Source organism: Methanosarcina vacuolata Z-761 (genome assembly GCF_000969905.1).
In the GTDB taxonomy this organism is placed as follows: Archaea; Halobacteriota; Methanosarcinia; order Methanosarcinales; family Methanosarcinaceae; genus Methanosarcina; species Methanosarcina vacuolata.
Window position 1 is genome coordinate 1326442 of record NZ_CP009520.1, and the last position, 230686, is coordinate 1557127.

Here is a 230686-nt window from a genome sequence, read left to right on the forward strand (position 1 = left end):
GAAAAACATTTGAATTTTATGAACTTATCCCCAAACCCTATCGGCGTTATCAACCGGCGCAACGGTTGTGGCACAATCATTTTCAAAAAAGGGTTGATCGAAAACCCCAAGAACCGTTTGAGTTTTATGAATATCCCCAAGCCCTATCGGCGTTATCAACCGGCGCAACGGTTGAGAGCCAAACAAAGGAAGAATGCAGAATGAGAAACTCAACCTACCTGAAAATGGGTCTGAACATGCTTGTGCATAGCAAGCTCCGAAGTTGGTTGACCATTATCGGGATAGTTATAGGAGTCGGATCTGTTGTTGGCATTGTCTCTTTAGGGGACGCCATGCAAGAGCAGGTTCAGAGCAGGCTTGCCGAGATGGATCTGACAAAAATTACAATAAGCCCGGGGTATACCAAGGCATCATCCAATGTAAATGGTGGTCCTCCTGGTATGAGAAGTGTTTCATCGATAGATTCCGAATTGACGGACGATGACATTGATGCACTCCAGGGTCTGGATAGTATACAGTATATATCCGGAGAAATTTCCGGCAGTGAAGAGGTTAAATATGCAGGAGAAACTGCAATCCTCCCGATTAAAGGTGTTGACCCTCAGGTCTGGAAGTATACGACTACTATGAAAACACAATCCGGAAGATTGCTTGAACCGGCTGATAAGTATGTTGCAGTCATAGGAAGCAGTGTTGCCAGTGAAACTTATGACCACGACATTGGAGTCAATCAGGTAATAACAGTGAACAACAAATCCGTTCGAGTTGTCGGAATCCTGGAAGAAGAAGGCATGGGAGATGACTCAAGGATCTACATGCCAATCGATGGAGCAGTAGATCTTATTGAGGATGCCGAAGACGATGTTTATGATAGCATCACGGTAAAAGCCAAGAATGAAGATCTTGTGGACGAACTAACGGATGATATTGAAAAAAAGCTCATGGTCTCAAGGCACATTATCCAGAAAGATGACCAGGACTTTTCCGTGACAGCTTCAAAGTCCATGGCTGAGTCTGTTACCGAAATGATGAGTTCAATGACGCTTTTCCTGGGAGCCATTGCAGCTGTTTCCCTGCTTGTGGGAGCCGTAGGCATTGCCAATACCATGTTTACCTCTGTCCTTGAAAAAACAAAGGAAATAGGGACTATGAAAGCCATTGGGGCAAAAAACCGGGATATCCTTATGATTTTCCTTTTTAATTCCGCAATGGTAGGCCTTGTTGGTGGTATCCTTGGAGTTGTTCTGGGATCCTTTGTTTCATCTGGGCTCCAGATGATGATGGGGGGCGATATGACTGGAGGGGGTAGCGGAGTAAGCTTTTCTTTGATGCTTGAAGGCCTGACTCTTGCAGTTTTGATAGGAGTCATCTCTGGAGTAGTACCAGCGTACAGGGCCTCGAAATTAAAGCCTGTGGATGCATTAAGGTACGAGTAAATGGAAACAGAAGGAATAACAGTAAAGGAAGGACTAAACAGAAAAGGAAGGATTAAACAGAAAAGGAAGGACTAAACAGAAAAGGAAGGACTAAACAGAAAAGGAAGGATTAAACAGAAAAGGAAGGACTAAACAGAAAAGGAAGGGCTGATTCCCTTTCTCATTATTTGCTTTACTGGAATCAGTGGATTTCTGCTAGCAAGGAAAAAAGGTTGTGGTATAGGTTGTTAAAAGTCATAACCTTTGGAAGTTCTTTTATATTTTTTTTAAAAAAACAGGCAAAGGTGCTCGTTTTTCATAATTGATCCGTGACTCATGTATACGACCTCTTTATCCCGCAATTGAGACCTGACGCGACACTGGAATGAGTCCTGAGATTTTAATTTCAGGGACATTTCTCTTTGTTTTTGAGCAGCCATTCGGAATATTTGTCAGGGTCAAAAGAAATGTCTCTTATTTTAGGCCTTAAGCTCCTTTTGAAAAAAAATTTCCCACGAATAATACTTTATTGAGAATTTATTTAACGTTTAACGGAGAATTAAAGATTAAATTAACAAAATACCTCTTAGAAAAGCTTCATTGATAAATTAATTCTCTAGATTTCCCTGTTTTTAGCTAAGTATGCTTATATTATTAAACGCCAATGAGGGGATCGGTTGCCTCCAATCCTGTTGAGCGGCTGGAAAATAAAATGTCCTATATAAGACAGGTGTTTTGCCCATCTCAGACACCTATCTCAGATAGGTTTTCAACCCCATGTAAGAGTTGCTCAATTTAGTTAATTACAGTGGAAAAGTAAAAACTGAAACGGAACACCCAAAAACAGGACCTCGCCACAAGGGACATCAAGTCTATCACTTGAAAACCAGGTGTTCCTCATTGTAATAACGAAAGGAGGCAGCCAGCAAAAAGCCTACACTCCAGAAAATGAGGTACTATTCATTTCGATGGTGCCTCAAAAACGAATCAAGCCACAGGTCTAATTGGATCATATAGGTGATCTGATTAGACCCGATTATACCCACTAGGCAGATAGGCCGTAGCATAACTCATAAAAATAACTCCTAAAATGGACATTTAATATCAACCTGAAAATAGAATTTCAGTCTTTAAAATTTACCAAAAAACTTTTCGACTGCATCATAAAATCAGTCACGGAAACGATGGAAATCATGCATCAGAAAAATAAAAACTCAAGCTACTTTGAAAAGGTCAAGCTCAAATATGACTAACTTTTAGAGGTTTTGTATGACACTCACTGGAATAATAGATTCTCTTAAAACGATATTGAATCCCTCAAAAATTATAAACTCGCTTGAAGAAGCAGCGAGTTTTACTGGTTCATCTGAGAGTGATTCCGAAGAGGATCTAAAAATCAATCCTTACTTTGATTCCGAAAACGGTGCTACTAGCAGTTCCAAAGCGGCAAGGATATCTCAAAACAAAGATGAACCTCTTATCAAACTGACCAATGTCTGGAAAATTTATCAGATGGGGGAAGTTGAATTTGCAGCCCTTAAAGGAATAAATCTTGAAATTTACGAAGGTGAATTTCTGATCATTCTTGGTCCCAGTGGAAGTGGAAAAAGTACGATGATGAATCTGCTGGGCTGCCTGGATATACCATCAAAAGGCACTGTTTGCCTGAATTCTAAAGATATCTCAGAACTTGACGAATCCGAACTCGCCATTATCCGAGGACAGATGATTGGTTTCATATTCCAGAGCTTTAACCTCCTCTCCACACTCAGTACAGAAGAAAACGTGCTCTTACCGATGGAATTTCAGGAAGATGATCGACAAATGGCCCGACAAAAAGCCTCATATCTGCTTGACATTGTCGGACTCTCAAATAAGAAAGGAAACCTCCCTTCCCAGCTTTCAGGCGGACAGAAGCAGAGAGTTGCAATAGCCCGTTCCCTGGCTGTAAACCCGCCTATAATCCTGGCAGATGAGCCTACAGGAAACCTGGACAGTAAGACTGGTGATTATATTCTGGATTTTCTGGATGGGCTTCACCAAAGAGACGGTAAGACGATTATTATTGTTACTCATGACATCGAACTTGTAAGATATGCAACAAGGGTTGTGTACATAAGAGACGGTGAGATTGAAAAAATCGAGACCCGTTCTAAAAACGAACCTGATATGAAAAACGAACCTGATACGAAAAACGAACCTGATACGAAAAACGAACCTGATACGAAAAACGAACCTGATACGAAAAACGAACTTGATACGAAAAATGAACCTAATACGAAAAACGAACTTGATACGAAAAACGAACTAAATACAGAAAATGAACCAAGTATAAAAAAAGAACCAGATCTGGAGTGAGGAATAAAAATGAGAAAATTTTCTTTGCTAACATTTTTACTACTGCTTTCAACGTTCCTATGCCTGGGAGCAGGCACAGCGTTGGGAGCATCAAACGGTAACATAAACTCTGCCGCTGTGCAGGTAAATGTAACTAATCAAAACCCTGATACTGCCAGGCCTGGAGAGCCTGTTGAACTTACTCTCAGCGTGCAGAATATAGGAAACAATAACCTCAAAGACATTAAGGTTACACTCAATCCGGAATATCCTTTCAGTAAACTTTCCGGAGAAGACCTTGAAAAAAGTATCTCTTATCTAAATGCAAGACAGGAAGATGATGATGCTGGAGTTCTTAAATTCAAACTCATGACCGATTCCAACGCATCTGAAGGCACGTATGATCTTGATATAGTCACCACTTATACGAGTGGATCAGGGTCTGATGAAAAGACTTACACTACTACAAAAACAGTTCAGTTAGAAGTTCAGGGTAAAGAATATGCTCAGGTTGTGACCGTAAGTAAGGCTGATATTGATATAGCAAAGGAAGAACCTCTAGAGTTTATTGTTACGAACACAGGGACTTCACCTTTGAAAAACCTGGTTTTCTCCTGGACTGATCCTAAAGGCGTGGTTTTGCCTGTATACTCTGATAACACAAAACACATCAAATATCTGGAAGCAGGTCAATCAGTAACCGTTTCTTACTCGGTAATGGCAGATGTGAATGCTGATCCGGGACTTTATACCTTGAATGTGAATCTTTCGTATGAAGATGCTGACTCTAATTCGAAGAATATTCAGACCACAGCAGGACTTTTTGTAGGAGGAACAACGGATTTCGATGTTTCATTCTCGGAAACTAGTGCGGGAGAGACTTCCTTTTCAGTTGCAAATGTAGGTAATAACATAGCATATGCTGTGAAAGTATCCATTCCAGATCAAGATGGGTACAAAGTTTCAGGAAGTTCGTCAACAATTGTAGGAAATCTGGAGAAAGGAGATTACACAATTGCTTCATTTGATGTTTCGAATTCACAGAGTGGTGCAGGAGGAAATACAACCGAAAATGGCCCAGGAACACCTTCAGATTCTTCACAAGATAGTGCTAACGGTGCAAGCTCAACCTCTATGAGTTCCTCCGATCCACTGAAGGTCCAGATTGAGTATACGGATGCAAAAGGGGAAAGGGAAACTGTTACTAAAGAAGTTAATCTCGAGACTACAACATCAGGAAATATGACTGCAGCAGGAGGCCCGGGAGGCCCAGGTAGTAGCGCTGGAATTAGTTCTTACCTGCCATACATCGGCCTGCTTGTCCTTGCAGGTGGAGTATTCGTTTATCGCAGGAAGATACACGAAAAGATACAGGCAATGAAAGCAAAAAAAGCCGGGTACAAAAAGCCTGAAGACCAGAAGATCTAAAAAACAGTATCACTAGCAAATGGAAGGATGCAAGATGAGACAATCAACCTACCTGAAAATGGGTCTGAACATGCTAGTACACAGTAAGCTCCGAAGTTGGCTGACCATTATCGGGATAGTTATAGGGATCGGATCTGTTGTTGGCATCCTCTCCCTCGGGGACGCTATGCAAGAGCAGGTTCAGAGCAGGCTTTCCGAGATGGATCTGACAAAAATTACAATAAGCCCGGGTTATACCAAAGCATCCTCGAATATGCCTGGGCCCGGAGGAATGGGAGGTACGACAACAGATGTTGAATTAACTGATACGGATATTGCGGCACTTCGAGGGTTGAATAATATATCATATATAGAAGGAGAGATTAGCGGCAGTGTGCCAGTGATATATGCAGCGCAAAATGCAACCCTTTCAATCACAGGTGTAGACCCACAGGTCTGGCAATATATGACCACTTTAACGACACAGTCCGGAAGATTGCTCGAGCCATCTGACAAGTATGTCGCAGTCATCGGAAGTGGCGTTGCAAGTGGAATTTATGATCAGGACATCGGAGTTAACCAGGTAATAACTATAAATGGTAAAGCAGTGCGTGTTGTTGGGATTCTGTCAGAAGAAGGTGAAGGTGACAGAAGTATCTACATGCCTATCGATGGAGCAGTAACCCTGATCGATGATGCAGAAAATGGTGTTTATGATTCCATTTCTATAAAAGCTAAGAGTGAAGATGCAGTAGACAGCCTGACCGAAGATATTGTGGATAAGCTCATGATCTCAAGGCACATTGTCAGTGATGATGATAGAGACTTTTCGGTTTCAGCTTCTAAATCTATGGCAGAGTCTGTCACTGAAATGACGAGTTCAATGACGCTTTTCCTTAGTGCCATTGCAGCTGTGTCCCTGCTTGTGGGAGCTGTCGGGATTGCCAATACCATGTTTACCTCTGTCCTGGAAAAGACAAAGGAAATAGGGACTATGAAAGCCATTGGGGCAAAAAACAGGGATATCCTCATGATTTTCATCTTTAATTCCGCAATGGTGGGTCTTGTTGGCGGTATCCTTGGAGATGTTCTTGGAGCTTGTGTCTCAACTCTCTTCCCTATGCTGGGTTTGCAGATGATGGGAGGAGGAGGGAGTTCAAGCATATACTTTGCTCCTGACCTAATGGCTATGGGGCTTGGCCTGGCAGTTTTAATTGGTGTGATCTCAGGAGTAGTCCCTGCATACAGGGCTTCAAAGTTAAAACCAGTAGATGCACTAAGATATGAATAAACGGAAAAGAAATTAAAATGGAATAGAAAGGAAATGGAATAGAAAGGAAATGGAAAAAAGGGTCAGTTTCCTTTCTTAATTCCCTATTTTTTTGTATCGAGATTTTGTGAAAACTAATTTTATTGCCTTGATCCTATTTGAAAACTGGCTTATTTTAAAGATGGATAACTGGAGAGAAAGCAGTTGAGTAAAAGGACCCAAATTTTGCTGTTATTGGGAGTTATATTAGTGATCATAGGTGCACTCCTGAAAATTGCCATAAATCCGTTTTTTTGGGGTACCTGGGCTGTAACTGCATTATTCGTGATTTTGCTTTTCATAATAGATCCTCTAAATCCAGGAGGTAAAGATTAAATGAAATCTTGAATAACCCTGGACATATAGTTAATTTTTACGGGCAAAGCAGGCTTTGTGTGTTTTTAGTATCGTGTGTTTTTTAGTATCGTGTGTTTTTTACTATAATTTCATCATTTAGTATTTTTACTAATTCCGGAAGATTGCTTTAACCGGTTGATAAATTTGTAAATTGATATCTTTAATTTGGTTTCTTAAGCAACTGATATATGTTTTTGTAATCTATGAAAATTGGATTAATTTCTATATTATGCTATATGCACAAATGTAAAATTTTATTGATTTTATTCATTGTTTTTTTGTGAGGTACTATCACTTAAACCACCATTATCTAAGGCTAAAGATGTTGTTTTTAATGTTCTTTCCCTCTAGTTTACAATTAGTCTCAATTAATGCAAACTCTTCAAAAATACTAACTTTATTGTTTATTCTTGTTTAGATATTTTATCTAAAAAGTAATTATTTATCGTTTTAATTTCGTCTCATACGAAACTATTATATACTCATAAATCTATTAAGCCTCTGATAGTGTCATATGGAACGATTTAACGCATATATATCATATCCGTACAAAATGTCCAGACTCATAAAAAGTGAAGTACGGGCTATACAAGATCAAAAAATAAACTCTTCCAGGCAATAAATCTGTTTTATATGCAACTATCACTTCAATACCTTCAATTTCGACACCAATCACTCAGTTCCTAAAATGTGAAGGATAAATTTATGGAAAATTTTAGAGAAATTAACTTAAAGGAAATAGACCCTAGAGAAATATTAGGTCCAATTGCCCACACCTACCGGAGCAATCTGGCATACATGGCAAAGGAACTCGAAGCTTACAGGGTCGGAAGCGGACAGTTTGAGTTTTTACTGTTTTTGTACCACAAAGATGGAGTATCACAGGAAACCATTGCAAAAACCCTGAAAGTGAGCAAAGCAACAATTGCCAGAGCGATCCATAATCTGGAAAAAGAAGGTTACGTTTACAGAGAAAGGGACGAAAAAGACCTTCGAGCTTACAAGGTTTACCTGACTGATAAAGGCAAGGAAATGAGATCTATAATTTTTAAAAAGCAGGCTTCTTTCATGGATCTTCTCTTTTCGGATTTTACCTTTGAAGAAAAAAAAATTTTCAGGCTACTCATTCATAAAGCTGTGATTAAACTTTTTGAGCCTGGGGTCGAGACTCCATCGGACAGGCCTGATGGCATGAAATAAAAAACGGTAGAGATGAAAAATAAGGATAAAAAACGGTTGAGATGAAAAATAAGGATAAAAAACGGTTGAGATGAAAAATATGGATGAAAAACGGTTGAGATGAAAAACGGTTGAGATGAAAAACGGTTGAGATGAAAAATATGGATGAAAAAAGTGAGTTTCTTGGCAAAGATAACATAAGAAAGCTTCTGTTTAAGCTTTCAATTCCTATTGTCATCGGATTGCTGGTGCAGGCTATCTATAATGTTGTGGACACTTTTTTCGTGGGAATGGCCTATGGAGCAGACAGTGTCCAGGCTATAGGCGGGCTTTCGATAGCTTTTCCAATTCAGATGATAATCATGGCTTTTGGGATTGTGCTCGGGACAGGTGGTTCTTCCATAATCTCGCGTGCCCTTGGAGCCCAGGAAAATGAAAAAGCCGAAAGAGTTCTTGGAAATGTTTTTTCCCTGAGTTTAATATTAAGTGTGCTTATAGCCGTTCCCTGCCTTTATTATCTTGATCCTATTTTGAAGGTTTTTGGAGCAACTCCTGGAGTTCTGCCCTATGCCAGAGAATATCTTAAATATATAATACTGGGAGGAACTGTCTTTGTCTTTGGAGTGGCTACTCAGAATATTGTCCGGTCTGAAGGAAATGCCCGTCTTGCAATGAATGCTATGCTTGTAGGAGGCGGCCTCAATATTTTCCTTGACCCAGTTTTCATGTTTGGTTTCGGGATGGGTGTTGAAGGCGCTGCAATTGCAACCGTAATATCACAGACAATAGCTTCGATCTGGCTCTTGCTATACTATATTAAAGGAAAAGGGGCTGTACGCTTCAAGTCCAAAACCTTGAAACCAGACCTGAAAATCATTAAGGAAATTGGGGCTATTGGTACTGGATCTTTTGTAATGGAATGCTCAAACAGTGTCATGATGATTTTCGTGTATAATGCACTTGCAGTTTACGGAGGAGACGTTGCAATTGCCGTTTTTGGTGTGGTAATGAAGATTAATTCCTTCATTTTCATGACCCTCCTGGGTATGGCCTTTGGCCTGCAACCGGTTGTCGGGTTCAATTACGGAGCAAAAAAATATGAAAGGATAGCCGAAGCTGTAAAATTATCGCTCTCAGCGACAACGACCATTGGGCTCCTTGGATTGATTAGTATTTACTTCTTAAAAGAGCAACTTCTCGGGTTATTCAGTACAGATCCGGAATATCTGGAGCTTGGGAAAAATGCTATAATGATTATGGTGCTCGGAACGCCTTTGATAGGTATGAATGTAATTACTTCAACCCTGTATCAGGCCCTGGGAAAAGCAAAACCCGCTTTCCTTCTTTCCATTAGCCGACAGCTCCTCTTTCTGATCCCTGCTGTTGTTCTCCTTCCCCGTTTATACCAACTGGATGGAGTCTGGGCAGCTTTTCCGGCAGCGGACTTTCTGGCATTTATGCTGTCCGGGTTCCTGCTTCTAAGGATCTATAAAATCTTCAAAGAAAGTAAATATTCTTCAAAAAAAGGTGCGGGGTCAGAAACTGCAGATAAAATGTCACCTATCTGATATTTCATTGCGGAACTAATGTTGGAAATTAAATCGAAAAGAAAGAGTTCTCAACCCTTTCTTAATTAACCTTTTCTTCTTAACCTTTTTCTTAATCTTTTTCTTAATCTTTTCTTCTTAACCTTTTCTTCGTAATTATTTCTTAGTAATCTTGGCTCTTCGTTGTTTTGTGTGGGTATCCGCATAACGTCCTCATAAAAACCAATGCGATCTTGAATTGAAAATCATCTTACCCATAGAGAATAGCGAAGAGCCGTAATCTTTTCTTAACTTCTTGCTTTATTGGAATCTGTAGCTTTCGTGTTTTTCTCTTCTGTAAATTTGATTAGTCTCACAAACTCACTGCTGCCCTCAGAATCCATTTCCATTTCTACAAAATAAATATAATCCGAGATTTCAGATAGCCCTCCTGCTCCGCTGCTGCCTACGATCAGCGAATAGACCTTTGCGTTATACTTCTTTTTTGCTTCTTCCCAGTGGGCCAGGACCAGTTCGTCAGAAACTTCGGACTTGCCATCGGTTATAAAGAGCAGGTCTGCACCCTGAAAATCCTTTTCTTTCAGGGACTTAAGGCCTGAAGCAAGGGCGGTATTGAAGTCAGTTCCTCCGCCGAAGGTATAGAGAAGGAAATTCAGGAACTTTTCGGACATTTTTTTCCTGCTGCTGAGTTCGATTTCCAGGTGCTGGCTTGTCGAGGCAAAAAGGATAACTTTCATGTCCCTCTGCTGAGAAAGCATCCTTTTTGCCATAGCCAGCACAGCAGACTTAGCTAAAGTTTGGGGAGCTCCGTGCATCGACCCGGAGGTATCCACAAGCACGATCATCGGGCCTCTGGGTTTTATACGGGGAGGGCCTGTGTAGTGCTTTCCGAGGAGCTGGTAGCTCAGGAGTTTTCCTTCAAGCATGTCCGCATAGAACTTCTTTTTCAGGGAGGGATTCAGGAGTTTTGCGGCTTCCATGGGCAGCAGGTTATTGATAGAGTCAGAAAAGCGCACGGTCTGAATCCGATTTTTTCCGAAAGGCGAAATGCGTATGCGGTCCGAGGGCGGATCAAATTCCCGCCTGCCTATGAAATCTATGATTTTTTTCAGGTCAGGGCTTTTTTCGAAGAAGGCCGAATAGTTTTTAAGCATTTTAAGCTGCACATAGAATGGCTCTTTTTTAAGCTCTTTTACGGAATAACTCCAGTTACGCTGGGGAAAAAGCAGGGCAAGGGTATCAAATAGCTCCAGGTTTTCTTCCATTTCCGTAACGAATTCGTTCATTCTACGGTATAGCCCTTCCATAACTCTTTCCAGAAACTCCTGGTACCCGCCTTTCTGCATGAATGCTAAAACAGCATCAACAAGGACAAATTCTCCGGAATTTCTAATTGCCCAGTCTTTCCTGCCTGAAAACTCCGTAGATCCCGAATTCCCCCACATGAGGAGGGTTTCTTTAAGGATTTCTTCAAATTGCCTCAGGATCTCAGCCATTCCGGCATCAAGTTCCTTAAGATATCCTGAACCTGAAATGCTGTTTGATTCTGAAACGCGTTCAATGATCTCATAAATCAGAGGCAGGAGGATTTTCAAGCCTGCAATTCCGGCTCCTCTGCTTTTTTTTGCAATTTTTCGGAGTTTAGGCCAGGGTTTTGAGTTTCTCAGAGTAAGAAGGATTGGGTAAAAAGCTCCGAAAGTCTCAATAAACCTTTCAGGGTCCTTAATCTCATAAGGCTGGCCAAAGAGAATCTCAAGGGTTATGATTTCAGCTATTTTTTCTCGCATTGGGCGGGGGATAGTTCGAGGAAAGGCTATTGTGCTCCTGAGATCACGTTCCAGCACGGTCGCAGTATGATTCTGGAGCAGAAGCAAATCCCGCAAGCCTTTGTTTCCTGAGGCTTTATTTTCTGAAAAGGAGTAAGTTTCATATGAGGCTGCACCTGGATTATTTGGGAAATCCTTAGAGCCTTCCATATCAAAACCTCATTTTGATTGTCTGATTTTAGGTTTTCTTGTTTAAAGATGCCTGGTTTAAAGATACCTGGTTTTAAGCTATCTAGTCCGGGTTTTTTATCTGAACTTAAATCGGGAGCCAATTCCTTTCATGAAACTATTGACACCGCTGCCCGAATCGGATACGGAAATTTTTTCCATTTCTCTTTTTCCTGCTTCTTTTGCAGGCTGAAGTTCAGACTGGGGTTCAGGTTGTGCTTGCCTACTATGAATTCCGAGCATTAACCGGCTTTTTGAGATAAGATCATTGAGCTCGGATAGTTCGGTACTTCGGGTATCGTGCAGGAGCAGAGCTTCGTTTCTATCAAGCGTCGAGAGCCATATATTTGCATCCATCAAGTTTTTGAGAAGTTCCCGCTCTGCTTCAAGCCTGTGTTTTATACGTTCCACACGATCGGACAGGGATTTCAATTCAGTTTCAAAAACTTCTTTCTGAGCCTGGGACAGTGTGTTCGTTTTTCCAGCGGCTTCCTGGAGCGAATCAATTTCTTTCACAAGGTTGTCATAGGGATAGATCCTTGAAGGACCTTCCATTTTAAGAGTATAGCTGTGATTCGGGTGGGAAATATGGTGGGTTTCGATTTCCTGCCTCAGCCGGAATTCTTCTCCGCAACTGTCGCAGATGATTTTTACAGGGAGTTCGTTTTTCAGGGCGATGCTGATCGCAGCCTGAAGGTCTTCGGCTTCCTGGCGAAGTTTTTCCGTGCTAATTCCACCTGAAATTGCGAACTCAAAGACGATTTTTCTTATGGTTTCCCGCTCTTCGGGCAAATTCCAGAGCATATGCTGAAGCAGGAGCACCATTGTCCTGTCCACTGTCGGGCATCCGCTGCTGCAGGCTGCAACCTTCAAGACCTGAATAACTTTTTTCCAGCGCCGGTCCGAAATTTCAATTTCCTGGAGCTGAAGGCTCTTTCTAAGTTCAGTTATAATGACCTCAACGTCAGGGTCAACAGGCATATCCTTTGCACGTGCTCGGAGTTCGTATATTGCGGAAACCCTGAGGCTTGCAGCAGGTTCGAATTCGTCAGGGCTCCTGAAAAGGAGGTCCCGGAAATTTTCATCATCCTGAATGTAGGAGAGCCTGTACCTGAATAAAAAGCGGTCATAAAGGGCTTCAAGGCTTTCGTTTTCGTCAGGAAGCTCATTAGATGCCCCGAAAACCGAAAGCAGAGGCACGTCTACAAGTTCTCTGCCGTTATGGTATTTGTGCTCATTGAGGATTGTCAGGAGGCTGTTCAGGATCGCACTGCTTGCTTTGAAAATCTCGTCCAGCAAAGCAATATGCGCAGTTGGGAGACAGCCATCGATTTTCCGGCGGAACTCGTCTTCTTCCAGGGCTTTTAAGGAGAGTGGGCCAAATAGCTCTTCAGGGGTGGAAAAACTCGTCAGGAGATAATTGAAGAAATTTCCGCTTTCGATTGACTGGCAGATATTTTTTGCAAGCTGGGTTTTTGCCGTTCCAGGCGGCCCGAGAAAAAGGAGGTTTTCCCCGGACAGCACAGCAAGAAGAGAGCCATTGATCTCGGTTTCTCGCTCTTTAAAATAGGCCATAAATGCGGATTTGATCTCAAGAAGCTTTTCTTTCAGGGCCAGACCTCCAGTTAAAGGGTGATAGTGGGGCAGATCAGGATAAAATCAATTTGCAGCCAGGTTTTAAGTCTTTAGTCTGATTATATTTTAAACCTTTTAATTGTATTTGGCCTTCTGAAAAATTAGTTTCTAGTGCATCGATTCCAAATTATGTCAGAAACGAATTTTTTGAAAACCACTGAAAGCACGGAAGACACGGAAATCAGTAGTAAAGGCGTGTTTCTTCCGTGCTTTCCGTGTTTTCCATGGTTGTAATATCCAGATCGAATCACTCTGCGACCGGCTGCGTTTTCCGTGTTACAAAATTCCATGTGACTTTAAAATAATATTTGCGTCATAAACTGTATTTATTTTCTTATTGTGTGTATATTTGAGAATCGATATACTAGTGTCGAGTCAATCCTCAAGGATTCAATAATTCCGAATAATTGCAATCGATTTTATACGACATTTTGCGGTTGACCCGACACTAGAAATATAACTTCTTATTTTGTGTTTTAAAAGATTTCTGTAACTTTTTCTTCCAATTGACTCTTTGTTAATGAGTTTTTTGAGTTCAAAGGAACATAAAATTAGATTTTTCACAAAACAAAGAATCAGTTTTGTACCTTATACATTTTTTGTGTGTATGTAAACCGTGAAGCTTAAATATGTTCATGATATTGTTGATTTATCAACTATTGATTTTTCAATTATTTAATTTCGTATAATTGAAAAATCAATATTATTATAATTCATTATATTCGGAAATTACTCCCTGAGAATATGCTTTTGATTGCAAAATCAGGTGTAAAAAGGAACAGTGAATAAAATGGATGAAGCAACCCTGAAGAAAATAATTCTTCTGATGATGGAAAGAGATGCTCTTGACAATTTTATTTTTGAACAAACTTTTCAGAAGAAAATCATTAGCAAATTCAAAAATTTAAGCAAGAATCAGCCCGTGGTAATCAAGATCATAGGTATGGAAGGTGAAATCATGCCCTCAACCATAGGGAGGTATACAGGTATGGATAAAAGCAGCCTCACTCGAATGGTTGATGATCTGGAGAAAAAAGGGTTGGTATTTCGAAAAACTGACCCTGAAGACCGAAGGAAAGTGCTTGTTTCTCTGACTGAAAAGGGATTAGAGTGTTATAATTATTCTAATCAGATCGTCGATGAGCTGCTTAAGCTTGTAGATGAAAAGGATATAGAGGACTATGTTCTGAGTCTCGAGACAATGGTGAGGATTTTAAGAAAGGCGGTTAGTCAACAAATTAAATAAATCTAATTATAAGGTCGATGAAAGGAGGAGGAGGAAGTGACTCGTAAAATTATAGAAAATCTTCAAAAGCTGGGTTTTACCAGAAATGAAGCTAAAATCTACGCAGTACTTGTCTGCCTTAAACAAGCGCGAGCCAGTGAAATTGCAGAAAGTTCCGGAGTCCCCAGATCTAAAGTTTATGGAACGCTCAGAGGAATGGAGAAGAAGGGGTATGTCCGGATAATCGAGGGTGAACCAACACTTTTTTGCTGCGTAGAGCCTGAAGAGCTCATTTTCAGGATAAGGACTGACTTTATGCTTTCTCTAAGCGAGACTGCAAATGAACTTAACGCCTTGAGTCCTGCAACAAATGGATTTTCAGTGGGAAGTTTTCGCAAATTAAAAGTACGGGTCTAAGAAATATAAGCAAGAAAATGTATGAGACTTTAAAAAAGATTTAATGTAACCTGAGGTATTATTTAATTTAACCTGTTTTTAATTATTATAAAATTGACACTATATTCCAGAATTACAGGTACTGGTTTAATTCTAAGTTCTCCAATCTCGTGAACTACCTCTCCCTTAATTCTTCGCCTTTTGGGTCAGTTTTAAGGGAGCAGCTTTCCTGGTTCTCTAATCGCCTTGCAGTGACAGTATAGTATATATAATAGTGGTTGAATGACATGGTGAGATGAGATAACTAAGTTTACAGATAACGAAAATTGGTACAGATAATGCTGAGATAATGCTGTATCCACCATTAAAACATGTGGAATTTTATATTTAACTCTCATAAAATTTGTAATTTTACAGAACTCGGCACATTGCCTGAAAGTTTACTTTAAACATTTGAGAACGGGCAGGTAACCCGAAGCAGTCCTGAATTTTTCTGAATCACTTTGAGGCTTTTGCGAGTTTTCTTTCACATCCTTTTCCTCTAACCTGCACCGCGAAAGAACGATATCAATGCTTTTTTCCAGATCTTTTTCATCAAAAGGTTTCACAATACATCCAGACCCCACATTCCAGATCTGTTCGAGAAGCTGGCGGTCCGAACAGGCAGTAAGGTAAACAACTGGAATACCGAACCTGGTAATTATCTCCTTTGATGCTTCTATGCCATTCAGGTTACCTTTTAACATAATATCCATAAGCACAAGATCAGGTCGGGTGCTTTCAGCTTTGCTAATAGCTTCCTCTCCGGATGAAACTACACCCGTAACAGTATGTCCCAGATTCTTCAGCATTATCCGTATTCCCATTGCAACGATATGATCGTCCTCAACAACCAGAATTCTTCCTTCTACCATATTACTGTTACACCTTTATTCAGCTTCAGAGAACTGGGTTTGAAACAGGTCTCCTAACTATTTAAGGCTTAAATCCTCCAATCTGTCAATGAAATTATAGGCCGGAACAGAAGCATTCGAACACATTCGATTTCTAAGTTATGAAAGCAATTCAAAAATTTCAATAATTACGATTTCAATAATTATTCACAAAGCTGGGAAAGAAGGCAAACTTCTCTATTGCTTCCTGCATTGAATCCTATATAAATTAAGGTATATAACCCACCCCGTATGGTACTTACAAAAGAATAGGAACTTTAAGCTGGCCCTGTCCATGTCGAAGGGGAAGAACTTTGTCCGGGGGCAAGGGATATTTTGATCCTATTAAAAATTTCAATAGTACTGTCTGGTAAAATTCAAAGAGATCTCGGGAAAAAGGTGCCGGAAGAATAGGAGGGCGCCTTTGCTTTTAAAGAAAAAGAAGTAAACTTTGGCGGTCCGGAAGATTTCAGGATTTCTTAAATAACCCGGGAAAACAGTTTTCTGCCAGATACGAGATTTTTCCTGGGCATCTGGCTTTCTTATTTCTTTGCTGTTGGCCATTCAAGCTGTTTTTTCATTCTGTATTTCTCTTTCCCGGAATATCTTTCATTCTGCTCTATCTCGTCCTGAATCATTCTGTTTTTTCTTTTTCCTTCCTGTGCCTGTGCAGGGCTATCTCAATGCTGCTGTGCAGATCTTTCTCATCAAAAGGTTTTACTATATAACCGAAAGGTTCAGTTTTCTTAGCCCTTTCCAGAATCTTATTATCAGAATAAGCAGTCAGGTAAACAACCGGTACATCAAACCTTTCCCTGATTTCACCTGCAGCTTCTACGCCGTCCATATTACCTTTTAACATGATATCCATGAGCACGACATCAGGGAAAGTACTCTCAGCCTTGCTAATGGCATCTTCTCCGGACGAGGCTACACCGGTAACCGTGTATCCCAAACTCTTTACCATTTTTTTTATTCCCATTGCAACGATATGCTCGTCCTCAACGATCAGAATTCTTCCTTCCGCCTTTTTTCTTTCTTCTGCCATTTTTTTTCCTTCCGACAATCACACTATTTAGAATTCATCTCCTTAAAAAAACTAATCTCGAAACCTGTTCCCCTGCTCCGGTCGAGTCTAATATCCCCTTCAATCTGATCTACAAGCGTTGTTACCAGTTGCAGTCCCAGGGAAGTTGTATTCCGGAAGTCCAGTTTCTCAGGGAATCCCCTGCCGTTATCTCTAACTATAAGGGTTAACTTCTCCTCCCTGTCCTCTGTTACGCCGTTAAGGCCAGTCTGTTCATTATTCTGCGGCATGGCTTTTGTGTTTCCGGAGTTATCATAATTCTTTTCCTGCAAGGTAGAGTTTTCTCTATTTCTGTGTAACTCAATATATATCTCTCCTTCTTTCTCTCCGGCAAAAGCATGTTTCAGGGAATTCGAGACCAGCTCATTGACAATTATTCCCAGGGGAACAGCCGTATCCATTCCCAGAAAAACCTTTTCGACATCCAGCTTCAAACTCACTTTCCTGCTGTCCAGGGAGTATGACTGGAACAGGTAATCTACAAGATTCTTAATATAATCCGCAAAGTCCACACTTACCATATCCTCGGACTGGTACAGTTTTTCGTGGACAAGAGCCATTGATTTGACCCTGTTCTGGCTGTCCCTGAAAGCCTCGATCACATCCCTGTCCGTAAAATTTCCGGACTCAAGATATAAAAGCATGGAAATCACCTGCAAATTATTCTTGATGCGGTGATGGATTTCTTTTTTGCGAATTTCCTCCATCTGGAGAAGTGCATCCTCGGCTTTCTTATGCTCGGTTATGTCCAGAATAATGCCCTGAAGATGGACTTCGCCGTCCTTGCTGCGCTGGATAACTGTCCTTTCGTCAACCCAGCGGACCTCCCCGGATTTTGTGAGAATCCGATATTCTGAGGTATAGTCCGTGCAGCCGGCTTCAACGTTCATCTCAAGTTCGACAGCCATCTTTTCCAGGTCTTCGGGATGCACAATATCTCCATAAAGAAGCCTGTTCGAGGTAAAATCCTCCACCTCATAACCCAGCCGAGTAATATTTTCCGAAACAAACTCTGCAGGCCACATGGGTTCATACTTCCATAGAAACACGATTACAGGACTTGTATTAACAACCCTTTCCAGATCCTCTTTAAGCTTGTTGGAACGCTCAAGTTCTTTCGCATAGTCCAGAAGGGCTTTTTCCGCTTCTATGCGTTGGGTTGTAATCATATCAAGAGCCTGGCGGGTTTCTTCGATCCCGTCAGTAAGTAGCTTGAAATCTCCCTTCCCGTGGATACTGATGGGTCGCTTAAAATCATTCTGCTGGAATGCAGTAAGGACTGCATTTGAATCATCGATAATACTGTTCAATGTTTCGGAGAATTTATCAAGTGTATTTCCGAGTTCTCTGAACTCTCCCTGCACATCTAAATTGACCCTTTCTTTTAATTCTCCTTCTGCAAGAGCATTGGTCACTCTTATACTCTCTCTGACTGGAACAATTACAGCTTTAAGAATTTCATTCAGGCCCATAGGGATTTCCCTGATGTCTCTCTCCACATCCGTATCTGCCCTGACATCAAGCTTTCCTTTAACTGCGTCCTGTGCGATACTCTTGAAATCCTGAACAATTTCATCTATCGGCTTTGTGATAGAAAGGGCAATCATATAAGAAAGGGCAGCCATGAAGAGAATTGAAATCGCAGAAATAACCAGAAGCCTGTTCCGAAGATCAACAACACCTGCAAGCATTTCTTCTTTTGGAATTACAAGCACAAAGGCGAGATCACCGGTTCGCACAGGCTCGTAGAACATTACAACAGGTTTGCCTGTAGTAGAGTCCACGGTCTCAATATATCCGCCAGTTCCATTTTTTATGTCATCTGCGGCTCTGGCTATTTCTTTCGAATTAAAATCATAAAGACTCTTTTTCCCGATCCATTCCTTGTGTGTAGGGTAAGAGAGCAGGACACCTGTGTTACTTACCATGAAGGCATATCCCGTATCAAATGCCTTGACCTTACTCACCACCTCGTCCATATATTTCAGAGGGACATCCGCCCCCGCTATCCCCACGAACTTTCCATCCTTGAAAATCGGGGAAACATGGCTGACCATGAATATGCCTTCATAAAAGTACGGTTCTGTAAGGACATCCTCTCCTCTGGCTTTGGGAAGCTGGTAATAATCAGAAGAATCATAATTAACAAGAGGCGCTACCGTAAGATTGCCTTTAATCTTATTACAATAGGGGACAAACCTGCCTGTTGCATCGTGTCCTGGGGCGTTAATATATTCTGCATCTTTGCCATCAAAAGCGTTTGGCTCATATCCCACATAAACCCCAATCAGATTCGGATTTTTTTCAAGGATATTCTTAAGGATGCCAATTACCTCAGTCCTGTTGGAAGCCTTGTAATTTTCCATTGTAAGGGCAACCGTATTTGCAACTGCGCTGTTAGCTTTCATGTCGGCGTCGAACTGGTTTGCATAACTGCTTGCCATTTCGATTGATTTCTGATAAGCCAGCTTTTCTTCCTGGGAAGTGACCGTACTGATGATCACAGCCGTAGAGACTGCAAGAACAAGAAAAACCCCGACAACAATATAGATAACTAGCTTTGATTTCAGGGGGAAATTATTAAATCTCATAGTCAAAACTCCAGCCAGTTATGAAAGAAAGGTGAAAGGCCTGTTTCTGTCTTACCTGTAAAGACCAGGCATGCTTCAGATTTCGATTACTTTTTGAGACAATTCATTATAATGTATGAAAAGCTCCCTTCCCCAGCGAAGAGCGCTTGCATCGAAACTCATCACTTTTCTGTGGTCGTATTTTCCCTGCTTGTCGAAGAGGCAGATATACATGAATTTTTCAGTAACAGCAATTGTCGGAAGCTTCAGGTTTTCCTCGCAGACTTTAACAACCGTATTCTCGGAGTCGAGCAGGGTTTCCAGCTCGTCTCTGCAGTCATTTTTTAGCCTTTCAAGTACGGCTTTTGTAAGCACTATTTCCATTTCAGCTCCGCTTTTTGCAAGCCTGGAATAAAGCGACGAATAAAGAGGATGATAATAAGAAAGCGAACTCATGATGCATCTGGATTTTATAAGATTTTCAGTAAATTCCCTTGGAAGGTCAAAAAGATGGTTAAGATCAGGTTCGATTACCATGCACTCCCCCAGTTCTCCAAGCCGCATAAATTGCTCCTGGGGTATGACACTTGTATCCCGGCTTGTCCAGTATTCCTTGTTTTCCTCGAGGACCTCAAGTGTATTAAGGAGAGGGAGCATGTTTCCTACGACAAGTTTTCCAATCTCCGAGAGCATATAAGTGTTCTCTTTCTGAAGGACCAGGCCCTGTTTTTTAAGGATCTTAATCTGGGGCATCATCGCCTTTGAGGTCACGTTGAGAGAGGTTTTTATTTGCTCAATGTCCCTGGGACCTTCCATAAGCAGTAAAAGGAGATTTTTTCTTTTTTCAGAAAGCCAGATAGTATCACACAAAGATGAGCTCATTGTTAACTCATATTTATAGAAAGTACTTTTATTAAAAGATTATGTTATATCCAATTTATATTTAAAAATTTTTGAGTTTGAACACATTCTGAAATAGATTTTAAAAGAGTTTCTAAAAGGATTCATGAGCCTTGATAAATTCGATTGAAAATTTTAATGCCATTAAAAAATCACTCTACCTTAGGACCTGCATGTAGCTCTTTCTTTTTCCCGAAACTTTTGCAAGAGCAACGCGGATCGGGCTATATATTATTGAAACCATAGATAAGTCACTTGCCAGTTAACAAGAACAAATCCAACAAAAAAGAATTGCCTGAAAGAACAATGAATACTTCCGAAAGGGCAAGTAATAAATTAAAAATGGCGTTAAAAACGGGATAAGTGATCACGTAATAACCAAATATGGCAAGAAAAATCGGATAAAGTGACCACTAAAATAATTAAAAAATTATACGAAAAAACGGGATAAAATTACCACCAATAATAAAAACGGTGAAATAAAAAACGACATAAAAATGAACTAAAAATGGCACATTAAAAACGGATTAAAATACAAACATTAAAAAACGCTAGAAATTGTTTCATCCTTTTGAGATGAAATTACAGAGTACTGCTGGATTCATGCAGAATCTATGTGAATATCTGGCTGAAACTCACGGTACTTCTGGAAAACTAAAAAAGAAAATTTCAGGCTTAACCGAAATATTCTTTACTCCAAACTCCAGCAAATGCATTAAAAATGTACCAGAACTGTGGTATGTGGGAATGCCATAGCTTCTGGGTACCTCCGTATTGAATTTTTTCTCATTGGTCATGGATTAAAGAATTTTCTTGCCCGATAGCTGTCGATTTTGCGCCTGATAACTGTCGATTTTGCATTAGAAGCCGGCCTTAAATTTTTGCCTCTTTACATGAAATCACTATTTTGTTCCAGCTCATAATTTAGTAACATATTTAAAAAATGTTGAGAAAATTGATGCAATTTGTCACGATTCTTCACTTAATTGAAGACGCATGAAGCAAAGTTATAATCTCAGGAAAACTTCCTTTAGCTAAATTATTCACTAATCGCTTCAGTATTTTGAAGGGTATGAGTGCATCTTTTTACGCAACTTCTTATTTTGTTTTATACGATTTTAGTGTCTAATATGTACTCTTTGTTAATTCTAATTTTATTTGAAAAGATCAACTGAGGGCTGTTTCCAATTTATTTCTGGCAATTTCTTTTTTTTTCGAGCCGTAATAGAGAACTTGTCCGTTTAAATCTTTTTTCTTTATAACTTGACATTATATATAGAACTGAAATTGTTATATAGAAAGGAGAACGATAAAGATTTAGAATCTTTGTTACCTACAAAAAGATATGCTTTAATATTTTTAAAGTGTAACTACTTGCAAAGATTATTTATAAACTACCGTGGGGGAGTCAGTATTAAGAGAAGGAGCAGGACTGATATCGCAGTAGATATTTTAAGAGTCGCAATGAACGGGGCCAAGAAAACTCATATTGTATATGAGGTAAATCTGAACTTCAATATCGCCCAGAAATACCTTGAAATGTTAAAAGAAAAAGAGCTTATCAGACATGAAAATGGGCTTTTCATCACTACTGACAAAGGAAAAGTCTTTCAGGAAATGGCTAAGGAACTCAAGCTCTAAAAGATTTTTATCTTTTTACTTTCTATTAAATTTTCCCATCTTTTTTATTTTCAATTTTTCATTTTTACTATCTTAAAATTACACTTGAAATCGACTTTTTCCGTGTCCATCTTTTTTCTTGAGTTACTCTTATGTAACTCAGCCCAAAGATCAGGTGAGGATAAGCGCCTGGTGAGTAATTCGAAATAGCATTTCTAAATTATAATGCGCCCTCATATAAATAAAAGCAGTTTGGAAACATATATACTATGGTGATTAAGGCACTTTTTTTAAACTGCACTCTGAAAAAATCGCCTCGGGTATCAAATACTCGCGCTCTTGTTGACAAGGCAGTAGCTATCTTCGATGAACTTGGTGTTGAAAGTGAAGTGATAAGGGTTGTGGATCATAACGTGGCTTTTGGGATTTCCTCAGATGAAGGAGGAGGCGATGAATGGCCCTTGATCCTTGAGAAGATAAAAGCCTGTAATATTCTTGTTATAGCAACTCCCATCTGGTTTGGAGTTCTCTCATCTGTGGCAAAGATGGTAATTGAGAGGCTGGATGGAACTTATATGGAAGGGGATCCCAAAACCGGTCAGTATCCTCTTTATGGAAAGGCTGCAGGAGTCATAGTTACAGGAAACGAGGATGGGGCACACGATGTCTGTTCAACTATACTCTTTAGCCTTACTCATCTGGGCTGCACTGTCCCTCCAAATGCAGACTGTTATTGGGTTGGTGATGCCGGTCCGGGTCCAAGTTACATAGAAGCTGGAGGAGATAAGCATCTCTATACAAATCGGACAGCCAGATATATGGTACACAATCTGGCATATTTTGCAAAGCTGCTCAAAGAAAACCCTATCCCTACCAATTTAAAGAAACTTGATGAGGAGGCAAAAAAGGTAAGCGACTGATGCTGACCTATCCGAGGGCTGTTGATCTTTTCACAAAGTCCTGACACTTTTACTGCTAGATGGGGGTATTATTTGGTCGATAGCGATAAAAAGACGATAAAATTGAAAGTTGCAGAAGCCGATCAAAGGGATGTTGGAAAAGGCATTAACCGAATAGGCGATAGTTGAGGTCTTTTACACGGGCAAGGCAGGGCGCTCTTTAAATAATTTTTTGGAGGAACTTGACTCACTTGCGCCCACTCGCAGGGTTTCTATAATTGAGCTTCAGGTTACGGCAAGAATCCTTAATCAGCTTCTCTCAGAAATAGATGGGTTTGAAGAACTCAGGGCTGAGTAGTAATTGGTGCAGCCAATCGCCCTGACGTCATTGATCCTGCACTTATCCTGCCAGGACATTTTGATGAACTGATCTTTTTTCCGACCTCTTATGAGGGAGCTTGCAGGGAGATCTTCAAAGTCCATACCGAAAAATGGAGCCTGTAGAGGATATTGATATCGAAAAGCTCGTTTCTATGAACAATCAGTATACAGGTGCAGACATTGCAGCCGTATGTAAAAAGGTGAGAAGGTTTGTTCTGAAGGCTTGTTCTGGTGAGGATCTTCATACAAAAAATGTTAAGCAGAAACACTTCCTTAAAGCAATAAAAGAAACTGGATCTTCAGTCACAACTTATTTAATTTTTTAAATACAGTGTTTGCATTATCTGTTTTTAAACTGAATATTTTTAACTTCCATTTTTACCCAGTTATGTCATAGAGTTTTTTCGAGAAAAATCCTCTTAATTTAATATCACCTGTTATGTTGTGGAGTTTTTCCGAGAATAATTCTCTGAATTTAATATCAACTATTTTTTAACTTCACAAATTATGTTAACCAATGATATTAAATATAATAATTACTATCGGTAATATACATGCAGCTTCCAACACCCGAAGATCTTAAAAAAAGAAGAAATGAACTCGGGCTTACCCAGAGCGATCTGGCTAAAAGGGCAGGAGTAAGTCAGCCCCTTATAGCTCGTATAGAATCGGGAGACGTAGATCCCAGGCTTTCGACTGTCAGGAAAATCCTTGACGCTTTTGAGGAAGTTGAAAAGGAACAGCAGATTATTATAATAGATCTTATGCATTCCCCTGTAATTCATGTTTCTCCAGGCGATTCTGTGGAAGAAGTAGTAAACTTGATGCAGAAGCATGGTTTTTCACAGGTCCCTGTACTTGATGGTGGCATTCCGGTTGGAAGTGTTTCCGAAGACATGATAGTGAAATTGATGGCCGAAAGTAAGAAAAAATCAATTTCCCAGATGAAAGTCTCTGAGATAATGGGAGAGGCCTTCCCAACAGTGTCTCCAGGTATCTCTATCTCAGTCGTGTCGCACATGCTGGAAGGAAATCCTGCCGTACTGGTCGTAGAAAAAGGGGCAGTTATCGGCGTTGTGACAAAACATGATGTAATGACGCTTCTCCAGGGCTGATTGGCAAAATCCGTTCTCCTTATAGAGCGGTATTCGGGATCAGGGTTTGAAAAGCACATAATTATATACTAGAATCCAATTAAACCTGATCTCTAACTCGGAATAATGCTTAACCATGCAAAATAACTTAACTGATATAGTCCTGTGACAAACTACTTGAATAAGATACTGCAGGGCCTTTTAAGTATACCGTATCACAACGATATTACTCTGAATTATTTCAAATTTGCAGTATTTTACTACTGTAAGTGTAATACAAACTCTTTAAACAGATATAAACGGAAATATTAAAACACTTTATAACTACAATCTAATATTATATTAACTCAAAAATAATTTGAATTAGATTTAAGGACAAATATTAAATTCTATTAAAAAATAAACTCGGATTAATTTAATCAAAAAATAAACTTGGATTAAATCAAAAAATAAACTCGGATTAATTAAATCAAATATTAAAATTTAATTATATACTAAATTAAATTTTTAAAAAATGTGGAGCATGATATATGGATCTGGAAGATACCCTTCTCATGATGCCTGGCCCCGTAACTGTTACACCCAGAGTCCTTAGAGCTGTGTCAAAACCGATGAGCAACCATCGAAGTGCGGAGTTTGCCGGAATCTATACAGATTGCGGGGAAATTCTTTCCAGCGTTTTCCAGACAAAGAATGATATTTTCGTGCTAAGCGATTCGGGAACGGCGGGAATGAAAGCTGCTGTAGGTTCTCTGGATGGGAGCGGAGACAAAGTTATTCCCATAGAAAACGGAAAGTTCGGAGAGCGGTTTAAAGATATTGCAGCTATTTATGCGGACGTTGTCCCAGTTGTATTCTATGAAGGCTCCCACAAGTGTTAATGGTGAGGATATAAAGAGGGATATGAAGGCAAGAGGAGTAATTATTGCAGGCGGGAAGGAACGTCTTAAAAACAAGATTTTCAGAATAGGCTGCATGGGTAATGCAACCGGAAGAGATGTGCTTTCGACCACCCCGCAGCTGGAGATCGTGCTGAATAAGCGTGGTTACGTTGATCTCCTGGGAGCAGGTACAGAAGCTGCAACCAGGGTTCTTGACAGAGCCTGAAAAGGATAATTATGGATTTGATACAGGTAGAACAATATCTACCAGCTCTTTTCAGGAAAACCCTTATAAGATTTTAACCGAAATTCCGATCGGATTTACATGCCCACAATAGGAATTGCAGATACCACATTCGCACGCTATAATATGGGGCGTGCGGCAATTGATGAGATACAAAAAAATGTGTCTGTAAAAATCAAAAGAGTTACTGTGCCAGGGATAAAGGACCTTCCGGTCGCAGCCAAAAAACTTATTGAAGAAGAAGGGTGCGATATCGTTATGGCTCTTGGTATGCCTGGAGCTAAGGAACAGGACAAAATCTGTGCTCATGAAGCTTCTCAGGGCATTATTATGGCCCAGCTCATGACCAATACCCATATTATCGAGGTCTTTGTCCATGAAAATGAAGGAAAGGATGAAAAGGAACTTGCTTTCCTTATGGACAGAAGGACCCGAGAGCACGCTTTAAATGTAATCAAACTGCTCTTCAAGCCTGAAAAGCTAATTCGAGAAGCCGGTACCGGCCAAAGGCAAGGCTTTGAGGACGCAGGCCCATTATGAACGTGAATCAATTTATGTAAAAACAAGACTGGAGACCTTATCAGATGACTATCAGCCTAGGATTTGTTGTAGCTGAATTTAACAGGGATCTGACCTATCAGATGGAACTGCTTGGAAGAGAACATGCGGAGTTCCTGGGGGCAACAGTTAAAGAGACTATTCTTGTCCCAGGAGTCTTTGACATGCCCCTTGCGATCAAGAAGCTTTGCCAGAGGGAAGACATCGATGCCGTGGTTACTATAGGATCTGTAATCGAAGGTGATACCGACCATGACCAGGTGGTTATGCAGCACGCTGCAAGGAAGATCATGGATCTTTCTCTTGAGTTCAATAAGCCTGTAACTCTTGGAATTCCTGGCCCAGGTATGACCCGCATGGCGGCTCATGAACGTGTGGACTATGCAAAGAGGGCCGTTGAAGCTGCAGTAAAGCTGGTGCGGCGGCTGTGAATGTTATATTATCTAAATAAACTAGCAAATGTAATAAACCAGGACCATCCCTATGTCATCCGCAAGGCTCAAGCGTGTAGAAGAATCCGCAACGATAAGGATCTCCAATATTGCAACCAGAATGATTAAAGAGGGTACAGACGTAATCAATTTCAGCCTTGGTGAACCTGATTTCAATACCCCTAAGAATATCTGCGATGCTGCGGCAAAGGCTATGTATGAGGGAAAAACCCACTATGCCCCTTCTGGAGGTATTCCTGAATTAAGGGCCGCCATTGCCGAAAAATTGAGAACGGAAAATAACCTCGATGTAACCGAAGCAGGTGTACTTGTCACCCCCGGAGCAAAACAGGGAATTTTTGAGGTAATGATGGGCGTTCTCGATGATGGGGACCAGGCTCTATTGTTTAATCCTTCATGGGTAACTTATGACGCATGCATACGTTTTGCAGGGGCGGAAACAGTCTGGGTTCCGACAGTCCCTGAAAAAGGTTTCATCCCTGACAATTTTGAAGAATACATCACTGATAAAACCAAGCTCATTGTTGTAAATAGTCCGGGAAATCCAACAGGTGGAGTTTTCGGGAAAAAGACTTTGCACTGTATCGCGGATCTTGCAATTGACCATGATCTCATAGTAGTTTCAGATGAGATTTATGAGAAAATTATCTATGACAGGGAGCATATCAGCATTGGTAGCCTTGATGGAATGCAGGAAAGAACTATCACCGTAAATGGTTTTTCCAAGGCATATGCCATGACAGGCTGGAGACTCGGCTATCTGACTGCTCCTCCTGAAATTCTCAAACTTCTACTTAAAATTCAGTCTCATTCGGTAAGTAGTGCGACTACGTTTGTTCAGTACGGTGGACTTGAAGCCCTTCAGGGCCCTCAGGACAGCGTTAAAGCAATGGTTGACCGTTTTAAGGTACGCCGCGATGTCCTTATCGACGGCCTGAATAAGATGGGGTTTGAATGTAAAAAGCCCGATGGAGCTTTCTATGCTTTTGCTAATGTCAGCGAGTATGGAAACGGGACTCAGGTTGCAGAACGTCTCCTGAAAGAAGCTCAGGTGGCAGTTACTCCTGGAATTGCTTTTGGTTCGTCTGGTGAGGATTTCGTCAGGATTTCCTATGCAACATCGATTGACCGAATCAGGGAAGCTCTTGAAAGACTTGAAAAGGTATTTTCCTGAATTAAATCCAGTAAATTATCTTTCTGAAAAAAGGTATGAGTAAAGGATAACAGGTGCAATCAAATCGAGAAACGGTAGGGGGCAAATTTATCCATACCGTTTAAGCACCTCTTTTATGATTGCACCTGTACTGCAAAGTGGGCATTCTTTTGAAAGTGGAATTCTTACCACATTTGCAGGAAGCCCTCTTTTAGCAAGTTCTTTTTCCAGAAGTTCGGCGTCAAAACGCTGGTCGTAACCCAGGGCAATTATATCCGGTCTGATCTGCTTCAGGGGTTCAAACATATCTTTTTCGCTTCCAAGAAGCGCTTTATCTACTATTCCTAATGCACTTACCATCTCCAGCCGCTGCTCCTCGGGCACAATTGGTTTTGGCTTGTGAGTTACATTTGAGTCTCTCGCAACAATAACGAAAAGCTCATCTCCAAGAGCTCGGGCCTGGGTCAGAAAATAAATATGTCCGGGATGGAGAAGGTCAAAAGTCCCGGTAGCAAGTATACGTGTCAACAGATCACCTGGCCTCGGGTATATCCTTTAAGCATAAGAAACTTACTGAAATTAACCTTCATGGAGTATGAGAAGAACTACTGATTGTTCAAACTGTTTGCCACATGAACTGTTATATCATTTATAGTTTGACTTTATAGTAAGAGAATTTCCAAATTATCGCAAGTAATATATATGGCTCATAATTATGAATATTATTTATTGAGCTCAGGATATAAACTTGAAAACCTGATAATAAATCAAATTCAGGCACAGCTTTTTACGTCTTCCGACAGGGCTGTTACCTTTACATTATCACAAGTAATATATAATTATAATAAATATTACAATTCATATAAATCTGCAAAAAGAGGAGACCCCCAATGGTTAAAAAATCGGTTCATGAGATTAATAGAAAAATTGAAGATGGAAGCGTCAATGTAGTGACAGCTGAGGAAATGGTCACAATTGTTGAGGAGCTTGGCGCTGAAGGGGCTGCAAAAGAAGTAGATGTGGTTACTACAGGCACATTCGGAGCTATGTGTTCATCCGGCTTAATGCTTAACCTGGGTCATTCCGAGCCTCCCATAAAAATACAGAAGATCTGGTTCAACAATGTGGAAGCATACAGCGGACTGGCAGCTGTAGACGCTTACCTGGGGGCTGCCCAGATATCAGATACACGAGGAATTCAGTATGGTGGAGCTCATGTTATTGAAGACCTCCTCAGGGGCAAAGAGATAGATGTTCATGCGACTTCATATGGGACGGACTGTTATCCAAGGAAAGTGCTTGATACGATAGTCTCTCTTGAAGACCTTAATGAAGCCATTCTTCTTAACCCCAGGAACGCTTATCAGAAATATGCAGCAGCAACCAACAGTTCCAAAAGGATTCTAAATACTTATATGGGTGAGCTTCTGCCTAATTTTGGAAATGTAACTTATTCGGGGGCAGGCGTACTCTCTCCTCTCTCAAATGACCCGAGCTATGAAACTATAGGCATGGGAACAAGGATTTTCATGGGAGGAGCCCAGGGCTATGTTATAGGGAATGGAACTCAGCATTCTCCTTCTTCAGGTTTTGGAACTCTTATGCTTAAAGGTAACCTGAAAGAGATGAACCCTGACTATTTGAGGGCTGCTTCCTTTACCGGATACGGTGCCACTCTTTACATGGGAATCGGGATTCCCATCCCTATCCTTAACGAAAAAATTGCTGCTGCTACTGCAGTTCGTGATGAAGATATTGTTACCACCATCCAGGACTATGCTGTGGGAAGCCGGGACAAACCGATTGTCAGAGAGGTAAATTATGCTGAGCTCAGGTCAGGCTCGGTGCAGATTGACGGAAAAGACGTGCCCACATCTTCCCTTTCCAGTTTCAAGAATGCGAGAAAGATTGCAAATGAGTTAAAGCAGTGGGTTAAGCACGGGAAATTCTTTGTCAGTATGCCCGTGGAAAGACTATGTGCTGAAGGGTCTGCTAAACCCATGAAAGAAACTCAGGCAGTACCTCTCGTAAAAGATGTAATGTCCAGTTTTTTTGTGACCATCAAAAGAGATCAAACTGTCCAGGACGCTGCAAAGAAAATCTGGGAGAATTCTTTCAATCATCTGACTGTGATTTCAGATGCCGGGGAACTGGTTGGGATCCTGACTGCCTGGGATATCTCAAAAGCCGTTGCAGAGAATTGCTTTGATTCGGTAGAGAGCGTTATGACGAAAAAGGTGCTTACCTGTGCTCCGAACGAGCCTGTAGATCTTGCAGCCAGGCGGCTGGACCGTTACGGGGTATCTGCAATGCCGGTGATCGATGCGCAGAGACGGGTTCTTGGAATAATAACAAGTGACAATATCAGCAAACTTCTTGCCAGGAGGTACTGAACATGAAAATCAAGATCACCATTCCTACCGAAAGAATCCATAACCCCATTATTTCCGAGTCCATAGTCGAAACCGGAATCCTGATTAATATAATGGTTGCAAATATCGACTCAACCTATGGGGAATTGATAGCCGACGTAAACGATCTCAAGTTCGATAGAATCAAAAATGCCCTGGAATCGAGAGGAGCTATCGTTTCCATCCTGGACAGGCCTATTCACAGGGACGAGGAAGAATGTATCGAGTGCGGAGCATGTATTTCGGTCTGCCCTATGAATGTGTATTCTTTTGACAATTCCTGGAGTGTCCTGGTAGATGAAAAGAAATGCATCCAGTGCGGTGTGTGCATCAAGATGTGCCCTCATGGGGCTTTGAAACTGGGAGAATGAAGAAAGGAAAGACCGAATGACTATCCTTTCCTTGGCAATCTGTTTATTTCTCTTTCTTCTTTCCCTTTTCCTTTCCTTTTTTCTTTCCTTTTTTCTTTCCTTTTTTCCCTTTTTCTTTCCTTTTTCTTTCCTTTTTCTCTCTCTTTTTCTTTCCTTTTTTCTTTCCCTTTTTCTTTCCCTTTTTCTTTCCCTGTAACTGTATATCGAGATTTAGATATGGATACTGATTTCTATTTCGAAACTCCTGCTATTTATACATTGAAACAAATAATAATATATCATACAAAAATTACATAGAAAATCGGATAGACATTAAAGGAGAAGGTACCAGAACTGAACATTAACAGCTTCTCAACCAATTTTCCAAAAGTCTATTCGCTGATTTCGTTTCCCTATTATTTCTTTTCCAGGGGGAAAAGTAATTCGGATTTCTATCTACAATGAAATGAAAAGACGCAAACATAATTCTTACAGTCTTTAAAAATAGGGGTAAATTATGAAGATCCTCGTACTATACTCAGGCGAACTTGGTAAAAAAGTTATCCAGAACCTCATCAATCCTGGAAATTTCTGCGTGTCCTGCGGAGAACTCTGCAACCACTGCAGGCAGGCCAGGAAGTCGTATGCTAACCTGATTGTAGGAATTCATGAATTTCCTCAAGACCTGCCCACGTTTATAGAAGATCCCGAGCAGTATATGCCTCAAAAACTTCCGGAATGCGATCTGATACTTGCTATTGGCATCCACCCAGACCTTCTTATAGCCCTTCCTGACGTTGTGAAGAAAACAAAAGCAAAAGCCGTAATCGCGCCTTCCGAAGACTCAAAGAAAACTCCTGCAGGAGTTCTTGAACAGCTTAAAAAAGAGCTTGAAGCTATTGGAGTTGAGTTTGAAGGTCCAAAGCCTTTCTGCGCCCTTGAAAAAACCGGAAAACCTGTAATAGATGCTTTTGTTGACCTTGGTTTCGGGAAGCCTGTGCTCAGAATTGAAATGAGCCCTGATGGGAAGATGTTTATCGGAGCAGGCGTTCTCAGGGATGCCCCCTGCGGTTCCACCTGGTTTGTGGCAAAAAAGCTCGGCTGGACTGATACGGTTGAATATAAGGAAACCATCTCAGGTGCTCATCATTCCTATCCCTGTACCGCCAGCATGGACAAAGATCCTCAGCTTGGGGATACTATCCTTCACAAGGCCGGGTATATCATCAGGGAAGCTGTTGAAGACGCAATGGAATGTGCAAAAAAGGAAAAAGCCCGATTGTCCGCAGTTTGTGGGGATGAAATCTCAAGTTCGAGCTTCTGAAAAGTGCTATCTGAAAAGCTTCCTAAAAATATTCTTATTAAAAACCAAAATCTAAAAAACCAAAATTCATTAATCTGAGCCCAACAAAAAAAAATAAGCATAAACTTCGCGTTTTGGCAAAATTAAGGCCGAAACAGGATACTGACAAGCATTAAGGGATTTGGGGTTAAATCCCTGGAAGTTAAAACTTCCTTATCCCTTTATGCGTTTAGTTCAAATAAATGCACCTACTGGAGCAAGTACCTAATAAGTACTTTAGCAGGTGGGGCATTTGAGTTTCAGGGTAACCTTTGCACAATCGGTTTTTCCATCCTTACCTTTTATCTTGTATGTGAAGGTGTCAGTGCAAGTACAACATTTTTTGGAGCAACATGCTGCTGATGCTTTATAGCAGAATTTACCATCACTATAAACTGTCACTTTTCCGCCCAGTGTGGTCTTGTAAGTTCCGGTAGTCGTAACTTTAAGGTTGCATCCTTTATCATTATTAAGTAAAGTAGTATATTTAAAGCAATAAACAGTATTTGGACATGATTTAAGGCTAATACTATAAGAATCATTTATTGCATCTGTTTTACAATTGTTATTGCATGCTGCTGCTCCTGTCATTGACAGGACAAAAAAGACTAATGTGAAAATACAGATTGTTTTAAGCATAATTTTTCGCATTACTTTTCCTCCGTATTATCCTATTATATTTTATTTTCTCGGAAGCGGTCTCTTTTGATCCGAGAACACCTATTATCGAAACCAACTGGGAAATATTATCATATAAACATACTTATTTTTTTATCTGTGAATAAAAATAGAAAAATGAATTTAAAACTTGATAATACTTTATCTTAAAGATCAGAAGATCATCATACTATTAATGTCTGTAACTGCACTTATTAAAGATTAGAATAAAAATATAAAGCTCTTGATGAGTTTGTGTCATATAATTTCTATTGTTAAGTCTTCATGTGGAAAAATACTAATGAATACAATTTTTTTTCTTTAAAAACAGGATATTGGAGTCTTTTATGCTTCTAAAATAGCGGATTTATTCTATTTATTTAAAATCAGGCCTGTTATTCGTAATTAAGATATGTTATTTGTTCACATTGTCACACTTTTCTATCCGGGGATTTTTTGAATTCCAAAATTCCGCACTTATTCGTCCTTGCAAAATGATGCATATAGGGTTACATTTTTGTTATCTGATAACTCGTCTACCTGCTTACCATTGAACTTAAAAGTTGGCAGGATAATCTTTAACTGCTTATGGCAGATTTTGATCATAGTGCCTAATGTACCTGATTTCATTCTTCAAATATGTAGAGCCCTTCTCAAGTATATTATTTTATCAGATTGCCCTGTAAGAGTCAGAAGTATATGAATGGTTATATTCAGACATGCTTATGGCTTGAAAATTTAATATTCAGGGCATATCTGTTAATTATATGAAGCATGTACAACTATTATAAAATAGAAAATCTTGTTTTCAGTTTCAATTTAAGAGGTGAACCATGAAGCCAAAGATTGATTCCACGAGTTTTGGTTCTATTACTGTAAACGGAGAGACCTTTAAATATGACATACTTATTCGCCTTAATGGACAGGTCGAAAAAAGAGAAAAAGGATTGTCAAAGGAGCTCTACGGGACTTCCCATAAAATCTCGCTTGAGGAAGCAAAGCACATTTATGAGGAAGGGACTGAAAAAATCCTTATCGGAACCGGGCAGACAGGTTTCGTTAAACTTTCTGAGGAAGCTGAAAATTTTTTTGCAGAAAAAAAGTGTGGAGTAGAACTTTTTCCAACACCGTGGGCAATTGAACGCTGGAACGAGCTTGAAGGAAATATCACTGCCATGTTCCATATAACATGTTAAGTCCATAAACTAAGTCCATGTACTATGTTAAGTCCATAAACTAAGTCCATGTACTATGTTAAGTCCATAAACTAAGTCCATGTACTATGTTAAGTCCATAAACTAAGTCCATGTACTATGTTAAGTCCATGTACTATGTTAAGTCCATATAACTTGTCAAGTGTAAAAAACGCGCATGAAATTCTTCTAATTACAGGCACAAAGAAATGAAAGTACTTGAAAGAATTTTCATGCCAAGAGATATGACGGCCAGGGAAGTATAGACCGGTTTTCAAAAGAAAGACTGGTTTTGCTTAATATAGTCCTTCCACGTTGTGTCCCTCTTCAAGTACAATTCTTTCTTCCTGTACCGTTATATTCTGTCCTGTGGTGTGTTTTCCACCTTCTTTTGGTTCCATTTTTTTTATATTTATATCCATCTGGGGGAACGGAATCTCAATTCCTTCTTTCGTATAAGCGTCAAATATTCCTGCAACAAGGTCATTCTTTACGATTCCCATTTCTCCGGTTTTTGCCCAGGCCCGTAGCTGCAAATTTATTGAGGAATTGGCAAGCTCAGTGGTTACTACTGCGGGTTCGGGTTCTTTAAGGACAAGAGGGTGTGTTTTCATTAGATTGAGTGCTATCTCTGTAGCTTTTTCGAGGTTTGAGGAGTAACTTATTCCTACATCAACCGATACTCTTCTTGTAGGCATCCGTGTCATATTAACAATAGAGCTTCCCCAGACAAGCTTATTCGGGATTGTTATGAGCTGGTTGTCAAGAGTCAGGAGTTCGGTTGACATAATACCTACAGATTTCACTTTTCCGGTCTGTCCGTTCACGGTTACAATTTCTCCCGTGTCAATAGGCCTGATTGCGGCAACACATACTCCGGCAGTCAGGTTTGTAAAGGTATCCTGCAGGCCAAGTCCAAGAACAATGCCTATTGCTGCAGAAACTCCTACTATATAACTGTCCACGTCAAAATTGAGACTCTTCAAGAAAATAAGAATAATAATTACATAAAGGAGGATACTTAAAAAACGAGTGAGAAATTGAACGGTAAGGTCCGGAATCTTTGTTTTCTGTATTCCCCTTCTGAAAACACGAATAATATACTTTGATAAAACGAACCCCATAACCAGCACCATTGCTGCAAAAATCAGCCTGGATATCGTGATGTCCGTATATGGAATTACCTGCTTCATTACTGTCTCAAAGCTCATTTTTACCTGCCTTCTTTCTTCTCTTCGTGGAGAAGCAAAAGATTCTCATGTAGCTTATCCGGTATAACTTATTAACAGTACCACTTATTAAAAATATTCGCTATTAAATGTAGAACTTACGAAAAATAGGACTTATGAAAAGTAGAACTTATAAAGAATAGAACTTATGAAGAGTAGGACTTATGAAAAGTAGGACTTATGAAAAGTAGGACTTATGAAAAGTAGGATCTATGAAAAGTAGAACTTATGAAAAGTAATTTATGAAAAGTAGGACTTATAAAGAGTAAACTTCTGAAGTAAAGTGCAGGATTATACTAATCCTCTGGCTATCAGTTTAAAAAGCATTTAATCTCTATATGTCATAGATTCTATCTTTCTTTTATTCTGTCTTTTTAGTCCAAAAACGTCTTTTACAGAATAATTATTTCACATAACAAGTTTCAAAAATATACAGAACTAAAAAAATAAGTTAAATAATTTTATCAAACTCAGGGAATGTCAAGGTTGAAGTGGATTAAAAAGCTCTTTGGAAAAAAAGAAGGTTCCAGTGTGGAGACTGATCTCAAGGAGATTAATTTTGAAGACCTGCCAGCATGGCTGGATACAAGATCTCAAAAAATCTCTTCCAGGGTGGAAAAGGATGTATCCAACCTTTTGAGAGAACTTGAAGCTTCGCTTCTGGCACTCAAGGAAAGTAACTCAATGCTTGCGGAGGCTAAAGTCGAAGGAGACTTTGATATTAGGGCTGTAAAGCGAGCGAAGAGCAACAGAGAAAATGTGACAAAGCAGGTCACAATGTTGATAGATAAAATCAGAGTGAAGGAAAATAAGGATTTCAGGGCTCTTGAAAGGTTTTATGGGGCAGCTACGCAGAGCATCAATACCTGTCTGGAGCATATGAATCAGAGTTTCAGGTATACAAGAGGCGTTTTTCCTGACGAATCTAAAGAAGTTAGTGACAACCTTGCCAGTCTGGGTAAGATTTTTAACGAGCTCGGAGAGGTAATTCAGGTAAATAAGAAGGAAATGGACACTATAGAAGCAGCTCACTCGGACATCAATAAAATACAGGAACTTTTTGCTTCAATATCTGCCGAAGAGCTGGAATTTGAATCCAGAAACCAAAAAATTCAGGCTTTAAAGGCTGAAACTTCCGAAGCCAGCCAGGCTCTCGAAGACTTCAGAAATGGCTCCGTCTGGCAGAGTTTACAGAACCTTCAGGCAGAATCCATTGCCGCCAGGGAAAAACTCAGGAAAGCCGAAACAGGCTTGAGTTCTCTTGTTCTCCCGCTTTCAGGACATTTCTCAAGGATTAAGAAACTTCATGAAAGTGGCAGGTATACCTTAAAGCCAGAAGTAAAGAAACAGCTCGATATTTGCCTTGAAGCTCCTGTACACGTAAATCCTTCTTTTTTCCCGGAACTCCAAAAAATATTCGAGGATAATGCACTGGATATGCAGGCCCAGAAAAAAGAAAAAGCTCTTTTACAGGTCAAAGCTGCAATCTCAAACTTTCCAGAGCGGAAAAAAGAGTATCTTGAAGCCCTGAAAGAGTTTGAGGCAAAGAAAGCTGAACTAGAAAGCTCGGATACCGGAAAGCTGGTTGAACTCGAACATAAGGAAGCTGAACTTCTGAGCAGGACTCGCTCGCTTGAAGAGGACATTGTGGATTCTGAAAAGAAGCTGGCTGCTTTAAAGGAAGAGCTGGAACACCAAAAGAAAAACCTTCTTTCCAGTCTCAGTTTAATCAATAGCGATTTGCATGTGACCTTCCCGAGTCCTATTTCGGGATAACGGCATGAACTCAGTTAAGGCAAGGTTGCAACTCCCGAGTCCCGTCTCGGGAGGACGGTGCCCTTTTCGCTCACTTCGCTCGCTCAAGAGGACTGAATTAGGGGTAGGAAAGGCCATATTTTCAACTCACTCAGGCGGTTGATTTACTTATTTCAGTTTTGGTTCTCAAATGGGATGATCACAACCTTTTTCAAAAAAGGCTTGACCGCAACCCTTTTCAAAAAAGGCTTGACCGAAAACCCAGCAAACGTTTGAATTTGATGAACTTAGCCCCAAACCCTATAGGCGTGATCACAACTCTTTTCAAAAAAGGCTTGACCGAAAACCCGATAAAAGTTTGAGTTTGAGAATCTTATCCCCAAACCCTATCGGCGTGATAAACCGGCGCAACGGTTTGTGATCAGCCGGCGCAACGGTTTCGGGTCAACGGTTGCGCTCAAGAAGGCTGAATTATAATGATAATCGTGAGCGTATAGGAGGAATTAGAGTGAAGTTCATTTGGCATCGGTTAAGGAATTTTCTTGCCTGAAAGCTATCTTTTTCACTAGAAACCGGCCTTAAATTTGGACTATTTATATGAAATCGATGCCTGTTTCCAGCTTTTAATTTATTAAAATATTTGAGGGGGGTTGAGGAAATTAACGCAATTTGTCACGATTTCTCACTTAACCGAAGACGCATGGAGTGAAATTACTGAATCCACCAATCGTCGTTCATCCCGTAGTCACCATCGGGAAATATAACCGACGGCGCATGGGGTGAAGTTACTTAGCCAACAGGGACAATTTTATGAACTACAACTTTCTCATGGCTGTTGTTCTGTCCTGGATTGTCGGATAGTAATTGGGTAAATGCAGACATTTACATCCAAAACGGCATTTTCAGGTCTGCGTCTGGAAATAAACTTCTTCGTAAGGCTGGACCACTACAAATCCCTCTCCTTTGAAAGCCATCTGGAATGACTCCCCACTGCTTCTTCCAACCAGGGTTTTCAGGGAAATGTCAGTTTTTATTTCAGGTTCCAGGTTTCCTGACCAGGCAACTGTAGCATTGGGGTCGGTAAAGACCGGGTGACCTGGGCTTACCTGGAGAGTCAGGGGGTCCTGGTGAGTTGTAATGGCAGCCATACCGGTTCCTTCCAGTTTTATGTTGAAAAGCCCTCCTGCCATCATTCCTGAAACACTTTTCATCATTTTTATGTTCCAGTTTAGCGAGGTCTCAAAGGCAAGTAGATCGTTTCCATTTACAAAAATGGAATCGTTATCAAGTTTCAGGACTGATACCTTTTTTCCTTCATCTGCGAGGTAGAGCTTTCCTTTGCCTTCGGCTTTTGTGAGGCTGACTCCCTCACCTGTAAGCGCCTTCTTCACAAAGGTGCCGATTCCGTGTTCGAAAACTCCTTCCCTCGTAAAAACGATATCTCCTGTGTACGCGACCATTGAACCTCTTTTTGTCCAGACAATTCCTTCAAGGTTAACTTCAAGAAGTCGGTCTCGTTCCAATTCAAAAATTCCCTGATTAAGGTCTTTTTCTTCTGTACTTTGAATGAAATCCTCTATTGAATAGCGTCCCAAACTCTCATCTCTTTTTATGTTCTATTTTCTTAATTGTTTAATAATTCAATTATCTATACAGTTATAAAGTATTTATCTCAAACTGTATTATCACGTTGACAAGCCCGAGTTCCGTATCGGAAGGACGAGTCCGTTTCGCTTGAGTTGAATTTTCAATAATTATAAGTGGTTGAAATAGGTTTTTCCATTGTTACTGACTTATGACTCCTGGAGAATCAGATTGGTAAGGCTGGATTTTTACTCAAAACTGCATAGTTTATGTACTCTGACAGTTTTTATCTCCTTTTATTAAGTTTAAGAAAAGAGGTTTGGCAATGACAGAGGCGCTTTACTTCCTTGATTGTTATCTGAAAGAATTCGAAGCAACTGTCGAAAAAGTTACAGATAATCGATTTGTGGTTCTTGACCGTACTGCCTTTTATCCCGAAAGCGGGGGACAGCCCAGCGATGCCGGAAAGTTGGTTCGTGAATCCGATGGGGCTGAGTTTAATGTCCTTTATGTGGGTAAGTTCAATGGAGATATCAGTCACGAGATAGATGGTGAAAATGTTTCTAACGGATTAAAAGCAGGGGACAAAGTAAAAGGATTCATAGACTGGGATCGACGTTACAGGCATATGCGTATGCATACGGCGACTCACGTAATAGCAAACGTAATTGAAAAGGAGGCAGGGGCTCAGATAACCGGAAACCAGCTTGGTCTTGACCAGAGTAGGGTGGATTTCAGTCTTGAGGTCTTTGACAGGGATAAATTTGCTGAATATGAGAAAATTGCCAATGACATTATATCCCGGAAAAATCCTGTTAATTTCTACCTTGTAAGCCGCAAAGAAGCCGAAGAAAAGCTCTCACGGTTAACCACGCTGGCAAAAGGCTTTTCCGACGAAATAAAAGAAGTGCGCATTGTTGAAATCGAAGGAGTCACGATTGAAGCCTGTGGAGGGACCCATGTTAAAAATACTGACGAAATAAAAGGCATAAAAATCATAAAACTTCAGAATAAAGGGAAGAGCAACAGGAGAATGTATTTTACACTCGTGGATTAATCTCAAGAACAAACCTGAGCTTTTCCTTCATTTTTATTTTCTTTTTATGACCTTAAAAAGTTTGGAATTTTTTGTAAAAAAAGCAGAAATTTAAGCCTGAATCTTTTTTTCGGGAGATTTCAGTTTTCGACTTTTCCTATACTTTTCCTATACTTTTCCTATACTTTTCCTATACTTTTCCTATACTTTTCCTATACTTTTCCATACTTATTTAGCCCATCCTGAGCAGTACTATTAAAAAAGATGCATAAAAGGCTACTAAAGTCATTCCTTCCCACCTTTTTATTTCCCAGTCTGTGCTGATAAACACAAGGAGTATTATACTTATCAAAATCATAGCCGGAGTCGTAAATAATAGACTTATCTGTTCAATGGCTACCGGATAGATCAACCCGGAAAATCCTAATATTAAAAATATGTTTGCGATATTTGAGCCTATAACATTACCAAGGGCTATGTCCCCTAAACCCTGCTTTGCTGCAGATAGTGTCACTACAAGCTCCGGAAGGGATGTGCCAACTGCTACTAGAGTGGTACCTATTATAGTTTCAGGAACTCCAAGGAGTTCTGCAAAGAAGATTGATTTGCCTACAAAGTACTTTGCCCCGATTATAACTGCTCCACAACTTAATACCAGGGTCAGTATATCTTTTGTGAAACCTTCTCTGGACTGGCAGTTTTCGCCGTTAGCGTTTCCATTTTTTATACAATTGATCTTTTCCCTTGCACTGCTTATATACTTACACTTAAAAAAGTATATCAAAAACTCTTTAAAATGCAGTTTCCCTTCGTATTTCTCGGCTTCTTCAAACAGGAAAAACACATACGCGATGAAGACAAGTATGAAAAAGGCTGCCTCCAGTATTGAGAGTTCCCTGTTTAGGATAAAAACAAAGAAGAGCACAGATGCAAAGAGCATGACATAGCCATCTCTCCTGAGCATCTCTATTTCGGTTTTCACTGGAGAGATAACTGCAGCCAGCCCGACAACAAGCCCTATATTTGCGATGTTTGATCCAACGACATTCCCTATTACGATACCGCTTGCATGCTGGAGAGAAGCAGCTATTGATGAAGCAAGTTCAGGGATTGACGTTCCAACTGCAACAAGTGTCAAGCCTATAACAAATTCGGAAACACCGAGTTTCTCTGCAATTGCTGAAGCTGATTTTACAAAGTAATCTGAACCTTTGACCAAAAGAACAAGGCCAAGTAGAAAGATTAAAAGATTTTCTGCGATCATAATTACGTCCGGTCTGTTTGTTCTGGATTTACTGATATTGATCTGGTCTCTTATCTGGAAACTCCTATATTAAAGGTTTTCAATTAGAAGATGAATAAAATCTTGGCTCTTCTTTTTTTGTGGAGACATCCTCATAATGTTCCCATAAAAACCAATGCGGCCTTGAATTGAAAATCCTCTTATCCATAGGGAATGGCGAAGAGCCAGAATCTCTTCCATATTCAGGCAATTGAGTATTTTTCCGTAGCCGGCAAATTATTTATCTGGTGCTTTTATAACTTGCATTTCAACATCTTCCAAAAAATGCAACTTCATTTCATTAGTTTTATATTATAAAATTACTTTTCAAAACTATAAACTGAAATCATATTGATTTCTTTCATATTGATTTATTTTCATATGATCAATCTGAGCTTCGGTAGCTTTCAAGAAAGTTTTTCTATATATGTTGCGAACTTATTTCCTCATGGAGTAGTTTTTCGGTATTGACTTACTCTATTGAAGGGGATCTTTTCTTCAATTCACCTGTTTTAAATCAAGCTATTACGGGGGTCTACTTTTCAAAAGGTGCTAACTAAAAACCCTGGTTTGCAGACACATCCATTCTTCAATTCTAAAATTAATATCTAAGTTGCTAGATCTAAATAGTCATCTTCTATCAAACGTTTGAGTTGAATTCTTTTTTATATTATATTTTACATAATACTCAATGGTGGGTGGGTTACTAATTGGGAAAGGCGATAGCTACCTGAATTCAGGGAAGTGAACTTGTAATAAGTAATCCACGTCAGGCTGAAGAATCTATAACCGGCGGGGAGTAGATTATCCTGCAAGCAGAGACTGCCTTGTAAAGTTTGCCAAGGGTGAACAGGCAAGTAATAATGTTCTGGATCTTCTGAATGGATAATAAAGCATAACAGCTTTGAGTGGTTACCAGATAAATCAAGCGTCTGAAAAGCGAACGCATCAAATCGCCAAACCCAAAAGAGTACTGATTCACTAAATGGGTGTTTTAGAACAGTACCTCTAGTTCCAGATGGTATCGAAATAGTGGCTTACCCTCTGCAAGAGGCAGGTTATTGAACATCATATAGTCAATATAACCGAGAAAACTAGATAAAATCTACAGAAAGTGGAGGGGAATTTATGCAAACCAGTCCAATTGAAGTTCAGAAGGCTTTAAAGGATATAGATTATCCCGTAAATAAGAAGCAGCTTATTGCGCACGCTAAAAAGCACAATGCTAGCGATAAGGTAATTGAGGTTCTAGAAGACCTTCCTGAGAAGAAGTACACAAATGCTGCAGCTGTCAGCAAGGAATTCCAAGGAAAATAAACATAAAGGGGGGAATTTATGCAAACCAGTCCAATTGAAGTTCAGAAGGCTTTAAAGGATATAGATTATCCTGTAAATAAAAAGCAACTTATTGCGCACGCTAAAAAACATGACGCCAGCAATGAAGTAATTGAAGTTCTCGAAGATCTTCCAGACAAGGAGTATACCAATGCTGCAGCTGTCAGCAAGGAATTCCAGGGAAAATAATCTTACTTTAGAGGCACTAAGGCACTAAATGGGGGCGAGTAGAAAAGGCTCTCCCTTTATCCATAAAAAAGGAGGCTAGTAAACCTCCTTTCTTTCTCCGGAATGCAGTATTTGATCAGGATTTATGTGATGATTTCCCCGGAACGCAGTATTTGATCAGGGTTTCTGTGATGATTCCAGTGCTAAAATTTGAAGGATAAAAAGTACTGTTATTTATATTTGGTTCAGATACGATCTATAATAAATGTGTTATTTTTGTTGCCTTTTCTGTATTGAATAAATTACGAAACACTCGGTTAAAAATGAAAAAATTTGTTGAAGCTTAATAAAGTTTAATGCAGTAAGAATAAATATCATTATACTAGATATTAATAATTCAATTAGTTCATCGAGATCCCCAGATAATAACATGTTCATAAATGAGGTTCTTTTTGAATTATTTGATACTTCTCTTTGTGTGAGCTTTAACGAGATATCAAATAGGGGAAATGATAATGGAAAGAAAAAGTTCCCAGAGTAGGGATCGGGGTTCCAGCAGAGAACGCAGCTATGGTAAAGGGCCACAGACGATGTACAAAGCCAAGTGCTCAGATTGTGGCGAAGAAACAGAGGTGCCTTTCAAGCCGGACCCTGATAGGCCGGTCTACTGCAGGGAGTGTTACGCAAAGCGCAAACCAAAAAGGTATTAATTTATTCGCATCAAACCTTATGTTTTCATTTTGATTGATGATCATTAACTTGCTGAGGTTACACTTGCTGAGGTTACGATTCTTACTTCAGTTTTTATCTTTTTACTCTGCTTTATTTTTCTCTTTTCTCCTGTTTTCTTGTTTTCTTTGTTATGTCACTCTGAAAACACTATAAGCTTGTTTATATATTAAAATATAAATAAAATCTAAAAGTGACACAGCCCTATATTCTAAGAGTGTTATTTCAGTTCCTGTGTTTCGAGTTCTCTTTCTAACTGTGTTATATCAAGAGACACCCGAAAGAGAGCATCCCTTCCTACATCCCTTACATCAATTTCTACTGGTTGAGCTAATGTAGCTTTGATGGTTCTCCAATTTTCCCTGAAGACATCAACAATTTCCCATGGGCCGGCAGAACTATCTTTAACCTTATCTCGGGAAAGTTGTAAAAGCAGGTGTTTCTTTTCTGTCGGGGTGAGATTTTCGATTCCTTTTACCTCTAATTCACTTACAACCGCTTCACCCATTTTGGATCGAGCTGTCATTGGTTCTCCAGGCTCATCTTTTATCTCATTTGTTGCTTTTCTTCCCATAATTTGCCCCTTTTTTCCCGTCAATTTGCCCCTTTCTTCCCGTCAATTTACCCTCTTCTCTGTTCCCAACCTGGTTGCCAAATCAATATTCCCAACCTGGTTGCTAATCAATAATTAAAATATAATTAGAGTATAATTAGAGTATAATTAGAGTATAATTAGAGTATAATTAGAGTATAATTAGAGTATAATTAGAGTATAATTAGAGTATAGGTCTGAAAGTTCTGGGGTCCAGGTAAATATTTTTCTGGCAGTAACTGCATCTTGTCTCAAGGTGCGTCCCCGCGAGAAGAGCTTTCTCTACCTCTTCCTGAGGTGAGATGTACTGCGTCATCTCCTCTCCGCAATAGGGGCACTTTATCTTTAGCCAGTCAAGCCTTGTCAGTTCTCTCAGGTTCTGTATTATTTTTCCCAGAGCATCCTCATAAGTTTCAGGAAAAAAGACAATGGGCTGGAGATGGTGTATCAGGATAGGTAATTCGACTCCCGACTCTACCAGTGGAATTATAAGTGGTTCGGCTCCGACTGCAAACCCAATTTCCTGATTTACTTCTGGAGACCCTGCACCTTTCTGTGTGAGAATCGGGATAAAACAATCTGATTGGCGAATACCAAAACGTATCCTTTCACCCCGGGAAAGAATTCTAGCTTTCCTGTACAGGGATGAAAAACTTTCCATCTCCACGGCCCATAAAGCTCTGGCAAGTTCCTGAGCAAGTGGTTCGTCCTGCTCGCAGTGGGCGATATAAATTTTCGAGATCATAGCTGCCGCACTTTACAGGAATTACTCTATTTTCTTTGGTTTCTTATCGTGTTCAATTTCCGGTTCCGGATGAGGTATCGGCTCAGGTGGAGGAACAGGTTCAGGCTCAGGTTCAGGTATCGGTTCAGGCTGGAAAGATGGTTCTTTGTCTTTTTCTGGCAAAATAAATCCCCCTTTATAATAATAATAACTTCTCCTCTATAAGTACTATAACTTTCAAGGAATTTACTTTCTAAATGACTTGTTTAGCATGAAAATGCTGCCATCTGCAAGCACTTTTATTGGTCGTGCATCTTATTCAAAGAATATCATGTTCGTTTTCTTATGATGTTTCTTTGTTATTAATTCGCGCTGCCAACTTTTTAATTTGAAAGGTTTCAAATGCAAACTTAACTGGATTTTCAATAGGATTTTTATGGTAACCCTAACTATCAGATATAATCATTTTTAGCTTGAGTGTGATAATTGATATATTGCTGATGAGAAAAGTAGGAGCCCGATAGTGACAGAAAATAGCATACAACCTGAAAAATTCTCATTATATGTACGCCTGCGGGAGTTAAATACCTCAGACTTTTACGATCTGGTAAGCACCCTGCTGATTAAAAAGCCAGAATTACATCAACTGGTCCTGGAATGGTTCAAAGAAAAACAGGAATCAATGCCGGAAACCATAACAGATGAAGACATAGTCTCCATAAATGATGGGCTATTGTTTGAATACTGGGAAGATGCCAGGAGCATCATCTCAGAATTTAACGAGCTTGGAGGCGGCCCAGAAGATGATGAAGAGGAGGCATTCGGTTATCTGGAGAATATTTCGGAATTGATTAAAGAAGGTGGCCTGTCAACTGCTGCAAAGCTTGAATTTTTAGACGAAGCCTTTGAGGAATACAATCTCAAAAATTCAGGTTTTGAAGATGGCTTGCTGGATATTTTTTTTGAGATCTGCCAGACAAAAGAAGAATGGGAATATCTAGTGAAAAAACTTGATGAACATCCTTCTGACTGGAGAAAAAAACAGATTATGAAAATCCAGAGAGAATACCTTCATGATGACTCAGCTTATCTGCAGGAGCGCATGCAAATCCTAAATTCTGGAATGGATTACTGGGACCTGGTTGAATATTATATAGAAAAAGGGGATCAAGTTAAAGCCCTGGAAACTGCAGAAATGGGTATCCTGAAAGGGGAAGGCTGGGTTACTAAGTTATTTGAATTTCTGTGGGAATATTATTCCAAAAAAGGAGACACAGCTAACCTTGAACGACTTGTGCAGGCAGCATTATCCCGCAATACTGAACAGAAGAACATGCTGGACAGGTTATTTGAATATTACAGGTCAAAAGGAGCCTACGAGCAGGCAAAATCTGCACTGTTAAAGTCTTTTGAGTTTACCAGAAAGAAATACTATGAAGAGTACAAAAAACAGAAAGAATTTCTGAAAGTACCCGATTGGAAATCTATTGAGCCTGGAATATTCAATAGGATCAAAGAAAAAGACTTTCACGATTATTTGCGAATATGTCTGGATAAGGGTATGAAAGAAACAGTTCTTAAATCAATTTTCAATCCTCCTAAAAACAGGTTCGGTTATTCATTTGAAGACAATTTTGATGAGTTTGCAGATAAATTGGCAAATGATTTTCCGGATAAAATCATCGAATATTACTGGCAAAAAGCCTATCAAAACATACCGAACGGGAATAGAAAAACATACAGTGTTGCAGCTAAATATCTTGGAAAGGCCAAAGATATCTATATCAATATCTTAAATAATGAAGCCGGTTGGATAAAACGTTTTTCCGACCTGAAATATGAATTTAAGAAGCGGCCCGCTTTTCTTGAAACAGTGAGCGGGTTATAAACCTTCTTTTTTTATTTCAGTTGAATACCCTGCGAGCTTGCTGCGGGGTTCACCAGCTCAACTCTGTTTTTTTCGGGGAAAGTTCAGTTGCTTAATAACTGTAGTTTTATCTCGACTGGTGTTCTCTCCCTGAAATCTTCGCATAATGGCTCGTTTTGAGGAAACTTTTTTCGAGTACATTCATCATCTATTTTTCCTTTCTACTTTACCGATTCCAACAACTTTAAAAGCAATGCCTATAATCAAAATGTGAATTTTCATGATGACAAATTGGGGTTTACAATTCCCGGTTTGTTCCTTATAAAAAGCCGGGATATTCTTCCGGCTTTTAATTTAGAAGCTTTACGAGAGATTAAAATGGAACTCGACGAAGTCATAATCACACGAGCAATTTTTGATGAGTATTCTAAAACCTTCCTTGACTACACGGAAGTTGATGTGGCACTTATAGGAGGAGGGCCTGCAAATCTGGTGGCTGCAAAGTATCTTGCAGAGGCCGGAGCAAAGGTTGCCATTTACGAACAAAAGTTATCGCTCGGAGGTGGCATGTGGGCTGGAGGCATGATGTTCCCACGTATCGTTTTACAGGAAGAAGCCTGCCGCATCCTTGACGACTTCGGGATCAGGTATAAAGAGTACCAGCCCGGGTACTATGTGGCGAATTCCGTAGAGTCCGTTGGGAAGCTTATTTCAGGGGCAACTTCAGCCGGGGCTGAGGTTTTCAACCTTGTAAGTTTTGAAGATGTCATGATCCGGGAAAACGATAGGGTTACCGGAATCGTCATCAACTGGGGGCCTGTCACGGCACAGCGCCTGCATGTCGATCCTCTCATGATCCGAACAAAACTCGTAATTGACGGTACAGGGCATGAAGCGGTTGTATGTAATACAATTCTCAGGAAAATTCCCAATGCAAAAATCGGAAACCTCGGAAAGCTCGGAGAAAAACCTATGTGGTCAGAGGTTGGCGAGCGCCTGGCTGTTGACGCAACCAAGGAAATTTATCCTGGCCTGATCGTTGCGGGCATGGCTGCAAATGCCGCAACCTGCTCTCCAAGAATGGGCCCAGTTTTCGGAGGCATGCTTCTTTCGGGAGAAAAGGCTGCAAAACTTGCCCTTGAAAAGCTTAAGGAACTCTGATACTAATCCAGAAAGAACTTTTAGCTAAATTTTGTGCGTTTTGAGAGCCGGAAAACAGAAAATGTTCTTTTCCTGAGAAGGATCTCCTGCCTTTTCCGGCAAAAACTTTATATAAAAAAACTCCTTCTATAGCTTGCTTCAATCTGAAGTACCAGACCCCTGTGGCCGGGGTAGGGTAGAGGTCCATCCTGTGGCCCTGTGGAGGCTACGACCCGAGTTCGATTCTCGGTCCCGGCCCTAACTATTTTTTAAATTTTTATTCTCTTATCTTTTAACAGATTATTTTGTTTCTGTGAAAGCGTTTTTTACTTTTTTACTCTCTTTAATATATATCTTTCAACTGTTTTAACATCTGTAATTCACCTGTAACTTATATCTGACTGGACTGTATACTTTCGACTATCAAGCAAATGGAAACAAGAATTTACATGAAAACACTTATTATAGACGGTTATGTGGATGAACCTGCCTGTCTTGGGGTTCCTCCTTACCTTTCTCCTTATCCGCGTTATATAGCAGGCGCTCTCAGAGAACGCGGGATTGCCGAAAAGGACATTCATTACATTACCATTGACACCCTGCGAGAAAACCCACCTGGAGCAGGGGAACTTACAGGGAAAGCAGACCTCGTTATTATTATAGCAGGCACGACGGTGCCAGGCAAATATCTTCGGGCTTCCCCAATTACACTCGGGGAGATCGAGACAATTTTCCGGACAGCGCATGGGGTAAAAGTTATAGGCGGGCCTATCAGGCTCGGCTTCAGCGGCGAAGGCGGGAGGGCCGCAAAAGGTACTGAAAGCAGGATAAACTTTTCAGGTGCAGTGCTTGCCAGAATGGACCTTGAAGCTTTTGTCTATGATCTTTTTAAGGACGGCTTTACCGGAAGTTCTGCTGTGAAGCTCAGAAACCCTGAGGCTGTAGAGCAACGCTTCAGGACAACAGATGAAATCGGACGTTGGGGGCTCAGTGGTGCCTTTTTGATTCAGCAGCACCCTGATTATCCTTACTGCATGTGTGAGCTTGAGACCTACAGAGGTTGTGGCAGGCAAGTTCACTGTTCTTTCTGTACAGAGCCCTTTTATGGGGCTTCCGATTACCGGCCCATAGACGATGTAATTTCCGAAGCATCCGCTCTCTACTCCCACGGAGCCCGCTACTTCAGGATAGGTAGGCAGCCGGATCTTTTTTCCTATCATGGCAAGGACGTTGGGGGGCCTGTTCCAAAGCCTGATCCAGTCGCTATTGAAAGGCTCTATAGAGGAATCCGAAACTCGGCTCCAGAGCTGTCTGTGCTTCATATGGACAATGCAAACCCGATTACGCTTGCAACTTATCCTGAAGAATCTGAACAGATCCTGAAGACGATAATTAAATATCATACAGCAGGGGACGTGGCAGCTTTTGGGATGGAGAGTGCCGACAGGGCAGTAATTGAAGCCAATTCCCTTAAGGCAACCTCTGAAGAGGTCTTTGAGGCGATCAAACTTGTGAACAGGCTTGGGGCCGTTCGAGGAGTTAACGGGCTTCCCGAAATCCTTCCGGGCATCAATTTCGTGCATGGGCTGATGGGCGAGTCCAGGAAAACTTTCCAGCTCAATTACGATTTCCTGAAAGAAGTACTCGACTCGGGCCTGCTTCTGCGCAGGATCAATATCCGCCAGGTTATGGCTTTTCCAGGAACCCCAATGTACGGAAGAGACGAAGCTGCGAGGAAGCACAAGAAGCTCTTTCTGGACTACAAGGAACGGGTAAGGAAGAATATTGACCTCCCAATGTTGCGGCGTGTTGTGCCTGAAGGTACTGTGCTCAGGGATGTAATGTGTGAGGTTCGGGAAAAAGGAATTACTTTTGGGAGGCAGCTTGGCTCATACCCATTGCTGATTGGAATTCCTGCTTCTCTGCCTTTGAGGAAATTTACTGACGTTACGGTCACAGGACATGGAATGCGCTCGATTACTGGCATACCTTATCCTCTGCCTATTAACGCCGCTTCTCCCAATCTTATCCGGGAACTTCCCGGGCTTGGAAAGAAAGCTGCGGATTCAATAATTGCTGGAGTTCCCTATATTGACAGAGACGACTTTCTCAGGCGTGTGAGTGAAGGAGATAAATTGCTCCGGTTTATTGATATTTAATACTCCGTTGGATTCGAGTTATTAAATTTCAATACTTATAGGATCAGCCTACGTTTCTGGAGTTATCATTCATGCTACCTGATATCCATGCTACCTGATGTTGGATATAAAGATTCATTATGCTGGATACTGAAGATTCGCAGCATGTAGCATTATCGGGCTCAGGATTACCGGGATATCAGGTAGCTCTTTAAAGGGAGATGTTTTACATTCCGATTTTTTGAGATGTCTTTTGATCGTTCTTTTTGACAACACTTATTTATCCAATCGGGAATCATTTTTACTTGGGATTTCGAAGGGATTCTTTAAGGGGGATTTTGTTGAGCGAAAGCGCGGAAAATTTATATAGAGTAAAAATTGCTCTTCAGCTCAGTTTCATTGTCTGGGTCATGCTTGTGGTTTTCATATTCTATGCTACGTTTGAGACAACGATCAAAATGTACGGCACTTTTTTGTTGCTGTTTACGGTAGTTATCTTCACTCCTTTTCTGCCGGATGGGACAGGTTATGATGACGGCAAGCCTGAGTAACTTCAAGGTAAACCAGGTTTTCTCCTGTCAGCATAGCTGTCAGTACAGGTAGCTCTTAAAATTTTACTTTTTTATAAAAAATTCTCTTTATCGCCTCAGCCGTAATGATATAAAGTCCTATTATGGCTCCAAGAATTAAAATGACCTGTAAAGGTAGGGGTTTGAACCCAAAGGGGGCTGCAAAAGGCGTGAGTGGAAAGCAAAGAGTAAGGACTACAATGAGAATCGTGGCCACCAGTAGATATTTTCCTGGCCTGCTCTTGAAGAAAGGCTTTCTGCTTCGGATTACCAGCACTATCATTGATGCCGAAACAACGGATTCTATGAACCAGCCTGTTCTGAATTGTTCTATAATACCCGGTAGCAGGAGAAGCAGAGTACCGAAGGTCAGGTAATCGAAGACCGAACTGGTAAAGCCAAATACCATCATAAACCTGCGGATGAAATTTATGTCCCAGCGGTGTGGTTCTTCAATCAGTTCTTTATCAACGGTATCCGTGGCTATAGTCATTTCCGGAAAATCAGTCAATAAATTGGTTAGCAGGATCTGTGTGGGCAGCAAGGGAAGAAAGGGAAGGAAAAGGGATGCTCCTGCCATGCTGAACATATTCCCAAAGTTGGCGCTGGTAGCCATGAAAACATACTTCAGGGTGTTGGCAAAGGTTTTTCTTCCGCCTTTGACGCCTTCTACAAGTGCATCCAGGTTTTTTTCCATCAGCACAATTTGTGCAGCTTCTTTAGCGACATCTGCGGCGCTGTCAACTGAAATTCCTACATCGGCTGCATGAAGAGCAGACGCGTCATTAATACCGTCTCCCAGATATCCGACAACGTTCCCTCTCTTCTTGAGTGCAAGGATAATACGTTCTTTCTGGTTTGGCTCTACTTCAGCAAAGATATCAATGTCATTTACTTTTCCTATAAGGGCCTCGCTTGTCATCTGGTAAATTTCGCTTCCGGTTAGAATTCTTGAGGCTTTAAACCCTACCTCCTTGCCAATACTGGCAGCCACAAGCCTGTTATCCCCGGTAATTATTTTCAGAGAAATTCCAAGTTGCTCCATGTTTTCTATCGTTTTTGCAATGTCTGGTTTCAATGGGTCAAAAAACAAGAGAAATCCGATAAAGGTCATTCCTTTTTCCTGGTCTTTTTCGATTTTAGTCTGCTTGTCCATATCCCTGTATGCAACACCAAGTGTTCGAAACTCTTTTTCGCTGAACTCCTTATATTGTTGCTCTATTTTTTCCTTGACCTCTGATATTTCTACAATTTTTCCAGGCTCTACTTCTGCTAAGGTGCAGATCTCAAGAATATTTGAGAGCGCACCTTTTGTGATCATCAGGCTATTCCCGTTTTTTGAGACAAGGACGCTTAATCGCTTGCGTATGAAATCATAGGGGGCTTCATCCAGACTCTTATATTCTCCCACATCTAGTTTGTTATGTGCCAGGATTGCTCGGTCTATAGGGTTTTTAAAACCTTTCTGGTAATAGGCATTGAGACTGGCGTAAAAAAGGATTTTTTCACTCTGGTCTCCTTTCACATCCCGAATAGAATGAAGCTGAAGTTCTCCTTCGGTCAGAGTTCCGGTTTTGTCGGAACATAGTAGATTCATGCTGCCAAGATTTTCAATAGAGGCTAATCTCTTGACAATTACCTTATTTTCCGCCATCTCTCTTGCGCCGTGAGAAAGGTTAACGCTTATAATTGCAGGTAGAAGTTGAGGTGTAAGCCCGACTGCAAGCGCAAGGGAGAACAGAAAAGAATCCAGAATCGGGCGCTGAAGATAAACATTGATTGCAAAGATTGCAATGACCATCAACATGGTAACCTCCATCAGAAAATGGCCAAACTTTGCAACACCTCTTTCAAATTCCGTTTCAGGAGCACTGGTTCTTAACTCTTCTGATATTTTCCCAAACTCTGTTTTTTTCCCTGTAGCAACTGCCAGTGCTTTCCCACCTCCGCTTTCCACACTGGTTCCCATCCAGAGGGAGTTTTCACGCTTTGCAAGAGGAGTTTCTGCTTTCAGGGTTTTTGTTGATTTTTCCACCGGGTAAGTTTCTCCGGTGAGAGTAGCTTCATTGACAAAAAGCCCCTTTGATTCCAGAATCAGGCAATCTGCAGGAACGATATCGCCTGCACCGAAGATTATTACGTCTCCAGGTACTATTTGTTCGACAGGAATTTCCTTTCCTTCTCCATCTCTTAATACTGTTGACTTCACCTCGACTGAACTGAGCAGTTTTTCAAAGGCATCTGCAGCTCCTTTCTCCTGCCAGAAACCAAGCAAACTGCTGATCAGGATAATGGTTATAATAATTACAGTATCCGTAGCATCTCCAAGAAAGAAAGATAATCCTGCTGCAAAAAGCAAAATAAGAATAATTGGACTCTTAAACTGGGAAAGTAATATTTTAAGGGTATTTGAACTTTTTTTTGGTTTAAGGAGATTGGCACCATATTTTTTAAGGCGTTCACTACTTTCAGAGCTATTCAAGCCTTCGCAGGTTGTTTGGAGCCTCTGGAGCATTTCTGGCACAGGAACGCTCCAGAACTCAACGTTACGGCCTTGCGTCAACAGGATCTCTCCATCTCGCCTGTCTATCTTTTCTTAACCCTCCTTAACCCTCAGGAGTGTAGCCAGATCTTCTCCTTCCCTTCCGATAGTTGACAGGTCTTTCGAAATTTCCGATTTTTCAAGATATTTTTCTGTCCTCGTCCCACCTGGCTCTTCAATTTTGATAGTTATTTCCCCTTCAGTATATCCTTTTTCAAGGCATTCCGTTACCAGTCTTCCGTATATGGAAGCAATCAGTTTCAGACATTCAAAAACTCTGTTTTCTTCCATCACGTTTTTCCCGTCAAATGTGATATTAATGAGCTTCTTCGATCCCACAAATTCGGTGAAGAACCCTTTTAGCTTTGTTATGAACGAATCAACCGATTCCCTGTTTAAGGCGGCAGCCAGTTCCTGGTCCCGTGTTATCTCGTAGTCCCTGTATATAATCAGAAAAGCTTTCTCGTCCGAGGAGATTGTGAACTTATTTTCCGCATCCTTATCTTCAAGTACGGTTTTCAGGTTATTTTTCTCATACTTAATGTTCTTTATATAAAAGTCGGATACATCGATTTTTTTTACTTTTTCCTCTCTGGATAGGATTCCGCCCTTTGACCATATCGGCAAGGTCAGGTTTTGCAGGTCTTTTACCTTCAAGGTGTCCTGTGTAAAAAGAAGTTCAAACTCATACTGCAGGTTGTCAACAAAACCAACTTGCTTTCCATTCAGTGTTTTATCTTCTATGAAGGCATAATATTCATTTTGGGCTCCATATATGCTGTCTTCAAAAAAGGGGCTAAGAGCTGCGAGTATCCTTGTATCAAGCTGCTGTATTTCCATGAGGTCCAGTTTATTCTCGCTGTCAATCTCGGCAAGTTTTTCATTTTTCTTTGCCAGCGCCACGCTTGAGGAAGTCTCAAGAGTTTTCTCTTTTACCTCAAGAATCTCAGGTGAATCTACTCCGGCTGCGAGGGTCTCAATACATTCCCTCATTTCCTTCTCAAACAGATCTATTTCTTGAATCATTTTTTCGAAGACTGCACGCCTTTCTTGGTTTTCATTTTTTATCGTTATAGCTGATTTTTCCAGAGGTATGACTTCCTTTGAAATCGCTATAAAGTCCTGCATATCCTGAACAAAGTCTCTCTGAACTGAAAGTTCGGTAGAATTCTGGAAAGTATATCGAATTTTACAACCCCCGCTTTTTTCGCATAAAAAAATGTTTTTATTTAAATATGCGCTTTCCACATTTTAAGGTTATCAGCTTTGATTTCAATAAAGATAACGTGGTTTCTTTCTCTCAGGAGTTTCTTTGCTTCCCGCCTTGAAAAATCTCTAAAATGTCTTTTAAAACAAAAATTTTTAGTTTCTGAATCTTCTACCCCTTGTATTTTTATATTTTTCATACATTACTTTTTTAAGAACCAATATTTAATAATTTTGGAATGTGCTTCGAAAAATCGCAATCTTTTCACCATACATTCTAAAGAATTTTTATTAATATACATTAAATTCTTTTTTAACACTAATTAAATTTAATTATTCTATTCTGTCAGAAAGATTTATATTAGTTATCGTGTAATCTTAGCTATATTATCATCCTAAGATAATATACAAAGATGTGTGCCATACATTAAGATCAAAATATTGCAGTCGGTGGAAATTTAGCTCACAACAAATTTTCACCTTTCGCTAGCGGGCACATATATGATGTTCAGGGCTGTACAGTCAGCACTGATGCAAAAACAGGATTATCACTTCCCTGAGCAGCAAGAACAGAGAGGCTAATACTTGCCGCATCAGGACCAAATGTTACCCCACTTCTACCAAAAACGATTTCGGAGAAGCGTTGGGTTTCTTGTCAACCGAACAGATAATAATATCAATTTAATTATATAGAGGGGGTTGGGTTGAAAAATAGGGGTAAAATATAATTTATAGTTATCAAACAGTACTAATTTATTGACCTATTGAGCGTTCAACTATCTCAATATTAATATACTGTTTGTCGAGATCATTTAAATAGCTGGGATCTGCTATATCTTTCAACTCAAAAAGATTATTTATAAAGATCTATTCAATGTTTAAACTGGAAGAAAATTGGATATTTGCGGAATCTAGGTGTAAAATATGAAACAAAGATTAATACTATTTAGTGCGATGTTCATTATATTCCTTTTATCAGGAATAGGATGCGCATTTGCAGAACCAATACATTTTGATATAGGAAATGTGAGCGCTAATGTCACCTATAGCAAAACCAATGTTATACCGAGTGACGTTGTAAATATCACGGTCGATTTCAATAAATCCGTTGATCACGCCAATATATCGATCACTAATAATACTGGTTCATTTTTAAAGAATGACGACTCAATGACAAAACTGGGTGAGGAAGGTAAAACCTTCTGGTACAAATATACGATTCCAGCGGATGCGAGTATTATAATAAGTGATCCTTGGGGTGTAAATATATCTGCATATGATGAGGGTGACACGCTGTTGGGTGGTAAACCTTTGTCAGATCCTGATGCATTTGTGTTTGATCCTCAAGGAGATTATTTGAACATCAGTATTGGATATAACAAAACTGGTCCTTTTAGACCCGGAGATGTTGTAAACATCATCGCAAACTTCAGCAAGCCTGTTGATAATGCCACTATATCGATTAGTGACGGTTTATCCGGAGTTAGTAATGTAAACTTAGTAGGCACTGATTTTGTGACTGATGATCCGATGGATCAAATAGATGGTGACACCTTTGATTATGACTATCAGATTCCAGATGATGTAAGCGTTCCTCTGGATATAGACATATCTGCCTTTGACGAGTTAGGTAATCAGTTGGGAGATGAATCTTTTGATGATGGGTTTGACGTTAGTGACCCATACATAACGATAGTTAGCCCTACCTCCGAGTTTGCTGCCAAAAAGTGTGTCGCCTTTAACTTCACTGCATACGATTCATACGGTCAGTCTGGGAGTCAACTTACCTACGCTTTCTCTCTCGACGGCGCCCAAAAGAGTAGTGGGGTTATAACCTCTGGTGCATATAAAAAACTTGAGTTTGAACTCGCTGACGGTTATCACACCTGGGAAATTAGTACCAGAGACAGTTACGGAAACACACACACAACCGGGTCTCGTGCTCTGTATGTGGACACTAAATGTCCCAGTGTGACACTTATTTCTCCTCAGGATTGCTACAAAGAGGTAATAGGTGCTACTAAGTTCAACTTTACCTGTAAGGATGATTTAGCTGCTCAATATAATCTTGATCTGTCATACCAGCTGTATGTAGATGGACAACTTGCTGAGAATTTTTCTGCCTATTCCTGGGATGAATTTTCTGGGACTGCAAAGGCTGGCGAATCCATATCTAAGGAACTTGAACTTCCTGATGGCGTCCACAACTGGTCGGTTTCTGTTGAAGACGGAGCTGGAAACAAAGCTACAAGTGAAGTTCGGGACTTTTATGTGAGCCTTAACGGGCTTAGTGTCTCTCTCGTTTCTCCGGATGGAGGATACGTTTCCTCAAACCCGACATTTACCTTCACTGTTGCAGGACAGAATGGGGAGGGGGCAGGACTGCCTTTCAACTACAAGCTTCTCATTGATGGTAAGGAAGTAGATGCAAGTTGCGACCAGGAAGATGAGGACTTAAAATGCAGCACTGATGAAAATTGCAACTGTGGTGACTTCATTGTCGGTGAAGACAACTATTCAATAACAGCTTCAATAAAAGATGGAGTGAACAAAAACTGGACAGTAGTTATCACCGACTCTACAAGCAGCAGGACTTACCAGCCTGATGTGAAGTCTTTCTCAGTTGACAGTGTTGCTCCGGCTTGTGTTGCAAACCTGAATGTTGTAGATGCACTTGGTTTAACTTACTGGCAGTATGTGAATGATTATCCAGGGCTGATGGTTAGCTGGAATGCAAGCACTGATGCAGATCTTGCCGATATGCCATACGAGGTTTATATCAGCACATCTAAGCCAGGCTGTATTGAGGATATGCAGAAGGTAAACACAACTGGATTAGAAACTCATACAGATGGGTCACAGACTCCAAACCAGAAATTAGAAAACTCAAGTGTTACGGATCTGTGCATTGAAGCAATCGACGGGAAAGACCTTATTTACGGCAAGGACTACTGGGTGGCTGTAATTGCTCGGGACAACGCAAGCAACTACAACTCTAATTTCTCAATGTGTGGGCCTATAAGGACATATGAAGATATGACTATCACGCTTGAGGAAGGCTGGAACCTGAAATCCGTGCCGAAGGCACTTGTTTCTTCGAAAGCCTGTACTGAAGATGTCTTTGGCAATGGCAGCACAGTCCTCTACTGGGACGGTTCATGCTGGCAGTTCCCTGAGACTATTGAGCCGTGCAAGGGTTACTGGGTCTACACTGAAAAGTCTCGCGTGACCAATGTCCAGTTCAAGGGAATGTCATCTAGTACTGACCCTGGTGTGCCTGCTTCTCTTGAGCTCACTCCTGGATGGCACATGATAGGGCATACCTCTTCGTATTATGCACCCTGGTCCACAACTTTGTCTTCGCTCAATGACTTTGAGCTTCTTGGAGACTACAGGTTCTCCAACCTAATGACTTATGGTTCCAGTGAGGGTTGGGGCGGCATAATTCCTAGCATGACAGATAGCCTACTTGGAAATGGATCTACGTCTATTCAATACCTGAGTAGCACTGATCCAAGACCAGTTGGAGCACTTCAAACCGATGGCTGTATGGTACCCGGACAGGGTTACTGGATCTTCATGAAGGATGCAGGTACCTACGCATCCATCGAAAACTCGTACAAACCGGAGATGTCCGACTATTCGAGTATGGAGTAAGTGCAATTACTGAAACAATTGACTGTTCAGCCTATTCAGGCTGAATAGCTCTTTTTCTTTTTGTTGTTCACATATAACTGGAGGTCTACAATGAATAAAAAATTAAAAAATGGACTTTTAGGAACATCCATGCTACTGTTTTTTTTCCTGGCTTTCTCCCAGGGTTGTATGGCAGCTGAGGACGTCCCTCCATCCCCCCCGATACTTCCGATGACAGTAATAGGAGTTGCTCTCATTGACGGTACGCCTGCTCCCGACGGGACTATTGTTGCAGCTTATCTTAATGAAAAGGAGTATCTAGCAGATACTTCCTCCGGAAATTACTCCCTATTTATTCCTGGTACTGCTGAAGATGAAGGAAAAACGATTACTTTTAAGGTGAACGGAAAGGATGCTGCAAGCAGTGTTGCCTGGAAATCTGGAGTTATAGTTACCCTTGAGCTGCCTAATGGTAAGGCAGTATATTCCGAGACTACTACTGTAAGTAACTCAGGTAGTAATTCAGATGGCAATTCAAATAGCAATTCAAATAGCAATTCAAATAGCAATTCAAATAGTAACTCAAATAGCAATTCAAATAGCAATTCAAATTTAAAAACAGATTCAGAACCTTTGACAGATAATGAAGAACAGATAATTTCCACAGAGGATTCCAAAGCTGATGCCGTTGAAAGTTCAGTCCTTGAGCGGGACATGACGGCTTCGGAAGGTTCAAGCGAAAATTCCGAGGCTAAAGAGGCAGCAGGATCTTCCAAAAGTTCTCTTAAATCCGAAAGTGCTCCAGGTTTCTTTATTGTCTATGCGGTTGTAGGCATACTTCTGCTTGTTTTCGGGTCCGATTTCGGGAGGGGATCTAGAAGGAATCGCTGAAGGACTTTTTCAAAAAAAAGTCTACATGATTAACGGTAAAATTTCAAGGTGACATGATGACGATCAAGGACAAACATTTAAGAGTTTTATTATGCCTGGTTATTCTGGTACTGGGCATGTTCCTTGTTCCGGCCGCATCTGCCAATTCTTCTTCTACTATTCCTTCTCTCCCCAACGCGTTTGAAGGAAGTTTGAAAGGAGATGCTGCACAAGCGGGTCCCGGACTCGTAATCTCTGCATATATAGATTCAAAGCTTGTTGGCTCGTACACTCTTACAAAGGTTGGACAGTACAAGGTGTCAGCTAATGGTACCGAGCAAGATAACGGAAAAGCGATAACCTTCAAGCTGGGAGGTATTGCATCCGAGCCTGTTTCCGTAACTTATGAACACGGAGCTAATCCAGTTAAACTTGACCTTACATTTTATGGAGACTTTATACCTCCTGAAATACAGGCTTTATCTGCATCCCCAAAATACATCCTGAATGACGGAGAAGATTTCTCTACTGTCACGGCAAAGGTTGTAGACGACTCTGGAATCAAATCAGTGACGATCGACCTCACCAGTATAGAACAGGGCGTGGTTTCATTAAACTCAGAGGGTGGAGATCAGTATACCTGTAATGTAGTCAGTACTGTACCAGGCGAGTTCAAATTCAAATTCACGGCTTCGAATCCATCAGGAAACAGTGTTGTAGATACAGACAGCATTTCCATAATTGTGCTGAATGAAAGTCAACTCACAACAACGTTTGGAGGTTCTGATGGGGTTTTCTCTCCTGAGGAAATTGAGGCTCTTGTAAACAATAACGACGTATCTAGCGGGATCAAATATGCAGTTCTGGGTGCGTATTTTGCTGATGGGTGGGATCGGATATGAAACGGCCTGAGTTAAAATTTGTTGTTATACTGCTCCTGGCCCTGACTTTGTTTACTGTCCCGGCTTCTGCAGGCAGTGCAGAAAGGACTTTCCCTTCATCGGTTAGTCCCAATCAGGAATTCAAGGTAACAGTCAATGTATCTGACTACGGTGCTGCCGGACAGGTACTTGAAAAGCTTCCTGCTGGTTTCATATTTGTTAGTTCTACCCTGCCGGAAAGAGCTGTAACTAAAAATGGCAGCGAAGTTTCCTTCCTGCTCATGACTGAAAAGAGCTTCAGCTACACTCTGAAAGCTCCAGCAACAACCGGTACGTACAAAATTGTGGGAATTTTAAGAGATATCAACAAAGCTGAGTTTTCTGTCCTTCCTGCCGACTGTTCCATCACTGTCAGTGGTAGCAGCTCAGGTGGCGGTTCAAGTGGCGGTTCAAGTGGCAGCTCAGGTGGCGGAGGCGGTGGAGGCGGTTCTGCTGAGCCTCAGAGTAATGTTGCGGCCAAAGAACTATCTAAAAAATCTGTCAACGCTGGAGAACGTGTTAGGTTCGAGTTCACACAGGGTGTAACCTGTATAAGGTATGTGGAGTTTGATGCCAAAAAGAGTTTGGGAAAAGTAACTACTATCGTCGAAATGCTGAAAGGCCAGTCCAAGTTGGTTTCGGGCCTGCCAGAAGGTACGATCTATAAGAACGTGAACATCTGGGTAGGTTCTGGAGGAATTGCAAACTCCAATAACATTGCAAACGCAGTTGTCGGCTTCAGAGTTGAAAAGTCCTGGCTCGAGAAATGCGGAGCTGACGAAACTTCTGTAGCTCTCTGGAACTACAACAAAGCCTGGAGCAAACTTGAAACTGCAAAAGTTGGTGAAGACAGTACCTGTGTCTTCTTCGAGTCCAAAACTCCGGGTTTCGGACCCTTCACAATTGTAGTACCCGATAAGAGCATAGAATTGGAACCTGATGACCAAGTAAATGCAACCACTCCCACCACAGAAGATGTTGATACGAACCCTGCAGCTAACGAGAAAAAACCTTCCGGCTGGAGATCTATCCCTGGTTTTGAGTCTGCAGTATCTGTGGGAGTCCTTGGTGCTGTGTACTATATCATAAGAAGAAAGTAAAGACAGAATACTGAATCTCAAAATAGATTTCAATTAAGCAGCCTTCAAAGCTGCTTATATTTCTTTTTTAAAACAACCGTTGCGCCGGTTGATCACGCCGATAGGGTTCGGGGATAAGATTCTTCAAATTCAAACGTGAATCGTTTTCAATCAAACTTTTTCTAACAAAGTTTGCAGGCAAGCTTTTTTGGAAGGCTTGTGATCACGCCCGCTGGTAATCCTCTACGAAATTTGGATAAATAGTCCCATGAAGGAGTTAAAAATCAGTTTATCTTTGCCATAATTCAGCCCTCTTGAGCGAACAAAGTGAGCGAAAAGGGCACCGTCCTCCCGAGACGGAACTCGGGTGACGGAACTCGGGTGACGGAACTCGGGTAATGGGACTCGGGCAATACATCAGCCGGGATTCGAACCCGGGTTCGAGCGTTGGCAACGCCCGGTGATGACCGCTACACTACTGATGTTCGAAGTTTACAGGATACTCTGCCGGCTTTATACTATATTTTTTCTAACTAATTAAGTTGACCCCGAGGAGATTTTTTGGGGATGTGTTTTAGATCACCTATATCCGAGAGGCAGAGTATATATTTTCGTTTTTCTCTTTTAAGAGATCTTTTTAGTTTATTTTCTTTTGTAGTGGTCATGAAATGGAACTAATTTAATGGGTTTTCAGATATAACTCTCAATTAACATAGTGGAGTTCCTGAATTAGATTATTCCCGAAAACCAAATCGCAGTTTGTCTCAAAACTCGACTCTTTTCTACAATTGGGTAATTATAATTGTTGACTTTACATTCAGATCGAAAATTATTCTGAATTTCAGGCATGTATTTGCCTTGAAGTATAACACATTATCCTGTTTGTAGAATCAAACGTAGTTTTTAGACAGCTTAATAGAAATATTTTTAAACGTTAACTTTTATTATATTTTTGGTGTTTGGAAGTTGGTTGATCAGGAGAAAATTCACAATAGATGTCTAAGCAATGATCCAGAGGCGCGTATATATGCGTTTGAGGAATTGAAGAATTTCTTTTCTTTCATGCCAGATAAGCAACAGGCATGGAATGATTTACTTAGACTAACGAGCGATAAAAATCATGATGTTAGATCTAGTGCTTTTAGAGCTCTTGATTCTGCATTTTTTGATATACCAGATAAGCAACAGGCATGGAATGATTTACTTAGACTAATCAATGATAAAGATCATGATGTTAGATCTAGTGCTTCCAGAGTTCTTGATTATGTATTTATTCAAGTGCCAGATAAGCAGCAGGCGTGGAATGATTTATTTAGACTAACTAAAGATAAAGACTGGCTAGTGAGGTCTAATGCTGCCGAAGCTCTTGGTTCTGCGTTTTCTCAAGTACCAGATAAACAACAGGCATGGAATGATTTACATAGACTGATCAATGATGAAAACATTTTTGTGAGGATAAGTGCTACCTTAGCTCTTGAATCTGCATTTTCTCAAATGCCAGATAAACAACAGGCTTTGAATAATTTACTTAGACTGATCAATGATAAAGACCATGAAGTTAGGTCTAGTGCTGCCTATGCTCTTGGTTCTGTGTTTTCCCATTTTTCAGATAAGCGACAGGCATGGAATGATTTACTTAAACTGACCAATGATCAAAACATTTATGTGAGATCTTCCTCAAATCATTCTCTTGGAAGAGTTTCAATATTCATGGCTTCTCAGGCAGAAACAGAGGAAAATTACAAAAAAGAATTAGAAGAGGCAATAAAATTTTTCGAAATTGCAACAAAGGAAGTATCTTATAATAACCCTGCTAAATTTTGTCTCCTTTTTTATCGTTCATTCTATACGATAATTTCCAAAAGACAGGAAGCTAAAGAAGAAGTGAACAAATATCTGGAAGAAGCTAAAGCTGCAATTGAAGATTCTGAGGGCAAAAAACAGCTTTTTGAAGCTGTTCAATACCTTGCAGAAGCATTAAAAGAAGTCCAGAATATGGGAGATCTAGACTTGTCTGAAATGAAAGATGAGCTTAGTTTCTACAGCAAATATTGTGATTACGCCGCAGAACTGATGAGTCGCACTGACGAAAAAGCACCGTTTGCGGCAGAAGTTTTGAGAAAGGCTGCTAATTCCAGTACATATATTCTCAAATAAACACATAATAAGAAAATAATTGCAGCTTATGGTGCAAATATTATTTTAAAGTCACATGGAATTCTGTAACACGGAAAACGCAGCCGGTTGCAGAGTGATTTTATCTGGATATTTACAACCACGGAAAACACGGAAAGCACGGAAGAAACACGCCTTTACTACGGATTTCCGTGTCTTCCGTGCTTTCAGTGGTTTTCAAAAAATTCATTTCTGACATACTTTGGAATTATTTCTGACATACTTTGGAATGATACAGTAGTTGGCATTTTTGTTGAAATCTCATTTTGATTACAAACCACGGAGATTGGCACAGATAAATGTAGATGGATTATCTACATGCATATTTTTTTACTGCAGTTTCAGTTGAAATGTAAGTTTTCTACAGAGCCATAATACTATAAGTTTTTATGTCATGAATGCAAGTTTAAATAGTGATATGAAAAACAGCTTCAAACAGAAATCATCGATTCCTAATAAATATTTAATTTTGATTGCAGGCATCGTTTGGATGTTTGCTGGAACAATGGTAATAGAGACTGGATTACCCTATTTTATAAATCAAGGGAGATATATTTTTAGTGTTTTTTTAGCTGCTTCAGTATTTTCAGTATTTTATTTTTTCATTTTCTCTAAATTAGTTGAGAAGCACACGACTCGAATAAGTAAAGATAATAGAAAGAAAATGTTTGTTCTGGAATTTTTTGATAAAAAGTCATACCTGATTATGGTGGTAATGATATTAGGTGGAATTACTATTCGGAAATTTAGTCTTTTGCCAGCTTTTGACATAGGATTCTTTTATGTTGGGATTGGTTTGGCACTGTTCTCATGTGGCATGAAGTTTGTGTATAAATTTACGACTTCGTCTTTTTGATTGAATAACCTGGAAGAACTATCTACACTATCTTCCGACTTTTTAGGCGCATATATGCTTTTCCGTATCTCTGTGAGGTCAGATTATTGCTATTTAGAAAATTTACCTTGCATATGATGTGCTTAAGTCTAAGCACATGTATCGATATCATGCGACATTTATGTGCTTAAAAATGCGCAACTTTGATTTTAACTCCATTATATTTCGCAAAAATTTCATTGGCACTTAATACCATTGATACAATATCCCTGAACTCAGGTTATATAATGAATAAATCGGGCACATGGCAATCCCCATAGCCCTATGAACATCCTGAATATGATATATAAAACTTAAAAAGGTTACAGCGGGAAGAATTAAATTCTGAATTGAAAATTGAATTCTCAATCTGGCTTTAAACTTCCAGCCCTTCTTCTTTAAGGAAATGGTCAATCAGCTTCCTTGCAATGCTTATTTTCCCAGGCAGCCCAGGCAGGTTTTCAACCGAAAACCATCCGGCATCTTCTATCTCAAATCCATCGGGCTGGATATCCCCTGAATCGTACTCCGCAGTAAACCCGATCATAAGAGAATTCGGAAACGGCCAGGCCTGTGTTCCAAAATAATTGATATTTTTGACCTTAATTCCCACTTCTTCCCTTGTTTCCCTGACTACCGCAGCTTCGGCTGATTCTCCTGGTTCAACAAAACCGGCTATCAAACCGTACAGGCCTGGCATAAAATTCGGTGACCTTGCCATTAAAACCTCATGACCTTTTCGGATAAGTACAATAACGGCAGGCGAGATTCTCGGGTAGAAAAGCTCCCCGCAGTCAGGGCATTCCTTTCCTCTTTCGCCGGGTTTTTGCGCGGTCTTTGCCCCGCATCGGCTGCAATACTGATTTGTTCTATCCCACTCCATAATCTGGACGGCTTTATTCACAAGTGCAAAGCACTTTTCACTCATTTCCGTATACGCCTGTCTGAGGTCTGCGAATTTCATTCCCTCAGGTGCCTGTGCATCTTCAGGCAATTCCACGGAATAGCAGTGAGTTCCCTCAAGTGTTCCAAGATACTGTTCCCGGGTTCCTGGAAGCCCGAGCTCTCCAAAGTCCAGCATTTTTGGAATTGCTCCTGGATTTTTATTAAGCTTGAGGAGAACCTCGCGGCCCCGGAAAATAAACCAGAGCGCTTTTTCCGTCCTGTCAACTGGCGGCTCGATGCCTATGATAAATTCCGGGAAGAATTCCGGGCAAATGGGATTTTCCCTGTCTACTGGGGTCATAATGTACATACTTATTGTTTTTGTTCTATATATGGTTACAGGAATATTTTATTTCAGGAGCAATTTGATTTCAGGACATCTAATTTAAAACCACTTATTATTTCCGTTTTTTTCGGCTACAAGTGTTTCGTTTACTCCAGTTTGTAAAAAAGAACCAGAAGAATAAATCCATGCACAAAATCCAGACAAAGCGGTGGATCAAACGAGTGAGCGTTTGTGATCGAGCGAACGAGAGTTTGTGATCAAGCAAACGAGCATCTGTGGTCAAGTGAGTGAGCGTTTGAATATTAAAGTAAGTCAAAAAAGCCTTCAATGTCTGGTAATCTAAAGAAAAAGAAAAAGAAAATGAAAAAGAAAAAGAAAATGAAAATGAAAAAGAAAAAGGATATGCTTGAAAACAAACTCTATTTATTGGTTTTACTGTTTTGTTCTTTTGATTTTACCTGTGAGTTCTCCATTCCAGATACTTCATAAACTCCATGGCTATAAGTGTGGTCGAAGCCAGTGGAATTATCATTGCCCAGTCGGAAAGCGAGAGGGGAACAGTCCTGAAAGCCGTCTGCATAATAGGCACGTAAACCGCTGCAAGCTGCAGGAGTACAGTGCTCAGTACGGCATAGATAAGGGACCTGTTAGTAAAGATTCCCAGAGACAAGACCGAATACCTCTCAGAACGCCAGTTAAAGGCGTTGAACATCAGGGAAATAACCACCAGGGTAAAGATCAGAGTCTGGATTTTTGGGAGGGAAACTCCATTATTGAGAGACTCATAAAGGACCCAGATAGACTGGATTGCAATCAAAGCTCCTAATCCAAGGCTTGCTGTAAGCATTTTCCTGGAAACGAGCCCTTCTTTTGCCTTAGTTGGTTTTTGCTTCATAAGCCCTCTGTCAGGAGCTTCCATGGAAAGCGCCATTGGGGGCAGGCCATCTGTTATAAGGTTGATCCACAGGATCTGGACCGCAATGACAGGCAGAGTATGCCAGGCAAGCACTCCTACAAGGACAATGATAACAAGGCCTATGTGACAGGTAAGACCGTAGGCAATAAAGTTTTTAATGTTTTTCAGGATATTCCGGCCCTCTTCGACTGCTGACACGATAGATGCAAAGTTGTCATCAGTCAGGATCATACTCGAAGCTTCCTTGCTGACGTCCGTGCCTGTAATGCCCATTGCAATGCCCATATCTGCGGCTTTCAGGGCAGGAGCATCATTTACCCCGTCTCCGGTCATTGCAACTATATATCCTTTTTTCTTTAGAGCCTCAACCACTCTCAGCTTATGCTCTGGATAAACCCTTGCATAGACCGAAACTTTCTCCACGATCTCCTCAAATTCCCTATCGCCAAGTGCCTCCAGTTCGGTACCTGTAAGGACAAGGTCTCCTTCCCGGAAAATCCCAAGTTCCCTTGCAATCGCAAAAGCCGTGGTCTTGTGGTCGCCTGTAATCATTATGGTTCGGATTCCTGCACTGGTACAGGTGGCAATTCCAACCTTTACTTCTTCTCTTGGTAGGTCACGCATACCCGTGAGCCCTGAGAAAACCATCTCTTTTTCAGCTTCCTCAGGAAGGATGTCTTCTGGGACCTTGCGGTAGGCAAATCCCATAACCCTGAGAGTCTGATTTGCCAGGTCGTTTACAACATTCAGGATTTCCTGCTTTCTTTCAGGGGTTAGCTCTTCCTCATGTTCTCCAAGGAAAATTTTCGTACAGGAAGCAAGAATGACCTCAGGAGCCCCTTTGGAATATGCATACAGTCCATCTTCGGAACTGTTCAGGGTAGTCATCATCTTCCTCTCGGAAGAAAAAGGAACTTCCCCTTTACGCTCGTGTTTCTCCTCAAGGGCTTTTTTCCAGATGCCTTCTTTAGCTGCTGCGACTACAAGAGCACCTTCGGTAGGGTCACCTGTGATATCCCAGACACCTTCGTTCTCAAACAGTCCTGCATCGTTACAGAGGGTTCCTGTAGCCAGTAGCCTGTGAAGGTGAATATCTTCAGAAACAGGTTTGTCTCCATTGAAAAAATCTCCTGTGGGTTTGTACCCTTCGCCTGTAACTTTTAAGAGGGCTCCGTTTACGTACACCTTTTCAACGGTCATCTTGTTCTGGGTAAGCGTCCCGGTCTTGTCGGTACAGATTATGTTAGTTGAACCAAGTGTTTCTACCGATGGCAGTTTTCTTACAAGGGCATGCCTTTTTACCATTCTTCGGACACCAAGTGCAAGCCCGACTGTCACAACTGCAGGAAGAGCTTCCGGAATTGCCGCAACGGCAAGGGCAACTCCCCAGAGGAACATCTCAAAAGGATCAAAACCCTCTATGATTCCGAGTATAGCCACAAAAGCCACAACTATAAGGGTTGCAATCCCGAGCCAGCGCCCGAACTGGTCAAGTTTTTCCTGAAGGGGAGTTCTTTCCCTTTCAATTTCTTCAAGAAGCCCGGCCAGCTTTCCGAAAGCCGTGCTCATGCCCGTTGCCGTAATAACGGCTTTTCCCCTGCCGTAAGTGACCGAGGTTCCGGTATAAGCTATATTTTTCCTGTCAGGCTGCGGAGTTTCAGGAGGGAAAATCGCGGTGCTTTTTTCTACAGGAACGGATTCTCCGGTAAGGGAGGATTCGTCTATCTGCAAGGAGAGCGCTTCAAGCAATCTCGCATCAGCAGGAATCCTGTCTCCTGCTTGCAAAAGCAAAATATCGCCCGGGACAAGCAGGGAAGAAAGGACTTTTACCTCTTTCCCGTCCCTCAAAATCAGGGCTTCAGGACTGGTCAACGATTTCAAAAGTTTGATTGACTCTTCGGCCCTGTACTCCTGAACAAAACCGAGCACGCCTGCAAGGATTACAGTAAACAGGATAACAAAAGCGTCAACAAACTCCCCTAGAAAAGCGGAAACCAGTGCTGCAGCAATTAAAATAATAATCAGAAAACTCTTGAACTGGGAAAGAAAAAGTTTTACAACTGACGTCTTTTCTTCTTCTTTAAGTTCGTTTTTTCCGTATTTTTCAAGCCGTTTTTCCGCCTCTTCCGAACTCAGCCCTGTTTCTTCGGATGTGTTCAGAGTTTTTAGAACCGCATCTGCGGCTTCATCATAATACATCTAGTCTTTATCTCCAGTCAATCAGACAATCGCTTTAATTTTAAAGCGTCCATAACTTGCCAGTTCTAAATATAATATTCAAGGTAGTAATAATATTAATAGAATATAGAACTTGGGATGTAAAAAATTAATAATGATATTCATTTTCTGAGAACGTCCTTAAAGGTATCCTCTTCAAATTGTATGGGTAAAAGTAAATTTCATTTATTTATTTATTTATTTATTTATTTATTTATTTATTTATTTATCTACTAAAATTTTAAAAATCTGAGTAAGTCCGAATCACAATACCAAACAACGCATTAAACTTCATAACTGTATGATAAAATTGTTGCACATTTTTTTGAGTTGGAAAATTCTCCATTGAATTTGAAGAGGATACATTCTTTCAAAAAACAAACATTGGTTGCAAATATTGCTTTTCCCTCCAGCTACTCCATATAGAAGCACAACAGAATATTACTGAAAAATGACAAGAGAAGACTTAACGTCAATAAAATCATTCAAGAATGGTAAAGTATTGAAGGAAGATAAACCCGCTAGATGGAGACTACATATTTATAAAATAAGTAAAGAAAATCACTTTCCTGAATGTACTACTTCTCAGAATGTTGGAAGATGAGCAAAAAATAAGAAATGGGGCAAGTTTTAATTCATAATAAATTGGCAATTCCAATTAATATCATGATCGTTATTATTAACGCACCCATTATATCCCAGAAGTTTTCCCATAAATTAGTACGTGACATATTTCACCCCCTCAGAGTATAATGCGAAAATAATTAATAAAGTTAGTTGTTCCAGCCTGTTTTTTGAAAAGAGTTTTGAACCTGTATTTCCGCACAAATTAACCGCATTAGAGGAAATCGTTTATCGAGGTCCGTATACATTGTGTCTTCGGTTAAGTGAGGAATCATGACAAATTGCGTCAATTTTCTAAACATTTATTAAATATTGTAATAGATTCCAAAATGGAACATGGGGGATATGGTATCGATTTCATGTAAAAGACAAAAGTTTAAAGACGGCTTCTAATGCAAAATCGATAGCTTTCAGGCAAGAAAAAAACCATGGTTAGGAAAACCTTACTACTCAAGGTATGACGAGATCAATAGTCAAAAAAGGATGGGTGAAAAGTACTTTCATTTCTTTGTGCCTGTTATTAAGAATATCATGTGTGTTTTGGTATTAATAATATTAAGGCATTAACACATTCCCAGAGCCATAAAGAGCTTCTTTAAATCCGCTTTTGACTTATCAACAAAAACCCCTCTCGTTCCCGAGATCATAACGGTCCAGTCTCCGCCGCTGTACATCCAGTTTTGCTGAGGTACCCAGTTCATCTTGTAGAGTTGCGTGTAAGCGCTGGCCAGAGCATCGAACATCAGGTTCACGGCTCCGCAGAATTTTGCAGTCATCTCGGCCATTTCTTTTGGCATTTCATCTCTTGACTTATACTCCACAAGCTTTCCTTCGGGACTGAAAATCCCGGCTGCCATTACCCCGTCAAACTTCAGAAGTTCATCTAACGATAAATTGCATTCCTGTACAATCATATACTAACCCCCAATTAAATTCAGTATATGCCAATCAGCTGTCTATGCCTGTGAACTTATACCGTGAATTGTTTGCTAAATCTCAGGATTTTCCTAAATTCCTGTTTTATCCTTTAAATTGCTTTTATAGATATGCAGGCTTTTCCTCATGCCTCTGTGCATGACTCACTCAGTTTAGTGAATAATGTTCAGTTCAGCAAGATAGTAATTCCTTCAGGCCTGTTTTTTGCGTAAAGGAATAAGAAGGGATTGGCATGATATTATATAAAAATATCAAATTAAAAAAAGAAAATTGAAAATTTAATTTAAACCGACCCCCCTCAGATATCTTCAAAAAATAACATTTTTCTTGTTATAACTTTTGGAGAATAAATAGAAAATCTGCATATATTATCTCAAATTAAGCTTATCTCAAATTAAGCTTATCTCAAATCAAGCTTATCTCAAATTAAGCTTATCTCAAATTAAGCTTCGGGAAGAAAGGTAACGGAAGATTTCAACGGGGGCAAAAGGTCGAAATGCACGTTTGTTATTGTAATGTTATTGTAATTCCAATTAGAATTTGTTCATTTTGTTTTTGAGCTCATCCAAAACCAGATTTTCCCCAGGTTTGAACTCTTTCTGAAATATGGCTGTTAAGAGTGAGAAGCTTATCATTTTTGCATTTTGTTTCATGTAATGTAAAGTTGTCTTCGAGAACCATAGTTTCTCTAATTAGCATATTGGAATATGAAACATTCAACACTTTTTTGTTGATTTTCTTGAGAACTTATCCTCTGCACTCCAAACTAAGAGCGAACAAAACTAAATTTTCCAGTATTCTCTAGCAGGAGGCAACAAGCAAATGCTCATCCAAATATATAACACTAAATATAATTAAATCACTATTTAATGTAAAAACGGAAATAACATAAACATCCCCAGGGAAAATCTGCAGGTTGACGGAGCTTATGATAAAAGCAGGTAGTTCTTTTTTTCACAATGGAAAGCGCTGTACTACTGGTGCGGTTATCTTACTCAAAGGATTACCTTACATGGTTACGGTTTCTCATATATTTCGGGGTGAAGGAGACAATCTGACAGTTGACGGAATGAAACTCGTTGTTACAAGAATTTTAAAAGGCTACGATATAGCCTTGATAAAGCTTCCCTCTGACACTGCGGTTGAGATCACGGAATTTGGCAGTCCGGCCGAGCTGGAGCTAGCTGTTCTTGTTAACGATACTCGCACTATTAATTACTGCAGGGTGGCTAATTCTGGAGCTTCCTTGCTTTTTCTGGGCTTCCAGTGCCATGATATGCCTGATCCTGAGGATAGCGGCACTCCTGTCCTGCAGGGAGAAAAGGTAATAGGAATGATGACCTCAACAACCCTAGATACATGCATGGGAATCGCGGTTTCATCGAAGATTCTACGCAGCCTACAAAAAATAAAAAATTATTACTAGTAACAACTATAAAACTCCTTATTTTTTGATTTAAAGGCTTTAGATACTTTATTTTTCCGTGCTTTCTCTCTGAAACCTTAGTTCCGCATTTTTAAGCACATAAATCTCGCTTGATATCGATACATGTGCTTAAACTTAAGCACATTATATGCAAGGTAAAAATTTCTAAATCGCAATCATATGACCCCGCAGAGATACAGAAAAGCACATATGCGCCTAAAAAAGCGGAAGTTAGGCTGAAACTGAATTGGCGGACAGCATGTTTAGGGTGAGGTGTTCGCCCGCAATTTGATTTTTTACTTTCTCATCAAGTACCCCAGGGCTTTTGAAGCTTCAAAAGTTGCTGCAAAAGTTGCTTTTTATCATATTTTTTAAATATCGACAAATTTGGAAAACTATTTATCAAGTAACTGTATCATAAGTTCAACAAGGAGATTTAGTAACTATGTTTGAGTTAAAAGTTGTTACCCATTTTGCAGCAGCCCATCAGCTTAAAATGGTGGCCAAAAAGTGTGAAAACCTGCACGGACACAACTGGAAGGTCGAAGTTTGTGTGGCTGGCGAAAAACTCAATGAAGCCGGAGTACTTGTGGACTTTGGAGAATTAAAACAGAATGTATCCGAAATCATGACAAGACTGGATCACAACTTTTTAAATGAGCTTGAATACTTTAATGACAGCAATCCACCATCTTCGGAAAACATTGCCCAGTACATAGCAACCTCCCTTCAAACCATGATACAGAATCCAGAAATCAGGGTTACCAGTGTCACAGCATGGGAATCGGAGAATGCCTGTGCAACATATTTAACGTAATTCTTTTAAATGTCAGTCATTCAGTCATTATCTCTTTGGGCAGACGTATATTGAACTCTTAAATGGTTCTGAATCTGCGAACTCATTTCAGGATACAACAATAATATCTGCTATACAATATAACTTTGAATCGGCGCTACTGGTTGTATTCATGTTCTCTGCAGATAAAACGCTATTGGAAACCCTATTATTGTTGGGATCCAAAAAGAAAATACCCTGTAGCTGAGTACAACAACAACTGTAATTGAACCAGGCACTCCCAGGCCTGTATAGAGAGCAGCCATAGAACTCTCCACAACGCCTATTCCTCCTGGCAGGAGAAAAGCTATTTTTCCTAAGAGAATAGGGAGCCCATACCCAACGACCAGGATCTCAAACCCTACAGGAAACCCTGCGGCTATGAAGAAGAAATAAAGGGTCAGCATATCAAAACTCGTAAAAATCACAGCCCCAAGAAGCGGGCGCTCCCAGCCTCCATTGCTTAAAGTTTCAAGGGCTGCAAAAATTCGGCTTACTGAAGCCTGAGTTGGAGCAGGCGTGTAGGATTTATGCAAGAGCCGAGCAAAGTAAGCTGCTATTCTGACAACAATAAGTGTGAAAGCTGTCCTGTTTTTTAATCCCCAGTGTACTGCTGCAAAGCCCAGGCCAAGTAAGGTGAGGATTAGAATAAAGGCAAAAAACTGCACTGAAGAAAGGCTATGGGCTATCAGAAGATGGAGAATTCCAGATATAGCCAGTACTGTCAAGATCGTATTGTTGAAGATAGTGGGCAGGGTGCCAGCAAGCCCAGCTCCTTCGGCACTAATACCATATTTCCGTGCCCATCGATAAGTCGCTGCAGCATTTCCGAAAGGACCCCCTGCCAGCATGCCTATACTTGAAGCTGCAAGCGTTATTATAGATCCTTTTAATATCGGGATTGTCTGTTTTACTCTTGCTACAATGGAATTCATAAGAAAACCCGCTCCCAGGTAACTGACAACCTGGCCAAGGGCAGCCAGTAGCACAGCCCATGGAATCATTGTTTTGATAACATGTGCAGACGCTTCAACCGAAGCAAGCTGCGGAAGAATAAGGTTAACAGCAAGCCCTATAAGGATAAGCGTTGGAAAGTAGCGGCCTACTTTTAAGACCAGGGGTGGGGGAGACAGCAGACTTCTGTGGACATTGTTCTCGCTTTTATTCCCTGATTTACCTTCGATCCAGCCTGTACTCATTTAAAATCCTCAATACTATACGTTCTCATTCGAAAATTTTATCCCACAAACTATCAGATGCATTTTATACGGCTATACATCTGGGCAGCCACTTATTTATAATTTATTTAATACTGTAATTATATTTATCTTTTTCAAATAAGTATAATCGAGTAAAATTTCACAGCCTTTAATTATTATTAGGGAGAATTATTTCCCATGACAGAGACTGTATATCTTCTTTTTCCCATTATTTATGCTCTTATTAATGCAGCTTCGTATGCCCTGTATGGAATTGATAAATTTAAAGCAAGAAGGGATAAATGGAGAATTTCAGAACAGAGCCTGTTGATAGTTTCTTTCTTTGGGCCAATCGGTGCAATCCTTGGAATGCAGCAATTCAGGCACAAAACACAGAAGCCGATTTTCAGATTCCTGGTGCCTGCATTTGCAGGAATTCACATCCTGTTAGTGCTCTGGATCAATCTCTAAAATTGAAGAGATCTCTCTATGTTGTTAGTAACCTCTTTGTCCCCTTGATTAAAGGAAAATAAAGAAAAGTCCGAAAAAGTAAAAAGAAAACTGAAGTAAAAGAAAACTGAAGTAAAAGAAAACTGAAGTAAAAGAAAACTGAAGTAAAAAGAAAACTGAAGTATATGACAGGAAGACTTATGGAACAATCTTTCTGGCTTCGATATAATACCTCTTCTCGTTTTCTTTTCCAAGGGAAAATGATTTTCTTGGAAGAACCCCCTTCTTTCTAATTAGAGAAAAGAAATCGCTCTTTTTTAATGGGGGCAGGAAGAAGCCGATATTGCCCTGTTTTTTTCCAAGTTTTTCCACGACTTCAGGATCATGTTCATATTCGATTGAATAATTATCAATTATCTCGTCAAGGGTTTCGACCTCAAGATCGTAAACGGGATTATCAAAAATCAGCACACCAGACCTATCTTTTGTAATAAACCCTATTGAATGTCCTGCAGACGGGAAATCGGCATTTGAGGGAGAAGTACTGGTTTCCTCGACCCTTGCATTGAATTTTTTGAGCAGTTCTTCAGGCTCAATTCCGCTTACAACCCTGTGAATAGGTTCAAAGGAAAGCCCTGGGTCGTGAACATTTACAAGCTCGACCATTGCATACCTTGCAGGATGATCGGCCGGTGCGCTCCCTTTAATTTGTTCCCAGAAGCTCTTTGCAGCAGCAAGGCTGTGGTTTCCATCACCAACAAGAAGGGTTCCCAGGTTCAGGATTTTCTCCGAAATTTCTTTAATTATATTTTCATTACTGATCCTGTAACCCTTGATGTGGCCGCCGTTTTCCATCAGATCAAAATCATAAACCTTGTTATCTTCACAAACAAAGTCATCAGGGTTTCCGGGGATAACCGAGAAATAAGGATCATCATATAACACTAAGATATGCGATAGTTCCAGTTCTGCGTTTTCCCTTATCCTGACTCTTGCAGGAAGCCTTTCTTTAATAGTGCCTTCCGTTGGTTTGATAAACGAATCGGACCCGTTAAACTGGTATTCTTCCAGGTCTATTGCAGCAACAAGTCCTGTTCTTTCCTTACCTGAGACCAAACGCCTTACGAGAATAAAACAGGGGCCCTGGTCAACGAGAAGTTTTTTGTAGGTACTTATGGTTTTATGGATCTTATTTACTCGATTTTCATCTAGCGGAAGATATATTTCCGGATAAATTAAATTTAAAGTAGAAGGAGTATCTCCAATAAATTCTTCAACTCTTTTCCAGTATTCCGGATCCTGAGTGTGCTGATCACAGGCAATCACTGCCCACTTTTCCCAATTATCTTTAGGAAGAAGAATGCGTGGAACATGTAAAACCATGGTATGTTAAAAAAAGAGAGAGAATATAAAGATTTCTAAATTCCTTTTTTGAGTAGATTTCCAAATTTCCTTTTTGAGTGCACAGCTCTAAGAAAAAATAAGTTTATAAAAGTGAATTCATAAAAGTGAATTCATAAAAGTGAGCTTACAAAAAAGTTTATTTTACTGTGTCGTATCCGGCATTTTTCCATGCAGTCATGCTGCCAAGCACATTATATACATTATTATAACCATGCTTTTTCAAGATCGAAGCTGCTATATTGGAACGCCTGGAACTGTCACAATAAACAATTACCTGAGAGTCCTTTGAGACCTTATCCAGATTTTCTTCAAGCTCTCCAACGTATATATTTTTGGCTCCCTGGATGTGCCCTTCATCCCATTCCTTCTTCTTCCTCACATCCAGTAGTGTCATCTCCTCTTGCTTCTCCAGCTTATTCTTCAGATCGTGGACCGATATAAAACTAAGTCCGTCCGCAGGTAAGGCTTTCATATACCAGGCTGAAATTCCGCCGTTCAAAAAACCCGCTATATTATCATAACCCAGCCGGACCAGATACCTTACAGCGGTTTCAAGCTGCTCTTTTTCCTCCAGCACGAGGATTATGGGTTTGTTATAAGGAAGAAACCAGCCCGCGAATGAAGGTACTCCTCCGAGCCAGATGCTATAGGAGTTTCTTATATGCGCTCCTCCAAAAGAGTGAGGCATACGCGTATCAACGACTACTGCCCCTTTTTCCATTTCCTTCCTGAAATCCGCTGGTGAAAGCGGCTTCGGAACTGGCAGGCCCTGCAGCAGAGGAGGTCCTTGCAGGTTGTACTGCTCCATTTTCTTGAAGTAAGGAGGAAAATCAAGCTGCTCTTCAAGTTTGAACTTAATAAATTCTTCCCTGTTTGTTTTTTGCAGAGCAGGATTCTGTACACGCTCAAGTCCAAGCGTACTGTAGTCACGTTTGGCGATAGCTCCCCCACAAACCGAGCCTGCACCATGCGCAGGACATAGTATTACTCCATCTCCAAGGGGAAGGATTTTGTTAAATATGCTTTCATAGAGGTTTGCTGCCAGCCCTGGAGCTTTCTCTGGGCCATAGAGATCGGTCCTCCCGGTATCGCCTACAAACAGGGCATCTCCTGTAAAAACCATTACTGGCTCTTTTCCTGTATCAAGGTCGGTCAGGACGTAGGACATACTCTCATCGGTATGGCCCGGAGTGTGTAAAGCCGTCAATCTCATTGAGCCGAAATCGACCTTCTGACCTTCATTCACGTAGTTCCCGTATTTGAAATCTACTCCATGACCATGATAAATCTCTGCATTTGTAAGTTTCTTCAGTTCCAGGGAACCAATTACATAGTCTTCATTTCTGTGGGTTTCAAAAATATATTTTATATTCATACCCTCTCTTCTGGCAAGCTCGGCATAGACATGACAGTCTCTTCGAGGGTCGATAACTATGGCTTCATTTTCCGAACCAATGAAATAGGAAAGATGAGCCAGACCTTCAGATTTAATGCGTTCAAATTTCAAGCTAAGCCCCCTCAGCTCTATATTATGTTTTATGAAATAAATTTCTGCCTGTTGCAGATTTCTCTTTATCTAATTATATAACCGTATATTTCTATTTTGGCTCTTCGTTGTTTTGTGTGGATATCCTCATAATATTCTCATAAAAACCAATGCGATCTTAATTGAAAATCATCTTATCCGTAGGAATGACGAAGAGCTCATATTTATGAAAAAAACATACTCATATCTTTATGAAAAATATAACCTTTCATATAGGTATACAGAAAGTAAAATTCCAATGTAATATACAAATATAATGGCAAAAGGAAATCTAAATCTAAATATAAATATAAATATAAATACAAATATAAAAAGTAAGTAAAAATCTATTTGTAAAAATATAAAATGTGAAAAATTAAAGAGCAGCAGCAGAACCTGAAATAACTAAAAACCAGTCCTGTCAGCTTCTCTTAACTTTTTCCATTTCAAACCTCATTTTCTGTTTTTTTGTTTGGGTTTTTACTCTGACTCCCCGACAGTTATTGAATAGTCAAAATTGTTTGTGTTTTTCGGGAGAATTGTAAGTTCCCATGTTCCAATTGCTCCGGCTGCTCTATACGTTTCGGTATATTTCCTGCTGCCACTCTGATAGCTTGAACTAGTTTCCGTTGCCCATATTGGGAAGATGTATCCTTGAGAGTATACGGCACTACTATCAACGGTTTTTACAAGGGATAGATTAACAGGGTTGGAATTGCATGTCAGGTTTATTTCAAAACCTGGTTCCTCCTTTTCAGGGGAGATACGTACAGATGCACCCTGGTCAGAAGTTTCAGCCGAAACTTCAATTGTTATCGGGTCGGCCGTTGTGGTATTAAAGGTTTTTACATAAGGGACTTTAGGCTGTTTATCAACCGTAAAGCTCAGGCTAATTTGTGGGACGGATCCGTCATTCTCTTTCCCATCAGCATTCATTTCGATGTAAGCATCATAACTCCCGCTCGCACTCTCTGGGACTGGTACCCTGATGGTCATATTAGCAATTTCACCGGCTTTTATGGTTGAAGGTGCGGAGATCTCTATTATATCATCACTAAAAGCGGATTCGTCAAATGAATAGTCATATATTTCGTATCTCATTACCTTCGGATCGATAGTAACATCTTTCCCTGCTACATTTTTAATTTTTATGGCGTATATATATTCCTGTCCAGGCTCAACGGTGTCAGAAACATAACTTGTCTGAAGTTCAAGTTTCGGATTGACAGGGACTGAGACCCAAAGGTGCATTGCATTGACATACCTAGGGTATATATATTCTTCATCTGATGTAGAATCACTATATCCTTCAGCAGAGATAGAATCACTATACCCTTCAGTAGAAACAGAATCACTATACCCTTCATCTGATGTAGAATCACTATATCCTTCAGCAGTTTCCTGGATATATACAGGAGCATCGTATTCTTCTGGATAAGTATCATTTGTGAAGGCTATCTGGGCTTCATACTCTCCACCTTCCGCATCCTCGGGAACACTTACATCAATGGTAAAGTTCTGCTCTACGCCAGGGCTTACAGTTACGTTTTCAGGTGAAATCGTAATCCAGCTTTCGTTTACAACATCATAGTAATCGTTAGATGGAGCTACAACTTTCGGGGTTATGTCAAGTGTTTCATTACCTTCGTTCCTGAAGCTGACATTGAAAGTTTCACTTTTTCCCTGCATGAGATATATCGAATAATAGTTTGGTTTTATATCATGTACGGTGTAATTGCCGTAAGCCTCTTCCAGTCCGGGAACTATATTACTTTCGTAAGTTCCGTTCTCGTAGGTAACTGTTCCGTTAAGCTCTTCTGTCTGAGCAAACGCAACTGGTAATAATATCAGGCAAAGCAATAAACTAAAAAACTTGGATGCTGCCTTCAATGCTGTACTTTTACTCATGTTTCTGGCTCCTTTCTTCTGGTGAGGAATTATACATTTCTAATCGATACACTCAGGTTCTCCAATCTCCTGCAAACCAGCAGTATAAGACTCCTGTGCCGTAAATCTATAATTTTTAATTTATCAGAGGGGATGAACATTTTTTATAATGTATATAATTTCATTATATGTCCCCCTATAAAGTACTTATGGAACTTGCAAATATTTATGAAAATTACAATGGAGCTCGCAAATCTGCACTGAGTTTGTTTCTCAAAAACTTTGAATTTTAACTCAGAAGAGACTTTTTATTATTTTCTGGTCTCTTCAGATTTACTTTAAATCGTGCAAAACAATAAAATTTTAATTTTATTAAAATAAATTCTTTTTTATGACAAAAGGAAACAAATCAATCAATAAGTCAATGGTAAAAACGGTATTTGAAGGCAACATAACTTCAATAAACTGTATTTTTGCACTGGAAAATGGGTAGGATTTTCACCATTGATGAGGTGAGATTTCAGTATGGATAAATAAAGTGCGAATAGAAAATTCAATTTAAATTTGAATGAAATTCTATTGTTCGTTTGAAATTGGAGAGGAACCAGAATAAATTAAAAAGACTCTACTCCCGAGACGAAACTCGGGTAATTCAGCCATCTTGAGCAAGAGAAATTAGAAAAAAGGAACCGTACTCTGAGACGGAACTTGGATAATTCAACCATCTTGAGCAAGCGAAATCAGAAAAAAGGGCCCCTCCTCCCGAGACGGGAGGACTAGAGCACCGGGACTTGAATAATGACTTGGCTGGATCAGATTGCTGGTTCGGTATCCAGCTCTTCGGAAGAAGTGGAAAGGCGTTTTTCTTCGATCATTTGCATGAGCCTGTTCATTACGTCTTCAATTCCTTCTCCGGTAACTGTGGAAATATTAAATTCCACTTCATCCAGCTTCTTGAACTCGGACCTGTCAGCCTTGTTTGAGACCACAAGCAGGGGAAGTTTGAAGTTCTCTCGAATTTCTGCAAGCAGGTGTTTCTGAGCTTCGATTTCGTATCCACAGCTTTCACTGGGATCAATCATAAACATCACAACCGCGTCAAGGTAATGAATCGCGGTAATTGCCTGCTTTTCGATATCGTTTCTCTCGGACATCGGGCGGTCAAGAAGTCCTGGAGTATCCATAACCTGATAACGCACACCGTCCTGCATGAAATGCCCGATTGTTACGCCTTTTGTCGTAAATGGATATGGAGCGATTTCAGGGCTTGCACCTGTAATTTTTGAGACGAAACTCGACTTTCCTACATTCGGGTAGCCAGCAATTACAATTGTGGGCTCATCCTGCACATCAGGAAGTTTCCGCAAGATGTTTCGGGCTTCGTTCAGGAAGAGAAGATCCTTGTTAATTGACTTGATAATCGAAGCAAGCCTTCCAAATGCTTCTTTCCGGATAGGCTCCGGGAGATCTGAATTTCTAATTTTTCCAACATAGCTTCTTGAAATCTCATGAATTTTCCTGCTGGCCCAGTCCGCGGATGCAAGGGACATCTTGAGTTTTTCTACGCCTACAAGGATGTCTGTGAGTTCATAATAAAATCTGGGTAATTGTTCGAAACTTGGGAATCGCCTTACTATGTTTGCAAGATTATCCGTCAGAATGTTTGCAGCTGTCAGCAGCATGGATTCATTGGCCCTTAATCGGCTTTCCCTGCTATCTATGGTTTTCCCGGACATAGCTCGCGCTGACCGTTTAAAGGCTTTATTGATTAATTCCTCGGAAGTAGGGACGGTATGAATTTTCTCAAAGATCATTATGTTCTAACCCTCTGGGGACTCTGCTAAGTTATATAAACGTTATTATAGACGAAGTATTTTTAGCAAAATAAATTCGCAAGCGAGAGTCTCACAGAGATTCCTGAAGGCGATTCCCTGAGAGAAAATTTATTGCTCGGCTTTGAATTTATAATCATAAAATCTGGTGATAAACTGATCTAAAATGAAAAACCAGGTAAATATTTAAAGCAGAACCGGACTGTATTTATATTTGTAACATTAATTTGTAATAAGATTTATAATCATTAATTATGGTAAATATATGCGTCAGCTTACATTATCTATTTATCGATTTTGTACATCATTCTTATAAAGGTATATGAAACTAATGGTGGTAATATGGAACTTACTCCGATTCAAAAAGATATTATTATTGCATTAATCAACCTTCAGCGGCAAAAGGACCGGGCAATAAAGGGAGAAGAAATAGCCGAGGTAATCAAGCGTAATCCTGGAACTATCCGCAATCAGATGCAATTGTTAAAGGCCCTTGGTCTTGTAGAGGGAGTACCAGGGCCAAAAGGAGGCTATAAGCCCACAGGGGCAGCATATGACGCATTAAGAATCCAACAACTGAAAAATGAGTCCGTAGTTCCCCTTTACAGGAACAATGCGTTAGTTAGTGGAGCTACAGCTGCCGATATTAGTTTTACTACGGTTAGGAGTCCGGATGCCTGTAGTGGAGTCGTCCGCGTAATTGGAAACACAAAAGATTTCATAATGGACGATAAGCTCCAGGTAGGCCCCACGCCTGTAAACCGTCTGATAATCCGTGGAGAAGTTACAGGAAGAGATGACACTAACAATTCAATTCTGTTCAACATTACGGAAATGATCTCACTTCCTAAAAAACATGTCAAACACTATATGAAGTATCCCCCTTTGCTTGTAAATCTCAATGCAAGTATCCAGGAAGCAACGAGGCTTTTTATCCGGAATAACGTTCATGGAGCTCCTGTAGAAGATAAAGGAAAAATCATAGGAATCGTTACCTACACCGATATTGCCCATGCTATTGCTCAGGGAAAACCCAATGTAAAAGTCAAAGATATCATGACAAAAGAACTTATCACGGTTGATGGTGATATGCAGCTCTACGACGTTGTAAAACTCTTTCATAAGTATAACGTAGGCAGGCTCATCGTAACCATTAATGGAGTGCCCAAAGGCACACTGTCAAAAACCGATGTTTTGAATGAACTGGCAGTATATTGAAAAATTAAGGTTTTTTGTGGCCCTTTAAATGAAAAGAAATGCACATGAAATTCTTATAATCACAGGCACAAAGAAATGAAAGTGCTTGAAAGAACTTTCATGCCAAATAAGTTAGTAAAGGTTATTACAGGTTAGTAAAAGTTCGTAAAAGTTAATGAAATTCATTAGAAGATAGTAGAAGGTAGTAGAATAGTGTAGTAGAAGGTAGTAGAATAGCTGGAAAACTCGATGTATATAAAATATCGAATTATCCGGGTTCTCAAACCAGGAGGTAAAAACCTCCAGGTCTTCAATCCCTTTTCATGCTTTCATGTCGGGCACTGAGCTCGGCTGCGATTTCATCAAGGGTAACATTATTTGCCGCAAGCATTACCAGAAGATGAAAAATAAGGTCTGAACTTTCAGAAACGATCTCTGCATGATTTTCATTCCTGACTGCGAGGATTGTTTCAATTGATTCCTCGCCTACTTTTTCAAGAATCTTGTTCATACCTTTACGATGGTTCAAAAGCTTGCAGACATATGAGCGCTCGTCATAGTTCTGTTTTCGGTCCAGTATGATTTCATATACCCTGTTTAAGATTGATAGGTCAGCATCCGGCATTTTAACACCTTTTTAATTAACACGGACAAACATTTTTAAAAATTCAAACAGAGAAAAAATATCCAAAAAAGTAAATACAGGAAATTTTCAAACTTTCCTTGGATCAGTGATTTCTCCGGTAAGGGCTGATGCTCCTGCAGTCGCAGGGGAAGACAGATATACAAAAGATTCGGGACTTCCTTCTCTGCCCTTAAAGTTACGATTCGAGGTTGCAAGGCCCACTTCTCTTGCGCCAAGCAAGCCGAAAGAGCCACCCATACAGGGTCCGCAGCACGGTGATTCTACGATTGCACCTGCATTCATGAGCTTTTCTATATACCCGGCTTTCAAGAGTTTCAGGTACTCAGTTCTTGAAGCAGGAACTACAAGCAGACGAACACCCCTGGCTACTGGCTCATCGCCCATGATATCAGCCATGATTTTAATGTCTTCGAATCTGCCGTTCGTGCAGGAACCCACAAATATCTGGTCAAGTTTCGTACCCTCTACCTCGGTTACGGGTTTTACATTATCCACATGGTGAGGGCAGGCTACCTGGGGTTCCAGGTCAGATACGTCGTAGTGCTTAACTCCCACATATTTTGCATCTTCATCGGATTTCCAATATGGATCGAACTCATAATACATAATCCGCTCTTTGAGGTAGTTTGCAGTTATTTCATCAGCTTCGATGATTCCTGCCTTCCCACCCATCTCGATTGCCATATTGGACATAGTCATACGTTCGGGAATCGAGAGAGAGTGAATTGTTGAACCTCCAAACTCGGCTGCCATATACCTGGCCCCTTCTACTCCTACGTCGCCTATCAGGTGGAGGATAAGATCTTTGGAGTAAACACGATCTGGCAGGTTGCCTTCCACCTCAAAGCGGAAAGTCTCAGGTACCCTGAACCAGAGTTTGCCAGTAGCAAAAACGGCTGCCATATCCGTAGACCCTATACCTGTAGAAAACGCACCGAGTGCACCATAAGCACATGTATGCGAATCCGAGCCAACGATAAGGTCTCCTGGCAGGACATGCCCTTTCTCGGGAAGAACCTGATGGCAAACTCCTTCGTATACATCATAATTTAAAATGCCCTGTTCTTCAGCAAATTCTCGGAGCATAATATGATTTGCGGTGGCGTTAATGGAGTCCGCAGGAACTTGATGGTCAAATACGATCACTATTTTCTTTGGATCCCATACGTTCTTCTCTTCTTTGCCCTTCATAATCTCATAGAAGCCTTTGACTGCTAGCGGACCTGTAATGTCGTGAGTCATTGCAAGGTCTATATTTGCCAGTACGAAATCCCCGGCTTTTACGGGACTTCCGGAGGCTTTCGAAAAGATCTTTTCCGAAACGGTCATCGGACAACTTTCATTACCAGACATCCCGGTCATGGGGAATAACTGGCTCTTTATAATAAATAAATTTAATTGATGATACAGGGCAACAGAAACTAAAAAATCTTTCAAGCTTATGTAAAAACGGAGTTTTCTACCGTAAGAGCATTTTAACTGGTAAAATTTGAAAGTCTGCCAATTTTTGCTCTTAACCACTAATTTCGGTGCTTCCTTTGCTGTCGTGAACTATAAAGGTAAATGTGCCATTTTCCAGGCTCTTTTTTGCAAGCTTGAGGCCCTGTTCACCTCTTCTGAAATCCACGAAATTCTCATACAGGTCAAGCGTATCCTCAAGTTCCGAAATATATCTGAAGAGAAGATTCTCTGTCATTTTTCGGCTTTCTTCTATAGAGATAGGGGATCCAAGACCTTCACATTCGCAGGTCTGCAATTTCAGCTCTTCGATATAAAAAGGATAAGTGCTGCAGAGCATAGGGCGCACGGGATAGATCCGGCATTTGTACGTGTCTCTTTCAAGAAAGATACAATCTCCGTTCCTCTTCCGCCTGAGAATCCATCCAAAGGCATGTACCTTGCCCTCACAATCGATATAATCTTTAAAAGATTCAAGACGGTCAGGAGAAAAAGACTCTTCGTTTTCCTCCAATGCCCCGAATGAAGTTTCCGGACGTTCTTCTTCAGATTCCTCTTCCCCATCCGGGATAGAGTCCTCAGTCACAAACGGTCCTGCAACTTCCAGTTTTGAGAGGTCGGTATATTCCCGGATTCTTTCAATTTCGGAAGGAATCACCGCTACCCTGTTGTCCCCGAAAGCCCGCCTGCAGCATTTTCCACAATGCTGGCAGGAGAACCCGATTTTCTGGATTTCGGATGCAAGCTTTTCGGAGTCAAGTTTGCGAGCCATTTCTATTTCTTTCTTGAGATCGGCAATAAGAAGTTGCTGATAACTTGTTTTTTCGAACTCCGGCTTATTGTCTGTGCTGGAAGCTTCCATGCAAATACTCGTGCCCTGCTGGTACATCAAATTAACGCAAACTACAATTGACGCCAGGAATATTTGGAAATCTCATCCTGAAGAACCTTTACCTTACTGACAACGGACCATAATAAGAAACTATATATCAGGGAACCCAGTTTAAACTTAAGTTTATATGTGGCAGACATTACTCAAAAAGTTTGAAAAATATCCTGCACAGGCAAAAGTGCTTAAATTGCTCTTTGAACGCGGGTTTCAGGTAAATGAAGAAGGGAAGGTCACCTCCGGGAGTATTGAGATCGCGCATACCCAGCTTGCAAAAGAAGCAGGTGTTGACCGGAGAGTAGTCGACGCAACTACAAAGACCATTATTTCAGACGAGCTTCTGAGCAGAATTTTTAAAAATGTTCATTCCATCCCCTTCCTCAGAGACGTAGCTCCTTCTCTTGGCCTGGGAGTAATCATTATTATCCCGGAAGATGCCGCTGACGTGGGCATCCTTGCGGAGGTTGCAGGCCTGATTTCAGGAAGCAAGGTAAGTATCCGGCAGGCTGTCTCGGATGACCCATATCTAACTGATAACCCAAGACTTACAATCATTACCGACAAGAAAGTTCCTGGAGAACTCGTGGACAAAATCCTGGAACTGCCCTCAGTCAAAGGAGTAAGCATTTACTGAACCTTCTACCAGAAAGTAGGATACCATAACAAAATGGAAGCGAGATTGGAAACTCCACTTAAGAGACTGTTTTTTCAATTGAAATTGAGAAAAGTTCTTTCCTTGAGTTTACTGTGAATATCAATTGTGGATATCGATTGTGAATATCGATTGTGAATATCGATTGTGAATATCAACTGTGAATATCAACTGTGAATATCAACTGTGAATATCAACTGTGAACATTAACTTATTTTTTTCCCCTTCTAAATACGGAAAGTCCCAGAGCTATTCCAAGGAATCCAAAAAACATAGCATGAGTAGAAATATTTCTTACTTTACTTATGGATACTGAGTCTTCTATAAAATTTTTAACAGAATCCGCAAGCCTGAGGATTTTGTACTCTACCGATGGTTCCACATCTGCAAGCGTCCGGGTTCCAGTAAAGTACATAACAAAGTTCTCAACAGGCTCAAGACTTTTCCGGTTCAGAAATTCCTCGGCACTCATACTCTCGTTTCTGCGGCTTGAGCCTGAATCTCCGGTATCTTTCGGATTAACAATGTATGCGGCGTCTTCCGGAATAACAGTATTTTCGGCAGATGATTTGTTTGTCTGGTTCAGTACCTGAATAACAACGCAGGCTGAAGAACTGCCATTATCATTTCTTGCCGTAAGGGAAACGGTGTAATTTCCCGGGCAGCAGAAAGTATGTTTTGGTCCCGGGCAACAAGACTTCTTCCCATCCCCAAAGTTCCAGGAAAGCGAATCAGCATTTCCAGAAAAATCAAAAAACTGGATGGTAAGCGGAACGTACCCGGTTGTCACATTGGCACCGAATTTAGCCTCAGGAAGTATTGGAACTGAGGGGTCAAGAGCTTTTAAAACATTTATGGTCACATTAGTAGAGTCGCTGCCATTCTCGTTCGTGACATTCAGGATAACCTTATTATTACCCTCAGTGACAAAAGTATGTAAAAAATTAGACGAGTTCGAAACCTCCTGGTCTCCAAGTCTCCACAACAGCGAGCTGGCGTTTTCTGAGATATCTGTAAACTCGACCGTAAGAGGCGCGTATCCTACTGTCACGTTGGAAGTAAAAATTGCTTCTGGCATCACGGGAAGTTCAGGAGTGAAATTCATCAACGGCCTGTAGTCCATATTCTTTGTGAGGCGATTTACGGCATATTCAGTATCGCCAATACCGTCTGAGTCCACATCCTGACCTGTATAATCACTCCAGCAGTTGCCCGAGGTCCGGTTCCAGGTATTGAGTTTATCGTCCCTGGCATTATTCGTATTATTAAAGAAATTATTGTATATCGTGTTGCCTGAAGAGGTAAGCAACTTGATGCCACAATCGGCGTTTGAAGTTACTGAGTTATTGCTCAGGGTGTTATTTTCTGACTTAGACAGACAGATCCCGATTTTGTTCTCCGATATAATGTTGTTATTTATGATACAGTTTTGAGCACCATTCAGGTAAATTCCACATTTACTGTTGGTTACTGAGAAACCGCTGATTGTCACATTGCTGGCAACTACTTTGAATACGTCACTCTCTTTATCCATTCCGGTAATAACTGTATTGTAAGGAGTTTTTGAGTCCGAGATTATTGTTAGGTTATCCTGATTGATTTGAACGCTTTCATTATATTCTCCGGGCATCACAAAGATAGTATCGCCTGGCAAGGCATTATCTACTGCTTCCTGAATTGATTCTCTTGGGGAAACATAAATATTTTCTGCTGCGCAGGTTTCTGAAATAGGAATCAAAACCAGAAATATTGTAAATAAGCAGACTCGCCTGAGAGTTCGAATTTTTGTCATATTAACCCACACTTCAATCCAGGAATTTACAGAATTATTTTTTAAAAGGATACATATAAAATTGTTGATTAAAAAAAATATTGAAAAATAGAAATTTTAATTAAAAGCTTTTAAAAAAACTTATTTGGAAAAATGAGGCTTTCCAGATTTTTGTGTTCAAACAACCACGTAACTAAAATTCTAGAGTGAAATGTAAAATTAAAATCTTGTATAAACTTTCTCTAATTTATAAATTTAAATTACAGGGTCAGGTGTGAATTACCCCTCCCTAAACTCTTCGCAAAGCTCAGAGTTTTGAGGAAGGGGTTTCTTGGTTCATTCATGTCAATGGTTTTTGTTCTAACAAATTTGATGAGATTTGTAGAAGGCCAGGGGGAATTTGAGATGAAATGGCTTAAAGATTGGTCATTGGAACGCTTACAACAGTAGATTGCTATTTTACTCGTATATTTTTTACAAGATTCATTCTTTTGCATTCAGTTTGGAATCGATTTTCTTCAGAATACTTATCTCTTTTTTTATGCAGGCTTTATATTCTTTGAGATCCTGTTCGTCGAGGAGATCCGTTGTAGAAGCTTGAGTCTCTTCCACTTTCTTCTTAAGAATTTCATAGTACTCTTCTCCTTTTTCGGTTAAATTTATCATGACTTTTCTTCTGTCTTCAATATCTGTCTTTCTATAGACAATTCCTTTTTTTTCCATGGAATCTATCATTCTTGAAAGGCTACTCCTATCCATATTCATACACAGACCGAGGTATGAAGGAATCATTTCCCCCATCGTGCCAATTATCAAAATAGCATTAAACTGTTGTCTGCCTAGCTTTTCGGGTCTGCTCGATCTCGCTTTGGATATCATTTCTGAGTATTTTCTTTCAACCAATTTGTTAAATAGTACTTCCCTTTCCAGTATCAATAGCCCCATTTCTCTCCTCTCATTAATATCTGACATGCTTCCTCCAGGATGTTAAACGTGTAACTGCGGATACAGACAAAGGATGTCCAGTAAGATCACATCTTCGGTATATAATAAGGGTCCACTCTAGTATATGATGATATACCGATGCAAGACTTTTGGATATTTTATATCTCAGTTTTGGGATATTTTTTCATTTTTATAATTGGCATGAATCCAAATGCCGCCTGTATTATGCAGTGACATAATTCATGATTAGATAATTAAAGGAAGGACTGTAAACCACCTGAAATATATCTAGAAAATAAATAATGCAAAACATTTGTAGATCATTCGCCCAAAAATTTGAATCTTTCGCCCACCGCTTTCTCCCCATTATTTTCCTCTTTTAATAAATCTTTTTTCAAACAGGTTCAATGCACTAATGCATCGATTCTCAAATAAGTACATAATAAGGAAATAATTACGGCTTACGACTCAAATATTATTTTCAAGTCACATGGAATTCTTTAACACGGAAAACACAGCCGGTCGCAGAGTGATTCGATCTGGATATTGCAACCACGGAAAACATGGAAAGCACGGAAGAAACACGCCTTTACTACTGGTTTCCGCGTCTTCCGTGCTTTCAGTGGTTTTCAAAAAATTCATTCCTGATATACTTTGGAATCAATGCACTAGTACTGCGATTCTGAAAGAAGTTTATAAACTTGACTTTTGAATAGATCCAATGATCTCGGATTTTTCCAGGAAGTAAGGAATCGATTTTGAATCTAAGCACTGTTAAGCTGTCTGCTTTAATACCCAACTTGCACCACTGCCTCCAAGTCCTGATTTGTTTCTTTTCCCAAAAGATTTCCTTTGATAGACAGTTTCAGCTCTACTCTTTTCCCCGGACAACCATAACTGGTACCTTTGAACTTCTTACTACCTTCTCTGCAACACTTCCGATTAGGAGTTTATCAAGTCCTGTTTTTCCGAGTGTACCCATCACTATCAGGTCAATATTATTATTCTCGGCGAAATCTGTAATCACACTACTCGGATAACCGTCTAAAACAATTTCTTTTACCTCCACGCCTGAAGCCTCTCCAATCTTCTTAACCTCAGATACTGCTTTCTCCCCTTCACTTCTAATTATTTCATATATGTTTTTTTTACCAATAGTCCAATAATCGGAAATTATGGAAGACGTATTTACAACATAAAGTGCATGGACAGCCGCTTCGCTGAGTTTTGCAATCTCGATTCCGTAAGAAATGGCTTTCTGTGTATTTTTAGATCCATCTGTTGCAATCAATATATTTCGGTAAAAAGCTCTCTCCATATGTTATTCCCCATTTGCTTTATACATAAAATATCAATAGAAAAAATTAATTTCTTTATTCAAGAGCTCGTCCCAAAACCAATATTATTTCCACATCAGTAAGAGTTTCAGGATTCTTTTTCAGAATCATAATCTCTATTGATAATCCAGAATACAATATTCAGAGAAGCAATTTTGAGTTTTGGGATGGGCTCAAAAATAAGTTTGTAGCCTTTTTAGATGGCTACCTGGGTATTATTTATATGCTGATAATTATTTCAATGCTGTTTCTTTCTCCTGAACATTACAAAAAATGCGGCTAGAGCCATTGTAATGCCTGTCACAAGCTCAAATCCGGGGAGAGAGTTTTTTCCCTCCAGAACTTCGGTATTGATCTTGATAGTATCCGAAGTCTGGTCATGCCCGTCAGAGTCTTCATAAAAAATTTCGCTGCTCAGAGAATATGGTTTTGGAGTTGCAGTTTCGTCTACATCCATATCAAAAACAGCAACTTCACTGTCTCCGGATTTCAGAGTTCCAAGGTAAGCCTGGTCATCAGTGGTACTGAAGGGATCAGATGCACTAACTCTAACGGTTGCATCTTTTGCAGTTTCTTCTCCTGTGTTTTTATATGTAACATAAAGCATCCCACCTTCATCAGGGTAAAGGTCACCTGTTACATTTGTAACTTCAAAGTAAGGCTCCTTTTTGACTTCAATGTTTATGGTCTGCGTCTGGGTCTTATTTTCATACCAGATGCCTACTTCCTTATTTGTTACGAGGCCTGTAACACTGTCAAAATCGTCTCCGCCTACCTGGACATTATTCTGGTACTGATAAGAAAGGTCCAGGGTCAGGGGATATATACCTGCAGGAGTGTCTTTATTAATCTCAATTGTAAACTTTGTGGGATTTGAGCTCTCTTTTCCCTGCTTGAGAGTGCCAGCTTCTTGAGGTTCAGATTTAACTTTAATGTCAGGATTATCGGATTTAAGGGTCGCAAGAATGCCTACAGCTGTCGTAGCCTGAGCCTCATACTGCATCTCTGACTGCTGGAGCATCTCATCTGCATAATTTCCAATATCTGCATCCTTTTCAGATTTAAAGCCGGAAATTTCACCTTTGTTCATCATATTTATATTAAGAGTTGCGGTATCTCCTCTTGAGAATTGGTTGTCCCCAACAAGTGTTGCATTAAGGTCAGGCCCTCCGTATACTGAGTAATAGTTTTTACTGATATCAAAATTTTCGGGTAAGGCTGCCTCTGCTGGCAGGACTGCAGAGCAAAGGATCAGAAGGGTTGTAACAGTAATAAATAATCCATTTTTATTATTCATTTTCATCACCTGATACATTCTCATCATTCTGGTTTCTTTTCCGGTGTACACTTATTATCTGGTAAAGGGCGATAACTATAATCAGTAAAATTGCTATTCCTGTGATGCTAAATTTTTTTTCTGCAGCTTCAAGAGGTACGTTCACCTTCATACCTTCTGATAAAGTAGTGTCTCCATCTTTGTCAACGTATTTTATCTCACTATTAATCCCGTATTTTTTTACAATTGCATTCTGATCTGCCGAAATTTCGAAACTGGCAGTCTTTTCTTTGCCGGGGCCTATATCTCCTATCCTTACTATGGATTTCTCTGTGCTCAGAGGGCTCATAACAATAATTCGGGCTAAAACATCTTTTGCTACGGTTTCTCTTGTATTTTTATAAGTGACCTCAATAACTTTAGTTTCACCCTGCACCAGGCTGCCAGAGACATTGGTCACTTCAAATTTAGGTTCACTTTTTATGGAAATTGGTATTTTGAGAGTTTCTGTCTTCGTTTTGTACTCTCTTGCAAACTCTACATCCGTAAGCCCTAGATTTATTGCATCCGCAGTTACAGTTTTGACATTTGCCGGATATTGATAGGTCACTGGCAGGAGAAGTTCATAATTACCGGCTGGTGCATCGCTATCTATTTTGATGATATAGCTAAGGGTTGCTGTATTTCCTGTTTCAAGGTCTTCAATGCTCTGGAGACTGGCTGTAGATTCTACTTCAACGTATTTTGTTCCCGATTGAAGGGTAGCTTCAATATCTTTTGCAGTAGTGGCTCCTTTTTCTTCTTCCAACTCCGCAAGTGCAATTGTTTCCTCAGTAGAGTCGTTTATCCTTTTCTGGTTTGCATTCAGCCTTTGAAAACCGGATATAACTCCAGTATTTGCGATTTTTATCTTCAGATCTGCAGTTTCCCCTCTTTCAAACTCGGGATCTCCTGTAATTGACGCCTGCATTACTGGAGCCCCGTAACTCTTGTAGTAATCTACAGTATACCCATGATCTAGAGCGATGAAATTGGTTTCATCATCCTCTCCCAGGGCTGGAAATGCAGTTAGTGAGAGAACTGAAAGAAGAATTGTAACTACGAAGAATGTGTTAATTATCTTCTGTAACCTGTTTTTTTTGGGTTTCTTCATTGGGTGTCGGCCCCCTTGACATTATTTGCTTTTGCTTGTGGAGCCTGTATTCCTCTCCTTTTTTCCCTCCAGGTATCCATTAATACAATAAAAGGAGGAAATACCATGAAGGTTGCAATAAGGACAAGTACGATATCGATAACTGTCACTGTTCCAAAGTCACCTATTAAAGGAAAAGGCGATATTGTCAGAGCTGCAAATCCACCAATAACCGTCGATCCTGAGGCAAGGAGTGCGGCACCGATACTGTCACTCGTCCTGTATATAGCTTGCAGAGGATCAGCTCCGTGATCCTTTTCTTCAAAATATCTTTCCATCATGAGGACTGAGTATTCACAGCCTATTCCAATGATCAGTGCCCCCATAGTTGCAGTCATAGGAGTGTATAGAATTCCAAGAAACTTCATTACCAGCCCTGACCAGCCAGTTACTATAAACATTGGAATTATGGCAGCGAGAGCTTTTAGCCAGTCTCTGTAAACTATCAGCAGTCCTCCCAGAACAAGGAACAGCCCAAGGTAGGTCATTAGAATTCTTCCGTCTGTAAGCGCACCCAGAACTTCAATGTAAACCACCGGGTTACCTGTGATCGTAACTGTGACGCCTGGAGGAACCTGCATCCACTGAATATCCTTCTCTATTATTCCGGTTAACTCTTCAATCCCTGTAGTCTTTATGTCGGACACGGCATTTCCAATGTTTAAATTTAAGAGAAGCATATTTCTGCCATACACATATCGATCCTTTTGGGATTCCGGAATTTCATTGTATATTGCCTCTATTTCGTCTCGGGTTTCCGGGATTGTACCTCCATTATACTCTTTTATTAGAGGCACGATGCTTGAAGTGCTTTCAATATGCTGCCTTTGAGTTTCATGTTCGCTGAACTTGTCAATCCACTCTAGAACTTCAGGATCAGCAGTATCCTTTACTTTTATTATGAGGTTAAGTGTATCAGTTCCCCCCGTAATATCCTTCATATGGTTCAGGTCCATAAGGGCTGGCAGATCCTGGGGAGCAAAAGATGTTGTATCCGTCTGGGCACCCACCGACTCATCGGCATATATACCTCCTATACAGAGCAGAGTTGCTATCCCGAGTACCAATAAATTATTCTTTATTGAAAAATTATTAACCTTTTCAAGAATGTGTTTTACCAGATTGTTTTTCGACTTGTCGGAAGAAACATGGTCTGCATCTATTTCTGTCGTTTCTGGTTCTTTTTTCCTTTTCTTCGATTGGAAATTGTTTGAGATATCGTCAAAAATATAAACTGTGACTACCCCGACAAACATGGCTGCTAAATAGCACATTAATATGCCGATCGTAAGAAGTTTTCCAAAATCCTTTATCATTGGAACTGTGGATGTAAACAGGGAAAAAAATCCCAGAGCAGTCATGGTAAGCGCTATGAGTACAGCAGGTCCTGTGTGCTTTATTGTTGATATGATGGCCTTTGACTTGTTTCCGTCTTTATTCAGTTCTTCTTCAATTCTGTTATGGAACTGAATAGCATAATCAATACCAAGCCCTATCAGTACTGGGAAAGCTGACATGGAAACCATTGATAATGGAATTCCCAGAAAGCCCATAGCTCCAAAAGTATAAACAATGCCTAGTAGAACCACTGGTAAAGGAAGGAGGCACCAGCGAACATGCCGAAAAACAAGACTTAATACAATTACCATAAAAACGGCAGCAAGTCCCAGCAATGGTCCCATACCGGTGCTCATCGCCTCGCTCATTTCAATCTTATAGGCTGGATCACCTGTTACTATGAGATTATAAGAAGGAGGAAAATCAGAAAATTTGACAGCTTCTTCGGTTTCCGTTATTATTTCTTTTTGCTTATTATCTGTGGTGGACCCGGCCATCGTTACATAGATCAACATATGTGTATGATCAGGAATCAATGTTCCGAATATAGCCGGATTTTCATCAATAATTTCCTTGATTTCTTCATCTGTAGCGGGAACCTGAGACCTTCCTGTATTTTTGTAATTCATTTCCTTTATAATAGAAGTCGGACTTGTGATCCCAACAATGCCTTCTGTTGACTCTAGCTGGTGTTCAAGCCGATCTACTGATTTCATTATGTCAGCAGACTCTACATCGTTCCCCTCTACCATCACTATAATGGAATTGGTTCCAAATATGTTTGAGTAAAGGTGATCATAATCCTGATACAGTTTCGAATCTTTGCTTACAAAGGTTTCCGTTCCTGATTCCATAGTAATTTTCTGTGCACCCTGCATTGATATCAAGATGAGAAGAAAAAAAATCAGAAGTATGGTCATGCGGTTGTTATGGACAAATACTCCAAGTTTTTCAAAAACACTTTTAATAGCATATCCCTCTCACTACTTTTTTGGAGATAGTTGTAAAGTATATATGAGCCTACAAATAGCGATTGATTCCAACGGCTCTGTGCTGATTCAAATCCGTCAATGCATAGTTTTTTTAAAAATCGTCATCGTCTAGAATCTGTGTAAATAATCCTCGGTATCATATTGATCTATTAAACTAAGGGTTTCGTTGAAGACTTCCTCAAAATAATCACAATACTCAAGTCTTTTATCTGTCAGGGAGACAAGCACTTTTCTTCGGTATTCCTGATCATTTTCCGAAAGTGCTCAGTTCCCTGAACTTATTCATAAATTTTTTCTGGAAACTCTGTTCCAAAATTATGTTCTCAAGAACATCCCTTTTCATAAAGAGAAATGTCTTCTTCAGCGTTGTTTCATCTCATATTTTTATACCACTAGTCCTTCTACATCTGGTTTTAGATGGGGAAGGAATTTTTCATATCTGAAATCCACATCAATTTCAGTTCTAAATGGATATTTAGCCTCCAAGGTCTGATATTTGACCTAAACTATGAACAATGTCAATAGTTAAATTCCTAACTATTGATATTATCAACTAATTTATTGTATTTTAATCTTATGTCCAGTACATATGGAAAAATTATATGCAACTTCTTTGAAAAGTTTTAAGTAACACTAATTGCGAAAATTGTTGAGAACAGTGTTGAGAACAGTGTTGAGAAAATTGTTGTATCCTGAAATTATTTCGCAAATTTAAATATATTTTAATGTTTAATATGTGATACATCAGCAAGCAACGCAAGAGATTAAATGTTGAGTAAATTTAAGTTTCATTTTGGTAATATAGAATGATTCTATAAAGAAACAAATTAGAAGTTGAAGCGAAATACTGGGTCACCTGTATACGATGCATAACGGCAGTAAAAAATTAATAAACAGAACGACTTTTGGGATAAAACACTTTATTGGTGACGATTTTAAGTCCTGGGTTCTGTAAAGTCTGCGTAGGAACATAGTTTTTTCAGAGGACCTAAAGTCTATAAGATTATTTATACTCTGCAGACCCTGCAGAATTATTTTCTTTCTATCCCGTGAGGATTCTAATTTTATCATTTCATCACCTGCTGACAGTAGAATATTCGAAGATTAATAAAATGTATAAATTTTTATATTATTAAGTCAGAATAAGGAAATGGGCTTCCGGATATACAAATACCTGATGCCATCTGTGCTTACTGAAAATTTGATTTAGCCTTCAGACTACCAGAACCTACAACTGTCTTTACATAAAATTCAGTGAATGAAATTAACATACTGATAAAATAGGGAGTAAAAAGACATGGTAGCAAAAATTAATCCCGAATCCTGCGCTAGTTGTGGAAGCTGTATAGGCGAATGTCCTGCATGTGCAATTTCCCTCAATGACGATGATGTTTCATTTGTGATTGAAGATAAATGCAATGACTGCGGCGTATGTTTAGATGTATGCGTACATGGGGCAATTACCATCATATAAAACTGTGAAAACTTATATAAATGCGTGGGCTACTCTAGAAACAAGCCAAGATCAAGTTGTCGAAGTTAATATATTAACCAACCTGAATGAGAAAATCCTGAAAATTTTCGAGCTTTTTGCTGTGTTTTCTTCCAGGATCTTTTGCAAGCTCCTCTATGCCGTGAATAACACACTGATGAAGAAACTCAACAAGTTCAGGAATGAACCGATAGTACCAGTTGCTGTCGCTTAGGGTTTTATTTGCTTCTTTTTCATATCTCTTTTCAAACCGGTAAGTGTACGCTGCAAGGTCCAGAGGGTTCATTGCCTGCAACGCTAAAAACAAAAACTATCTTTCGTCGGGAAAGTACCCGGATTTTTGCCCTTTTGAAATGATGAGGTAAATAAATAATCCAAGAGACAAGAAAGTTATTGTGTAATATATTGATTTATCTGTATATTTACTTATAAAGTGCTTTGTGGTCAGTATTATCATGTCATGCCAGAGATATATAGACAGGCTATGCACTCCGATAGGTTGTAACAATCTTATTTTTTTAACTTTTAGTTTAACAACATAATTTAATAAGTATTGGGCTAGCGAGATGTTTAATACGATAAAAGATCCTGCCACAACTATCGCAGGCAGTTTATCAAAAAAATTGAATATGTAAATGCAACCGGTAAAAGCCGCAACGGGTAGTATGTGCATTCCACCGAGTTTATTTTGATATTTATTTCCAATATGGCCCAGATAAAAGAATAGGAAATATGCGTAAGTCCTCATATCTCCCAGGTAGTATAAAGGATTAGGTTGATTAGGGCCGGAAATTGGATATTTCCCCAAAAAGAAAAAATAGAGCCACCATAGGGATATGAGGGAACTACCAAGCAGAATGAACCAGTTGGGGGTATGTAGCTTATATGTTATCCACAATATAATTATCATTATAAATAAGGATAAGACATACCATAAATGGAAATACGGCCGAAAAAAAATGTCAATAAGTGTGTTGAATGAAACTGTTCCTGTAATAACAATGTATGTAATTGAAGCAAATAGCCAAGGAGTGAGCATCCTATACTGATATTTTTTATATAGTTTTTTGATAGATACTTGTTTGATCCATTCTTTACGGATTAGAAACCCTGAGACCGATAAAAATAATGGAATGTGACAACCATAGATTATATACCTTACAATGTTGTTGTTCAGGCTGCCGGTGAGAACATGACCGATAATAACAATAATTACAAGAATTCCTTTGAGGATATCTATCCCAGAATAATGCTCTTTAACTGTTATTGTAGGCTCGGCAACCATTTATATATTATCTCCATGTGATCTTATGTATCCTCTTCAAATTGAGCGGAAAGATAGGCCGCAATTCTACCGGCTTCAAGAACCTTCTTCCTGGTAGTTTTTCTACCATGCAAAAAAATACAATCAAGTTTTTGACGCATTTCCTCGTCACTGAATATTTTGTTTTTAAAGAAGAGAGCTTTTCCAGTCAGCTTTTAGAAACATTAAATGTTTTCATCATATCAAATGCTTTAGCATTAAAGCAGTACGTTTTTTCTTTTCCGCATAAAAGCACATCTAAAATGGTTTTCCGGTCCTTATCTGGAACTGTAAAATAAGCAGTATAATGAGGATTACAAAGAATCTGAGTATAATAATTGATACCATTGACTCTTGCACCTGTATCATCAATCTGCTGATAAGGCGTAGTTTTAAGACCTTCCAGAAAAATCTCGGTTTTCTCCTGATAAAAGAGATCAATATCTTTTGTCAAGATTCGAGAAATAGTGGCTTTAGATATATGAACACCAATATTTTCCAGGAATTCATGTATTTTTGGCTCTGAAACATTAGCAACATGATTAAGAGTTATTATAAGAGACTTGATCCTGGGACCAAATTCACCCTTTATACCTTGTGGTAATTTTCCTGCATATGTTTTGTGCTCAGAAGGAGAATTAAAAATCTCTATCCTGTAGTTGGTGTTTACAGGCTTTATTGATACATCCTGAATTATTACGTCTCTATAACCTTTAAGATACGCATCAGTTGGTAAAATGGATCTATCAACGTTACATGTTTCAGTTTGATGAACCTCTATTTTGTCCAGTTTAGATTTAGACTCTTTATCCTATGTAAGTTTTATATTTTCTCTCTCTTTTTCAGAAGAAATATCTTCATTCTTTTTAGAGCCACGAATCTTAGGTTTGGCTTTTTCACCTTTGAGTAAGTTGATTTCATCTCGAAGCTTCTGGACCTCTGTCTTGAAGAACTCAATTTCTTCATTCTGGGTTTCAATGATAGCAAACAAAATGCGAAAAGCTTTGGCATATCTTTCATCTTTAATTTCATCAAGGTTGATATCCAGTGAAGCAAGCAGTTGTTTTAAAGCTTCGAGTTTCATTTTTGTACTCCATAAGATGATTAGGGAAAATAGAACAACTATTATATTTTTGATGCGGTTGAAAACATGTTATTGCTTTTATCCTTACACGTACAATTTGAAGAGGAGACCAATTTTGCTTATTCCCTCACAAAAAGTTCGACAAATTCGAATTTTGTCACATCAAACAGGCCTTTATCTCCCAATTTAAGTTCAGGAATTACCAGAAGCGACATAAATGAAAGTGTCATAAAAGGTGACAGAAGCGAGGTTCCCAGTTTTCGGGCTTCTTCATTTAACTGCTCGTACCTTGCAGCTACTTCTTTTCCGTCTAGAGTGCTCATGAGGCCTGAAACCTCCAGCGGAAGATCAATAAGATTTTCTTTGGTCCCGACAACGATTCCCCCTTGGTTTTCCACCAGCCTGTTGACAGCTTCAACTATATCTTCGTCCGTTGCTCCGACTACAATTATATTATGACTATCATGGGCAATGCTGCTTGCAATAGCTCCTTTTTTCAGGCCTATATTTTTAATGAAACCAATCTGAACAGGGTCATCAGCATACCTGCTCAGGACAACCATTTTCAAAATATCCCTTGACGGGTCTGAAACTAGATTTCCGTTTTCCAGTTTTGGAATAGCCAGTTCCTGGCCTGTGACCAGTTCTCCATCCTGGGCAACTATTACCCGGATTTTTTTCATTTGTCCGCCGTTATTTTCAGAAGCAGGCAAAGCCAGTTTTACATCATCAATTGAGATTTTGTTTCTGTTGAAAACGTTTTTTGCAGGAGCTTTGTCAACTGAAAAAAGGACCTTTCCATCATCGTAAACGCAATTTCCGTCTATAAAGGTCTTCAGCACATTGAATGATTTGAGGTCATCTACGATAATAAAATCGGCAGGGTCTCCCTCGCGCAGCAGTCCAACATTAAGACCATAGTGTTCCACAGGATTTATCACTGCTGTCTTTATGAGATTATAGATATCAAGCCCTTTTTCTTGCCCGCGCCTTAGAAGCTTATCGATATGCCCTTCATATATCAGAGTATCAGGATGTGAATCATCGGTGCAGAGCATAACCGATTCTGTATATTCGTCTATCAATTTGTACAGAGTCTCGAAATTCCTGGCTGAACTTCCTTCCCGGATCAGTATTTTCATCCCGAGCTTTATTTTCTCAACCGCTTCTTCATAAGCAAAAGATTCGTGGTCTGTGAAAATTCCTGCGCTAATGTATTTCTGGAGATCGGCTCCCCTCAAACCGGGAGCATGCCCATCTATATTTTTGCCGTACTTTTTGGCGGATTCCAGTTTGGCTATTACATCAGGAAATTCCAGAACCACCCCAGGGAAGTTCATCATCTCAGAAAGGTAATGAAGATCGTCCCTTGCCAGCAGTCGGTCAACAGCCTCCGCGTCCAGCACCGCTCCTGCGGATTCAAAAGGCGTAGCCGGCACACACGACGGCACTCCATAAAAGACCTTCAAAGGTACTTTTCTGGCATCCTCAAGCATGTAATCAATGCCTTCTTCTCCCATGACGTTTGCAATCTCATGAGGGTCGCTAACAACTGCAACCGTACCTCTTGCAACCGCCATCCGGGCAAAAACCGAAGGCACGGTCATCGAACTTTCAATATGCACATGGGCATCTACAAGCCCTGGAAGGATATACTGTTCAATATCGTGCTCTTTCTCCTCAATACTGATGATCTTTCCGTTTTCAACGGCAATTTCACCTTTAAACTTCCGCCTGGAAATAGCATCAACAATAATTCCCCGGTACTTTTGCATGGTGATTCATTGCAGCCACAAATTTATAAATTTTTTCAAATAAGCTGATGCTGGACTGTGTTGATATTTTGAACATTCTGAAAGAAGACATATACGGATAAAGCAATGTACCTATTGTAAAAAATAAAGATATGCCTAACATTTTTAATGCTAACATTTTTAATGCTAACAGATTTAATGCTATTTTTCAGTTGAGTACTTAATTGCTTAAAACGAGGTAAACCTCCTTTTCTGTTGAAATTAAAACATAAACTTATTTATTCTTTAAAAACTACGATCAAATATATAAAATAAAGACAGATCAAAAGGAAAAACTTCCGATGACAAAAAAGGAATCTAAAATTGTGGTAGCTGGAGACGTAACTGTTGATTGGTTTATGTATCCTGTCAAAGCCCGTGATAAAGGTGATAACTGGTGTTTACATGACGCATCCCATGCAGATGTACTCCCTGGAGGAGCAGCGTTATTGACCAGTTTTATTAAACAGTCAATTGAAGAAGAGGGAATATTAGCCACCGTGACGGGACCAGAGTTACCAGAAAAAAAGCTACGTAATTTTTCACCGGAAAAAATAATCCATTCAAATGCTATATTGGGTAATTTCAAAACTTCAGGTGATAAAAAGACTGAAGTTTTACGTATAAAAGAGTTATCAGGATATATTGGACCTCAAGAGAACAAACTACCATCGTGGACACCAAGTGTTTCAAATGACGCCAATATAGAGATAGTTATACTTGACGACGCGGGAAATGGATTTCGAGAGATGGAAAAGTTATGGCCTGAAGCCTTAGAGTCTGTCGAGAATCCAATTATTATATATAAAATGAGCCTTCCTCTTCTTAAAGGCAAACTTTGGGAAAAAATATCTGAAAAATATCATGAGAATCTCATTGTAATTATAAATGCGAATGATCTTCGAAAAACGGCTGGAATCCATTTAAGCAAGTCTTTATCATGGGATCGCACTGCTAAAGATTTAGTGTTTGAGCTGCAAAGATCAGATGCACTTAATTCATTGCGTCAATGTCCTTATCTTGTTGTGTCGTTTGGCACTGATGGAGCTATCCTTTATCATAGAAGGAAAAAAGGAGAAGATGAAGCCTTCATTGTATTTGATCCATGCCTCCTTGAGGACTCTTTTGCATCAAATATTGATGGAACCATGATGGGACTCACGTCGATCTTCACTGCAACATTGGCTAAACAACTGATAAAAGAAGGCATCTGTGGGCTCACAGACGGAATCAAGCAGGGACTTGCTAATTCACGCGCACTCCTTGAAATAGGATACAAAATAAATAATAATTCTAGAAAGATTATAATAAATCCCAAAAACTCATCTCCTGTATACAAATTTCTTATAGAAAGCTTCTTAAAATTAGATATTTATGAAAATAATCTTAGATATCCATCGTTAAATGAGATTTTGAAAGAGAGTACAAAACATAATTACGCCAGTAGTTCTATCGAACTGCCTACTGATCTTAAAAATGCAGATCCAAAGTTCTGGCGAATTCTTGATAATGAGACTCTCCATATACGACAGCTTGTAGCTAGGGAAATCGTCCTGAAGGGAAATACTAAAGGATTGGAAAATGTACCTATTTGCAGATTTGGTGAGATTGAAACCATTGACCGCGCCGAAATTGAGAGTTACAGCGCAATTAAGGAACTAATAACTGAATTCCTCTCAAACCCAAACCCCAAAAATCCTCTCTGTTTTGCTGTTTTTGGTCCTCCTGGTTCTGGTAAATCTTTAGGTGTCAAACAAATACTCAAAAGCATTGATCCGAAAGAAGACAGACTCAAAATTATATCATTTAATATCTCCCAATTTGATGATTATCAAGATTTAATCAGTGCATTTCACAAGGTACGAGACATAGCTCTTTCAGACAAGATACCATTTGTGTTTTTCGACGAATTTGATTCTGATAAGGACCGACAATCTCTAGGCTGGCTGAAATACTTTCTGGCTCCTATGCAGGACGGTGAATTCAAAGACGGAGATACAGTACATCCCATTGGAAATGCGATTTTTGTGTTTGCTGGTGGGACGAGATATACTTTTGAGAACTTCGTCCAAAATACTCATGACAACGGCCAGACTACCAATCTTCCACCATCTGATGATGTGAAGGCTGATAAAAACTGTGACCAAAGCGTTGAAAACGAATCTGTGGATAAAGTGTTTAAAGATGCGAAGGGACCCGATTTCGTTAGTAGACTCCGAGGTTTTATAAATGTCATGGGACCTAATCGTCAGCGCACAAAGTATGATGACGATGATACTTTCATTATTCGAAGGGCGAAAGTGTTGAGAGTATTATTGGAGAAAGATCAAACAGCTGCCGGTCTTTTTAACTCAAAAAGGGAAATAAGTATTGATGAAGGCGTCCTGAGAGCAATGCTAAACGTGACTAAGTATAAGCATGGTACTCGTTCCATGACTGCTCTTATTGAAATGAGTCGTCTGGCGGGTAAAAACAGATTCGATCTCTCTGCGCTTCCAGTAAAGAAACAGCTTGACATGCACGTAGACGCTGATGAATTCTTATTTTTGGCGGAAAAAGAACGGTATCAATCTATGCTTATATCTCAGGATCTTCCTAATCCCAAAGAGACTTCCTACCTCAAAAGGGAAAATGAAATTGTCGAATCTGTGGCTTCATCTATGGCAACGTTTATTCACGGGAGTTTTGAAGAACTCAAAACTGCTGCTGAAGACATTCCCAATAAACTTTGGGCCATCAATAACGGTATCCGAAAAGTAAGAGGTACGAGTCTGTCTATACCAGATATAACCGGAGAAGAGATTGAAACATTTGCTCGTCTTGAATATGAGCGGTTACGTCGAATTCGAAGATTTGATGAATTATCAAACGGTAAAGAAAACATGTCTCAGAATAATTCTATTCTGTGGCTGAACGATTTTAATCAACTCAATGAAGATGAAAAAGACAAGTATAGACAGCTAGTCTATAAAATTCCTCCTATACTCAAAAAAGCTGGATATGAGATATATCGTTTGAAAAAGGTTGAAGAAATCACCGATCCTAAAGTTGTCGAGCGTCTTGCTCGATTTCATCATACCAAATATGTTGAATATAGAGAGAGTAAAGGAGAAACTCCTGACACGAATCCGTCACTGGTTGAGTTTGATAAATTACCGCCAGATATCCGAGAAGCAAATTTTGATAATATAAGAAAGATTCCTGAGAAATTGAGCTGGATTGACTATAAAATACGATACTTTGAATTGGCTAATGAACAAAAAGAGATGACTCTGACGCCAGAAGAAATCAAAAAATTGGCGATAAGGGAACACGATCGCTGGGTATGGCAAAAGATCACGCAGGGATGGGTCTATAAAGAAGGCAAAAAGGATTTTGTCAATAAAACCAGCCCATTTATTGTTCCGTGGAACAAGCTTCCACCTGATATTCGAGAAAATGATTTTAATTCTGTTCGCCTTATTCCAGAATTGCTCAAAGAGGCTGGATACGAAGCCTACAAGCCTGATTCCGAGAAAAGCGACTGAAACATGTTTATCTCCCTGGACCTAATATGAGAATTCAAAAGTATAATGAACTATATTTATAATACAAAAATATAATTAACGCTTGATATAATGTAAAAATATAATTATATTTATATACAATGCAAAAATATAATAACTATGAATATGATACGAAAATATAATAAGATTTAAACATAATACAAATATATAATAAAACATATATACAATACAAAAGTACAATGAGATATATATACAATACAAAAGTACAATAATACATGGAAAAAAGTCATATAGAGATAGAAGGGCTAAAAATCCGGAAAATGAGGCGGGATGAAGCCGAATTCGTGATCCAGATGGAAGCCGGCGAAGGGTGGATCCCTGGTATCCATGACGGGGAAATTTTTTATGAAACAGATCCTGATGGTTTTTTTATTGCAGAGGTTGAAGGAGAACCTGTAGGTTGTGTCTCTGCTGTTGCATATGACGATTACTATGGTTTTCTTGGACTTTATGTGGTTAAACCCGAATTCAGGAATAAAGGAGTAGGTGTTAAATTAACTGAAAAATGTCTGGAGCGTATGGGCAACAGAAATATTGGGCTTGATGCGGTAGTGGAAAACGAAAAGAAGTACCAGAATTTTATGAATTTCAAGTCCTTTTATAGCAACCTTCGCTTTGAGGGAAGAGGTGGAGGCGAAGTTCCGGATGGGCTTGTAAACGTCTCAGACGTGCCATTTGAAAGCCTGCTTGAGTACGACAGGGAAATGTTTCCGGCTCCAAGAGCTACTTTTCTGGAAAACTGGATTAAACAACCTGATTCTTATGCCTTTGCAGCCGTTGAAACAGGAAAGCTGAAAGGATACGGCGTTATAAGGAAATGCCAGATCGGATACAAAATAGGCCCTCTTTTTGCCGATGACCCGATAACAGCGGAGAAAATCTTTCTGGCTCTCAAGGCCTCTATTCCATATGAAGCTGTGTATGTTATAGATGTTCCGGAACCAAATAAAAAAGCACTGGAAATTACCAGAAAATACGGAATGAATGTAGTATTCACAACTATCCGGATGTACAGCCAGGGAGAACCTGGTATAAACCTTGAAAAAGTTTACGGGAGCACGACTCTGGAACTAGGGTGAATGTTTCTAATGTCAACCTGTGAAAAAAATCAAAATTATTTTCCAGGAAACGCACATGAAATTCTTCTAATCACAGGCACAAAGAAATGAAAGTACCTGAAAGAACTTTCATGCCAAATATCCTTATACCTGAGGATATTATGAAAAGGAATTAAAGTCCATGAGATTTACAAGTTTCTAAAAAAAAGTACTAAGCATAGCAACTATTTATTGCTATTACCTGGGTAGAAAAAATCAAAACAAAGTCTGATGTATATTCTGTCTGAATATAGAGCGCCTAGTTTTGCCCTACGCATTGAATTCTACGCATCGAATTATTAGATAGGAGGGCTACATTCACAGAAGCCCATTTTTTATCTAATACTTTCCGTTCTACTCGTCAGCCGGGTTAAACCAGCATCCTTACTCGGCTTTAATGCGTTTAATGGTTGTAGGACGCTCTTTTACCAGGATTCTGTGTCCGCAGTACGGACACCTTATACCTGTGTACTCGTAGTCGATTTCCACTTTCTGTTTACATCGAGTGCACTTATAACCCATACAACCACAACCCTAAGATATTACTTTGCCTCAGCAACATTCTTCATCGTCCGCAGCAGAGTCTGGCCAACACTGGTATAGGGAATATAAGTTCCGCCAGCGAAGGTATGTCCGCATTTGCTGCATTTCCAGATGCCGGTCCCAATTCTCTTTACGGTAGGCCTGGCACATTTTGCACATACATGCGGAGCTCGCATGCGTTCTTCCAGGTCTGCAACAAGTTTTCTGTCCTTTCTTCCATATCTGGCACCGAATCTGCCTGCTGACCTGGAAATCCTTCCTTTCTTAGTAAACTTTTTTGCCATCGTTAAAACTCCCTAAAATGAAAACGTTTATAAGTGATTGAATTCAGAACCTGCTGGCCCGCGGGGCAAGTCCCTGAGGCCAGATTGCCAGGTTATATAATCACCTCTTGCACGTATACTTAGACCGTAATACTGCATTTAATATTTATATTTAATTAATCCTTGCCTGGTCATTCCTTCTTTACCAGTTCTTCCAGATAAAGTTCCCTGATTTCGGCTGCCTTTTCGCATGCCATATCTATTGCTTCCAGCACCTCAGCCTCTGTGAACGGAACAGGGCCCATTTTTTGCATGCCTGCGATAGACCCATCCAAACTTGAGACCACCGTTAATTTCGTCTCACAAACAGCTTCCTCATCCAGTGACGGATCCACCATAAGCTTTGAGCCTATCTTGGCAAGAGTCACACCCACAGGCACCTCTTTCATTGCAAGGGGTACATCCGCACCGATTCCCTGCTGCTCGTTAGGGACAATTGTAGTCATAAGGGCTGCAATAGCAGCGAGACAGGCCGCATCAATGACATTTCCGTCATCATTGAGTACATGGACATCTATATAGATGATCCAGACGGATTCTCCAATGCTTATGCAAAGCTTCTTTATATCAATTGCGCCTGATTCCCTGATTCCCCTGTCTACAACCCTTGCCATTTCGATTGCTTCTTCTCTGGGAGGGCCGGGCTCAAACTCTGGGGAAGCAATAGGGTTGAGTTCCAGATTAGTAATAATTACGCCTTCATCGTGAGAGTCCTGAAAAGGAGTTCCTGGCTGAAGCTTAACTCCTACAAGAATCTGGGTATCTCCCAGGGTTACCTTTGCCGAGCCCTCGGCTTTCGAGATAACATTCGTTTCGAGCTTGATATCTCTGAAATCTTTAAATCCGCGCCCATCCTGGCGCTTTCCCTTAATCATAAGGTTGTAAATATAATCCTTCTTAAGTGTAGCAATAATTTCACTCATCGGTTTCACCTCTGCTTCCGGATTCAGATGGGTCTTTTACTACCTTCCAGGGCCCTTTGCATTCTTCTTCAGGCTCTTCTACGGGCTGTTCGACAGGAGCCCCTTTCCTGGACTTAGCTTTGGACTCAATCTCTGGTTCGGATTCAAAAGTTTCTTCTGAAGCAGCTTCTTCAATCCCGGTTTCTTCTTCAAGCTGCACTTCTTCTTCAACCTCTGCCTCCTCTTCAAGCTGAGTTTCGGCTTCCTCTTCAGCAAATTCCTCTATCTCGGGCTCGGCTTCGACTTTTTCTCCGGAAACAGTTTCTTCAAACTCAGCTTCCTCTTCTTCAGCTTCCTCTTCTTCACCTTCTTCTTCTTCAGCTTCCTCTTCTTCACCTTCCTCTTCTTCACCTTCCTCTTCTTCACCTTCCTCTTCTTCAACTTCCTCTTCTTCAGCTTCCTCTTCTTCAACTTCCTCTTCTTCAACTTCCTCTTCTTCAGCTTCCTCTTCAGCTTCTTCTTCAGCTTCCTCTTCAGCTTCTTCTTCAGCTTCAATTACTTCTTCTATAGCTTCTCCTTCTATTACTTCAGCCTCGGCATCTTTAATGATCTCTTCAAGCTTCTCGCACTCGGGAGCTTCTTCATTAACAGCACAGGCTTCAACGGTTTCTTCGGAGAGCCCCTCTTCAGGTTCCTCAGCTTCCTCAACAATCTCTTCTACAAATGCTGCTTCGGAAGCATATTCAAGAGAAGGTTCAGTTTCTACAACTTCGAGCTCAGTCTCTTTAGCCTCTTCAGCGGTTTCGACTTCAGGTTCTTCAACAGGAGTCTCAAACTTTTTCCTCAGCACTGCCTGCTGAATTTCAAGGATTTCTTTGCAGCCTTTCTTCACAAGCTCGAAGCCTTTTCGAATTTCATCAGGAGTTAGATTTCCGTCCATCTGAAGCAGGGTAATTTCTCCATCCTGGGTCATTGCAACAGGAAAATCAGCCTCTCCATAATTGTCCTCTTCTTTATTGAGGTCAAGCACTATCTGCCCGTCAACTTTTCCAAAAGCACAGGAAGTAACCAGGCCTTTCATAGGAATGCCTGCGTCTGCAAGCGCTATGCTTGAGGCATTAATTGCTGCTGTCCTTGTCCCTGCATCAGCCTGAAGTACTTCCACAAAAATATCGATTGCAGTTTTCGGGAAAAGCTCTGCCATAATCACCGGTTCAAAAGCTTCCCTGGAAACTTTTGAAATTTCAATGCTCCGTCTGCTGGGTCCGGGTCTGGCGCGGTCTTCAGTGGAAAAAGAAGCCATATTATATTTATAACGGATAACTGCAGTATCTGCGCGCTGTGAACGACGGGGATGAACTTCTCTTGGGCCAAACACACCTACGAGGACTTTGTTCCTTCCCCATTCAAGATAACATGAACCGTCGGCTCGCGAAAGAACGCCGATCTCAATTTTCATGGGCCTTATCTCATCCGCATGCCTCCCGTCAAGGCGCAGCCCATCGTCATTGATTAATTTTACAGATTTACCACTCATACTTTAATCTCCAAAAAACTCCTAACAACTACTTTACAGAAGCTTCCCTAAAATCTCTCATGCTTATCCAGAACTCAGTTATTTGGATCCAGCAGCACATCGATCTTCCTGTAAATCTCTTCGGAATGATCTTCTTTTGGCAACTTTATCTCTTTCTTAGCGCTTTTAAAAAACTTGGCGGGCTTTGATTCTTTCTGCTTGCTCCGCTCATTTTTCAAAAAGTTATAGATCCTATCCGTCAATCCGGAACGTTGGGCTTCGGCTTCGATCTTCCGGAGAGCCTTACTTAAAAGCTCTACATCGTCATCCTTTCCATCAATCCATATTCTGCCGTTCTGGCCAACGAAAATGCTGCAGTTTGTTTCTTTCTTCAGCATTGAGATCATGGAACCACCGTGCCCTATCACACGTGGGACTTTCACAGGCTCAACTTCGACGATCTGGCCTGATTTTAGTTTATGAAAGCTTGAATCTCTAAGGGCAAGCTCAACTTTCATGGAATTGTCTACATCTTTTACTCTAAGGATTATAGAGTCACCTACATCCAGAACTTCATGCATCTCCCGGGATTCTATTCTTCTGGGATACTCGGACACATGGAACAGACCGTCATAAGGAGAAGCAATGTCCATTATCCAGTTGGATGGCGTAACCACAATAACGATCCCGATCACCACATCATTTGCGGAAGGGATATAAACTCCCGCAAGAGGGATCACTCCAACTTTATCTTCTTTGAGATTTTCAATACCACAAAATAAAGAATAGATTTTGTCGTTCTTGACATAAGTCCCGTATCCGGCTTTTTTCGAATTCTCGGATATCAGGTCACCAGGGATCACTATTTTTTTATCCATCCAACATCCTCTTATAAAAGTTTAGTTTGAGCCTCTCCCTTCGTAAGATGATTTATAAGAGCGTAAAAATCAGTTTGGACTCCTGCCGGAATTCTTACCACTGCAATCCAGGAGCCGTCACGCTGCCATTCTTCTTTCGTAATGTTTCCTATCTTAGAAATATCTCCGTATGCTTTGGGAGCATATTCGGGAGGGATTTTCACAGCAACATTGACCTCTTCAAAGCGTATAGGTATAAGCGGGCGAATGGCTTTCATTGTGATGTTGACCAGCTGATCCACGCTTTTTAAGGGGTCTATATGCACCTTTGCCTCCTCCATCGCTTTTTCGATCCGTGCGGGAGGATGAGGTGCTTTTGTCTGGGGGTTTATTGCATTCCTGGAAATGGTATAAATAACTTTTTTCTTTTTTTCCTCAAGCATGCGTTTTCTCTGTTCAGCAGTGAGCTGAAGCTCCCCGCTTTTCAGGATCACGGCAGCAATCTGGAAGGGATCCGTTGTCTCAAAAGCATTGAGAATATCGGACTCTGCTGCTCGGTCCCCTCGGTTTGCGTCTTCGAAGATAGTTTCAACCGCCAGAATGTCTTCAAGGCTTACGTCTTCTCCTCGCTTATAGGCCAGAGCTCCTTCGGGCTCGACCAGGACTTCGAAGTGTTTGCTGCCTCTTTTAAGCCGCGCAGTCACTGCCTCGTCCAGGGACACCATTTTCAAATACCTTCTCCAAAATATAATTTTGAGAATCCGAAGATTCTCTGAGTACTCAATCTCAACTATATATAGATTTTATTCTTTGTTCTCAGTTTCCTTGTGTTTTGCAAGGATCTGCTGAACATAATTCTCAACTTCTTCAGGAACTAATTTCCTGAATTTCTTGTCCTGAAGCGACACAATACCTACCTCAAGGGTAGATGCATCGAACTTGCCTTCGGCAGCTCTATAGAGTGCATCCATACCTAGAAGGATGGCCGCATCAATATTCATGTCTTGCCTGTACTCTGCTTCAAAGACCTCAACGACTGCATTTCTGCCTGCGCCTATAGCTGTCGCCTTGTATTCCAGAAGAGCACCGCTCGGGTCAGTCTCAAAGAGCCTTGGCAGGTTGTCATCCACACCTGCAATCAGAAGTGCAGTTCCATATGGGCGAACTCCGCCGTATTGGGTGTAGGTTTGCTTGTGGTCGCAGATTTTCTTGGAGATAACCTCCACACCTATGGGTTCATCATAAGAAACCCTATTAACCTGCGCTTCTACACGAGCTCTGTCAACAAGGGAGCGGGCGTCTGCCACAAGCCCTGAGGTCGCAGCTCCTATGTGGTCGTCAATCTGAAAAATCTTTTCGATTGATTCGGCTTCTACAAGCCTGCTGGTTATTCGCTTGTCAACGAGCAGCACTACCCCGTCAGCTGCCTTGATCCCCACGGCTGTTGTTCCCCTCTTGACCGCTTCGCGGGCATATTCTACCTGAAAAAGTCTTCCATCAGGGCTGAAAACCGTAATTGCCCTGTCATAGCCCATCTGTGGTGCCATCTGCATATTCCGTATCTCCCTTAATTTTTATTGTATATTGTTATTATCTTCCCGGCAAGAAACCGGTCTTTTTTCCTTTAAGGATCTCTGTCCGCAGGCTCGTAGCTAAATCACCGCCCTCCCCAAAAAGGCTTTGGTCAGTGATTGTGAACTGCTGCGAGGATATCCGAAAATTCAGGAGCTTTAAGTCCCCGACCCGGCATTCAGGTAAGGAAACCGACTTTTGATTTCCTATAACGTATTTCTTCCTTATTAGAGTTTTTTACCTTTTTTTCGGAACTTCCAATCCTGAAATACTTTTCTCGGACGAAAACTGCGGGAAATACCCCAGTTACAGGGAATTCAAAGGCACTTATACCCTGCAAAACTTCTACCATACAAAGTACGTTTTCCAGAATCTGGGTTCGCGCACTTCAGGAGCCTTTTTAATGGTTTTTAAGGTCCAGTTTCAATGTTAACTAAGTCTGCTAATAAAGTGTATTTACTCAGTTATAATGCTTGTGAGACCCGAAATTTTCTGTTGCTTAGAGTCGTATTTTGAGCCCTCTATAAAAGGGTTGTTGCTTCCACCGCTTCATTCTATACAGGGTTTCAATCTACGTTCCAATCAGACTCGTAATTGTATGAATTTTCTTCGGACCAGTTATTTTTTTGTCATATCAATGAACGTTATATTTGTTACGCTAATATACTCATTAATATACTCATTCATCATAGTATATATCAGACAGCGTCCTGATAGTTTATTATAATAGTTTCCTCAAAGCCGAAGATTTTCAACCCTGGCACAAAGCCATTAATCGGAAAAGCTGCTTGATTTAATTTCCCGAATCCTGAAAATTTGAAGCTCTTAAATCACCGGGCGTTAATATCCTCAAATTCTAAGTTCATTTTTTCTGAGCCCTGCAGTTTAGCTTTGCAGAATCTTGCCCAGGTCATTATTCTTCAGATGTTTTGGATTTTCCTGATTTCTGGCTCAAAGGCCGTATTCTGAAGAAATTTCTCGGTTGCCCTTTTAATCGTGCCTGAAGTTCCGAGTATATGCACAGTTGCCCTTTTTCCATTGACCCGTGTGAGAGTTGCCAGAGACGCTCTCGTTTCTTTTACTTTCGTATGAGAGCACTGGATAATACCTTTAGATTCTTCAAAACCGAGCACTTTGATATCACATTCACTTGCAGTAACGTCTCCAAGCAAGGAAGATGCCGAGGACATGACCTCTTTGACCAGGTCACTTCTGCTGACTGGCACTTCGAAAATCAGCTCAAAGGCCAGATAGCGTTTTTTCGCACGAAGCGAAGGAAGAAGGCGTTTCAACAGTAATCTCCCTCCTCAAGAACCTCAATACCTTCTCTAATATAGCCGGGACCAGGGCGGTTCCTTGAGATTATTCTTTCAGGCACAACAGTGATGGCTTCAAGGGCTTCGTCTTCTTCAAGCCCGCAGACTTCAGCCAGAGCAAGGGTCTCCATGGGAGAGCGAAGGTCAAAACAGGACATAGCACCACTTGAAAGAACAAGGGAAACATCGTACTTTCTGGCAAGGTCAAGGTTTGCTCTTAAATCCGATAACAGACGAACGCGCCTTGGCCCTCTTGAATGAAGGAGGGGCCTTATTGTCAGGCCGATTGCGACATCGTTTTCAGCTGCGGCCTTTGCAAGCACCTGGTTTAACCCACTGCTTTTAGCAAAAGCCGGGTGGTTCAGGATATCTACTCTCGGGTTTTCCAGAGCAGCCCTGTTGACGTTTTCTGAACCTCCGTGCACTATCAGGACATCCACGGACTTCCTGAATTTTCCAATAAGCCCGTGAAGTTTCGAGGGATTTTCCTCCACAAGCTCGATTCCCCTGAAAACCTCAAATCCGTTAGTAAAGGGCAATACAGGTTGTGATTGAGGAAGTTTATCAGAATGGTTTGCAAGCGCAATCCCGCTGTACCCTAAATGCCGGGCAAAAGCAGAAAGTTGCTCAACAGTATTTTCTCCATCAGGCACTGCATGAACGCAAAAGTCATAGAATTTAGGTTTACCCAAACAACTCCTCCACAATAGCTCCGGCTTTTTCCCGGTTTTTCGGATAAGTCTCGATCTTGACTTTTGCAGTGATCGCATCCGAGGAATCAGTCAGCCTCACCTGCTGTAAGTATGCAGCCTGCTTGTCAAAGCGGAGATGGAAGACTTGATCGTCGTCCAGCCTCTCGGGCATTTCTTCCCTCAGCTTTGCTACGTCTTCTTCGGAAAAGTTCTCTCGTACGAAGCGGGCAAAACTAAGACAGTCTGCCTTTCTTTTGAGCTGTACGCTCAGGATAGTAATGGGATTTCCATGATGCCCTTCGGCCTGGAGCTCTTCAATCAGTTTGCTTCCTTCCCGGACGCCGGCACCGGATAAAAAAAAGTCCAGAGCCGCACGGACTCTGGATACGTCTTCGGTTGCGTGGGCGATCACACGCAGTATTATGTGATGAATCACTTGCCTCGACTCTGGTTTGCACGGATACTCGGTCTGGTCTTTTCAGTACCTTTTCCGCGTGTAGACATGCCTCTGCCCTTCCGGCCGGCACTGGTCTTACCCCTTGCGGCCCTGTCTCTGACGGAAGGATCGCATACCCAGTTAAGGCTCTTATCGCTCTTTATTACTGGGTGGAAGGGGTCTACAAGAATAACTTCAAACCACTTGTTCTTTCCGTCCTCCCCTACCCAGTAGGAGTTCAGGACTTCAAGGTTCGGGTATTTGCGGTCTGCACGGGCTTCGGCAATTCTCTGAATGCTCATGCCGCCTGTGATCTTGTTTACTCCCATTCTCTGAGTTCTTCTACCTCGGTTGAACCTAGTTTTACCAAGCCCTCCGCGGCGTACTTTTACTCTAGCGACGACAATGCCTTGCTTGGCTTTGTATCCAAGGGAGCGTGCCCTGTCGATTCGAGTTGGTCTTTCTATTCTGGTCACAGATCCCTGCTTTCTCCATACCTGCATGCGCTCCCAGCGGAGGTCATTCACGTAAGTTTCATCAGGGTTTTTCCATGCATCACGTACATATGTATAAAATGATTTTACCAATTTAAACACCAGGTTTCACTTTTGTTTCACGGTTCAGCCCTGCCTGCAGGACCACATTCCAACGGGACCTAATCCCGAAAATGAAACATGCGATAAACTGAACCATTTGATTTAAAGCTTTGCCCGTACAAAGCTCGATTAAGTGAAAAATCCACAAAAAAGAGAAAAATCCACAAAAAAGAGAAAAATCCACAAAAAAGAGAAAAATCCACAAAAAAGAGAAAAATCCACAAAAAAGAGAAAAATCCACAAAAAAGAACGAAATCCACAAAATAGAGGAAAGAGGGGACATATAGGATCCTCTTCAAATTGTATGGATAAAAGTAAATTTCATGTATTTGCTGGAAATATAGAAATTTAAAAACATAATCAAGTCTGAAAACAACATCAAGCGATGCATCAAACTTTATAACTGTATGATAAAATGGTTATATATTTTTCGGGTTGGAAAATTATCCATTGAATTTGAAGAGGATACAAAAACATAAATTATGGTGAATATAATATAATTACTAAAGTTCCTGGGGAAGTAGGAAAGTAAGAGAATTCGATAAAACTCTCCAATTCATATATTCCTTACAAAATTGGGAGTTAAGGTTGAAAATTCTCTATTGAATTTGAAGAGATACGATTCTTGTAGAAATGAGAGAAATATCGAGACAGGAAATTACCCAATTGTAGAAATAAAAATGGTTTTGATACAATCTGTCATCAAAGTCGAGTTAAATCTATTATATTCAAATAATATTATATATTTATATAGTTGCAGTAGAAACACTTTAACGTTAATGAATCATCGACAGTAGGCATATTGCCTTCCTAGAGAGGAGCCTGAAGGGGCATATGAAACCAAAAACTGAAAAACTTCTAGCAAATAATCCGAATCCTGTGCTTAGTGTCGATAAGGATGGTACTGTTCTTTACTCAAATGAAGCTAGTGAACCCTTATTGCAGGAATGGGGCACGAAAATAGGAGAAAAACTGCCGTCTTCTATCGAAGATTTAGTGCTAAAAACAGTTTTCAGGAATATTCCGGAAACAAAGGAAGTTAGAGTGGGAAAAAGAGTATACCTGATCAATTTTTACCCTTTCCCGGAAGAAGGGTGTGTCAACGTTTATGGATTTGATATAAGTAACCGTGCGGGCCTTGAAGAAAAACTGTGGGAATGTGAGGAAAAGTACCGCAGCATCGTAGAGACAGCAAACGAGGGTGTCTGGATTACCGACACTGAAGCAGTTACTACTTTTGTGAATCAAAAAATGGCAGAAATGATCGGGTACACAACGGAAGAAATGATCGGGAAATCAGCCTTTGACTTTATCTATAAAGATGACATGGAAAATTTGCTTATCAGGATAAAATCCTTACAGACAGGCAGCAAAGAAAAAGGGTACGAAATGAAGTTCTGCCGCAAGGATGGCGGTATTGTCTGGTCGTTTGTGAGCTCTACGCCTCTTCTTGACGCAGAGGGAAAACATATCGGTAATATGAATATGCATTCTGATATTACCCAGCGCAAGAAAGCTGAAGAAGAGCTTAAAAGAACAAATGAGAAACTGGAGAAGTGGAACCAGGAAACAATAAACGAACGCCAACGTCTTTATAACGTGCTGGATACGCTGCCGGCAATGATAATCCTGTTAACGTCTGACTATCATATCGCCTTTGCCAACCGCAGGTTCCGTAAAAGGTTCGGGGACCCAGGTGGCCGGCATTGCTATGAATATTATTTTGGATTCACCCAACCGTGTGAATTCTGCGAATCACATAAAGTACTTGAAACCGGTCAACCTCATCATTGGGAGGTAAGCGGGCCGGATGGAAGCTTTTATGATGCCTATAATTTGCCGTTCACTGACGTTGACGGTTCTCCCATGATCCTTGAGATGGACATTGATGTCACCGAGCAAAAAAAAGCAGAAGAAAGACTTCAAGAAAGTGAGGAGAGATACCGCAACATTGTAGAGACAGCAAACGAAGGCATAAGCATAATTGATGCTGAAGAGAGAATTACTTTCGTCAATAAGCAGATTGAAGATATGTTTGGTTACAGTTCAGAAGAACTCGTTGGCAGGCCTATGTGGAACTTTCTCAGTGATGAAAGTAAGGTTACTATCAAACATACTTTAAAAAAAGGATGGGAAAACGTCAATGAGAGTCTTGAAATTCAATTTATGCGTAAAGATGGCTCAGTTATATGGACTCATACAAATTCCAAATCTATTTTTGATAAAGATGGCAAGTTTTTAGGAACTCTGAACCTTCATACTGACATCACCAAGCGAAAGGAAGTTGAAGAAGCTCTCAAAAACTTTGAGATTGCTCGTAAGAAGGAAATCCATCATAGAATCAAGAATAACCTTCAGGTAATCTCATCATTACTGGACCTTCAAGCTGAAAAGTTCAGAAATCGAAAGAATATCAATGAATCGGAAGTCCTGGAAGCCTTCAGGGAGAGCCAGGACCGAGTGATATCAATGGCCCTTATCCATGAAGAACTGTATAGAGGTGAAGAGCTCGATAAACTTAACTTTTCGCTATACATTAAGGAACTCGCTGACGCTCTTTTCTCGACTTACAGACTTGGTAATTTTGATGTCAGCTTAAGTATGGACCTGGAAGAAAATATATTACTTGACATGGACACAGCAGTTCCGTTAGGAATAATTGTCAATGAGCTTGTTTCCAATTCTCTTAAATACGCATTTCTCAACAGGGACAAAGGAGAAATCCAAATCAAGTTTCATAAAGATAATAACAGAGAAAATAGAAGCAACATAGAAGAAAGCAAAAGCGAAGAATATAAGACTACAAGTTTTATATTAACAATTTCCGATAACGGCGTGGGCATTTCTGAAGACCTTGATATCAAAGAACTTGATAGCCTGGGGCTTCAGCTTGTAATTTTCCTTGTCGACCAGCTAGATGGAAAACTTGAACTGAAAAAAGGAAATGGGACAGAGTTCATTATCAGGTTCACTGTAGTAGAAAAAAATAATCATCAGCATCAGCGCCACACTTAAATGAGTAAAGAGTAATTTATTTTGGCTTGTAGAAAACCTATCTAAACCAGCTTCAAGAGGCTGAAAAGATTTAATTTATATTTGTAATATTCGGATTCTATTCTTAATGTCAGATATTTACAGTTATTTCTTTATAGTGGTTCAGGAATCTGAATTTTTCATACTTCATTATCATTTGATTATCAAAAAGGAGACTTACTTTTGGGAACAATTAGTGAAAAAATTTTTTCCCGGGCAGCGGGAGCAGAGGCAAAAGCAAACGATTTTGTCCTTGCAGATATTGATTACGCAATGGCGCATGACGGCACCTCAGTACTTGCAGTTAATGCTTTTAAAGAAATGGAAATGGGGAAGGTCTGGGACCCCTCAAGGATTGTAATTCCTTTCGACCACATCGCGCCTGCAAATAATGAAACATCAGCTACTTTGCAAAAAGAAATAAGGGAATGGGTAAAGGAGCAGGGGATTCCGAATTTTTATGAGCTTGGAGAAGGAATCTGTCATCAGGTACTCCCCGAAAATGGATTCGCACTGCCTGGAAAACTGGTTGTGGGCGCTGATTCACATTCCTGCACCTATGGGGCTTTCGGGGCTTTTGCTACAGGCGTGGGAGCTACCGATATGGCTGAAATTTTTGCTACAGGTAAGCTCTGGTTTAAGGTGCCTGAGAGTTTCAGGTTCACGGTTGAAGGAAGGCTTGGAAAAGGGGTTTATGCAAAAGACCTGACCCTTTACCTTATAGGGAAGACTGGTATCGATGGTGCCACCTATAAGGCTGTAGAGTTTTACGGACAGGCTATCTCCGAATTATCGGTTTCCGGAAGAATGACCCTCTGCAATATGGCAATCGAAATGGGAGCAAAAACAGGGATTGTTCCACCTGACGAGAAAACCTTCGATTTCCTGAAAAATAGGGCAGTTGCTCCCTATGAGCCGGTTTATGCCGACAAGGACGCGGTCTATGTAAAAGAATCTGTCTTCTCTGCCGAGGATATTGAACCTCAGGTAGCCTGCCCGCATCAGGTTGACAATGTAAAACCTGTAGGAGATGTTGCAGGTACCCACGTAGACCAGGTTTTCATAGGGACGTGCACAAATGGCAGACTTGAAGACCTTGAGGTCGCAGCAGCAATTCTTAAAGGAAAAAAGGTTGCAGTCAGGACTATTGTAATTCCTGCATCTCGCACGACTCTCCTTGCAGCAATTGAGAACGGAACAATGGAAACTCTGCTCAAAGCAGGCATCACGCTTGCAACCCCTGGATGTGGGCCCTGTCTTGGCGCCCACCAGGGAGTGCTCGGAGAAGGAGAAGTCTGCCTTTCAACCGCAAACCGAAACTTTAAGGGCAGGATGGGAAAAGGTGGTTTTATCTACCTTGCATCCCCTGCAACCGCAGCAGCCTCGGCACTGGCAGGAGAAATTACTGATCCAAGGACAGTTTGAATCTGAGTATTGAATGCCAAAGAATTCGATGTGAGCAGCCGGGCAGAATCGTTTGAAACCTGATACATAGTTCTCAGGATTTTAAACTATCCTGCTTATCAGATTATTTTCTACCTATTCCGGATTTTCTATCTATTCCTGATCTTCTACCTATTTCCGGATTTTCTACCTATCCCGGATCTTCTATCTATTATCTCTTTAGATCTATTTTCTGTCTTTCCGAGGTATCTGTACAAAAATTCTAATTATATCCAGCGGGCATTTATACCATGAATCGTATATATTTTGGACAGGAGGGAAAACTATTACTGAAGAACTTAGTCACGATAACCTTTCACATTTGATTGAGCACTGGATCGAGCATAACGAAAGCCACATTGAAAGTTTCAAAGAATGGGCTCAGAGAGCCAAAAAAGATGGTTTTCTTGAAGCTTCCGAGGATATCCTTGAAGCTGCCAGTAAAATGGAGGAAGCAAATAAACATCTTAATAAAGCAAAAGAAGGACTTTTCCATAAGTGAAAAAAGCAAGAGCAAACTCTTAAGAACTTCCTTCTAAAGCTGTATCTTAAGAACTATTTCCTTCTAAAGCTGTATCTTAAGAACTATTTCCTTCTAAAGCTGTATCTTAAGAACTGTTTCCTTCTAAAGCTGTATCTTAAGAACTATTCTTTAAGAGCTCTGTGGCAGGATTTTCGCGTGGCGGGATTTCTGTCACTATTTTTGAGTTTCCTGGCATAAAGGTGCTTTCAGGTGCCTTTATTTGTTTATTCCTTTTATTTGAAGAGTTACATGCTTATTTTTATATTTAATCAAACTTTCAGGGCCCTGCTTCGGTAAGGATGCCTTTTACTTCATTTAAATCTGCAATAAGTTCTGAAACACTTGATTCCCCAATATACTTCATGAAATTTTGCTCTTCCTCAGGGCACAGGTCTTCGCTTTCCAGCAACTCTTGAATCAGGTTATTTCCAAAAATGCCAGGAGCAGGGTTTTCACTTTCAGTTTTTCTCTTTTCAGGAATTTTATATTCTTTATCATTATCTTCTAAAGCAAGTCTTTTATTTTCTCCGTTTTCATAATTTTCTAAATCAGCCTCGACAGTTTCTGGTTTGTCTGTATTTTCCAGAAAAGCAATTTCTTCAGCTTTTTTTCTCATATCATCGAAATCAGCTCTTTCATCGCCTTTCACATCATTTTTTTCGCTGGCAGAATCTGCTTCTTCTTTAACCCCTATCTCTGTTATATTGGCCTCTTCGATTTCAACGGTTTCTTTTGATTCAAGAGATTTATCGGAGCCTTCAACTTTTTTACCTGTTTGGCTATTTATCCTCTCTGAAATTCCGGCATATTCTTTTTGCAAAGAATCAGTTTCAACTTCAAGAGATCTGGATACTTCTTGATGCATATTTCTGCGAAGCGGCGGAAAGATTTCCTCTCTCCAGATAAACTCAGATATTTCTTCTCTTTTTTTGTCTTCGGTTTCTTGACGCTGATCAGTCCGGGACTCAAATTCTTTCTTTTCAATCCGGGATTCAAGTTCTTTCTTTTCAACCCAGGATTCAAGTTCTTTCTTTTCAATCTGGGATTCCAATTCTTTCTTTTCCCTAAACAGTTTCCTGATTTTGATTTCAACCTCCTTTTTACTTTTTATCAAATCCCCAAGTTCCATATCATCTTGGCTCCCAGGCTTAGATATCAAATGCTTCAATTCGTTAACTTTTAGAAATTTGAATCCATTGATTTTTAGATTTTTTAGCCCTTTAATTCTCAAGTTATTTAATGCATCCATTCTGTTACCTCCCACCAACCCTGAATTTTTCTTTTAGCTCTTTTAGTTCAAATTTACATTTAGTTCAAATTTATATTTAGTTCCAATTTATATTTAGTTCAAATTTATATTTAGTTCAAATTTATATTTAGTTCAAATTTATATTTAGTTCAAATTTACATTTAGTTCAAATTTGCATTTAGTTCAAATTTGCGTTTTTCAATTTATCACATCTGAAATGTAAATACCCCTGATACAACCGGCGGGACAATGATTATGCATAGCCCGGAAATTCCTGACATCAAGCCTCCATAGAAAAAGAGCTTACAGTTTCCTCCACCCTCGACAATTTTTACTACAAGAGTATTTGAAATTGTTAAAATAAGCACCACGGAAAGGGTAAATGTATAAAGCAACGGTATGCTTTCAGTAACATTGAACATGCTCATCCCCATTCCGGAAGCGCCTCCCTGAATCGAAGAATAAGACTCATTCATTCCAGAAACGAGCCCGCTAAATTTGGAAATTATCTCGATTATAAAGATTAGAAGCCCGATCATAACAACATGGAGAGTTATGGCAAGGCCGCGAAAACCGGAACTGACCAGCTGTCTTTTCATCCTGAGAAGTACAATAGAAAGACTTGAGGATGAGACTATTTCTCCTATTTCGGCAGGGTCTCCTCCAAGCTCAACTGCGTCCGTGAAGATCCTTGAGCATCGGTTGATCAGTTCGGAACCTGTTTCTCCTATGAATTTATCCCAGCAGAGCTTCGATTTAAGTCCCAGGGAAAGCCCTGCATCTAATTCCTCAACTCCCGGCCTGAGGCCGCCTATAGTTTCTTTATCAAGGTCCTCCATTGCACTTCGAATAGTGATTCCTGTTGTTCCTGCAAGAGTGCCCAGGGTCTTCACAAATGCGGGAAAACTACTATCTCTTTCATTGACATTTCGGTCGTCTATCATCGCAAAGAAGCCTATCGGAAGCGTAAAGAAAGTTATTGCAAGCAAAATATACTGGAGCTCTGTACCGATTAGAATGAGAACAATGACCGAAATTGCTCCCAGCGGAAGCAAAATCCGACTCAAAAACCTGATAATTTCCTGTTCCTTTGACCGCCTGCTCAGGGTATGAAGCTTCTTTTCAGCAGGAGCGGCTTTATATATAATAAAAAGCGCAATCCCACAGATAAAAACAGTTAGTAATACAACAAGAAAAGCAATTGTTCCGATATTTGTTATATTATAGATCATGACTGAAACAAGAATTATAGTAACAACAAGGGTTACGGACACCATCAGGGCAGTATATCCATCGGTCCATTTTTTCAGGGATTCGATACTTCTTTCATATTCATTGGAAAATATTTCTTCCCTTGTTAGTTTTTCTTGCTTCAGAAAGTTTTTTTCCGGTTCTCCAGACGAAAGAATATTTGACATTCGTCCAAAAAGCTTTGAAAGGTACTCGTCCTGCAATCGCTGAGATATATATTTGCAGGCTTTTGCATATGCATAGCCCCATTTTGAGGCAAGGTTATGAATCTGCCTGAAATATTTTGAAGCTTCATACTCTTTCTGAGAGCCTGCATAATCGAAAATCCTATCTCTTTCAATATCAGCCGTTGAAATCGCTGCCATATAAGTAAGAAGGAAGAGCATATCGTCATTTACTCTTTCAACAACCTTTGTGTCCTTCAGTTGCCGTGCAAGATTAAAGTAGCCCTCAAACCCATGCTGGTTAGCTTCTGCTTTCAGGTACGCAAGTTTCTCCTCAGGTCTCATGACATTTCTCATGATATTAAACCAGCCTCCTCAATCTGGATCAAAGTATTGAAGAGATCGTAGAAGTTGGTAATTTTCGCCTGATGGATCTTCTTGAGTATTTTTCCTTTCCTTTCAAGTTCGGAATATATTTTTCGGACCTGGTTTTCCGGAATTCCCATACGCGGAGCAATCTTTTGTTCCAGCAAATATGAATTATTTTTTCCCGTAAATTTGAAAGTATCTGTTGCAGGGTCCCACTTAAATATGTCCATGAAATTGAAAGCCTGATTATAGGAATCATAGCCTACGATTTCGTTTATGCTCAGGACTCTCCTTCCCATCCCTTTTCCAGGGATATTTACCGCGCTCTGGATGATAACCACATTCAGGTTATCTACATAGTTCTTGGGAACATTGATAGGGTCTCCTGTTAGCCTTTGAATGAGTTTTTCGACGGATGCGGCATGGAAAGTAGACATGACAGGGTGCCCTGTTTGCATAGCCTGAAAAGCAATGCTGCCTTCTACTCCACGGATTTCTCCGATTATAATCTCATTTGGGCGCTGGCGAAGGGCAGCTTTTAACAGGTCAAACATCGAGACATCAGACCCGCTATCCTCTCTTGTAGTCCTTGTAACCTCTCTGGTCCAGTTCTTGTGGGGAACCTGCAGTTCCGGCGTGTCTTCAATAGAAACTATTTTTGACTCCGGGGGAAGAAAAGTAGTTATTGCATTCATCATAGTGGTCTTTCCGGAAGCCGTTTCCCCCGAAATAAAGCAGTTCATCCCTGCCCTCAGCATCATCCACATATATGCAGCCATAATGTAGTCAATTGTCCCAAAGTCAATAAGCTCAAGAATAGAAATCGGAGTTCCCATAAATTTCCTTATGGTAAAATTGCTCCCCCTTCTGGATACATCTTCTCCGAACACAATGTTAATCCTTGACCCGTCCGGAAGAGCGGTATCAACTATAGGATCTCGATATGTGATTGGCTTTCCTACCTTCTCGGACATCTGTATTATAAAAGAGTTAAGTTCCTCAGTCTCCTGAAACGTAATTGCTGTTTTAAGGGACGAAAATACCTTATGCTCGACGAAAACCCTCCCAAGCCCACTGCAACTTATATCTTCTATATTTGAGTCCAGCAACAGAGGTTCGAGCATTCCCATTCCGATCTTGTCCCTTATCATAAGATATTTGATAGCTTGAAATTCTTCAGGAGTTACCCGGATGTTTTCCCATTTTTTCATTTTGAAGACTTTACCGGCTTCTTTTAAATTTCCAATCAATCCGAGCCTCAATTTGTCATTTTTCTCTCTCGTGACTGTTTTATTTCCCTCAAGACCTTTACTTTTTTTTTCTGCACTTTCGTTTACGTGTTCTTCTATAATGCAAACCTTTTCAAGGGCCCTTTCCAGAAGTTTTTTCTTTTCTTCCAGGTCCTTAGTATCAACATCCTCATCATGTATAACGTCGATAAGCAGCTTTTCTACAGCCTCAAGTGTGCTGTCCATATCCTGAAAAAGACAGGGTTCTATCGGGATATAGTAATTTCTTATGTCTTCTTTATCAGGATAAATGTGAACGGCAAGTCCTTTTCCAATAGGATAAATTAGGTTTGGGTGTCTGATACCTTTCATAGCTCTTGAGATCTTTAAATGGAACTCCGGGATTTCGACTTGTTCCAGAGGAAGTCGGCATATATAATCAAGAATGTGACTATTTTCTTCCCTGCCCACAAATTCCCGCAATTCTGAAGTAAGTCTCAAACGTACATCCTCTCTGGAGCGCTTTCCATTTACCGGTGCAGGCAACGGGTTGAAAGGTAGAGCGTCCATTTTAAATCCTCATTCGAGCCTTCTTTCTTAAGAGCATTTTTTCCGGATGTTTTTCCTCTTTCAGGCTTTGACTTTCGAAACTGGAATTATTTTAAGTCCACATTCACTGTTCACATCAAAACTTAACATATTTCCAGTAGTTTTTCTGGCACCCCTCAACTTCTGAATTTCCATAGTCTTTATCAGTTTATCTCCGACCTGTTCAATTCTCAGTTCCAGGCATGAATCGCAAACGGATCTTAGCCTGTAAAGCACTTCCTGGGAGAATGCATACCCATGAACACTTATTAAAATAGTCTTTCCTTTATCACAAAGTTTTACACATTCCCTAAAAAAATTCAATAAGGTATTTTCAGAAGTGTTAACCGCTAAAATCGTTAAAGAATCGATCAGGATAAGTTCTTCGTCACAGTCGTTTACGCATTTGAGCATCCTCTCTAGCAGATTATTACTTAGATCGGGATTTTCTTCAACATAGCTTGCATTTATTTCAAAAATCTTTGACCTGCCTATTATGAAATAATCTGATATGTCCTGATTCAGGCTTTCCATATTATTCAACAGGTTTCGGGAGGTTTTTTCTGTCGTCAAAGCTAAAACTTTTTTATCCTGGTTGAGAGCTCCCAACATAATCTGCTGCATGAAAATTGATTTTCCACTACCTTTTGCTCCTTCGAGAAGGCATAAAGAACCTGCGGGTATGCCTCCTTCCAGTTTCTTATCAATTTCCAGATTTCCTGAGGATATGAATTCTAAGGGTTTCTTCTCAGTTTCCGATTTATCTGATACCTCTTCACAAAATGCTTCATTTTCAAGAAATAAAGCCTCTTCCGAACTTACTCCCATACTTTTCCTCTCTCCCTTTTTTCAAAGATCAACTAATTTTTTATCTCCTTAGTTATCTAATTCAACTCATTGACTTAGCCTGAATAATTCTGGCCTATCAAACCAGTTATCTAATTCTGGCATATCAAATTAGTACTCTAAATCTGGCCTATCAAACCAGTACTCTAAATCTGGCCTATCAAATCAGCACTCTAAATCTGGCCTATCAAACCAGTACTCTAATTCATGCGTTAAAATATCCTGAAGCCTTTACTCCATTTGGGGCAGCCACCAGCAGCCAGTTTACACTCTTGTTTTCCAGGGAATCTTCGAGCAAAATCTGCAGTTCCATCTCCTCACCAGGATCAAGAATTCCGGGATTTACCAGATCTGGACTTATATTTCCCACAGTCCATTTGTTTTCTAATGCGTCTGAATCTCCCTGGTAGGGAACCCATATGGTTTTTGCAATGCCGGCTGTGTTGGAGTACTTCACTATCACGTCCATATAATCATAGTCTCCTACCTTTGTGGAGCCCGTATTATTAAGGGACACGAAAATGCCGGCCTCATTTGCAGAGATATTTGTAATTTCGATGTCGGTTTTCATTATCTCATTCTCATTTTCCTGCATTTCCATTACTGAATTTGCAAGAACGTCTGCCATGTAAAACCCCCCGCTTGAGCAGACATAAGATGCCAGGAGGAGAATTGCAACCGAAAGCATTGATGCAATAACCGTTCCGAACCCCATCATGACACCGTAAAATAGGCCTCTTCAGAAACCCCATTGTATGCACTAAATTTAATGAAATACTTCACTCTGCTGACAGGCACATCAACCGGCTTTAATCTGATCTGCAGTGTTTCCCCTTTGTCCCAGTTATCGTCATTGTTTTGCTCTATTGAGTAGTTCCAACAAGGAGCCAGACTTCCATTCTCATCATATGGTATTCTTTCAAATTTCCCGACCTCCCCAAAAAAAAGGTCCGATCTCGGTATCAAACCGGAAGATATCCCCTTAGGTCCCACGTTTTTAACCCATATGTGAATCTCTGAACCTTCATCGGCAGTTGTCTCATGTAATATTTCAAAATCGGTCTGGATCTGGTCTCCCATTGCATTAGTACGGCTGATTATAGGGTCTCCTGCAGAAATTACAGACGGGTATACAACTGAAACAAATGAAAATGCACAGATAATGGATGCTATTGTTAGAATCGCAGAGCTTATCGCTTCCCCACTCATTCTTCGACCCCGTCTTACTTTCTGGTTTCCCTTATCAGTTTGAATAAACTCAGGTAAGTTTGAAAAAACATAAACCAATTTGAATGAGCATATAGCAGTTAGATAATAGTGATATCTCAACCTGTTTATGTCAGAAATATCGATTATGCCAGTATCATTGATTCTGTCTGACAATAACGGTTAAATTATACAGTATTTACCTAAGTTTACTGACACTAATTAAATTATACAGTATTTGCCTTAGTTTACTGACACTAATAATGATTAACTGGTATTAATTTGAACATTTGATCTGCTTTTCAGTCAATTTGATGGTTCGTACATCTAGTCGGTTTCTTAGTTCGTACATTTAATTATAGAAAAATCCTGTCTTCCTTTTTTGTCTTCTCTCCAGCCGGAATCTTCGTAAAGAGGCTTTATTCCATTTTTGAATTCTCTTGGGTCGAGAATTGCACTCAATTGCGAAAGCACTGTAATATTATCTTTCATGCTAACCTTATCTTCACATGCAGGCTCTTCAATGGAAAGGTTTGCAATATTTTTGATAACATATCTGGTCTCTTCAGAAAGCGGTCCTGTAAGTGAATACAGGTCAAGCAGGACTTCCAAATTGCTGTGCCCAACTGTCCGGATGGCATAATCCACCCAGCGCATGAGCTCGACAAGGGTAAACGTATCGATTTTTCGGGATGAAATTTCAGGTTCAATAGCCTGCATTTCCTTTGTAGGAGTTTTCTGTTGTGGAATATTTCCTTCGGGAACTTCATCTGGAGAAAGGGTTCTGACCGGTTCCTGGGCACTTTCCTTATTTTTATCATTTTTTTCTTCATCAGCAGGCGGTTGAGTCTCCATTTCTGCCCCTTTTCCTTTTGTTTCAAGCCTTGGAACTCCATTTTTCTGGCCATTGAAAAAGGGATTTTCATTTCTGTTTACAAGGTCCCTTATATCCACGAGTAATTCCTTTATCTCCCCTTTTACGATTTTAAGTTCAGTTTCCATATCTGTTACTCTTTTCTCCAGTTCCATATTAACCACCTGAACAAAAAATGAAATTTCTTCATTTTCACATAAAAGAAGGGGGAAGTATCCCCTAAAATCCATAGGGATTACTTCAGAACCATAACCGGGTCGATCTGTGCGGGAGTTACTCTTGTTACTGGAACAATTGCACCTACCTTCGGTTTTATTTCAAGTCTGAATTCGACATTTTCCGCTTCACCATCAGTCGCAAGCAATGCGATGTCTGGGGTAGTATTGGGTACAGTGATAGATAATTGCACTTTCTCATGCTGTTCTAGAATCGTATCGCCGTCGTTATCCCCTATAAATAACGAACTCCATGCTACTACTGGGCTGTATATAGAACTGTCAGCATAAGATACCACCAGCATTCCATCGGTACTACTAGTTCCTATGTCCACAGGAGACTGTCCGGCTGTAAGCTGAAGGGTGACAAGTATTGTATCTACTGTATTGGGTGTAGCAGTACTTTCTTTTGCAACCACATCACCTGCAAGTTCAACTGAAGAAGTAGTCTGCTTTACACCTTCGTCGATAGTCTTCTTGGCGGTATCGGAGGTTGTAAACCCAGCCCCAAGAACCACATAAGAAAACACTGCTGCCACAACTACAAAAGCGGTCAGCACAATTGCTGATTCGAGCCCTGTAAAGGCTTTATCATCTTTTCTAAAAATGCTAAAAATTCCTTTCATTCTAGTTCACTCCATATGTTATTTTTGAATGAAAGTATATAGAGAAATTAAAGGGTCATGTTCTCAGCATGTCTATTTCTCAAGTTTAACAGAGTTTTTTGATGGGAAATGAGATATTCAGGAGCTGATCCACATGGTTCCCTATTAATTACCCCCATACACATACCCATAAATTTCCAATAGATACTAACATCTTCTGATTTATTAACTTTTCTTAAAAATTGGAAAAGATGGTAAATGAAGATATATTAATAAAGAATTATAGAAAAGCTGTCTACAAATTTGTGAATTATTCTTAAATTTGAAGCTGCTCCCAAATTTGGAACTGTTCTGAGAAAAATCAAAATCTCCGTAAATCAGTGGAAGTGTACCGAAAACAAGAGAAAAGTTTGAGTTTGAGGATTTTATCCCCAAACCCTATCCTGCGTGATCACAACCCTTTTCAAAAAAGGCTTGACCGAAAACCCTGTCGCCATTTGAGTTTGAGAACCTTATCCCCAAACCCTATCCTGCGTGATCACAACCCTTTTCAAAAAAGGTTTGACCGAAAACCCTGTCGCCATTTGAGTTTGAGAACCTTATCCCCGAACCCTATCCGGCGTGATAAACCGGCGCAACGGTTTGTGATCAACCGGCGCAACGGTTGCGTTAAAACTTTCCACGACCTAGCTGAGCATGGGCACGGGCAAGATGTCCTGCAGCCTGAGCTCCTATAAGGTTAATTTCTCCTGCAAGCACGGCAGAAGCTACGATTTCCGCAAATTTCTTAGAGTTTACTCCGGGAACGTCACCTGCGCCTGCAACGTCAAGAATGTTCAGGCAATCTCTCTGGGTCCCAAGACCAGTGCCTCCGCCAACGGTTCCCACAGGCAGAGCAGGTAGAGTAACAGAGCAGTGAATTTCGTCATATTTCGTAAGCTCCATGCTCGTAATTGCAGTGCTCCCTTCAACAACATGGGCCGCATCCTGTCCGCAGGCCAGATAAATCGCAGCAATAATATTTGCAGCATGGGCATTGAAGCCAAGCGCACCTGCTCTTGCCGAACCAAGCAGGTTTTTGCTGTAGTTTACTTCAAACATGGATTCAGGTGTACATTTCAGGGTCTCCTTGACAATTTCCTTTGGAATCGTAACCTCAGCTACAACGGTTTTTCCTCTTCCGAGAATTGTGCTTATGGAAGCAGGTTTTTTGTCCGTACACATATTTCCTGAAATGGTAATGGAATGTGCACCGAATTCGTCTTCTATAAGGTGCATCACCGCGTCGGTAGCTATAGTCACCATGTTCATGCCCATAGCGTCTTTTGTATCATACGAGAACCTGAGGTGTACATATGTGCCGACTATGAAGGGTTTTACAGAAAGCAATTTTCCAAAACGTGTCGTTTTCTCGGCAGTGGCTTTCATCTTCTCGAAAATCTCAGGACATTTTACCCACTCATAAAATTCTTTAGCTCTGATAACACTCTCAAACTTAAAAACAGGCGCTCTCGTCATTTCGTCTTCGAAGACCCTGACATTGGCTCCTCCTGATTTTGTGATAACCGAACAGCCGCGATTTACGCTGGCAACAAGAGCTCCTTCAGTTGTGGCAAGAGGGATGTAGTACTCGGAATTCGCATATTCGCCATTTACCTTCAAAAGTCCAGCAACTCCGAGAGGAATCTGAACTGCGCCTATCATATTTTCAATATTCTTTTTCGATGCTGCTTCAACATCAATGGAAAAATTCTGGATATGTTCAAACTCAAGTTTTGCAAACTCCTGTATTGCGAGTCGTCTGATTTTTACTGAAGTCACGGGGTCTGCAAACTCCTCAATCTTACGAAGAGCCACATCTCCATCCAGAACCTTTTGTAAAAGAACTTTTTCTTCTTCACTTAATTCATAATCCTGTAAAAACATGAAATCACCTGCTGAAATTTTTTTCTTTTTATTCCTAAAAAATTAATTGACTGAAGGGCTAAAATCTTCAATATTAAATAACCACTTTAAAGTCGTATACTTAGGCTGAAATCTTCAATATAAAATAACCACTTTAAAGTCGTATACTTAGGCTGAAATCTTCAATATTAAATAACCACTTTAAAGTCGTATACTTAGGCTGAAATCTTCAATATTAAATAACCATTTTAAAGTATTATACTTAAGTTGTATACTTTATATTAAAATCCATTTTTACCCTTATTATGTGCACAAACGCTCTCTTGTTTGATTTGCGTTTTTATATTTTTATTCTAATATGTGCATATTGACATATAATTCATTCCTCAATGTGATATTTTCTGTTAGCCCTGAACAGTATAAAAAATAAAGTACATATAAAAAGCTCTATCGGTCTAAACTATATCGAAAAATATCATGGCATTTTAGAAAATTTAAGATTTACATAAAAATTCTCAGACCCGGTTACAGCTCCATTAAACCGGAAAAGACGAAAAATTGCAGATTAGCTCTCTCTCAGGAAATCCCTTGTTTTTCTATACCTCTAAGTGATTTAAGACAGAAAAACTGCAATTTTAAATCCACCCACTTGTGCAAAAATTAACGCTGTTTACCCCTAACTCAGCCCTCTTGAGAGAACGAAGCGAGCGAAAAGGGCACCGTCCTCCTGAGACGGGACTCGGGTGATGGAACTCGGGTGGTGGAACTTGGGTGATGAAACTCGGACAGCGAAAAGAGCACTTTCATCCCGAGATGAAACTGGTGTGGGTAAGTAAAGAGCAAAAGGGATTCTAAAACGGCTAAAATTGAATGAAGTGGAAATTACATATTCTATAAGCTGGTTTCAGGTTTATATTTCGTAGAAGGACAGGTTGGGGGCAGGCTAGAATTATTAGGTTGAAGAAAACCTGACTTAGAAAAAGCTACAATAAAACACATGTAATTGCTTAAAGCTGTTATTGCTTAAACATCTCATTTAATTTTAGAATTTGTAAGGCTCAGAAAGTAATGATTAACTGGTTTTCTTCAGTATATCTCAGAAAGAGTTCCGCTACCTCTTTTGAGCAGATAAAGTCGATTCCAGGGATCAATTCTTCTTTTTTAAGCCCGATCATATCCGAGGCAAGCTGACAGCACCGAAACTGCACTCCCATATCTATACATTCCTGTACAGTGTCATCGTACTTGGGTGATCCTCTTATTTTATCTTTCTTTGCAAGTAGCACCCCCATAGGCCCCCACAGAATAACCAGCACGTCGAGCCCTTTACTCCTGTAGTACTTCGCAAACTTGAGAGTTTCCTTAGGGCTGGTGCTTTCGTACACCATATTTTTTAGCAGCAATAATACTTTTTTGACTTTTGTCATAAAAACTCCAGGTTTGAATAATACATTTCTGAAACAGATTACCTGGATGTATATAAAGTTTCACATTGAAAACTTGCATAAAATAATTCTATTTCTCTTTATAGTAACTGGCAAAATTTAGATACTTATACATGATTAACTAACTCGATTGCAACATAAAATAATATATTCACTTCAACACTTTTAATCTAACCTGAACTTTTGTTGTAACAAAAATTTTTAAAGTTTATGACTAATTCTAAATGCCCATATTTGAGAGTTCGGCTTGATAGAAATCTTCAATTTAAGCTGAACATCTTTGGATTTGTTCGTAATATCGTACACTATGAGTCTATTTTTCATCTTTGAAAATGATATTTTAGTAATAATGAGAAAAAATCTGAGAAAATTAGTTGAACAGTCGGCGTGCAGAATTAAGGCCGAAATTTGAATTAAGTAATTGTCACATAAAGATGAAATTAGTAGGCAGAGTTTTCATAAACTCAATCTTTAATTGGTGACGTTGATCTTAAAAATCAAGGAGCTAAGTCAAAACCTGTGCATAGAAAACCTGTGCAGAGTCTACTCTATGATAACTCATAAAGAAGGAGTTTGAGTTAAGGGAATCAAACCGGAGGATGTCCCGTCTTCAGCTTTTCATACCCCCGGCTTTTCATACCCCAGCTATTAGTAAAAAGCTGGAAATAATAAGCATCGTCCGAATACCGAAGTTTTCATAAAAAGGTAAGCAAAAGCTTACCTTACGATTACAACAACCGCACCTCTGACTTCGATCACATCAACTTCCCTGCCGCCGGAAATCACTTCTTTCTTTATCTCTACGGCTTCGGGCTCGAGCTCGATCGGTTTGTCGTCTACATTAACGGTTATTTTTCCTGAGGCTGCCTGGGATTCAATTTCAGCAGGACTTTCAGCCTTGAGAGCTTTCACGATAGCACCTGCATCTTTTCTGAATCTGGGGCCCAGGATACCCATATTGGGCTTAACTTCTACTGGTACGTATTCAAAGGAAGGAGCCCCTTTCATCAACTCAACTTTCGAGTTTGTGGCGCCTGCGAGATCTCCTGTGTCAATATTTGCATTGTATATCTCAAGCTTTTTCAGGGGAGCGTTAAGTGCCATTCCCAGTTCGGACTTGTATCTGCGGACCTCACCTGTGATCTCTTTAATCAATTCCCCTGCGGCTTCAGCTTCTTCATTTATGAAGCTTTCATCAACTGCTGGCCAGGCCTGTTCATGGACGCTTTCGTCACTAAACCTGGAGTACAGCTCTTCTGCAAAGAAGGGTATAAAAGGCGCAAGCAGAAGCGAGAGAGTTTTTATTGTCCTGTAGAGCACATACTGAGCTGCTCTTCTGCCTTCGGGCTCATCGCCATAAAGCCTGCCTTTTACGAGCTCCAGATAGTTGTCAGCAAGGACTTCCCAGGCAAAACCTCTTATGGCCTTGAAAGTAGAATCAAACTGGTAATCATCAAGCTCCTTTGTTGCGGTATCTACAAGCCTGTTGAGTTTACTCAGCAGCCACCTGTCAATTATAAGGAGGGAATCAGTCGGGAATTTTTCAGCATCATCCTGTCCGAAGTCCTTCAAGTGAGACATTGAGAATCGGTAGATACTCCACAGTTTCTGAAGGAAACGAGAAGCTGAAACCACATCTTTCCAGCGGAACATTACATCCGAACCTGTGGAGCCACCAACTGCGCCCCACTGCCTGAAAGCATCAGCGCTGTACTGTGTGGTTACTTCTTCAGGAGAGATAACGTTTCCAAGGGACTTGCTCATCTTATGTCCGTCAGGCCCGAGCACCATACCATTAATCACTATAGAGTCCCAGGGTCTCTTGCCTTCAAGAGCCAGGCTCCGCAGGATTGTGTAAAAGGCCCAGGTCCTGATGATATCGTGACCCTGTGGACGGATCTGCGCAGGCAGGCGGAGTTCGTGCTCGCTTTCCCAGCCCGTGACGTGTAATGCCGTAATCGAGGAGTCCATCCAGGTGTCGAGGACATCGGTTTCAGGCTCAAACTCGGTTGATCCGCAGGCGCAGGCTTTCTTTGGGACGGCCTCATTCGGGTCAATCGGAAGCCAGCTTTCTTCTGCAACCATTACTTCCCCGCACTTCTTGCAATACCAGATTGGGATTGGGGTTGCAAAGATCCTCTGTCTGGAGATGCACCAGTCCCATTCCATCGTGCCTGTCCAGTTCTGAAGCCTGACTTTCATGTATTCAGGATACCATTTGATCTCATCTGCAGCTTTCAGGATGCCGTCGTTGTCGATCTTTACGAACCACTGGGGCTCAGAGAGGATTTCAATCGGGGTGTCACAACGCCAGCAGAGCCCGACATTCTGCTCAAGAGATTTCTGGTCATAAAGGAAACCTGCAGCCTTCAGGTCTGCAATGACAGCTTCCCTGCACTCGGCAATGCTCAGGCCTTCATACTTGCCTGCCGCTTTTGTCATTTTGCCCTGTTTGTCGATGGCCTTTATGAGGGGAAGTTCGTATTTCACCCACCAGCGTACGTCCTGCTTATCTCCGAAAGTACAGATCATTACGGCGCCTGTACCGAATTCAGGCTCAACATCCTCATCGGCAATCAGAGTCACTTTCTGGCCAAAGAGCGGGACTGTAATTTCCTGACCTACATACTGGCTGTAACGCTTGTCTTCAGGGTTTACTGCAACTGCAACACAGGCTGCCATGAGTTCCGGCCTGGTAGTTGCAATATCTACCTTGTCGAAATGGACGAAATTAAGCTTTGTTTGCCTTGTTTCATACTCGACTTCTGCAAAAGCAATAGCAGTTTCGCAGCGGGGGCACCAGTTGACAGGATGTTCTTCATGATAGATATAATCATGATTATACATCCTGACAAAGGATTTCTGCGTTTTTACGAAGTATGAGGGGTCCATAGTAATAAATTCGTTACTCCAATCTACGGAAAAGCCCAGGCGCAGCATTGTTTTGCGCATCTTATCGATATTTCCTGTAGTCAGTTCCCTGCACATCTTGCGGAACTCGGCCCGTGGAACCTGGTTTTTCGTTATTTTATGAATTTCTTCAACCTTGACTTCGGTTGGCAGGCCGTGACAGTCCCAGCCCTGTGGGAACATTACATTGTACCCGCGCATACGTTTGTATCGGGCAACAAAGTCGATATAGCACCAGTTAAGCGCGTTTCCGATATGGAAATTACCTGTAGGATAAGGAGGTGGGGTGTCGATAATATATTGGGGACGGGGGTCTTCTCCCCAGTTGAAATGGTACATGGAGAGGTCCCACTTCTCCATCCACTTTTCCTCAACCTCACTTGCATTATACTCTTTTGGGATTTCTGATTCTGTCATAAAGACACTCCATGATTGGGAAATAGTGTAAGAATTCTTGGGGTTTAGAGTGCTTGCGATTATTTAAATATATCTGGTTTTGGATAGAGTGGAGATTTCTTACTTTTTAATGCCTATCCAGTATTTTACAGGAATATACTTTTTGATTTTGCTGATTGCATTTTTATCCGAAAAAACAAATTTGTCAGAGTACAATAAGATATCAATGTATAAAGGTGGCTAATTATTCAAAGTGGCTAATTACTCTGAAACTTTTTGCAAGTACTGGATACTGCAAAAGAACCGGATACTGCAAATATTTTTTCCTATTTTGTTTTTATACATTAATTGGAAAAGCCATAAACATCATAATTTTGGGCAAAAAATAATTTTTAGGGGTTGAAATGCCGTCGTTAGGATAAAAACGAATTTTTAGAGGTTGAACTTTTCGTTTTTTACTTCTTTTGCCTGCCAGTTAAAATTCGATCGTATCAGACCGGGGATCTGCAATAGATCTCAGTTCGGAACCGATGAGATTTACCGCAAGAACAAACAGCATGATCATGCCTCCTGAAGATAAAGCCATCATAGGTGCAGTCTGAAGGTATACAAGTCCATCTTTCAGTATTGTTCCCAGTTCCGGGGTAGGAGGCTGAATCCCAAGCCCTAAAAATCCAAGCCCAGAAATTGAAATAATCTTGGACCCCAATCCAAGCGTTGCGATCTCAATAATAGGTCCATAACTGTTGGGAAGAATGTGGCGGAAAAGAATGTATTTATCAGATGCTCCAATTGCCCTGGCTGCCTCAACGAACCCGCTATTTTTCAGCGAAAGAGTGGATCCCCGGATTAATCGTGCATACTTTGCCCATCCAGGAATGGAAAGTGATAGAATAATTCCTGCAGGACTTGGGCCTACAACTCCTACAATCGCAATTGAAAGAACTATACTGGGAAAAGCAAGAAAGATATCTGCCAATCGCATTAAGAAAGCATCGCACCTGCTGAAATAACCTGCATACATTCCTATGATAATTCCTGCAGGCACGATAATTAGAGTTGAAATAACTGCAATGAAGAATGAAGTCTGTGCACCATATAATATACGGCTTAAAATACACCTTCCAAACTGGTCCGTCCCAAGGGGAAAAGATGCTGATGGAGGAGATAACTTTTCTTCAAGATGCATCTCTGCAGGGTCATGCGGAGAAATCACCGGAGCCATTACAGCTATCATGGAGATAAGAATAAACAGCAGGACTCCTATTGTAAGCGTTATATTGCTCCGCAAAACTCCCCATACTCTTTTCATTTCAGAAACTGCCAGTTTTTCATCAAAGTATGAGTGTTCCATATATATTCTCCTCATTATTCTCCCTGAGCCCGGACTGATGGGTCAAGATAAAACTGAACAAGGTCAACAAAGAGATTAATAAGCACTACAATCACCGCGAAGGTGAGCATACATCCCTGCATCACCATGATGTCCATCGAAGAAACAGAGTTAACAAGAAGTCTCCCAAGTCCTGGTAGTGCAAAAATACTTTCAATGGTAACTGCCCCTCCGAAAATCCATCCAAACTGGGTTCCCATATATATAATCACAGGAAGAAGTGCATTCTTTAGAGCATGCCGTTGAATAATTTTTCTGCGGTTGAGCCCTTTTGCACGTGCTGTCCTTATATAATCCTGCTCAAGCGTTTCAATCATGCTTGTCCTCATGATACGCGCTGTAATTGCAATAAGGCCAACCGAAAGGGTGAGGGATGGTAGGATGAAGTATTCTATTCCTCCTGTTCCTGCAACCGGAAAGATGCCTAGATGGATACCTCCGATGAGCATAAAGACTATAGCAATAAAATACTCAGGACTCGAGAGGCAGACTATTGAAGTAAGCCTGCAAAGATGATCTACAGGACCGTTCTGTCTCAGAGCTGCTGCAATTCCAAGCGGGATAGCTATGATAGCCGAGAATAACATTGAGAGAGAGGCTAGATAGAAGGTCGTTGGCAGAGCATATCTGATCTCTTCAAGAGTACTCCTTTTTGTCTGATAGGAATATCCCAGGTCTCCATGCACAACCCTTGAAATCCATTTTAGATAGCTAACATACCAGGGGTCGTCAAGCCCCATCTCTTTATGAAGTATGGCTACTGCCTCTTTAGGTGGACTTTCGGTACCAAGAGTAGCTCTGAGCGTAATTTCAGCTGGGTCCCCTGGTGAAAGAGAAATTACTGTAAAAGTGATGAGAGATATCCCTACCATGACCTGTATCATTTGAAACAGACGGTTCAGTATAATTCTACGTATCATTCTTACTCAAACTCTTTTAAATGAAAAAGTGGTGGGTAGAATACCCACATCAGGAAATTGAAACATTCTGAAGGTCGAAAGAGCACTCTGTAGGATGGAGACGATATCCCTTTATGTTTGAAGTTGTGACGTCGATATTAACGTAGTAGTTAAGATACGCAACCGGCGCTTCTTCGACAACAATTGCCTGAACTTCATCATAGAGTTTTTTTCTGGCAGCTTCATCGGAAGTAGTTCTGGCCTGCTCAATCAACTGATCTACAGTATCGTTATGCCAGCGATATGCTCCCCAACCGTCGATTGATGTGCCACTTGAATGATAGTCCGTCATCATTATCTCATCAGGATCAGGTACGAAAAATAGTCCCCTTCCTACGAGGTAAATATCAAAATCTCCTTTATTCCTCTGGGTATTTGCGGCATCGGTATTGAGGACCTTAAGTTCTGTCTCTATGCCTACTTTCTTAAGCTGCTGCTGGATCACCTCAGCGATCGACGGCAGTTCTGCTCTTTCAGAATAAGTAACTAATGTAATCTTCATAGGCTTGCCGTTTTTATCACGGGTCCCATCACCATCCGAGTCGGTCCATCCTGCTTCATCAAGGAGTGTTTTTGCTTTATCCACGTCGTAAGTATAAGGGGCAATATCCTTGTTTGCCCAGTAAAACTGAGGAGGAAAAAGTCCTGATGCTGTGGTTCCGTATCCGGAAAGGACAGAATTTACTATTGCTTCCCGATCTATAGCGTAATTAACAGCCTGACGTACCTTTTTATCGTTGAAGGGCTCCTTTTCCGTATTGAACGCTATCATCCTTACACGAGCGATCGGCTGCTCAAGGACTGTATAATCAGCTTTTTCGGTATATTTATCAGCAACATCGGGCGAAAGAATCATTGCTATCTGAATATCCTTACTGTCAAGGAGCATCTTTCTTGTAAGTACTTCAGGAATTATCCGGTATACCACCTTATCAACTGAAGCAACATGTCCCCAGTAATTGGGATTCTTAACGATGACAATTTCTTCTTCCGGTTTCCAGGATTCAAAGATGAAAGGCCCTGTGCCTATAGGCTTTGTGACATTTCCGCTTGCATCATAAGATCCGGGGGCAAGAGCAGCACTTTCTCCTTTGGAAAGATAAGCAGGAAGTGCAGGGAAAGTTGAATTAAGGTTGATTACTAATGTAAGGTCATCAGGAACCTCAATTGATGTTACAGGAATTTTTCCGAATGTTGATGCCGACTGGATAAAGGACCTTTCAAGAGATTTTTTCATTATTTCGGCTGTGAAAGGTGTCCCATCATGGAATAGAACGCCCTCTCTCAATTTGAATGTCCATTTTTTTCCATCATTGGAGACTTCCCATGAGTTTGCAAGATTTGGGATAATCTTTCCTTCATAATCAACTCCTACGAGAGTTTCTACGTACCCGAGCCTTTGAGGAACAGTCCCCGATATGTGAGGATCAATAGAGGTGGGACTCCATTGGCCTGAGATGGACAATGTTTGATTATCTCCTTTTTGTTCTTTGTCTGTACAGCCGGCTCCCAGGACAACGAGAACCAGTAAAATAAAGAGAATTCCCTCTTTTCTTTTCATATTTACCAATCACACCTGATACTGTTATGTATCAACATCAAACTCCACAAAAATTTACATATATAGAAAACTCTGGAGTTATCATCTTAATTTTGGGTAACCTGGTGGGACAATCCAGGATGATTTGTTGGACAATCCAGGATGATTTGTTGAACAATCCAGGATAATTTGTTGAACAATCCAGGATGATTTGTTGAACAATCCAGGATGATTTGTTGGACAATCCAGGATAATTTATTGGGGGAAGCACCCTGGAATTGTGGTTGTACCGCTAAAACCTATTAGGGGATATCGAGAGTGTACGATTAATCAAGTAGGCGAAAAATTATGGCAACGCACCCGTCTATCTTCGTATTCCATCATTTCAGGGCTGTGAAGGCATTTTTCTGTCTTTTCCGGGCAGAATTGATAATATAGGCATGAACCTGGAACCTTTGTCCCTTGAGGTTCAGATGGTGGCAAGGAACCGGAATCAGGGATTGATGTGATTCTGCGGGTAAATGGGTGGTATGGCCTGTCCAGAATACCCTTCCCTTCTTCTACTATCTGCCCGGCAAACATTACAGCAGTCCTGTCACCAATAGCGTGTGCAAGCCCCTGGTCGTGAGTAATGAAGAGAAGGGCACATCCGAGATCTTGCTGGAGTGTTTTCAGGAGGTGTATAATAGATGCCTGGGTAGACACGTCGAGCATTGAAGTCGGTTCGTCACACATGAGAAGTGAAGGCTCAAGTGCGATAGCACGAGCAATAACAGCACGTTGCAGTTCTCCACCGCTGAGCTGGTGAGGATATCTAGCTGCCTGCTCAGATTCAAGCCCAACGAGCCCAAGAAGCCTTTTTAGCTCTTCATCCATCTGCCTTCCGTGTAACGAATCAGGATGTATGCGGAAAGGTTCGCAGATTGAGTAAGCTATCGTCCACCTGGGGTCCAGGGAGCTTTCAGGCTGTTGAGGCACAATCTGAATTTTTTTCCGGACAGAGCGGAGCTCTTTCCCTTTCAGTCTTGTAAGAGCCTGACCCTCAAAGAATATCTCTCCCCGTGTTGGAGGAATAAGCAAGAGGAGCAGTCTTGAGAGAGTTGACTTCCCACATCCGCTTTCTCCTACAAGAGTAAGGGTTTCTCCTGCTTCGATCCTGATATTTACATTGTCAACAGCGATGATCCTGTTTTTTCCGGGAGAATTGGGAGCGAATATCTTGGTCAGGCCTCTTCCTTCAATCATGCGACTTTCTCCCTCCAATCATGCGACTTTCTCCCTTCAATCATACAGCCAGCACCTGACAGCCGACCCTTCCAGAAGATGTATTAGAGGAGGTTCGACCCTGCACTTTTCGATTGCAGATGTGCATCTAAACCGGAATTTACAGCCTCCATCGTTTTCTTCAGAATCTCCTGTTCCGGATGGTATAGGGTGAAGACCGTTTTCAGGGAGCGAACGAAGTAACCCTCTGGAATAGGGGTGCAGTGGCCCATCAAAAAATTCCTGCCTCCCTCTTATTTCCACTATCCTCCCGGAATACATAACTGCAATCCTGTCCGCGAGGTTTTTGGCAAAGGGTAGATCATGTGTGATGATAATCAGAGTAATTCCTTCCTCACGTAAAACCCGAAGAAGGTAGGTGATAGCCTGCTTATTCATTATGTCTATACCCTTTGTAGGTTCGTCTGCAATAAGCACTTCCGGATGGCCTGAAATTCCCATAGCTACAAGTGAGCGTTGAAGCATTCCACCACTGAATGAATAAGGATAGGAGTCTATTCTTTCCTCAGGGGGAGTTATTCTGATGAATTTAAGGAGTTCAAGGACCTTCTTTCTAATTTTATTTTTGTCTTTTTCTATATGGAGAGAGATCGGTTCTCCGATCTGGTTTCCCACAGTCATCGAAGGATTCATTGCTCCTGCGGGGTTCTGAGGAACCCATGCAATCTTTCTGCCACGGATCATTTCAAGTTCAGTTTCAGAAAGGGTTAGAAGATCCTCCCCATGATATCGTATAACTCCGTTTACAGTGCAATTTGCAGGCAGCAGCCCTAGTAGCGCCAGACCCAGTACCGATTTTCCGCTACCGCTCTCTCCTATAACTGCAAGTGTCTCGGACTGTTCGATGTTAATGTCAACCCCATCAACTGCCCGGATGACGGTGCTTGAAACGGGAAAATGTACATACAACTGTTGAACATCAAGAATCATGGTCATCTTGCTACATCTGCGTATCTTTTGTTATGAAAATTACAGGGTGTATGTTGTTACTATTTATATTTGTTTTCATATATTTCACCATAATAAAGAAATAAGTTATTATATCTTAATACTAATTTTTAGTTAATTAATAATTTTGAAGGAATAATATGGTTACGCAGATCGATTGGGAGACAGCCTGGGCTGCAGGCATCGGTGAGATGAATAGGCTTTCTACCACAAACTACTGGAATCAAAGGGCAGAGGATTATTCTGATATGGTGCTGGCAAGTGATTGTAATCATGGACGGAATATCCTCAACCTGTTTGAAAAGGAAGGGCTGCTGCAGAAGGATTGGCATATTTTAGATATCGCATCAGGCCCAGGTGCAATAACGATCCCATTTGCAGAGAGGGTAGGCAGGGTGACCGCTGTCGAGCCTGCGGAGAGGATGGCAGCAGCATTGATGTCACATGCGCAGAACAGAGGGCTTTCCAATGTTGAGGTAATCCTTAAGACCTGGCAGGAAGTGGATGAGGCAGTTTATTCGAAAAACTATGATCTGGTTATCTGCTGCCATGCACTCTGGCAATTTTCGGACATTCTTTCGCAAATCCGACGGATGGAGGCAGTATCCAGAGGGTACTGTTGTCTTGCTCATGGGTTCGAGGCTCCTTCAGAGACCCTCAAACTAACGGAAGCTCTCGGGATCAATGAGGATGAATTTGATCAGTTTATCACAGTTTTCAATATTCTCAATGATTCTGGAGTGTACCCGAACGTTGATGTGGTCGATTACACACTTAATCGGTCGGTTACCTCGGCAGTTACTTCGGTTGAGAAACTTGTTGAGAAATATCGACCTCTGGACTCTAGGGACAGAGAGATTATTCAGGAATACGTGCACAATCATGCTAATGAGGGCATGTATCAGGTTAGAGGCAGGATGGGTTTACTATGGTGGAAGGTAGCATGACTTCCGGCTCACTTACAGCTCCTGTAGACTGGGTCAGATGCTGGGAAGACAGTTATGATACCCGGTCTAAAATTATGTTCAGGGACTATGAACTAAATGACTGGAATGAAAGGGCAGAGGATTATTCAGAATCCAGGCGGACAAATAATTACGAGTTCGGAGAGTCAGTATACTCTACACTTGCCCTACATGGAGTTGTTTCTCCTCGTTCAAGGGTCCTTGAAGTTGGTGCAGGTCCGGGAACGTTTGTAATACCCTTTGCAAAGAAAGTTGATCATATAACTGCTATTGAGCCTGCAGAGGGAATGATCCGTATGATCTCTCAAAATGCTGTGGAAGCCGGAGTGGATAACTATGATATTATCCCAAAAATCTGGCAGGATGTGAACATCGAAGATATCAGGGGACGGTATGACCTTACTATCACTTCAACAGTTATATGGATGTTTCGTGACATTATGACCCAGATAAGCCGGATGGAAGAGGTAACACAGGGACATTGCTGTGTGGTTTGTGGGGTAGGTACAGGGCAGACATTTGAAGCCGAACTCTGGAAGAAAATCATGGGTAATACACCTCATCCTCAGTACCCGGAATACCCTTTGATCTATAATCTCCTTTACACGTGTGGAAGAGTCCCTCATGTTAGGTTTATCAATTATACAAGTCTGAGGTCACCTGAGAATATGCTCAAAATGTACAGGGTTTTCTACTCAATCTACACAGAGGTCACACCTGAAGTTGAGGAGATTATTCGAGAAGCATTGTACCGTGACTCCGGAGAAGGTCCATGTGTCAGGAAATACCGCTCCGCTGTGGTCTGGTGGAATCCGGCTGTTCGAAGAAAAGAGTTTACAGGTATTGCCTGAGGATTTCTGGCAGTTTACATAAAAATTGTGAAGGATAAAAATGTGCAGGAAGAAAAATAAGAGAACAGTAAATATGAATGATTGGGAGAATCACTGAGCGAATCTTCTTCCCAATATTACTTTTTTAAAGACCGAATATTTTATGGAGTCAATCTGTCAATCCGAATTGTTCCCAGGCTTCTTTAATATTCATGGTGCGCATTCCCAGTTTTTTTGCAGGCGCTAGCTCGTTTTCGTCAGAGTCTCCTATTGACATGACACATTTGGGTTCGAGTTCAAGGCCCATCCTTTTGAGCGCAGTCATAAAAAGTCTGAGGTCAGGTTTTTTATACCCTACATCCGATGAGAAGATAACAAAGTCAAAATAATCGTGGAGCCCGAGAAACCTGAGTTCCAGTTCAGAAAAAACTCTTTGCCCATTGGAGATTACACATTTGGGAATGTTTATGCAATGTTCAATCAGTTTGATGCTCTGAGGGAAAGCCCGGAGTTTCCTTATAGAAGCTGCCCGAAAGACCCTTGAAGCTTCTACTCCCAGGCTGTTTTCGTCAATATTCCAGACCGAATTTTCCCGGCAGATCTCTGCAAAGATTTCCTCTACCTTGATCTCTGGGTACACTTCCCTGGAAATCTCCATTTTCTGTCTGACCTTAAACATGTACGTATCCCAAAGCTTTTCGGGCTCGATTTTCACTCCCTGATAGGCAAGCCATGCGCTCAGTACTTTATATGTCTCCAGGCTATGCTCGTCAGTATGAATGTCAATGAGGGTCTCATAGCAGTCAAAGATAACCCCTTTTATATGGCAGCTCTCAAATGCCTCCTCTCCCTTTGCAAGAGAATGACTAAGAAATGTAACTTCATCCTTGCTTACCTCAGGTCCGTAATTCTCCGATATGTTCTTTCCTCCCATATCCCTTTTGCTTAAGTTTCTACTTCATGTTTTATCTGTAATTAATTGCCTTTAAACATTCACATGCTTCTCTAATGAGATAATTTCTATAGTCGCTCTGGTGGAGTCTTGCCGAGCGAAGGAGCCCTATACTCATGAAAAAAGGCAAAGTTCTGGTAATATAGTAAAAATCTTTTTCATTGCTGCTGTATTCCCAGAGGAAATTTCCGATATACGGTTCAGCTTTCTCTCCTCCCCCCATATGCAGCTCGAACTCGTTTTTAAGTTCTGCAGCTAGAATTCCGAGATCTCTTACAGGATGTGCCTCAAACCAGGAGCTTTCAAAATCAAGGGCATAAGGTTTGTCTTTGCAGAAAATATAATTGGAAAGGTTGACATCCCTGTGAACCATGCATCCGTATTCCCTGTCTAGCAGGGGGCTATACCACCATTCTCCAAGTAATTTATTGAAAGTTTCTCTAGTGTCATGGTCCAGTTTCAGATGGCCCAGGACATCATGATAATTTCTGAATTCATTTTCCTTATTATAGGAAGATTTTGTGTTATCATGCAGTTGTCGGAGCATATGCGCAACTGCAGCAAGCCTCTCATATCGCTTTTCTTCGTGCCTGATACACCAGCCCAGAGATTTTCCAGGTATATGTTCCGTTACAAGGACGCAATTGAACTTCTTATTGATTGCAAGAGGTCTTGCAACATTTATTACCGACGCAGCCTTTCTAAGGTTCCGGTACTCATTCATCATGCCTTTATATGGATTATAATCTTTCAACTGACCAGTAGGTTCGGCAAAAAACTTTGCCATAACGCTGAAGTGTTCACTCTTGAACTGGTACCTGCAGACCGTATGGGAAGAGTTGTATTTAAAAACATTAACAGAGCAATTTTTATTCCGTAGCCTATCCCCAACAACTTCTTCAACAAGCCAGTCCCTAAAAGGATCACCAGGGTTTAAAGTATTAACATGGCGGGATGCCAATTCAAATTACCCCCACTTATCCATAAATACTTCACAATTGTATCTTTTCTTCGCGATTTGCTCTATCTCCAGGTATATTTTTGTTAGAGAGCAAATGCCAGCTTTATTTTTTGATATTCTGCAATAATGACAATAGTATACTATATTTGGATAAACAATATACTGATATATATTATATTGTTGTTGGTGTTTAAATGTAAGGATCTTATCCGCTCTCAAGTTCGGGCCCGCCTACATCAAACCATTTGTTGTATTCTCTTTCCTCTCAGTAGCTCCTGTAGAGCGAGTCACTCAGGAATAACTCAAAAATGCACATGAAATTCTTCGAATAACGTACACAAAAAATGAAAGAACTTTCTCCCTACCTTTTTTACCCTTCAACTTCGTCATTATCTTGGGCAGGAAGGTTGTACTTATTTCGGTTCTTAAAGCCGTCAAAAAACTAGCCAGTGAATTGCCATCAAAGGCTCAAACGTGACTTTGATCACGGATGCCAAATCGCCTTCGAGACAATCACACTGCCTATACAAAATATGGGGTAATGTAAATTGGTGGGAATAATTAACAAACTTATATTCGGCATGTTGACATTTCATTTTTGATCATTTTTACTAATGGCGATTTTGAAATGATGACCCTTTATTCAGTCGAATAACCCGCTAGCTTGCTGGGGGGCGCACCAGCGCAACTTTGCTTTTGTCATTTATCACTCAATATCATCAAGTTTAGCGTACACTTACATCGTATTTTTATTTTTAATTTGTGTTGAACTAAACCCAGCATATTTATATTACTTTATACATTATTCCCCCTGTTCTGGCAATTTGGATGAAATATTCTATAAAGATAAAGCAAATTGTATGCATAAACGCATGTGGGTTTCTGTATATTTTTTAATAAGGATCGAGTAAAGCAATCTTATGCGCTATTGTAAAAGGACTTACTTTAGATAACAACATAATTCACTTTGATAACAACAGAATTCACTTTAGATAACAACATAACTCACTTTAGATAACAAAAAACTCACTTTATATAAATAAGAGCATTTAAACGGATAATTATCCGTGACTTAGACAGCCACTTAAGCAAATTTGATTAGAAAATTTCATCTTTTTTTGAGTGGATGGAGGGATTAGAATAAGTAAATTAATTACCTTATTGTTAGTTTTTTTTATCCTGATATTAAGCTCTGGTATTGGAACTGCAAATGAAATCTTTGTCAAGTCAGGAGAGTCCATACAGGCTGCTGTAAACAGTGCGGTTTCAGGTGATGTGATAATTGTAAAGCCTGGAACCTATACCGAGAACATAAATGTAACCGTACATAACCTGGTAATAAAATCAGAGTCCGGAAATCCTGTAAATACAATAATAATGGCTAAAAACCCGGCCTTAGATGTGTTCAATGTAGAGTCAGACAAGGTTACGATTAGCGGGTTTAAAATAATGGAAGCACATAAAGACCATGCAGGGGTCTATATGTATAAGTGCAAAAACTGCACCATTGAAAATAGTAGATTGCTGAATAATACTGTTGGAGTGTACCTGGAAAATTCGGATTATAATTTAATTCTTAATAACCTGATTGGAAAAGGAGATAAGGGAGTTGTCGCTCAGCAGTCTAACTATAACACAATCTCCGGAAACCGAGCTTCAAAAAACAGGTACGGATTCTATGTTCCAAATTCTGAGGGGAATGTAATCTCAAATAATACGCTCTCTGAAAACAAAGATTATGGGCTCGTGCTTTCAACTGGAGTAGGCAATACCCTCTCAGAAAATAATGCTTCAGATAACGGTAGAGGCATTTACCTGGGCAATTCGGATAACAATAAGATCTCAGGAAATACTATCACTTCAAATGAGGTTTTTGGGCTTTTTATCTGTCCTAAAAGTGACAAGAATAGTGTTCTTAATAACTACTTCAATAATACTGTCAATGCCGTACCTAATAACGGAACCGACAACATATACTATATAGAAAAAACCCCGGGCACTAACATTGTTGGTGGATCTTATCTTGCAGGAAACTACTGGTCACAACCCAATGGACTGGGCCCCTCGGAAATCACGCCTGATACAGATGGGGACGGCATTGCTGATAAGGTCTACAAGATTGAAAACAGTGATTACGTCGATCGCATGCCTCTTGTAGCCGCTAAAGTAAAGAATCCGATTCTTCCTGTTGCAAATTTCAGTACCAATGTAACTAGTGGTCACCCTCCTCTTTCAGTCCAGTTTACCGATCTTTCGACAAATGAAAGCGAAAGAAAATGGGATTTTGAAAGTGATGAAAATATTGATTCGACGGACGAAAACCCGGTTCATACATTTACAGAGCCTGGGGCCTATACCGTTAATCTTACCGCAAGCAACGAAAACGGAACTGCTTCAAAAAGTTACATAATAGTTGTTCTTGAGGGAAGCGATACTCAAGATACCGGGCTGAATAAAATTACGAGTTTACCTGGTTTTGAATTGATTTATGGAATTTTCGGTTTTCTTGCGGTCTTCCTGTATAGAAAAAGAGGATAAATTCTGAAGATGAAAAAGGCTAAGGAAACTTAAGGAATCAGAAAGAACATGAGCCATTGAAGGGAGTGGGGATTTAATGGGGTTATGGGGATTTAATGGGGTTATGGGGATTTAATGGGGTTATGGGGATTTAATGGGGTTATGGGAGAGCTTTGACAGGTATGCAGAAGAATATGATGTCTGGTATGAGAAATATAAACTTGCATATGAATCCGAACTTCTTGCCCTGAAAACTTTTCTAGCCGAAAATCCCGAGAAATTAAAAGCTCTTGAAATTGGAGCTGGTACAGGTAGGTTCGCTTCGGCTCTTGGGGTTGGACTCGGGCTTGAACCGGCAAGAGCTATGGCAATACTTGCAAAGCAACGCAGGCTGGAAGTCATGCTTGGAGTTTCTGAGTTTCTGCCCTTTAAAAGAGAGAAACTTGATCTTGTTTTAATCGTTACCACACTTGCTTTTTTTAAAAATCCGAACCAGGCACTCAGGGGAGCTCTGAGGGTATTGAAACCAGGCGGGCAAATACTAGCCGGAATCCTTGATAGGGATAGCCCACAGGGCCACTGTCTCGAATCCGGAACTAAAAAAGGCAGGTTTTCTTCGAAAGCGCATTTTTTTTCGACAGCAGAGTTATCGACATACTTGCTGGAAGTCGGTTTTGAAAATCTTGAAGTTTGCCAGACCCTTTTCAGGCAGCCTGAAAAAATTGAAAGTATTGAGTTTCCGGAAGAAGAACATGGGAAGGGAAGATTTGTAGTGCTTTCTGCCAAAAAACCTGTTCAAGTACAGAAAACCTGTTCAAGTACAGAAAACCTGTTCAATAACATGAAAATCAAAAACTAATTCATCAGTCATTCAAAAACTAATTCATTGGTCATCGGTTAATAAATAATTTCGGCTCTTCGTTGTTTTGTGTGCTATCCTCGTAATGTTTTCATAAAAACCAATGTGGTCTCGAATTGAAAATCATCTTATCCACAGGGAATGACGAAGAACCAATAATAGATTGTATTCCTCCATCTGAGCTTAAGAATCGGCTGTACTCCTTCAGTTACAGGTAGCTTTTTTATATTAGGGAAAATTCGAATCAGAAAAAGTATATCTCATTGAAAACAAAAAATGCAAAATACCAGTTTTAGCTCTGGTTCCATGCGTGAAATGTAAAAACAACCAGGTGTGGTAAAAACCCGAAAGGGGTCCGGAATGAGCTTTCACTGGAAAAGCGAGGATTCCTATATGACAGAAGAAAATGTGAGTGAAAAGATGGATAAAGCAAAGCAAAAGGAGTCGCAAGCGGCAGAAAAAACCGAAGAACCAGAGGATCTCAGGCAGCTCCTTGTCAAAGCTGGTGAGATTGGCAGTTACGAAGACAAACTCAGGCTGTACGATAAAGCCTTAACTCTGGACCCTTTGTTTCTCGATGCCTGGATCCAGAAAGGTTTCGCCCTGGACAGGATGGGGAAATCAAAGGAAGCTCTTGACTGCTATGACAGGGCTCTTGAAATCGATCCTGAAAATCTGGGGATCAGGTGCCTCAAGGGTTTTGCCTTTAACAATCTGAACGAATTTGAGAAATCTATTGAATCTTATGATGAGGTTCTGAAAGTAAATCCTGAAGATGTATTTTCTTTATGTCAGAAAGGTTCAGCTCTGGAAAGCCTTGGAAGATATGGGGAAGCTATGAAGTGTTATGACAACGCGCTTGATATCGATCCGACTGATGTTCTTATCAGAGAAAAGAAATTGAGGCTTCTGGAAGTTATTTATAAAAAAGGAACTTTAACTGACTCTCCGGACAGCAGCTTCAATTGAATTAAGAACTTTTGAAATATGAGAAGAAAATGAGGGCCGGCAAGCAGCCTTTACTTTTTGCTCTTGCTAGCTTCCTCTTCTTTCCTGATCTCTTCAACAACTTCCATCAGTTTTTCCTTAATTTTTGCTATAGCGTCAACAGCTTCGCCGCCTACCTCAATAGGAGCCCGTTTCTCCAGGTCGGCCTGCATTAACATGGTGTCAAAGGGAATTTCTCCAAGTACCTGGATGCCCATCTCTTCAAGTTTATCGTTAACTTTTCCCGAGCCTCCTTTATTAATTACGGCAGCAAGGTGTTTTATCCCTATTTCGGAAGACAGCTTTTTTATTCTCTCAGCCGTTTCAAGCGATCTTGCTCCAGGCTCAACTACAACGATCATGAGGTCCATTCCTCTTGTAGTGCCCCTTCCGAGATGTTCAATCCCGGCTTCCATATCAAGGATTACTGCACTCTTTTCCTTGAGCATAAGGTGCCTGAGAAGAGCCCTCAGGAAAGCCGAGGCAGGACACATGCATCCGCTTCCTCCGCGGTCTACGGTTCCCATGACAAGCATTCTAACTCCATCGGGCCCTATAACTCCGTACTTACTCGCAATATCATCGACTTTAGGGTTGTAGATGAAAGCTCCACCTTCGGCGCCTGCCCTTTCCTGAATCAGGTCTTTGAATTCTGTCAGGGGCTTTGGGGGATTTTCGACCCCAAGCGAAGATGCCAGGTTCATATCCGGGTCTGCATCTATTGCCAGTACCTCGTATCCGTCCCTTGCAAGCAGTCTGGCCAGAGTGCCTGAAAGAGTTGTTTTTCCAACGCCGCCTTTTCCGGTAATTGCTATTTTTATGAAGATTCCCCCTGAACATTAATTTAGATTTAAATTTAAATGTTTTAGATTAATTGCTAATTCAGGTTAATTGTTGATTCAGGTTAATTGTTGATTCAGGTTAATTGCTAATTCAGGTTAATTGTTGATTCAGGTTAATTGTTGATTCAGATTAACTATAGTGGTTTTCTAAGCAGGGATATAGTCATCAAGCTGTTTATACTTGTTTATTTATCTCTGGCTTCATCCCGTTATTCCTTAGAGAGTATTATTTAAAGTCTTTTCGTTTTATATGAATCAAAAAGATATTTAAAAATAGTTAAAAGTTATTTTGATAAATTATAAAGACCACATTTATCAGGTAAAAAATTAATTATCCTATTCAGTGGGCCTATTCAGTAGGCCTATTCAGCAGGGAACTCCTTTACCTGAATATGAAATCGAATCCCTCGTCTTCAGCAACCTGTTTCAGGTACTTTTCGATATGGTTTCCTTCCTTTTTTGAAAATCCTGCCTCGCGGGCAAGCCTGTCAAGTATTTTTTGAACTCCTGTCCCATACTGGATTGCTTTCTTTTCTTTCCAGAGAAGTTCCGATGGTAGCAAACTGTCTGCTGCTTTTCTCAGGATATATTTTCTTATATACAGGCTATCTCTTTTAAGGACTTTAAGTTCAGGGCTGATTGCAAGTCCTGTTTTTATTACCTCTTTATCCAGAAAAGGCACCCTGAGCTCCACAGAGTTGGCCATGGTAACTATATCGTCCCTCTCAAGGTTTATAGTTGAAATGTTTTTAAGGTCTGAGTAGATCGCTCTGTCAAGTACCTCGGGACCCTGCTCAAGGAAACCTTCGTGCCTGCTGTAACCTCCAAAAAGTTCGTCTGCGCCCTGACCCGTGAGAAGGACTCGTTTACCATCTTCTTTTGCAGTTTTCGCTACAAAATAGAGTGGAAGCCCGATTGCAATTTTCATAGGGTCAGTCGATTCCGTCGAATAGATCACATCCGGGATTGCAGCTTTTATTTCTTCAGGAGAAAGGAGATGGGTCTTGAGGGAATCACTCATGCCAGCAATTTCAGCCGCAAGCTGAGCCTGGGCAAGGTCATGGGAATTTGGAAGCCCAACGGCATAAAGAGAAATTGAGGGATCAATGTTTTTTGCAAGGGCAGCTAAAAAGGTACTGTCAATACCACCTGAAAACGCAATTCCTGCGGTTTTTGTAAGCCTTATCTCTACAGCTTTTTCAAGGGCCGTCCTCAGGCGGGAAGCAGCTTCGTGCTCTTCTGAGATTCTTTCTTGCGGAGGCTCAATTGTAAGGGATTTTTCTTCAAGCCCCCCATTTCTTATATTGAAAGCCATGACTCTGCCAGGCGGGAAGAGTTTTATCTGGTTTCCCTGGAAAAAAGCTTTTTTTTCGGAAGCAAAAGCAATTTTAGGCTTTTCTGCTCCTTTTTCTAGAGAATAAAAAAGAGGTTTGACTCCTACAGGGTCTCTGGCGAGTACAAGTTCGTTATCCAGGGCATAAGCCAGAGCGTAATCTCCATTTACTCTGGAAAGTACGGAAAAGATCGCATTTGTAGGCGTTTCTCCTTCCTTTATCTTTGTTTCTATGAGGGCAAAAAGTAATTCAGTGTCTGAATCAGTTTTTATGCCCTGTTCAGCTGCAAGTTCCCTGAAATTGAAAATTTCTCCATTGAGTACCAGAGCCCCTTTTCCAACCAGAGGCTGGGGCATGTCGCCTGTTATTTTAAGCAAGGTATTTCCTATACTCAGTCCTTTAGCCTCATAGGTTCCACAAGCATCAGGCCCTCTATGCTCCAGGGCTGCAAGCATTCTTTTTGTTTCTTCATTTGTATCAGGAGTTCCTGCTGCTCCTGCTATTCCGCACATGTTTACTCCTTTTTTCGTTATCTTCGGTGTATACACGCGCTCTATCTCTATTTATCATTTTTCCATATTAAAAAGGACATACTAATCCGAAGCGGTAAAAACTGTGAATTTAGGAATGACAAAAAATTTACAAATTATTTAGCATGAAAATGCTGCTATCTGCAAGCATTTTCATTGGTTGTGCATGTTATTCGAAGAGTATCATGTACGTTTTCTAAAAAAGCTTTTTAGGATACTTCACACAAAAAAACATGCCGTATCATATTTTATATACAAAGATTGTGTCTGAGTTCCATTCACAATATAAATATAGCTAAAATATAAATTGGTTACTTAACAAAGGTTATTGGGAAAGTTTTCCATCCCCGCAGCAAGTTGCAGGATATTTAACTGAAATATAAGTATTGATTCAAAAAGTAAGGAAGAAATAAGATCCCTAACTGATGACCAATGAATTGAAATTCACTTTTTTCAATTCGTCTCTTCAAATTCATAGTCTCTTCAAATTCATAGTCTCTTCAAATTCATAGTCTCTTCAATTCATAGTCTCTTCAAATTCATAGTCTCTTCAAATTCATAGTCTCTTCAAATTCATAGTCTCTTCAAATTCATATTATTTACTTGAAATTTTACTTCAAAGGATTCAAGCCGTTTGCTAACGGTTAGCTGGTGTTTATGACATGAAAGTTGCCTGTATACAGATGGACGTGCTGCAATGCAGAAAACAGGAAAACCTTGAGAAAGCTCTGCATATGGCCCTTAAAGCTGTAAGAAAAGGAGCCGAACTTATTGTTTTACCCGAGGTCTTCTCAACAGGGTTTTGCTACGAGTATCTTGACCATGCAGCAGAGACCTTGCCTTCTCCTCTCCTTGAAAACCTGGCCTGTTTTTCCGAGGCCAATGACTGTATTATCATGGGCTCAGTAATTGAAAAAGTCGCTTCGGAAGAGACTTCTAACAGTGGAACACCTGCGGATTTTGAAAATTCTACTCTTTCGGATTCCAGTAATTCCCCATTTTACTACAATCTCGGCTTTTGCTTTGAGTCAGGAACCCTTGCAGGTAGTTACCGGAAAACTCATCCTTTCAAAAACGAAAACAACTATTTCTCAAAAGGCGACTCTATAGAGCCCATTTCTCTTAAAAAGCAAAACCTGAAAATCGGTTTTGAGATCTGCTATGAACTCCGCTTTCCCGAGGTTGCAAGAAAACTTTCCCTTGCCGGTTCTGACCTGCTTGTGACCACAGCCGCATTCCCCAATCCAAGGTCTGAACACTGGAATATTCTCGCAAAGGCCAGGGCGATTGAAAACCAGATCCCACATATTGCCTGTAACAGGATAGGTTCTGCTCCTGACTGCAGTTATTTCGGCAACTCCATGATAATCGATGCCTGGGGTGAGGTAAAAGCTGATGCCGGCAATAAAGAATGCGTAATAGTGCATGACCTTGACCTGTCCAGGAAGAATGAAGTTCGTAAAATGATTCCCGTTTTTGAGAATCGGAGAATTGAGCTTTATTCTGAAGATCTAAAGATTATTTAATTTTCTTTCGATAATAATTTCTGTAACTGTATTACTTACTCATCTTAACGGAAATTGGTTCATCCTAATTGGTTGAATCTTATTTTTCAATTTTGGTAGAGTCTTAGTTGTTAATTTCTCTTATTGACAGCTAAAGTTTTTAACTTCACTGATCTGTTAATTTTCACTTTCCTTTGTAAACTATCAATCAGATAACATCATGTCCAACCAGGGGTTTCTTTCATTATGTCCAATTCAATGGAAATTTCATCACCATTTTTAAACTCTTCAGAATACTTCTTGTTTAAGAAAACAGGTAGTTCCAAACGTTATTAAGAGTAAGATTTATAGTTATCATTGTTATGCCGTAACATTATTACATAATTACAGAATTATAAATTTATGTAGTGATTGTTACACTTATTATCACTAGATTTTGTAACTGAGTCTTTTTTACAATTAACTAATGGAACACAGGAATAAATTTGATAGTATAAGGGCGGCTGATGCTTAAATATACAATAATTGCAAAATCATAAAATATAAATAAACCCAGTTCCTTTTTAGTTTGAAATCTAACAGTAAGATACCAAATAGTAAGATTAAAAACAGCCATTCGGATGATAGAGATATTAAAATCCAGTCAAACTCAAGAAAATAAGTAAAGACCATTAGAACCAGCAGATTCAACTAAGAAACACCTCGCAAACAAATCTACTGGATAAAAAAATGTCTCGTAAAAGACCTCTAATGGTTACTATCCTGCCTTTATCATCCGAATTATGACTGCAAAATTCCTTACTGTGATAACAATGAAGGAAGAAAAGATAAAAGAAACAGTAAAACTCCAGTTTGAGATAATTAATCTGTTTCAAAAAAATTTTGCTAAAATATTTCACAAAGCAGGGGACATTCCGTATAGCCTCAATAAAAATCAGAATCGAGCAATTATGATTATTGGGTCAACAGACAATATTATGCCTACAACCCTGGGAAAATGCCTTGATCTTCAGAAGGGAAGCTTGACAAGTATGATCGATGCTCTGGAAAGAGAAGGGCTTGTCTACAGGAAAAAAGACCCCCAGGACCGGAGAAAAAACCTTATTTCTCTCACCGAAAAGGGAAATGCTTACAGGGAATGGTTCATAGGAAAACTTGAAGAAAATGTCTCCGATATTCTCAGAAGGCTGGATGAAGAAGACATCCTTGCATATAAGGAGAGCCTGCAAATAATGTTTACAACGCTGAAGAAGCTTGATGATACTGCCTGAACAAAAATACTGCTGAAGGGGGGCAATGGAAATCAAATTCTCAAACTCAAGAAGCTGGGGTTTACAGAAAATACAGCAAAAATTTATGCCGGATTCCTGAGTTTGAATGAAACTACTGCCAAGGAAATCCATGAATTTACCAGTGCCAAGACTAAAAATCTATCCTTAAGGTTTTACAAGACTGTGCTGGGGGCAATAAGGCCGAAAAAATATGTGAAAGTTAAAAAACTCCTGCTTTTTTTTAGAAGCATAGGCCCGAAGCAGTTGGCCGAAAGGCTCAAAGCTGAACTCTTTCTGTCTCTTAACGACTCTTTATGAAAACTTAACGGACCTCAATTCTACAAAGACTCAAAAACTTCCTTATATAGGCCAGGGACCTGTTTTTAAATCTCCAAAGGTGTGGAAGCTTTATAATAAAGAGAAGTGAAACTGTTGGATATATACAGTACGCGCCAGAGGAACTACATTTGTAACTATATTTTAATAAGGTAAAAGTTACTTACACTTTTATTAAGAAAGCCAGTTCTATAAAGGAAAATATAGATATTTGATGAATAGGATACTGGATAAATCCGACTGGATGACTATAAATGCAAAGTCAATATATTTAATTTTATATCTATAACTGGGTACTGGTACTCCGTTTTCATTCAAATTGAGTTATGCCTTTAAAAGTTCAGTTGAGTCGTTGCGTTACTCTAATAATAAAATGCAGATAGTACAACTAAGTTAGTAAAGTACGGGCACTGAGCAAAAATGAAGATAAATAAACATCAATTTATAGCCATACTCCTTGTAGCTATCTTAATAGCATTTATACCCCTTGCATCAGCAGCTCCTGCAGGAACATCTGAGTCCACAGTAGTAGCAGCCGCAAAAAGCTGGATTGGAGTTAAATCCGTACATGGCGGCAACAGCCGATCGGGCATTGATTGTTCTCACTTAGTGTATCAAGTATACAAGCAAGCCGGAGCCAAAGACATTGTATTTCAAACTGTTCCTAATATGAAAAAAAATGCATATTATGTTACTACAGATTCTCCGACGCCTGGTGATGTAATTTTTTGGAAAAAAGACATTACTGAAAACAACAGGAATTACTGGCTTATCAGCCATGTAGGAATATACATAGGGAATGGGCAATTCATCGATACATCTTTTGATACAAAAACCGTTACCACAGAAAGTATTAGTGGCGTGTATCAAGAAGGATTGCCGTACTATGCTAGATGGGACCCCGGTGGAAGCGATGATACAGATAACGATGAAACTCCTGATGATAACGATGTAAATCCGCCGGTTGCTGCATTTTCTATGTCCACTACATCGGGACAAGCTCCATTGAATGTAGTATTTACTGACAAAAGTACAGACGCAACTTCCTGGTCCTGGAGTTTTGGAGACGGAAGTACTTCAGCAGAGAAAAACCCAAATCATACATACTCTGAAGCTGGAGACTATAGTGTTGTCCTGACTGTAAACAATGAAAAGGGCTCAAGTTCAGATACTCAAAAAGTAGTTGTTCAGAGTGAACCAACTCCAGAAATAATTCTTCCTGTAGCGGACTTTGATGCAGATAACACAAGTGGCTCTGCTCCTCTTTCTGTTCAATTTACAGATTTATCGCAAAATGCAAATGGGTGGGACTGGAATTTTGGAGACGGAGATACCTCAACCGAGCAAAATCCAGCTTATACCTATGGTTCAGCCGGAAACTATACTGTTGTCCTGACCGCAAATAATGAAAATGGTTCGAGCTCGAAATCTCTAAATATAACTGTTGAGGAAGAACCGGGTCAAGAAGAAATCCTTCCTGTAGCGGACTTTGATGCAGATACCACGAGCGGCTCTGCACCTCTCTCTGTTCAATTTACAGATCTGTCGCAAAATGCAAACGAATGGTACTGGAACTTTGGAGACGGAACTAATTCAACCGAGCAAAATCCAATGCACACTTATTCCTCTCCCGGAAACTATGATGTCAACCTGACAGTAGTTAATGAAAACAAAACGGCCTCAGAAATCAATACAATAAATGTACTGGAAGAAAGCAATTCCAGCGACAGTAACAGCGATAGTGATAGCAACAGTGAAAGCGATAGTGACAGTGATAGTGACAGTGACAGTAGCAGTGGTAGCAGTAGTGGAGGACACAGCCACAAGAGCGGAAGTAGCAGTGGTGGCGTTGGCGGGTCTCCTGAACCAGCGAAGAACGTCCAGGTAAAAGAGGTTTTACAGACTTTTATTGCCAGTGGAAGGGATGTGGATTTTAATTTTACAAATAATGCAACCTGTGTTGAATCGATAACATTCAGGTCAACAAAAACCGTTGGAAAGACCACGACAATAGTAGAGGAACTGAAAAATAAGTCAAGCCTGGTTTCCGAGCTTCCTGAAGGTATCGTCTACAAGTCATTCAATATATGGGTTGGAAACGGTGGTTATGGCACTTCAAAGAATATTGAGAGTCCATCTGTCAATTTTAAAGTTAATACCTCATGGGTAGACGAGAACAACATAAACAGGTCCTCGATTATACTTGATTGGTACGATGACGAGAAAAAAGAATGGACGGAACTGCCAGTAAGTCTAACAGGTGAAGATGATCAGTTTTTGCATTTCACAGCAAACGTACCTGGCTACTCTTCCTTCGCAATAACAGGCACAAAAAATGAAGGCAACACAATAGCTGCAGAACCTGCTCAAGAAGCCACAAATAATACTGGCAGCAATGCAGGTATTAATGCAATTAGCAGTACAAGCAGTAATGCAAGCAGTAATGTTAGCAGCAATGTAAGCATAAATGCAAGCATCAATGCAATTAGTAGTACAATCAGCAATGCAATTAGTAGTACAATCAGCAATGCAATTAATAGTACAATCAGTAATGCAATTAATAGTACAATCAGTCATGTAATTAGCAGTACAGGCAGCAATGCAAGTACTATTGAAAATAAGGTAGCTGAAGTAAGTAAAAGCATTCCTGGGTTTAGTATGATCAGTGGCATTGTATGTCTATTATGTGTTTTCCTGTATAGAAACAAGGGAAAATAAAGCAGTGTGAACTGTAGTACGGCAAGAGGGTTATTGATCCAACCAGGCAAGTAAGTATATCTGCCTTTTATGGTCAAATTTGAAAAATTACCCTCCTGATTACTTTTTTAGATTACCATATTTTTTGAGTTTTATTTTCCGGAGTACTTATTGAGTATTATTTTTCAGGATACTATTTTTTCCGTATCATGTCCAGCTTTCTGAATATATTGCGTTGAATCAATGCATTTTTTGTAAGAAAAGACTGAAATATAATCTGGAAAGCTTTAGAGGTAAAGACTTTGCAACTCAAAATTGAGACGTCCAAACGTATTGAACTGGTTGATATCACTTCGCAAGTTCAGGAAGAAGTAATGAAATGCGAAATAACTGAAGGCATATGCCTTATCAGTACACGACATACTACCGCAGGCATCATAATAAACGAGAACGAAAGCGGGCTGAAAGAGGATATTCTGGATCTTTTAAATAAGCTTGTTCCTGCCGGCGCAGGTTACAGGCATGACCGTATAGATAACAATGCAGATTCCCATCTCAAAGCAGTACTGCTTGGAGCAAGCGAAGCCCTGCCTGTTTCGGCAGGAAAGCTTGAGCTTGGGACGTGGCAGAGAATCTTTTTTGCCGAAATGGATGGGCCGAGAAGCAGGACAGTTAATGTTACGCTTTTAAAGGCTTAACACAATGACGAATAAACTTAGAATCGGTAAAAAACTGAAAACGGATCAAAAATAAAGTGAGGATTCAAAAATCAAGTAACTTCGTCAACTATTTTTCTTCACCTTTCTACAAGGAAGACCCCGAATCACATGAACTGCAATTAATAACAACGATTTTCCTGCTTTTCGTCTGCTTTATATTTTCTGCTCAGCGTATCGATCTTTAGCCTCCTGAAGTACAGTAATTGCTGTTTCGAGGCTTTTCCAACCTATAACTTTCACTTGTTTTTTATCTAAATTCTTATAAGTTTGGAAAAAGTGAGTGATTTCTTTAAATAAATGAGGCGGAACCTGGTCAACCGACTCAATATAATTCCACATTGGATCATTTTTTGGAACGCATAGGATTTTCTGATCTCTTCCTTTATAATCTTCCATGTCAAATAATGCTACAAGATATACATCGATTACACAGCCCGGAAATGTGGGTTCCCAGGTTAAAACCATAGCATCTAAAGGGTCGCCATCAAGGGACAGAGTATCGGGAAAAAAACCATAATCCGAAGGATATACCATTGAAGAAGAAAGCATTCTGTCGAATTTAATCAGTCTCTTTTCTTTATCATATTCGAATTTGTTCCGGTTCCCTTTTGGAATTTCAACGATTACACTTTCGACCTGTCTTTCAGTCATATCAACACTTCCAACTATTTATTGCTTCCAGATACTCCCCTAAAAAAACTTCCAATTGTGTTTATGAATTAATGTACCTGCTGGAAAATTGACAAAGCTATTTTGAATCCATTCACCTAAAAACATATCTCAAGGTAGCACTTATGAAACCACCTATACCTACCAGAATAGTATACACATTAAAACCTCAATATTTGATGTAGAAGCCATCAACATAAATGGTTTAGACTATAAAGTACAGGCGGATCTCATCACCAATCGGTTACCTCTTTCCTTACATTAAATAAATAGTTTACTCAAGGGCTTCATCTAGCGAAGTATAATTATCATCTTTGATTTCTGTCTGTTTCATCCTTTGATTTCTGTCTGTTTCATCCTTTGCAATCAACCCATAAAATCCGGCATTTTACCGGTAATAGAGAAAGGCGATTGCCGGAATTAGCTTCTGTTCTGAGGGTTTGAATGTGGTTGAGAGTAAGTGTACCCCTTGACATTGTTCTGAAACGCCATGCTTACAGGGTTAATTGCCTTTTTTAGCCGGGGTTCTGCGCCCTTTTGATGTAAATTAAAATAGATATATTATGGAGAATTTCGATAAACCCTTCAAAGAATACCCATGAAGGGTTTATCGAAATTCTCAGAAACCAATTACTTTATAGATTGTAATCAGGCTCAGAGATAGAGATATAATAAAATTAATTGCTCCACTAAATGAAAATTTTCTAAAGCCCGTTCTGATACTCCTGAATAAAATGCCAGCAAACATGACTATAAGAGATATTATCAGTAAGGGTAGGTAGGAAGGTTGTTCGGATGGAGTTATCATTCCTGAGACTATTTTGACATCTGTTTGAAAATCAGCGTTACTTATTTTGATATGATATATTCCTGATGCTTTCGGCATAAATGAAAAGAAATCGATGGTTTGTTGTGTCGTAGCTTCTTTTTGTGTTCCAGTCCCATCAGATGGAGCAGGAGTAAAGCTTTTTTCCCAGAAAAGCTCTTTTTTTTGCGGATCAACTAAAGATATATTCAGCAATTCGGAATTTAAATCCCTTTCTTCTGTTTTGAATACAACAGTTATTTTTTCATTTTCAGTTAATAATATATTGGCTTCAAGGTCTTTTGATGGCCCTATTGACTCGTTTAAAATATTATCGCCCGAGATATATTCTGCCACAAAAGGAAGGGTAATTAACAAAAAAAAATTTATTAAGGCAACTAGCCAAATAATCCTGATAATGTAAGTAAATATGTTATCTGACATTTTACCCGCCTGTTTACCTTTAATAAAGCTTAAAGATTCATACATAAATAATTCATTATGTCTGTTTCAGGTTGATTTTTTTGCAGACAATACAGCCATTACGAAAATCTGTCCACACAATCCTATTACCATAAATAATAGAATAGTATTGGTGGTGATCTGAGTTTCAGCATTAAAATAGTGTAATAGTATAAGATACTTTGTAACATTATAATACGATTTTATAATTATTTTCAAAGGGTATTTTGGAGAGCCACAACTATTAGATCTTTACAGGCTGTCCGACAAAAATGGAATTGATAAACAATATAATTATCAACGGTTACCGGGGAAGTTTCCATCCACGCAGCAAGTTAGCGGGGTATTCGACTTAAATAAAACCTGTAGAAAAAACAAAGAGAATCATGAAACTAAGGTTTCTGGTTACTACCCCAGTCTCATGCGGACAAGACATATTCTCGTCTTAAATCCAGGTTAAAGGCCCGGAATGTACATGTCCATTTTTAATCCGTTTTTAATCTGTTTTTAATCTGTTTTTAATCTGTTTTTAATCTGTTTTTAATCTGTTTTTAATCTGCTTTTAATCTGTTTTTAATCTGCTTTTAATCTGTTTTTAATCCGTTTTTAATTCTTTTTTAATCCATTTTTAATCCGTTTTTACATTTCGAACCTTGTCATAACTCCATGTAGTTCATCAGTAGGGAGCTTGTAAAACTGGACAAATGATGGAGATATCTTTTTAATTATGGAAAAGACTCTCCAAATTATATTATTAGTAAAGATATCTTCTACTCCGTAGAAAATAGTTTTTTCACCAACGCCCTGATCTTTAAGAATCTGTTCAACATCAACAATCTCCATATATCCCGCTCGTATTTCCAAAATTTTTAACCCTTTTGCCGGTTCTTTTGTGAACGAGCTTTCTATTCCGAAAGGACTGTCAGACTTAATAATGGAGATAAAAATGTTATTTTCGTAAATGATGTTGTTTCTAAACATTACATGGGAAATATACTGGGGAATTCTTTCGATGTCGCGTGTAAAGAAAAGGGCAGTACCCATGATTTTGTTTTGAGTAGCATATACCTGATTGTATTTTTCAAGAAAGTCCTTGGACTTCATGAGCTTCATCAACTTATACAGCTTCTTTTGTCCCGACGTATATATAAGTATGAGGGAGAGGATGAACATTGCTATGATGACTGACCAGTAGCCTCCGTGAGGGATTTTATAGCTATTTGAGAGAAGGAACACTATATCAATAAACGTTATAAATAGCGAAAGAAGAGCTTTGGTTCTGTTTTTTCTGTGATAAAATATCGAAGTCATCATTATGCCCGTAATAGACATAGTCCCTGTAACCGCCAGGCCGTATGCAGCTGCAAGTCTGCTCGATTCTCTGAATATAAGCATCATAAATAATACAGAAACGAGGAGTAACCAGTTTACGGTACTTATGTAAATTTGGGACTTCAACAAACCGGAGGTATAATCAATCTTTAACATTGGAATTATCCGGGTTGTTATTCCCTGATATACTATAGAGAACATTCCACTGATCATAGCCTGAGAAGCGATAATTGTAGCTACGACACTGAGGAGAAGGAATGGGATATAAAGTATGTTTGCCTGCTGATTTATCATCTCATACAAAAAATTTGTCGAACCCGGGTTTCGGATAAGAAATGCACCCTGCCCGAGATAATTCAAAACCAGTGCTACAAATACGAATCTCCAGGCTTTTAAGATAGGTTCTCTTCCCAGGTGTCCCATATCGGCATATAATGCTTCACCTCCTGTAGCACACAGGATGACTTCGGATAGTACAAAAAATCCTATAATTCCATTGTCCATAAGGAACCTGATGGCATAATAAGGGTTGATGGCTTTAAGTACTTCCGGGGTGTAAAAAATAGAGGCAATACCTGAGAACCCAATGGCTGCAAACCATAAAATCATTACAGGCCCAAAAACCCATGTAATTTTTTCTATTCCTTTGCTCTGAACTGAAAAAAGTCCTATTGCAATTACAGCAGAAATAAGTATGATAGTGCCCTGACCTATATTTTCAAACTGAGGAATGATTCGCAAGCCTTCGACCGCGCTCAGAATACTTATTGCAGGGGTAATTACTCCATCTCCCATAAGGAAAGACGTTCCTATATAAGCTAACAATGTGACCAGAGCTACATTCCTACTTGACTTGAGCAGAGGGACGAGTATTTCTTTTAAGACTATTGTACCTCCTTCCCCTTTTTTACCCAGACTCATTGCAAGCCAGGCATATTCCATAGTCACAAGTACTATAAGTGTCCAGATAATTAACGACAAAACTCCTATTATGTGAGTGTGCGTAGGTCTTGTTAGAAGGAAAATAACGGTTAAAGTATAAATTGGACTTGTCCCAATATCTCCAAAAACAAGCCCCATAGACTTTACTACTTCTTTGAACTCTGACTTGGAAAACATAATATTCACCTTTTTTGTTCCAGAAATTTGCACAAAGATACAATTTGAAATAAAAGTTCCATGCGTTAAGCCCTAAGACTATTAATCGTGATTTCTTCTATCCTGTAAGAAAAAGGAAACTGATTAATTTTAAAACTTTGACTTCCAAATATTACTGTTTTCATATTGTTTTCATCTCTATATGTAGTCAATAAGCCTAACAGTAAATAGAGGTTCAATAAAAGATGGTTCTGAGTATTACTTTTTTATATATAAAGCTCATGACCCTCTCCATATAAATGAAGATTTCACATCTCAGGCCTTGTTATAACTCAGGGAAGTTCTTCAGTATGGAGTCTATATAACTGAACAAAAGAAAGTGACAGTTTTTTTAATCCATCATGATCTAAGAAAAAATTTGTTCCATTATATCCCACCTGGATAATAAGTAAAAAGGGTCCGGCACGTAAGGAAGCATTAAAGGCAGAAGAGAGCAGAAAAGAACCAGCAAAGTACACTTTATTTTAAAGGCAAGGGGAAAAACGGCGGGAGAGAATGAGCAGTGGATCAGTAATCAGAAGCGAGGATGCCGACGAACAATCATGGGACAGGCGGGGAGAAAAAGAAGGAGTTCTTCAAAAAAGTACAGAAGGAGTGAATATTCTCCTCGGTGACCCCAGAAAAGCCGTTGTCAAGCTCTCAATTCCCATAATAGTTGCCATGTCTGTACAGACCATATACAGCTTTACTGATACCTTCTGGGTTTCCGGGCTTGGAGCTGATGCTCTGGCTGCTGTTGGATTTGCTTTTCCATTTTATGTAATCCAGATGGCGCTTACTGGCGGGTTAGGGGTTGGAGGAGGAGCTGCAATTTCTCGACGCATAGGAGCCAGGGACAAAACAGGCGCAGATAATGTTGCAGTTCATGCTTTCGTGATAATGCTTATTCTCACAGTTGTTCTTACTGTTCTTGGACTTGCGCTTATAAAGGATCTTTTCATGTACAGCGGAGCCGGAAAAACAACCGAGCTCGGAGTTCAGTATGCCAGGGTGATTTTTGCAGGCAGTTTTGTTTTTTTCTTTACAAATATTGCGAATTCTATCCTGAGGAGTGAAGGAGATTCAAAAAGAGCTATGAGATCCATGGTTCTTGGTTCAGTCCTTAATGTAGTGCTTGACCCTATTTTTATATACACTCTGGGTCTTGGGGTTGCAGGGGCAGCCTTAGCTACAGTTATTTCTTTTGCCAGTTCGGGACTGCTGATGCTCTACTGGTTTTTTATTAAAAAAGATACCTATGTTTCTTTCAGATTTCGTTCTTTTAAATTCGACAAATCAATCATCATGGATATTTTCCGAGTAGGAATTCCCTCGTCTATAGAACAGTTTGCTCTGGCACTGACCGCCCTTATAATGAACTTTGTTATAGCAACCGTTGGCAGTACGGATGGAGTGGCAGTTTACTCCACAGCCTGGAGAGTGACAAGTATTGCAGTTGCTCCCCTCATAGGAATTTCAATTGCTTTAGTCTCGATCAGTGGGGCTGCCTTTGGGGAGAAAAACTTTAAAAAAGCACAGAATACCCTTATCTATGCAATTGAAGTTGGTTTTCTCGTAGAAACGATAATTGCCGTTCTAGTATATCTTTTTGCTTCAGATATTACTGCTGTCTTTACACATACCGAAAATGCAGCCCGTATAGCTCCTGAACTGACAAGTCTCCTTAAAATTATGACTTTTTTCTATCCAGTCGTCACCTTTGGAATGCTCTCAGGTTCTCTTTTCCAGGGTGCAGGAAAAGGCACAAGCGCCCTTGCTGCTACCCTTCTGCGGAGCCTTGTTATGACTCTTTTCTTTTCCTTACTTTTTGCTTTCGGATTTGGCTGGGGCCTGCCTGGGGTATGGTGGGGATTGGTTGTGGGTACAGTGATTGGGTCAATGATTGCTTTTGTTTGGGTGTGGATGTATTTGAAATGTATGATTAAAGAGGGGGCAATGGGAGGAAAGTGCTGAATGGAAAATTATCGCATATTCCTGCGTGAAGTTATGCTCGTAAGCAAATATTCCCAAAATGCGACTTTTCTGTGTAAAGTTTCATGATGAAAAATGGAGGAGTAGCTCAATATATCTCTATATGTTGATATATCAACGAGTTTTTCTTTTCCCATGAAAGGTATTTGTGGGGATCGATCTATATAAAGAATTTAACCCGTTTATGGTTCTTATAAATGGTCGTTTATGGGAACCTGCAGGAGATTTAACGCCGTGAAGTTTCTGAGGAAATACACAAATTTTGTTTGATCTTGTGTATTTTCAGGAGTTCTGCCGCAGATATTGTAAAAAACTTGACTAATTATTGAGAAATGAACAGGTTTTAGGCTAAAACTCGTGCATCTTTTGGATCGAAATTTTTTGGAATAAGACAACTTTACAAAATATAACAAATGATTTAAATAAAACCAGTTAATACTTAATTACATATGCCCTCTGTAAATAGTGATCTTTCAAAAAGAATTAATGAAAACGATTTTTTAGATTACAAATTACATGATGAATATGAAAAAAGAATATTCGAATTTGAACTTTTAAACTACAAACTTGACTTATTTCTATATACATTTGTTGTTGCTCTATCCATTGTTTTTGTTTTTTTAAGTATTTTCTCATTTTTTTGGTTAAAAGAGAATTTAATTCCAATAATCGCGACAACCATTATTTTCGGATATATTGCTGTTTATACAACTTTACTAATAAGAAAGAAAAAAAGAAAGTTCAAATTTTTCTTGGTGAAAGAGCAGTAATGGGTATTGCAACAGTTAATTCTTTTTGGCAAATACATAGGTTTTAATGTAAAACCTGTGTATGCAGGAAATTGAATAATAGAGATTTTTAATCTAGATTCCTGCAAAAAAAGGAAAATTTTTAAGCACCAACTTGATTGCAAAAGGTGGCAGTGTCTCAAATTTGCTGTAAATTTGAAGTCAAGTTTTTGCGTACTATGCCGATAATTGATCTGTCAACATAGAATTTTCTACTCAATAACTTCTTAAAATTCATGATTTTACCGAAAAATTGAAACACTGCCTTTTACTTAACGTCTTTTTAAGATAAATGCCACTAATAATGCAAGTACCAGGCTCGTCAGTCTAAATCCAGGTAGAGATTCTTCTTCTATAGGAGACGATTTTTTTTCGACCTTTATAGGTAGATTAAGCGTATAATCTTCGGCGTTTTCAGTATCTTCCCCGAAATAATAAACAACCCTTCCCTCAACATTAAAGTCTCCGGGCTGGTTGGTTTCAATCCTTACTTCAATGTCCCTTCCCTGTCCGGGTTCAAGCTCGTAGGTTGTCGTATACTGTCCTGCGCCAGATTGGACAAACTCCGAGGAAGAAACACTCATTCCTGAGGGTGGAATTATTATGACCTGGACGTGCATAACAGGTTTTGTGATAAGATTAACGGCTGAAAGCTTAAGCAGAATGTCTTCTCCAGAAACAACCCTGGTCTTTTCACCGTGAAGATTGACACTTGCAGAGGGCTGTGCAGCAGATTTTGAATTTTCAGTTGATTCTGAACTTTCCAAAGCCTCTTTTTTTACAGATTCTGATTGTACATATGTGTTATTCTCTATTATAGTGTACTCTGAATGTTCTATATGATACGAATTTCCTGTGCGATGTGAAGAATCGTTCTCTGTATCCTCTGCGACTTCTATCTCTCCTGAAGTTTGGTTTTCCGTACCTTCGGTTCCTACTTCTTCATCACCTGAAGACTGATTTTCCTGGTTCTCGGAAGATATCGTTTCATTATTTTCCGAGGAATTTGTTTTGGTTTCATTATCAGGTTCTATTATTGTATTTTCCGAAAGATTTGTTTCGGTTTCATTATCAGGTTCTATTTTTGTATTTTCCGAGGAATTTGCTTCGGTTTCATTATCAGATTCTATTTTTGTATTTTCCGAGGAATTTGTTTCGGTTTCATTATCAGATTCTATTTTTGTATTTTCCGAGGAATTTGTTTCGGTTTCATTATCAGATTCTATTTTTGTATTTTCAGGGGGCTGAGTTCCTTCACTTTCAGTCTCATCATTTCCTGAACTTTGCATGTCTGCATATTCTGAGGACTGTGACTGCTCTTCGGAGGATTCCAACTGCTCTTCGGAATTTTGTGCCTCCTCTGAAGGCTGTTCTTCTTCAGAAACCTCTATTTTGTTCTCGTAAGAATCTGCCGAAGCCTCAGATGAAGCATATACACACGAAACGCTACTTACCAGGAAACAACCAATTAAAAGATAAACTATTAGAGTTTTTAAAATAGCCCTCTCAGACATTTTACCACCTTTTTTTGGGCTGCCATCTGTAGTAACCATGAGAAGCTTAAGTAAAAAGCTTCTCTTGGTTACGGATGCCTTTCTTAATTATAAAATTTAAAAAAGGAAAAATGCATATATTTTTCCCGCAATTGCATTTAAATGCTTTTTAACCTGATTTACTTCCTCTTAACAGCATAAACCCCTAACAGGCCTATAGCTGCAATTAATATTCCAAATCCTGGGGCGCTAATTGAGCCCTCTCCTTCAGCTTTTACTCCTTCGGTATTTCCAGCTTCGGATCCTTCACTCTCACTGGAGCTGGTAGCCTCTTCGGTATTTTCGGAAGCTTCCTTGACTTCAAAGGGATGGCTGAGCGAAAGCGGGTTGAAATTGTCCTTATTGTCTCCAGGCCAGTAGAGGCCGCTGAAATGTACAGTATAGGTGCCTACTTTGTCTCCCTTGAGATTTATAGAGATTGTCCGGGACTTTCCTGGGGGTACGGAAAATGTTCCATAAGCCGTACCTGCTGCACCACTCTGAGCAAACTCCTGTCCATATACATGGATTCCAGAAGGTACGCTAACCCTTGCATCTACATTAAGAGTTATATCATTGAGAGATGGGTTATCAATATAGAGTTCAACAAGGCCATCTTCGTCTTTGGTTATTACATCATTAACTGGCCTCAGTACAACAGTTGGGCCCACCCTGAACTTCTGTTCTGCCACAGGAGTTTTTGTTACAGGTTCGGTCTGGTTTGTGGACTCATTCTGGTTTGCAGACTCGTTCTGGTTTATGTTACATGTCTTATTCTGTGATGTGGATTGATTAGCAGATTTATTGACGGATTCGTTGGTCTGTATAATCTTTGATGTTGTTTCACTTACTACTGGGTTATCGGCTGCACCAGCAACAGCAATTGATAATACAGCCCCGGAAATAAAGATCAACATCAGTATCATAGGCAAATATTTTTTCAATTTTGATACCTCCTTCCAGAGGGTATTAAATTACCTGTACAATAGCTTTTTGAAATAATTTTTTCTAAAATTCTCAGTATTGATCTTCACAGAGCAAAGTTTACTTCAAATCAATATTTTCCGGCATGTAATGAGCACCTTTGTTTAATTTACTTTCGGCTTTTTTGATAATATCCTGAGTATTCTATTAAACTTTTAAAATAAGTTTAGATTATAAAATATGATTTAATATGGCAATATTACTTTTCATGCCAATTAATGGGGTTATTGGTGTTTATTTATATTTTACTTGGGTATTTTAGTATCTATGTTTTCCGGATATACTTGTACATGTCTCTTTTTCTGCATTATTTGTGCGCCTGTCTCTCCTGTGTTTCTACAAATATTACTTACTTATGCACAAATGTAAACATTCAACTAAAATTTAGCTAAAATCTCAAACCACAAATCTTATCTGTGTAAAATTATATAACTAATTAAGTAATATTTTATAACTGATGTGTGTAATTTGAAAAAAGAATGGCTGTGTTCTGGCTTTATATGCCGTACCTGGCGATAAACGATCCCTACGTTATTGTATCTCCAGGTTTTGGTTTTAGCCTTATGGGCTTTCTTCTTGCTGTTTTACGCTACCGCAATTTGAAGTCAAAAATGAAAATTAGTCCGCTGCGTTTCACAAAAATATGGATTCTCGAGTCTAGAACCTAACTCGAGAGTTTCACAAAGGTGAAAAGATGAAGACCCAAGTAGCATCATTAACTATCAACCCTGAGAATAAAACCGAGACCCTGTTTGCTCAATCTGATAAGCTGGGGATTTTTTTCCATAATCCTGTTTCGTTCCAAGTGCCAGATATGTACTCTCCCCTAGTGAAAAGCAATAGAATTGGCCTTGTCCGCGGTGACGTGGCAGAGTATAAGCTTAAGATAAAGGTCGGATTTGGAAAGTATGATTACATTGTACTCACCAACTATGTAAAAGAAAAGATCGCCTGGAGCACAGTTCAAAATAAAAATTTAATAATTTTTCCAGGGCAGGCTTTGACTGAAAGTTTCTATTCCGATATGGCGATATACTATGCTCAGCAAGGATACAGTACATACATTCTGGATCGAAGAGAGACAAATGTTCCGATAAATGAGACCGATTTCAGTTACATGGAAAACTGGACCATTGACAGTTACTTGAATGATACATACAACGGCATCGCTGTGTCAAGAATTCATACAGCTTTCCTGAGTGATAAAGCAGTAGAGGACATCGAGGTTACGGCAATTGGCCACAGTCATGGGGCTTTGATCCTTACTGCTTACGGTGCTAGCAAATACAATGACCTTGTTTTAGGTTCGGTTAACAGAATGGTGCCTGTTGATATCGTTATTAAGTACGAGCCTAAACATTCTGAGTTAATAAGATCTCAGGTACAGGAATTTGACACAATCTCCAGATGTTTGGAAAAAAGGGCATATAACAGCAACAATATGGCTTTCATGATGCAGATAGCCAATCTGGCTTTAACCGATCCTGACCAAGAATCTGTTTTTCAACCTGACCTTACAAACAGACAATTTTTCCGGCTTATGGCTACCCAGACTCATGCATTCAATGCATATCCCTATACTCCGAATTATCACTACTGGAGCGGAGATCTGGACGGCCTTTATTACGTTGACGAAAACAGGCTACTTAACTTGACCTTAACCGGAGGGGCTGTTCCTTACGCACCTAAGCACCTGGATCTTTACATGGCTGGATTGATGGGGAATGTGGAAGGCTATGAAATTGACTTTTCAAGAATAAGTTTCCCTGTTCTTTATATTGGGCTTGGGGGAGGTTTCAGTGACTATGGTTCCTGGTGGTACAAAAACGAAGTCGGAAAAATTAATGATAAGGTTACTTCCATGGGCTGGAAGAACCAGGGTCACGGTAGCATAGCCCTTGATTACAACTCTCGCGAGTTATGGACACTTATACACGACTGGATAATGAGCAATTAGGTCTGGGAATTAGGGACACAATCTCATAATCCTGGTGCATCGGTTCTCAAATAAGTACGTAATAAGAAAATAATTACGGCTTACGACTTAAATATTATTTTCAAGTTACATGGAATTTTGTAACACGGAAAACACAGCCTGTCGCATAGTGATTCGATCTGGATATTACAACCACGGAAAACACGGAAAGCACGGAAGAAACACGCCTTTACTACGGATTTCCATGTCTTCCGTGCTTTCAGTGGTTTTCTAAAAATTCATTCTGACCTGGAAACTAATGTCCTCAGGCTGTTTTTTAGCATTACAGCAGTTGCAAAAATACCTCCAAATTTGGGAAAAATTCATAGACGTTCTCCCATTCTCCATAGGATTTATTCGATGTTAAGATCATTGAATTCTTTTCATAACGTATTGAAATTAGCTGAAATAAACAGTGAGCTCCTACTTTGTCAAATGGGAGATATTTGAAAAATGTATGCTTTGAAATTAGTGACAGATATGGAACACCTTATAAGAAAACCGTTTGCAGGAAAAACAGAAAAAAATGTGCTGGAAGAAAAACAAGTCACTTTTGACTTAATCATTATTACAAGGTTTGCACCCAGTTCTAAATTAATTAACAATCTGTATCTCAATCTGCCTTTTTTGGTTCGGCTACAAAATCGTACAGGAACGCTGCGACAAGTGCTCCCGCTATGGGACCTATGATATAAATCGGGAACTGAGTCCAGAGGTTAGCTCCACCCAGCAAGGATTCAGCAAGATAAGGGCCGAAGGTGCGGGCAGGGTTCAGAGAAGAACCTGTAATGTTGCCTACAACAATCACATCCGCAGCTACCACAATCCCTATTGCAAGCCCCGCAAATCCAGGGGGAGCCCTTCGGTCCACGGCTGTACCCATAATGGTAAGCATAAGGAAAAAGGTACACACAGCTTCGCAGAAGATTGCCTGCCCATAACCGACCCCGTAGAACATGGACGTGGCTCCCAGACCTGTATCAACAGCCCTCATCCCCAGGATCGCTACAAGAGAAAAGGACGCAAGGCTTGCACCTATAAGCTGGGCGATAATATACGCAGGGAGGTCTTTTGTGGGAAAGCGGCCTGTGGCCCAGAGAGCAAGACTTACCGCAGGGTTGATGTGGGTACCTGAAATGTGGCCGAAAGCATAGATCATGGAGGTGATTGCAATTGCAAAAGACATTCCTATGGCAAACCAGGCCGCAATGTCAATTCCTATGTTAAACTGGTTTCCGGGAAAAGCCTCCCAACCCTCCATAAGAAGCACGGTCGTTACCACCGAACCAGTACCCAGGAACACCAGGACATAAGTCCCTATTAATTCCGCAAGCGCACGTTTCATGAGGTTTGTTACTGCCATATCAAGCTCCTCAATAATAGGTTTGGGACAAAGGGAACTGTAAGGAGGGCTGTACTATATTCATTTACGTAAAAAATTACACTTGAAATTGAGATGAAATTGAGATTACTCATTTCCTGATCCGAAGCATTGTGTTTCCAGTTTTTTATGAGAACCCAGGTGTAAATAGTTGTGTTCAAGACTATAGAAAGGGTCTGCGTGGAAGACTTCTTCTCGGTTACCCTTTACCCCAGCCTTTACTCCACTTCCCTTTACTCCAGCTACCTTTTACTCCAGCTACCTTTTACTCCAGCTACCCTTTACCCCAGCTATCCTTTACATTCTCTTTGCTTTACCCCAGCTACCCTTTACATTCCCTTTGTCGTTATGGTCAAACTCCGTTAAACTGCCTCTGACCAGTTGCAGTAGTTGCACTTGTAGTCAAAATAGTTCGCCGAACAGAACTTGCAGACCCTTGCCGGAGAATGTGCCTTCTGCTTGTGCAGTGCGATGATATTTGTCATAAGCGTTGCAGTCACAGGCTCACTTGTCAGGAGGCAGGGGAAATCAGCCAGGCGCATGAGAGCCGAGAAACGGACAGTGATTGCACAGGCCGGATAGGTGTAACGCTGAGGGTTTTGCAGGACCTCGTTCCTTTCAATGGGGCTCAGGTCGATAGGCACACCCTGTACAATGCACCCGGCACCCCTCGGAATATGGTCAATGATTCGTTCACCCTTTTCAATCATGTCAATGAAATCCACGTTATGCAGCTCAGCTGCCGCCCCACGTCTCGGGTTGGTCAGCACAAGGTTGTGGAAGCGTTTGACCAGCAGGTCAAGCACCATCATGGTGGTAAACCCGTCCATCCAGAGGATTTTAGTGACTGCAGCGGCTGTTGCGTCCGTACCGATGGTCAAGGGTGAGTATTCGTCCCTGAACTTGCCTTTTGCCCTGTTCATGGTACTTTCAAGCACGTCTGTTACAGCATTGATAACTGCCAGCACGACGTCGTCTTTTGTCATATTGTACATAGACTGGGAAATGTGGTGGGCTACGTCACCTACGCCATAAGCAGGTACTGTCACAATATTCCCGTAGAAAACATCGGCATTCATGGCATCCTTTACGGTTTTTCGTATCCTCTGCTTATATGTCTCCATATATTTTCTGGTGTCAAAGGACGTATGCCCTGCTTCTTCCATGAGTTTTACCTGAGCATCCACCGGGGACTCGTAGACCATCTTGAGCATGTCAATTTCTTCTTTTATGGCTTCCGAAGGAGTTTTTCCGTCTTCAACCGCTGTCTGGAACTTCGCCCCAACACCATAGGACGTGTTCATACCCCAGGACTTTGAAGACAGGATCGTCCGCTTGTGCTCCACAGGGATGTCCATTTTCTGGAGGATCCTGTTTACGACATTACTCGTGCTTCCGGGCACAAAGGCAAAGTCTACTACACAGGTCGGACCGTAAAAGCCTCCGTACCGGCGAATTGATTCTTTTCCTATCAGGGCTTCGGATTTTCCTATTTCCTCCACGAATTTCATGACCGATTCATGGAAAGCCGGGTCTTCCTCATAGAGAATTTCGAGGATAGGAGGGGTCTGGTAATGCTCTACAAAAGGATCATCTTCAGGCCTGACCGTGTCCGTAAGGCTCGTAAGAGTTTCATAGTGGGTGTTTACAGAATTGATGTGCAGGTCGAAGACCTCCTTACACTGCTCTCCAACCGGCTTCATTTTGTTTACTGCGTCTACGTAGGGTTTTGCATCTTTTATCTTGAACTCAGTGCCCCGCTTTTTATTAATCACTCCCACTACGGCTTTCTGGGCACTTACAGCCTCGTCTGCCATCTTATTATACATTTCCTGAACGTCAACTCTAACTTCCGTTATCATATTCACTCCCCAAAATCACTTTAAAGCTGCCAGGAAATCCGCGAGGGATTCTTAAAACCCTTAAATCCAGGAATTCAGACCTTAAAAACCTGATAACTTAAATCCAATATCGAGATTCAATAGAAATAAGTCCCCCATAATCGAGATTCAATAGAAATAAGTCCCCCATAATAAAAACCAGAGATACCCAATCCAGATAATTTCTGTTATTAATCTTCTGGATTCTGCAGCTACTTATATATTCTCATTTTTATACTATGATTCTTTTTTATTCTATAAATAGTTTGATTTAAAGAGTAAAGCCTGGTTTAAAGATTCAGAAACTGATTCAAAAGTCTAAATTTGAGAACTATTGTTAAAGGGTTAGAGTTGAAATACTCAGATATTGGCTTTTAATGCTCAGGGATTGGCTTTTAATGCTCAGGGATTGGCTTTTGGAGAAAAAAGAAACAGAAAAACCATCAGGGGAGCAGAGTAGTTTGTTTACTCTTTGCTACCAGGCCGTCAAGGTCAAGCCTCTGTTTTATCAGCCCTGCAAGGACTTCATTAGCAAGCCTGATTACTTCGTCCTTGTTTTCCCGCATTTCGTATGCAGGGTCATCGGAAGGGATCTCAATTTTCGTTATATCGGCTCTGGCTTTTTTCAAATGTGCTTCCTGAGCTTCACAGACTATGCTGGGTTTTTCCAGGTACTGTTCAAGATGTTTTTGAGTAATTCCTATAAGCTTCAATTCCTTGCGGAAACAGGGCCTTTCAAACAGTCTGGAGACCACATATACTCCCACAGGAATTCTGAAATCCAGGTTGATTTTAAGAAGCTGGGACCTGAGAATAGAATAAATTTCTTCCGGATCTGAAAGTTCTGGAGACCTGGGTTCTTTTCTTTTTTCGGATAAAGGCTCTGTGGCTTTTTCAGGCAGGGCATAAATCTTCGAAGGGGGAACTTCAGTTTCTTCCAGAATATCAAGGTCTCTGAGCGCCCTGAGATAGCCTGTAAGGACCAGGCGGTGCTCATCTATACCTATGGTTTTCAGTTCTCTGGAAAGCCCGCTGATTGAGAGCTTCTTGCCTTCAAGTAGTTCCAGGAGTTTGGGGTGAAGTTTTTCATCCATCTGTACCGACATCATGTTTTATTGTTGTTAATTGATTCTTCAGGACTCCAGCCGGAAAAACATTGTTTTTCAGATCCGCCGGGCAAAAGAGCCCGTATTTTCCCGAATATTTGAAAAGACCTGACCTTTTTCTATCTATGAGAGGAGTAAGCAAGAAAATTGCAGGGAGTAATACACGATGTAACTATCCTGCATAATATAAAGCTTATGAGAGAGCCTGTAGGGAAGAAGTATAGAAAATATCGGGAAGAAATTGGTAAATTTATGTAAAAAGATCTGTTAAACTCTCAAACGAATATTTAACAGATGGTAAAAGTATACCACTTTCAGTAGCTGTTGATGGAGCAAATCGCCACGATAAAAAGCTTGTAAAAAGGACATTAAATGCCATTATTTTGAAAGACCTTCTACAGAAGAGGGAATTCAAAATATCTGTATGAATAATTACATGATTTTCCTGATATCAGAGAATTGGTCAAAGAATATGGTTATATTGCCCATATCAAAAGCCGTGGAGAAGAAAACATAAGAATAGAGATACCCTGTTTTAGGACAAGAAGATGGGTTGTAGAAAGGACACATTCCTGGCTAAACAGATTTAGAAGACTGCTTATAAGATGAGATACGAAAATTAAGAATTACTTTTCTATGCTTCATTTCGCATGTGCATGGATAACATTCAGAGCAGCAGGACTTTTCGGATAGGTTCGAAATAGCAATTAAATATATTGATATGTTAAAATGCGCTTGCTGCCGAAGGTAGAAAATAAATAAGAATTGAGCTTTTCCCAGCAGAATTGAAGGGCAACGCTTAAAAATAATAATTGCCATCTGCATTAGGCTTAAATTGATTATTTCACAAGGCTGCAAAGATGATTACGAAATTAATTCCCAAAAAAGTATTTTTTACAAGTGGAGTTGGTACACACCCTGAAAATCTTGAATCATTTGAAGTTGCACTCAGGGATGCAGGTATTGAGAAATTTAATCTCGTAACTGTAAGTTCTATCCTGCCCCCTAACTGTGAGATTGTATCCAGAGAGGAGGGACTCGAAGAGTTAAGTCCCGGAGAGATCGTATTTTGCGTAATGTCCAGGATTTCTTCCAATGAGCCAAGAAGGACACTCAGTACATCGGTTGGTTGTGCACTCCCACAAAACATGAACAAGCACGGTTACATATCAGAATATCACGCCTATGGAGAAACCGCTCAGGACGTTGGGGAACGTTCCGAGAAACTTGCAAGAAGCATGTACAGCACCTGGACAAACGAATATCCTCTCAAAACTCTCAGCTTTCCCAGGTCATCTTCTGTAGATGAACATGGAGACTGGATGACCGTGATATCCGCAGCAGTCTTTACTATCTGAAAAGTTAACAGTATGCCTGTAATAATTTCTTAGATTGTTTACGAACTCCTCTCTGAAAATTAAAATATACTCCCCATTATGTTAATTTCATATTCTTTGATCCTGATTCAAACCCTGCAAATTAGTTTTCCTGAAGAAGATTCATCTCTCATGATATCGTCATGGGAAGAAGCCGCATATATTGATATTTAATAAAATAATATAATTATATAGCGTTATTTGTATATCTTACCGCCTGTCGCCAAATGTCTTCAGGTATAAATGTCTTCAGGTATTATAGTCACGCCTGTAATTGTTGCAACAAAAAACTTCATTGTACCTCATTGGACAGTTGCATTATTCAGGTATGATAAAAATATAACTTCAAATTTGCAGTTCAGAAATTTATCCGTAATTTCAGTATCTCAATAATGATTCTTGGCAACAAATGCCTTGATATTATACTTGAATCATTCCTCAGCTTCGTGACTATAGAAATCACATGCAAAACTATCATTATCTGTTTATTAGGAGAATGGTATGCATCTTAATGTGTTCACAGATAACCCAACCGTTCCGATAGATGTAAAGGACAGGTCTGTAAGCGAATTAATGGAAGGAATGCTTAAGACAGGCTTCCAGGGAAGAAAGCTAGCTGAATCTGTCCAGGCCTGGCATAACATGCTAAAAGAAAAGAATATGACTGTGCTGATGGGACTGTCTGGGGCTATGGTCCCTGCTGGCATGCGTAGGGTTATTTCCTATATGATCCGGGAGAGGATGATAGACTGTCTTGTAAGCACAGGAGCAAACCTTTTCCATGATTCACACGAAGCGCTCGGCAAGAAACATTATGTGGGTTCACATCTGGCTGACGATGAAGACCTCTTTGAGCACGGTGTTGACAGGATCTATGATGTTTTTGCGGTTGAAGAAGAGTTCAGAACCGCAGATAGCCTTATTGCGGATTTTGCAGAAGAAATTGGGGAAATTTCCTGTTCCTCAAGGGAGTTCATGTACCTGCTCGGAAAGGAACTGACAAGGCGCGGAGCGGCCGAGGATTCTATAGTCGTAAGTGCATACAGGCACAATATTCCTATCTTCGTTCCTGCACTTTCGGATAGTTCAATAGGAATCGGGTTAACCATTGCAAGAAGAAGAGGATTGAAACTTGAGATTGACCAGATAAAAGACGTTGATGAGGTCACTCAGATTATAGAAAAATCAGGTAAAACAGGAGTTGTATACGTTGGAGGTGGAGTCCCTAAAAATTTTATCCAGCAAACCGAAGTAATAGCTTCTATTCTTGGAACGCAAGTCGGAGGGCATGATTATGCAATTCAGTACACTACTGATGCTCCTCACTGGGGAGGACTTTCAGGCTGCACTTTCGATGAAGCTGTTTCCTGGGGAAAAATTGCAGTTCAGGCAAAAAAAGTGCAGGTCTTCGTGGATGCTACTATTGCTCTCCCTATTGTAGCCCATGCACTTCATGAAAAATGCCGCGAACTGAAAAGAAATGCCCCGACATTTAACTGGGAAAGGCCTGAAGGGCTTGATATTGATTACAGAGAGTAATCAAATTACGAATCTTTATTATATTTGAAAGCTTATAATGTAAGACGAGAAGGAGAGGAGTAAATGGGTAAAAGAACTCGAATAATTAACGATCCTTCCTATTTAGTACCATTGCTCAGGACTTTTGGGTCAAGAACTCACAAAAAGATATTTGATGCACTTTCAAACAAATGGATGACAAGAGCAGAGATAGATGAATTCATGGGCGCAGACTCATCAAAAAGCCTCCATATCCTGAAAAAAGCCGGGCTACTGGAGAGTCAGTGGAGAGTTCCGGAGGCAGGGCAAAAACCTTCCAAAGAATACCATAGTTCCTATTCCAAGGTTCAGGTTAATTTCCAGTGTTCTTTTGAGGATTTGAGTGATATCATCATGCTGACCTTCAAGCCATACGAGGAGGTCAAAGACGCAATGGAAGAACTGGAAAAGCTGGTAGAAGAAGGAAATACCTCCATGAGCAGCCTCACACGGACGCTTAATAGAAATCCGTTTTATATTTGCGCTGTCGCCCGTAGATCTGAAAGACTTTCTGTGATGGGGCAACGGTTAAAAGTAATTGAAGATGTAGAGGAGAACTACGATTGATGATTAAAATCCTCCAGACTAAAAGCGGAGTAACCAAGTTTCAGGTCCTTATCGAAATTGCAGCCCATCAGCCGAATGTAAGACAAAAAGAAATTGCCGCAAAGATAGGAATAACTCCTCAGGCCGTTTCCGAATATATCAAAGAACTTGTAAATGACGGGCTGATAGTTACTGAGGGCCGGGTTCGCTATAGGATTACAAAAGAAGGTGTAGAATGGGTCCTTGATAATGCCACGGAAATGAAGCAGTACGCCCGCTTTGTCATGGAGGACATAATCAACCATATCTCAACCTGGACAGCGATTGCAAAAGAGGATGTAAAGGAAGACCAGCAGGTATACCTGAAAATGGAAGGTGGACTCCTTTACGTCAGCAGCATGGAAAAAACAGGCGCATCAGGCAATGTAATTTCCGACGCATCTGCCGGGGAAGATGTAGGAGTAACGAGCCTGCGAGGCCTGATCGACCTGGAAAATGCTACAATTACAATCTGCAAGGTCCCGAGGATCGAGCGTGGAGGCTCAAGAAAGGTAGATATTGAACGCCTGAGGGCCCTGACAAGTTCAAAATCCTATATAGCAGCTATAGGCGTGGAAGCACTTATCGCTCTGCGCAAGCTCAACATAGCCCCGAATGTTATGTTCGGAAGTAATGAATCAGTTATTGAGGCTGCATATCACGGCTTATCATCCCTTGTAGTCTCAGTAGATGAGCAGGTTCCTTCCCTTCTTAACAGGCTGGAAACCGAAAATCTTGAGTACGAACTCGTAGACCTGACTCTCGAGTAATTTCTAATTTTTAAGTCAAAATTGCGCTGGCGCACCCCGCTGCAACCTAGCGGGGTATTTGACTGAAATAAATGCACTGCTTTCCTTATTTCTCATTTTTTTTCGTTAACTTATCTAACAGTTCAGAGCCTGGTGCCTCGCCAGTTAAAAGAATAATTGCAATAAGGATAATTGCCATTGTTATAAGAATAGCATATCTAGTTAGGCTCTCTTCAGAATAATACATACCGACAAGCGGAGCAATAATTATAAATCCAATAGTTACCAACCAGCCTTCTAAGCTAGCCGGGCTAACGCCCCAACCAATACGCCTTTTATGAAACCATGCTTTTTTGGTAAGTCTTTTCATGCTTTGCCTCCATTTGTTTTTGTTTCAATCCTTGTTTTCATGTATCTTGCCCGCGAATAACTTTCAATCCTGACTTCCGCTTTTTTAAGCGCATAAATTCAATTTTTCCATAATTTCTTTTTGCTTTCTTGTGAGTTCTGTAACTATTACCTCTCCATTTTGCAGTTCTACTTTTCTGATCTTCTCAAGCTCTAAAAGTAAACTCTCTACTGTATAATCCTCAATAATTTTTGTTTCCTTCATCATACTCAGTAGCTTCATTCTAATAATTAGTCCGATAAAGCAGACAAAAATGAATCCCTTTGTTGTTGAATCTTTGTTTGTGTTTAGTGGAAGCGACTGAATATCATTTTTCATTACTTTGAATCCTTTCTCAACAATATCTCTTTCTCTGTAGTAAGTGAGACATTCTACCCAATCACGTTCTCCATAATAAAAAAGGAAAAACTTCCCCATTCTGTTTATTCTCTGCGATACTGCATTTTTCTTGATATTGATTTTGAAATGGTCATCTATCTTTTTCCACGAATAGAAACTTGCCATTTCCCTTGCTCTCTCTTTGAACACCTCTGCCGCATTTCTCCATCCTGGTATTGCTGTTTCTTCCAGTTTTTCCTTCATATCATAAAGACGGGAGTAAAATGTGCTTTTTTCTTCCATTTCTCTCTTTGGATCATAGAAACAGTATCCATTGATCTTGAATTCCTTTTCCTCAAGAGTCACTGGCTTTACAAATATTGGTTTTTTGTGAAACTTATGAAGATATTCCGGACTTTCGATGTCTTTTTGTACTGAACTCATAAGCTCTTTGACACTTTTAAGTGCCATTGTAGCTGGCATAATAAAAGGAATCTTTTCCCTTACTAATTCCTCAATGTTTCCCTTGCTGAAAAAGCCTCTATCCATTACCAGTGTATAGTTTTCCATTCCATGAGCTTCTATCTTTTTTAGAGTATTTTTAAGAGTTGTAACGTCTACAATACTTCCAGGATAGATGTCATACATCACCGGAATTCCTTTTTCCTTATCCACAATCATGGAGAGATTTATTTGAGGAAGATCGCAATTGTCTCTATTGTATCCGTATTCAAGAAGATTAATTAGTTGTGAGTAGCTCGATAAACTGGTAAGATCGTACATTAATGTGCGTTTTGTCCCAAGATTTCTAAACATTTTACCCATAAACATGGATGGAATGTCGCTATTACCTACTTTTGCAAGTAGATTACTGATGTTTTGACTTTTCAAGGGTAACTCAGGCCACTGGAGAGAAAGAACAGAATTCTCATACCAGGTTTTAAGGTTATACATAGCTGTAGGACGAATTACACGATTAAGTGCCATTGAAAGTATCATGTTCCTGTCTTTTTCATTGAACAGATCACCAAGATACTCTTCAATTTTGAGTTCTTCTACTATTTTCTGTAATGGAAGGAACTCACCATAGTTATAAGCATTTACAGGTTTGCTGGAAACGAAAGAAGTCTCATCTTGCACGATTTCATCGGAAGAGTTTAATGCGTCACGAACTCTAACAGGTTTACCGTTTATGTTTCTGCCAACATATTTGGATTTATGGCGAATTTGTTTCTTTTCCTTATCGTAATAAGGAATATCTTCGTACCAGTACTCAATTCCATTTATTTTCTTGATGCGGAGGATAGACTTCATGCGCTTATATAATAAGCGCATAATAGTATAGATAGTTTTTGAATTGTTGTTTGGAAATGAGTAAGTTAGTATGCATCTGCACACGAATTAAATGAGCAAAATAGGGATACAAAAAGTATGCGCTTAAAATTTGGGAATTAAGGTAGTATGCATCTGCACACGAATTAAATGAGCAAAATAGGGATACAAAAAGTATGCGCTTAAAATTTGGGAATTAAGGTTCAATATATTTAGGAATAATTCAAATATAATATCAAGGGTTTTTGTTGCCAAAGATGATTATTTGGGGAAATAGAATTATAGATTAACTCACAAACTGATAATTTGGAGTTCTATTTTTATATTCCTAAACATGAATGAAATGCCTGAACAGGAAAAAATGATTTTTACCCCTGATCTTTTGTGTCAAAGATATTTTTATGAATTGACTTTATAAGATTTAAAAATATTTAGGTTTACTTGAGTGGAATATGCAAAAGTAAGAAATTAATATATACTGGAAGAATTACCAGAGTAAATGATAAACAGCTTTCAAGTTTTTAAAAATCTGGATGGTCCATATTTATTCAACTATATTTTAAAACACCACTCAAATAAAGAGACCATCAATATTATAAAACTCCTCAAAAATGAGGAACATATATACTCGCTTTATCTTGAAGCATCAGGTTTTGATCAACCTTCATTTGAAAAGGTTTTCGTTGCAACCCTTGACCACGCCGCTGTCAGGGCCTTTTCGGTCAAGCCTTTTTTCAAAAGGGTTGTGCTACAACCGTTGCGCCGGTTGATCACGCCGATAGGGTTTAGGGATCAGGTTATCAGACTCAAACAGTTCTTGGGGTTTTCGGTCAAGCCTTTTTTCAAAAGGGTTGCGGTCAAACCGTTTTTCAAAAGGGTTGCGGTCAAACTGTTTTTCAAAAGGCTTACCATAGATTTATCTCAAAATAATATATTTCATATAATCAGGAGATTTTCCATGAAGCTGATTGTACTTTCCGATACTCATCTGAAAACTGGAGTAATTCCCCAGCAACTTCAAACACTCCTGGACGAATGCGACCTAATAGTCCATGCAGGGGATTTCAGTACTGTAAAAGCCTATAATGCCTTCAACGCCAGCGGCAAATTAAAGGCCGTTTTTGGAAATGATGACACTTCCGAACTCAAAAAGCTCCTTCCAGAAAGGCTGAAATTCGAGGTTGAAGGTGTAAAAATCGGAGTTGTACACGAAGGAGGGCTTTCGGTTAACGATACAACTGCACAGGGTTACCTGGCAAAAGAAATGGATGTAGACATTCTAATTTTCGGTCACCTTCACAGACCTTTGATAGAGAAAAAAGATGTTGTGCTTGTTTGTCCCGGATCTCCTACCAAACCCAGGATGTCAAACCCAAGTGTTGTAGAACTTATAATCGAAAAAGGAAGCATTAATGGCAGGATAATTACTCTTGAAGGAGGTACCTGCGATTACATAAAGTTCCGGGATTCCCTGGAGAAAAGCAAGCAGGAAAAAAACCGAAACAAGAAAAAGGCTTGAACATCTCTGAAACTGGCAGGGATAGAACGAAGGGAATCACAATATGGACTACCCTGTAGGACAACCCTGAGCAGGGGCTTATTTACTGCTTGAAATCAGGCATATGCCCTGCTAACCAGGGTTAGGATATTCAATTTTAGCAAGCGCGGTTTACAGTGTTTCCAGTTTGAACATGGCACCTGTGCCCTGAAGACTCAGATACACCTTGTCCCCAAATTCGAGAATTTTCTCGACACTGACACTGCTATTCCAGTTATATACAAAATCATAGCTGCCCTTCACGGGCTCGAATCCCAGAGACATTAGCCGTTGGTTTACTTCTGACGGACGGGCCCCTTCACTGCTGAACCAGACCAGAAGATAGGTTTTCACAGGATCATCTCACTTATCAGTTTAGTTATTTACTCCTAAGTTTCATTTAAACACAAGTTACTCATTTTATACCATGTCTCGTTTATTTATGTATATTTTGCCTCTTCTGGCTCTGAGACCATTGACAGTATCAATATTTACATAATATAGCATAAGTTAAATTAAATAGAAAAGTTGCAAAATGACTCTTCGCTATTCTATATGGATAAAATGATTTTCGATTCAAGACCGCATTGATTGTTATGAGGAAATTATGAGGATATTCACACAAAAAGTAGAGCTGGACATTTCCACTTTCGATGTATGCAGTTGCTGTAAATATCTTGTCTTCAAGAGTCCCATCCGTTTTCACAATTTATGACTCGATCTCTCTTCCATTTTTACACAGAGAGAACCGGACTTTTTTGCCATCTACATCAACATGATTCACGACTAATGAATAGTTTTAACCCTATCTATGACGGTATCCATGAAGTTCTGTCAAGTCTACGAGGAATGGACAAATTATAAATTTGAGTTATGTTGAAAATGATTCTTATCCCCCGTAGACCTGAGTGCTGCTCTGAAATACGTAAAAAGCCTCAAAACAATTATGTTCAAGCTTGACAGAAACATGCATTTTCTAGAGGAAATGGCGGTTCATTAAGGTCCCCGATCTACTCAGTTTGTTTTTCCCACCACATTTTTACTCTGGTGGACCACCCTCTTTGAATAAGATTTCCATTATCTACCTCAAGAATGTCTTTCAGATAGGACCTGAGAACGGTCTCCTGGGTACTGGAGGTTACATTGTAGTACGACTTGAAATCCTCAACTGCTTCTTCAAAAGTTGCATACCTGTGGACGTGCTCGAAAGGGAAAACTTTAACATTTGGGTAGATTCCCATATTGTAGAGCACGTTGTAGAGAACATCGCACTTCGGGGCCGGCTGATACTCACATCCGTGAAGGAAAGGCCAGAGTCTCCGAGAATGCGCATCCCATGAAGTTTCCCCCGCAAACCAGTACAGATAAACATACCTTGAAGAAGTGTCTATCATCTTTTGAACCGAAGTCCGTATGTCTTTCATGCCCAAGGAATAAGAAGCAAAAACCACATCATAAGGAGCCGAAAGGTCGGATTCGACATCAACGGCTTCCCAATCTTTGTGTACGCAGTCGATGTTCTTGATTTCGTACTCTTTAATGTTTTCCTGCATGATGCTCATCATGCCGTCAGAAGGTTCAACAGCAGTTACATGAGCTACCTGTTGTGCAACCGGAATTGCAAGGGTACCGGGTCCTGACCCTATATCAAGAACTCTGGAGTCAGAAGAGAGTTTCATGCCCTTTATCCTCTTTTCGGTTATTGCCTTTGCGTTATTATCCTGAAACATATTCCAGAAGCGTCTGGCTCTTTCCTTGTTCTGCCATATAGATGAACAATCTACATTTTTGTTCGATTCTAACTCTCTTTCCAACGTCTCTTTCCAGACTTCATTCCAGTCAATGTTACATGGGTCCATATTATCAGCTCAAACTATTTACATATGTAATTTCTTAAAATTATCAAAATATGTTACAAAAACGAATACAAATATGAATATATATACTTTATTAAATGGTAAAACAAATTCATCAGAGCGGAGATCCAACGGAGTTGCATTTATTGAATTCTGATTGGCAGTACAGAAAAATGGAGATTTCTTGAATTGCACTTTAAGTGCAGTAACATACTACCCATTTCGCCAGTTGAGCACGATATTCTACCCCGATTTTTGAGATGATTGAGAATTGTTTATTTTTTCAGGCTTTCAGTTAGGTAACATCTTTGTTAACAATGTTTACATTTAGTTTTATAAGAAAACTCTTTTATCTAACTACGTATTACAATAATTTATTAAACTCACATTTATCATACAAATTTATTCACAATAAAAAGATGTTAGAAATACATCTATCGTTCTAGCCTATACAGTGTTTAAATTGGTTTTTAATTTCGAGATAAATCGTGTTCTTCGATTTCTCCTCGAATGAGCCTTTTAAAAGTCCGTTTAGCTGAATTGAGGATTATTTTATGGATCGAAATTTCAAGCTTATTTTACTAACCTGCATGCTGCTTGCAGTAATTGGTGCAAGTGCCTGCATAGGCGGAGAAAAGGATGAAACTGCCAAAGGAGACAGTTTAGGAGAAAACTCTCAGGATCTTGTTGTGGGCATAAGTTCAGACGTTAACAACTGGTATCTTGACAAGTTTGCGGATGGTGATGCCAGGTTTGTTTGGTCTCAAGTCTATGAAACCCTTGTAAGGCTTGACTCTAACCTGAATATTACTCCAGGACTTGCCGAGTCCTGGGAAACGACTGACAATGGGACGACATGGCTCTTCCACCTACGCAAGAATGTGACCTTCCATGATGGTACACCTTTTAACGCAGACTCGGTTGTGTTTTCCTACTCCAACAAATCCTATGTGAGACAGGCAGTACTGAAACCGATTAAAAGTATAGAGGCTCTTGATAATTATACCGTGAAATTTGTCCTCCAAAAACCCATGCCTCTGCCTTTTTACCTGACTCATGTAGCCTGGCCCATAATGGGACTTGGCTGTCTTGATAAAGCAGGAAATTTCGTCAAACCGGTAGGGACAGGACCTTTTAAATTTGAATCGCAGACAAAAGATCAGGAAATAATGCTTACCAGAAATGACGCTTACTGGGGAAATAAGTCTCTTCTTGATAAGGTTATTTTTAAAGTTATCCCTGATCCTTCTACGCAGGTTATGGCGTTTGAGAACGGGGAACTGGATATGATTATCAAGGTTCCAGAGTATGATGTCAATAGGCTTGAAGCCAAAAAAGGTATCCAGGTTCAAAGGAAGCTAAGTACCTTTACGGATTTCCTGCAATTCAATTGCGATAAAACTCCTTTTAACGACACAAAAGTACGCCAGAGTGTTGCCTATTCAATAGATACCAACGCCCTGGTGAACGATGTTCTTAACGGCGTTGGAAAACCGGCAGAGGGAAGGCCGTATTTCCCCAATATGATGTACTCTGACCCTGACCTGAAAACATATTCTCAAGACCTTGATAAATCAAAGGCTCTACTTAAAGAAGCAGGATGGGAAGATTCCAATGGGGATGGAATTCTAGAAAAAGATGGAAGTCCCTTGAATTGTACCTTGCTTGTGAGTAAGGGTGCATGGGCAGCCAGACATACTCTTATGGCTCAGGTTGTACAGGAAGACCTCAGGAAAATAGGAATGAATGTGGAAATTCAAGTACTTGATGAGGGAGCGATCAGCAAACTAGAAGGTGCGGGAAACTTTGGCATGATACTAAGAACTGGCTATTTTGTCTGGGGCCCCTATCCAAAACACTTCTTTATTCACTATTCTAAAAGTCCTTACTCCCACTACCACAATGAAACCTATGACCAGCTTGTAGATGCAGCAGATTCGACCATAGATTCGCAGAAGCAGAAGGAACTCTATTACGCTCTACAGGCTTTTGTAATAAAAGAAGTCCCTGCTTTCTATCTTGTACATGAAGAAAAGGTAGTAGCAACCGGCCCTTCTGTAAAAGGCTTTGTGATAACAGCAGAAGATCCCTGGCTGGACCTTTCTGGAGTTTATCTTGAAAGAAAGTAAATTCAAACAAGGTTCCGAAAGGATGAAACATTAAAAAACTTCACATACAGGAAGATAAACCTTAAAATAGAAATTCACAGACGGGAAGATAAACCTTAAAATGGAATGTCTGAGAGCATCAGAAGTTAAGAGACCGATATCAGAAAATGACAGAAACGTAAGAAGAATACCTATGTGGAAGTACATTGCAAAGCGCTTGGCCATGGTGTTAGTAGTAATATCAGGGGTTACTCTTGTTTCTTTTTTTGCTATGTACCTTGCGCCAGGAGATCCTGCTGAGCTCATAGCTCTTGAGAGATATGGACAGGATCTCGATGCAAGCCAGATTGAATCCGTCAGGGAAGCAGAAGGACTTGATGCTCCTGTTTATTTCCAGTACTTTATATGGCTGGATCATCTCTTGCATCTTGATCTTGGGAGATCTATTATAACCTCTGATGAGGTCCTTGAAGAAATTCTTTTGAAGTTACCGGCAACTATAGAACTTACAGTTGCAGGCTTATTAATCTCTCTCCTAATCGCCTTACCTATAGGAATTCTGAGCGCTCTCCAGAAAAATACTCTGCTTGATAATTGTTGCGCGTTTTTTTCCCTGATAGGTATTTCCATCCCTAACTTCTGGCTTGGAATTCTTCTGATCTGGCTTTTTTCCCTGACTCTTCATATTTTTCCTAGCTATGGGCATGGAAGCCTGAATCACCTTGCTCTTCCTGCTCTAACCCTTGGAATTTCAATGTCTTCAGTTACGGCCAGACTTACCCGAGCTAGCCTTATGGAGGTGATGGAGAAGGAATATATTTTGGCTGCACGTGCCAGAGGGTTTGATGAGTATACTATCCTTTTACGGCATGCACTGAAAAATGCCTTACTCCCAGTTGTTACATTTGCAGGAATGCAATTGGGTTATCTTCTTGGAGGAGCTGTTATTGTGGAAACAATTTTCTCTTGGCCAGGTATCGGAAAACTTCTTGTTGACTCGATCTTTGCAAGAGACTTCTCTATGGTTCAGGGATGTGTTCTTTTTATCGCAGTGCTCTTTTCTCTTTCCAGCCTTGCAGTAGATATATTGTATGCAGTGCTTGACCCGAGAATCAGGTATGACATGTATGATTGAAAATATAAAAATGGCTGAAAAACTTTCTATGAATAAAAAAAGGCTAAGTCTATGGCTAAGTCTATGGGAGTTTAAAAAAAACAGACTTGCGCTCTTTGGCATTTTGTTTATTGCTATCCTGTGTTTTCTGGCCCTATTTGCTCCCTATATCTCTCCAAATGATCCTTTTGTCCAGAGACTTGATAAACAATTTCTTGGCCCCTGTCGTGAATACCCTTTAGGAACTGATGAATTTGGGCGCTGCATTTTTTCAAGAGTAATTTATGGCACACGTATCTCTCTTGGCATTGGAATTCTCGTTGTTGCAGTTACATCCATTGCAGGTACCTCTCTGGGGTTGCTTTCAGGGTACAAAGGAGGCCTTTTTGATGAAATCCTTATGAGAGGTGTAGACGTGATGCTGGCTTTTCCCAATATCATTCTTGCCCTTATGATAGCAGGACTGCTGGGACCGGGGTTTTTAAGTGTCGTCCTTTCTCTTTCCCTTACTCAATGGCCTGTTTATGCAAGGCTTGTACGTGGACAGGTTCTCTCTTTAAAAAAGAGAGATTTTGTGGAAGCGGCAAGGGCTCTTAGACCCTCAAATTTCTACATCATGCGAAAACATATACTTCCAAACTGCATGGAGCCTGTAATCGTTCTTGGGACTCTTGAGATTGCCCATGTAATAATCTTTGCCTCCGCTCTGAGTTTTCTAGGACTTGGAATCCAGCCTCCGACGCCTGAATGGGGCTCTATGCTCAAATCCGGAATTCCATACCTGCGCATATCTCCTCACCTTTGTTTTATTCCAGGTCTCATGATTATGCTTACAGTTTTTGCTTTCAATTTTGCAGCAGACGGACTAAGGGCCAGCTTGGGACAGGCTGCTAAACAGGAGGTGCTGGATAGATGAGTATTTCTTCCCTCTCTCCTCCACTCCTTTCAGTAGAAAACCTGAACGTCTCTTTCAAAACCTCAAAGGGCCTTGTAAAAGCAAACGAGAACATTTCCTTTGAGATCAAAGAAGGAGAGATTTTTGGGCTTATTGGAGAAACAGGCTGTGGAAAAACTACTCTTGGAAAAGCCCTTTTGAGGCTGCTCTCAAATAATGCAAGGATAGAAGGGAGAATCATTTACAGGGGTAAGAATATTTTAAGTCTTTCTGAAAAAGAAATGAGGAGTCTGAGAGGAAAGGAAATAGGGATCATGCTACAGGACCCTTCAATCTGTTTTAACCCGGTCCTCTCTGTAGAAAGTCAAATTGCTGAAATTTATCGATACCATGAAGGCATGAAAAAAAAAGATGCAGAAAAGAAAGCTTCAGAGATGCTTGAGCTTGTTGGAATAGATTCCTCAAGAAAGTCTGAATACCCTCACCAGTTCAGTGGTGGGATGCTGCAGAGAGTTATGATAGCAGTAGCGCTTGCTCTCAAGCCAAGACTTCTTATTGCAGACGAACCTACAAAGGGGCTTGATCTTGATATAAAATTGCAAATTCTGGAAATAATTGCCAAGCTTGTTCGGAAGGAAAATTCTTCCATGCTCTTAATTACTCATGATCTGGATGTCGCCACTAAACTTACAGATAGGACTGCAGTGATGTATGCTGGAGAAATCGTTGAAATCGGGAAGACAGCAACGGTCATTTCCGATCCAAAACACCCTTATACTTTTGCACTACTGCATTCGCTTCCAGAAAAAGGGCTAATGACTGTTTTAGGTCAGTCTCCAAGTCTGATCTCTCCTCCTTCCGGTTGCAGGTACCATCCCCGATGTAGTAACCAGCTGGTAGACTGCTCAAAAATCCACCCTGAACTATTGGAACATGTAGATGATCATTTTTCCCGCTGCTTATTCTCTGAAAAAAGTAGTAAGAATGTAAAAAGAGAAGCACAATTGATCCCGGATACTCCTTCTCCTGGGTGTGTGGAGGTGGGCATATGGCATTGTTAGAAGTGAAAAATCTGAAAAAGCATTATTATTCCGGGCTTTTCCAGCTTCAGGTTAACAAGGCCGTAGACGGAGTCAGTTTCAGGATAGAAAAAGGGAAAACTCTAGGTCTTGTTGGAAAAAGTGGTTGTGGGAAATCCACACTTGGAAGAACAGTGTTAAGATTGCTTGAACCGACAGAGGGTAGCATTATCTTTGATGGTCAGGACATTTCAAAACTTAAAGGACAATCTTTAAAATACCTAGGAACCAGAATGCAGATTATTTTTCAAAACCCTGAATCATGCTTGAACCCGAAGATGAAAGTTTATGATATAATTGCAGAACCTTTAAGGCTTCACAGGCTTTGCGCTAAAGACAGAGAATTGGAGAGGGTAAAGGAACTTATTGAAATTGTTTACCTTAATGAAGAGCTTCTTTTTCGCTATCCCAAAGAGCTGAGTGGAGGTCAGCTTCAGAGAGTTGCAATTGCAAGAGTTCTTAGCATGAAACCAGAATTAATAGTAGCGGATGAGCCTACTTCGATGCTAGATCCTCTTGTCCAGGCTCAAATTCTTTCGCTTCTAAAGGGACTGCAAACCAAGTTCAAGATAAGTTTTCTGTTTATCTCCCACGATATTAAGGTTGTTGAATGGATGAGTGACGAGATTGCCTTTATGGAAAAAGGAAAAATTGTTAATCTTAAAGTAGTGTCACGTCAATCCTCAAAGATAAAATAATTCTGGCTCTTCGTTGTTTTGTGTGGATATCCTCATAATATTCTCATAAAAACCAATGCGGTCTTGAATTGGAAATTATCTTATCTATAAGGAATGACGAAGAGCCATTTTTTATCGTTCTATAATATTACCATATACATATTGTGTATCCTGTAGCCAAATATTTTCTGCGAACCCCTTTTGAACCCGAAACAGGACTCATTATTCTATGAGCCTATCCCAAAAGCTCATTTACTCTAATTATTGCTGCTACCATTACAACTCCTAAATATGATGTCTCTTTAATTTCATATCTTGGAAATACTTTCTTGCATGACTCTATCCAGCTAAAGAACCTTTCTACTATGCTTTTCTTTTTGTATTCTTCTTGATCTACTTTTATTGGTCTTCCTCTCTTCTTTTTCTTCCTATTTCTTTTATTTACTGGTATATTGGACTTTATTCCTCTTCTTCTGTTATATTTTCTAATTTTAGCTGTATCATACATTGCATCAGCTGTTACTTTGGAAGGCCTGTTAACAGGCCTTCCTACAGGTCTCTTTATATTGAAATTTTTAAGTGTAGGTATATAAAGTGTAGAATCATTCTTATTTGCAGGAACAATAATAATCGAGAGAGGCAGACCTTGCAAATCTACTAAAACGCTTATTTTTATTCCTTTTATTTTTTTGTGGCCATCGTAGCCGATATTCCCCCTTTTTTAGCCGGAACATCCTTTGTATCAGTAAAGCAGTGAGAAAGATCTATTTTATTCAAATCGTAACCTTTGTTTAAAAGTTCATTGAAAATCTTCTGATAGATGCCATGTTCACACAGATATAGATGGAATCTATGTACTGTTGACTTAGATCCATATTTCCTGGGAACGTCTTTCCACGTACAACCTGTCATAACAACATACAAAATACCGTTCATTAACTTCCTCAGATTTGCACGTGGCCTTCCTGTAGGCGGTTTCTGTGGAGGAAGATAAGGTTCCATGGATTCCCATAGAACATCATCGATTTCACGAAATGACATAAAGGTAAATTTATAATTTCAACATAATATTGCTTTTGGGATAGGCTCTATGATATTTATTGACTCACGAACTTAAGCGTTTTCCGGAAAAGGGAAAAGGTGGAAATTTTCGGAATTTATCTTTGTACCTTTATATTATGGATTCGCTTGATAGGGAATTGTCCTTCTCCAAAGTTGTCCTGTTCTGATTCTGAGAATAGTACCAGAGCGGGAGATAAAGAGCAAGCACCACGAAGCCGACTATCGTTGAAGTCCAGCCTAACTCAAGGCTGTTCAGGTATATTATTCCAATTAGACATAGAGGCAGGTTAAAGAGCCCAAAGAAAAAGGCTACGTATTGCCAGTTTCCAGGGGCTTTGAACGGTCTTTCAAGCTTCGAGAACCTCGGGTCAATTTTTGCCTTAACATATGCGAGCAGACTTATCCCATTGGCACAGACATAACCTATTGCCGAGGCTGCAACTATAGCTGCAGGAGTTCCCAGGCAGATGAAACCCATATTCAAGAGGGCAATGACAATCATTGCATTGACTGGAGTTCCATGTGCATTCATTTTTCCAAAGAACCCTGGCAGATTTCCTTCTTCAGCCATGGAATACATAGCCCTCGAAGCTCCGAGGAAGGCAGTCTGGATAATTAGAACCATTGCCGCAATCAACATGAAGATAGTCAGAGACCCGCCTATGGGACCAAGAGTCATCTGGGCTATAGGCAGCATCGGAGAAACCGGTTCGGACAGAATTCCTTCAATTCCCAGAGCTCCTGTACAGGCTGCCTGGACGAGAATGAAGGTCACAAGGCAGATCGCACCGCAGATAAAGAGGGCTTTTGGGACATCCGATTTTGGCTGTTTATATTCGGGCCCGTAGATCGCTGCGGTTTCCCAGGCGCAGGCACTCCACTGGGCCATCGCAAAAAGCCCGAGCAGGATCAGGATATGCTGGATGTCCCAGCTCCAATCTGTGGGAAGCCAGGCACCGGTAATATTACTGAATTCAAAGTGCCCGGTTACGAAAGGTGCAAGGGCAATAATGATAAGTGGGGCAAGCGAAAGCACGGCAAGAATGTACCCGAGCGTTGCTCCGCCGGCAAGCCCACGATAGTTGACCAGGATCAGAAGCACGAATACGACTGCGCCGGATGCAAGGTAAACAACAAGGTCAGGCACGCCTGCAAGTGCAGGGACCAGGCCTTTAAGATAGCTCCCTATCAGGATTGAGTAAATTGCAAGGACCGGATTCCAGGCAAACCAGTAACTCCAGGCACTGAAACCTCCAAGCAGTTTGCTAAGGTCATACCGGTTGTTTGCATTCCCCGTAAAAACACTCTGGGCGTACCCTGGAAGCCCGGATGCTTTTGGGAACATTGTAGCAAGTTCTCCGTAAGCAAAATTTTGCATGAAACCCTGAAAGACAGATAACGCCCAGATAATGATTGCAAAGGCCCAGACATAATTTGCAAAATAGCCTATGGAAGGCAGGATCAGCACAGGAACTCCCAGGGCAATTGCAAGGCCCTGCTTCCAATCAATTGTTCGCTGGAGCCCTTCGTTTTCACTTTTTTCGTCACTCATCTTCAAGCACACTCCTATAATTACTATAGATGGAAATTGACGATTCGCACAGCTCTTGCAGCACAAATCGACTCATAAAAGCCTGCAAATGGAAAAAGTGGAAAATCCGAAAAATTAAGTTTTTCTCAAGATATTTTCAAGAGATATTTTCTCAAGATATTTTCAAGAGATATTTTCAAGAGATATTTTCAAGAGATATTTTCAAGAGATATTTTCAAGAGATGTTTTTCTCAAGATATTTTCAAGAGATATTTTCAAGAGATATCTTCCAGAAATATCGCCAAGAAGCATTATCAGGAAATATCCTGAGAAAGATCTACAGGAGATCTGTATCAGCTTCTTCATATCTTTTTGGTTATTTCGGAGTTTTTCTTTACGCTATCTCTTTACGCTATCTGCTTTCTGAAGAGGTTACAGGAATTAATCTTAATATCGAGCAACTTTTCGATGTTCATTTTTGCAGCAATACCTTTTGCAGCGCCTGGCACTGACGTTATAACTCCAATGTCGAGTTCTTCACGCAGCTCACGCATAACGTGCTCGTCTACAAGATCCATCTTGTCGACCCCGAGTTTCTTTGCAACGTATTCTTTTGCCTCTCCTATGCGCATATTCTTTGAGAACTCCATCCTTGCAACAAGGTCTCCTGAAGCCCTAATTCCAGTCATACCTGAAGCCATTATGTGGGAAATCGGCATACCCATTGGGTCACCGACTCCGATCTATATGCCGTCGACGCCTGCAATTTCGACCATCGCCTTGCTTGCTCTGGTAACTGCATCAATAGGGGGAGTTTCAAGCATAGGAATTCCGCCAACTCCCATACCCATATTTACATGACAGGGAATTGGAGAAGCTCCTACTGCAGCCTTGATGAAAGTAACTGCACGGGCAAGGTTCCAGGCTGAGGTTTTGCTGGTGTTGGTATTTACCACAGGCCCGAAAACGTTTGCTCCAGCTTTTGCAATAAGAGGAGCCTGCTGATGAGGCCAGAGACCTGCAAGGGTAATGCCGTCGTACTGGAGGTTTCCGTGCATACCAAGTACGCATTCTCCTGCCATGCCTGCTTCAATATACATATCAGGGAACTCTTTCCGAAGTGCTTCAATAGCATGGAGTGTACCATACATGTCACCGTCGCCTGCTGCACCGGTTGTGTCGAAGTTGACCCCATCGGCACCGGAGGCAAAGAGTTTCTGCATGACCCAGACCGTGTCTCTTGTCAGGTGTTCGGCAGCATGTTCCATTGATTCCCAGGCTTCCTGGATTTTGAAAGCCTTCATAAGGTCGCCAGGGTTCTCAAAAGGTCCATCAGGTGTGTAATAAAGTCCCATATTGGGCATTGCACCATAAAACAGCGGAATGACCATGTTCTGCTGGCAGACCTCCATTGCCTGGCATTCATTTGCTACGACAGGTTTTACCGGCTTGAAACTGTAATCAATGTGCCCGAGTTCCATTGTGTCAGCAGCAAAAGCACGCTCGTGCATCATGCAGCCTACAAGGCGGCTGGAAGGAATACCGACACCGCTGTTGCCCTGGTCGCCGTCAAGCCTGATAGTGCCGATATCGTGCGTTACTGGGATTTCCATTCCCTGTTCCACACTTACAGCCTTGCCTGGCATTATAAGGATCTCTGCAAGCTTGTCCATTTCATTGGCGCTCAGAGTAGGGATTTCACCAAGATCGGCAGCATTTGCAGTTCCGGCTTCAATCTCTGCAATTATCTTTTCTTTGGTAAGGTAGACACGTTTACCGTCTCCCATACGCAAAGCGTGTTCAATTGCCATTTTTATCCTCCATAAGATCAACTTAATTTAGACCAATGATATTCTTGATAATTGGGGTTCAGAGTATTGGGATTCAGAGTTATAGGGTTCAGAGTATATGGTTCAGAGTAGCATTTCCTTTGCTTTTGCGACAGCTTCGCTTGCGTTTTCAGCATAGCAATCTGCGCCGATTTTGTCAGCCCATGCCTGGGTTGCAGGGGCTCCGCCTACCATAATTTTTACTTTGTCCCTGAGTCCTTCTTCTTTGAGGAGTTCAATTACAGACTTTTGCCCCTGAAGGGTTGTGGTCATAAGGGCGGAAATTCCAATCATATTGGCATTGACTTCCTTTGCTTTTTCGATGAAGTTCCTGACCGGAACATCACGGCCAATGTCGTATACTTCAAAACCAGAAGACTGGAGCATCGTGGACACTATGGACTTTCCGATATCGTGAACGTCGCCTTCGACCGTACCGTTTACGATAACCCCGAGTTTCTTGCTCTCTGTCCCTGCCGGAAGCTCAGCTTCAAGCACTTTTACCCCTGCTGTCATTGCATCAGCAGCTATCATTACATGGGGCAGGAAAAGTTTCCCTCTCTCAAAAAGAATTCCTACCTGGTTCATGCCTGCAGAAAGACCTTTGTCAATGATTTCAGCAGGTTCCATGACCTTTTTTGCTTTCTCGACAGCTGCAAGAACTGCATCTTTTTTACAGGAGATAACTGCATCAGAAAGCTCCTGAATAAGTTCTTCTTTAGTTGCCATTTTTTGTACCTCCGTGACTGCCAGAAATTCCCTTAGTATTTGAAGAAAAAACTGAATCTGGCACTCTAATTGGATATTAATATATAAGTCCTGAATTATTTAGCCCAACCTGTAGAGTTTTTTCAAAAAAGGCGGGAACTTGAGTACTGCATGTGCATTTGAAAAGCCAGTATGCTATGACACCCCCGATGGACATAGCTCAAGTCATGAGATTTTTCAATGGTATTGAAAATTTCAACGGGATTTTGTAGAACTAAATTTCAAGTGCAGTTAATGACTGAAGTAAAAAGACATTTAGAACTTAAAACCTGTAAATTCGATATCTATGTAAAGCCTGGAAAGATAGATCAGTAAAATATGTGTCATTTTTGGTATCATATTTCCGTTGATCTGGAATTCATATGCTACCTTCTCTTCCATTTTTTAAATGTTCTTGGTGCTCTTTAAATGCTCTTGATGCGAGCCGAAAAATTCCAGCAGGCTATTAATGGTTGAAAGACTGGAAGGCCAAATATGGAGGATTCAAATTTACTCCAGAATGTACAGAGTAATTTTTCCCCTAAAAACACTCGATAGACAGTCTCATATCTGCGTTTCTAATATTTTTTGCATTTGATGGGGAAGAGATTGTTAGATAATGTTACTTCAGGTATGACCTTACCGCAATTGAGAATATCTCCTGGGAAGGGGTGTATCCTTTTTCTTTATGTTCAAATTTTTTGTCATATTCTTCTGCATCAGTTTCATTAATTTCCAATACCGGACTGTATTTATACTTCCAGTTATGCCCTTTAACAGATCCTTCTTTTAATTCTAAAGCGAGCATGCCGTAAGGGTATTCGCCATTCAGATCACTAATATTGAAGTCTTTGCTGCTTTTAAAACCGTGCTTGCAATAGTTATGGGGGTCGCCGAATATAACAATTATATTTATTCCATCGTTTTTAGCAATATCAATTGTGTGGTGAATTAATGCACCGCCTACACCTTTCCGCTGATATTTCGGTAATACACTTATGGGGCCAAAACTTGCAATTTCCATCTGAACGCCATCTTCCGAATACAACCAGGCTCTGGTGTACATAATGTTACCAATTATTTCACCATTATATTCTGCAACAAAATCAAGTTTCTTAATAAAATCAGGATGATCTCTCATGATATGTACCAAATAATGTTCATTACAGCCAGGTACATAGAGGTTCCAAAATGCTTCTCTCGTTACGTTTTCGACTTGATTGAAGTCCTCTACTTTTTCATTGCGAATTGTAATATCCATGATAAATTCCTTTCTATTGTTTTATTCGGTATATCTGGTTAGTATTAATTACGGCAATTCAATGATATTAAATATTAGCATATTGGGCTTTATATCGTTTTAAAGCAATGGTTTTTGCCTGAAATTACTGTATTTTTTCCTTTTATCTCAATAAATAGTCCTCAATTACAACTCTATTCAAGCAAAATCATGTGGGTTTACAAAAAACAGCAAATTGAATATGTGACTTTTACTATCTGATATAAAACGTAAAATATATTGAAAGTTTTGGGCTATTAGTAAATAGATATATGAGAGATGTTTTAGATGGAAACCCGATACGTGAGAGAAGTTGATGGGCGATATGAAGCAGATGTTGATATCACAGTGGAAGAATGGAAATCAATGCTTCAAAACCGTGAAATTTTTGGCGAAATATATTTAGATATGATTTTGAAATGGTATAACGAAGTTGGCCATCAAGCAACATCAAAAACAATAATGGAAAAGTATCCTTCTAACTTGATAAAGTCTCCATATAATGGAAATGTTATTGGTTTAACTAATAAAATTCTAAAACATCTAAATCGGTTTGAAGTAATCTATCCTGACGGGAAGGAAGCAAAATTTATCGTGCCATTTGAAGGGTGGTATGAAAACTGCAAAAAAGGAAAAGGTAACCATTTTGTGTGGAAATTAAGAGATGAACTATCCCAAGCATTAGAAGAACTTGGTATGGTAGATGATCAAAAATTTCAATCTGAAAAAGATTTTCTTAAAAAAGAGCAAGAAAATTTTGAGAAAGCATTACAATTGTCTGATGAGGAATTGTTAAAAAAGCTACAAAAATTGAAGCTAGAAAAGAAAATACCTAAACAAGTAACTTCACAAAAATATAATCGGAATAGTTACGTTGCAGCGTATGCGTTAAGAAGAGCAAATGGATTATGCCAATTATGCGGCAATTCAGCTCCTTTTATTAAAAAAGACGGAAGTCCGTTTTTAGAAGTTCATCACGTTCAATGGTTATCAGAGAGGGGGTTGGATGTCCCTGAAAATACTGTCGCTTTATGCCCAAATTGTCATAGGAAGATGCATGTTTTGGATTTGCAAGATGACAGAGATTTTCTCATAAAAACTTTAAAAAATTATTAACTAATTTTTACGTAGATATTCTCTTACTTTTTCTGGCCTGCTTAATCTATGCTTTTGTTAAGTCGTCCATCCCATACACCATATGAATGCATAACATTTGACCGATTACTGGAAGGTTAAATGTCTAAAACATAATAAAATAAACCAAAAGCGAAGCTTTTCTAAACTGGGTAGGAATTATGGAGAAGCTTCTCATAATCAAATACATGAGCCTAGAATAAGCATTCCTTTACTCTTAAGCAGCCAGGATTTACTCCGGATTTTTTGAAATCTTTCCCATTACGTATTTTCCTGTATACGTCAATGCAACTAAGTATATCCCGGATAACCTGTCAGCTTCTGGGAAAAATATATGTGGAATTGATAACATGAAAACAAAGATTCCGAATATAAGCCATTTAACTGAATTCACTATCCCATTTGACGGGTCAGTGGAAGAAGAACGTTTTATTTTATAATATGTCCACACTCCGAGAAGAATAGACACCGTAAAGCAAAGTGCAGCTAAAGACAATATTGCTTTTATTAATGAACCGATATCATATAATGAACCGTCGGCATACTTGTTAAAATTGATTGCTTTGATTGCGTATACTACAAGCCATAGCAATAATGAAGAGAATACGATAATTTGGACTATTGTATTATTTATAAAAAATGAAGCTGGTTCAATTTTTTTATAATTTCTAAGATTTTCAGTAACCAATCAATCACCTATCTCAACACTTAACGATTAATCTTAAACACGTCTTCCTAAATTTATCTTTTGATTTTAACCAATTTTTACTGAAGATTTTCTCAACTCATCATTCCATAGACAATAAGAATATCAGAGTTTTCACCGGTTAATAGATGGTTAAAGATCTAAAACAAGGTCTAAAACAAGATCTAAAACAAGATTTAAAACAAGGTCTAAAACATAGGAAAATAAGCCCAAAAGCGAAGCGTTTTTGAACTGGGTAAGGATTATGGAGAGCTTCTTATAATCAAATACAGGAGCTTAGAATAAGCCGTCCTTTACTCTCAAGTTAAGCCAGGGTTTACTCACGGATACTTTGAAATCTTAGACGGCTTTTTCTCTTTTTACACGCATGTCTTTTCGAGGTCAGCCCCCATTTTTTTTAGCAGAGTGTCTCTTACATATTTTACTGTAAGCAGCAACACAATTAAGGATATTTCAAAGATTGTGTTGGATTCTGGGAAGAATATAAGTGAAATTGACATCATGAGAACAAGTAATCCTAATGTAAACCATTTAACTAATCTAATTGGCCAGTTTGACTGATTATTGGAATCTATATTTTTTGTTTTATTGTGCATCCACATTCCTACAATGATAGACAATGTAAAGGAAATACTGGCTAGAAATAATAGTACTTTTATTAATAAATCTATACCAAGTGATGAACCGTCTGAATATTCGTTAAAATTGATTGTTTTGATTATGTATACTGCAACAAACAGTAGTAATAAAGATAACCAGATAATTTGTATTATAATACCTTTTATAGAGCATGATGATGGTTCAATTTTATTATAATTCTGAAGACTTTCAGTATCCAATTAATCACCTATCTCAAAACTTAACGATTAACCTTAAACATGTCTTCCTAAATTTATCTTTTGATTTTAACCAATTTTTCCTGAAGATTTACTGAACTCGATTATTCCATATACAATAGGAATGTAATCGTTTTCATTGATTGCCATCAGGTTAAATATCTAAAACTTAATAAAATAAGCACAAACGGGAAGCGTTTATGAACTGAAACAGATTGTGTGAAGCTTCTTATAATCAAATACAGAAGCTTAAATAAGCCGTCCTTTACTCTCAAGTTATCTCAAGTTAAACCAGTATTTACTCCAGATTTTTTGAAATCTTTCCTATTAATTGTTTTCCTGCATATGTCAATGCAATTAAGTATACATCAAAGAGGCGGTCAAATTCTGGGAAAAACATACGTGGAATTAATATCATGAGAATAAAAAGTCCGAATATAATCCACTTAACTGTATTCATTATCTCTTTTGAATTATTATAGGAATAACAACTTTTTATTTTATAACACGTCCATATGCCTTGAAGAATTGAAACTATAAAGAAAAATAAAGCTAAAAATAATGCTGCTTTTATTAATGAACCGTCATCATATTCATTAAAGTCGATTATTTCGATCTCAGATACTGCAAACCAGAGTAATAATACAGAGAGCGCGAGAATTTGGATGATTCTATCTTTTATAGAATATGATGACGGTTCAATTTTATTATAAGTCTGAAGACTTTCAGTACTCATTTAATCACCGATCTCAAAACTTTACGATTAACCTTAAACACGTATTCATAAATTTATCTTTTGATTTTAACCAATTTTTATTGAAGATTAACTGAACTCAATCATTGCATATACTATAGGAATTAAGAGTTATCACCGATTAAGAAAATTAGTTAGAGCAAAAAAAGCATAAGGAATGCAGAAGCAAAACTAAAAGCATAAGGAAGACACGATTTTGCCTTAAACAATTTTCAGATCTACTTTGTTTGGTTCTGTGTACAGTACCCGCTAAGATACAATTAGTTTACACAATTTTGATTCCCAGAATCCGCGCAAGTTCTATTGCTTGCTCTGCATTGACTATAGCTCCTCTGAGTTCCTTGCATGTATCGGATACTGCAATCCCGTCGATGATACAATCCGTTAAATCAATGTCTTTGAGTAAGGCTTTAAAGAAATCTGCTCCTGTGAAATTAACCGCTTTCAGCCTGGGCTTCTTTAGCCGAATCTCGGATAAGAAGGCTTCCGTGAAATTGCAGTCACGAATGGTGCAGTTTTCCAGTACAGAACTTGAAAAATCCGCATATCGAAAGGAATCGTCTGTTAAAGAGGTTTCTTTCATGCAGCTCTTGCTGAAGTTACCGCCATCGCCCTTGCACTTTAACATTTTGGAGCCTTTCCAGTAGCTGTCCATAAATCTGCAATTCGCAAAATTGCAGTTATCAAACACCGAATTGTAAAAGAGGGTTTTTGAAAAATCACAATTGTTGAATTGGCATTGTATAAACTGTACCGACTCGAATTCTATCCTTGCGATATCGACGTCCGAAAGCGTCTCGCCTTCAAAGCGTGTGTTTTCTATGTAATTGTCATCGGATTTTGCGGCTATAATTCTGCTTTCCAACATGCTTCCGTCTCCATATATTGATGTTTCCAGATGGTTATACTATAAGAGTTAGGAATAAAAGACTCAGAGTTAGGAATAAAAGACCCTAAATAATATTAACAAATTCAACTGGTAAAATAGTATTTTCTGACATCACATTTATTATTTATATAACACACAGATAAATGGAAATTTTGTGATTTCTTGATCTAAGTTACAATGTCAAAACTCAGTATTTGAAGGATGGAGGAAACTCTCAGATGAGAGAAGAAGAAAAGATATTTTCGGGCAAAATGTTTGATTCGCGCAATAAAGAACTGAGAGACATCAAACATAAGGCGCACACTGCATGTCAAAGATACAATGCAATGGACGAATATGATCCCGACCGTTTGCCAATTATCAAGGAATTTATTGGCGGCATCGGCAAGAAATATTATTTTCAGGGACCTATTCAGTTCAATTACGGCTGTCACACCTTTATTGGAGAAAACTTTGTTGCGAATTTCAATCTTATGGTTATGGATGACGCACGTATTTATATTGGCGACAATGTATGCTTCGGGCCGAATGTTTCGTTAATGGCCACTTCTCATCCCCTGATTGCCCGGGAACGTATAGGAACAGACGAAAACGGGAACACGATAATGGCAGAATACGCCGAAGAAATCCATATCGGCAACAACGTGTGGATCGCATGTAATGTTGTTGTACTGGGCGGCGTACATATAGGTAACAATGTGGTAATCGGTGCCGGCAGCGTCGTAACAAAAGATATTCCGGATAATCATCTTGCTTTTGGCAACCCTTGCCGTCCGGTTCGTCCGATCACCGAAGCTGACAGTAAAAAGCATTTGATTTTGGAAGAAGATCTCAAGCATTTTGGATATAACGTTAAATAATTGAGGTCAAATCAAGGTCAAATTAAGGTCAAACTGTATCTGAATTTCATAAAAGAGAAAACGAAAAGAGCATCGTTAGACATTAAACTAGGCAAGTCAGGTATTAAGAAATATGGTTTGGTTTTTATAAATGCTGCCATTATTATCGAAATACTCAAATATTTAAATTCACATTTTTCTTTATGCTGTTAATAAAAACAAAAATCGGGCCAAGTAAGATAAACGGTATTGGTCTTTTCGCTAATCAATTTATTCCAAAAGGAACTGTAATATGGAAATTTCACTCTGGATATGATATCAAAATTGATAAAAATGAACTTGCTAAACTGTCGGAGATAACGAAAGACTGTTTTTTGAAATACGCATATCTTAATCCGGATACAGATAAATACATTCTATGTCTTGATGATGCTCGTTATTTTAATCACTCCGATGATCCTAATTGCATAGATGAATCTCCCATAGAAGAGAACGAAGGAATAACTTTCGCTGCAAGAGATATACAATCAGGCGAAGAGCTTACTTCTGACTACAGAAAATATGATGCAGATTATGACTACAAAATGAGTATCCCTTGATTTTGAATTTGATGACTAAATAGCGTGCCAATCTTTCAATAAATTCAAAGTCAAATTTTTGAGTACTGTAATATAAAAGAAAAGAGCATCAAAAGAAAGCTCTCTTCTTTCAATATTCTTCAAATACTCTTTCAATATTCTTCAAATACTCTTTCAATATTCTTCAAATACTCTTTCAATATTCTTCAAATACTCTTTCAATATTCTTCCTATATATTTTTACATTTTCTTTTTATAGAACCCGAAATAGATTCCACCAATGGCTGCTACCACGAAGAGCATTCCAAAAATATCAGAACCCGAGAATGAGAAACCATTATCCTCTGGCTCGTCTGCGGAATCTTTCTGCATCTCATAGCCTTCAACATAATCCGGGTCAGCAGTTGATTTCGAGACCTCGGGTGCAGGTTCGGGAGAATCGATTCCATATCCTGCATCGCTCTCTACAACAGTCTGATTGTTGCTCTCCGTACTCCGAATTACAGGCGTTGAACTTCCTTTATTGCCACTACTACTGTGTTTTTCACCATTGCTGCTTTGTTTTTCAGTTTCTTCCTGTTCAAGGGATTCCTGCGTAGCATTTTCTATTGCTTCGCTAAAACCTGGGACCGAGACCATGCCTGATACATAGCTGTTGAGAAGGGGATTTCCGCATGTATGATGGCAGCAGGTAACTCCATCTTCGACTACGGAGTCTTCATATTCCGTAGCAAGGCTTTCGAGTACCTCATCAGAGGCATCCCAGTTGCCTTTGCGGGCGGTCTCCAGCATCCGGGCTGTCATGGACTGGTAAGCATAAGGATTATTCTGCTTAATCCAGTCGCTTAGTTCCTGGTCCGCCACGTATGTCTTATACACCTGGTTCCACATGTCATCACTGATCAAATCCGGGTTCGTAGCTTCCCAGCCCCATAAGTTCTCAACGAAATCCGACATTTCCCTGGCTCCTGCATAACCGCTTCCCTGCATACCTTCAATCCACTTTGAATTGAAATATCTGGAGTAGGTTTCCCTCGTAAGAAACTTTTCCAGGGTTTCGGTTTTCTCGTCCCCGTTTGTCAGCATGTTCGTGATATATGAATCAGGGTACTTTCCTTCCGAAACGGAACTGATCGCAAGATTCAAACCTCCAAGATACTGGAAGAAATCATCATTGTCCAGAGTCCCGTAGAGGTTTGTGCTCCGGCTGTGCACTGTAGCTTCAACCCCTTCAAGGTTCTTTTCGAAAAGCTCCTTCAGGTCTTCCCCCCATACGTCTTCTCCATAGGCGTTGCACATCTTGTTGATGTAAAGCTCTGCAAGCGCGTCGTTGCTTTCCCAGGTATCACTTGAAGAGATCGCATTGGGAAGGCCTGTTCCGTAGGCGCCGTCCGAAGACCCGAAAATCCTGAGCAGGGCAAGGTCCAGAGCCTCACTATCATTAAGAGAACCGTCGCTCGTCAAAGAAGATTTCAGTGCATCAGCATTTTCCCGGACATAATTGGGAGAGTCTTCCTGGGCATAAGCCAGTTTTACGGCCTTGTCCAGCAGGCGGACCTTATCAGGGTACATGTCCCTGTAGAGCCCGGAAATCTGCACTACCACATCAATTCTTGGCCTGCCCAGAGTCTCCATGGGAATAGCCTCCACATCAACTACTCGGCCGCTGTTCCATACAGGCTTGACCCCGAGCAGGTAGAGAATCTCAGATTCCATAACTCCCTCATGCCTTGTGGTTTCTCCTGCCCAGAGGACATACGCTACCTTTTTAGGATAAGTCCCGTGCTCGTCAACATAAGCTTCAAGCATCTGGTCAGCCATCTCCTGCCCTAAAGTCCAGGCAGCTTCGGTCGGCACTATCCGCTGGTCAAAAGCATAGAAGTTTCTTCCAGACGGCAGAGTTTCAGGATTTCGAACAGGGTCGCCTCCGAGGTTTCCGAGGATAAACTTGCCGTCCAGGGCATTGAGCACCTGATCGATTTCCTCTTCCCCGAGAGACAGGTTTGCAGCATAGTCTTCCGCATTTGAAAGGAAGGTACTGACGTTTTCATTGCTTTTCCCGAGCACCTGCTTCTGAGCGGCTGTGGAATTGACTCCCTGGTTGAGGACAAGGTCAAGCAGATAGAGCTGAGCCCCTTCGGTTTTATTGAATTCATTAACCGAATCAGCAAAGTCAGTTCCGAGCATTGAATTTACCATACCTGCAAGCTGCTCTCCTTTCGGGCTTGTACCAAGGACATGCAGCCCGTAAGGCATGGACTGACTCTTATACTCGTCCAGAAGATCTTCAAGCCCCTCCAGGAAAGTTGTATTAAAATAAGTCTCGTTGTTTTCTGCCTCTGTCATGTTGAATTCTTCATCCAGGGAAAGAGACTGAGTCAGGTTTAAAATTTCAGACCTGTGAGCCGCTTTAAGGGATGCGTCTGCCTCGGCCTGTTCATAGTTCTGGATAGCTTCGCTTAGATTTGAATAATTTCCATAGCTTCCTGCTGAAATAATCGGGGGTACAAGATGGTCAACAATGACTGCTCCTCCTCTGCGCTTTGCCTCATTTCCTTCCCCAAGCCCGTCCATGACATAAGGATAAATCACGGGCTTATCACTTATCATCAGGGAAGGCCAGTCATACCGAGAAAGCCCGAACTCTTTTCCAGGTAGCCATTCCTGAGTCCCATGCCTGCCGAAGTGAACAAGGGCATCACTGCTGAACCCTCCTTCCTCCTCGGAATGCTGGAGCCAGAGGTAGAAAGCAATGTACTGGTGGTGAGGAGGTAAATCATTGTCGTGATAGAGAGCCTCGTTATCATCAAGCCAGCCTCTTGAAGGCTGTGGAGCCAGAATCACATTCTTCCCGACCTCGATCCTGGGAATCACAAGGTATTTTCCAGTCTCGTTTTCCCATACCATAATCTTTCCAGGTGCAGGGCCCCACTGGTCAATGACCTCCTGCTGCCTCTCTTCAGGGAGTTCCGAGAACCATTTCTCATAGGTACTTTCTGGGAGGAGAACGACTTTGCCGGTATCAACCATTTTCTGGAGTTCCCCAGGCGCCCAGGTCCCTATGTTTATACCCTGGGTAAGCATCAAATTCAGGAGTTCAGTTTCGTTTAAGGTCTGGTTTTCATTCAGGGCATATCCGTCTTTAGCCATAGCGCCAAGAAGGTTGGATAAACTTGGAATGACATCGAGATAAGAAGCCCCTATGTTATCCTTCCCTCCTCCGTGATTATAATAGATTATAGCAACTTTTTTGTCCGACTCCGGAATTTCACTGAGGTTCACCCAGCTCTCCACACGGTCAACGAGCCAGTCTACCTGGTAATCTATGGAAACCGAAGTTTCAGTCTCGGTTTCGGAATCTACTTCCGTTGCAGCCATTATTACCGGGTCAATAGCTCCCCAGAGTTCCTGCAAATCGAGCTTCATCATCTTATCCGAAGGAAGCGGCCTGCTGCTGGCTTCGTACTCGGTCCTGTTCATGTAATTATCAATAATGCCGTTGATTACAGGCACATCGAGCTCTTCGGCATCAAACTTGTTGCCAAAGTACGTAAATGAAATAATTGCATCCACAAGGACCTCATCCCCCTGCTTGAAAAAGTCGCCGGAGGAAAGGTTATCAGATCCGTATGTAGCAATAACATTGTAGCCTTTTGCTTCCAGTTTTGAGATCAGGGCATCAATTGGCTCAATCTGGAAGGGGAAATAGCTCTGGTACATGGTAATTGCAATTGTAGGCTTTGCAGGGTCGTATACATGCCCTCCGTCGCTTCTGTTTGAATACCAGGCAAGATAGGTATCCAGAGAATCGGTAAAGTAACCTGTCATGTTCGTGTGGTATATCGCCCTTTCTGGAAGCGTATGCGGATCCTCATATATCAGGTCAGACCTGCCACAGCAGTCACTGGCGATGCAGAATATAAGATTTTTCAGGTTGTCCTGGTCGTAAGCCCCATTAAGCCAGTAGTTATTCAGTTTTTCCCTGTAGCTTTCAATCTGGTCTTCAGGAAGAGGGATGCTCTCATTCAGAAGGGTATCGTCATCAATAACCACACACCCGTTGGCAATTGCACTGTCCACAGTCGGTGTGATTTTCTGGGCCGTCGAAGGACTGAGCATGTTGATGTATATTATGTCCATTGTACTCAGGTCAACGTCATTTTCCATCACGTAGTCAGCCATAAAACAGCTAAGAGTAAGGTTCAGGCTGTTGTTACTGTTTATCCCTTCCGCCAGGTTTTTGAGTGGGAGTTCATGGCTCCTGTATCCGGTCACAATGGCAATGTTCAGGTGCTGGCTGCTGCCGGAATTACTTCCAACCTGGCTGGAGTTATCCTGAATCTGGCTGGAATTAATCTGAGTTTCACTGGAATTATCCTGAGTTTCACTGGAATTACTCTGAGTTTCACTGGAATTACTCTGAGTCTCGCTGGAATTATCCTGAGTTTCTGTTCCAGTTTCCTTTAACAAAAGAACGTTTGTGGAACCCAGAGGGATAGGGTCGTCATTCATCTGTTTCTGGCGGGTGAGTCCACTGATTCTGGCACTGCCAGACAGACCAGCCTCACTGACAGGCAGGTCAAGAAGGGCCTGAGACTCATTTTCATCGATATTCCTGCTTGAGGTATCAAGATTCACTATAAGGTCCGTTCCGTTTTGAACCTGAATTTGTTCATCGGCACGGCGCCATTTGTCCTCGTTGTAAAGAGCTACAAGCGTATAGTTTCCGTCGGGAATGTCGGAAAGCAGGTAATTGCCTTCAGCATCGCTGGTTGTGCTGGCAACGAGTTCATACTGAAGATCTCCGCTTCCAGCCGCCGGAGAAATCGAAAACAACGTTAAAAGCATAAAAAATGCCAGTATTGAAACCTTAGTTTTTTTGTTCAAAAGGTTCGTTTCTTTATTCAATTGTTCATTCATAATTCCTGCTCCAGAAATAATCGATTTTTCCTCACTCCAAAAAATAATTGATTTTTCGCGCTGCGAGGATATTATTAAATAATCTTGAGACTGCGCGCTACTTGCAAGAAATCCCTTATTCTTTCACTTTTAAATTCTTCATTAACAGACATGAAAAATCAGATCAATAAGAACGAGAAATCGCATAGTGCACAGATAAATAAAGTAAACTTTACTTATCACTCCAAAGAAAAACATCATCAAATATCCTTAATCAAAAGGTATTTTAAAGAAAAATAATCTCACAAATTTTAAGTTACTCACCTCAGTAACGTAAATTATTACGTAATTTCAGCTCAATTTTAGTTTACTTGTATAAAAGACTAAGATTTTAGGTAATAGTTGTTATCCAGAAAGGTAACTTATAAAGGAAAAGTGCAAATTACGGCATAAAATGCTATTAATTGAACCTGTTCATTGGACCTATTAACCGAAATGTGAATTGACTTGCTAATCAACTTGCTAATTGACTTGCTAGTTGACTTGCTAATCGACTTGCTAATCAACTTGATACTCGACTTGCTACTCTACTTGCGAATCAACTTGCTAGTTGACTTGCTAATCAACTTGATAATCGACTTGCTACTCGACTTAATACTCGACTTGATACTCGACTTGATAACCGAACCTGTTAACAGAACACGAATAAATTTAGTAGATTTACATATTTTCTGAATTCAAACTTTTCTTTTGGAAATTGTGATAAATATTACCACTATGATTTTGCAATAACATGGACACGACTAACAGATCCTGGTTGCATAAATTGAAAAAAGCAAAAATATTTTTTAAGTGTATATGACTATTAATTCAAGTTATCTTGTTTTGCTCTAATTTTCTATCATCTTGAAACCATTCTTACATTTTAATTAATCTTAGGGGCGTTCACGCTCTTGTTTTTCCATTACCGTAACTTATATATATAAAACAACGCAATTTAACTTGTCTTAACTTCAATAATATTTACTTGTGTGACTTTTCATGTTTAAATGACTATTATTATATTTACTGTTTAATGGTGATCCAATGCATATAATGGAAGGATTTTTACCTGCTATTTGGTGTATAGTTTGGTTTGCAATATCAATACCAGTTGTTGCATTAGGTGTTTACAAACTAAATAAGTTAGTGAAAGAAAAACGTGAAATTTTACCTTTGCTTGCCGTCGCAGGTGCATTTGTTTTCGTACTTTCTTCACTGAAAATGCCTTCGGTTACCGGAAGCTGTTCTCACCCTACAGGAACAGGCATAGGTGCGATCATGTTTGGGCCTGCTATTACTGCAGTTCTCTCAACAATTGTGCTTATCTATCAAGCTCTCTTCCTGGCACATGGCGGTCTGACCACCCTTGGAGCCAATGTATTCTCTATGGGCATTGTGGGTCCTGTTGTGGCTTATTGTGTGTATAAAGCAGGCATGAAAGCCAATCTTAATTTATATCTTGTCGTATTTCTCGCTGCAGCCTTTGGGGACTGGGCTACTTATGTAACTACCTCTGTAGAACTTGCCCTGGCTTTTCCGGCAGCTTCCGGCGGATTCCTTGCTTCATTTACTAAGTTTGCGACTATTTTTGCAGTAACTCAGGTGCCCCTTGCAATCATGGAAGGTGCCGTAAGTGCCTTGCTCTTCAAGTATGTTGTTAATGTCAAAAGTGACATCCTTGTGGAAATGAAAATTATTGAAGATAAAGTTGTGAAAAAGTTGAGGGGGACTTCTGCATGAGCAGAAAGCTGGAAATTATAGTACTTGCCATTTTCCTGATCTTTGCGGCGCAGTTCATTTATATGTCTTCAACTACGGATGCTGAGTACGGAGGAGCTGACGGGCAAGCCGAAAACGCAATTAATGATATTACTGGCGGGACCTATAAACCAATTGCAGAACCTATTTGGGAGCCTCCAAGCGGGGAAATCGAAAGCCTCCTTTTCGGTCTTCAAGCAGCCATAGGTGCAGGAATTCTCGGATACTTCTTTGGTTATTACAGGGCTAAGAACAACTATGAAAAAAAAATCGGGTTCAAAACCGGAAGTGAACCTGAAAAGCAATCTCTATAAAAACATCTTCTGTACATTTTAAAAACATCTTCTGTACATTTTTCTTTGCCATATTCTTTTTCCTTCCTTCTAAGAAGGAAAGTTTTTCTCTTCCAGTTTTTAATATTCAGTTAATGGGCTTGAGTTATTGAAAACCGCAAGCAAAAGAAGTTCTATTTTTCTCAAATTAGGGAGATTTACTATTTTTTCGGAATTGATCAATAATTTCCGGACACAAACCAAACATTTTTAATCTATTTTAATTTTTAACGTATTTTGTCAACTTTGGCAAAACCTCGTATGTAATAATTGCCTCAAGCGGATTGTGATTATACGCAACTCCACAGCTCAATAAGTCTTTTGTTTCCAAATAGATACAGCTTCATCCATCTTCAGTTACGTGAAGAATCGTGATAAATTGCGTCCGTTTCACAGCATTTATCTAATGTTTTAACAAATTGTTAGATAGAACAAGGTATCGATTTCATGCAAACAGGCTAAAATTTAAGTCTGACTTCTAATGTAAAGTCGATAGCTTTCAGGCAAGAAAGTTTCTTAACCGATGGTCAATGGATACATCTTTGCCTTTGTAATTTTGAGTTTTCCTGCGGAGTATTTGCATATAGTTTTCCAAACAGATTTCTGAAACTCTTTTTCCCCAGTCCTGATTTCTGCAAAAATTGATTATATATAAAAGTTTTTGTTTAGGGGAGTCGGAATGGAAATTTTATGAAAATTTGGCAGGAAAACACAAATTTAATTGTATTCTCTGTTCTTCCGTTTAGTTATTATTTTGCATGTATATGTTTTTCAGATATCATCATACTACTTAATAATTCATTATTACTTGTTTTCATTAGATAATTAATTGTCTGAATTCCTCATAAATTTGTATTATATTGTGAGAATTTGTAATAATGAGATTTTGATATTTATTGAAAATTCGAATTTTTCGTTGCACTAAAAGATTGAAGCATTATATGAGTTCGTCAGTCCATACGAAAAATCAGTATCAATGACTATTGTCAATACACGGGAATATCCCATCTCTAATTTTCAGTAATAAATATCTAATTTTTTGCTTCTTTCGGGAAGGTTAGCTACAAACTGATCGTGATGGAAAGCTCCTTTATATAACATTTCTCCAAAAAAACGTATGAATCCCAGCATAAAAAAATATTTTCTAAAGATAAATACCTATTTATAAAACGGCCTCCAAGTGTTCTTATTGAGCTCATACCGTTGATCAAAATTTGCTCTTTGAATTTCGTCCTTTCGGTAACCAATTGAGTCTCTTGTCATGAAAGAGCAATTCTGGAAATTTCTGATTATCAGGAATGAAATGGGCTTCAAGATATACTCTATAATAAAAATACTTATGAGGTCAGTTATGTCTGAAAAGCATTCTAATCCTTATCCCAATAGAGAGGAGGACGGTTCCGAACAGTTCCATGAGAATATCCGCAAAAAAGGATTTTTCAATTTTCTCTCCAGTTTTCACGTTAATTCTCATGACCACTCCAGTACTCACGCCCATACGCACTCCCACAAGCACAGCCATACACATGGAACTGTTGACCCTTCCGTAATTGCTACCAGTAAAGGGCTCTGGGTTGTCAAATGGTCATTTATAGGATTGATGATCACAGCTGTCCTGCAGATTATCATCGTTTATATGTCAGGCAGTGTTGCCCTTCTTGCCGACACCATCCATAACTTCGGGGATGCATCGACTGCAATTCCTCTTGCAATAGCTTTTTCCCTGGCTGGAAGAAAACCAAGCAAACGCTTCTCCTACGGGTATGGCAGAGTAGAGGATCTTGCAGGCGTGATCATCGTTTTCCTTATCCTTTTCAGTGCGATTGTAGCAGGATATGAATCTGTAAATCGCTTCTTTAACCCGCAGCCGATAGATCATTTGCAGGCTGTGGTTGCTGCTGGAATTATAGGCTGTATCGGAAACGAGGTTGTGGCCCAGTTCCGGATGAAGATCGGGAAAGAAATAGGTAGTGCAGCTCTTATTGCTGACGGCTACCACGCCAGGGTAGATGGCTTTACCAGCCTTGCAGTCCTTATTGGAGCTGCAGGAGTCTGGCTAGGATACCCGATAATTGATCCTCTTATTGGTATGCTAATCACAGTAACAATCCTGAAAATAGTCCTTGACACAAGCAAACTCGTGTTTACTCGCCTTCTTGACGGTGTTGAACCTGAAATCATCGATAAGGTAAAGAATATTGCTGAGAGTGTTGAAGGCGTTTATGAAGTTACGGACCTTAGAGTCCGCTGGATCGGGCACCAACTCCACGCAGAGATCAATGCTTCGGTTTCCCCATCTCTTTCTATTGAAGAGGGGCATGAAATTGCTAACGCGATAAGAGAAAAGCTTCTGGAGAACTTTTCCTATCTTTCCGGAACAACTATTCATGTAGATCCACTTACAGCCTCAGGGGAAAGCTGTCATTGCGGACATGATAATTCGGAAAAAATACATGGGAAACAAAAGAATATTTTAGTTGCTTATCCCCAATAAGATCCCCTGAGATGCAGGTTTAAATAATCAGGTTTCTTGATCACCATAACCATTATATAATAACCATCATATAGAACAAAACTCAACTCAACTTGATTTAATTTTATTTGAGAGGATCCCCTAATGACCAATATCCTTGACGATTATGCCCTAATGAGCCCCCTCAGGCACCGAAACAACTGGTTAAAATTGGCGATAGTATTATTCGGCCTACTCGCGGGAGTTTCAGCCACGTCCCCAATTCCTCCTGTTTTTATAGCATTGTGTATGAGTTTTGCAACAGTGGCTCTTGGCAAGGCGCCTCTTAAAACTTATTTCAAGCTCTTGCTGGCTCCTCTGGGTTTTGCTATTGCAGGTATTCTTATTATTGTCTTCTTTTCCGGGTCGGGGCCTGAATTGTTGTCATTCAAATTTCTCGGTTATCCTCTCTCTGTAAGAACAGATGGACTTGAGCTTGCCATGCTGGTACTTGCAAGGTCAATAAGTGGGATGTGCTGTCTTTATTTCCTCGCGCTGACAACCCCTATGATCGAACTTTTTGCCGTACTCAAAGCTGCCAGGCTTCCGGAATCTCTTATAGAACTTTCAATGCTTATATACAGGTACATCTTTGTTTTCCTTGACATGGCTCTTTGCATAAGGTATGCTCAGACTGTAAGACTCGGGTACTCAAACTTCAAGCGTTCTATAAATTCTCTTGGAATGCTTGCAAGCACTCTCTTCATCCGTTCCTGGGAACAGGGAGACAAGCTCTTTCTGGCAATGAATTCCAGGTGCTATGACGGAAAAATGACTCTTTTTGAGGTTAAGAGGCCGGTAAAGGCAACAGAATTACTTTTAACCTCTGCTTACTTTATTTCAACTCTTGCACTGTTTTATTTTACAAAAAGCATATCCATTTTTTGAGGTAATAGATCATGATCATTCTTGAGACCAGGGACCTTAAATATACATACCCTGACGGAACTGTAGCTATTCAGGACCTGAACATTGAAATCAAAAAAGGAAAAAAGGTAGCTTTCGTAGGGCAAAATGGTTCCGGAAAGTCCACGCTTTTTCTTTTACTTAACGGGACTTTAAAACCAGCTGAAGGTGATGTCTTTTTTCATGGAGTTCCTTTTAAGTACGATTCAAAATCCCTCAGGGAAATCCGAAAATCCATAGGAATTGTTTTTCAGAATTCCGATGACCAGATCTTTGCCCCTACAGTGTACCAGGATGTAGCTTTCGGGCCGGCAAACCTGGGTTATTCAAAAGAAAGAGTTGATACCTGCGTACAGCAAGCCCTTGAACAGGTGGGGCTCTCCCGTTTAAAAGATAAGCCGCCCCATCACCTCAGTGGAGGACAGAAAAAACGGGTTGCAATTGCCGGGATTATGGCAATGGAACCTGAAGTGATTATCCTTGACGAACCGCTCTCGAATCTTGACCCTGTAGGCGCGGATGAAATCATGGATTTGCTTAACGAATTTAACCAGTTCGGGAGCACCATTATTATCTCTACTCATGATGTGGATTTAGCATACCGCTGGTCTGATTACGTGTTCCTGCTGTCAAACAGCAAAATTATAGGACAGGGCACTCCGGCAGAAGTTTTCAAAGATTTTGACCTCCTCAAAAAAACCGGGCTCAGACAGCCTACTACTCTTGAGATCTATCATGAAATCGAAAGACGAGGGCTTGCATCTGGAGGAAATTCCCCAAAAACCATCCCTGACCTTGTCAATACCCTAAAACCTATTGACCTTATATGGGTTGATGTTCCTCCGGGAATCAAAGAAGGAGATAGCCTGAACTTAGGGATCATGTACGGACAGTATGCGACTCAGTCCCCTTACGAAGCTGTTAACGCTACCGTGCTGCATATCCATCCAGACGGAAGGGCTATTGTTGAGTTAAAGCGTAAAGGGATCAAAGCCGGCGGAGTCCTGATTTATGACACTGATAATTATTCTCTGCCAGAAGTAAAACAAATACTTAAGGAAGGAGAAATTGTCTTTGTCGGAGCAATGGGTAAAAAAAGTAAAATTCTTGCTGAGCATGATGGAATCAGGTTGGATGTTTCCTCAGGCGTTATAGACAAAACTATCCTGACGGCCCTTTGTGGAAAACGTTGCCTTATCCTTACGGCTGGAGGGATGGTTGACCATGCCCTTAAGAGAATAAAGGAGTATGTGGAGACAAGCGGGATAGAGTTTACTGTTGGAGTTGTTAACAGGGAAGAAGATTATCAGTGGATCGGAGAGACTAAGGACAGCCCTGAAACGTTTGAGGTATGATTACAAAATAGAACTTGTAGTTAGAACCCAAATAAAGTAGAATAAACGTTCCTATTAATTTACCGGTAGTTCTCTATTATCTGGTTTATATTATTCCCAGGTTCATAAAGTAGTTTTCAGGACCTTTTTGTCTGAACCTCGGTGCAACTGGAGCTGACTTTCGCTCCTTGCATAAAAACGCAAGTATTTGTTATACTGAATATTTAATCATGGCAATATCAACCATATAAACACTGGATGACCAATAAAAAAGAAGGACAGAAAAATAAAAAGTCTCTAAATTTCTTTATATATTTACTGAGGCCACAGGGCGATTATTTTATCTATAGCTACATGGGTATACTTTCCGTCGTTTTTGAGAGTGAGAACATTATCGGCACAGGCTTCTATGGTTCCCTTGAAAATATCTGGCCCACCGCAGTAAACGTCTACAGCCTTGTTAAGATAATGTTCCACTATAAAGCATTGATACATTTTGTTTCCTCCATTTTCTTATTATTATCTGCTGTAATTTCGACAATACATTGGCTAATCTGCATTGTCTGTTTACTAATTGTGCATCTATGCGTAATAAATGTATTTAAAAATTAAATTTGATTTTTAAAGGTGCAAGTCTGTTGATATTTGAAACAAAGTTAGTTTTTTCGTCCATTGAATATTCATTCTAAGACTCCCGCTTTACCAGGATAATTATATGACATTTTTCATCAAATTTTCTTGTTTTAGAAGAGCGCAAAAGATGGGTTTATCTGGAACGTTATTATCCTCATTGTAGAAAACCAATCTAAAATTATACTTTTCAATTAGCTAGGAACTATTATTGAGATCTCTATATTGCTTTTGTGTCTACTTGCATTGACTGTATCTACTTGCATTGACTGTATCTACTTGCATTGACTGTATCTACTTGCATTGACATATACCGTGTATGATGAGCTCTGGTTTAATGATTTAGTTCTTGTTTAATGATTTAGCTCTTGTTTAATTATTTAGCTCTTGTTTTATGAGTTTGATCAAGTATCTGTTACCTTTAAAGCTCAAACTTGTTATCAGTTTTGTTAAATTTATATAAAGAGACTAAGATAATAAGGGATTGGAAGTAAATGTATTGGCCAGTTTAATTACTTGTGACTACTGAGAAACGAAGGAAACGAAAATTAAGCTTAAACTTCCCGAATACCTCCTGAATAAATATATGTTAATCCCAACTGAAAAAATAGAGTACAACTACCGCTTCAAAAACTTATCTGGAAGGTACTGATAAATCAGCATCAACGGCATAAACCAGAAGTATCACCAGGAGAAAAACGTTCCAGAACTTTTTCTCAAGCATCGAAAAAGCATTGAAACAGAAAGAACCAAAGTTGGAGCCTCTATATGAGGTTCAAAATCTCCTCATATTCTTCCATTTTTTTCCTGAAGATGGTTAGTCGTCGTTTCAAGGACGTTCGGATTTCCTTCCTGAAAACACAGGTTTAATCCAATGATGAAAAAGAAAAATTTTTGTTTTCATTTAATATAACTATCCGGTATCAATTTAGACCTGGAGTTCTATGGCAAAAGTCGAAAAGGTATTATTACTGCTTAAAAATATGGTGTATGAAAGCACCAGCCCGCAGGAAACTCTCAAATTTGCAAAGTATTACCGGAGTAAGGGATTCAAAGTACTGGTGATTCTCTGGGGACCTATGGGAGTGCTGCTTGCAAAAAAAGATAAAAACCGAGGATCACCAAAATATGATTCTACTGTTCAGGAATGCATCGACATGGGAGTAGAGTTTAAATGCTGCCAGCTTGCCTCTGATATGATTGGGCTTAAAAAAGAAGAATTGATCCCTGGAATCAAATTTATCTGTTCAAAAGAAGTGGCTGAACTCTTTTTGAGATACACAGAAGAAAACCAGCTAATTATTACCTTATAAGCCTTAGATTCCCCAAAAAGCTGCGGAATGCCTTAAAGTCGCTTCATGAACCAGACAATAAATTCTTGGCCAGTGGTTTTAATTATAAACGTATTGTCAATTTTTTCTACCTATCTATTTTTTGTCAGTTCGTCAGGATTTCGGGTATGCATTATTACCACTTTGTTGAGGGATATAATAGTGTGCGAGATCTGAGACATATTGCGTTTTTTATAAAAATGAACGACCTGAAAGCAGTTCGCATATTATTAGTTAGTTGATGTTGTTTCCAAAACACTTTTAGTGGTGCATCATGCTTTTTGTGCAATTAAATAAGGTTAATAGCAAGCTTGATGTACAAAACATAAGAAGTTTTTTTCATTGTGTCCAACCAGAGGTTTTTTTCATTATTTTCAACCAGAGATTTTTTTTTCATTATGTTTTACTCAGAAGCTGCTTTTATTACGTCCAATCAGAGCCTGCTTTTTTACATTTCATCCTCACGTTTCAGAATACAATATAATCACCAGATAAAAAAATGTATATATTATGAACAATTCAATAAATTAATGAAATTTACTACATTTTTTGTCGAAGATAACAAAATTAAGAGCAATTTGTTACTTTTGGCGTCAAGACTGCATTGAGTTGAAAAATAGAAACTATGCAGTGAATTTTTAAATTTGGAGGAATATATAAATGGTCTCTGACTACAGATACAAGCCCCAGGTCTATTTTGCTGCGACTTTTATCGTAACTTATGCTTTCTGGTTTGCAGGAGCATATCTAAGTTTTCAGGATGAAAAAAATGGACTTTATATGTTATTTATGCTTATTGGATTGATAGTGCCTTTTATAATCTCGTTTTTTATGATTTTTACGTCAAAAAATTCGGATTTAAAAAAGGATTTTATTAACAGGCTTATCAACCTCAGGCTAATAAGGCCAGGAATGCTTCCACTATTTTTCTTGATAATGCCTCTAGCTGTTCTCGTATCTATCTTCATTTCGCTTTCGTTTGGAGGATCAGTTTCGCAGTTTCAACTTGCTGATGGTTTCTCTTTCTCGACAGGGTCTGTACCTACGTTGGTTTTTCTTATGCTTGCCGCATGTTTTGAAGAGCTCGGATGGAGGGGATATGCATTTGACAGTTTGCAGAGCCGGCACACCTACTTCATGGCATCAATAATTTTCAGTATACTATGGTCTCTCTGGCACTTTCCTCTGATATTTGTCAATAACTTCTATCAGTATGAAATTTATCATGAAAACATATGGTATGCAGTGAACTTTTTTGTCGGCATTATCCCTATGGGAGTATTTGTCAGCTGGATATGCATTAAAAATGGAAAAAGTATTCCTGCAGCAATTCTCTTTCACTTTATCATAAATATCTGCCAGGAAGCACTGAATATGACTCAGACGACCAAGTGCATTGAGACTCTGGTTATTACTGTAATTATTGCTATTATTATTGTATTAGACAAAGAGATGTTTTTTTCAAAAGTAAGCCCTATTCCTGAGACTCAAAATCTCGCTCCTGGAACTCAAAATCCGGTTTCTGAGGCTCACTAAATGACAGACGAATCCGAAAAAATGACGGTTGAACAAAAAAATCTTTATTCCTTATTTTTATTTATCTGGTTTGGACAATTTATCTCAGTAATAGGCACCGGGCTTACCATTTTCTCTTTAGGGGTATACGTATATCAGCAAACAAATACTACTTCCAGCTATGTTTTCATACTAATGTGTGTCTTTTTACCGCCCTTTCTGCTAAAGCCCTATGGGGGTATACTGGCAGACCGTTACGACAGACGTTTAATGATGATTTTAGGAGACTTAGGAGCAACTCTTGGGCTTCTTTTCATATTCTTTATGATGCTAAAAGGAAACATTCAACTCTGGCAAATTTACCTTGGGATTGCAACAAGTTCTGTTTTTTCGGCTTTTCAGGAACCAGCCTATAAAGCTTTAATTACTGACCTCTTACCTGAAGCTCAATATGCCAGAGCAAGTGGGCTGGTGCAGCTAGCAAGTTCTGCTCAATATTTAATTTCTCCTTTTTTAGCCGGAGTTTTGTTAACAATAATTGATATTAAATTTATATTCTTAATCGATACCACCACTCTCTTAATTTCCAGTTCTATTGTCATCTGGATAAGAAATATTTCAGGAAAGGTAAAAATAGACCAGCATAAACAAAACATCATAGCGGACCTTAAAGAGGGAATGAAAGAGTTCTCTAATAATAGAGGCGTAGTTAATCTGGTTATTATTACCATGATCACACTTTTTTTTGTCGGATTGCTTCAGTCTCTTTTTATTCCACTGCTGCTGAGCTTAACAACAGTAAAAACAGTGGGGATCTCTCAATCAATATGTGCTTCAGGCATACTAATCGGAAGCCTGTTTATTGGAGTATTTGGCAGCAAGAACAGGTATGTAAAAACATTATCGATTTCTTTGTTCCTGTCAGGTATATTCTTTGCAAACTTAGGACTTTCAAAGAATATCATATTTGTTACTCTAGCAGGATTCATGTTTTTTGCCACTTTGCCTTTTATTAACACTTCTATTGAGGTCTTAATTAGAAAAAACATTGACAATAGAAAACAAGGGCGCGTATGGTCTCTCATTTCCATGATTACTTATCTTGGTTCCATAATGGCTTTTGCAGTTGCAGGTTTTTTAGCCGATAAAATTTTCAACCCTCTTTTAGAGGTGGATGGTCTACTGGCTGAAACGGCAGGTCTTATTGCTGGAACCGGAGAAAACAGGGGGATTGCCCTTATGTTTATAATCTCCGGATTAATGATATCCATGATTGCTTTATTGATCTGGCAAAACGAAAAAATAAAAAAATTAGAATATATTGAAAGTCAGGATCAAGGCATGAACCTATCCTTTCAGCCAGGCTGATAAATTAATGGGCATTCACACTTGTTTATCATGAAAAATATTCATGAGAAATGCTTCCGGACTCTATGAAAATTTTCCGGCCCATAGGAACCATTTCACTCAAACTTCAATAATGACCTCCTGCCTGTTTATGCTGCGGACTTGCAAGAACGATCCAGTATAGCAGATAATGTTATAATGACCCAAAAAAACCTGTAATTTTCTTCTTTTAGGGGGATCAATGACGGAAATCCTCACAAATGGTAGAAATTTTATTAAAAGTACCCGCATGATTTTTTAATAAATACAAAATCTGTAAATTTTACTGCGGAAAATGCGTTACAAGTCTCAGTTACCAAACTATCAAATTATCTTGTCCAGCATTCCAGTAATAAGCTGTAAGTCAATTCCTGTTCCACTGATTAGTAAGCGTTCTTTTTTATTGCCAAGTAACTTCTGTGTCCAGTCAACGAAGCCACCGTCTACAAGTTCTATACCTTCAACAGTAATCTTGAAATTAATACCTTGATAGTAACTGTTTTCAGTTTCTTCTACATTCATTATAAAATCAGTATATGGATATATCTCGCGAAGATGGCAATGAATTCTATCAATAAATCCAATTTTATCAGTATAGCCATTTCTTACGTTCAGAGTTACTGTGAGTTTATGCCCTAATTTCTCTTCGAAATAGTTTATATAAAACTGCATATGTCTGGCTATTGCATCCTTTTCAAAACCATAAGACCCTCTGTTTTTGCCAGAACTAACAATAGTAAACAAGCTAAAATGAGGAACAAATTCGTCAGTCTTATACATTTGTCCGCGAGTAACTCTGCAGGTTGCGGATAAATGGACAGGACTTTTTGTGTTATCAATGGTTTTATTCTTTATTCCATTTGCAAGGTATATGGCGAGCATATTGGTGCTGTCTGCAATTAGCTCCAATCCTCTTGTTGCGGAGATAACATTGTTTTGATCAACTTTAGCTATAACAGAACAGCTCCCCAAAAGGCTTGCAGGAGAAAGTAAAACTGATATAAACCCTGAGGCTTCTGCCATTTCGAGCATCATAATTTCTACTTTCTTGACTTTAATGGGATTAAGTTCAGAAGGCTTTACAAATCTGTTGGATTCATACTTGCTTAATATATCACTCGGAGTATTTTTATTCGTCATTTCTTTTGAAAGGACAAGCAAAAATGTGGTGATTTCAGACTGTGACAGCCTGGTTGTAAGTTCATTAATTAAGTTTTTGTTGCCTGCTTTTTCAAGTACATTTTCAATTATATTTTGCTGTTTCATTATCACTCCACTCTAATTTCTTTTTTGTTTATTGAGAGGCATTGTCGGGTCAGTTGAAGAACACTTTCGAATATCTGGATTTTATCGACTTTAGGGATCAGTGGAACTGTTTATCCAACCATCCAGCATTTTTTCCATCCACACGTTTCTATCCACTTGTTTCTATCCACTTGTTTCTATCCACTTGTTTTCTATCCACTCGTTTTCCCTATTTTTTACAGGCAGTCTAAACCTAATTACCGCTTACTACCAACAGTAATAGAAATTTTTGTTGACTTATCAGAAGCCCATAACCTATAATTGGAACTGAAAATCCTTATAGAGAATAACCGTCTCTAAGAGAGTGTCTTAAAGTGAATAGTGCCATATGAAACGGCGTTCCATGACCTGGGTAGACGATATTTATCTTCATGCTTTCCATTTTTTAATACTGAGAGCTCATCCCATAACCAATTTTATTTTCACATAAAAAGAGTTTCAGAACCATTTCCATGATCCAAACCTCGATTGTTCATTAAACATTTGAAATTCAGAGAAGCAATTTTAAGTTTTGGGATGAGCTCTGATACTAAAATACGTAGAACACCGATAATGGAGCATCTCTAACTGCCTTTTTTATACTCTTATGGATTTAAGTAAGGTTATCGTAAAACAAAAGTTTTTGTGGTTGCAAAATCGGAGGATGGATAGATGAGTGCTGAGATCTATGAAGTTGTATTAAGTGATTTTGATGAGATTATCGAGCTTCTTAAGCAACTTTGGCCCGACAAAACATTGAACTGCAATGCATTAATGAAAATAATTTCCAATGGCATTGAATCTAAAGATAGTATCTATCTATGTGCTAAAGTTAATGATAAGGTAGTCGGGTTCTGTTCTTTGATAATTAGAGAGAGTCTCTGGCAGGAAGATCTAGTAGGACATATAAATGAATTGATAATCGACAAATCATTTAGACGCATGAATCTTGGCACTGAGTTATTAGACACTGCTATTGCTGCCGCAAAGAAAAAAGGATGCAAACTAATCGAACTCGATTCGGCATTTCACCGTGAAGATGCACATAAATTCTATGAAAATATCGGCTTCACAAAGAGGGCATATCTTTTTTCAAAAGAAATATAACCCAAAGTCTCCTGGTATGACACTAAAGAGCACAAAGATAAACGTGCAAAAACTACTAAAAAAGAGGCTCTTCGTTGTTTTGTGTGGATATCCTCGTAATGTCTTCATAAAAACCAATGCGGTCTCGAATTGAAAATCATCTTATCCACAAGGAATGACGAAGAGCCAAAAAAGAAAAAAGGAAAGTAGATGCGGTGCACATTTTCTCAGTGCTTTTCGCATCTTTTATGGTTGTAAAGGTTTTTTGGTTTTAGATAAAGCAGTTTGATCAAATTCTCCTATTTATCGACTTTTACTCTTTCTTTTTTCCTTCAATGTAAATTGCTGGCCTGAGAGGTTCAGCAAACCTTGACTTCTTTTCAGGGTCAAAGGCAGGAGAATCCGCACTGTGGACTTCAACAGGGCAGCCAATCTCTTTTTCCAGGAAGGAAACCGATTCTTTCAAGAGAGCCTTTTCATCAATATCAGGGCCTGTAAGGATTTCATACCTGTCTGAGCTTCCGCTTTTGAACTCCGGAACGATTTTCTGTACAAACTTCGGGATCTCCTTGCCGAAGCGTTTGAAGTCGGGGTTTGCCATCAGCTTTTTAATAAGGGTGCCTACTTCGAGAGAGCATTCAAGCTGCATCTCGCAGGCGCACCTTATCGCTTCGGCTTTCCAGGCAGGAGCCGTGTAGAGGTGGACCTTCTGCGGGGTCATCTTTGTTACCCTTATAATCTCCTCAATGTCTTCCAGGGTTCCCTTTATCGTTTCTTCGGCAAGCTCCGCGCCGTCATCTATCAGATCTTCATTATATAGCGGGTACTGGGCAAGAGAGACCGGGTCCTTATGCCCCATTGCTTCCCATATTTCCTCACAGAGATGCGGGGTAAAAGGAGACATAAGCCTGACCCAGTTATCCAGCACATAGTAGAGCAGGGTCTCTCCTCCCCTTCTCTGGTACCACTTAATATCGTTTTGCAGCAGGAAGAAAGAGTTCTGGATTGCTTCCCTTGTCTGGATAGAGTAAAGGGCTGCATTTGTATCCCGGATATAGTTCTGTATCCTCGAGAGTATCCAGCGGTCGATCTGCTTTAGCTCGGTGCTCAGATCTGCACGTTTTCCACTTTCTATGACATTCTTTGCAAAAGAATAAAATCTGTCCACCTGCCTTCTGGCAGACTCGATACCTGTTTTCTGCCAGTCTGCATCCTGCGTCTGTTCGGCTGTTGAAAGGATATACATTCTTGTTATGTCCGCTCCGTAAGTGCTGACTGCGCTTTCCATTGTCAGGATCGGGCCTTTGGACTTGCTCATTTTCTGTCCCTCAAGAGAGACAAAGCCGTTTACTGCAAGAGCTTTAGGCCACTTTTCCTCTTCAAAGAGGGCTACATGGTGGAATAGGAAAAAGAGCAGGTGGTTCGGGACAAGGTCTTTGCCTGAAGAACGCAGGTCAACAGGATACCAGTAATTGAAATGCCTGCGGATCTCTTCAAGAAGCTCAGGACTGAGGCCAGTATCCGCACTGGCTGCTGCCAGATCGCCCTTTCCAAGCAGGACGTAGTCGAAGAATGACAGGGTAAGGTTTTCTATCTTCAGTTCTCCACTTTCGATAAACCTGACAATAATATAATAGCTCATGTAAATTGTCGAATCCCCAAGGGATTCAATCAGCCATTCCTTATCAAAGGGAAGGTGAGTTCCAAGGCCTTTTCTGCGGGCGCAGGCTTTATCCTTAAGCCAGTCAATCTTGTTTTCAAACTCGACCCTGTACTCTTCGGGAATAACTCGCATCTGGTCCAGGCAATTATAGACCTTTGCTTTCCATTCGGGGTTTGAATAATTAAGGAACCACTGGCCTTTGACCATGTTTACTACACAGGAAGTGCCGCAGCGGCAGACAACAGGTTCACTGAATTCGTAAAAGATCTCCCCGGCATTTGAGCTGATGAAGTCTTTTGTAAGGATATCCTTGATTTTGGAGACAGCCTGTCCTTCGTATTTTCCTGTAAGCTCTTTAAGTACTCCACCGTGGAACTCCCTTCTGTATACAATCTTTGTAGCTTCCTCGGCTTTCGGGTCTTTCTGGCTTGTAATTCCCATACTTTCAACGATTTCCTTTGCAGGGAATTCTCCGAATTCAGGCACCTTGATAAGGGAAATCAGTTTGATTTTCCTGAGGTCTTCGGTTATCCCGTACTCACTCAGGTCAACATCATAAAGGTCTCGAAGGGCCAGGTAGTCAAAAGGCGCGTGGGCAGGCACGCTCATTACTATTCCACTTCCGTTTTCAGGCCTGACAAAGGATGCAGGAAGGGAAATTACTTCGTCATCTGTAACCGGGTTTGTGAGTTTTATTCCTATTATGGATTTTGCAGGCATGTCTTCAATATACTCGACTGTCCGGTCCGTAAAAGTCAGTTTTCTGAAAGCTTCTTTGCTGACAACCCAGAACTCCTCATTTCCGTCCAGTGTGACCTTTGCTTTTACATAAGTCACATCAGGGTTGACCCACAGGTTAGTTACACCGTACGTTGTTTCCGGCCTGAGAGTTGCACAGGGCAGGACCATGTCTTTATACCGGAACTTGATCAGCGTATATTCTACAATGGTAGCTTCTTCCCCATGCAGAATATCGTGGTCCTCTACAGGGTTATTGTCGTTCGGGCACCATTTTACCGGATGGGAGCCTTTTACGATCAGACCTTTCTCCTCAAGCCGGATATACTGCCATTCTATGAATTTCTTATATGTCGGGTCAGTCGTTGTAAATTTGCGTCTCCAGTCAATGGAGTACCCGATATTACGCATAGCTTTTTCTGATTCGAGCTTGAAATAATCAACAATTTTTTCAGGTGTATCGAGCGTAGGCAGGATGTCTCCGGGAATCCCATGAAGGCGTTCATAAACATCCATGGTCTGAGGGTCCCGATTTGCAATCAGTTCGGCAAGACCCACAATGGGTGTACCTGTCACATGAAAGCCCATAGGGTAAAGCACGTTATACCCGAGCATCCGCTTATGCCTTGCAACAACATCCCCTATGGTAAAAGTCCGGGTATGCCCTGCATGCAGGTTCCCGTTCAGGTAGGGGTAAGGGATGGTTATAAAAAACTTTTCTCGCTTATCGGGCTCGGCCTGGAAAATCTGGCTCTCATTCCACTTTTTTTGCCATTTCTTTTCGATCTCGTGAGGCTTATAATCCTGCTCCATTCATGTTCACGCCCATTGATTATTCTTATATTGAAAAAATTTGATCCGATTAAATTTGATATTACCAAAAGAATTTGATAAACCGTCTGAATTTGATATTACCAAAAGAATTTGATAAACCGTTTGAATCTGAATAATAGTCTGAATCTGAATAATAGTCTGAATCTAAATAACAGTCTGAATCTAAATAACAGTCTGAATCTAAATAACAGTCTGAATCTAAATAACAGTCTGAATCTAAATAACAGTCTGAATCTAAATAATAGTCTGAATCTAAATAACAGTAAGAGGTTTCTGGAAGTTATAACCTCTCCCAGTAAACCATGAGGGATTGAAGGAGCCGGATTTCGGCCAGGTCAATCTTTCTACTATTATCTTCTACGATTATTTATTCCACTATTATTCCTAATGTTAGCGGTTTTCAGATCTTATTCTGCCTTTCCAAAGATAGCTTTCCGGATGGCTTCTATATTTGCATCCACAACAGTAGGCTTTTCGCAGACGTCAATTACAGTCTGCGGGTCTTTAAGCAGGTGTCCTGTAGTAATACAGACAACGGTCTCGTCTTTGCTTATAACACCCATATCAACAAGTTTCTTAAGCCCTGCAACCGAAGCTGCACTTGCAGGTTCGACACCTATTCCTTCAAGTCTTGCAAGGTCTTTCTGGGCTGCAAGGATTTCTTCATCAGTAACGGATTCTGCAGTCCCACTGGATTCCCTGATGGCAGCAAGGGCCTTTTTCGCATTGACAGGGTTTCCTATCCTGATTGCTGTTGCAACGGTTTCGGGGTTTTCCTCTGGAGTTATTTCAGGAGCCCCACTCTTTATGGCATTTACAATCGGGCAGGAGCCTGCGGCCTGAATCCCGGTCATCTTCGGGAGCGAATCCGTTATGCCAAGCTTCTTAAACTCCCTGAAGCCCTTCCAGATAGCTGTAATATTTCCTGCATTTCCTACGGGCAGGACAACTCTGTCAGGTACTTTGAAACCGAGCTGGTCTGCAATCTCAAAACCGATAGTTTTCTGACCTTCCAGCCTGTAGGGGTTGATCGAGTTTAAGAGATAGATTTTTTCCTGGGAACAAAGAGTACGTACAAGGGCAAGCGCATCGTCAAAATTTCCGCGAATGCTGAGGACCTTTGCTCCGTGCATCAGGGCCTGGGCTACTTTTCCAAGAGCGACTTTTCCTGCAGGCAAAAGTACTATTACAGGAATCCCGGCTTTTGCCCCATAGATTGCAAGGGCTGCCGAAGTGTTTCCTGTAGATGCGCAGGCAACGGTATTCATGCCAAGTTCAAGTGCTTTTGTAACTCCTACAGTCATCCCCCTGTCCTTAAAAGAGCCCGTCGGGTTCATACCTTCATGCTTTACGTAAAGCTCTTTAATTCCAATTTTTTCAGCCAGACGGTCGCATTTGTAAAGGGGAGTTCCGCCTTCCCTGATAGTTACAGGCTCTCTTTCAATAGGAAGAAGTTTTGCGTACTTCCAGACCGAAGGGCATTCGGTCTTAAGTTTTTCCATGTCAATTTTTATTGAGGAATAGTCATAAATTACATCAAGCAGCCCACCACATTTGCTGCATGTATAGATTACTTCGTCTTTGGAATACTCTGCACCGCATTCGATACATTTAAGATGATACATTAAATTACTCCTGTTTATGATAATTTTTCCTGTGTATGGTATTTTGAATAATTCGGATGCCTGCTTTATGCTTCGTCCGTTTCAGGTTAGTACAACCTGGAATTTATTTCAGTATAATCTGGATTTCGGATTTGTGTAATATTTGTGTAATATTATAGTTCAATTAGTATAATATTATAGTTTAATAATATTTTGTATCCTTTATACTCTACTTGCTTTTAAATTATACTGTTTTTTGAAATTGTACGGTTTTCAGGCTTTATACTTTATAATAGTTCCGTAACAGCAGCCATATAAAGCATACTCAATCCCACGGGAATTCAGCAACTCTGAAATGTACTTGGGCTTTTTATCTACTTTATATATATTTATATAACTAAACTGGGCCTGAAAGATAAAAAAAGGTATCCTCTTCAAATACAATGGAGTTTTTTCAACTCGAAAAATGTGCAGCAATTTTATCATACAGTTATGAAGTTTAATCCATTGCTTGAAGTCGTTTTTGAAACTTAGATCTATTTTTAAATTTTCAGCAAATACATGAAATTTACTTTTACTCATGAAATTCCGAAAATAATTAAAATCACTTCATTGGTCATCGGTTAAGGAATTTTCTTGCCAAAAAACTATCAAGTTTTCATTAGAAACCGGCTGTAAATTTTCGCTTCTTTGCATAAAATATATAACCTGTTACAGCCCGCTACTATTAAACTATTTAACAAACGTCATGGGAAGGGACGTAGTTTTCACAATCTCTTACTTAACCAAAGACGCATGAAAATCACTTCAATTCCGATCCTTAAAGCCTGAAGATTGCTTCTGATCTTTCCTGATTTCAATCTACAGGTCAGGATCTTTTTACATTTCGGGTTATATCTTCTATAATGCCCTGGAAATGAGTAACTTCTCCTTCCTCATTGCGCTGGATAAAGGTTTTCTCGTCAATCCAGCGGACGTCAGCAGTCTTAGTAAGAATCCGGTACTGGCGGTTGAATTCCTTTCCCCCTTCTTCACAATTTTCCTCAAGTTCAAGTTCCACAAGGAGCAGGTCTTCGGGATGGATTATCTTCCCGTAAAGGATTTTTCCGGAAAGGAAGTCATCTGGAGCGTACCCAAACTGCCTGACATTCTCAGACACATATAACGTAGGCCAGTATTTTTCAGCTTTCCAGAGAAACACTACCATCGGGCTATTGTTAATTACGGTTTCAAGGACCTTTTGCCGCTCAAGGAGAGCTTTTTGTTTTTCCATGAGGGCTTTCTGGCTTTGAAGAGCATCCTTCAGAGCCTTTTCATTTTTAATCTCCTGAGTAACGTCCCTGACTATTCCCTGAAAATTCACTACATTTCCATTTTCATCACGCTGGATAAAGGTCTTTTCTTCTACCCATCGGACTTCCCCCTTTCCGGTAAGAATCCTGTACCGCTGTACAAAGCTTTCATTTCCAGCCTCACAGCATCGGGTAAGTTCCTTTCTAACCTTATCTATATCTTCGGAGTGGACTATGTCTGCATACACCATCCTTCCTGTAAGGAAATCTTCTGCGCTGTATTCAAGCTGGGTTACGTTTTCCGAAACGTACCTGGCAGGCCATTTTTTATCCGGAGCCCAGAGAAAAGCCATAACAGGACTGTTATTAATTACGGTTTCCAGAACTTGCTGTCTTTCCAGTGCTTCACCAAGAATCAGTTCGTCGCTTTCAGCCAGTTGATTGAATCCCATAGCTACTACCTCTCCACCAACCCTTCTGGATACAAAATCTTTTTACCGCCTCAGGTAATATACACTTTTCAAATCCTTAAGCAATATATAATATATTTTGACATCTTATAAATCATGTCTTTCTGCACACAGGAGGAATGTTCTGAGTTCCAGACTCGCAGCAGGAAATAAAGAAGATGCCTGGGAAATGGAAAAATCCGGGGAGAAAACATCTGACATTGTACAGCAGACCAGAGACGAATATGGAAGATACTTCGGGATCTGCGGCTCATACCATAACCTTAAAGCCTGCACCTGCAAAAACTGTCCTTCTTATTCAGGCGGTGCAGGGATGTTTTGCTCCAGGGGCAAACATCTGGAACAGGGAAAAAAACTGGGCTGCCTCTGTGAAACCTGCGAACTTTTCAGGAAATTCCGATTTGAAGGGGAATACTTCTGCCTGAATGCCGAAAAACTTGAACTATCCGAAGAAAAACCTGAATTTCTCCTGAATAACTGCGGAAAATCTCCTGAATCCAGTGGAAAGACCAGGTTCTGTGTACTGGGAGAATTAATAAGTAAATAATGGACTCAAAGTTAAATAACCTCAAAGTTAAACGAATTCAAAGTCACCGAAACCTGGATAACCCTGGTTTTTTCCTGAAATTTAAATTAAAGTCACTGATGCTCTCTTATTATAACGATTACAGATTTAAGATTTTTTATTCACAGGATTTGGGGTTTTTATTCGGAAAATTGTATTCGCTTTCTAACCTGAAACCTATTACAAAGATTTCGATAAACAGACTTTGTATTTTCATGTGGTTTCCAGTTCTATGCAGCTTTCCATTCCCGATTGCAATATCCTTTGGCGGCTTTAATCTGTTCCGGCTTTAATCTGTTCCGGCTTTAATCTGTTCTGGCTTTAATCTGTTCTGGCTTTAATCTGTTCTAGCTTTAATCTGTTCTGGTTTTCTTTGTTTATAGTCAATGTTTTTCTTTCCGGAAATCTCACAGTTCATTAATTCTCTAAAACAGATAGTCGGCATTATTTCTCTAAAACAGATAGTCGGCATTATTTATCTACAACAGATAGTCGGCATTATTTATCTACAACAGATAGTCGGCATTATTTCTCTAAAACAGATAGTCGGCGCGTTCCGATAAAATATGAAAGGATCATTGTTCGCCTGATAAAATGGACTGAAAGCGCGTCCACAAACGATATATCACAGGTTGCTAAATGAGTCCAGCAGAGCTTATATAAATCGAGTAATAATCAAATGGTAAGCAATTGTTTTAATCAACATTCCGAATCTCATAAATTTCAACACGATAGGAGGACGCGCCTTGAAAATAGCAGTTGTGGAAAACGAGAACCAGAAAGCGAGTTCAATATTCGAACCAGGATTCATTGCAATATATGAGGAAGATGGCGGGGAATGGAAAGTTCTGACCCGGTTTGAAAATCAAGTTTGCAACGCGAAAGGCATGGCTGCGGTACGCACGGCTGTAGCGGATACAATAAAACAGCTTGGCGACGTAAAAGCAATTGTTGCAAGTGAAATCCCAGGGATAGCGTCCGGGACTTTTCAAGCAGCGAGATTTGACATATTCATTGTGGAAGGTAATGTGCCGGATCTTCTTGATTCAATCAAAAAAGAAATGCTTGAAACAATTGAAGAACGCCAGAAAGAACCGCCAAAATTTGACATCATGCAATTTCTGGAACCCGGTGTGAATAAAGGTGATTTTTCGATTAATATAGAAGACGTCATGTTTAAAAATCCAGACTTGACTTCAAAGAAAATTCTGATTCCCTATCTGGAAAATGGAGAATTTAACAGACTGGACGTCATTTGTGGTCATATTCCGAAGTGGTTTGTCACAAATTTAGGCGCCATGGGGTTTGAATATGAAATCGTGACCGATTTGCCGAATAGAAAAACTGTTAGAGTAATGCGCATGCAAACTCCATAAAAGACAAGACTGTCTTATAGTGAGTAATAGCGGGAATTGGTTTTCGTCTTTCAAGAACCAAAATCCTAAAACCCTATAATTCCAAGAGATCTAAAAGTAACCAATGAACAGCCTCTAACAACAATAGTCTCTAACAACTAAAGATTAAATGGCTTTAGGATGATCTCATTTAGAAAATAGATTGAAAAAAAAGAAATAAAAAAATGTCTCTTAATTAAAGAATTAATCCCTTTGGAATCATACCCTTTACCATTACCTAATATTCGTAGGACTTACGCAGTTGAACTGAAAAATTAACAGCGTTGAACCGTTAAATGTCTAAAACGTGACTATAATCAACAGTCTTTGCCATAATTGATTTTGTTCCTCAAGTGCGTAAGTCCTAATTCGGAGTATCGTATCCCATTTGATTTCTTATCATAGCATTTTCATGTTTGATTCATTGATCTTTTTTGACTGGTGTCAGTTTTGTCTCCAAAAGTCTCTTCTTCAGCTTCTTCTTTGATTTCTGCTTCTATTATTTTGTCTATAACTTTCCCCTCTTCTACTTCGGTCCCGGCTTCTTTAATTAGATCTTCAAGCTCCTAGCACTCGGGAATTACTTCATTAATAGCACGGGCTTCAGCAGTTTCCTCGGAGACCTTTACTTAAAGCTCCTCAGCTTTCTCAATAATCTCTATTGGAAGGATCTTTATTGGAAGGGTCTTTATTGGAAGGGTCTTTATTGGAAGGGTCTTTATTGGAAGGGATTTAGATCCTCTTTCATCTATTGGGGAGGTAATCTGATCTTTTTTTGAGACGATCTCATTGTCCGTGTCTGATGGTAAGCCTTCAGTTTTATATGTTATATCAAAAAGCAGATTCTGGAAGTCGTCGAACTCTGGGTTTTTAAAAGCAAAGACACCTCCAGCGGGCAGTACAAACCGGTTCCCCAGTGGTGCAAACAAATTTAACAAATCATTGACTTCTTTTTCATATTGAGATTTAATCCAGTTTGCGTTGTTTTCCAGACCTTTAACATTTCTTTCTAACAAAGCCTGGTCAAGATCTCCCCAAAAATTACCATCATGATTGATATCTGTTTCTTTGAAGCTTATGGATGGCTTCAGTTCGACGACACCCTGTGTCCCGCATGTGACGTCGATAGTTCCTTCCCATCCCACTTTGGCGCTCAATGACATTCTTTCATTAGTAAAACCCAGCGGATGGCATAGGAATTCATGATGGATATAAAATTCACCATTGAGTTTGATTGGTAACGTGTTACTACTGGTTGATTCTCCGAGCTCTACGGTAAACCAGAATTTATTAGTAATCCAGTGGTCGACCTCGATTGGGACGTTTTTAAATACCGCCCATACTTCAACATCTTTTGCGTTCCAATTAAAAGTTTTGTCATATGTATATTTCCATCTGGAGCTACCTTTTTCGGGGGACTCGGTCAAAGTCCACTCGAGTCCTGATTTCTTAATCAATATTGAGTCGTCTCCTTTTCGCTCGCCAGTGATATAATGGCCAAGCGCTTCCTGCAATTTAGAAAGGATGAATTCCTCAAAGAAAAGACTCTTCGCAAGGACAAATCTACCGTCGTACTTGTTACTGCTCACCCAATTGTTATTGAAATTAGGCTTTGTAGGATATGGAAGAGGTTTCTTAACAGTATCAGTAGTCAAAAGAAAGTTCAATGTGCTTTGTGACCGTTTAGATTCATCCTCTTCAAAAAATATCCAGTAGGTTCCTCCAGTGGGTGTAAATGTCGGTGGAATAGATGGATCCGAATCAGGTGTTTTCTCTTCAATCGAGTAACCCAATACAAAGGGATTTTCTGTTTCCGCCAGATCCCGGAAGTATTTGGTTAGACCTGTCTGGAATGAAATCAAATCATCTTCTGTAAAATCCTCTGAGAGAGTTATTTTGCTCTCCACTTCATCATAGTTGGCAATGTTTGCGTTCTGAAAGTCCATTAACAGGTGACGGATAGTGAAACATTCATCATTGAAGTTGTGTAACATGTTTTTGACCACATCCGGCACTGCAATACTGTTCTGAATGTGGTCTTGTTCGATCTGGGCAAAGTTGACGTCAACGTCAAATACGTACTTCCAGTCACTGATTGTGACAGAGTCTTTGTCTTCACCTACTCCATAAGTAAGAGTACCCTCTGGAATGTTAAGAGCCAGCTTAACCTGGAAGTTCGGCGCCTTACTGGTTCCCAGGATCACCTCAGGTGCATCCATCTCTCCCTCGAACGAATAGTTAAGTGTAAACCTTCCATGTTTTAATGTGTATTCCCATTTCATTTTTCTACATTCTTCATCTAAAAGGTCCCAGAGCAACAAAAGCTGCAGATTGATAGTATCCTGAGTAATGGCTGCGACCATGTCGTAGCCAGTGATACAGTTTCCAGGACTCTTGCTTGAAGAAACCGCCTGCATCGAATATATTTTATTGTTAGTAATTGATTGTTTACTTATTGTTTTACTGGAAAGGCCAGAAACACCCATTACATCTAATCTTTGTTCACTCATTTCTTTTTACCTCCTTAAATAAATATTTTTCAACAAATTAGCACAAATGTGTCTACAGTTTTAACGTGTTAACTCATTCTGATATGCAAATAGCTACAGTTCTGCCACCGCGTATCGTCGTCGCTAATAAACCTTCTATGATTGAGACAACTGCGAAAATTGCACCAGATTCTTTGTCCGGATCGAGAGTCGCCACTGCATTTAACATGCCACCATGAGAGCGCACAAAAGTTTCAGCAAAAGTTGCTACGTCAAGTAAAATTTCCCCAGCATTTGGACCTTCAGTAACTTGGTCTATCAATTTGTTTATCAATATCATTAATCCCAGAATACCACTGATTGGCAAACAAATAAGATTCCATACCTCAACTCCTTTCTTCACTCCTTCATTATCTCCAGGTGTAGTTACTTTGATGAAACTGCCAAGGAAAATCGCAATAGAAGTACCCCAGCTAAGATTGTAAAGATCGTCTTCCAAACTCCTTTTTAGTTTAAATGGGAAAGTAACAGCTATTTTAACAAGCGAAAGTAAAAAATTAATATATTCCAAAGGTTTGGGGAGTTTCTCCATTGAATATTTGATGGAGCGTAAAAATAAGGCATAGGCATCAGCAAAAAAGTAAGCCGCATAACCTACATATTTGTATATTTTTACTCCCGTTCTATCATTAATCTCAGTTAAAGCAATATCAATCGCCTGCGACTTTCTCTCAACTGGTGATTCTGTCATGTTAATAATTTTTTCCTCATCTAAGGCAATATTAACTGCCTTCAACCTTGTAGAAACTGGTAAGTCTGTAACTTCAGTAACTTCGTCCCCAGATAAAGTAATATCAACTGCCTTCGACCTTGTCGCGATTGTTG

General features: G+C 40.1%; 190 protein-coding genes, 2 tRNA genes and 5 pseudogenes (2 of these 197 running past the window's edge). 93 read left to right on the plus strand and 104 right to left on the minus strand.

Annotated features, from left to right (window positions below; all coding sequences use genetic code 11):
- The 8 genes and pseudogenes from MSVAZ_RS05680 to MSVAZ_RS05710 form a co-directional block, all read left to right on the plus strand.
- Window positions 1-204, plus strand: the 3' portion of a protein-coding gene (locus MSVAZ_RS05680) for a hypothetical protein (RefSeq protein ID WP_048119121.1). 48 nt of this gene lie to the left of the window's left edge; only the last 204 of its 252 coding nucleotides appear in the window; the start codon falls outside the window, past its left edge; it ends in the stop codon at window positions 202-204.
- Window positions 201-1436, plus strand: a complete 1236-nt coding sequence (locus MSVAZ_RS05685; RefSeq protein ID WP_048119123.1) for an ABC transporter permease — start codon at window positions 201-203, stop codon at window positions 1434-1436. Before MSVAZ_RS05680 ends, MSVAZ_RS05685 begins: the two co-directional genes overlap by 4 nt.
- Before the next feature lie 1248 nt (window positions 1437-2684).
- A pseudogene (locus MSVAZ_RS05690) lies at window positions 2685-3596 on the plus strand (ABC transporter ATP-binding protein); the annotation flags it as partial.
- Window positions 3597-3782: 186 nt separating this feature from the next.
- The gene (locus tag MSVAZ_RS05695; RefSeq protein ID WP_048119125.1) at window positions 3783-5180 is read left to right on the plus strand and encodes a COG1361 S-layer family protein; all 1398 of its coding nucleotides are present in this window, start codon (window positions 3783-3785) and stop codon (window positions 5178-5180) included.
- Window positions 5181-5214: 34 nt separating this feature from the next.
- Window positions 5215-6450 carry an ABC transporter permease gene (locus MSVAZ_RS05700; RefSeq protein ID WP_048123736.1) on the plus strand — a complete coding sequence of 412 codons (1236 nt, stop codon included), beginning with the start codon at window positions 5215-5217 and terminating at the stop codon, window positions 6448-6450.
- 228 nt (window positions 6451-6678) lie between these two features.
- A complete protein-coding gene (locus tag MSVAZ_RS21505) occupies window positions 6679-6804 on the plus strand; it encodes a hypothetical protein (RefSeq protein WP_255351968.1) in 126 nt (41 codons plus the stop codon).
- Between the two features lie 726 nt (window positions 6805-7530).
- Window positions 7531-8025, plus strand: coding sequence for a MarR family winged helix-turn-helix transcriptional regulator (locus MSVAZ_RS05705; RefSeq protein WP_048119128.1), 495 nt, complete (start codon window positions 7531-7533; stop codon window positions 8023-8025).
- 140 nt (window positions 8026-8165) lie between these two features.
- The gene (locus MSVAZ_RS05710; RefSeq protein ID WP_048123737.1) at window positions 8166-9572 is read left to right on the plus strand and encodes an MATE family efflux transporter; all 1407 of its coding nucleotides are present in this window, start codon (window positions 8166-8168) and stop codon (window positions 9570-9572) included.
- A 266-nt stretch (window positions 9573-9838) separates the two neighbouring features.
- Here MSVAZ_RS05710 and MSVAZ_RS05715 read toward each other — a convergent pair whose 3' ends face one another.
- Window positions 9839-11527: a vWA domain-containing protein gene (locus tag MSVAZ_RS05715; RefSeq protein ID WP_048119131.1), complete on the minus strand. Its 1689-nt coding sequence runs from the start codon at window positions 11525-11527 to the stop codon at window positions 9839-9841.
- Between the two features lie 96 nt (window positions 11528-11623).
- Complete coding sequence (locus tag MSVAZ_RS05720) at window positions 11624-13120, minus strand: AAA family ATPase (protein ID WP_232316227.1); 1497 nt, start codon at window positions 13118-13120, stop codon at window positions 11624-11626.
- Window positions 13121-13970: 850 nt separating this feature from the next.
- Between MSVAZ_RS05720 and MSVAZ_RS05725 the strand changes: the two genes are divergently transcribed.
- The gene (locus MSVAZ_RS05725) at window positions 13971-14426 is read left to right on the plus strand and encodes a MarR family winged helix-turn-helix transcriptional regulator (RefSeq protein WP_048119137.1); all 456 of its coding nucleotides are present in this window, start codon (window positions 13971-13973) and stop codon (window positions 14424-14426) included.
- 36 nt (window positions 14427-14462) lie between these two features.
- Window positions 14463-14822 (plus strand): TrmB family transcriptional regulator, encoded by a 360-nt coding sequence (locus MSVAZ_RS05730; protein ID WP_048119140.1) that lies wholly within the window; start codon window positions 14463-14465, stop codon window positions 14820-14822.
- Between the two features lie 419 nt (window positions 14823-15241).
- Here MSVAZ_RS05730 and MSVAZ_RS05735 read toward each other — a convergent pair whose 3' ends face one another.
- The 4 genes from MSVAZ_RS05735 to MSVAZ_RS05755 all read right to left on the minus strand — a co-directional run bounded on the left by MSVAZ_RS05735 (window position 15242) and on the right by MSVAZ_RS05755 (window position 20272).
- A complete protein-coding gene (locus MSVAZ_RS05735) occupies window positions 15242-15715 on the minus strand; it encodes a response regulator (RefSeq protein ID WP_048119143.1) in 474 nt (157 codons plus the stop codon).
- A 652-nt stretch (window positions 15716-16367) separates the two neighbouring features.
- The gene (locus tag MSVAZ_RS05745; protein ID WP_048123738.1) at window positions 16368-16781 is read right to left on the minus strand and encodes a response regulator; all 414 of its coding nucleotides are present in this window, start codon (window positions 16779-16781) and stop codon (window positions 16368-16370) included.
- Window positions 16782-16804: 23 nt separating this feature from the next.
- Window positions 16805-19411, minus strand: coding sequence for a histidine kinase dimerization/phosphoacceptor domain -containing protein (locus tag MSVAZ_RS05750; protein WP_048119151.1), 2607 nt, complete (start codon window positions 19409-19411; stop codon window positions 16805-16807).
- A 75-nt stretch (window positions 19412-19486) separates the two neighbouring features.
- Window positions 19487-20272: a helix-turn-helix transcriptional regulator gene (locus MSVAZ_RS05755; RefSeq protein ID WP_048119154.1), complete on the minus strand. Its 786-nt coding sequence runs from the start codon at window positions 20270-20272 to the stop codon at window positions 19487-19489.
- A gap of 1281 nt (window positions 20273-21553) precedes the next feature.
- Here MSVAZ_RS05755 and MSVAZ_RS21090 point away from each other — a divergent pair.
- From MSVAZ_RS21090 to MSVAZ_RS05800, 10 genes are all read left to right on the plus strand, one after another.
- On the plus strand, window positions 21554-21931 hold the full coding sequence (locus MSVAZ_RS21090; protein WP_231592465.1) for a winged helix-turn-helix domain-containing protein: 378 nt from the start codon (window positions 21554-21556) through the stop codon (window positions 21929-21931).
- 248 nt (window positions 21932-22179) lie between these two features.
- Window positions 22180-22830 (plus strand): flavodoxin family protein, encoded by a 651-nt coding sequence (locus MSVAZ_RS05765; protein WP_048119157.1) that lies wholly within the window; start codon window positions 22180-22182, stop codon window positions 22828-22830.
- Between the two features lie 366 nt (window positions 22831-23196).
- Window positions 23197-23313: a hypothetical protein gene (locus MSVAZ_RS21665; RefSeq protein WP_332310044.1), complete on the plus strand. Its 117-nt coding sequence runs from the start codon at window positions 23197-23199 to the stop codon at window positions 23311-23313.
- A complete protein-coding gene (locus MSVAZ_RS20780; RefSeq protein WP_048119160.1) occupies window positions 23301-23516 on the plus strand; it encodes a hypothetical protein in 216 nt (71 codons plus the stop codon). The genes MSVAZ_RS21665 and MSVAZ_RS20780 overlap by 13 nt, the downstream gene beginning before the upstream one ends.
- A 228-nt stretch (window positions 23517-23744) precedes the next feature.
- Window positions 23745-24305, plus strand: coding sequence for a CBS domain-containing protein (locus tag MSVAZ_RS05775; RefSeq protein ID WP_048119163.1), 561 nt, complete (start codon window positions 23745-23747; stop codon window positions 24303-24305).
- Window positions 24306-24814: 509 nt separating this feature from the next.
- Window positions 24815-25165, plus strand: a complete 351-nt coding sequence (locus MSVAZ_RS21670) for an alanine--glyoxylate aminotransferase family protein (protein WP_048119166.1) — start codon at window positions 24815-24817, stop codon at window positions 25163-25165.
- Between the two features lie 22 nt (window positions 25166-25187).
- On the plus strand, window positions 25188-25391 hold the full coding sequence (locus MSVAZ_RS21675) for a hypothetical protein (RefSeq protein WP_332310038.1): 204 nt from the start codon (window positions 25188-25190) through the stop codon (window positions 25389-25391).
- 99 nt (window positions 25392-25490) lie between these two features.
- Window positions 25491-25949, plus strand: a complete 459-nt coding sequence (gene ribC / locus MSVAZ_RS05790; protein WP_048119173.1) for a riboflavin synthase — start codon at window positions 25491-25493, stop codon at window positions 25947-25949.
- Window positions 25950-25993: 44 nt separating this feature from the next.
- On the plus strand, window positions 25994-26398 hold the full coding sequence (ribH, locus tag MSVAZ_RS05795; RefSeq protein ID WP_048119176.1) for a 6,7-dimethyl-8-ribityllumazine synthase: 405 nt from the start codon (window positions 25994-25996) through the stop codon (window positions 26396-26398).
- Between the two features lie 52 nt (window positions 26399-26450).
- A complete protein-coding gene (locus tag MSVAZ_RS05800; RefSeq protein ID WP_048119178.1) occupies window positions 26451-27593 on the plus strand; it encodes a pyridoxal phosphate-dependent aminotransferase in 1143 nt (380 codons plus the stop codon).
- Between the two features lie 87 nt (window positions 27594-27680).
- Here the strand turns inward: MSVAZ_RS05800 and MSVAZ_RS05805 are convergent, their stop codons facing one another.
- Entirely contained in the window at window positions 27681-28124 is a 444-nt protein-coding gene (locus MSVAZ_RS05805; RefSeq protein ID WP_048119181.1) for an adenylyltransferase/cytidyltransferase family protein, read from the minus strand.
- 338 nt (window positions 28125-28462) lie between these two features.
- Between MSVAZ_RS05805 and MSVAZ_RS05810 the strand changes: the two genes are divergently transcribed.
- From MSVAZ_RS05810 to MSVAZ_RS05825, 3 genes are all read left to right on the plus strand, one after another.
- Entirely contained in the window at window positions 28463-29965 is a 1503-nt protein-coding gene (locus MSVAZ_RS05810; protein ID WP_048119184.1) for an L-aspartate semialdehyde sulfurtransferase, read from the plus strand.
- Window positions 29966-29967: 2 nt separating this feature from the next.
- Window positions 29968-30354 carry a 4Fe-4S binding protein gene (locus MSVAZ_RS05815; protein ID WP_048119187.1) on the plus strand — a complete coding sequence of 129 codons (387 nt, stop codon included), beginning with the start codon at window positions 29968-29970 and terminating at the stop codon, window positions 30352-30354.
- A gap of 496 nt (window positions 30355-30850) precedes the next feature.
- Window positions 30851-31657, plus strand: coding sequence for a DUF166 domain-containing protein (locus MSVAZ_RS05825; RefSeq protein ID WP_048119190.1), 807 nt, complete (start codon window positions 30851-30853; stop codon window positions 31655-31657).
- Between the two features lie 255 nt (window positions 31658-31912).
- Here the strand turns inward: MSVAZ_RS05825 and MSVAZ_RS05830 are convergent, their stop codons facing one another.
- Both MSVAZ_RS05830 and MSVAZ_RS21100 read right to left on the minus strand, forming a co-directional pair.
- Window positions 31913-32326 (minus strand): Ig-like domain-containing protein, encoded by a 414-nt coding sequence (locus MSVAZ_RS05830; RefSeq protein WP_048119192.1) that lies wholly within the window; start codon window positions 32324-32326, stop codon window positions 31913-31915.
- A 483-nt stretch (window positions 32327-32809) separates the two neighbouring features.
- Window positions 32810-32962 (minus strand): hypothetical protein, encoded by a 153-nt coding sequence (locus MSVAZ_RS21100; RefSeq protein ID WP_157206027.1) that lies wholly within the window; start codon window positions 32960-32962, stop codon window positions 32810-32812.
- Between the two features lie 203 nt (window positions 32963-33165).
- Between MSVAZ_RS21100 and MSVAZ_RS05835 the strand changes: the two genes are divergently transcribed.
- A complete protein-coding gene (locus MSVAZ_RS05835) occupies window positions 33166-33528 on the plus strand; it encodes an Mth938-like domain-containing protein (protein WP_048119195.1) in 363 nt (120 codons plus the stop codon).
- 293 nt (window positions 33529-33821) lie between these two features.
- Here the strand turns inward: MSVAZ_RS05835 and MSVAZ_RS05840 are convergent, their stop codons facing one another.
- Window positions 33822-34736, minus strand: a complete 915-nt coding sequence (locus tag MSVAZ_RS05840) for a mechanosensitive ion channel family protein (RefSeq protein ID WP_048119198.1) — start codon at window positions 34734-34736, stop codon at window positions 33822-33824.
- 495 nt (window positions 34737-35231) lie between these two features.
- On the opposite strand from MSVAZ_RS05840, the gene MSVAZ_RS05845 reads away from it, so the two are divergent.
- Complete coding sequence (locus MSVAZ_RS05845) at window positions 35232-36530, plus strand: cell surface protein (RefSeq protein WP_232316228.1); 1299 nt, start codon at window positions 35232-35234, stop codon at window positions 36528-36530.
- Between the two features lie 881 nt (window positions 36531-37411).
- Here the strand turns inward: MSVAZ_RS05845 and MSVAZ_RS05855 are convergent.
- Window positions 37412-38104 (minus strand): AIM24 family protein, encoded by a 693-nt coding sequence (locus MSVAZ_RS05855; RefSeq protein ID WP_048119206.1) that lies wholly within the window; start codon window positions 38102-38104, stop codon window positions 37412-37414.
- Window positions 38105-38418: 314 nt separating this feature from the next.
- Here MSVAZ_RS05855 and alaXM point away from each other — a divergent pair, with 314 nt between their 5' ends.
- Window positions 38419-39150: an alanyl-tRNA editing protein AlaXM gene (gene alaXM, locus MSVAZ_RS05860; protein WP_048119209.1), complete on the plus strand. Its 732-nt coding sequence runs from the start codon at window positions 38419-38421 to the stop codon at window positions 39148-39150.
- Window positions 39151-39361: 211 nt separating this feature from the next.
- Here the strand turns inward: alaXM and MSVAZ_RS05865 are convergent, their stop codons facing one another.
- Window positions 39362-40393, minus strand: a complete 1032-nt coding sequence (locus tag MSVAZ_RS05865) for a calcium/sodium antiporter (protein WP_048119211.1) — start codon at window positions 40391-40393, stop codon at window positions 39362-39364.
- A gap of 799 nt (window positions 40394-41192) precedes the next feature.
- Between MSVAZ_RS05865 and MSVAZ_RS21770 the strand changes: the two genes are divergently transcribed.
- The 4 genes from MSVAZ_RS21770 to MSVAZ_RS05880 all read left to right on the plus strand — a co-directional run bounded on the left by MSVAZ_RS21770 (window position 41193) and on the right by MSVAZ_RS05880 (window position 42624).
- Window positions 41193-41300: a DUF2795 domain-containing protein gene (locus MSVAZ_RS21770; RefSeq protein ID WP_082091221.1), complete on the plus strand. Its 108-nt coding sequence runs from the start codon at window positions 41193-41195 to the stop codon at window positions 41298-41300.
- Between the two features lie 239 nt (window positions 41301-41539).
- Window positions 41540-41728, plus strand: coding sequence for a DUF2795 domain-containing protein (locus MSVAZ_RS05870; protein ID WP_048119213.1), 189 nt, complete (start codon window positions 41540-41542; stop codon window positions 41726-41728).
- Window positions 41729-41746: 18 nt separating this feature from the next.
- Window positions 41747-41935: a DUF2795 domain-containing protein gene (locus MSVAZ_RS05875; protein ID WP_048119215.1), complete on the plus strand. Its 189-nt coding sequence runs from the start codon at window positions 41747-41749 to the stop codon at window positions 41933-41935.
- 494 nt (window positions 41936-42429) lie between these two features.
- Window positions 42430-42624, plus strand: a complete 195-nt coding sequence (locus tag MSVAZ_RS05880) for a CxxC-x17-CxxC domain-containing protein (RefSeq protein WP_048119218.1) — start codon at window positions 42430-42432, stop codon at window positions 42622-42624.
- Between the two features lie 239 nt (window positions 42625-42863).
- On the opposite strand, the gene MSVAZ_RS05885 is transcribed toward MSVAZ_RS05880, so the two are convergent.
- The 3 genes from MSVAZ_RS05885 to MSVAZ_RS20070 all read right to left on the minus strand — a co-directional run bounded on the left by MSVAZ_RS05885 (window position 42864) and on the right by MSVAZ_RS20070 (window position 44142).
- Entirely contained in the window at window positions 42864-43217 is a 354-nt protein-coding gene (locus tag MSVAZ_RS05885) for a hypothetical protein (RefSeq protein ID WP_048119221.1), read from the minus strand.
- Between the two features lie 202 nt (window positions 43218-43419).
- Window positions 43420-43980 carry a toll/interleukin-1 receptor domain-containing protein gene (locus MSVAZ_RS05890; RefSeq protein ID WP_048119223.1) on the minus strand — a complete coding sequence of 187 codons (561 nt, stop codon included), beginning with the start codon at window positions 43978-43980 and terminating at the stop codon, window positions 43420-43422.
- Between the two features lie 21 nt (window positions 43981-44001).
- Complete coding sequence (locus MSVAZ_RS20070) at window positions 44002-44142, minus strand: hypothetical protein (protein WP_155400473.1); 141 nt, start codon at window positions 44140-44142, stop codon at window positions 44002-44004.
- A 340-nt stretch (window positions 44143-44482) separates the two neighbouring features.
- Here MSVAZ_RS20070 and MSVAZ_RS05895 point away from each other — a divergent pair, with 340 nt between their 5' ends.
- From MSVAZ_RS05895 to MSVAZ_RS05920, 5 genes are all read left to right on the plus strand, one after another.
- The gene (locus MSVAZ_RS05895; RefSeq protein ID WP_048119226.1) at window positions 44483-45847 is read left to right on the plus strand and encodes a hypothetical protein; all 1365 of its coding nucleotides are present in this window, start codon (window positions 44483-44485) and stop codon (window positions 45845-45847) included.
- 357 nt (window positions 45848-46204) lie between these two features.
- A complete protein-coding gene (locus MSVAZ_RS05900; RefSeq protein ID WP_048123740.1) occupies window positions 46205-46987 on the plus strand; it encodes a sulfide-dependent adenosine diphosphate thiazole synthase in 783 nt (260 codons plus the stop codon).
- Window positions 46988-47151: 164 nt separating this feature from the next.
- Window positions 47152-47224: transfer RNA gene (locus MSVAZ_RS05910), tRNA-His, on the plus strand.
- A 191-nt stretch (window positions 47225-47415) separates the two neighbouring features.
- Window positions 47416-49125, plus strand: coding sequence for a radical SAM protein (locus MSVAZ_RS05915; protein WP_048119232.1), 1710 nt, complete (start codon window positions 47416-47418; stop codon window positions 49123-49125).
- Window positions 49126-49445: 320 nt separating this feature from the next.
- Entirely contained in the window at window positions 49446-49655 is a 210-nt protein-coding gene (locus tag MSVAZ_RS05920) for a hypothetical protein (protein ID WP_231592469.1), read from the plus strand.
- A 55-nt stretch (window positions 49656-49710) separates the two neighbouring features.
- On the opposite strand, the gene mgtA is transcribed toward MSVAZ_RS05920, so the two are convergent.
- Genes mgtA through MSVAZ_RS20075 form a run of 3 tightly spaced genes read right to left on the minus strand, consistent with a single transcriptional unit; the run spans window position 49711 to window position 53621 of the window.
- On the minus strand, window positions 49711-52236 hold the full coding sequence (gene mgtA, locus MSVAZ_RS05925; RefSeq protein ID WP_048119238.1) for a magnesium-translocating P-type ATPase: 2526 nt from the start codon (window positions 52234-52236) through the stop codon (window positions 49711-49713).
- A 33-nt stretch (window positions 52237-52269) separates the two neighbouring features.
- On the minus strand, window positions 52270-53463 hold the full coding sequence (locus MSVAZ_RS05930) for a hypothetical protein (RefSeq protein ID WP_232316229.1): 1194 nt from the start codon (window positions 53461-53463) through the stop codon (window positions 52270-52272).
- Window positions 53445-53621 carry a hypothetical protein gene (locus MSVAZ_RS20075; RefSeq protein WP_156150977.1) on the minus strand — a complete coding sequence of 59 codons (177 nt, stop codon included), beginning with the start codon at window positions 53619-53621 and terminating at the stop codon, window positions 53445-53447. Before MSVAZ_RS20075 ends, MSVAZ_RS05930 begins: the two co-directional genes overlap by 19 nt.
- Before the next feature lie 754 nt (window positions 53622-54375).
- Between MSVAZ_RS20075 and MSVAZ_RS05935 the strand changes: the two genes are divergently transcribed.
- From MSVAZ_RS05935 to MSVAZ_RS05950, 4 genes are all read left to right on the plus strand, one after another.
- Complete coding sequence (locus tag MSVAZ_RS05935; protein ID WP_052725353.1) at window positions 54376-57078, plus strand: hypothetical protein; 2703 nt, start codon at window positions 54376-54378, stop codon at window positions 57076-57078.
- 90 nt (window positions 57079-57168) lie between these two features.
- On the plus strand, window positions 57169-57948 hold the full coding sequence (locus tag MSVAZ_RS20080) for a hypothetical protein (protein ID WP_048119241.1): 780 nt from the start codon (window positions 57169-57171) through the stop codon (window positions 57946-57948).
- Between the two features lie 53 nt (window positions 57949-58001).
- Window positions 58002-58829 carry an Ig-like domain-containing protein gene (locus MSVAZ_RS05945; protein ID WP_232316230.1) on the plus strand — a complete coding sequence of 276 codons (828 nt, stop codon included), beginning with the start codon at window positions 58002-58004 and terminating at the stop codon, window positions 58827-58829.
- A complete protein-coding gene (locus tag MSVAZ_RS05950) occupies window positions 58826-59947 on the plus strand; it encodes a PGF-pre-PGF domain-containing protein (RefSeq protein ID WP_048119245.1) in 1122 nt (373 codons plus the stop codon). The genes MSVAZ_RS05945 and MSVAZ_RS05950 overlap by 4 nt, the downstream gene beginning before the upstream one ends.
- A gap of 392 nt (window positions 59948-60339) precedes the next feature.
- Here MSVAZ_RS05950 and MSVAZ_RS05955 read toward each other — a convergent pair.
- Window positions 60340-60411, minus strand: a tRNA-Gly gene (locus MSVAZ_RS05955).
- A gap of 481 nt (window positions 60412-60892) precedes the next feature.
- Between MSVAZ_RS05955 and MSVAZ_RS05960 the strand changes: the two genes are divergently transcribed.
- Window positions 60893-62083, plus strand: coding sequence for a sister chromatid cohesion protein PDS5 (locus MSVAZ_RS05960; RefSeq protein ID WP_052727897.1), 1191 nt, complete (start codon window positions 60893-60895; stop codon window positions 62081-62083).
- A 412-nt stretch (window positions 62084-62495) separates the two neighbouring features.
- Window positions 62496-62957 carry a hypothetical protein gene (locus tag MSVAZ_RS05970; RefSeq protein ID WP_052727898.1) on the plus strand — a complete coding sequence of 154 codons (462 nt, stop codon included), beginning with the start codon at window positions 62496-62498 and terminating at the stop codon, window positions 62955-62957.
- Between the two features lie 394 nt (window positions 62958-63351).
- On the opposite strand, the gene nudC is transcribed toward MSVAZ_RS05970, so the two are convergent.
- Window positions 63352-64221 carry an NAD(+) diphosphatase gene (nudC, locus tag MSVAZ_RS05975; protein ID WP_048119249.1) on the minus strand — a complete coding sequence of 290 codons (870 nt, stop codon included), beginning with the start codon at window positions 64219-64221 and terminating at the stop codon, window positions 63352-63354.
- Between the two features lie 439 nt (window positions 64222-64660).
- On the minus strand, window positions 64661-67321 hold the full coding sequence (locus MSVAZ_RS05980) for a calcium-transporting P-type ATPase, PMR1-type (RefSeq protein WP_048119251.1): 2661 nt from the start codon (window positions 67319-67321) through the stop codon (window positions 64661-64663).
- Between the two features lie 394 nt (window positions 67322-67715).
- On the opposite strand from MSVAZ_RS05980, the pseudogene MSVAZ_RS21105 reads away from it, so the two are divergent.
- Window positions 67716-67943: pseudogene (locus tag MSVAZ_RS21105) on the plus strand (hypothetical protein); the annotation flags it as partial.
- A 583-nt stretch (window positions 67944-68526) separates the two neighbouring features.
- Here MSVAZ_RS21105 and MSVAZ_RS05985 read toward each other — a convergent pair.
- Complete coding sequence (locus MSVAZ_RS05985; RefSeq protein WP_048119253.1) at window positions 68527-68877, minus strand: DUF2173 family protein; 351 nt, start codon at window positions 68875-68877, stop codon at window positions 68527-68529.
- A gap of 950 nt (window positions 68878-69827) precedes the next feature.
- Between MSVAZ_RS05985 and MSVAZ_RS05990 the strand changes: the two genes are divergently transcribed.
- On the plus strand, window positions 69828-70325 hold the full coding sequence (locus tag MSVAZ_RS05990; RefSeq protein ID WP_048123745.1) for a hypothetical protein: 498 nt from the start codon (window positions 69828-69830) through the stop codon (window positions 70323-70325).
- Window positions 70326-70770: 445 nt separating this feature from the next.
- Window positions 70771-71142, plus strand: coding sequence for a 6-carboxytetrahydropterin synthase QueD (gene queD / locus MSVAZ_RS05995; protein ID WP_048119255.1), 372 nt, complete (start codon window positions 70771-70773; stop codon window positions 71140-71142).
- A gap of 149 nt (window positions 71143-71291) precedes the next feature.
- Here queD and MSVAZ_RS06000 read toward each other — a convergent pair whose 3' ends face one another.
- Entirely contained in the window at window positions 71292-72359 is a 1068-nt protein-coding gene (locus MSVAZ_RS06000) for a lysylphosphatidylglycerol synthase transmembrane domain-containing protein (RefSeq protein WP_048119257.1), read from the minus strand.
- A gap of 198 nt (window positions 72360-72557) precedes the next feature.
- On the opposite strand from MSVAZ_RS06000, the gene MSVAZ_RS06005 reads away from it, so the two are divergent.
- Window positions 72558-72830, plus strand: a complete 273-nt coding sequence (locus tag MSVAZ_RS06005) for a DUF1294 domain-containing protein (RefSeq protein WP_048119259.1) — start codon at window positions 72558-72560, stop codon at window positions 72828-72830.
- A gap of 177 nt (window positions 72831-73007) precedes the next feature.
- On the opposite strand, the gene MSVAZ_RS06010 is transcribed toward MSVAZ_RS06005, so the two are convergent.
- The 4 genes from MSVAZ_RS06010 to MSVAZ_RS06025 all read right to left on the minus strand — a co-directional run bounded on the left by MSVAZ_RS06010 (window position 73008) and on the right by MSVAZ_RS06025 (window position 79439).
- Window positions 73008-74192 (minus strand): DUF1015 domain-containing protein, encoded by a 1185-nt coding sequence (locus MSVAZ_RS06010; protein WP_048119263.1) that lies wholly within the window; start codon window positions 74190-74192, stop codon window positions 73008-73010.
- Window positions 74193-74349: 157 nt separating this feature from the next.
- Window positions 74350-75720: a rhodanese-like domain-containing protein gene (locus MSVAZ_RS06015; protein WP_048119266.1), complete on the minus strand. Its 1371-nt coding sequence runs from the start codon at window positions 75718-75720 to the stop codon at window positions 74350-74352.
- A 498-nt stretch (window positions 75721-76218) separates the two neighbouring features.
- Complete coding sequence (locus tag MSVAZ_RS18740; RefSeq protein ID WP_052727899.1) at window positions 76219-77646, minus strand: COG1470 family protein; 1428 nt, start codon at window positions 77644-77646, stop codon at window positions 76219-76221.
- Between the two features lie 791 nt (window positions 77647-78437).
- The gene (locus tag MSVAZ_RS06025; RefSeq protein ID WP_197078842.1) at window positions 78438-79439 is read right to left on the minus strand and encodes an NOG1 family protein; all 1002 of its coding nucleotides are present in this window, start codon (window positions 79437-79439) and stop codon (window positions 78438-78440) included.
- A gap of 360 nt (window positions 79440-79799) precedes the next feature.
- Between MSVAZ_RS06025 and MSVAZ_RS06030 the strand changes: the two genes are divergently transcribed.
- Entirely contained in the window at window positions 79800-80675 is an 876-nt protein-coding gene (locus MSVAZ_RS06030; RefSeq protein WP_048119272.1) for a CBS domain-containing protein, read from the plus strand.
- Between the two features lie 289 nt (window positions 80676-80964).
- On the opposite strand, the gene hisE is transcribed toward MSVAZ_RS06030, so the two are convergent.
- From hisE to MSVAZ_RS06045, 3 genes are all read right to left on the minus strand, one after another.
- The gene (hisE, locus tag MSVAZ_RS06035; protein WP_048119275.1) at window positions 80965-81279 is read right to left on the minus strand and encodes a phosphoribosyl-ATP diphosphatase; all 315 of its coding nucleotides are present in this window, start codon (window positions 81277-81279) and stop codon (window positions 80965-80967) included.
- A gap of 87 nt (window positions 81280-81366) precedes the next feature.
- Window positions 81367-82653, minus strand: a complete 1287-nt coding sequence (locus MSVAZ_RS06040; protein ID WP_232316289.1) for a 3-isopropylmalate dehydratase large subunit — start codon at window positions 82651-82653, stop codon at window positions 81367-81369.
- Between the two features lie 160 nt (window positions 82654-82813).
- Window positions 82814-83620, minus strand: a complete 807-nt coding sequence (locus MSVAZ_RS06045; RefSeq protein WP_048119283.1) for a YkgJ family cysteine cluster protein — start codon at window positions 83618-83620, stop codon at window positions 82814-82816.
- Window positions 83621-83777: 157 nt separating this feature from the next.
- Here MSVAZ_RS06045 and MSVAZ_RS06050 point away from each other — a divergent pair, with 157 nt between their 5' ends.
- On the plus strand, window positions 83778-84281 hold the full coding sequence (locus MSVAZ_RS06050) for an amino acid-binding protein (protein ID WP_048119286.1): 504 nt from the start codon (window positions 83778-83780) through the stop codon (window positions 84279-84281).
- Window positions 84282-84510: 229 nt separating this feature from the next.
- Here the strand turns inward: MSVAZ_RS06050 and MSVAZ_RS06055 are convergent, their stop codons facing one another.
- The 6 genes from MSVAZ_RS06055 to MSVAZ_RS06080 all read right to left on the minus strand — a co-directional run bounded on the left by MSVAZ_RS06055 (window position 84511) and on the right by MSVAZ_RS06080 (window position 93078).
- Window positions 84511-86091 (minus strand): PKD domain-containing protein, encoded by a 1581-nt coding sequence (locus tag MSVAZ_RS06055; protein WP_052727900.1) that lies wholly within the window; start codon window positions 86089-86091, stop codon window positions 84511-84513.
- Window positions 86092-86553: 462 nt separating this feature from the next.
- Window positions 86554-87042: a MarR family winged helix-turn-helix transcriptional regulator gene (locus MSVAZ_RS06060; RefSeq protein ID WP_048119289.1), complete on the minus strand. Its 489-nt coding sequence runs from the start codon at window positions 87040-87042 to the stop codon at window positions 86554-86556.
- Window positions 87043-87886: 844 nt separating this feature from the next.
- The gene (locus tag MSVAZ_RS06065) at window positions 87887-88333 is read right to left on the minus strand and encodes a universal stress protein (RefSeq protein ID WP_048119292.1); all 447 of its coding nucleotides are present in this window, start codon (window positions 88331-88333) and stop codon (window positions 87887-87889) included.
- Between the two features lie 257 nt (window positions 88334-88590).
- Window positions 88591-89649 carry a COG1361 S-layer family protein gene (locus tag MSVAZ_RS06070; RefSeq protein WP_048119296.1) on the minus strand — a complete coding sequence of 353 codons (1059 nt, stop codon included), beginning with the start codon at window positions 89647-89649 and terminating at the stop codon, window positions 88591-88593.
- Window positions 89642-90781: a COG1361 S-layer family protein gene (locus MSVAZ_RS06075; protein WP_048119299.1), complete on the minus strand. Its 1140-nt coding sequence runs from the start codon at window positions 90779-90781 to the stop codon at window positions 89642-89644. The genes MSVAZ_RS06070 and MSVAZ_RS06075 overlap by 8 nt, the downstream gene beginning before the upstream one ends.
- Window positions 90778-93078: an efflux RND transporter permease subunit gene (locus MSVAZ_RS06080; protein ID WP_084626080.1), complete on the minus strand. Its 2301-nt coding sequence runs from the start codon at window positions 93076-93078 to the stop codon at window positions 90778-90780. The genes MSVAZ_RS06075 and MSVAZ_RS06080 overlap by 4 nt, the downstream gene beginning before the upstream one ends.
- 1369 nt (window positions 93079-94447) lie before the next feature.
- On the opposite strand from MSVAZ_RS06080, the gene MSVAZ_RS19320 reads away from it, so the two are divergent.
- The gene (locus MSVAZ_RS19320) at window positions 94448-94624 is read left to right on the plus strand and encodes a 4Fe-4S binding protein (protein ID WP_082091042.1); all 177 of its coding nucleotides are present in this window, start codon (window positions 94448-94450) and stop codon (window positions 94622-94624) included.
- 82 nt (window positions 94625-94706) lie between these two features.
- Here MSVAZ_RS19320 and MSVAZ_RS06085 read toward each other — a convergent pair.
- From MSVAZ_RS06085 to ade, 5 genes and pseudogenes are all read right to left on the minus strand, one after another.
- A pseudogene (locus MSVAZ_RS06085) lies at window positions 94707-94912 on the minus strand (IS4 family transposase); the annotation flags it as partial.
- 40 nt (window positions 94913-94952) lie between these two features.
- Window positions 94953-95927 (minus strand): acyltransferase family protein, encoded by a 975-nt coding sequence (locus tag MSVAZ_RS06090; protein WP_048119308.1) that lies wholly within the window; start codon window positions 95925-95927, stop codon window positions 94953-94955.
- Window positions 95928-96114: 187 nt separating this feature from the next.
- The gene (locus MSVAZ_RS21110; protein WP_084626081.1) at window positions 96115-96399 is read right to left on the minus strand and encodes a hypothetical protein; all 285 of its coding nucleotides are present in this window, start codon (window positions 96397-96399) and stop codon (window positions 96115-96117) included.
- A 357-nt stretch (window positions 96400-96756) separates the two neighbouring features.
- Window positions 96757-97029, minus strand: coding sequence for a hypothetical protein (locus tag MSVAZ_RS06100; protein ID WP_052727902.1), 273 nt, complete (start codon window positions 97027-97029; stop codon window positions 96757-96759).
- A 119-nt stretch (window positions 97030-97148) separates the two neighbouring features.
- Window positions 97149-98804 carry an adenine deaminase gene (gene ade, locus MSVAZ_RS06105; protein WP_048119314.1) on the minus strand — a complete coding sequence of 552 codons (1656 nt, stop codon included), beginning with the start codon at window positions 98802-98804 and terminating at the stop codon, window positions 97149-97151.
- A gap of 320 nt (window positions 98805-99124) precedes the next feature.
- On the opposite strand from ade, the gene MSVAZ_RS06110 reads away from it, so the two are divergent.
- Both MSVAZ_RS06110 and MSVAZ_RS06115 read left to right on the plus strand, forming a co-directional pair.
- Window positions 99125-102349 carry a RyR domain-containing protein gene (locus MSVAZ_RS06110; RefSeq protein WP_048119316.1) on the plus strand — a complete coding sequence of 1075 codons (3225 nt, stop codon included), beginning with the start codon at window positions 99125-99127 and terminating at the stop codon, window positions 102347-102349.
- A 254-nt stretch (window positions 102350-102603) separates the two neighbouring features.
- Entirely contained in the window at window positions 102604-103467 is an 864-nt protein-coding gene (locus tag MSVAZ_RS06115) for a GNAT family N-acetyltransferase (RefSeq protein WP_048119320.1), read from the plus strand.
- A 402-nt stretch (window positions 103468-103869) separates the two neighbouring features.
- Here the strand turns inward: MSVAZ_RS06115 and MSVAZ_RS19325 are convergent, their stop codons facing one another.
- The 11 genes from MSVAZ_RS19325 to MSVAZ_RS06165 form a co-directional block, all read right to left on the minus strand.
- Window positions 103870-104007: a DNA-directed RNA polymerase subunit P gene (locus MSVAZ_RS19325; RefSeq protein ID WP_011021777.1), complete on the minus strand. Its 138-nt coding sequence runs from the start codon at window positions 104005-104007 to the stop codon at window positions 103870-103872.
- A gap of 20 nt (window positions 104008-104027) precedes the next feature.
- Window positions 104028-104312, minus strand: coding sequence for a 50S ribosomal protein L37ae (locus MSVAZ_RS06120; protein WP_048119323.1), 285 nt, complete (start codon window positions 104310-104312; stop codon window positions 104028-104030).
- A 170-nt stretch (window positions 104313-104482) separates the two neighbouring features.
- Window positions 104483-105283, minus strand: coding sequence for an exosome complex protein Rrp42 (gene rrp42 / locus MSVAZ_RS06125; RefSeq protein WP_048119328.1), 801 nt, complete (start codon window positions 105281-105283; stop codon window positions 104483-104485).
- Entirely contained in the window at window positions 105267-106790 is a 1524-nt protein-coding gene (gene rrp41, locus MSVAZ_RS06130; RefSeq protein ID WP_048119330.1) for an exosome complex exonuclease Rrp41, read from the minus strand. The genes rrp42 and rrp41 overlap by 17 nt, the downstream gene beginning before the upstream one ends.
- A gap of 74 nt (window positions 106791-106864) precedes the next feature.
- Window positions 106865-107647, minus strand: a complete 783-nt coding sequence (gene rrp4 / locus MSVAZ_RS06135) for an exosome complex RNA-binding protein Rrp4 (protein WP_048119333.1) — start codon at window positions 107645-107647, stop codon at window positions 106865-106867.
- A gap of 11 nt (window positions 107648-107658) precedes the next feature.
- On the minus strand, window positions 107659-108351 hold the full coding sequence (locus tag MSVAZ_RS06140) for a ribosome assembly factor SBDS (protein WP_048119336.1): 693 nt from the start codon (window positions 108349-108351) through the stop codon (window positions 107659-107661).
- A 78-nt stretch (window positions 108352-108429) separates the two neighbouring features.
- The gene (gene psmA / locus MSVAZ_RS06145) at window positions 108430-109179 is read right to left on the minus strand and encodes an archaeal proteasome endopeptidase complex subunit alpha (RefSeq protein ID WP_048119339.1); all 750 of its coding nucleotides are present in this window, start codon (window positions 109177-109179) and stop codon (window positions 108430-108432) included.
- Between the two features lie 939 nt (window positions 109180-110118).
- On the minus strand, window positions 110119-110490 hold the full coding sequence (locus MSVAZ_RS06150) for an Rpp14/Pop5 family protein (RefSeq protein WP_048119343.1): 372 nt from the start codon (window positions 110488-110490) through the stop codon (window positions 110119-110121).
- On the minus strand, window positions 110487-111206 hold the full coding sequence (gene rnp3 / locus MSVAZ_RS06155; RefSeq protein ID WP_048119346.1) for a ribonuclease P protein component 3: 720 nt from the start codon (window positions 111204-111206) through the stop codon (window positions 110487-110489). Before rnp3 ends, MSVAZ_RS06150 begins: the two co-directional genes overlap by 4 nt.
- Window positions 111199-111642: an RNA-binding protein gene (locus MSVAZ_RS06160; RefSeq protein WP_048119347.1), complete on the minus strand. Its 444-nt coding sequence runs from the start codon at window positions 111640-111642 to the stop codon at window positions 111199-111201. Before MSVAZ_RS06160 ends, rnp3 begins: the two co-directional genes overlap by 8 nt.
- Window positions 111639-112229, minus strand: coding sequence for a 50S ribosomal protein L15e (locus MSVAZ_RS06165; protein WP_197078844.1), 591 nt, complete (start codon window positions 112227-112229; stop codon window positions 111639-111641). The genes MSVAZ_RS06160 and MSVAZ_RS06165 overlap by 4 nt, the downstream gene beginning before the upstream one ends.
- 142 nt (window positions 112230-112371) lie before the next feature.
- Here MSVAZ_RS06165 and MSVAZ_RS20105 point away from each other — a divergent pair, with 142 nt between their 5' ends.
- From MSVAZ_RS20105 to MSVAZ_RS06185, 4 genes are all read left to right on the plus strand, one after another.
- Window positions 112372-112590, plus strand: a complete 219-nt coding sequence (locus MSVAZ_RS20105; RefSeq protein ID WP_157206031.1) for a hypothetical protein — start codon at window positions 112372-112374, stop codon at window positions 112588-112590.
- Window positions 112591-113072: 482 nt separating this feature from the next.
- A complete protein-coding gene (locus MSVAZ_RS06175) occupies window positions 113073-115253 on the plus strand; it encodes a PAS domain S-box protein (protein WP_048119355.1) in 2181 nt (726 codons plus the stop codon).
- 210 nt (window positions 115254-115463) lie between these two features.
- Window positions 115464-116696 carry a homoaconitase large subunit gene (gene hacA, locus MSVAZ_RS06180; RefSeq protein WP_232316290.1) on the plus strand — a complete coding sequence of 411 codons (1233 nt, stop codon included), beginning with the start codon at window positions 115464-115466 and terminating at the stop codon, window positions 116694-116696.
- Window positions 116697-117036: 340 nt separating this feature from the next.
- Complete coding sequence (locus tag MSVAZ_RS06185; protein ID WP_048119360.1) at window positions 117037-117216, plus strand: hypothetical protein; 180 nt, start codon at window positions 117037-117039, stop codon at window positions 117214-117216.
- Between the two features lie 298 nt (window positions 117217-117514).
- Here the strand turns inward: MSVAZ_RS06185 and MSVAZ_RS06190 are convergent, their stop codons facing one another.
- The 16 genes from MSVAZ_RS06190 to MSVAZ_RS06265 form a co-directional block, all read right to left on the minus strand.
- Entirely contained in the window at window positions 117515-118486 is a 972-nt protein-coding gene (locus tag MSVAZ_RS06190) for a coiled-coil domain-containing protein (protein WP_157206032.1), read from the minus strand.
- A 206-nt stretch (window positions 118487-118692) separates the two neighbouring features.
- Window positions 118693-120258 (minus strand): archaellar assembly protein FlaJ, encoded by a 1566-nt coding sequence (gene flaJ / locus MSVAZ_RS06195; RefSeq protein WP_232316231.1) that lies wholly within the window; start codon window positions 120256-120258, stop codon window positions 118693-118695.
- Window positions 120255-122069: a type II/IV secretion system ATPase subunit gene (locus MSVAZ_RS06200; protein ID WP_052727903.1), complete on the minus strand. Its 1815-nt coding sequence runs from the start codon at window positions 122067-122069 to the stop codon at window positions 120255-120257. The genes flaJ and MSVAZ_RS06200 overlap by 4 nt, the downstream gene beginning before the upstream one ends.
- A 60-nt stretch (window positions 122070-122129) precedes the next feature.
- Window positions 122130-122915 carry an ATPase domain-containing protein gene (locus MSVAZ_RS06205; protein WP_048119366.1) on the minus strand — a complete coding sequence of 262 codons (786 nt, stop codon included), beginning with the start codon at window positions 122913-122915 and terminating at the stop codon, window positions 122130-122132.
- A 223-nt stretch (window positions 122916-123138) separates the two neighbouring features.
- Window positions 123139-123651, minus strand: a complete 513-nt coding sequence (locus tag MSVAZ_RS06210; RefSeq protein WP_232316232.1) for a hypothetical protein — start codon at window positions 123649-123651, stop codon at window positions 123139-123141.
- A complete protein-coding gene (locus MSVAZ_RS06215; protein ID WP_048119373.1) occupies window positions 123648-124142 on the minus strand; it encodes a hypothetical protein in 495 nt (164 codons plus the stop codon). Before MSVAZ_RS06215 ends, MSVAZ_RS06210 begins: the two co-directional genes overlap by 4 nt.
- A gap of 336 nt (window positions 124143-124478) precedes the next feature.
- Entirely contained in the window at window positions 124479-125168 is a 690-nt protein-coding gene (locus tag MSVAZ_RS06220; RefSeq protein ID WP_048123751.1) for a hypothetical protein, read from the minus strand.
- An 80-nt stretch (window positions 125169-125248) separates the two neighbouring features.
- On the minus strand, window positions 125249-125854 hold the full coding sequence (locus tag MSVAZ_RS06225) for an archaellin/type IV pilin N-terminal domain-containing protein (RefSeq protein WP_052727904.1): 606 nt from the start codon (window positions 125852-125854) through the stop codon (window positions 125249-125251).
- A 648-nt stretch (window positions 125855-126502) separates the two neighbouring features.
- On the minus strand, window positions 126503-127759 hold the full coding sequence (hmgA, locus tag MSVAZ_RS06230) for a hydroxymethylglutaryl-CoA reductase (NADPH) (protein ID WP_048119375.1): 1257 nt from the start codon (window positions 127757-127759) through the stop codon (window positions 126503-126505).
- A gap of 1037 nt (window positions 127760-128796) precedes the next feature.
- A complete protein-coding gene (locus tag MSVAZ_RS06235; protein WP_048119379.1) occupies window positions 128797-129165 on the minus strand; it encodes a DsrE family protein in 369 nt (122 codons plus the stop codon).
- Window positions 129166-129900: 735 nt separating this feature from the next.
- Window positions 129901-132510: a valine--tRNA ligase gene (locus tag MSVAZ_RS06240; protein WP_048119382.1), complete on the minus strand. Its 2610-nt coding sequence runs from the start codon at window positions 132508-132510 to the stop codon at window positions 129901-129903.
- A gap of 454 nt (window positions 132511-132964) precedes the next feature.
- Window positions 132965-133843, minus strand: coding sequence for an ABC transporter permease (locus tag MSVAZ_RS06245; RefSeq protein ID WP_048123753.1), 879 nt, complete (start codon window positions 133841-133843; stop codon window positions 132965-132967).
- A gap of 14 nt (window positions 133844-133857) precedes the next feature.
- Window positions 133858-134802: an ABC transporter permease gene (locus tag MSVAZ_RS06250; protein WP_048119385.1), complete on the minus strand. Its 945-nt coding sequence runs from the start codon at window positions 134800-134802 to the stop codon at window positions 133858-133860.
- 49 nt (window positions 134803-134851) lie between these two features.
- Entirely contained in the window at window positions 134852-136402 is a 1551-nt protein-coding gene (locus MSVAZ_RS06255; protein WP_048119388.1) for an ABC transporter substrate-binding protein, read from the minus strand.
- A 309-nt stretch (window positions 136403-136711) separates the two neighbouring features.
- Window positions 136712-137626: an ABC transporter ATP-binding protein gene (locus MSVAZ_RS06260; protein WP_048119391.1), complete on the minus strand. Its 915-nt coding sequence runs from the start codon at window positions 137624-137626 to the stop codon at window positions 136712-136714.
- Window positions 137627-137662: 36 nt separating this feature from the next.
- A complete protein-coding gene (locus MSVAZ_RS06265; RefSeq protein ID WP_084626082.1) occupies window positions 137663-138601 on the minus strand; it encodes an ABC transporter ATP-binding protein in 939 nt (312 codons plus the stop codon).
- Between the two features lie 152 nt (window positions 138602-138753).
- Between MSVAZ_RS06265 and MSVAZ_RS06270 the strand changes: the two genes are divergently transcribed.
- Both MSVAZ_RS06270 and MSVAZ_RS06275 read left to right on the plus strand, forming a co-directional pair.
- Window positions 138754-139560, plus strand: coding sequence for a class I SAM-dependent methyltransferase (locus MSVAZ_RS06270; RefSeq protein WP_048123755.1), 807 nt, complete (start codon window positions 138754-138756; stop codon window positions 139558-139560).
- Window positions 139557-140429 (plus strand): class I SAM-dependent methyltransferase, encoded by an 873-nt coding sequence (locus MSVAZ_RS06275; protein WP_232316234.1) that lies wholly within the window; start codon window positions 139557-139559, stop codon window positions 140427-140429. Before MSVAZ_RS06270 ends, MSVAZ_RS06275 begins: the two co-directional genes overlap by 4 nt.
- Before the next feature lie 148 nt (window positions 140430-140577).
- Here MSVAZ_RS06275 and MSVAZ_RS06280 read toward each other — a convergent pair whose 3' ends face one another.
- Both MSVAZ_RS06280 and MSVAZ_RS06285 read right to left on the minus strand, forming a co-directional pair.
- The gene (locus MSVAZ_RS06280; RefSeq protein WP_048119397.1) at window positions 140578-141342 is read right to left on the minus strand and encodes an HAD family hydrolase; all 765 of its coding nucleotides are present in this window, start codon (window positions 141340-141342) and stop codon (window positions 140578-140580) included.
- A gap of 31 nt (window positions 141343-141373) precedes the next feature.
- Window positions 141374-142321 (minus strand): phosphotransferase, encoded by a 948-nt coding sequence (locus MSVAZ_RS06285; RefSeq protein WP_048119400.1) that lies wholly within the window; start codon window positions 142319-142321, stop codon window positions 141374-141376.
- A gap of 1161 nt (window positions 142322-143482) precedes the next feature.
- Between MSVAZ_RS06285 and MSVAZ_RS06290 the strand changes: the two genes are divergently transcribed.
- The 3 genes from MSVAZ_RS06290 (at window position 143483) to MSVAZ_RS06300 (ending at window position 146666) form a co-directional block, all read left to right on the plus strand.
- Complete coding sequence (locus tag MSVAZ_RS06290) at window positions 143483-144859, plus strand: NosD domain-containing protein (protein ID WP_232316235.1); 1377 nt, start codon at window positions 143483-143485, stop codon at window positions 144857-144859.
- 133 nt (window positions 144860-144992) lie between these two features.
- Window positions 144993-145697: a class I SAM-dependent methyltransferase gene (locus MSVAZ_RS06295; protein ID WP_048119403.1), complete on the plus strand. Its 705-nt coding sequence runs from the start codon at window positions 144993-144995 to the stop codon at window positions 145695-145697.
- Between the two features lie 360 nt (window positions 145698-146057).
- Window positions 146058-146666 (plus strand): tetratricopeptide repeat protein, encoded by a 609-nt coding sequence (locus MSVAZ_RS06300; RefSeq protein ID WP_231592488.1) that lies wholly within the window; start codon window positions 146058-146060, stop codon window positions 146664-146666.
- A 50-nt stretch (window positions 146667-146716) separates the two neighbouring features.
- Here the strand turns inward: MSVAZ_RS06300 and MSVAZ_RS06305 are convergent, their stop codons facing one another.
- Together MSVAZ_RS06305 and MSVAZ_RS06310 are read right to left on the minus strand one after the other, a co-directional pair.
- Window positions 146717-147511, minus strand: a complete 795-nt coding sequence (locus MSVAZ_RS06305) for an ATP-binding protein (RefSeq protein ID WP_082091047.1) — start codon at window positions 147509-147511, stop codon at window positions 146717-146719.
- A gap of 397 nt (window positions 147512-147908) precedes the next feature.
- Entirely contained in the window at window positions 147909-149408 is a 1500-nt protein-coding gene (locus MSVAZ_RS06310; RefSeq protein ID WP_232316236.1) for an asparagine synthetase B family protein, read from the minus strand.
- A gap of 644 nt (window positions 149409-150052) precedes the next feature.
- Between MSVAZ_RS06310 and MSVAZ_RS06315 the strand changes: the two genes are divergently transcribed.
- From MSVAZ_RS06315 to MSVAZ_RS06335, 5 genes are all read left to right on the plus strand, one after another.
- Window positions 150053-150916, plus strand: a complete 864-nt coding sequence (locus MSVAZ_RS06315) for a nitrilase-related carbon-nitrogen hydrolase (RefSeq protein WP_048119412.1) — start codon at window positions 150053-150055, stop codon at window positions 150914-150916.
- A gap of 761 nt (window positions 150917-151677) precedes the next feature.
- Window positions 151678-152166, plus strand: coding sequence for a MarR family winged helix-turn-helix transcriptional regulator (locus MSVAZ_RS06320; protein WP_332310039.1), 489 nt, complete (start codon window positions 151678-151680; stop codon window positions 152164-152166).
- Window positions 152167-152268: 102 nt separating this feature from the next.
- Window positions 152269-152484, plus strand: coding sequence for a hypothetical protein (locus MSVAZ_RS06325; RefSeq protein WP_231592490.1), 216 nt, complete (start codon window positions 152269-152271; stop codon window positions 152482-152484).
- Window positions 152485-152922: 438 nt separating this feature from the next.
- On the plus strand, window positions 152923-155220 hold the full coding sequence (locus MSVAZ_RS18745; protein ID WP_052727905.1) for a PGF-pre-PGF domain-containing protein: 2298 nt from the start codon (window positions 152923-152925) through the stop codon (window positions 155218-155220).
- A 281-nt stretch (window positions 155221-155501) separates the two neighbouring features.
- Window positions 155502-155897 carry a secondary thiamine-phosphate synthase enzyme YjbQ gene (locus MSVAZ_RS06335; protein WP_048119419.1) on the plus strand — a complete coding sequence of 132 codons (396 nt, stop codon included), beginning with the start codon at window positions 155502-155504 and terminating at the stop codon, window positions 155895-155897.
- A gap of 174 nt (window positions 155898-156071) precedes the next feature.
- On the opposite strand, the gene MSVAZ_RS06340 is transcribed toward MSVAZ_RS06335, so the two are convergent.
- The 3 genes from MSVAZ_RS06340 to MSVAZ_RS06350 all read right to left on the minus strand — a co-directional run bounded on the left by MSVAZ_RS06340 (window position 156072) and on the right by MSVAZ_RS06350 (window position 160305).
- A complete protein-coding gene (locus MSVAZ_RS06340) occupies window positions 156072-156569 on the minus strand; it encodes an inorganic diphosphatase (protein WP_048119422.1) in 498 nt (165 codons plus the stop codon).
- A 637-nt stretch (window positions 156570-157206) separates the two neighbouring features.
- Window positions 157207-157836, minus strand: coding sequence for a hypothetical protein (locus MSVAZ_RS06345; protein WP_157206033.1), 630 nt, complete (start codon window positions 157834-157836; stop codon window positions 157207-157209).
- A gap of 657 nt (window positions 157837-158493) precedes the next feature.
- Window positions 158494-160305, minus strand: coding sequence for a KUP/HAK/KT family potassium transporter (locus MSVAZ_RS06350; protein WP_048119428.1), 1812 nt, complete (start codon window positions 160303-160305; stop codon window positions 158494-158496).
- A gap of 534 nt (window positions 160306-160839) precedes the next feature.
- Between MSVAZ_RS06350 and MSVAZ_RS06355 the strand changes: the two genes are divergently transcribed.
- Together MSVAZ_RS06355 and MSVAZ_RS06360 are read left to right on the plus strand one after the other, a co-directional pair.
- Window positions 160840-162297, plus strand: a complete 1458-nt coding sequence (locus MSVAZ_RS06355) for an MATE family efflux transporter (RefSeq protein WP_048119431.1) — start codon at window positions 160840-160842, stop codon at window positions 162295-162297.
- Between the two features lie 467 nt (window positions 162298-162764).
- On the plus strand, window positions 162765-163085 hold the full coding sequence (locus MSVAZ_RS06360) for a hypothetical protein (RefSeq protein ID WP_048119434.1): 321 nt from the start codon (window positions 162765-162767) through the stop codon (window positions 163083-163085).
- Between the two features lie 290 nt (window positions 163086-163375).
- Here MSVAZ_RS06360 and MSVAZ_RS06365 read toward each other — a convergent pair whose 3' ends face one another.
- Window positions 163376-164617 carry a COG1361 family protein gene (locus MSVAZ_RS06365; RefSeq protein WP_198146807.1) on the minus strand — a complete coding sequence of 414 codons (1242 nt, stop codon included), beginning with the start codon at window positions 164615-164617 and terminating at the stop codon, window positions 163376-163378.
- A gap of 158 nt (window positions 164618-164775) precedes the next feature.
- The gene (locus MSVAZ_RS06370) at window positions 164776-165579 is read right to left on the minus strand and encodes a PGF-CTERM sorting domain-containing protein (protein ID WP_048119440.1); all 804 of its coding nucleotides are present in this window, start codon (window positions 165577-165579) and stop codon (window positions 164776-164778) included.
- 734 nt (window positions 165580-166313) lie between these two features.
- Here MSVAZ_RS06370 and MSVAZ_RS06375 point away from each other — a divergent pair.
- Window positions 166314-167576, plus strand: a complete 1263-nt coding sequence (locus tag MSVAZ_RS06375; RefSeq protein ID WP_048119442.1) for a hypothetical protein — start codon at window positions 166314-166316, stop codon at window positions 167574-167576.
- Between the two features lie 301 nt (window positions 167577-167877).
- On the opposite strand, the gene MSVAZ_RS21515 is transcribed toward MSVAZ_RS06375, so the two are convergent.
- Both MSVAZ_RS21515 and MSVAZ_RS06380 read right to left on the minus strand, forming a co-directional pair.
- Window positions 167878-168072, minus strand: coding sequence for an ATP-binding protein (locus tag MSVAZ_RS21515; protein ID WP_332310045.1), 195 nt, complete (start codon window positions 168070-168072; stop codon window positions 167878-167880).
- Window positions 168073-168207: 135 nt separating this feature from the next.
- Window positions 168208-168957 (minus strand): MIP/aquaporin family protein, encoded by a 750-nt coding sequence (locus tag MSVAZ_RS06380; RefSeq protein ID WP_048119446.1) that lies wholly within the window; start codon window positions 168955-168957, stop codon window positions 168208-168210.
- Between the two features lie 171 nt (window positions 168958-169128).
- On the opposite strand from MSVAZ_RS06380, the gene MSVAZ_RS06385 reads away from it, so the two are divergent.
- Window positions 169129-169341 (plus strand): hypothetical protein, encoded by a 213-nt coding sequence (locus MSVAZ_RS06385; protein ID WP_048119448.1) that lies wholly within the window; start codon window positions 169129-169131, stop codon window positions 169339-169341.
- On the opposite strand, the gene MSVAZ_RS06390 is transcribed toward MSVAZ_RS06385, so the two are convergent.
- Entirely contained in the window at window positions 169338-170837 is a 1500-nt protein-coding gene (locus MSVAZ_RS06390; protein ID WP_048119451.1) for a DUF2193 domain-containing protein, read from the minus strand. The two genes, MSVAZ_RS06385 and MSVAZ_RS06390, sit on opposite strands and share 4 nt — an antisense overlap.
- A gap of 461 nt (window positions 170838-171298) precedes the next feature.
- Window positions 171299-171949, minus strand: a complete 651-nt coding sequence (locus MSVAZ_RS06395) for a hypothetical protein (protein ID WP_048119454.1) — start codon at window positions 171947-171949, stop codon at window positions 171299-171301.
- 299 nt (window positions 171950-172248) lie between these two features.
- Here MSVAZ_RS06395 and MSVAZ_RS19335 point away from each other — a divergent pair.
- The 5 genes and pseudogenes from MSVAZ_RS19335 to MSVAZ_RS06415 form a co-directional block, all read left to right on the plus strand.
- Window positions 172249-172654 (plus strand): annotated as a pseudogene (locus MSVAZ_RS19335) (transposase); the annotation flags it as partial.
- 167 nt (window positions 172655-172821) lie between these two features.
- A complete protein-coding gene (locus tag MSVAZ_RS06400; RefSeq protein WP_048119457.1) occupies window positions 172822-173319 on the plus strand; it encodes a pyruvoyl-dependent arginine decarboxylase in 498 nt (165 codons plus the stop codon).
- 519 nt (window positions 173320-173838) lie between these two features.
- Complete coding sequence (locus tag MSVAZ_RS06405; protein ID WP_048119460.1) at window positions 173839-174876, plus strand: deoxyhypusine synthase; 1038 nt, start codon at window positions 173839-173841, stop codon at window positions 174874-174876.
- Window positions 174877-174939: 63 nt separating this feature from the next.
- Window positions 174940-175461, plus strand: coding sequence for an ArsR family transcriptional regulator (locus MSVAZ_RS06410; protein ID WP_048119462.1), 522 nt, complete (start codon window positions 174940-174942; stop codon window positions 175459-175461).
- Window positions 175461-176249, plus strand: coding sequence for a DUF7839 domain-containing protein (locus MSVAZ_RS06415; RefSeq protein ID WP_197078878.1), 789 nt, complete (start codon window positions 175461-175463; stop codon window positions 176247-176249). Before MSVAZ_RS06410 ends, MSVAZ_RS06415 begins: the two co-directional genes overlap by 1 nt.
- Window positions 176250-176334: 85 nt before the next feature.
- On the opposite strand, the gene MSVAZ_RS06420 is transcribed toward MSVAZ_RS06415, so the two are convergent.
- Window positions 176335-176598, minus strand: coding sequence for a hypothetical protein (locus tag MSVAZ_RS06420; RefSeq protein WP_048119468.1), 264 nt, complete (start codon window positions 176596-176598; stop codon window positions 176335-176337).
- A gap of 84 nt (window positions 176599-176682) precedes the next feature.
- Window positions 176683-178269, minus strand: a complete 1587-nt coding sequence (locus MSVAZ_RS06425) for an IS1634 family transposase (protein ID WP_048117034.1) — start codon at window positions 178267-178269, stop codon at window positions 176683-176685.
- A 976-nt stretch (window positions 178270-179245) separates the two neighbouring features.
- On the opposite strand from MSVAZ_RS06425, the gene MSVAZ_RS06430 reads away from it, so the two are divergent.
- Window positions 179246-179806: a metallophosphoesterase gene (locus tag MSVAZ_RS06430; protein ID WP_048123760.1), complete on the plus strand. Its 561-nt coding sequence runs from the start codon at window positions 179246-179248 to the stop codon at window positions 179804-179806.
- A 150-nt stretch (window positions 179807-179956) separates the two neighbouring features.
- Here MSVAZ_RS06430 and MSVAZ_RS06435 read toward each other — a convergent pair whose 3' ends face one another.
- Together MSVAZ_RS06435 and MSVAZ_RS06440 are read right to left on the minus strand one after the other, a co-directional pair.
- The gene (locus MSVAZ_RS06435) at window positions 179957-180178 is read right to left on the minus strand and encodes a hypothetical protein (RefSeq protein ID WP_048119470.1); all 222 of its coding nucleotides are present in this window, start codon (window positions 180176-180178) and stop codon (window positions 179957-179959) included.
- A 656-nt stretch (window positions 180179-180834) separates the two neighbouring features.
- Entirely contained in the window at window positions 180835-181683 is an 849-nt protein-coding gene (locus tag MSVAZ_RS06440; protein WP_048119472.1) for a class I SAM-dependent methyltransferase, read from the minus strand.
- Between the two features lie 551 nt (window positions 181684-182234).
- Here MSVAZ_RS06440 and MSVAZ_RS06445 point away from each other — a divergent pair.
- The 5 genes from MSVAZ_RS06445 (at window position 182235) to MSVAZ_RS06465 (ending at window position 187574) form a co-directional block, all read left to right on the plus strand.
- Entirely contained in the window at window positions 182235-183809 is a 1575-nt protein-coding gene (locus MSVAZ_RS06445; protein WP_048119475.1) for an ABC transporter substrate-binding protein, read from the plus strand.
- A gap of 100 nt (window positions 183810-183909) precedes the next feature.
- Window positions 183910-184923 carry a nickel ABC transporter permease gene (nikB, locus tag MSVAZ_RS06450; protein ID WP_232316237.1) on the plus strand — a complete coding sequence of 338 codons (1014 nt, stop codon included), beginning with the start codon at window positions 183910-183912 and terminating at the stop codon, window positions 184921-184923.
- A complete protein-coding gene (nikC, locus tag MSVAZ_RS06455; protein WP_048119478.1) occupies window positions 184907-185818 on the plus strand; it encodes a nickel ABC transporter permease subunit NikC in 912 nt (303 codons plus the stop codon). The genes nikB and nikC overlap by 17 nt, the downstream gene beginning before the upstream one ends.
- Complete coding sequence (locus MSVAZ_RS06460) at window positions 185815-186858, plus strand: ABC transporter ATP-binding protein (protein WP_048119481.1); 1044 nt, start codon at window positions 185815-185817, stop codon at window positions 186856-186858. Before nikC ends, MSVAZ_RS06460 begins: the two co-directional genes overlap by 4 nt.
- Window positions 186846-187574 carry an ATP-binding cassette domain-containing protein gene (locus MSVAZ_RS06465; RefSeq protein WP_048119484.1) on the plus strand — a complete coding sequence of 243 codons (729 nt, stop codon included), beginning with the start codon at window positions 186846-186848 and terminating at the stop codon, window positions 187572-187574. The genes MSVAZ_RS06460 and MSVAZ_RS06465 overlap by 13 nt, the downstream gene beginning before the upstream one ends.
- A 214-nt stretch (window positions 187575-187788) precedes the next feature.
- Here the strand turns inward: MSVAZ_RS06465 and MSVAZ_RS06470 are convergent, their stop codons facing one another.
- The 7 genes and pseudogenes from MSVAZ_RS06470 to MSVAZ_RS06495 all read right to left on the minus strand — a co-directional run bounded on the left by MSVAZ_RS06470 (window position 187789) and on the right by MSVAZ_RS06495 (window position 193983).
- Complete coding sequence (locus tag MSVAZ_RS06470; RefSeq protein ID WP_232316102.1) at window positions 187789-188205, minus strand: transposase; 417 nt, start codon at window positions 188203-188205, stop codon at window positions 187789-187791.
- Between the two features lie 29 nt (window positions 188206-188234).
- Window positions 188235-188594, minus strand: coding sequence for a transposase (locus MSVAZ_RS06475; RefSeq protein ID WP_048119490.1), 360 nt, complete (start codon window positions 188592-188594; stop codon window positions 188235-188237).
- A 130-nt stretch (window positions 188595-188724) separates the two neighbouring features.
- Window positions 188725-190167: an APC family permease gene (locus MSVAZ_RS06480; RefSeq protein WP_048119493.1), complete on the minus strand. Its 1443-nt coding sequence runs from the start codon at window positions 190165-190167 to the stop codon at window positions 188725-188727.
- A 386-nt stretch (window positions 190168-190553) separates the two neighbouring features.
- A pseudogene (gene mtbB, locus MSVAZ_RS06485) lies at window positions 190554-191957 on the minus strand ([dimethylamine--corrinoid protein] Co-methyltransferase).
- A 102-nt stretch (window positions 191958-192059) separates the two neighbouring features.
- Window positions 192060-192704, minus strand: a complete 645-nt coding sequence (gene mtbC, locus MSVAZ_RS06490; protein WP_048119496.1) for a dimethylamine corrinoid protein MtbC — start codon at window positions 192702-192704, stop codon at window positions 192060-192062.
- 294 nt (window positions 192705-192998) lie between these two features.
- Window positions 192999-193124, minus strand: a complete 126-nt coding sequence (locus tag MSVAZ_RS21520; RefSeq protein WP_269746811.1) for a hypothetical protein — start codon at window positions 193122-193124, stop codon at window positions 192999-193001.
- Between the two features lie 220 nt (window positions 193125-193344).
- Entirely contained in the window at window positions 193345-193983 is a 639-nt protein-coding gene (locus MSVAZ_RS06495; protein WP_048119499.1) for a GNAT family N-acetyltransferase, read from the minus strand.
- A 306-nt stretch (window positions 193984-194289) separates the two neighbouring features.
- Between MSVAZ_RS06495 and MSVAZ_RS06500 the strand changes: the two genes are divergently transcribed.
- Window positions 194290-195117, plus strand: coding sequence for an HNH endonuclease (locus MSVAZ_RS06500; RefSeq protein WP_048119502.1), 828 nt, complete (start codon window positions 194290-194292; stop codon window positions 195115-195117).
- Window positions 195118-195367: 250 nt separating this feature from the next.
- Here the strand turns inward: MSVAZ_RS06500 and MSVAZ_RS06505 are convergent, their stop codons facing one another.
- The 4 genes from MSVAZ_RS06505 to MSVAZ_RS06520 form a co-directional block, all read right to left on the minus strand.
- The gene (locus MSVAZ_RS06505) at window positions 195368-195823 is read right to left on the minus strand and encodes a hypothetical protein (RefSeq protein ID WP_048119504.1); all 456 of its coding nucleotides are present in this window, start codon (window positions 195821-195823) and stop codon (window positions 195368-195370) included.
- A 377-nt stretch (window positions 195824-196200) separates the two neighbouring features.
- Window positions 196201-196680 carry a hypothetical protein gene (locus tag MSVAZ_RS06510; RefSeq protein WP_048119506.1) on the minus strand — a complete coding sequence of 160 codons (480 nt, stop codon included), beginning with the start codon at window positions 196678-196680 and terminating at the stop codon, window positions 196201-196203.
- Between the two features lie 295 nt (window positions 196681-196975).
- On the minus strand, window positions 196976-197413 hold the full coding sequence (locus MSVAZ_RS06515; RefSeq protein ID WP_048119508.1) for a hypothetical protein: 438 nt from the start codon (window positions 197411-197413) through the stop codon (window positions 196976-196978).
- A 283-nt stretch (window positions 197414-197696) separates the two neighbouring features.
- The gene (locus tag MSVAZ_RS06520; protein WP_048119510.1) at window positions 197697-198299 is read right to left on the minus strand and encodes a pentapeptide repeat-containing protein; all 603 of its coding nucleotides are present in this window, start codon (window positions 198297-198299) and stop codon (window positions 197697-197699) included.
- A gap of 239 nt (window positions 198300-198538) precedes the next feature.
- Here MSVAZ_RS06520 and MSVAZ_RS06525 point away from each other — a divergent pair, with 239 nt between their 5' ends.
- Both MSVAZ_RS06525 and MSVAZ_RS06535 read left to right on the plus strand, forming a co-directional pair.
- Complete coding sequence (locus MSVAZ_RS06525) at window positions 198539-199180, plus strand: sugar O-acetyltransferase (RefSeq protein WP_048119513.1); 642 nt, start codon at window positions 198539-198541, stop codon at window positions 199178-199180.
- Between the two features lie 182 nt (window positions 199181-199362).
- Window positions 199363-199758 (plus strand): SET domain-containing protein, encoded by a 396-nt coding sequence (locus MSVAZ_RS06535; protein WP_048119519.1) that lies wholly within the window; start codon window positions 199363-199365, stop codon window positions 199756-199758.
- 219 nt (window positions 199759-199977) lie between these two features.
- On the opposite strand, the gene cobN is transcribed toward MSVAZ_RS06535, so the two are convergent.
- On the minus strand, window positions 199978-204657 hold the full coding sequence (gene cobN / locus MSVAZ_RS06540; protein ID WP_048119521.1) for a cobaltochelatase subunit CobN: 4680 nt from the start codon (window positions 204655-204657) through the stop codon (window positions 199978-199980).
- 1065 nt (window positions 204658-205722) lie between these two features.
- Here cobN and MSVAZ_RS06545 point away from each other — a divergent pair.
- The 5 genes from MSVAZ_RS06545 to MSVAZ_RS06565 all read left to right on the plus strand — a co-directional run bounded on the left by MSVAZ_RS06545 (window position 205723) and on the right by MSVAZ_RS06565 (window position 211541).
- Window positions 205723-206418, plus strand: a complete 696-nt coding sequence (locus tag MSVAZ_RS06545; RefSeq protein ID WP_048119525.1) for an energy-coupling factor ABC transporter permease — start codon at window positions 205723-205725, stop codon at window positions 206416-206418.
- Complete coding sequence (locus tag MSVAZ_RS06550; protein WP_048119528.1) at window positions 206415-206750, plus strand: energy-coupling factor ABC transporter substrate-binding protein; 336 nt, start codon at window positions 206415-206417, stop codon at window positions 206748-206750. The genes MSVAZ_RS06545 and MSVAZ_RS06550 overlap by 4 nt, the downstream gene beginning before the upstream one ends.
- Before the next feature lie 1369 nt (window positions 206751-208119).
- On the plus strand, window positions 208120-209262 hold the full coding sequence (locus MSVAZ_RS06555) for a cation diffusion facilitator family transporter (RefSeq protein ID WP_048123762.1): 1143 nt from the start codon (window positions 208120-208122) through the stop codon (window positions 209260-209262).
- A 123-nt stretch (window positions 209263-209385) separates the two neighbouring features.
- Window positions 209386-210168 carry a cobalt ECF transporter T component CbiQ gene (gene cbiQ / locus MSVAZ_RS06560; RefSeq protein ID WP_048119531.1) on the plus strand — a complete coding sequence of 261 codons (783 nt, stop codon included), beginning with the start codon at window positions 209386-209388 and terminating at the stop codon, window positions 210166-210168.
- 11 nt (window positions 210169-210179) lie between these two features.
- Window positions 210180-211541 (plus strand): energy-coupling factor ABC transporter ATP-binding protein, encoded by a 1362-nt coding sequence (locus MSVAZ_RS06565; protein WP_048119533.1) that lies wholly within the window; start codon window positions 210180-210182, stop codon window positions 211539-211541.
- A 294-nt stretch (window positions 211542-211835) separates the two neighbouring features.
- Here the strand turns inward: MSVAZ_RS06565 and MSVAZ_RS06570 are convergent, their stop codons facing one another.
- Complete coding sequence (locus MSVAZ_RS06570) at window positions 211836-212015, minus strand: MM0924 family protein (protein WP_048119535.1); 180 nt, start codon at window positions 212013-212015, stop codon at window positions 211836-211838.
- A gap of 1079 nt (window positions 212016-213094) precedes the next feature.
- Here MSVAZ_RS06570 and MSVAZ_RS06575 point away from each other — a divergent pair.
- The 3 genes from MSVAZ_RS06575 to MSVAZ_RS06585 all read left to right on the plus strand — a co-directional run bounded on the left by MSVAZ_RS06575 (window position 213095) and on the right by MSVAZ_RS06585 (window position 216364).
- Window positions 213095-213463 carry a DsrE family protein gene (locus MSVAZ_RS06575; protein WP_048119538.1) on the plus strand — a complete coding sequence of 123 codons (369 nt, stop codon included), beginning with the start codon at window positions 213095-213097 and terminating at the stop codon, window positions 213461-213463.
- Between the two features lie 678 nt (window positions 213464-214141).
- On the plus strand, window positions 214142-215017 hold the full coding sequence (gene mmrce1, locus MSVAZ_RS06580; RefSeq protein ID WP_048119541.1) for an MmRce1 family CPBP family CAAX prenyl protease: 876 nt from the start codon (window positions 214142-214144) through the stop codon (window positions 215015-215017).
- Window positions 215018-216364: an MFS transporter gene (locus MSVAZ_RS06585; protein ID WP_052727906.1), complete on the plus strand. Its 1347-nt coding sequence runs from the start codon at window positions 215018-215020 to the stop codon at window positions 216362-216364.
- Window positions 216365-216706: 342 nt separating this feature from the next.
- Here MSVAZ_RS06585 and MSVAZ_RS06590 read toward each other — a convergent pair whose 3' ends face one another.
- The gene (locus MSVAZ_RS06590; RefSeq protein ID WP_048119544.1) at window positions 216707-217648 is read right to left on the minus strand and encodes a hypothetical protein; all 942 of its coding nucleotides are present in this window, start codon (window positions 217646-217648) and stop codon (window positions 216707-216709) included.
- 690 nt (window positions 217649-218338) lie between these two features.
- On the opposite strand from MSVAZ_RS06590, the gene MSVAZ_RS06595 reads away from it, so the two are divergent.
- The gene (locus MSVAZ_RS06595) at window positions 218339-218773 is read left to right on the plus strand and encodes a GNAT family N-acetyltransferase (protein WP_048119547.1); all 435 of its coding nucleotides are present in this window, start codon (window positions 218339-218341) and stop codon (window positions 218771-218773) included.
- 292 nt (window positions 218774-219065) lie between these two features.
- Here MSVAZ_RS06595 and leuS read toward each other — a convergent pair whose 3' ends face one another.
- The 3 genes from leuS to MSVAZ_RS06615 all read right to left on the minus strand — a co-directional run bounded on the left by leuS (window position 219066) and on the right by MSVAZ_RS06615 (window position 225335).
- Window positions 219066-221966, minus strand: a complete 2901-nt coding sequence (leuS, locus tag MSVAZ_RS06600; protein ID WP_048119549.1) for a leucine--tRNA ligase — start codon at window positions 221964-221966, stop codon at window positions 219066-219068.
- 428 nt (window positions 221967-222394) lie between these two features.
- Window positions 222395-223612: a threonine synthase gene (gene thrC, locus MSVAZ_RS06605; RefSeq protein ID WP_048119552.1), complete on the minus strand. Its 1218-nt coding sequence runs from the start codon at window positions 223610-223612 to the stop codon at window positions 222395-222397.
- An 847-nt stretch (window positions 223613-224459) separates the two neighbouring features.
- Window positions 224460-225335: a PAS domain-containing protein gene (locus MSVAZ_RS06615; RefSeq protein WP_048119559.1), complete on the minus strand. Its 876-nt coding sequence runs from the start codon at window positions 225333-225335 to the stop codon at window positions 224460-224462.
- A gap of 97 nt (window positions 225336-225432) precedes the next feature.
- Between MSVAZ_RS06615 and MSVAZ_RS06620 the strand changes: the two genes are divergently transcribed.
- Window positions 225433-225900: a DUF2769 domain-containing protein gene (locus MSVAZ_RS06620; protein WP_232316238.1), complete on the plus strand. Its 468-nt coding sequence runs from the start codon at window positions 225433-225435 to the stop codon at window positions 225898-225900.
- Between the two features lie 764 nt (window positions 225901-226664).
- Window positions 226665-227294 (plus strand): Fe-only nitrogenase accessory protein AnfO, encoded by a 630-nt coding sequence (gene anfO / locus MSVAZ_RS06625; RefSeq protein WP_048119562.1) that lies wholly within the window; start codon window positions 226665-226667, stop codon window positions 227292-227294.
- Between the two features lie 647 nt (window positions 227295-227941).
- Here the strand turns inward: anfO and MSVAZ_RS06630 are convergent.
- Complete coding sequence (locus MSVAZ_RS06630; protein WP_048119565.1) at window positions 227942-229822, minus strand: hypothetical protein; 1881 nt, start codon at window positions 229820-229822, stop codon at window positions 227942-227944.
- A 73-nt stretch (window positions 229823-229895) separates the two neighbouring features.
- On the minus strand, window positions 229896-230686 hold the final stretch of the coding sequence (locus MSVAZ_RS06635) for a hypothetical protein (protein ID WP_048119568.1). The gene runs 3016 nt beyond the window's last position; the window shows 791 of its 3807 coding nt (coding positions 3017-3807); its start codon lies beyond the right edge, outside the window; its stop codon occupies window positions 229896-229898.

Coding starts and splice junctions, on each gene's coding strand:
- mmrce1 (WP_048119541.1), top strand. CDS start 214,142: ATGGTCTCTGACTACAGATACAAGCCCCAGGTCTATTTTGCTGCGACT.
- MSVAZ_RS06390 (WP_048119451.1), bottom strand. CDS start 170,837: ATGATAACGGAAGTTAGAGTTGACGTTCAGGAAATGTATAATAAGATG.
- MSVAZ_RS05880 (WP_048119218.1), top strand. CDS start 42,430: ATGGAAAGAAAAAGTTCCCAGAGTAGGGATCGGGGTTCCAGCAGAGAA.
- MSVAZ_RS06240 (WP_048119382.1), bottom strand. CDS start 132,510: ATGACAGAATCAGAAATCCCAAAAGAGTATAATGCAAGTGAGGTTGAG.
- MSVAZ_RS06070 (WP_048119296.1), bottom strand. CDS start 89,649: ATGAATAATAAAAATGGATTATTTATTACTGTTACAACCCTTCTGATC.
- MSVAZ_RS05885 (WP_048119221.1), bottom strand. CDS start 43,217: ATGGGAAGAAAAGCAACAAATGAGATAAAAGATGAGCCTGGAGAACCA.
- MSVAZ_RS06345 (WP_157206033.1), bottom strand. CDS start 157,836: ATGTCAGATAACATATTTACTTACATTATCAGGATTATTTGGCTAGTT.
- MSVAZ_RS06515 (WP_048119508.1), bottom strand. CDS start 197,413: ATGAGTACTGAAAGTCTTCAGACTTATAATAAAATTGAACCGTCATCA.
- MSVAZ_RS06340 (WP_048119422.1), bottom strand. CDS start 156,569: ATGACTGAAAGACAGGTCGAAAGTGTAATCGTTGAAATTCCAAAAGGG.
- MSVAZ_RS05985 (WP_048119253.1), bottom strand. CDS start 68,877: ATGATTGTACAGGAATGCAATTTATCGTTAGATGAACTTCTGAAGTTT.
- MSVAZ_RS20780 (WP_048119160.1), top strand. CDS start 23,301: ATGGAGCCTGTAGAGGATATTGATATCGAAAAGCTCGTTTCTATGAAC.
- MSVAZ_RS05685 (WP_048119123.1), top strand. CDS start 201: ATGAGAAACTCAACCTACCTGAAAATGGGTCTGAACATGCTTGTGCAT.
- MSVAZ_RS05915 (WP_048119232.1), top strand. CDS start 47,416: ATGAAAACACTTATTATAGACGGTTATGTGGATGAACCTGCCTGTCTT.
- MSVAZ_RS06375 (WP_048119442.1), top strand. CDS start 166,314: ATGAAGACCCAAGTAGCATCATTAACTATCAACCCTGAGAATAAAACC.
- alaXM (WP_048119209.1), top strand. CDS start 38,419: ATGACAGAGGCGCTTTACTTCCTTGATTGTTATCTGAAAGAATTCGAA.
- MSVAZ_RS05990 (WP_048123745.1), top strand. CDS start 69,828: ATGATAAAAGCAGGTAGTTCTTTTTTTCACAATGGAAAGCGCTGTACT.
- MSVAZ_RS06570 (WP_048119535.1), bottom strand. CDS start 212,015: ATGTATCAATGCTTTATAGTGGAACATTATCTTAACAAGGCTGTAGAC.
- MSVAZ_RS05765 (WP_048119157.1), top strand. CDS start 22,180: ATGGTGATTAAGGCACTTTTTTTAAACTGCACTCTGAAAAAATCGCCT.
- MSVAZ_RS05900 (WP_048123740.1), top strand. CDS start 46,205: ATGGAACTCGACGAAGTCATAATCACACGAGCAATTTTTGATGAGTAT.
- MSVAZ_RS18745 (WP_052727905.1), top strand. CDS start 152,923: ATGAAGATAAATAAACATCAATTTATAGCCATACTCCTTGTAGCTATC.
- MSVAZ_RS06585 (WP_052727906.1), top strand. CDS start 215,018: ATGACAGACGAATCCGAAAAAATGACGGTTGAACAAAAAAATCTTTAT.
- MSVAZ_RS06045 (WP_048119283.1), bottom strand. CDS start 83,620: ATGGAAGCTTCCAGCACAGACAATAAGCCGGAGTTCGAAAAAACAAGT.
- MSVAZ_RS06245 (WP_048123753.1), bottom strand. CDS start 133,843: ATGGAACACTCATACTTTGATGAAAAACTGGCAGTTTCTGAAATGAAA.
- MSVAZ_RS06615 (WP_048119559.1), bottom strand. CDS start 225,335: ATGGGATTCAATCAACTGGCTGAAAGCGACGAACTGATTCTTGGTGAA.
- nikB (WP_232316237.1), top strand. CDS start 183,910: ATGGAATGTCTGAGAGCATCAGAAGTTAAGAGACCGATATCAGAAAAT.
- MSVAZ_RS06255 (WP_048119388.1), bottom strand. CDS start 136,402: ATGAAAAGAAAAGAGGGAATTCTCTTTATTTTACTGGTTCTCGTTGTC.
- queD (WP_048119255.1), top strand. CDS start 70,771: ATGTTTGAGTTAAAAGTTGTTACCCATTTTGCAGCAGCCCATCAGCTT.
- MSVAZ_RS06190 (WP_157206032.1), bottom strand. CDS start 118,486: ATGGATGCATTAAATAACTTGAGAATTAAAGGGCTAAAAAATCTAAAA.
- MSVAZ_RS06060 (WP_048119289.1), bottom strand. CDS start 87,042: ATGTCAGATATTAATGAGAGGAGAGAAATGGGGCTATTGATACTGGAA.
- MSVAZ_RS06120 (WP_048119323.1), bottom strand. CDS start 104,312: ATGGCAAAAAAGTTTACTAAGAAAGGAAGGATTTCCAGGTCAGCAGGC.
- MSVAZ_RS06090 (WP_048119308.1), bottom strand. CDS start 95,927: ATGGTTGCCGAGCCTACAATAACAGTTAAAGAGCATTATTCTGGGATA.
- MSVAZ_RS06320 (WP_332310039.1), top strand. CDS start 151,678: ATGACTGCAAAATTCCTTACTGTGATAACAATGAAGGAAGAAAAGATA.
- MSVAZ_RS06495 (WP_048119499.1), bottom strand. CDS start 193,983: ATGGATATTACAATTCGCAATGAAAAAGTAGAGGACTTCAATCAAGTC.
- MSVAZ_RS06010 (WP_048119263.1), bottom strand. CDS start 74,192: ATGGTTTTACATGTTCCACGCATTCTTCTTCCTAAAGATAATTGGGAA.
- MSVAZ_RS06430 (WP_048123760.1), top strand. CDS start 179,246: ATGAAGCTGATTGTACTTTCCGATACTCATCTGAAAACTGGAGTAATT.
- MSVAZ_RS06265 (WP_084626082.1), bottom strand. CDS start 138,601: ATGACCATGATTCTTGATGTTCAACAGTTGTATGTACATTTTCCCGTT.
- MSVAZ_RS06205 (WP_048119366.1), bottom strand. CDS start 122,915: ATGGGAGTAAGTTCGGAAGAGGCTTTATTTCTTGAAAATGAAGCATTT.
- hmgA (WP_048119375.1), bottom strand. CDS start 127,759: ATGTTTTTACAGGATTATGAATTAAGTGAAGAAGAAAAAGTTCTTTTA.
- MSVAZ_RS05815 (WP_048119187.1), top strand. CDS start 29,968: ATGAAAATCAAGATCACCATTCCTACCGAAAGAATCCATAACCCCATT.
- MSVAZ_RS20075 (WP_156150977.1), bottom strand. CDS start 53,621: ATGAAAAATATAAAAATACAAGGGGTAGAAGATTCAGAAACTAAAAAT.
- MSVAZ_RS06280 (WP_048119397.1), bottom strand. CDS start 141,342: ATGGGAGGAAAGAACATATCGGAGAATTACGGACCTGAGGTAAGCAAG.
- MSVAZ_RS06525 (WP_048119513.1), top strand. CDS start 198,539: ATGAGAGAAGAAGAAAAGATATTTTCGGGCAAAATGTTTGATTCGCGC.
- thrC (WP_048119552.1), bottom strand. CDS start 223,612: ATGTATCATCTTAAATGTATCGAATGCGGTGCAGAGTATTCCAAAGAC.
- MSVAZ_RS05705 (WP_048119128.1), top strand. CDS start 7,531: ATGGAAAATTTTAGAGAAATTAACTTAAAGGAAATAGACCCTAGAGAA.
- MSVAZ_RS21100 (WP_157206027.1), bottom strand. CDS start 32,962: ATGAAATCAGGTACATTAGGCACTATGATCAAAATCTGCCATAAGCAG.
- MSVAZ_RS06055 (WP_052727900.1), bottom strand. CDS start 86,091: ATGACAAAAATTCGAACTCTCAGGCGAGTCTGCTTATTTACAATATTT.
- flaJ (WP_232316231.1), bottom strand. CDS start 120,258: ATGAGAAATGTCATGAGACCTGAGGAGAAACTTGCGTACCTGAAAGCA.
- MSVAZ_RS06065 (WP_048119292.1), bottom strand. CDS start 88,333: ATGGAGAGAGCTTTTTACCGAAATATATTGATTGCAACAGATGGATCT.
- MSVAZ_RS05945 (WP_232316230.1), top strand. CDS start 58,002: ATGATGACGATCAAGGACAAACATTTAAGAGTTTTATTATGCCTGGTT.
- MSVAZ_RS05830 (WP_048119192.1), bottom strand. CDS start 32,326: ATGCGAAAAATTATGCTTAAAACAATCTGTATTTTCACATTAGTCTTT.
- rrp4 (WP_048119333.1), bottom strand. CDS start 107,647: ATGGATAAAAAAATAGTGATCCCTGGTGACCTGATATCCGAGAATTCG.
- MSVAZ_RS06520 (WP_048119510.1), bottom strand. CDS start 198,299: ATGTTGGAAAGCAGAATTATAGCCGCAAAATCCGATGACAATTACATA.
- MSVAZ_RS05695 (WP_048119125.1), top strand. CDS start 3,783: ATGAGAAAATTTTCTTTGCTAACATTTTTACTACTGCTTTCAACGTTC.
- MSVAZ_RS06550 (WP_048119528.1), top strand. CDS start 206,415: ATGAGCAGAAAGCTGGAAATTATAGTACTTGCCATTTTCCTGATCTTT.
- MSVAZ_RS06200 (WP_052727903.1), bottom strand. CDS start 122,069: ATGGACGCTCTACCTTTCAACCCGTTGCCTGCACCGGTAAATGGAAAG.
- MSVAZ_RS06575 (WP_048119538.1), top strand. CDS start 213,095: ATGGCAAAAGTCGAAAAGGTATTATTACTGCTTAAAAATATGGTGTAT.
- MSVAZ_RS06225 (WP_052727904.1), bottom strand. CDS start 125,854: ATGAAAGGAATTTTTAGCATTTTTAGAAAAGATGATAAAGCCTTTACA.
- MSVAZ_RS05835 (WP_048119195.1), top strand. CDS start 33,166: ATGAAGCCAAAGATTGATTCCACGAGTTTTGGTTCTATTACTGTAAAC.
- MSVAZ_RS06210 (WP_232316232.1), bottom strand. CDS start 123,651: ATGATGGGGTTCGGAACGGTTATTGCATCAATGCTTTCGGTTGCAATT.
- cbiQ (WP_048119531.1), top strand. CDS start 209,386: ATGACCAATATCCTTGACGATTATGCCCTAATGAGCCCCCTCAGGCAC.
- MSVAZ_RS06110 (WP_048119316.1), top strand. CDS start 99,125: ATGACAAAAAAGGAATCTAAAATTGTGGTAGCTGGAGACGTAACTGTT.
- nudC (WP_048119249.1), bottom strand. CDS start 64,221: ATGACCCCAGTAGACAGGGAAAATCCCATTTGCCCGGAATTCTTCCCG.
- MSVAZ_RS05890 (WP_048119223.1), bottom strand. CDS start 43,980: ATGATCTCGAAAATTTATATCGCCCACTGCGAGCAGGACGAACCACTT.
- MSVAZ_RS06440 (WP_048119472.1), bottom strand. CDS start 181,683: ATGGACCCATGTAACATTGACTGGAATGAAGTCTGGAAAGAGACGTTG.
- MSVAZ_RS06395 (WP_048119454.1), bottom strand. CDS start 171,949: ATGGATGAAAAACTTCACCCCAAACTCCTGGAACTACTTGAAGGCAAG.
- MSVAZ_RS06220 (WP_048123751.1), bottom strand. CDS start 125,168: ATGGAACTGGAGAAAAGAGTAACAGATATGGAAACTGAACTTAAAATC.
- MSVAZ_RS06500 (WP_048119502.1), top strand. CDS start 194,290: ATGGAAACCCGATACGTGAGAGAAGTTGATGGGCGATATGAAGCAGAT.
- MSVAZ_RS05800 (WP_048119178.1), top strand. CDS start 26,451: ATGTCATCCGCAAGGCTCAAGCGTGTAGAAGAATCCGCAACGATAAGG.
- MSVAZ_RS06270 (WP_048123755.1), top strand. CDS start 138,754: ATGGTTACGCAGATCGATTGGGAGACAGCCTGGGCTGCAGGCATCGGT.
- MSVAZ_RS21520 (WP_269746811.1), bottom strand. CDS start 193,124: ATGGAAGAGAAGGTAGCATATGAATTCCAGATCAACGGAAATATGATA.
- MSVAZ_RS05735 (WP_048119143.1), bottom strand. CDS start 15,715: ATGGTAGAAGGAAGAATTCTGGTTGTTGAGGACGATCATATCGTTGCA.
- MSVAZ_RS06075 (WP_048119299.1), bottom strand. CDS start 90,781: ATGAAGAAACCCAAAAAAAACAGGTTACAGAAGATAATTAACACATTC.
- mtbC (WP_048119496.1), bottom strand. CDS start 192,704: ATGGCAACTAAAGAAGAACTTATTCAGGAGCTTTCTGATGCAGTTATC.
- MSVAZ_RS05980 (WP_048119251.1), bottom strand. CDS start 67,321: ATGTATTATGATGAAGCCGCAGATGCGGTTCTAAAAACTCTGAACACA.
- MSVAZ_RS05745 (WP_048123738.1), bottom strand. CDS start 16,781: ATGGCAGAAGAAAGAAAAAAGGCGGAAGGAAGAATTCTGATCGTTGAG.
- MSVAZ_RS06590 (WP_048119544.1), bottom strand. CDS start 217,648: ATGAAACAGCAAAATATAATTGAAAATGTACTTGAAAAAGCAGGCAAC.
- MSVAZ_RS05865 (WP_048119211.1), bottom strand. CDS start 40,393: ATGATCGCAGAAAATCTTTTAATCTTTCTACTTGGCCTTGTTCTTTTG.
- MSVAZ_RS06630 (WP_048119565.1), bottom strand. CDS start 229,822: ATGAGTGAACAAAGATTAGATGTAATGGGTGTTTCTGGCCTTTCCAGT.
- MSVAZ_RS06100 (WP_052727902.1), bottom strand. CDS start 97,029: ATGAAACTCGAAGCTTTAAAACAACTGCTTGCTTCACTGGATATCAAC.
- MSVAZ_RS06565 (WP_048119533.1), top strand. CDS start 210,180: ATGATCATTCTTGAGACCAGGGACCTTAAATATACATACCCTGACGGA.
- MSVAZ_RS06480 (WP_048119493.1), bottom strand. CDS start 190,167: ATGAGTGACGAAAAAAGTGAAAACGAAGGGCTCCAGCGAACAATTGAT.
- MSVAZ_RS06405 (WP_048119460.1), top strand. CDS start 173,839: ATGCATCTTAATGTGTTCACAGATAACCCAACCGTTCCGATAGATGTA.
- MSVAZ_RS06115 (WP_048119320.1), top strand. CDS start 102,604: ATGGAAAAAAGTCATATAGAGATAGAAGGGCTAAAAATCCGGAAAATG.
- MSVAZ_RS06415 (WP_197078878.1), top strand. CDS start 175,461: ATGATTAAAATCCTCCAGACTAAAAGCGGAGTAACCAAGTTTCAGGTC.
- MSVAZ_RS05750 (WP_048119151.1), bottom strand. CDS start 19,411: ATGAGATTTAATAATTTCCCCCTGAAATCAAAGCTAGTTATCTATATT.
- MSVAZ_RS06365 (WP_198146807.1), bottom strand. CDS start 164,617: ATGTCTGAGAGGGCTATTTTAAAAACTCTAATAGTTTATCTTTTAATT.
- MSVAZ_RS19325 (WP_011021777.1), bottom strand. CDS start 104,007: ATGGGTTATAAGTGCACTCGATGTAAACAGAAAGTGGAAATCGACTAC.
- leuS (WP_048119549.1), bottom strand. CDS start 221,966: ATGGAGCAGGATTATAAGCCTCACGAGATCGAAAAGAAATGGCAAAAA.
- MSVAZ_RS06460 (WP_048119481.1), top strand. CDS start 185,815: ATGAGTATTTCTTCCCTCTCTCCTCCACTCCTTTCAGTAGAAAACCTG.
- MSVAZ_RS06445 (WP_048119475.1), top strand. CDS start 182,235: ATGGATCGAAATTTCAAGCTTATTTTACTAACCTGCATGCTGCTTGCA.
- MSVAZ_RS06080 (WP_084626080.1), bottom strand. CDS start 93,078: ATGACCATACTTCTGATTTTTTTTCTTCTCATCTTGATATCAATGCAG.
- ribC (WP_048119173.1), top strand. CDS start 25,491: ATGCCCACAATAGGAATTGCAGATACCACATTCGCACGCTATAATATG.
- MSVAZ_RS06420 (WP_048119468.1), bottom strand. CDS start 176,598: ATGAAAAGACTTACCAAAAAAGCATGGTTTCATAAAAGGCGTATTGGT.
- MSVAZ_RS06005 (WP_048119259.1), top strand. CDS start 72,558: ATGACAGAGACTGTATATCTTCTTTTTCCCATTATTTATGCTCTTATT.
- MSVAZ_RS06555 (WP_048123762.1), top strand. CDS start 208,120: ATGTCTGAAAAGCATTCTAATCCTTATCCCAATAGAGAGGAGGACGGT.
- MSVAZ_RS06425 (WP_048117034.1), bottom strand. CDS start 178,269: ATGAAGTCTATCCTCCGCATCAAGAAAATAAATGGAATTGAGTACTGG.
- MSVAZ_RS06235 (WP_048119379.1), bottom strand. CDS start 129,165: ATGACAAAAGTCAAAAAAGTATTATTGCTGCTAAAAAATATGGTGTAC.
- MSVAZ_RS06250 (WP_048119385.1), bottom strand. CDS start 134,802: ATGATACGTAGAATTATACTGAACCGTCTGTTTCAAATGATACAGGTC.
- MSVAZ_RS20080 (WP_048119241.1), top strand. CDS start 57,169: ATGAATAAAAAATTAAAAAATGGACTTTTAGGAACATCCATGCTACTG.
- hisE (WP_048119275.1), bottom strand. CDS start 81,279: ATGCCGGATGCTGACCTATCAATCTTAAACAGGGTATATGAAATCATA.
- MSVAZ_RS06215 (WP_048119373.1), bottom strand. CDS start 124,142: ATGAGTGGGGAAGCGATAAGCTCTGCGATTCTAACAATAGCATCCATT.
- MSVAZ_RS06030 (WP_048119272.1), top strand. CDS start 79,800: ATGGAACTTACTCCGATTCAAAAAGATATTATTATTGCATTAATCAAC.
- MSVAZ_RS05845 (WP_232316228.1), top strand. CDS start 35,232: ATGTCAAGGTTGAAGTGGATTAAAAAGCTCTTTGGAAAAAAAGAAGGT.
- MSVAZ_RS06380 (WP_048119446.1), bottom strand. CDS start 168,957: ATGGCAGTAACAAACCTCATGAAACGTGCGCTTGCGGAATTAATAGGG.
- MSVAZ_RS05700 (WP_048123736.1), top strand. CDS start 5,215: ATGAGACAATCAACCTACCTGAAAATGGGTCTGAACATGCTAGTACAC.
- psmA (WP_048119339.1), bottom strand. CDS start 109,179: ATGCAGATGGCACCACAGATGGGCTATGACAGGGCAATTACGGTTTTC.
- MSVAZ_RS06535 (WP_048119519.1), top strand. CDS start 199,363: ATGCTGTTAATAAAAACAAAAATCGGGCCAAGTAAGATAAACGGTATT.
- MSVAZ_RS05935 (WP_052725353.1), top strand. CDS start 54,376: ATGTTCATTATATTCCTTTTATCAGGAATAGGATGCGCATTTGCAGAA.
- MSVAZ_RS06300 (WP_231592488.1), top strand. CDS start 146,058: ATGAGCTTTCACTGGAAAAGCGAGGATTCCTATATGACAGAAGAAAAT.
- nikC (WP_048119478.1), top strand. CDS start 184,907: ATGACATGTATGATTGAAAATATAAAAATGGCTGAAAAACTTTCTATG.
- rrp41 (WP_048119330.1), bottom strand. CDS start 106,790: ATGAGTGGTAAATCTGTAAAATTAATCAATGACGATGGGCTGCGCCTT.
- MSVAZ_RS05755 (WP_048119154.1), bottom strand. CDS start 20,272: ATGAGCTCATCTTTGTGTGATACTATCTGGCTTTCTGAAAAAAGAAAA.
- MSVAZ_RS05715 (WP_048119131.1), bottom strand. CDS start 11,527: ATGGAAGGCTCTAAGGATTTCCCAAATAATCCAGGTGCAGCCTCATAT.
- MSVAZ_RS06000 (WP_048119257.1), bottom strand. CDS start 72,359: ATGAGTACAGGCTGGATCGAAGGTAAATCAGGGAATAAAAGCGAGAAC.
- MSVAZ_RS06410 (WP_048119462.1), top strand. CDS start 174,940: ATGGGTAAAAGAACTCGAATAATTAACGATCCTTCCTATTTAGTACCA.
- MSVAZ_RS06025 (WP_197078842.1), bottom strand. CDS start 79,439: ATGATCTTTGAGAAAATTCATACCGTCCCTACTTCCGAGGAATTAATC.
- MSVAZ_RS19320 (WP_082091042.1), top strand. CDS start 94,448: ATGGTAGCAAAAATTAATCCCGAATCCTGCGCTAGTTGTGGAAGCTGT.
- MSVAZ_RS06275 (WP_232316234.1), top strand. CDS start 139,557: ATGACTTCCGGCTCACTTACAGCTCCTGTAGACTGGGTCAGATGCTGG.
- MSVAZ_RS06360 (WP_048119434.1), top strand. CDS start 162,765: ATGCCCTCTGTAAATAGTGATCTTTCAAAAAGAATTAATGAAAACGAT.
- MSVAZ_RS06595 (WP_048119547.1), top strand. CDS start 218,339: ATGAGTGCTGAGATCTATGAAGTTGTATTAAGTGATTTTGATGAGATT.
- MSVAZ_RS05950 (WP_048119245.1), top strand. CDS start 58,826: ATGAAACGGCCTGAGTTAAAATTTGTTGTTATACTGCTCCTGGCCCTG.
- MSVAZ_RS21670 (WP_048119166.1), top strand. CDS start 24,815: ATGGATCTGGAAGATACCCTTCTCATGATGCCTGGCCCCGTAACTGTT.
- MSVAZ_RS06140 (WP_048119336.1), bottom strand. CDS start 108,351: ATGGTGTCCCTGGACGAGGCAGTGACTGCGCGGCTTAAAAGAGGCAGC.
- MSVAZ_RS06260 (WP_048119391.1), bottom strand. CDS start 137,626: ATGATTGAAGGAAGAGGCCTGACCAAGATATTCGCTCCCAATTCTCCC.
- MSVAZ_RS05870 (WP_048119213.1), top strand. CDS start 41,540: ATGCAAACCAGTCCAATTGAAGTTCAGAAGGCTTTAAAGGATATAGAT.
- MSVAZ_RS05775 (WP_048119163.1), top strand. CDS start 23,745: ATGCAGCTTCCAACACCCGAAGATCTTAAAAAAAGAAGAAATGAACTC.
- MSVAZ_RS05710 (WP_048123737.1), top strand. CDS start 8,166: ATGGATGAAAAAAGTGAGTTTCTTGGCAAAGATAACATAAGAAAGCTT.
- MSVAZ_RS05840 (WP_048119198.1), bottom strand. CDS start 34,736: ATGAGCTTTGAGACAGTAATGAAGCAGGTAATTCCATATACGGACATC.
- MSVAZ_RS06050 (WP_048119286.1), top strand. CDS start 83,778: ATGTGGCAGACATTACTCAAAAAGTTTGAAAAATATCCTGCACAGGCA.
- MSVAZ_RS06175 (WP_048119355.1), top strand. CDS start 113,073: ATGAAACCAAAAACTGAAAAACTTCTAGCAAATAATCCGAATCCTGTG.
- MSVAZ_RS21675 (WP_332310038.1), top strand. CDS start 25,188: ATGAAGGCAAGAGGAGTAATTATTGCAGGCGGGAAGGAACGTCTTAAA.
- MSVAZ_RS06355 (WP_048119431.1), top strand. CDS start 160,840: ATGAGCAGTGGATCAGTAATCAGAAGCGAGGATGCCGACGAACAATCA.
- MSVAZ_RS05825 (WP_048119190.1), top strand. CDS start 30,851: ATGAAGATCCTCGTACTATACTCAGGCGAACTTGGTAAAAAAGTTATC.
- MSVAZ_RS06295 (WP_048119403.1), top strand. CDS start 144,993: ATGGGGTTATGGGAGAGCTTTGACAGGTATGCAGAAGAATATGATGTC.
- MSVAZ_RS18740 (WP_052727899.1), bottom strand. CDS start 77,646: ATGAGTAAAAGTACAGCATTGAAGGCAGCATCCAAGTTTTTTAGTTTA.
- MSVAZ_RS05875 (WP_048119215.1), top strand. CDS start 41,747: ATGCAAACCAGTCCAATTGAAGTTCAGAAGGCTTTAAAGGATATAGAT.
- cobN (WP_048119521.1), bottom strand. CDS start 204,657: ATGAATGAACAATTGAATAAAGAAACGAACCTTTTGAACAAAAAAACT.
- MSVAZ_RS06545 (WP_048119525.1), top strand. CDS start 205,723: ATGCATATAATGGAAGGATTTTTACCTGCTATTTGGTGTATAGTTTGG.
- MSVAZ_RS06350 (WP_048119428.1), bottom strand. CDS start 160,305: ATGTTTTCCAAGTCAGAGTTCAAAGAAGTAGTAAAGTCTATGGGGCTT.
- MSVAZ_RS06475 (WP_048119490.1), bottom strand. CDS start 188,594: ATGTCATTTCGTGAAATCGATGATGTTCTATGGGAATCCATGGAACCT.
- MSVAZ_RS06315 (WP_048119412.1), top strand. CDS start 150,053: ATGAAAGTTGCCTGTATACAGATGGACGTGCTGCAATGCAGAAAACAG.
- MSVAZ_RS05810 (WP_048119184.1), top strand. CDS start 28,463: ATGGTTAAAAAATCGGTTCATGAGATTAATAGAAAAATTGAAGATGGA.
- ribH (WP_048119176.1), top strand. CDS start 25,994: ATGACTATCAGCCTAGGATTTGTTGTAGCTGAATTTAACAGGGATCTG.
- MSVAZ_RS06465 (WP_048119484.1), top strand. CDS start 186,846: ATGGCATTGTTAGAAGTGAAAAATCTGAAAAAGCATTATTATTCCGGG.
- MSVAZ_RS05720 (WP_232316227.1), bottom strand. CDS start 13,120: ATGGCCTATTTTAAAGAGCGAGAAACCGAGATCAATGGCTCTCTTCTT.
- MSVAZ_RS05970 (WP_052727898.1), top strand. CDS start 62,496: ATGAATGCAAGTTTAAATAGTGATATGAAAAACAGCTTCAAACAGAAA.
- MSVAZ_RS06400 (WP_048119457.1), top strand. CDS start 172,822: ATGATTACGAAATTAATTCCCAAAAAAGTATTTTTTACAAGTGGAGTT.
- MSVAZ_RS06040 (WP_232316289.1), bottom strand. CDS start 82,653: ATGTCTGGTAATGAAAGTTGTCCGATGACCGTTTCGGAAAAGATCTTT.
- MSVAZ_RS05725 (WP_048119137.1), top strand. CDS start 13,971: ATGGATGAAGCAACCCTGAAGAAAATAATTCTTCTGATGATGGAAAGA.
- ade (WP_048119314.1), bottom strand. CDS start 98,804: ATGCAAAAGTACCGGGGAATTATTGTTGATGCTATTTCCAGGCGGAAG.